Source organism: Burkholderia sp. AU33545 (assembly GCF_020419685.1).
Classification (GTDB): domain Bacteria; phylum Pseudomonadota; class Gammaproteobacteria; order Burkholderiales; family Burkholderiaceae; genus Burkholderia; species Burkholderia diffusa.
The window spans coordinates 1-226085 of record NZ_JAIZRQ010000009.1; the positions used below are offsets into that span (position 1 = coordinate 1).

Consider the following 226085-nt stretch of genomic DNA (forward strand, 5'->3'; position numbering starts at 1 on the left):
AGCGAGTCGGTCCCACCCCTTCCCATCCCGAACAGGACCGTGAAACGACTCTACGCCGATGATAGTGCGGATTCCCGTGTGAAAGTAGGTAATCGTCAGGCTCCCTAAGCCAGAAACCCCCGCCCGAAAGGCGGGGGTTTTTGCATTGGTGCGGCGGAAATGTGCGCGGTGCCCGGCAGGGGTTGCAGCACGTCCTGAAAGCCTATGCGGCAGAGGACCTGAGTGACCGGCCCGCTGCAGTTTCAGAACAATCGTCGTTTGTCACAGTTACTAACGGTATGGAGCATCGGGTACCGAGCTTCCCGACGGATAGTGACTTGCGACGCCCACCATCGGCGTGATGATGAGTCGCTTGTCCTCGACGGTAATCCGGACGCGTTCTCCAGCCTCGAATCCCGCGTCCTCAAGCCATACTCCCGCTATTTTGATCCACGGGAAATACGTCGTGTTGAGCCTCCGGTGCTCTCTGATGGCACGGAGAACCCTAGACAAGGAATGAATGGCGCGCTGACTCTTGAATAGTGACGAAGCGTTCCGTTAAGACGGGGCGTGACTTATGATTGGCGTTAGCCATTTCCGACTCCTGTTGCGAGTTGGTTGTGGTCAGCGGGTCGTATGGGTGGCAGCCCATGCGGCCCGCGCTTTTTGCGGTGCTGCGTATTGAGTCTACAGGATCTTGTGCTTCAAAAACGTAGGGGGCGCTCGGAATAGCCGAACGGCATAGAGCCGGATGCGGCGGGGTTGTCAGACAATGGCTCTGTGTCGACGAGCGTCTCCTCGTATTCTCCTGACTGGTGCCAAGCGTCAACAAACAGGAGACTGTTCGACCCGTACCTGGTAAAGTTTCGGCACGTTTCAGGACTCACTTTCAGCAAGCAAAATGACCATTCCCGTTGTAGACCTGTTCGCCGGCCCAGGAGGTCTGGGTGAGGGCTTTTCCGCCGTGCGCGATGCCGACGGGAAGCGCGTGTTCGACATTCAGGTATCGATCGAAAAAGACGCCGTAGCTCATCAGACGCTGATGCTGCGGGCGTTGTATCGTGCTTTGGCGCGCGAAGAAATTCCGGATGTGTACTACGACTATGTTCGAGGCGACATCGATCGAGCGACCCTCTTCAACGATCGAGCTGTTGCGCATGCACTGGACTTAGCTACGCAAGAAGCACATTGTCTCGAATTGGGCGTGACCCCGGAGGCGGAGATTGACTCGCTTATTAGAAGAGCGATTAATGGACACGACGACTGGGTGCTCATAGGTGGCCCGCCGTGTCAGGCATATTCGCTCGCGGGCAGATCACGCCGTCGCAACGTTGATCCGGAGTTCGAAAGCGATCCCAAACACTTCCTTTACAGAGAGTATCTGCGGATCATTCGCGACTTTCAGCCGGCAGTTTTCGTAATGGAAAACGTGAAAGGAATGCTCACGTCCACGCACAATGGTCAACGCATCTTTGAACGTATTTACGATGATCTTTCCGAGCCTGCTCCTGGAGTTCATTACGATATTCGTTCATTCGTGACTGCGTCGCGTCCGGGCGGATTGGCTCCCGAGGAATACATCATCAGGGCGGAGGATTTTGGCGTTCCTCAGATGCGCCATCGTGTGATTCTGCTGGGTGTTCGCTCCGATCGGGCAGGTCAGACTCACGACTTGCTCGACCGTCGTCAGGATCGCGTGAGTGTGCGCGATACACTCGCTGGCCTCCCCAAGTTGCGCAGCAAACTGTCGAAGGAGGCAGACTCTGCCGAAGCCTGGATTCGCGCGCTCAAGACTGCAAAGTCCGGTCTCAAAGGCTGGAGATCGCCTGTCCGTACAAACATCGAAAGTCTGATGACGGACGCGGCTAATCAGGCTCAACGCCTCAGCAGCGTTGGTGGGCGATTCATCCCACGGGACATGCGGGCACCGCGGGGGCTTGCGGATAACCTTGCTTCATGGATACACGATGGCCGCATCGGTGGTGTTTGCCAGCACGAGTCACGTGGCCACATGGTTTCCGACTTGCATCGATACCTGTTTGCTTCGTGTTATGCAAAGGAATATCAGTACTCTCCCAAGCTGAACATGTTTCCTCCCGGACTGTTGCCGAATCATCGCAACGTGGATGATGAGAATGTGCCGTTTGACGATCGATTCAGGGTGCAGATTTCCGGTGCACCATCAACCACGATCGTGTCGCATATTTCCAAAGACGGGCACTACTACATTCATCACGATCCGTCGCAGTGTCGCAGTCTTACCGTCCGCGAGGCGGCACGCCTTCAGACGTTCCCGGACAATTACTTTTTCGAAGGAACCCGTACGCAGCAGTATCACCAGGTCGGCAATGCGGTACCGCCGTTTCTGGCGAAGCAACTGGGCGAATCAGTCGCAAGCTTCTTGCAACTGCCCAAGCGAGCTGCTGTTCAGCAGCGGCTGGCACGGGATCTCTTTGCCGAGCTTTGAAGAGGATCAGTTGGGGTAACGGGAAGTTCCCCGAACTCCTCGTTACTGTTAAGCCATCGGATCAATTCCTGTTGAAGATGATCTCGGAGTTCACCAGTTCTCGTTGAACATTCCCAAACAACCAGTACGCGCCATCCGAGGGCCTGCAAGGCCTCAAGCTGTCGACGGTCTCTCTCTCGATTCCTTGTGAGCTTCTCGTGCCAGAATTCGCTGTTCGAGGCAGGGGTGGTGGCAAATCTGCATCCCCTGTGAACGTGCCAGAAGCAGCCATGAACCAGGATCGCTGTACGATGTTTGGGGAGCACAAGATCGGGGGTGCCTGGCAAATCTCTTCGATGAAGTCGGTAACGGAAACCGGCGGCATGCAGCATTTGACGAACCACCAGCTCAGGCTTGGTGTTTCTCCCTCGTATCCCCGACATCATCTGACTGCGTTTCGTCGGACTGACAACGTCGATCATGCGATTGCTCCTTGAGTGGCGCATATCGAAGAAGCCTTTGCCGACAGATGCGCTATTCGGGCGACATTCTGGAACATCAGCTTCACAGTCTGTTCAACATTATTTTGCTTCGGCCAGCAGGACTCTCTCGTCCCGCTGTTCAGGCCTAGCATGAGTTACCGATTAACTTCGCTTGAGTTCCGGAATCGACTCGTCGGGCGTCGAGTAGGTCGCGGAGAAAACAGCGTCTTTACACTCAGGTCTTTTTGCCCACTCCGAAACCATTTTGCCACTCGCCGTACGGTTCAGAACTTCGTCAACCTCGCGTGCCCAGCGAGCGATCTGATCCATCAACTGCTTCGACCCCCCCTGTGCCGCCCAAACGCGATCAAGATCAATGCGGTCGCCAAGTCGATCGGCCAATAACGAGAACGTATAAGCTGCAATATTCGCCTGAAATGCAGGAAACATCGATCGCATCATCTTCTGCGTGTCCCTGAACAGCTTCGCCTTTGCAATCATTTGCTTGTATTCGGGGACATCCGGCAAAGGTGTTTCGGACCCTTCTGCCCCAGACAAACTGGCCATGAACTGTTCGAAGTTCTTCTGTGAGCCGCGGCTTACGATGTCCGGTCGCTTGTCCCATGCGTTTAGGTATTTGGCCAAATCGGTTTTCGTAATGCGCCGTGCCGGCGGCATTGTCTCTTTGAGATCCCGCAGTTTTGCGGCAGTTGTTCCCTCGCGAACTAGCATGGTGCTGTAACTGCCAGCGGCTCGTTCATAGAACCATCGACTACGACCGTCAGGGCAATAAACGCTCAGCGATAGGCGTTCGACCTGGACATGGAATGGCTTGTTTGCAGACAGGTCGGATTGCTTTACTGCGTTCTGACTGTTCGCGAATCGAGAGATGTCCGCGACCAGTGCTTCCTCTTTCACGGCGTCTTGCGTTTTCATGACAATGATTTTTGCCGGGACTCGCACACGGGAAAGATCCGTGTCGGGGTACTTGCGTTTGGCAAAATAGATCGAGGCGGTAGTCTGACCGCCGTTGACTACTTGGAGGCCTTTGAGCCAAGCAATGCCAGCGGCGCCGCCGCCCGCGTCGCCAACTCTCATTTCGTCGGCAACAACGACAATCCCATTGTTGTATGCCATGAACCGACTCGGTGTTGTCCTCAGTGTATTCTGAATGCCGGCATTGACACCCTTTGCCTTTACGCTGAGGAATGAACGTACGTTGGCCTCGAGAAGTCGTGCCCCATACTTTTCATAGAGGAGACGCAGTGCTTCTCCGGGTACAGCGGTCAAGGCATAATCGTAGTCCTCGCCGTTTCCGGGTACGAAGACGCATGGTAGTGGACTGCCGCAAACGTCGTTGAAGTCGACGATCAGTTCATCGCGCGGTTTGCCTTCGGACCAGTGACGATGCAACCGTGCAATATCCATGACTTCTAGGTGCACGGTTTTGCCGCCGATTTCTCGCGGCTTGAACTGCAGAGTTCTTGCGACTCGATCTGTCAGGACGTAGATACGGATCTGCTCCAGCTCATCATAAAGGCCCCGAATCAACTCGGCCAGAATACGAATCTCGTCTGATTGATCAAGCCTACTGGCGAGCTTACCTTCGGCGCAGAGCTGGAGGAATCTGAGGCATTGCTCTACAGCTGTCTTGGTTTCCGAGTCCGGGACAGACGTGATTTCGTCGACTCCCTCATAAAGACTCACGAACAGATCGAGCTGTTCCTGTTCGTCGGAAATCGAGTAGCCGCTCAGACGCACATTCGCGTTGCCAACCTTTCGGGAAAAGTGCGTCGATTGCGGTTCGTCCGTCATTCCGATATCGGCCATGTGCTGCATCACGATTTCGGTGAAGGCGCTCTCCGGAAATGGCTGATCGCCCTCGATTTGAGCACGCACTTCAGATTGTGTTTCGTGCAGGAAGTCGATAAGTTCCATTCAGATTCCCTTCATTTCTACAAGCGCACGGTGTAAGTCAAACACCTCCGCGCTCGCTTTGTCGATGTCGATTTCATATGAAGCGCGCACCACGCCGTCAGGCATTAAATGTGGTGTCAAGCGCGGAAATCCTGGTCCAACGAGCAGGACTCGAGTTTCGGCAACTTCGAATTTACGCACATAGCTATCGGCGTGCTCGTCGCGGTAACCGGATGCAATGATCCGCTCCGACAGCAATCGTTCGGCAACGGAATCTCCTGCAATGATATCTCGCGCCGTCTCTACTGCCTCTGGCAGAGTTCGACCACTTTGCGTCTGGCGAAGTCTTACGGCTGCAACGAAGAGCGGTTGGCGCTCGGTATCGTCCAGTTGCTCAAGGCTCCCCACCCGTGCGCGAAACCCTGTTGACGATAGCGTGCTTTTGACTTCGACAGCGCCAGTGCCGAGCTCGAAATCGCGCAGACCACCAAGCGGGCCGCGCCATGCGTCGCAAGCCATGGTAGGGTCGACGCCCTCATCAAACATCGCACGCAATAGCGACAGTTCGCCAAAGAGGCCAAGTTCGGCTTCGGCGGATAGGGGTTCACCACCTCTGCGCATGAATTCCTGCCACGCACGCACCCTGCCCAGAAGCGTCGCGAGTGACTTGGCTTCGTCGGAAGCTGGACAAGCGGAAAGGGCTGTTGCTATATCGGTTGCCATGGCTGCAAACAACTCTGGACTGGCGGCCTCACGCCGCGTCAGAGCAATCCAGGTGACATCGTCGATAAACGACGTGCGTTCGACGAGGAAGCCACCGCCTTCCGGCAGCTTGACTGTCACCGGCAGCGAGGACGTGGAAAACTGCACAAGGATCGCCTCGGTTCCAATGGGGAAGCGGCGACCGGCTCGGACCAATACGGACCCAGTTGGTGATATCTCGATGCTGCGCCAACCGTCGGTAGTGTCGTCAGATACCGCTAGTGAACTCCACGCGAGCGTAAGCTGATTACTCGGCGGAGCCATATTGCTCCTCCCACAGCAGGTGGTCGACCTTGTATTCGACTGACACCTCCTGGTCACTTGAGGGGAAGCTCGCTGCAAATCCCAAGATCGGTTTGTCCCATCCATTTATGTTCTGCCCTTCGCGACTGACCGGTGAAAGCGGGTAAAGCAGCAGCAGCCCGCGATGGTTTGCACCATGTCGATTGGCAGCTCGAAGATCACGTAGCGAGCGTCCACTCGGGCGCAACGGTTCAGGTCGCCCCTTGCTTCCGTCTCTCTTCCAAGCATCGATGGTAGCGTCGAGAGCAGCGTTCCACTCATCAATTCCAACGTCGATTCCTTCATCGTGTGATTCGGTCAGCACGCCAATCGAATAACCTTTGGCATTCCCCTTTTTTGAGCGTGTCGGCATGGCTGTCACTGTGAAGCGTTTAGCAAAGGTGTGAGACGGCCCAACCCCTTCGTTGTCTTTGCCCTCGGCAACGAGGGCTACTGTCCAGAGATTCAGCTCGCACTTCTTGTTCATCTCGTCGACAAATTCCGCCATTACTGCTCCATTCGCGCGCTCAATGCCTGGCGCCGTCGAATAAGCCCGCAGGAATGCCTTGATCTTGTCAGAGGAGACGTCTCTCCATAACAAGGAGTTTGACCAATCATCAAGCTTGTCTGGGCGCTCTTGCTTTAGCTTCGATTCAGTGGGGGATCCCATACTCGCGATAAGGCGGTCGGCTGCATCGAGGTTGCCCTGCAGTGATTCCGGGCTTGCAGGGAATGCAATGGTTTGCGTGAGAGACCCACTGTATGAGAGCCGCACTGTCTGTGCAGTTCTCATTTTCATCGGCGACGTTACTAGCAGGCTGGGATGCGATGCTACCTTGAGACCATATTTGTCCGGAGTGGCGCCCACGGCTACCATTGCGTCAAACTCCTGACGCAGCTCCTCGGCCGCATCGGCGATCAAGCCAAAGCTCTGAATCAAATCGCTGGTTGTATATAGTCGGCAAAGATCGAGATAGCCCGGCCGATATCCGAACCAGCGGCCCATCTGCATTAGCGTATCGTACATTTTCGTCGTTCGAACGAAGTAACTGGTCGTTAGACCTTCCAGCGTCAGACCGCGTGCGAGTTTGTCTCCTCCAATGGCAATTACCTTTAGGCCGGTGGTTTCCTTTTCGACATAGTCAAGCGCATCCTTGGCAGAGCCATTAATCGTTTTGACGACAATATCGGTGGCGGCATCAGGAAGAGCTGAGGCGATTTCATCCCACGAGGGTAGTGCCGCTGGTCGATCGCCATCCGTCAGTGCTTCTTGGATCGAGTCATGGGTTGAAACGAAGTCGGATTCCCAGAGATCATGAAGCTCAGCAAGAAGTCCGTCAGCATCGATTTTGCGCGCCAGGCGCTGTGAGATTCGTTTTACAAATTCATCAATTTGCCGTCGAACCTGATTTTGCACGAGCGTGAGTCGGGTAACATGGACCAGCATCGAACAATGCTTTGTCTTCTGGCCACGACAAGCGCGAGCGGCACATGCGAGCAGGAATGAGTAGATCGCCTCGCGCAGTGATGGTGGCAAGGTGTCTTGGCCACCATGCATTGGTATATGGTCTTTATTGTGTTTTCTAGGCATCCATCCGCCGCCATCGGTATCCGCATGATCATCGAACTCATGTACCAATGGAAGTCCTCCAGTTCGCATGCCATCGGGGCCAGTTATACCGAAAACGCGGGTAGGTCCCACGTAATTCGATGGCGCAGCTAGGTTACGAATGAACGAGCGAGGAAAGAGATCCTCGCCTTCGTCGTTCGTTTTACCTCGGCGGTGGATGAATACGTTAGCGAACGGTGTGGCCGTATATCCGACGTATGCGGATTTAGCGAAGGTATCAAGTATCTGTCGGATGAGGCTATTGATCGCTTTCGGTTCATGCTCCGGATCCGGAGTACCGTTCTCGTCGAACTCTTGCTCCCCCGTATCGATAGAAGCGTTATCAGCTTCGTCGTCGATTACGAGCAATGGGAGATTTGTCGAAACTCGTCGCCCAGTTTTCGGGTCGGTTGCATTTGCGACATGGTTGCTACGCATCCATTTGAGCAACTTCTCAAGCACCGACTTGTTCTTCTTGACAACGAATAGCCAAGGCCGCTGTTCCGGGGAGACGGAAAATTTCCTTGCTGCTGCCCCGTTAAAGTCTCCCTTCTCATCGCGCGAAGTGGCGCAATTTGGATGAATATTCGGGTCCCGGTCTTCAAAGAAGACGCCGATAGGGTTACCTGGGTCGCGATTCGGCGCGGTCTCATACCCTAAGAACGCTTCCTCAAGACGCATCTGTGTTTGGGATCGCAGGTTGTTGTGCATGCCTGCGAGGACAACGATGATTTTGTAGCCTGCATCCGCCGCCTTACAGATGAGGGCCGAATAGCTACTGGTCTTGCCGGATTGAACATGACCCACGACCAATCCTCGGCGATCCCATGGTGCGTCTCGCTTGGGATCTTCCAGTTGCGCAATGATTCCATCAGTTGAGCGGTCGAGTGCCTCGACGACATTCACCGCGAGGGAGCGCTCCAGGTAACGCTGCAGGCGCTGCCAGTAACGCCAGTCTTTCTTCATTGATGGCTGGAACCAGTCCTCGTGGCCGGTCGGATCGGTCAACGCCGAGTCGTTGGGTACCCAGTGGCTGAACCGGCGGATGAGTTCGGCGACCGCAGCTCCTTCGTCATAGTCGCCGGGCGAAGCCTTCATCATCGTGGACGCTATTCGCACGTTTTCGGCAATTGCGCTGGGCGATCGCGTTGTTTCTTCCGGCGCGTCGCGCAGCAGGATCTGAGCGATCGAGATTATCTTTGTCTGAATGGATTCGGAAGTGCTCATCATTTCCCCGTTGTCGGCACGTTCTTTCAGTTTTGAAGTTGCAAGGTCGCGACTAGAGATGCGTATTCTTGGAAGGGTTCGGTAGTAGCCAAAGCCGCTCGAGCGAGCTCCTCACTCATGTTCTTTCGGAGGACCATGTCTCTGAATAAAACGGACAAGACACTTAGCACCTCTGCGCTGGATTCACCGGAAAAGCCGCTGCGAGGGGTGTCTTTTGCCTCGGCCGTGTCGAGCCAGATGCGTTGGACAGGTACTGTCTCTTCGATTACACGAAGCATTGCTCGCACGAGTTCCAAATTCTCGTCACATGTGTCAAGTACGGCAGCGACCGCGGGGTGCTTCTCATCGATGCGGTATTTCACGCCGGCCTTGGTGTGCTCGGCTCTCCAGGCAAGGTCGATCGATGGAGAGCCAGACCGAGTTTGCGGGGCCGCCCGGAAGGCAAAAACTCGTCGTGCTCTTTCTCGCGTATCCTCTGCGAGCTTGGTGAGCCAAGGTCGCAATGACACAGGCGGCCGCGCTGTTGATTTTCGGATATCAATCTTCCAAGCTGCATCAGCAGTATTGGGTATATCCAGCCGTATACGCGCCAAACGATAGGCTTCCTCTCGATTCCAAGCTCGGCCTTGCCCGAGTCCTAGCCAGCCCCCAGCAGCAAGAAGTCGTTCGTTTCTATACACATAGAATCCCTGCTGCGCGCTCCAGCCTGCGGGGCCGCCGTCGCGTTCGAACTCGTCGGGCCCGAGCCTATCCTTGTGAGGCAGTACGTGGCATTGCACAGTGATCACGCCTGCGTCTGTCTGCATTTTAGCGACTGGCGATTCCCATGGCTTCGCAGAATGCCCGGACATGAACGGATCCCAAGCGATGATCGGGCGCGAGTTGATTGTCAGTCGTAGCTTTGGGTGTACTCCCTCGATGAGTCGGTGAAAGACCATGGCCAAGTGCTGCTCGACTTCGTCAAGCAGATCAAGAAAGTGATCCGGCGAAAACGCCTTCGTTACGATCCGGTCCATCGTCTCCCAGAGGACTAGGCAACCGTGAGAACGATCGAGTATTTTCGCAATGAATGCATCGGATCCTGGAGCAGGCCCTTCTAGCAAGGCCCATCCGATTTCGGGCTTTAGTGCGAGTTCATCGAGGTCCCACCTAAGACAAGTGTGGGAGCCATTCTTTGCACTTGCGACGGTCAGCCTGCGGCACTGTGAGAAAGAAGCTGTCTTGAGTCCCATACCAAACCGCCCGAGGTCGTCAGGATCTCGCGAGTCGAGAGGACTTTTGTCCCCAAGTGTCATTGCGCTCTCAAGTTCAGCGTCGTCCATTCCGCGACCGTCATCGAGTATGGCCACGCGACTGGCGGTACCGTTCCACAAGAACTCAATGTCTACGCAGGTAGCTCCTGCAGCAACACTGTTGTCAACGATGTCTGCAATTGCGGCGCCCGTGGAATAACCCATGCCCCGTAAGGCTTCTAGCATGGCGCCTGCTCGTGGCGGCGCGTTTCGTATACTGGTCATTGTCGATAGCCTTTCCCAGGTTGCCAGGTGTAGCCCATTCCAATCAAATCCCGGATTAGCTTGCGAGCCTTGATGTTCTGTTGTTCGATCTCACCGAATACGAAATCCGTACCTGATCCGGACGGATCTCGTGTAACTGATACGCCAAGCTCGTGAGCCAGATCGATCAGTCTCTGCAGAGATTTAGGTGCCGTATTGGGGGCTGAGTTGGAGATCGGTGCTGATGTCACAGCGACTGGACATGATACATCGCTGCTCTCTTGTGTTTCAGATAGGCTTGAATGAGCTGATGTAGTGTTTGTTCGGGTAGTATCGTCTCCGATTGAGATGTCCTCTTCGGCAGGTGCCGTCTGATGCCGCAGTGGTGCTCGACCGAGAGCCTTCGCGATCGGATCGTAGTAGGGGGCGGACAAAAGCTTGCGCATCGCCTTCGCTTCAATCTGACGAATACGCTCGCGCGTCACTCCGAAGATCTCTCCGACCTGCTCTAGAGTTTTATGCTCGTTGACTTGAATACCGAAGCGCAAGCGTAGTACCTCGGCCTCATTCGGTTTCAGTTTGGCTAACAAGTTATCAACCAATCGTGCCTCTTCGGATGCAGCAAGACTGGTAAACGGTTCATCGACATCTTCGGACTTGAACCAGCCTTCCTGTTTCGCGTCAACAATCGACAATGGGTCTGAAAGTGCGCGCGCAACCAGCTCGTACTTATCGAGTGGCATGTTGCAGATGGCCGCTTTTTCGGCCAGCGAGGCAGATTTTCCGTGCATGCGTTCTTGCCTTTCTATTTCCCAACTACTACGAGACACTTTTTCGTGGACGTGTACTGGAAGTCGGATTGTTAGGGCGGTGTCGCATATCCCGCGACCGAGCTGTTGCTTGATCCACCACGTCGCCATTGTCGAAAATCGGAGCCCTCGGCGCCAATCAAAGCGGTCAATTGCCTTGAGCAGGCCAAGGTTTCCTTCTTGGATGAGATCTTCTAACGAGAGCCCGGAATGTCGCCTGCGACGAGCCAAGTCCATGACCAAGCGTACGTTGGCTTGTGCCATTTGGTTGCGACAGTGGACTAGCTGCGCGATGGAACTTCGATAGGCAGAGGCAGAAGGGTGACGGTCGACAAGTGCCACTTTGTCTAGGCCGATCAGGAAGGGGCGCCTGAATCGTATCCTCCCGAGTTCGGACCGAATCTCCTCGGCAACCTCTCTACGTGAGGACTCCGTAACGAGCGCCCGAATATTGGAGAAGACTTCAAGTACGTCGTCGATAACAGGTGTTGTTCCTTCAAGACTCGTTAGCGCGCCGTCGTCACCTTGGTCGATGTCGAAATCTGATTCGATATCGAAGCTTCCATCGCTATCGGCGTTTGAATCGGTCGCGTCAGCGTTGCTGCTTGCCAACACTACGATGGATGACAAACTGGATACGCCTGTATTTGCTTTACTGATCTCGCTGAAAAAATGCTTCAGGCCAAGTGGCCAGATTGCCAAGGCGTCGAGAGCATTGGAGGCGGCCTCTTCCATCTTTCGAGCGAGTTCGATTTCTTGCTCGGCTGTTAGAAGCGAATGCTTGGCAATCGCGCGATAGTACATGCGAAGCGGATCATTGCCATCAGACAGTAATTCCTCGAAATGCAGGATGGCACCGTCGACTTCGGCTTCTTCGGCGGCGGTTTCCACGGGGTCGACAAAGACTTCAAAGTTATCGCAAGGGATTTCCGATGAGAATTCGAGGCGTTCGTCAATATCTGCGCCAAGATCGTCAAGGATAAGTTCGAGCGTTGCTTGGACGCGGTGGCTATGATCTTCGCCATCCTCTCGCATGAATAATGCGTCCTCGATGGCCAATCGAGGTACGCTACCCTCGCGCAGTGCTCGCAGCAGCAGCTTTCGTAACGATTGATGAAATTCGTGGTCACCGACTCGAGCTTGCGGACTCGCAAGCTCCGGCAAAAAGGCCTCGAAGTCATCCCAGCCAGCGCTGTGATCGATTGGCATATGGCTGTCGATATGCCGCTGTCGTTCAGCCTCTGCCGTGACCACCTTGATATCTTCCTGAGGGGGCTCTGTCATTACAACGGCTTCCCAATCACCGAACGTCAGTTCGATGGCTGGTGGGTGATCCTCCGCCCTCAGATTTGGCGTTTTGCTCTGCTCCTCTGGGACTACATTGTTCTGTAGCGAGGTGTCTTCAAAGTGCTCTGCAGCTGAACTTTCGGTGTTGTCAGGGTATTTGTGGTGTTTCTGTTCAGGCGACGAGCCAGTAGCCATACCTTCCGCATTCGCGTGAGGGTCCGGAACGTGACCAGTGGTCAAGTTTCGAAGGGCGATTGCTGACGGGTCGATGTCGTCTACGGTAGTTGAAACCTTTGCCGCCTGCTTCTCCTTGGACGCCAAGTGGTCGAGCGTCGCAGCAATGATCTCAGCGGCGGATGAGGCATCAAATTCTCTGGCGATAGCAAGTGCATTCCGGCCAGCGTGGTCGGTTGCAAATACATCGGCACCGGCGGCTATCAGCAATCTGCAAACACCTGCCCGGTTGCGCGACGCGGCGATCATTAGCGGAGTGAGGCCTTTCTCGTCACGACACTCAAGGTTGTCGCCTCGACCGATGTGCAATTTCACAGCCGATTCGATGCCTGCCGATACGGCAATCTTGAACAACCGTCCAATTGGCCGTACGGCGTCCTGTGCGGGCTTGGTCATGACCCGCTCCGCTCCAATATGTGCGCACGCGATCGGAGCGATTTTCCGTGCGAATTCCCCAAGCTTTGTTCGTTCATCGCTCTCTGACGATCTGAGATCATGCTTACTGCGACGGCCTGCTGCTGGAACATGGATTCGACTTTGGTACGTCGGTCACTTTCGAGCCCAGACCCCAAATTCGACATTGTAAGCGAAGCAAAAGCATTGCTTGTCGAAGTGTCGGTCACGAGCGCGGTTCCTAGTGGTCGTCAGACACTCTGTGACATCACGATCTATCGAATTGATTGCAATTGCAGGAAATTGAGTCCATCGAGCTTTTCGAATATGACACTTTAGCGGTATACGACGAGAGCGCTATATAAAAAAACCCTTGCAACTCCTTTCGAAGCTACAAGGGTTTGGCTGGTTGGGCTTGAAACCAGTGGCGCGGTCCGTGCTTACGAATTACCGCGCCATTTTTCAGTTTCTCTAACTTTCGCGATGCGTCGTTTCCGATTGCATCAAACGTCAATATTCCCCGCCCGCAACGCATTCGACTCGATAAACGCCCGGCGCGGTTCGACATCATCCCCCATGAGGGTAGTAAAGATCCCATCCGCCGCAATCGCGTCTTCGATCTGCACGCGCAGCAGTCGCCGCACTGCCGGATCCATCGTCGTTTCCCACAGCTGCTCGGGGTTCATCTCCCCGAGCCCCTTATACCGCTGCTTCGAAACGTTGCGTTCAGCATCCGCCAGCAGCCACTTCATCGCGCTCTTGAAGTCCGCCACGGCCATGCTGCGCTCACCGCGCTTGATGACTGCCCCTTCGCCAATAAGCCCCTTGAACGTATTCGCGGTCGTCACGAGCTGCTGATAATCCGCCGTGTGCTGGAATTCCTGGTCGATGACCGAAACCCGCACATTCCCGTGATGAGTACGTTCGACATGCAGCGACCGCTGTTCGCGAACCGCGTCATACGCAGGCACAACCCGCACTTCATTCTTCAGCGCTTCGTCATGCAACGCAGCGTGCAAAGCCTTCGCCGAAGCCTCGGTCGAAGCCTCGTTGGAGAGGTCGATCACCACGCCATCCATGACTGCTTCCAGCGCGGCTGGGTCATACAACCGGCTCAACCGGTCAATGACGCTCTGCGACAGCAGATACGACCGCGCCAGCTCCCCAAGCGCATCGCCGGAAATCGCAGCCGCATTTTCACCCGGCACCAGCTCCGACCCTTGCAGCGCCAACCGCAGCATATGCGCGTTCAGCTCCACGTCATCCTTCAGATACCGCTCGTCCTTGCCCGCCTTGATCTTGTAAAGCGGCGGCTGCGCGATATACACATACCCGCGCTCGATCATGTCCGGCATCTGGCGATACAGGAACGTGAGCAGCAGCGTCCGGATGTGCGCACCGTCGACGTCCGCGTCGGTCATGATGATGATGCGGTGATAGCGCAGCTTGTCGAGGTTGTAATCGTCCTTGCCGATCCCGCAGCCGAGCGCGGTCACGAGCGTGACGATCTGTTCCGACGACAGCAGCTTGTCGTATCGCGCCTTCTCGACGTTCAGCACCTTGCCGCGCAGCGGCAGGATCGCCTGGAACTTCCGGTCACGACCTTGCTTGGCCGAGCCGCCTGCCGAGTCACCCTCGACGATGTAGATTTCGCACTTCGCCGGGTCTTTCTCCTGGCAGTCCGCGAGCTTGCCGGGCAGACCGACGCCGTCGAGCACGCCCTTGCGTCGTGTCATTTCACGCGCCTTCCGCGCAGCATCGCGCGCACGAGCAGCCTCAACGATCTTCCCGCAGATGATCTTCGCGTCGATCGGCGTTTCCAGCAGGAATTCTTCGAGCGCCTTCGCCACAACTTCTTCAACCGGCGCGCGAACCTCGGAAGAAACCAGCTTGTCCTTCGTCTGCGAGCTGAACTTCGGCTCCGGCACCTTCACGGAAAGCACGCACGACAGCCCTTCGCGCATGTCGTCGCCGGTCGTCTCGACCTTCGCCTTCTTCGCGATTTCGTTGTCGGTGATGTACTTGTTGATGACGCGCGTCATCGCGGCCCGCAGGCCGGTCAGGTGCGTGCCGCCGTCGCGCTGCGGAATGTTGTTCGTGAAGCACAGCACGTTCTCGTTGTAGCTGTCGTTCCACTGCATCGCGACTTCGACGCCCACGCCATCCTTCTCGCCGTTGGCGAAGAAAACCGTCGGGTGCAGGTTGGTCTTCGTCTTGTTGATGTACTCGACGAAGCCCTTCACGCCGCCGGCGAACGCGAAATCGTCTTCCTTGCCCGAACGAAGATCGGTGAGGCGAATCCGCACACCGTTGTTCAGGAACGAGAGCTCGCGCATCCGCTTCGCGAGGATGTCGTAGTGATACTCGACCGTGCCGAAAATGGTCGGATCGGCCATGAAGTGCACTTCGGTGCCGCGGTTCTCGGTGTCACCGGTCACGAGCATCGGCGACACTTCCACGCCGTCCACCTTCTCCAGCACACGATCCTGCGCGATGCCGCGATGGAACTCCATGAAATGCTTCTTGCCGTTGCGGCGCACGGTGAGGCGCAGCCAGCTCGACAGCGCGTTCACGCACGACACACCCACGCCGTGCAGACCACCGGAAACCTTGTAGCTGTTCTGGTCGAACTTGCCCCCGGCATGCAGCTCGGTCATCACGATTTCCGCAGCACTGCGCTTCGGCTCATGCTTGTCGTTCATCTTCACGTCGGTCGGAATCCCGCGGCCGTTGTCGGTCACGGAAATCGAGTTGTCGGCGTGAATCGTCACGTGGATGTCGTTGCAGTACCCGGCCAGCGCTTCGTCGATCGAGTTGTCGAGCACCTCGAACACGAGGTGGTGCAGACCGGTGCCGTCCGACGTGTCGCCGATGTACATCCCGGGGCGCTTGCGCACCGCTTCCAGACCTTCGAGGATCTGGATCGACGAGGCGCCGTAGCTGCTGTTATCGGGTTGCGAATTGTGCTGTTCACTCATGGATATCTTCCGGTTCTGCGAGGCCACTCTCGTGGCGGCGCGGTGCGTTTCAGCGAGAGAAATCGCCGGGCCGCTCCAGTTTCCTGGCCCGCCCGAAGCGCCGAAAAGGCGCCAAAGGGACGGGTTGTCGGTTCGCCATAAAAACGCCAAAGGGGCTTGCCGCCCCCTGGTGTGTATCTTGATGTCGAGCGCGTCAGATGCGCATCGGCATCACGACATACTTGAATTCGTCGTTCTCGGGCACGGTAATCAGCGCGCTCGAGCTGGCGTCGCCGAGGCTCACCTGCACGGTGTCGACCTTCAGGTTCGCGAGCACGTCGAGCAGATACGTGACATTGAAGCCGATGTCGACGGTATCGCCCTGGTAGGCGATTTCGAGTTCTTCCTGCGCCTCTTCCTGATCGGCGTTGGTCGACATGATCTTCAGCTGGCCCGGCGCGATGATGCAGCGCACGCCCTTGAACTTGTCCGAGGTCAGGATCGCCGCGCGTTGCAGCGAGCGCTGCAGCTCTTCACGGCCGATCTCGAACGTGTTCTTGTGCGCCTTCGGGATCACGCGCTGGAAGTCGGGGAACTTGCCCTCGACGAGTTTCGACACGAGCTCGACCTGGCCGAACGTGAACTTGGCCTGGGTCTGCGCGATGTCGATGGTGACGGTGTCGTCGATGTCCTCGAGCAGGCGCTGCAGCTCGAGAATCGTCTTGCGCGGCACGATGACTTCCTGGCGGCCGAACGTGCCGCCTTCGATCTTCATCGACGAGAACGCGAGGCGGTGGCCGTCGGTGGCCACGGCCATCAGCTGGTCGCCGTCGACGACGAGCAGCATGCCGTTCAGGTAGTAGCGGATGTCCTGCTGCGCCATCGCGAAGTGCACCATGCCGAGCAACTGGCGGAACGACTTCTGCGGGACGGTCAGGGTCGCGCCGAAATCCTTTGCCTGCGCGACGGTCGGGAACTCGTCGGCCGCGAGCGTCTGCAGTGCGAAGCGGCTCTTGCCGGACTGAACGGTGAGGCGCTTGTCGGCGAGCGACAGCGTGACCTGGCCGTCAGGCATCGCGCGCAGGATGTCGAGCAGCTTGCGGGCCGCGACGGTGGTGGCCACCTGGTCGCCGCCGACGCCGAAATCGGCGCGCGTGGTGATCTGCAGCTCCAGGTCGGTCGACAGGAATGAAACGTCCGGGCCGTTCTTGGTGATCAGCAGGTTGGCGAGGATCGGCAACGTATGGCGGCGTTCGACGATGCCGCTGACCGTTTGCAGCGGCCTGAGGAGTGTGTCTCGTTCGGTCTTGACCAGTTGCATAGAGTTCCTTCGTTGAGTAACGGCCTGCAGCGCAGCAGCCACGCAGCGCCCCGCCGGCCGGGCTCTTGGCCCGCCACCACCGGGGCGGTCAAACCAGTATTGTGCCTCAAAACCGAACCGCCCCCCTTAAATTGGGGCGGAGGCCGAATTATCAAGCGCGGTGCGCGCGCTCAGCCCTTCAGCGTCTGTTCCAGCACGTGCAGCTCGTGGTTGAGCTGCGCGTCCTTGCTGCGCTCGTCCGCGATCTTGCGCACGGCGTGCAGCACGGTGGTGTGGTCACGCCCGCCGAACAGCTCGCCGATCTCCGGCAGGCTTTTCTGGGTCAGTTCCTTCGCCAGATACATCGCGATCTGCCGCGGCCGCGCGATGTTCGCGGGGCGCTTCTTCGAGTACATGTCGGCGACCTTGATGTTGTAGAAGTCGGCGACGGTCTTCTGGATGTTCTCGACCGAAATCTGCCGGTTCTGCACGGTCAGCAGGTCCTTCAGCGCTTCCTTGGTCAGCTCGATCGAGATCTCGCGGCCGTGGAACTTCGAATACGCGAGGATCTTGCGCAGCGCGCCTTCGAGCTCGCGCACGTTCGAGCGCAGGTGCTTCGCGACGAAGAACGCGACGTCTTCCGACAGGTTCACGCCTTCCGACTGCGCCTTGCGCATCAGGATCGCGACGCGCATTTCCAGCTCGGGCGGCTCGATCGCGACGGTGAGGCCCGAGTCGAAGCGCGAGATCAGGCGATCGTCGATGCCCGAGATCTCCTTCGGATACGTGTCGCTGGTGATGATCACCTGCGCCTTGTTCGCGACGAGCGCCTCGAACGCGTAGAAGAATTCCTCTTGCGTGCGCGACTTGCCGGAGAAGAACTGGATATCGTCGATCAGCAGCAGGTCGAGCGAGTGGTAGTAGCGCTTGAAGTCGTCGAATGCCTTGCGCTGATACGCCTTCACCACGTCCGACACGTATTGCTCGGCATGGATGTAGCGGATCCGCGCGCCGGCCTTGTCGAGCAGCAGCTGGTTGCCGATCGCGTGGATCAGGTGGGTCTTGCCGAGGCCGACGCCGCCGTAAAGGAACAGCGGGTTGTACGAGATGCCGGGGTTGTCCGCGACCTGGATCGCGGCGGCGCGCGCGAGCTGGTTGGCCTTACCGGTCACGAAGTTGTCGAACGTGAGCACGGGGTTCAGCTTCGAACGTTCGTACATCGAATCGGCTTCGCCGCCGTTCGCGGGTGCGGCACCGGGGCCCGGGCGCCACGTGCGGCGGCCGGCGGCGGCTTCGTGCGCGGGCAGGCTCGGCAGGTCGATGTCGGCGTCGTCGGCGCTCAGGTGGTGCGCGGCGGCCGACGGCATCATCGGCACGTCGGCCGGCGCGCTCGGGGCGGCGGCGGCATTCGCGCTCAGGTTGGCGGCGATCGCGGCGACCGTCGCGGCGGGGCCGGTCGGGGCCAGTGGTGCACGCGGGGCGGCCGTCGCGCCGCCTGCGGGGGCGCTGCGCATGCCGGCCTTCGGATCGAGGACGAACTGGACTTCGATCGGCGTGTTCCAGAATTCACGGGCCAGATCGGAGATCCGGCCCGAAAACTGGCTCTTGACCCAGTCCAGCTTGAAGCGGTTCGGCGCGGCGATGGACAGCGTGTTCGCCGACGCATCGAAGGCCACCGGGGCCAAGGGTTTGATCCACGTCACGTACTGCTGGGGCGTCAGCTCGCGCTCCAGCAGTGCGGAACAGTGTTGCCAGAAATCGTTCATCAAGTAGCTGTCGTTTTTTGCGTGCACAGCGCGGCTCGCCGGCGCCCTTGTCGCGGTTGCGCAACAAGGCCCGAAGCGGTCGTGCGAGCGTGCCTCGGACGCCTGCGTCACAGTCTTGGAGGGGCAGGCGCGGGCCGAAGCGGCGTGCGGGATTCTTGGAGATAAGGCGAGATTCTAACGCCAAACGCGGCCACAGCGGGACTTATCCACAGGCTGCGATTGTGGGTCGCGGGGCCGGATCGGAGTGGCTCGGCACAGGCGAGCGACTCCTAAAGTATTGACCGTCAAGAGAAAAACGGTTTAAATAGCGGGTTCCGCGAAAACCAATCCTGTATTCCCGGCGATTGCGTTCGCCCGAATGCCTCCGGTTAAGGGCACGCGGTCCCCTGAATTTCGACATTCTCGAACAAGTGAGAACATCATGAAACGTACTTACCAACCGTCCGTGACGCGCCGCAAGCGCACCCATGGCTTCCGTGTCCGCATGAAGACGGCAGGTGGCCGCAAGGTCATCAACGCTCGCCGCGCGAAGGGCCGCAAGCGCCTCGCCATCTAAGGCAGGTTGCGCGCTGTGTCCGCCGTCCGCAGTCCTGCGGAAGGTGCCGTCGAGCCGGGTGCGAATCCGTCGCAGACGAAAGCCGCCTTCCCGAAAGCTGCGCGACTTCTGAAAACGGATGAATTTTCATCCGTTTTTCGTTTGCGCCCCTGGCGGCGTTCCGCGCACTTCGTGATTTACGGCAAGCCGACCGGCCAGCCTGCCCGCCTGGGGCTCGTCATCGGCAAGAAGTATGCGCCGCGTGCAGTCACGCGTAACCTCGTGAAGCGGCTGGCGCGCGACGCGTTTCGCCTGCGCCGCGCCGAATTCGCCGGTTACGACCTGCTGCTGCGGCAGCACACGCGCTTCGACAAGAAAGCGCTGCCGAGCGCGGCTTCCGCCCCGCTCGCGGCGATGTGCGCGGCCGAAATCCGTGAGCTGCTCGACAGGGCGGTTCGGGAGATCGCGCGCCGTGCGTCGAAGCCCGCGTCCGAGTGACGCATCCGTTCGCGGTGCGGCGTTCGCGCCCGCCCGGCCGGTTTTGACGCGGCGTCGAATGGCGCCGCCCAAGGTATGAAAACGGTATTGATCGCCTTGCTGCGCTTCTACAAGGTTGCCGTGAGCCCGATGCTCGGCAACCGTTGCCGTTTTTATCCTTCCTGTTCGGATTACGCGCGCGAGGCAATCCAGTATCATGGCGCCGCGCGCGGCACGTATCTCGCCGTCAGGCGCGTGTGCCGATGCCATCCGTTTTCCGCGGGCGGCATCGACCTCGTCCCGCCGCCCAACTCCGACACTCGCGCTCGCGGCGAAGCCGACGCGCGGTCCCATCGACTCTGAGACAACGCATGGATATCAAACGCACCGTCCTATGGGTGATCTTCTTCATGTCAGCTGTCATGCTGTACGACAACTGGCAGCGCGACCATGGACGCCCGTCGATGTTCTTCCCGAGCGCCACGCAGACGGCCCCCGCGGCCGCGGCAGGCGGCGCTTCGGGCACGGGCGCGACGACGACCGCAGGTGACGCACCGGCCGCCGCGGCGGGCACCGCACCGTCGACGACGGCGCCGGCCGCGCAGGCGCAGCTCGTGAAGTTCTCGACCGACGTGTATGACGGCGAAATCGACACGCGTGGCGGCACGCTCGCGAAGCTGACGCTGAAGAAGCAGGGCGACGGCAAGCAGCCCGACCTGTACATCACGCTGTTCGACCACACGGCCGGCCACACGTATCTCGCACGCACGGGCCTGCTCGGCGGCGACTTCCCGAACCACAACGACGTCTACACGCAGGTCAATGCGGGCCCGACGTCGCTGACGGGCGACCAGAACACGCTGAAGCTGTCGTTCGAATCGCCGGTGAAGGGCGGCGTGAAGGTCGTGAAGACCTACACGTTCACGCGCGGCAGCTACGTGATCGGCGTCGACACCAAGATCGACAACGTCGGCACGGCACCGGTCACGCCGACGGTCTACATGGAACTGGTGCGCGACAACACGGCCGTCGAAACGCCGATGTTCTCGCACACGTTCCTCGGGCCGGCGGTCTACACGGACGCGAAGCACTTCCAGAAGATCAACTTCAGCGACCTCGACAAGAACAAGGCCGACTTCGTGAACTCCGCCGACAACGGCTGGGTCGCGATGGTGCAGCACTACTTCGCGTCGGCCTGGATTCCGCAGCAGGGCGCGAAGCGCGACATCTACGCTGAAAAGATCGATCCGACGCTGTACCGCGTGGGCGTGAAGCAGCTGGTGGCCGCGATCGCACCGGGCCAGTCGGCCGACGTGCAGGCACGCCTGTTCGCCGGTCCGGAAGAAGAGCGCATGCTCGAAGGCATCGCGCCGGGCCTGGAACTCGTGAAGGACTACGGCTGGGTGACGATCATCGCGAAGCCGCTGTTCTGGCTGCTCGAGAAGATCCACGGCGTCGTCGGCAACTGGGGCTGGGCGATCGTGCTGCTGACGGTCCTGATCAAGGCCGTGTTCTTCCCGCTGTCGGCTGCGAGCTACAAGTCGATGGCGCGCATGAAGGAAATCACGCCGCGCATGCAGGCGCTGCGCGAACGCTTCAAGAGCGATCCGCAGAAGATGAATGCCGCGCTGATGGAGCTGTACAAGACCGAGAAGGTCAATCCGTTCGGCGGCTGCCTGCCGGTCGTGATCCAGATCCCGGTGTTCATCTCGCTCTACTGGGTGCTGCTCGCCTCGGTCGAAATGCGCGGTGCGCCGTGGATTCTGTGGATTCACGACCTGTCGCAGCGCGATCCGTTCTTCATCCTGCCGGTGCTGATGGCCGTCTCGATGTTCGTGCAGACGAGCCTGAACCCGACGCCGCCGGACCCGGTCCAGGCGAAGATGATGAAGTTCATGCCGATCGCGTTCTCGGTGATGTTCTTCTTCTTCCCGGCCGGTCTGGTGCTGTACTACGTCGTGAACAACGTGCTGTCGATCGCGCAGCAGTACTACATCACGCGCAAGCTCGGCGGCGGCAAGAAGGCCTGACGCATGTCGCACACGCGGGCGGCCAGCCGCCCGCGATGCGCGCAAAAAAGCCGCATGGTTTTATCCATGCGGCTTTTTTGTTTCCGGCGGATGGCGGCGCGGCGGCGTGTGCGGAGTCCCACCGCTGCCGTTCAGGCTTTCTTCGCTTCGGTTTTCGCGTCGCTGCCGTAGAACTGCTCGATCAGTTCCTGAACGAGGTAACGTTGATGCGGCGGTAGCGCCTCGATCTTCGACGCGAGTTCGATCGTCTCGGGCGTTGGCGGATAGCGCTCGTCGCGCGGCAGCGGTTGTGGCGTCAGATGTTCGGTCACGCTCGGCGATGGGCCGTAATGCAGCCAATGCAGTTCGACGCGCAACCAGTCGGCGAGCGTTTCGAGTTTGTCCGGCGTCGGAATCGTCCGACCGGTCAGCCATTTGTGCGCGGTTTGCGGTGAAACCGGTTGCGCACCGTGGTGACGCAGATTGAACCGGTTCGCGAGTTCGGTCGCGCCGGTGACCTTCTCCGGGCTGCGCCTCAAGGCGAATTTCAGGCGTTCCGAAAACGCTGATTTTTCTTCGGGTGTCGGCATGGGGTGATTGTGCAATTCCACCGACGCCTATCAGACAACCGCGCAGGCTAAACATAGCTCATTTAGACGAATCCGAACTTGCTGCGGAGCGTATCGAGGAATCGGGAGCCCGGTCAATCGGACAGGCATACTCGTCTGAAAGGGACAGTACGTGTCGGCGTGGAATTGATACACGCCTTAGCTCCGTCGGGATAAATTCGGGCGATTCCGAAACCGACGCGGCGTCCGGTGGCGTGCGGGCCGGCACGCTACAATGCCGGCGTCCCGATGCCCAAGTCGTTGCGCGGGCGCATCATTGACCCTCTGTTCACCCGATTCATCCGATTCCCATGCTTGCTACCGATTCCGATCCGATCGTCGCCATTGCCACTGCTGCCGGCCGGGGTGGCATCGGCGTCGTCCGCGTTTCGTTCGGGCGCGGCGGCGAGGCGGCCGCGCTGCCGCTGATCGACGCGTTGTGCGGGCAGCGGCTCGCACCGCGCCATGCGAGCTACGTTCCGTTTCTCGACGAGCACGGCGCGCCGCTCGACCGCGGGATCGCGCTGTATTTCACCGCGCCGCATTCGTACACCGGCGAGCACGTGCTGGAACTGCAGGGGCATGGCGGGCCCATCGTGATGCAGCTGCTGCTGCAGCGCTGCCTGGATGCGGGGCGCGGCTTCGGGCTGCGGCTCGCGGAACCGGGCGAGTTCACGCGGCGTGCGTTTCTGAATGACAAGCTGGACCTGGCGCAGGCCGAGGCGGTCGCCGACCTGATCGAGGCGAGTACCGAAGCGGCGGCGCGTTCGGCCGGGCGCTCGCTCGACGGCGCGTTCTCGCGGCAGATCCACGCGCTCGTCGAGGATGTGATCACGCTGCGGATGCTGGTCGAGGCGACGCTCGATTTCCCGGAAGAGGAAATCGACTTCCTGGAAGCGGCCGATGCGCGCGGCAAGCTCGCGAAGATCCGCGAGCAACTGGCGCACGTGCTCGGCGATGCGCGCCAGGGGGCGCTGCTGCGCGAGGGGCTGTCGGTCGTGCTCGCGGGGCAGCCGAACGTCGGCAAGTCGTCGCTGCTGAATGCGCTGGCCGGCGCGGAGTTGGCGATCGTCACGCCGATCGCGGGCACGACGCGCGACAAGGTCGCGCAGACGATCCAGGTCGAGGGGATTCCGCTGCACATCATCGATACGGCCGGGTTGCGCGAGACGGAGGACGAAGTCGAGCGGATCGGGATCGCGCGGACATGGAGCGAGATCGAGCGCGCGGACGTCGTGCTGCACCTGCTCGATTCGCGCACGGGGATGACGGCGGACGACGAGGCGATCGCGGCGCGGTTCCCGGTTGACGTGCCGGTGGTGCGGGTGCTGAACAAGACGGATCTGACCGGCGTGCCGGCGTGCGTCGAGCATCCGGCGGCCGAAGGCGACCTGACCGAGGTGCATCTGTCGGCGAAGCGCGGTGACGGGATCGACATGCTGCGCGCGGAGCTACTGCGAATCGCGGGGTGGCAGGCCGGGGCCGAAGGCGTTTATCTGGCGCGCGAACGGCATTTGATCGCACTGCGGGCTGCGCAGGCGCATCTCACGCAGGCGGCCGATCATGCGGAGCAGAGGGCGCAATCGCTCGATCTGTTTGCCGAGGAACTGCGGCTGGCGCAGGAGCAGCTCAATGCGATTACCGGTGAGTTCACTTCGGATGATCTGCTGGGCGTGATTTTCAGCAGGTTTTGTATCGGGAAGTGAGCGGGCACTTCACATCCCGCTGCTTCCCTTTGATGCATCGGTCCCGTTCCGGGATGAGCGCCTTTCCGATGGCGGACGCCGTGCCACGCACCGAGCGGCGGACCATTCAGCGCAGACGTCGGGAAAGCTTGCCGAGATCGGCCTCGAATTCGAGGCCAGATGTGATGTCGTCAGAATCCAGGGATACGCGCCGAAGTCTTGCGAAGACTTTCCCGCGGTTCATGAGGAAAGACGCGATTGCCGCTCCCGGCAGTCCGGATCAATCGGCTGATCCGATCCGGACGGCGCAATCGCGGCGGCCGGGCCGGAATGCATCAATCCCAATGCCGATGATGATGGTAATACCCGCCATCACCGTAATACCCGCCACCATCAGGCACCACGATACAGCCGCTCAGCAACACGGCCACGCCGGCAATCAGCAAAAGGGTTTTCTTCATCGCGTTCACCTGCTCGGATTCGACATGAATCCAGCATAGCGAGCGCCGTCGACACGGGCTGTAAGCGATCGTTTCCCGGTGCCGCAATCCGTAACGGCGGATTATTCCGGTCACAATGACCGTAACAAATCGCCAATCCGCAGACGTTTTCACGCCACGACGACGCGGTTTCGCCCCGCATCCTTCGCGTGGTACAGCGCGGCATCGGCGGCTTCGATCAATGCATCGGGCGTCGACAGATCCTCGGCCGACACCGTCGCGCAACCGACGCTGACGCTCACGCGCCCCGCCGGCGACGAAGGCATCGCGAGATCGAGCCGCAGCACCGCTTCGCGCGCTTCCTCGGCAACGATCCGCGCACCGCGCGCACCGGTGTTCGGCAGCACGATCGCAAATTCCTCGCCGCCGTAGCGCGCGACGAAATCCGCGGGACGCCGCACCACACCGGTGAGCGCATTCGCGACGGCGATCAGGCATGCATCGCCCTTCACGTGACCGAACGCGTCGTTGTAGGCCTTGAAGTGATCGACGTCGATCATTAGCAACGACAACGGCTCGCTTTGCCGCCGCGCCTGCAGGAACAACGTGTGGAAGTAATCGTTGAAGTGGCTGCGGTTGAACGCGCCGGTCAGCCCGTCGCGCGCGGACGAACGAACCAGCGTCGCATGTGCTTCGAACAGCTGCTGATACAGCTTCGTCACTTCCCATGCGAGCACGCACACCAGTACGCCGGGCGTGAACATGCTGAACACGCGCGCGAGATACCAGCCGACCGTGAAGCGACTCGTGGTCAGCAGGTTCAGGGTCGTGTCGGTGAGGCAGGCGAGCACCGCGATCGCAAGCCACAGGTCGAGCGTCGTGCGCAGCCGGCCGGCGGCGAGCACGGCGACGAGCGCGAGCGCATTGAGGATCCATACGACCAGAGCGATCCCGTTGACGGGCAGCGCGGCCGCGTCGGCTGGCGGATGGAACGCGGGCGGCAGTGCCACGTTCAGCGCGAGCACGCATAGCAGCGCAGCCGCGATGGCAGGGCCGCCGACCAGCGCGAACGTCCACAGGCGCGTCTGCGCCGCGCCGATCGGCGGACGCGTGAGCCGCTCGCGCGCGAGCAGCGCGGCCATCACGAAGCACGGAAAGCCGGCATGCCAGAAGATCCACATCCACGCGGCGCTTTGCGGACGCGCGCCGAGCAAGCCGTGCGGCGCGAACACGCCGGGAAAGGTGAGCAACTGCAATGCGACGGCGAGTGCGGTGAACGCATAGGCGCCGCCGAGTGCACCGAGCACGGGCTGGCGGGTGACGGTGAACTGCGCGCCGAGGAAGAAGGCGGCGATGCTCGCGGTGGTGAATACGGCCAGCGCGCACATCGGCATGAACGGCTCGACGGCCGGCAGCGCGACGTTCGCGTGAGGCATCGCGATCCCGAGCGCGAGCACGATGACGAGCGCCGTCAGTGCGCCGAACCAGAGCTGACGACGCGTCGTGTGCTGGATCAGAATGCCTTCCATGGATTTCCCCCGGGCGCTCGTGCGGTCACGCCCGGTCTTGGCGCCGGACGGCATGCATCCGGCCGCGATGCGACCGGTGCGGCCCGATCCTATCGCGTTATTGGCGCGCGCTCAAATCCCGAGGCCGGGGCCGAAGTTGCCGGCGACCCAGCGCGTGACGGCATCGACGTCCGCATAGTCCTGTTCGGGCAGGCCGTCGAGCATCGACAGCACTTCGTTGCTCGCGCCGGCGTCGCGTGCGGCGTCGACGATCGCATCCTTGTTCGCCGGGTAGCGGACGGCGGCCAGCACGTCGGCGATCTGCAGATCGATCGCTTCGCCAGGGATATCGTGCGGAGGGAGGGCGGGTTTGTCGTTCACGTCGGCGTCTCGCTGGTTGAGCGGGAATGGGTTCGTAGCGGAAGGGGCACCGTTCGGCTCGGGGCGACCGGCCCCGGACGGAGTGCCTGCGGGGATGGCGATCGACTCAGTGCCCGCGCCGCACGCGACGCCACGGATGCTTCCAGTCGATATGCGGTGCGTTTTCGTCGCGCGGGTGCTGCCGCCGATGTTCCTGCCACAGTTCGTCGGAGAACAGTGCAGCCACGATCACGAGTGGCAATACGAGGAAGATGCCGAGTATGACTTGCTCGATCACGATAGCCTCCTTGCGGTGGCAGGAACCCTTGTTCCCATTCTAGGCTCTGAACTTCGCCCGCGGTCAACTTCTTACAGCGCGGAACGCGCTCCTGTCGCAGTGCCGCGGCACGGACGTTTCACACGCACGCGGGCATCAAAAAGGACACGACCATGCAACTCCAGAACGACAAGCACACGCTTGCACTGCGGCCGCTGGAGCGTCAGGACCTGCGCTTCGTTCACGAGCTGAACAACGACGCGAAGATCATGCGCTACTGGTTCGAGGAGCCGTACGAAACATTCTCCGAGCTGTCGCAACTGTATGACCGCCACGTGCACGACCAGCGCGAGCGCCGCTTCGTCGCGGTCGATCCGCAGGACGAACTGGTCGGCCTCGTCGAGCTGATCGAGCTCGACTACATTCACCGTCGCGGCGAATTCCAGATCATCATCGCGCCCCAGTGCCAGGGGCGCGGCTATGCGGGCCAGGCGACGCGCCTCGCGATCGAATATGCGTTCAAGGTGCTGAACATGCGCAAGCTGTACCTGATCGTCGATACGTCGAATGCGGCGGCAATCCACGTGTACGAGAAATGCGGATTCCAGCACGAGGCGGAATTGAAGGAAGAATTTTTCGGAAACGGCGCGTATCACAACGCTTATCGCATGTGCATCTTCCAGCGCGATTATTTCGAGCGGCCGCAATCAGTCTGAATAACGCCGGGTAAAACACAGGTGAAGACGCCCTGCGGCCACGCGCTGCGGGCGCACGGCCCATTCGGGAAAATACGGGTAAATACGAGTGCGCTTATACCTGGCATTTTTCTTGTATCAGGTAAATCCGGTTCCGCACTGCGGTAAATTCATATCGTTTCGGATGACTTTGTGTGCAACGCATCAAAATGGTCTCGATATTGAAATGAATTATCCAAACCGTTCAACCGGCGTATTGCAATTTCGCTGACGGTCTTGCGGGACAACGCATTGCGCCCGGCGGCGCGGGCGAATTCGCCTGATGACAGGCGCCGCCGCGCCTGCGCGGCAAGCAAAAAATCGGAGGTGCGCACGGTGCGACAATTCGCCGCTATTGCGGTCGCACAACAAATGTGCTTGCTATCGCTTGCCAGTCTTCTAAATTGAAAAACGCGGGTTCACGATCACCTTTAAACACATAGCTAACCGAGCCTGGTGCCCGCAAGCCTGGAGACAGAACATGATGAAGCGTACCGGTGTCCTTTTCGCCCTTGTCGGCGCATTTTCCCTGGTGTCGATCGCCCAGGCGGGCGGCGATGCGGCTGTCCAGCCGAAGCAGGAAATCCAGCTGACGAAGAATGCATGGGGCTGTCTGTCGAAAGACAATCTGGACTCCGTACTGAGTCACGAGCGTGACGGCAAGTCGCAGGCGAAGCAGCAATACTTCGACGACTACCGTTGCCTGTCGGTGCCGGAAGGCCAGCGCTTCCGCGTGGTGTCGGTCGATCAGGGCGACGTCCAGTTCGTCAGCGCCGACAACAGCGACCAGCAGGGCCTCTGGACCGATTCTCGCTTCGTCAAGCAGTAACCCGCACGCACCTCTCGCACCCGCGCGCCGGCCGGAACTGCCGGTGGCGCGGCACGAACGCGGCCCGGCCGATGCCGGGCCGTCGTGCTGTGGAGCGCCCGTCACGCGCCGGGCGGCGCGCATTCGGTATCATCACGGCCCGACCGAACCGAATGCCCGCCCGGGCCGTATCCGCATGGCGCTGAAATCCACGATCTACAAAGCCGAGCTTCAAATTGCCGACATGGATCGGCACTACTACGCCGATCACGCGTTGACGGTCGCCCGTCACCCGTCGGAAACCGACGACCGGATGATGGTGCGCATCGTCGCGTTCGCGCTGTTCGCGCACGAGCGTCTCGAGTTCTGCAAGGGGCTGTCGGACGTCGACGAGCCCGATCTGTGGCAGAAGGACCTGACGGGCGCGATCGACGTGTGGATCGAGGCTGGCCAGCCCGACGAGCGGCGCATCTCGAAGGCAGCCGGCCGCGCCGGGCAGGTCACGGTGATCGCGTATGGCGGCAAGACCTCGGACATCTGGTGGCAGGGCGTGCGCAGCAAGGTGGAGCGACTGCGCAACGTCCAGGTGCTGTCGCTGGCCGACGGCGTCGCGGCCGCGCTCGGGCGTCTCGCCGAGCGTACGATGCGCCTGCAGTGCACGGTCCAGGACGGCGCCGCCTGGATCTCGAGCGCCGATCACGATCCCGTCGCGGTCGAATGGACGGTCCTGAAGGCGCGCGCCGACGCGTGACGGCCGGCGCTCAGCCGAGCGCGGCGGGCGGCCCCTTGAATTCCAGCATGTTCCCTTCGGGATCGAACAGATAGATCGACGGCCCGTAGCCGCCTGCACCGTAGCGTTCGGCGGGCGCGCCAGGGCGCGCACCATGCGCGGCGAAATGCTCGATCAGTGCATCGGGGTCGAATGGCTCGACGCGCAGGCATAGATGGTCGAGATTGCGGCCGGTGCCGGGCGGGCCGCTGTCGGGACGGTCGATCGGGCCGCCAACCGACAGCAGGTCGATCAGCGCGTCGCCGGCGCGCAACTGTACAAGGCCCAGGTCGGGTTGTTCCTTCTCCACGTGGCAGCCGACGGCATCGCAGTAAAAGCGCGTCATCGCAGCCATGTCGGTCACGCGCAGCACGACGTGATCGATTGCGCGGATGGTCGGTTTCATGAGCGGGCACTCCTTCGCGGATGGCGTGCACCGAGTGTAGACCGCGCCGGCGACGCATGCCGGAACGGGCACGATCGACGGACGAAAAAAAGCCCGTTCACGCAGAGCGGAACGGGCTTAATCCATATCAGGAGGAGACATGGAGGAGACAGTTCCAACTATACACACGGCGATGGTGCGTTGCAATATTCCGAGTGTAAAAAATGGTCAGCACGGCGATTTGTCGCATCCGCACTGCAGCAAAATGGTGACGCGATGATGACGAAAGCGGCGTGGACGCAGCGGCTGCGTGGCTTTTCGTCCGATTGAACGGGTTCGATGTGCCCCCGATTGTTTCCCCGAGTTAGTCTCGGGTTTCACCGGCGCGAATCACAGAGCAAGATTCAGGGCGCGACGGCCCATGCCGATGTCTAGAGTAGGCACCATCTACACTGGAGAGTGCGAGGTTCAGATGAAAGCCGCCTATTCGACCGACGATGCCCGCTGGGGCGCCGTGACTGCCCGCGATCCGCATGCGGACGGCGCGTTCTTCTATGCCGTGCGCACGACCGGCGTGTTCTGCCGCCCGAGCTGCGCGTCACGGCTGCCGCGGCGCGAGCACGTGTCCTTCTTTGCCGATCCGGCCGCCGCGCGCGCGGCCGGCTTCCGCCCATGCAAGCGCTGCCAGCCGGAAGGATTGCCGCGCGAGCTCGAGATCGTCAACCGCGCGTGCGCGGTGCTCGACGCGCATCCGGAGCGGCTCACGCTGCAGCAGCTGAGCGACGCCGTGCACGTGAGCCCGTTCCACCTGCAGCGGCTGTTCAAGCGCGTGGTCGGCGTGTCGCCGCGGCAGTATCAGGCCGCGCAGCGCGGCGCCGCCTTGCGCGAGGCGCTGCAAAGCGGGCAGCCGGTCACGCAGGCGGCCGTCGACGCGGGGTTCAACTCGCCGTCGCGGCTCTACGCATCGGTGCCGCGCGAGCTGGGCATGGCGCCGTCCGCGTTCCGTCGTCAGGGCGCCGGCTCGAGAATCGATTATGCGACCGCGTCGACGCCGCTCGGCACGGTGCTCGTCGCCGCGACCGAACAGGGCATTTGCCGGATCGCGTTCGGCGACGAACCGGCGTCGCTCGTCGGCGAACTGAAGGACGCGTTCGCGCGTGCCGAGCTGGTCGAATCGCCGTCGCGGCTTGCGCCGTTCGTCGCGCAGATCCGCGCGTATCTGGACGGCACGCGGCACGCGTTCGACCTGCCGCTCGACATTGCGCCGACTGCGTTCCAGCAGCGCGTGTGGGAAGCGCTGACGCACATCCCGTACGGGGAAACGCGCAGCTATTCGGAGATCGCCGAGGCGCTGGGTTCGCCGCGCGCGGTGCGAGCCGTCGCATCGGCCTGCGCGTCGAACCCGGTCGCGCTCGCGATCCCGTGCCACCGTGTCGTGCAGAAGGGCGGCGCGCTCGCCGGCTATCGCTGGGGCGTGCGCCGCAAGGCGACGCTGCTCGCGTCCGAGGCGCGCCATGTGCGCGACGATGAAACCGAAGCCGTTGCGGAGGGCAACGCAGTTTGAGCATCGACAAAACCACCACGACATCGATCGCGAACGGCGGCCACGTGCCGCCGTCCGCGCAGATGGCGCTGCGCTTCAAGGCGCCGTACGACTGGGCGCGCGTGCTGCGCTTCTTCAGCGGACGGGCGATTCCGGGTGTCGAACAGGTCGTCGACGGCATGTATCGCCGGATCGTCGATCTGAACGGCGACGCGGGCAGGCTCGTCGTCACGAAGCATCCGCGCCGGCATTGCCTGATCGCGACGCTCGAAGGGGCGGCCGCGCGGCATGTCGACGATGCATTCGCGCAGCGCGTCGCATCGATGTTCGACCTCGGCGCCGACCCGGCCGCGATCGGCGGCGGACTCGCGCGCGACCCGTGGTTCGCGCCGCTCGTCGAGGCCGCGCCGGGGCTGCGCGTGCCGGGCGCCTGGTCGGGATTCGAGCTCGCGGTGCGCGCGATCGTCGGCCAGCAGGTGAGCGTGAAGGCGGCGACGACGATCGTCGGCCGGCTCGTCCAGCGGGCCGGCGAGCGCGTCGTGCACGACGACGGCATGGCGGCGCCGGACGGCGCCCCCGCTTGGCGATTTCCGACGCCGGACGCGCTCGCCGCATGCGATCTGGAGAAGATCGGGATGCCGGGCAAGCGGGCCGCGGCGCTGACGGGCATGGCGCGCGCGGTGGCGGCCGGCCACGTGCCGCTCGATCCCGCACAGGCCGATCTTGCGACGCTGCGTCGCGCGTGGCTCGACCTGCCCGGCATCGGCCCATGGACCGTCGAATACATCGCGATGCGCGCGTGGCGCGACCCGGACGCGTGGCCGGCGTCCGACCTGGTGCTGATGCAGTCGATCGCGGCGCGCGATCCGTCGCTCGACCGGCTCGCGAGCCAGAAAAGCCGGACCGAAGGCTGGCGGCCGTGGCGCGCATATGCGGCGCTTCATTTGTGGAACGACGTGGCCGACCGGGCCGGCGGCGCGCGCGGCGGATGACGGTCTTGGCCGCAGGCCGGCGGGTGCGACCGGGCAGGGCCGCGACGCAACGCGCAAGGGGCATCACGCCGGCAGCGATCGGTCGGTGATCCTCATGGTTGCGACGTTTGACGGAGATCAACCCGCTCCGGTGTCTGACGCCCCGGCGCGCACGGTTGGCCCGGCCGCGACGACGATGCATCGCGGCTTCGGCTGAACGGGTTGCACCTGACGGCGCTGCCGTGCTCGTCGCTCACGTTCCCTCCGATGAATGTCGCGTGATGGTTGCGTCCGTCGGTGCCGACGACGGTCAGCTGTCCGCGCGGCGTTCGTTGCCATCGGCCCGCCCGACGGCCCGCCGCGGCCGGCGCGCACCGCCCGGCGCCACCTCAAGCACGTGTTACGGCGAGATGTTAAAGTGCCCGCTACCAACGAAGCGACCAATAATCCAGCCGGCCGCGCGCGGCATTTCGCGCGCGGCCGTCACGCACTTGCGTCTCCATGTCGAACACCATGACTCACCGCCAGTCCGAACTGCTGCTGAATCGTCTCGAAGCGCTGAGCTCGGGCCCGACGCGGCAGCATCTGCCCGACGGCCTGCGCGGCATCGAAAAGGAAAGCCTGCGCGTGACGCGCGACGGGATGATCGCGTTCACGCCGCATCCGCGCGCGCTCGGTTCAGCTCTCACGCACCCTTCATTGACGACCGACTATTCCGAAGCGCTGATCGAACTGATCACGCCGGCGGAAGGCGACGCGTCGATCACGCTCGAACGTCTCGACGATCTGCACCGCTACGTGTACGCGTCGCTCGGCGACGAGATGCTGTGGAACGACTCGATGCCGGGCCTGCTGCCGGCCGACGATGAAATTCCGATCGCCGACTACGGCACGTCGAACATCGGCCGCCTGAAGACGGTGTACCGCCGCGGCCTCGCGTATCGCTACGGCCGCACGATGCAGTGCATCGCCGGCATCCACTACAACTACTCGTTGCACGAGGAAGTGTGGCGGCGCCTGCATGCGGAAGAGGGCTCGACGGCCACGCTCGTCGACTACCAGTCGGAGCGCTATCTCGCGCAGATCCGCAACTTCCGCCGCCGCAGCTGGCTCTTGATGTACCTGTTCGGCGCATCGCCCGCGCTCGACGCGAAATTCCTGCGCGGCAAGCCGCACAAGCTCGACGCGTTCGATGCCGATACGCTGTACCGGCCGTACGCGACGAGCCTGCGGATGAGCGACCTCGGTTACTCGAACACGACCGCGCAGGCCGCGCTGCACGTCGACTACAACACGCTGCCCGGCTATCTCGATGCGCTGTCGAAGGCCGTGAGCGAGCCGTATCCGCCGTACGAGGCGATCGGCACGCATCGCGACGGCGAGTGGATCCAGATCAACACGAACGTGCTGCAGATCGAGAACGAGTTCTACTCGACGATCCGGCCGAAGCGCGTCACGTATTCGGGCGAGCGTCCGCTGCATGCGCTCGCGTCGCGCGGCGTACAGTACATCGAAGTGCGCTGCCTCGACATCGATCCGTTCGAGCCGACCGGCATCGCGCTGGAAACCGCACGCTTCATCGACGCGTTCCTGCTTGCGTGCGCGCTCGACGACAGCCCTGCGCTCGACTGCGACGCGTACAAGGAAGCGAATGCGAACTTTGGCAGCGTGACGATGGAAGGGCGCAAGCCGGGGCTCACACTGGTGCGCGACGGCCAGCCGGTCACGCTGCAGGCGTGGGCGGACGACCTGATGGCCGATATCGAGACCGTCGGGCGCCGTCTGGACGAGATCCGCGGCGGCGACGAGCATGCGCGTGCGATTGCCGCGCAGCGCGAGAAGCTCGCCGATCCGGAGCGCACGCCGTCGGCGCGCGTGCTGCGCACGATGCGCGAGAACGGTCAGTCGTTCCTCGCGTTCGCGCTCGCGCACAGCGAGGCGCACGCCGCGCATTTTCGCGCGAACCCGCCGTCGGCGGAGACGATGCGCACCGAGCAGGCGCTTGCGGCGAAGTCGCTGGCCGAGCAGGCCGAACTGGAAGCGAAGGAGGCCGGATCGTTCGATGCGTTCGTCGCGGCCTATCGTGCCTATACGCTGAACCGCTTCAGCGTTTGATGGCCGCCGCCCGCTGCGCGTCGCGCGGCGGGCAGGCCGGCGGCGGGCCGGATGGTGGTGCGGTCACGCGCCCGGCCGGGTTTCAGCCGCTTCAGTGATGCGCGTATGTGTCGCGATCGGCCACGCGCGGCAGCGCCGGCTTCCCTGATTCCACATTCGCGTGGCCGTCGTTGCCGTGGCCGGCCGCATCGCCGCGCGCCTGCGCGGCGCGCTGCATGACCGCCTGCATGTTTTGCGGAAAGTCGGGACCGCTGGCGAGGCTCGGCCGATAGCCGGCGGCCTGCAGTTCCGCGAGTTCCTGGCGAACTTGCGCGCGCGTCAGCGTCGACTCAGCCTGAGCCTGGGCGGCGACGGCCGAGCCGATCAGCACCAACGCGTACGCCGCAAGTTTCATGGTTTTCATCGTGTTTGCTCCGTGAGCGTTCCGGAGCCGCGCCTTCGTCGGCGCGGGCGGAATCGATGCAGCGAGTCTAGGCTTCGGATGCCAAACGAAACACCCCGCGTCCCGTCAGTCACCTTTTCCGGTTGAGCAACATTGCGCCGGCGGATTGCTGGCGCGCGCGTCAGCGGGGCGCCAGCCGCCGTTCAACGTGCGGCGGATGCGTGTATCGGCACCGCGCGCATCGGGCTTGTCCTCCTTGTGGAAGCGCAATGCGCCTCCTAACCTCTTTTAAGCGACCGATCGGTTGGCGCTGCGGCATGGTTGCGTGCGCAAGCGTCGGATGATCGTTGCGGCCGTGGAACAGACGTTCGAACGGGATCGAGGTGTGCGCAGGCGCTGATGCGCGAGCCCCGGTCGACCGCGAAGCATGGGACCGGGGTAAGTGCTGAAGCGTCAACTCCGGTCGACCGCGAAGCATGGGACCGGAGTAAGGCGCTGAAGCGCCAACTCCGGTCGACAACGGAGACACGATGAATCCCACCGCAGCCCTGCCGCCCGGCATCCTGTTCGCGCAGCCGTTGACGCCCGTCGCCAACTCGCTGTTCCTGTCTTTCCTCGTCGCCGTGATCCCGATCGCGGTCGCGCTGATCGCGCTCGGCGTGCTGCGCCGGCCAGCGTGGCAGGCGTCGCTCGCCGGCCTCGTCGCCGGCCTCGCGGTCGCGATCGGTGCGTGGGGCATGCCGGCCGGCCTCGCGTTCGACGCGGTCGGCGCCGGCATGGCGCTCGCCGTCGTGCCGGTGATGTGGATCGTGTTCAACGCCCTGCTGCTGTACAACATCGCGGTGAAGTCGGGCCGCTTCGACCAGTTCCGGCAGTGGATGCTCGACAACCTGCCCGACGACCGCCGCCTCGTGCTGCTCGTCGTCGCGTTCTCGTTCGGCTGTTTGCTCGAAGGGATCTCCGGGTTCGGCACGCCGGTCGCGATCACCAGCGCGCTCCTGATCGCGCTCGGCTTCCCCGCGCTCGAAGCGCTCACCTACACGCTGCTGTTCAATACGGCACCGGTCGCGTTCGGCGCGCTCGGCGTGCCGATCACCGTGCTCGGCGCGGTCACGTCGCTGCCGCCCGCGACGCTCGGCGCGATGGTCGGCCGGCAACTGCCGTTCTTCGCGCTGCTGCTGCCGTTCTACGTGGTCGGCGCGTACGGCGGCCTGCGCTCGATCTCGAAGCTGTGGCCCGCGCTGCTCGTGTCGGGCGGCAGCTTTGCGATCGCGCAGTTCGTCACGTCGAACTTCCTCGGCTACCAGCTCACCGACGTGCTGTCGTCGCTCACGTCGCTGATCGTCACGATCGGCTTCCTGCAGGTGTGGAAGCCGCAGCCCGATCCGCAATACGCGCTCGCACGCAGCGCGCCCGCCGCGGCCGGCGCCGCGCGCGCGGGCTTCGGCGGCTGGCTGCCGTGGATCGTCGTGTCGGTGGTCGTGATCGTCTGGGTGCATGCGAACGTCGCGGCGATCGGCGACGTGAAGATCAAGTGGCCGGGCCTGCACAACGCGGTGTTCGTGTCGCTGTATCACAAGCCGTATGCGGCGATCTGGGACTTCCAGCCGCTCGGCACGGGCACCGCGATCCTGCTCTCGGCGATCATCACGGCCGTGCTGACGCGCACCGGCGTCGGCGCGTTCTTCGAATGCGTGGTCAAGACCTGGCGGCAGACGTGGATCGCGATCATCACGGTGATGATGATCGTCGGGCTTGCGTATTTGCTGAACTACTCGGGCATCAGCTACACGCTCGGCACCGGCGTCGCGTCGACCGGCGCGCTGTTCCCGCTCGTGTCGGCGTCGCTCGGCTGGATCGCGGTGTTCCTGTCCGGCAGCGACACGTCCGGCAATGCGCTGTTCGGCAACCTGCAGGTGGTCGCGGCGCGGCAGCTCGGCTTCGATCCGGTATTGATGGCCGCGACCAACTCGTCGGGCGGCGTGATGGGCAAGATGATCTCGCCGCAGAACATCGCCACGGGCGTGTCGACGACCGACCTGAAGGGGCAGGAAGGCGTCGTGTTCGCGCGCACGTTCTGGCACAGCGTGATCCTCACGCTGCTGCTCGGCGTGCTCGTGTTCCTGCAGCAGCACGTGTTCACATGGATGATTCCGGCGCTGCCGAAGTAACACACGGCGGGAAGCAAGAAGGAAGGCCCGGGACAAGCGCCGGACATGACCACGGATGTGCAGGGAAATGCGCGAACCCGGTGAACGCGCGGCGACTCAGCGCGCGTTCACCGGCCGCGTCGCGTGCGTTGGCTCGTGCGTCGCGGTCTGCGCCGGCAGGATGCACGCGAGGAACGCATCGATCGCGGGGCTCTGGCGGCGCGCCTTCAGGTAGTACACGTATTCGTCGATCGTCGTGTCGACACCGCGCAGCGCGACGACGCGCAGGTCCGGATGACGCTCGGCCTCGCCGCGCGGAAACAGGCTGCCGCCCACGCCATGCAGGATCGCCTCGCGGATCGCTTCGCGGCTGCCGATCTCGGCGACCGACGTGGGCGCGACCCCGGCCGCCGCGAGGATCGTCTCCGTGCAGCGGCGTGTGACCGACCCTTCCTCGCGAATCAGCAGCCGCACGTTCGCGAGCTGCGCGGCGTCGATCGTGTCGAAGCGCGCGAGCGGATGGTCGCGATGCACGACGAGCACGAGCGGATCGGTGGAGATCACCTTGCATTCGAGGCCTTCCGCGTCATTGCGCTGCGACGACACGGCAAGGTCGATGCGGAATTCCTGCAGCGCCTGCAGGATTTCCTCGGAATTGCCGATCCGGCACGTGAGTGCGATCGACGGATGGGCATGCGAGAAGCGGCCGACCGCGTCCATGATGTAGTACGGCCCGGTCGCACCGATCCGCAGGTGTCCTTCGAACAGGCCGCCGACGTTGCGCAGCATGATGTCGGCCTGCGCCTCGAGCGAGATCATCTTCTCGACGAGCGGCAGGAGCTCGATGCCGGTTTCAGTGACTTCGAGCCTGCGGCCGCTGCGATAGAACAGCTCGACGCCGTACAACTGCTCGACTTGCCGGATCTGCGCGGCGATCGTCGGCTGGCTGACGCCCAGGTGGCGCGCGGCGCGCGTGATGCTGCCCTGCCGGACGGTCGCGTGGAACGCCTTCAGCTGATCGAACACGACTCGGCTTCTCCCCCCTCTTCATCGCGCGTCAGCGTAGCGCAGGCATGTGTCGGCCGGATGAAAGGCGCGCCGGGCGCTGCTTCGAAAAAAAGCTGGGGGTGGGCGCAAGAAACCTGCTGGAACCGGTCACGGCCGGGACACGCCGGTGCGGAGTAATAGCGGCAACGCACCGACCGCCGGCCCCGCTCGACCGGCGCCACCCTTACCGACCCACAGGATCCTCTTCATGTCCGCCACCAATCGACGCGATTTCCTGCGCCTTGCCGCCCAGTCCGCCGGCGCGATGGCCGCCTACGCCGGCTTCCCGCCCGCGATCCGCAAGGCACTGGCCATGCCGGCCGCCTATCGCACCGGCACGATCCGCGACGTCGAACACGTCGTCATCTTCATGCAGGAAAACCGCTCGTTTGACCATTACTTCGGCGGGCTGCGCGGCGTGCGCGGCTTCAACGACCCGCGCCCGCACCTGCTGCCGAGCGGTGCGCCGGTGTGGCAGCAGCCGCCGGCGTCGGTGTTCACGAAGAACTACCATTCGCGCGGGCTCGACCCGTCCGCGCCGTACGTGCTGCCGTTCTACCTCGACCCGAAGCAGACGACCGAATTCCAGCCGGGCACCAACCACGGCTGGAGCAGCGGCCACCTGTCCTGGAACAACGGCCAGTGGGACCAGTGGGTGAACCAGAAGCAGGACGTGCTGACGATGGGCTACCTGAAACGCCAGGATCTCACGTACCACTACGCATTGGCCGACGCGTTCACGATCTGCGACGCGTACTTCTGCTCCGCGCACGCCGACACGGCACCGAACCGCATCTACCTGTGGACCGGCACGATCGACTCGCGCAACGTGTACGGCACGCAGCCGAACGGCCCCGGCATCGGCGAGCGCAACAACACGAACGGTTACACGTGGACGACCTACGCGGAACGTCTCGAGAACGCGAAGATCAGCTGGAAGGTGTACCAGGGCGGCACGGGCATCCCGGGCGACCCGACCGACAACTACACCGACAATTCGCTGATGTTCTTCAAGAAGTTCCAGGTGAAGGAAGGCGCGAGCGGCCCGCTGGTCGACAAGGGCGCGTCGGACCATACGCTCGCCGAGCTGAAGGCCGACGTGCAGGCGAACCGGCTGCCGCAGGTGTCGTGGATCGTCGCGCCGTACAAGTACAGCGAGCACCCGCAGGCGTCGCCGACCGACGGCGCGTTCTACATCAACATGGTGCTCGAGGCGCTGACGTCGAACCCCGAGGTGTGGGCGAAGACCGTGTTCATCCTCAACTACGACGAGAACGACGGGCTGTTCGACCACGTCGTGCCGCCGGTGCCGCCGGTCACGAGCGGGGCAGGCGGCCAGGGCATCGTGTCGTCGAACCTGCTGTCGAACCTCGGCGACGAACTGCTCGACCTGAACAAGTACCCGGGCGAAATGAGCCCGCTGGTGCCGGGCGCGGACCCGGGCGGCATCCAGCCGATCGGCCTCGGGCCGCGCGTGCCGCTGATCATCATTTCGCCGTGGACGAAGGGCGGCTGGGTCTGCTCGGAGACGTTCGACCATACGTCGGTGCTGCGTTTCCTCGAAGCGCGCTTCGGCGTGCAGGAGCCGAACATCAGCGCATGGCGCCGGTCGGTCTGCGGCGACCTCACGTCGGCATTCGACTTCTCCGCGCGGCCCGATACGCGCACGGTGAGCTTCACGGTGCCGCAGCACATCGCCACCGCCGGCCAGGCGTACCAGGTGCCCGCGCAGCAGTCGATGCCGGCGCAGGAGCCCGGCACGCGTCCGGCGCGCGCGCTGCCGTACGAGCTGTTCGTGCATGCCCGCGTGAACGGGCGCGACGACAGCGTGTCGCTCGACTTCGCGAACTCGGGTGACGCGGGCGCCGCGTTCTACGTGTACGACCGCCGCAATCCGGCGACGCCGCCGCGCCGCTACGCGGTGTCCTCGCACGACCGCTTCGCCGATACCTGGAGCACGTCGGCCGCGCGCGGCGACTACCATCTCGCCGCCTATGGCCCGAACGGCTATCTGTGCGAATTCCAGGGCAACACGCGGCTGGCCGCGGACGGCCGCCACGCGAACCCGGAAGCGAAGATCGGCTACGACGTGCGCAACCGCCACCTGTACCTGCAACTGCGCAACAGCGGCCGTGCGGCATGCCGCGTGGTCGTCGACAACGCGTACAGCCACGCGCATGCGCGCACCTACACGCTGGAGCCGGGCGAGCGCATCGAGGATCACTTCGAGCTGTCGTCGAGCCACGGTTGGTACGATCTGACGATCACCGCGACGACGCTGCGCGGCGGCGACGACAAGGTCGTGCGCCGCTTCGCGGGCCACGTCGAGACGGGCCGGCCGAGCCAGAGCGATCCGGGCCCGGTCAAGCAGACGGCCTGACGGCTGGTCTGCGTCGTGCGGTTCGGCGTGCTCGCGCCGGCCGCACGCTCATCGCATTCCGGCACGAGGCACTCGCTATTGGAAACTGAAAACTGTTGACAATATATCGGGGTGAGGGTATATAGCGATCATTCGCCGACATGGCGCCCTCGTTCTCATCCGCAGCTTCGCTGCCTGCCCGATCATGACTGCCCCGAACGCGCTCAACGCCATCGAACTCCTGCAAAGCCAGTCGCTCGCGATGCTTGTCCAGGACATGCTCGAGCGCGCGATCGTGTCCGGCGAATATGCGCCCGGCGAGAAACTCAACGAAGTCGATATCGCGACCAAGTTGAACGTGTCGCGCGGCCCCGTGCGTGAGGCGTTTCGCGCGCTCGAGCAGGCCGGGCTGCTGCGCAACGAGAAGAACCGCGGCGTGACGGTGCGCGTCGTGCCGCTGCGCGAGGCCGAGGAGATCTACGAAGTGCGCGCGATGCTCGACGAGTCGGTCGCGCGCGCGCTCGCGAAACGCATTTCGCCCGACACGCTGAAGGTGCTGAAGGGCATCATCCAGTCGATGAAGGATGCGGCGAAGACGCACGACGTCACGCGCTACACCGAGCTGAACGTGCAGTTCCACGACGCGATGGTGGTCGGTGTCGGCAATACGCACCTCACCGACACCTATCGCCGGCTCGTGCGCCAGCTCGGGCTGCTGCGCCAGGCCGCGATCGAGGCCGAGGAGGACGCGATCGCGGTGTCGGCGGCCGAGCACGAGAAGATCGTGCAGGCGCTCGCGAGCGGCGACGAGGAGAAGACCGTCGCGCTCGTGCGCGAGCACGTCGCGCACGGCCTTGCGCGGATGCGCCGCACGCACGAGCAGGCGCTGCCCTCGTCGGGCAACGTGGCGCGTGAGAAAGCCGCGCGCGTGTGACGCGGCGGCACGGGCGGTCGTGCCAAATGCAAAGGGACGCTTCGCAGCGTCCCTTTTTCATTGCGCATCGTTGCGCGTGACGTCATCGCATCGTCACGCCTTGTCGGCCTTGCCAGCCGCGCTCGCGAATTTCGCGAGCCACGTGTCGACCCTCGCCGGCCGTCGGCTCTCGTCTTCCGCGCGCTCTTTGCGGCGGATCGCATTGCGCACGACGTGCGCGCCGACATAGCGGATCGGTTCCGGCGGGAAATGGCCGAGCGGGCCGCGCACGATCGGACTGCGTGTCCAGACGTTGTCGAGGCCGAGCACCAGCGACGACAGGATCTGCCCGCCCATGTAGGTCGGCCCGACGCCGTTGCCCGAATAGCCGAAGCCGTAGAACACGTTCGGCGCGTCGTCGAGGCGGCCGAAAAACGGGAAGCCCGTCACCGAGCGGTCCGACGGGCCGTTCCAGCTCGCGGTGATCGGCACGCCCGCGAGCGACGGGAAGAATTCGCGCAGGCTCTGCGTGAGCTGCGCCTCGTATGGCGAGCGCCGGTCGAACACCGGCGCGATGCGGCTGCGCCACGAGAACGTGTTGCCGCCCTTGCCGAGCATCAGCCGCCCGTCGGCCGTCGTGCGGTAGTAGTACACGAAGATCCGCGAATCGAGCACCGACACACCGTCCACGAGGCCGGTCTGCTTGAGCAGTTCCGGGCATTTCTCCGTGATGACCATGTCGCTCGACACGACCGCGATCGTGCGTTCGAACTGCGGGAAGCGACTCGCCATCCACGCGTTGATCGCGAACACCAGCTTACTCGCGCGCACGCTGCCGGACGGCGTGCGCACGACGGCCGGCTGCCCCGGCGTGAAGTCGACGAGCGGCGTGCGCTCGTAGATCCGGATGCCCATGTCGAGCGCGACGCGGCGCAGCCCGCGCACGAGCTTGCCCGGATGCACGGTCGCGGCGATCGGCGAGTACACGCCGTCGAGATTGCGTGCGGAGCCCGAGCGGCGCGCGACCTCGGCGGCCGGCAGAGGCTCGTAGCTGTGGATGCCGCACGCGGCGAGCGCGTCGAGCACCGGCGCGAGCGTGCCGACCTGCGCGCGCGACGTCGCGGTGTACAGCGTGCCGTCGAGCCGCAGCTCCGCATCGATGCGATGCGCGCGGCAGAAGTCGGCGATGTGCTGGACGGCCGCCTCTGACGCCTTCACGAGCCGGATCGCCTCCGCTTCCCCGAACAGGCGGCGCAGCGTCAGGAATTTCGCGGACCATGTGAGCAGGCACCCGCCGTTGCGCCCGCTCGCGCCGGCGCCGCACAGGTCGGCCTCGAGTATCGCGATGTCGAGCGCCGGGTTCTGCTGCTTCGCCTGGATCGCCGTCCAGAGCCCGGTGAAGCCGCCGCCGACGATACAGACATCGGCCTGCGTCGCGCCCTGCAGGGCGGGGGCGAGATCGCCGTCGTTGAACAGTGCTTGTTCGATCCAGAAGGGTCGCATCGGTTGTCGTGCCGGTAAGGGTCGGGCGCCATGCCACGCACGGCGGGAAAAGAAAGCGAAACCGCCGCACGGCGATGCGTGTCGTCGTGCGGCGGGTACATCGCGTCAGGCCGCGGCTTCGGCGGACACGCGGCGCACGCCCATCGCCTTCAGCGTGTCGGCGATCGCGGCGACCGCGCCGACCGCGCTCGGAATGCCGGCTTCGCCGAAGTGGCCGATGCAGCCGACGCGGAACGTATCGACTGCCGGCAGCTTGCCCGGATACAAAACGTAGCCGCGCATTTTGACCTCCTGATAAAACCGCTTGAAATCGTCGTTCGGATCGTCCGCCGCATGGAACGTGACGACGATCGGCACCTGGATCGCCGGATCGACGAACGGCCGGAAGCCGTCGACCAGCGCGCGGCAGCTGTGCCGATAGCGGCCGCCGTGTGCGGCGAGCCCGTCGTCCCTTCGACTTTTGCTTTCTGTCTTCTCCATATTGTTGACAATCTACAAATCATCGATTTTAATGTCAAGCATGGAAAACATCCTCCTCGGCGCGGTGCGGGCGCCGACAGCGCAACCCCTTCGAACCGAAAGGACTGACCGTCATGTCTGAAACGCCTGTATCCGTGGAAGTGAACGGCCGCCGCTACAACTGGATGAGCCGCCCCGTGGTGGTGGTCTGCGTCGATGGTTGCGCCTATGAATATCTCGAGATGGCGGCCGAGGCCGGCGTCGCGCCGTTCCTGCGCACGCTGCTCAAGCCGGGCACGGCGCTCAAGGGCGAGTGCGTGGTGCCGAGCTTCACCAACCCGAACAACCTGTCGATCGTTACCGGCGTGCCGCCGGCGATCCACGGGATAAGCGGCAACTACTTCTACGATCGCGACACCGGCGCCGAGGTGCTGATGAACGATCCGAAGTATCTCGTCGCGCCCACCGTGCTCGCGACCTTCGCCGAACGAGGCGCGCGCGTCGCGGTCGTCACCGCGAAGGACAAGCTGCGCCGCTTGCTCGGCAAGGGGCTCAAGGGCATCTGCTTCTCGTCGGAGAAGGCCAACGAGGCGAGCATCGAGGAAAACGGCATCGACAACGTGCTGGAACTGGTCGGCAAGCCGGTGCCGAGCGTGTACAGCGCGGAGCTGTCCGAGTTCGTGTTCGCGGCCGGCGTGCGCCTGCTCGAAACACGCCCGATCGACCTGATGTACCTGTCGACGACCGACTACGTGCAGCACAAGTGCGCGCCCGGCACGGGCGGCGCGAACGCGTTCTACCAGATGATGGACGCATACCTGAAGCGGTTCGACGAGCTCGGCGCGATCGTCGCGATCACGGCCGACCACGGGATGAACGCGAAGCACGACGGCGAGACCGGCGAGCCCAACGTCATCTACCTGCAGGAGCTGTTCGACGAGTGGCTCGGCCACGATGCCGCGCGCGTGATCCTGCCGATCACCGATCCGTACGTCGTGCACCACGGCGCGCTCGGCTCGTTCGCGACCGTCTACGTGCCGGATTCCGCCGACGCCGACGCGCTGCGCGCGCGGCTTGCCGCGGTGGACGGCATCGAGGTCGTGCTGACGGGTGCCGAGGGCTGCGCGCGCTTCGAGCTGCCGCCCGACCGGATGGGCGACCTGATCGTGATCTCGAAGCAGGACGTCGTGCTCGGCACGCGCCGCATCAAGCACGACCTGTCGGGCCTCGACGTGCCGCTGCGCTCGCACGGCGGGCTCTCCGAGCAGATCGTGCCGCTGATCTTCAGCAAGCCGGTCGCGACCGACGTCACGGCCCGCGCGCGACTGCGCAACTTCGACATCATCGACATCGCGCTCAATCATCTGCAGTGACGCGTACGCACCCGTCAGGAAGACATCATGAACGACATTGCAGCATCGACGGAGGTCTGCTCGTTTCATCGTGAAGCACTGCGAATCGATGGGGAGCTGATTCATCGCGACGCGGTGATCGAGGTGCGCAACCCGTACGACGGAACGCTCGTCGGCACCGTTCCGAAGGCGACGCTCGATGACGTGCGACGCGCATTCGCCGCCGCGCGTGCATTCCGGCCGACGCTCACGCGCCACGAGCGGGCGGCGATCCTGCGCCGCGCGGCCGACATCGTGCGCGCGCGCACCGCCGAGATTGCGGCGCTGATCACGGCCGAGGCCGGGTTGTGCATCAAGGATTCGACGTACGAAGCCGGGCGCGTTGCCGACGTGCTCACGTTCGGCGCGGGCGAGGTGCTGAAGGACGACGGTCAGATCTTCTCGTGTGATCTGACGCCGCACGGCAAGAAGCGCCGCGTGTACACGCAGCGCGAACCGCTGCTCGGCGTGATCTCCGCGATCACGCCGTTCAACCATCCGATGAACCAGGTCGCGCACAAGGTCGTGCCGTCGGTCGCGACCAACAACCGGATCGTCGTGAAGCCGTCGGAGAAGGTGCCGCTATCGTGCTACCTCTTTGCGGACATCCTGTATGAAGCCGGCCTGCCGCCGCAGATGCTGCAAGTGATCACCGGTGACCCGAAGGAGATCGCCGATGAGCTGATCACGAATCCGGCGATCGACCTCATCACGTTCACCGGCGGTGTATCGATCGGCAAGTCGATCGCGTCGCGAATGGGCTACCGGCGCGCGGTGCTCGAACTCGGCGGCAACGATCCGATCATCGTGATGGACGACGCCGATCTCGACGAGGCAAGCACGCTCGCGGTGTCGGGCTCGTACAAGAACTCGGGGCAGCGCTGCACCGCGATCAAGCGCATGCTCGTGCACGAGTCGGTGGCCGATCGCTTCACCGAGCTGGTGGTCGAGAAGACGCGCGCCTGGTCGTACGGCAATCCGTCCGATCCGTCGGTGGACATGGGCACGGTGATCGACGAGGCGGCCGCGACGTTCTGCGAGCAGCAGGTGAACGACGCGATCGCGCGCGGTGCGCGGTTGCTGGTCGGCAACGTGCGCGACGGTGCGCTGTATTCGCCGACCGTGATCGATCGCGTGACGCCCGACATGCCGCTCGTGAAATACGAGACGTTCGGCCCGGTGTCGCCGATCATGCGCTTTCGCGACATCGACGAAGCAATCCGGATGTCGAACAGCACCGACTATGCGCTGTCGTCGTCGGTCTGCACGAACCGCTTCGACAACATCACGCGTTTCATCACCGAGCTGGAAGTGGGCAGCGTGAACGTGCGCGAGGTGCCGGGCTACCGGCTCGAACTGACGCCGTTCGGCGGCGTGAAGGATTCGGGCCTCGGCTACAAGGAAGGCGTGCAGGAGGCGATGAAGAGTTTCACGAACACGAAGACGTATTCGCTGCCGTGGTAAGCGGCACGCAATGTGCCCGCGCCCGCACCGGCTTCGCGGCCGGTGCGGGCGTTATTCGATCGGCTCGCATCGTTAGCCGATTTGCGTTTTTGCCGGGGTTTCGCACGTCGGTAGGATGCAGGCGCACGTTGCCGCGCTGCGTGAACCTGCTCGCAGTGCCGGCGATACGTGCGCACGATGCGGTGTTTCTCGCGGATGGCCGTGTCGTCGAGGCTGGCGCATCGCGCGACTTGTTCGGGAGACCGCGCGACCCCCGCACCGCGAAATTCGTCGCGACGCTCGCGCGTGGCGTACCGGCCTTCTGACGGACCACGCCACGCCACGCGGCTGCGGGGGCGATCAATCCTGTCGGCGTCCGTCGAGCACGGCGGCGATGATCGCTTCCGGTGCATCTTCCTGAACGAGGTGGCCTGCACCGGGCACGCGGATCAGCTTGCCGCCCGCGATGCGATCGGCGAGGGCCTGCCCCTGTTCGAGCGGAATCCACACGTCGTCCTCGCCCCACACGATGCGCACCGGAAAGTCCGGCGGCGCATAGCGTGCCTCGGCTTCCTCGATGTACCGCTGACGCATCTGCGCGATCTGCCGATAGAACGCCGGCTGGCCGGCCGGCGTGAGCCATGGCGAGCGATAGATCGACAGCACGTCGTCGCTCAACGGTCGCGCGACGGCATTGCCGATATAGGCCGACACGAGCGCGTGGTGCGCATACGCGGGCAGCCCCGTGAACGCGGCTTCGTGCTGCGCGACATGCCGCACGAACGGCGAGCCTTGCGGCGCGATCGCAACCGGGTTCACGAGCGTCAGGTCCGAATACGCGATGCCGTCGAGGAAGTGCGCGCGCAGCACGGTTGCACCGCCGTAGTCGTGGGCGAGCACGCGCGGGCGCGAAATATTCCATTCGTCGAGCAGTGCGCCGAACAGCACGTTCTGCCGGCCGAGCGATACGTCCGCGTCGGGCATGTCCGACTGGCCGTAGCCGAGCAGGTCGTAGAAGAACACGCGATGACGTCGCGCGAGCCATGGCGCGATCCGGCGCCACACCTGCGACGAAAACGGCGTTCCGTGCACGAGCACGAGCGGCGGCCCTTCACCGAGCGTGCCCCATGCGATCCGGTGACCGTCGAAAACGAAGTGATTGGCGAGATCGAGCATCGGCGCCTCCGTGATAACCTGTTTCGGTTGATAACAGGTTACGCCTGTTCATCCGGATATGAAACCGATAGGTGAAAATAAATGGTTACTCGAAACGAGCCTGGGCGACAGGCGCACGTATGGAGCGCGGCCGATTTCGTCGGCGGCCATCCGGCGCTCGATTTCCTGAACACGGTGGCCGACACGGGCAAGACACGCGACGAGGACAAACTCGTCGACTGGGCGGCGGTGCGCGCATGGGCGGGGAAATCGGGGTTGCTGGCTGGGGCCGACCTGACACGGTTTCTGCGTCATCCCCGGCAGGACGGCGCGGACGAACTCGCCGCGCTGCATGGTTTTCGCGAGGATGCGTACGTGGCGCTCGCGCACCTGACGAGCGGTGGCGTCGGCAGCGCCGGCGCGCGAGCGGCAGGCCGGCTCGCGGCGGCGATCCGCGATGCGATCGGGCGCAGCTCGTTTGACGCGGTCGATGGCCGCTTCGCGTGGCGGCCCGATGCGCGTGCCGCGTCGCGCTGGGTCGACGCGGCCGCGCTCGGGTTCGAGCATCTGCTACGTGGCGACGACTTCGCGCGCGTGCGGCAGTGCAGCCGCTGTACGTGGTTCTTCGTCGACCACGGCCGCGGCGTCGGGCGACGCTGGTGCAACATGCGCACCTGCGGGAATCGCGCGAAGGTGGAGGCGTTCAGGGAGCGGTGAGGCCAGGGCCGCGGCGTCGACGGCCCGTCTCCTCCGCGTTCATCATTCAGCGAGTTCGTGCGGCCGATGATCGGGCCACAGCGCACCGATGACGAACAATCCGGTGGCGAGGAACGGCGCGCCGATCGCGAACAGGATCGCCGTGAGTCCCCACCGATCCCAGAATCGGTCGATGACCGCGCGCTCGGGTATGACGGGGTCGTACAGCACGTTGACCACCTCGCCTTCGTACAGCCCGGGGCGCGATGAAGCCGAGCCTTGCGCGAACGTGACCGGGCGGCCGCTGTCCGTCGTGAACGCGATGGTCGCCGAATAGAGCGACGTGCGTGTGCGGGACGATTGTGCCGATTCGGTGATCTCGACGACGTGGCCGGTCGAGTGCGCGTAATGGCGGGCGATCTGCCACTGGCGCAGCCCGGCAGCACCGGCGCCGGCCAGGAAGCCGGTGCCGATCGCGATCGGTACCAGCACGATCGCGATGTTCCAGCGGCGCCGGGCCGTCTTGCCGGCGGCCGGTGCGGCAAGGGCGTCGTCTCGCCGGCTGCGGCGCTCGCTCCCGTACAGCAGGCAGCCGACCGCAAGCGACGCGACCGCGAGCAGTGCCGGCACCGCGACGGGAAACCAGCGCTGCGTGAAATCGTCGATCAGCGCGGGACGGTTCGGATGGGCAGGATCGACCAGGACGTCGACGCTTTCGCCGATGTCGTACGCCGGGACCACCGATGCGGTATTGCCGGCGACTTCACGGCGGTGGCCGTCGTTCGCGAGATAGGCGACGATCGGACGGTATCCGCGCATCGCGTCGCTGTCCTGCACGATGCGCACGACAGTGCCCGGCGTGCGGACCAGATCACCCACCGCACGGCTCGCGGTGACGGCGAGCATCGCTGCGACCACGAGCAGCGCAACGCCGAGTGCGAGTGCGACGAGCGCGTCCTTACGTGGCATGGCCGGATCCGCGGTGCGCGTCGTGCGACGGGGCCGGATGCGATCGGGGGGATGGCGCGACTCGACGTGCGCGCGGCTGTCGGCGTGACCGTGCCCTCCGAATGGTCGCGTCTCGCTCACATGATTCCATGTCTGACGTCCCATGCTCTCTCAGTGCCGGGGGCGATATGGCGATCGCCGTCCCGGTCGTGTGATATTTTGTCGGACGATTCTAGCGGAAAGTGCACGGGCGAGGCATGTATGTAATTGCATGCCGTGATGCTTGGGAGTCGGGCGGGGGGGCTGAATCGGTCGCCGGAATGGAAAAAGGCCGGTCAGCTTGCGCTGACCGGCCTTTGAAATTCCTGGTGGGGCGTGAGTGACTCGAACACTCGACCTACGGATTAAGAGTCCGCTGCTCTACCAACTGAGCTAACGCCCCCAACAGAAGAAAGATTATGCACGGGTATTTCGGATTTGGCAAGCGCTTTCTGCAAATTTCCTGAAAATACTTCGTCACGGCCCCGGCGGCTCCTCGCGCGCTCACGAGCGATCGCAGTTGGCGCGCTCCCGGTATGATGACGTCCACACCCGTTGCGCGGCGGTCGCGCAACGTTTTCTGGACATTCGAAGATGGACGAAAACGCAGTCCGCGAATTGCTGGATCGCCTGCTGGCCCCGTGGGTCCGCTCGCTCGGTCTGGTCCCCGTATCGATCGGCGACGACAGCGTCACGATGCGCCTGCCGTTTTCCGGCGAATTCCGTCATTCGGGCGGCATCATCTGCGGGCAGGTGTTCACGGCCGCGGCCGACACCGCGATGGTGGTCGCGATCTCGGCCGCGCTCGGCGAGTTCCGGCCGATGACCACCGTCTCGCTGAACACGAATTTCATGCGTCCGGTGCGCAAGGGCGACGTGCTCGTCACCGCGCGCGTGCTGCGGATGGGCCGCAACCTGGTGTTCGGCGAAGTCGAGCTGTTCGACGAGGACGGCAAGATGGCCGTTCACGCAACGTCGACCTACGCGCTCGTCAGCTGAGCGGCGCGATGTTCGACCAGATCGTTTTCGCGGGCGGCGGCAATCGCTGCTGGTGGCAGGCCGGCTTCTGGGACGTTGCCCAGCCGGCGCTCGGCTTGCGCCCGCGCGTGATCGCCGGCATCTCGGCCGGCGCGGCGACCGCCTGCATGCTGTATACGCGCGATGCCGCGTGGGTGATGCGCTATTACGAGGAGGCGCTGCGCCACAACCGCAAGAACGCGTACTGGGGCAACCTGTTCGGACGCGAGCCGGTGTTTCCGCATTACCGGATCTACCGTCAGGCATTGCTCGACATCTACGGCGAGCCGTTCGCGAAGCTCGCCGCGGCGCCGGAGATCCGCATCGGCGTGTCGCACGTGCCGCGCTGGCTCGGCGCGCGCAGTGCGGTCGCCGCCGGCCTCGTCGCGTACAACATCGAGAAATACGTGCGCAAGACGCTGCACCCGACGCTCGGGCGCACGCTCGGCTTTCGGCCCGAATTCGTGCGCGCGCAGGCATGCGCAAGCGTCGACGAACTCGCCGACCTGATCCTGCAGTCGTCGTGCACGCCGCCGTTCACGCCGGTGCTGCGCCGCGGCGGGCGGCCCGTACTCGACGGGGGGATGGTCGACAACGTGCCGGTCGACGCGCTCGACGCATCGCCGGGTGACGTGCTGGTACTCGTCACGCGGCTGTATCCGCGCCCGCAGATGTTCACGGTCGCGCACGGCGACCAGAGGCGGCTCTATGTACAGCCGTCGAGCAAGGTGCCGATTTCGAGCTGGGATTACACGAGTCCGTCGCAGATGCGGCATGCGTACGACCTCGGACGGCGCGACGGCGAGCATTTCCTCACGCGCGTCGACGCGATGACGGGCGGCCGCGTGGCCGCCTGAAGGCGGGAACGGAGAAACGGGCCGCGCGGCGAGCGCGGCCCGCGCCGGTCAGCGCACGCGGCGCGGCGTCAGTGCTTCCGGGTTGACGACGCTCGACATGTCGCCCTGGTCGAACGCGAGGATGTTGCGGAACGCCGCGCTGAAGTAGAGTTCGTAGCTTTCGCGCTCGACGTAGCCGATGTGCGGCGTGCAGATCACGTTTTCCATCCGCAGCAGGCTGTAGCCCTGCAGGATCGGCTCACTCTCGAACACGTCGATCGCGACCATCCCCGGACGGTTGTGCGACAGCGCGTTGACGAGCGCGTTTTCCTCGAGCAGTTCCGCGCGGCTCGTGTTGACGAGCAGCGACGTCGGCTTCATCCGCATCAGGTCTTCCTGCTTGACGATCCCGCGCGTGTCGTCGTGCATGCGCAGGTGCAGCGACAGCACGTCGCTCTGCTCGAACAGCGCTTCGCGGCTCTCGGCGGCCGTGTAGCCGTCGGCGCGCGCGGCCTCGAGCGAATGCTCGCGGCCCCAGATCAGCACGTTCATCCCGAACGCCTTGCCGTAGCCGGCGACCAGCCGGCCGATCTTGCCGTAGCCCCAGATGCCGAGCGTCTGGCCGCGCAGCACCTGGCCGAGACCGAAGTTCGGCGGCAGCGCCGACGTCTTCAGGCCCGACTGCTGCCAGGCACCCTGTTTCAGGTTCGCGACGTATTGCGGAATGCGGCGCTGGGCGGCCATCACGAGCGCCCAGGTCAGTTCCGCGGGCGCGACCGGTGAACCCGTGCCTTCGAGCACCGCGATGCCGCGGTCGGTACATGCTTCGAGGTCGATGTGGCTCGAGATACGGCCGGTCTGGCTGATCATGCGCAGGTTCGGCAGCTTGGCGAGCAATTGCGACGAAATCGGCGTGCGCTCGCGAATCAGCACGAGCGCCTCGACTTCCGCCAGGCGGCTCGCGAGTTGCCCCAGGCCGCGAACCGTGTTGTTGAAGACCTTCACGTCGTGCTCGGCAAGCATCTCGAAGCAGTTCAGCTTGCGGACGGCGTCCTGGTAGTCGTCGAGGATGGCAATTTTCATGATCAGCGGGAGTCGCGCGTTGAAAGCGGCAGTGGCGGCGGCGCACGTCGCGCACCCGTCCCGCCCGGCCGGGGCCGACATGATGCTACGTCGGCGGACGTCTTGGTGTCTTTTTAACAGGTTGTTACGCTCCGCCGCAATCGGCGCCGGCCTGACCCGGCGTCGCTCCCGTCGGGTGCGACGGGGTGCGATGTTGTGTCGCATCAGACACGTCCTTCCTGATTCGGCCGCTTACCGGATGAGGTTCACCCAATTGTTGCTTCAATCAGAATAATTGGATCATCCATTCGCGATGGGTGAGGATTTTTGACTATTTTTATCGTCAACGCGGGCCTTGTTGAGCAACTCTGCATCATTTCCGCTGTCGTAGGAGAATTACGCATATGCTTCAACTTTTTGAAGTTGTAACAGCGGCAGGAGTCGTTTATGGATCATTTGCAGTCGATGCGCGTGTTCGTCAAGGTTGCGGATCTCGGCAGTTTCGCGCGGGCCGCGAGTGCAATGGATATCTCCAACGCGGTCGCGACGCGTCACGTCGCCGATCTGGAAGGCCGGCTCGGCACGCGCCTGCTGAACCGCACCACGCGCAGCCTTTCGCTGACGGAGTCGGGCCAGGTCTACCTGGAGCGGGCGCGCCAGATTCTCGATGAGCTCGAGGATGTCGAACAGATGGTCGTCGCGCGCAATCACGAGCCGGTCGGCACGTTGCGCATCGTCGCGCCGGTCGTGTTCGGCCTGCACAACCTTGCCCCCGTCCTGCAGTCGTACACCGAGAAATTCCCGAAGGTGGTGCCCGATCTGACGCTGGTCGACCGCCAGGTCGATCTCGTCGAGGAAGGTTTCGACGTCGGGATCGTCGTCACGCGTCAGATGCGCAGCGCGAGTATCGTCACGCGGCGGCTGACCACGGGCTGCATGACCGTGTGCGCGACGCCGAGCTACCTGGAAAAGCACGGCGTGCCGACCCACCCGGAACACCTCGCCGAGCACCCGGCGCTGAGCTTGCCGACCGAATACTGGGGCGACGAGCGCGTGTTCACGGGGCCGGACGGCGAAGTGCGCGTGCGTCCGACCAACGTGATCGTCGCGAACAACACTGCGATGCTGCGCCAGTTCGCGCTGCTCGGGATGGGTGTCGCGATCCTGCCGAGCTACCTGATCGGCAGCGACATCGCGCGCGGTGCGCTGGTGCGGCTGCTGCCGGATTTCCGGCTGCCGCAGGTCGAGATCAACATCGCCTATCCGAGTCGGCGCCATCTGCCTGCGAAGGTGCGGACGTTCATCGACCACCTCGTCGAGTATTTCAGCCACGCGAGCGACGCGACGATGGGCGAACAGTGGGCCGCACAGGGTGCTGCGCCTGCGCCGATCGGCGTCGAGATGCGTGCCGAGCCACCCGAATCGACCGACCCGAACCTGCAGCCGCGCCTCGCGCGTTCGCCGCGCGCGCGGGTCGCGGTGCCGTCGCCGCTGTAACGTCGCGGCGGTCGCGCACAGAGACGGCCGGCATCAAGAAAAAACGCGGATCGAGCGATCGATCCGCGTTTTTTTATTGCCGCTTTCATGGTCGTTCGACCGGCGCGCGACGCGCCGGGGGAACCCCCGGCAACCCGAGCATTACGAGCCCGTCTTGCGCGCCGTCGTCTTGCGGGCGGCGGTCTTGCGAGCCGGTGCCGGTTTCTCTTCGGCGCCTTCCGTCACGGTTTCGGCGTCCTTCGTCGCCGATTTTGCCGTCTTCTTCGCGGCGGCAGCCTTCGGCTCCTTCTTCTCGAACTCGAAACCGATCTTGCCGTCCGGCTGCTTCACGAGGAAGGCCTTGAAGTTGCGGCCCGTGCGGGACGACTTGAAGTTCGGCAGCAGATCCGTGCGGCCGTCGGCCAGCAGCTTCGCCATCTGCTCGCGCGTGATTTCCTGCTGCAGGATCACCTTGCCCGAACGGAAGTCGCAGGTCTTCGGATTCGCGACCGAGTGCTCGCACACATAGCTCATCCCGTGCTCGAACACGCGGCCCTTGCACTTCGGGCACGCGCCGACCGGTTCCTGCGCGGAGAAGTCGGGCGCCTCGCCTTCCTCGCCGCCCTGGTCCTGGCCGAAGTCGAACTCGAGCTTGTAGTTCTTCGTCTCGTCGTCGAACGAGAGCTTCAGGATCGCCGAGAACGGGCGGCCCATCTTGCTGCGGAAGCCGGACAGCGGACCGATGGTCTTCTGCTGCAGCAATTCCTCGACTTCCGCGATCTCGAACTGTCGGCTGCCCGGAATCTTCGAGATCGAGAACTCGCACTTCGTGCATGCGAAGCGGCGGTAGTTTTCCTTCACCTGGCCGCCGCAGTTCGGACAGGGTGTCTCGAGCGTCGCGTAATCGCCCGGGATCGTGTCGGAATCGTATTCCTTCGCGCGCTTGACGATCTGCTGCGTCATGCGGGCGATTTCCTGCATGAACGCGTCACGCCCGAGGTTGCCGCGCTCCATCTGCGACAGCTTGTATTCCCATTCGCCGGTGAGCTCGGGCGCGGTCAGTTCCTTCACGCCGAGCCCGCGCAGCAGCGTCATCAGCTGGAATGCCTTCGCGGTCGGGATCAGTTCGCGGCCTTCGCGCACGAGATATTTCTCGCCGAGCAGGCCTTCGATGATCGCCGCGCGCGTCGCCGGCGTGCCGAGGCCCTTCGCGGCCATCGCCTCGCGTAGCTCGTCGTCCTCGACGAGCTTGCCCGCGCCTTCCATCGCCGACAGCAGCGTCGCTTCCGAGTAGCGTGCGGGCGGCTTCGTCACGAGCGCGACGGCGGCGATCTCGTCCGTCTTCACCTTCTCGTCCTTCTGCACCGGCACGAGGTTCGCGTCCGCGCCTTCGGCGTCGCGGCCGTACACCTGCAGCCAGCCCGGCTCGACGAGCACCTTGCCTTCGGTCTTGAAGTGATGACCGGCGACTTCGGTGATCCGCGTCGTGACGCGGAATTCGGCCGCCGGGAAGAACACCGCGAGGAAGCGCTTCACGACCATGTCGTACAGCTTCTGCTCCGGCTCGGACAGCGACTTCGGCGCCTGCAGCGTCGGGATGATTGCAAAGTGGTCGCTGATCTTCGAGTTGTCGAAGATCCGCTTGTTCGGCTTCACCCAGCCCTTGTCGAGCACCTGCTTCGCGTGCGGCAGGTAGTTGTGGCTCTCCTTGAGCATCTCGAGCGTGGACTGCACCGTCGAGATGTAGTCTTCCGGCAGCGCGCGCGCGTCGGTACGCGGGTACGTCAGCACCTTGTGCTTTTCATACAGCGCCTGCGCGAGACCGAGCGTGTTCTTCGCGGAGAAGCCGAAGCGGCTGTTCGCCTCGCGCTGCAGGCTCGTCAGGTCGAACAGCAGCGGCGACAGTTGCGTCGACGGCTTCGATTCCTCGGACACCGTGCCGACATGGTCGCGGCACGCGGCGACGATCGTTTCGGCGGCCGGCAGGCTCCACAGGCGGGAGTCGCGCCTTTCCGGATCGAATTCGTCGCGCTTGAATTTCGGGTCGAACCACTTGCCTTCGTAGAAGCCGCCCGCGCACGCGAACTCGGCCTTCACTTCCCAGTAGTCGCGCGGGACGAAACGGCGGATTTTCTCTTCACGTTCGACGACGATCGACAACGTTGGCGTCTGAACGCGGCCGACGGTCGTCAAGAAGAAGCCGCCGCCCTTGCTGTTGAACGCGGTCATCGCCCGCGTGCCGTTGATCCCGACGAGCCAGTCGGCTTCCGAGCGGCAGCGTGCGGCGTCGGCGAGCGGCTGCATGTCCGTGTCGCTGCGCAGATGCGCAAAACCGTCGCGGATCGCCTGCGGCGTCATCGACTGCAGCCAAAGGCGCTGGACCGGCTGCTTCGCCTTCGCGTGCTGCACGATCAGGCGGAAAATCAGCTCGCCCTCGCGCCCCGCGTCACATGCGTTGATCAGGCGGTCGACGTCCTTGCGCTTCATGAGCTTGGTCAGGACTTTCAGGCGCGACTCGCTTTTTGCGATCGGGTTCAGGTCGAAATGCGGGGGGATGACGGGCAGATGAGCGAAGCTCCATTTCCCCCGCTTGACCTCGTACTCTTCCGGGGCGGCGATTTCCAGCAGGTGGCCGACCGCGGACGAGAGGACGAATTCGTCGCTCTCGAAATACTCGTCATGCTTTGTAAAGCCGCCCAAAGCGCGCGCGATGTCGTTCGCGACAGAAGGCTTTTCCGCAATGATCAGTGCTTTGGACATGACAGATGTGTGTTGGTAGACCGGGTTCGCCGGCGTGGGTCCCTTTTACGACGGCTTTATAGCACACGCCGTGGCGACGGCGGCGTGGCGTGCAAAAAGCGGCTCATCATAGTGGGGGGCCGCAATCGCGGCAAGCGCCCGGCGTGGCGGCACGCGCGACGGCGCGAAAAGCTGCCGGGCTGGCGTGCGGCTTACGCCTCGACATTCAGGATATTGCGCAATTTCGGTGCATGCGGCGCGCCGGGCACGGCGCTCAGGTTTGACAGCATCCGTTCGACGATCGCCGCGTGCGGCAGCACCGTGCCGAAGAAGCGCGCGGTGTTCGCGTCCTCGATCAGGATCGTCGGGAAATTCTCGACATCGAGATCGTCGAGCCGGTCGGCATGGGTTTCGACGTCGATCCACGCGAAGCAGGCCTCGGGATGGGCGTCGGCGAGCTGGTCGAAGGCCGTTCGGTACTCGCGGCAGGTGCCGCACCATTCGGCGCACAGGCAGGCGACCAGCAGCGTGTCGGGATCGGCGAGGCGCTCGGCGATCCGATCGGCATCGGTGTCGAGATTCAGCGCGGGCATGGAATTCCTTGAGTAGCGTCGGCGGCACGGCCGCCTCTATGCGGGGGACTGTAGCACGCCGGACGCGGGCGGGGTGGGCGTTGCGTCAAGCCGCGCGAAGCGTCCGCCGGGCATGCTCGCAACGCGGCCGGCCAGTTCGAGCCCGAGTAGCGAGCGGTGCAGCGCGTCGTCGGGCAAGCCGGTGTGCTCGGCGAGCCACTCGTAAGTAACGGGGCCGTATCCCAGTGCGGCGAGCACGGATTGCTCGGCCGGGTTGTCGGTTGGCGTGCCGTCGATCTCGGCGGGCGCAGCGGCCGGAATGGCGGAACCCGCTTTCCCGATGTGCTCGCCCGCGCACCGCCCGGCGGTGTCGGTCGTTCCTCCGTTATCGGGGCGCGAACGCGAATTCGCCGCGCGGCCGGCGTGAGCAGCCGGTTCGCCCAACCCGTATTCCTCAAGCACGTCGAGCGGCGTCGCGGTGAGCTTCGCGCCGTCGCGGATCAACGCGTGGCAGCCCTGCGCGAGCGGCGCGTGGATCGAACCCGGCATCGCGAACACGTCGCGGCCCAGCTCGTTCGCGAGCCGCGCGGTGATCAGCGAGCCGGAGCGCGGCGCGGCTTCGACGACGAGCGCGCCGAGCGCGAGCGCAGCGATCAGCCGGTTGCGCTGCGGGAAATGTGACGCCCGCGCGGGTGTGCCGAGCGGCCATTCGGAAACGATCGCGCCACGTGCGGCAATCTCGTGCGCAAGGGTGCGGTGCCGAGCCGGATAGACGAGATCGGCGCCCGTCGCGATCACCGCGACCGTGCCGGCGCGGCCGTCGAGCCCGCCGCGATGTGCGGCACCGTCGATGCCGAGCGCGAGACCGGAGACGATCACGAGGCCCGCATCGGACAGCGCATGCGAGAAGCGCGTGGCGTCTGCGAGCCCCTGCGGCGTTGCATGGCGGCTGCCGACCACGGCGAGCCCGCGTCCGTGCAGCAAGTCGAGCCTGCCCTTTACATATAGCAGCGGTGGCGGATCATGCAGGTCGCGCAGCCGCGGCGGATAGACGGGATCGTTGAGCGTGACGATCGCGTTGCCCGGTGTATCGAGCCATGCCAGTGTAGCGTCGGTGCGCGCATCGAGGTCGTTCCGCTCGCTGGTGCGCACTGCCCGCGCGGTGGCAGCGCTGCTCGCCGCACCGATGGCCTGGTCGGACGCGCGCAGCAGCGCCGTCGGCGAGCCGAATGCATCGAGCAGCGCACGCAGCACGGCGGGCGAGAGTCCCGGCGCATGCGAGAGCTGCAGCCACGCACGCAACGCGGAGGTCGTCAGCGCTTGCGGCGACATGAGGTTCCCCTCGAATGCGGCGGCCAGCGAACCGCGTGGCGCCATGATAAAATTTTCATCATCCGAAATACTCGACAGGGCCGCGCGCGCGAGCGTCCGGCCAATTGCAGGGGGCAGACCCGCGGCGTTGACATGCCGCGCGTCCGCCTCATCTTCATTGCATCCCGGCGGCGGCGCCAGCCGGCCGGATGGCCGATGCGGCGCGCCGCTCCACCGAATACCGAACACCATGGCTTTGCTGAACATTCTTCATTACCCCGACAAGCGGCTGCACAAGGTCGCCAAGCCCGTCGACAAGGTCGACGACCGGATCCGCAAGCTCGTCGCCGACATGGCCGAAACCATGTACGCCGCGCCGGGCATCGGCCTGGCGGCGACGCAGGTCGACGTGCACGAGCGCGTGATCGTGATCGACGTCTCCGAGGAGAAGAACGAGCTGCGCGCGTTCATCAATCCCGAGATCATCTGGTCGAGCGACGTGAAACAGATCTACGAGGAGGGCTGCCTGTCGGTACCCGGGATCTACGACGAAGTCGAGCGTCCCGACCACGTGCGTGTGCGTGCGCTCAACGAGCAGGGCGAGACCTTCGAGCTCGACTGCGAGGGCCTTCTCGCCGTGTGCGTGCAGCACGAGATGGATCACCTGATGGGTCGCGTGTTCGTCGAATACCTGTCGCCGCTGAAGCAGACCCGTATCAAGACGAAGATGAAGAAACTCGAACGCGCGATGTGACGCGCGTTTGCCCAGACCGATCCCGAACGCTTTCATGACCCATACGTTGCGCGTGATTTTTGCCGGCACGCCGGAATTCGCCGCGGCCGCACTCGCCGCGATCCATGAGGCCGGTTTTCCGGTGCCGCTCGTGCTCACCCAGCCCGACCGCCCCGCCGGGCGCGGGATGAAACTGCAGGCGAGCGCCGTGAAGCGCTATGCCGTCGAGCACGGAATGTCCGTCGCGCAGCCGACGTCGCTGCGCCGCGCGGGCAAGTACCCGACAGAGGCGGCCGACGCGATCGAGCTGCTGCGCACGACACCGCACGACGTGATGGTGGTCGCCGCATACGGCCTGCTGCTGCCGCAGGAAGTGCTCGACATTCCGCGCGCCGGCTGCATCAACATCCACGCGTCACTGCTGCCGCGCTGGCGCGGCGCCGCGCCGATCCATCGCGCGATCGAGGCCGGTGACGCCGAGACGGGCGTCACGCTGATGCAGATGGACGCCGGCCTCGACACCGGCGCGATGATCGACGAAGCGCGCGTCGCGATCGCGGCCGGCGATACGACCGCGACCCTTCACGACCGGCTGGCCGCCGACGGCGCGCGCCTGATCGTCGACGCCCTGGTGCGGCTCGAGCGCGACGGCGCGCTGCCCGTCACTCCGCAACCGGCCGACGGCGTGACTTACGCGGAAAAGATCGGCAAGCACGAAGCGGCGCTCGACTGGCGCAAGCCGGCCGACGTGCTCGCGCGCCAGGTGCGCGCGTTCGACCCGTTCCCGGGCGGCGTCGCGATGCTCGACGGCGCGGCAATCAAGCTGTGGGCGGCCGAGCCCGTGGCGGCGCGCGGCGGGATTGTCGACGCGGCGCCCGGCACGATCGTCGAGGCTTCGCCGGAAGGCGTGGTCGTCGCATGCGGTGGCGGCGCGCTGCGCGTCACGCAACTGCAGAAGCCGGGCGGCAAGCGGCTGCCCGCGCGCGAATTCCTGGCCGGCTCGCCGCTCGCCGCGGGCCAGCGCTTCGCGTTGCCCGACGGGCTGTGAGCGTCATTCGACCCGACATGCCGGTCGCGCGCAATTGGCCGGATGGCCGAGTCGCACGGCGCGGCAGGCGCGCGTAGAATTTCCCTGCGCTTTCCGATTTCGAGGTTTTCATGCTTGGCATCACCCATTTCGGCTTCTTCGTGCTCGCGGTTTTCCTGCTGAACGTCACGCCCGGCCCCGATACGGCGTACATCGTCGGCCGCAGCGTCGCGCAGGGCCGTGGCGCGGGGCTGATGTCCGCGCTCGGCATCTCCGCCGGCTGCTGCGTGCACGCGCTTGCGTGCGCGTTCGGCCTGACTGCGCTGCTCGCGGCGTCGGCCGCCGCGTTCATGGTGATCAAGCTGGTCGGTGCCGCTTACCTGATCTATCTCGGCGTGCGCATGATCCTCGCGAGGCAGGCCGCCGCGCCGGCAGGCGCCGAGACGGCGCGGGCCACGGCCCCGAAGCCGCTGCGCCAGCTGTTCATGCAGGGTTTCTGGACCAACGTGCTGAACCCGAAGGTCGTGCTGTTCTTCGTGTCGTTCTTCCCGCAATTCGTGTCGGCCGACAGCCCGCACAAGGCGCTGGCGTTCCTCGCTCTCGGTTCGGTGTTCCTCGTGATGAGCACGGTCTGGAGCTGCATCGTCGCGTGGGTCGCGGGCAGCGTCACGCAGCGCTTTTCCGGCAAGCCGGGCGTCAGGAAGTGGCTTGACCGCACGGTGGGCAGCGCCTTCGTCGGCCTCGGGCTGCGGCTCGCGGCGACGCAACGCTGAAATTGAATTTTTCCGGCAAGACCTTATCTAACAAATCGCTTACAATTTTCCGCCGTGCATCGTAATGTGCGGCGGGTCCCCTGACGGATAAGGAGTGGGTATGTTCAATTGGGTCAAAACGGCGATGCTGATGGCCGCGATCACGGCCCTGTTCATCGTGATCGGCGGCATGATCGGCGGCTCGCGCGGCATGACGATCGCGCTGCTGTTCGCGCTCGGCATGAATTTCTTCTCGTACTGGTTCTCCGACAAGATGGTGCTGCGCATGTACAACGCGCAGGAGGTCGACGAGAACACGGCGCCGCAGTTCTACCGGATGGTGCGCGAGCTCGCCACGCGCGCGAACCTGCCGATGCCGCGCGTCTACCTGATCAATGAGGACGCGCCGAACGCGTTCGCCACGGGCCGCAACCCCGAGCACGCGGCGGTCGCCGCGACGACGGGCATCCTGCGTGTGCTGTCCGAGCGCGAGATGCGCGGCGTGATGGCGCATGAGCTCGCGCACGTGAAGCATCGCGACATCCTGATTTCGACGATCACCGCGACGATGGCAGGCGCGATTTCGGCGCTGGCCAACTTCGCGATGTTCTTCGGCGGTCGCGACGAAAACGGCCGTCCGGCCAACCCGATCGCGGGGGTCGCAGTCGCGTTGCTCGCACCGATCGCCGGTGCGCTGATCCAGATGGCGATCTCGCGAGCGCGCGAGTTCGAGGCCGACCGCGGCGGCGCGCAGATCTCGGGAGATCCGCAGTCGCTCGCCACCGCGCTCGACAAGATCCATCGCTATGCGGCCGGCATCCCGTTCCAGGCGGCCGAAGCGCATCCGGCCACCGCGCAGATGATGATCATGAATCCGCTTCACGGCGGCGGTCTGCAGAATCTGTTCTCTACGCACCCGGCGACCGAGGAGCGCATCGCGCGCCTGATGGAGATGGCGCGCACCGGCCGCTTCGACTAAGTCGCGTCGCGCTCGACACATCACCCCGCATGCCCCGCGCTGCGGGGTGTTTCATTTGTGCGCCCCGTAAAGGGGCCGCATGATCGCACGCTACAATGCGCGGTTTGGAATCGCGGCGGCCATGCGGCCGCAGGGTTCCCGCCGCTCGCGGCACCCGTTTGCCGATTTTGCTCCGATGACACGAACCCGCTCCTCCGCTCAGTCTTCCTCCGGCCGCGCCGCGCGCCTGCCCGCGCTGCATCTCGCGCCCGATTCGCTGGGCTTCGCGCTCGACGCGGCCGCGCAGGCCGTCGATGCGGTGCGGCGCGGTACCGCGCTGCCGGCGGCACTGGCCGCGGTGTTCGCGCAGATGCCGGCCGGCGCGCAGGCGCTGGCGCGCGGCGCGACGCAGGACGTCGCGTATCGGACGATGCGTCGTCTGGGCAGTGCGGATTGGCTGATCGGCCGGCTGGTCAGCAAGGCGCCGCCCGCGCATGTGCATGCGGTGCTCGCCGGTGCGCTTGCGCTGCTGCTCGATCCGGAGGACGCGGCCGCGTATCCGGCATTCACCATCGTCGACCAGGCCGTCACAGTGATCGGCGCGCGGCGCGAATTTGCGTTCGCGAAGGGGCTGGTCAACGCCGTGCTGCGGCGTTTCCAGCGTGAGCGCGACGCGCTCGTCGCGGCGATGCAGAACGATCCCGTCGCACGCTGGAATTACCGCACTTGGTGGGTCGATGCGGTGAAGCATGCGTGGCCGGAAGCCTGGCAGACGATTCTTGCGGCCGGCGAGCGCCAGGGTCCGCTGACGCTGCGCGTGAACGCGCGCCGCGCAACCGTCGATGCGTATCTCGATACGCTGCGCGCGAGCGGAATCGAAGCGACCGGGATCGGCCGCCATGCGGTGCGGCTCGCGTCGGCGCTGCCGGTTGACCGCATTCCGGGCTTTGCCGACGGCGTCGTGTCGGTGCAGGATGCCGGTGCTCAGCTTGCGGCCGAATGGCTCGGTGCGCGCGACGGCATGCGCGTGCTCGACGCGTGCGCGGCACCGGGCGGCAAGACCGGGCATATCCTCGAGCTGGCCGACGCCGAAGTCGTCGCACTCGAAAGCGACGCGACCCGCGCGGCGCGCATCGGCGAGAACCTCGCGCGCCTGTCTCTCGCGGCGGACGTGCGCGTGGGCGACGCGGGCGCGCCGGACGCGTGGTACGACGGCCGTCCGTTCGACCGCATCCTGGCCGACGTGCCGTGCTCGGCGTCCGGCATCGTGCGTCGTCATCCCGACATTCGCTGGCTGCGCCGCGAAGCCGACATCGCCGCGCTCGTCGCGGAGCAGCGTCGCATCCTGACAGCGTTGTGGCCGCTCGTGAAGCCAGGCGGCGAACTGCTCTACGTGACCTGTTCGATCTTCCCCGAGGAAGGTGAGTTGCAGGCTCGCTGGTTTGAAGCGGCCTGTGAAGATGCGGTACGATTGGACGCGCCCGGCCAACTGCTGCCGGGCGGCGTGCACGGCGGGGCGGCCGGCGCACTCGACCAGAACACCGATCACGACGGATTCTTCTACGCGCGGTTTCAGAAACGGTGACGATCAAACACCTTTTTCCACTTCGGCTCGCGGCCGTCCTGCTGGTCGCGTTGGCGCTGTGCCTGACTGTCGTTCGGCCGGCGCGTGCCGAGTCGATCGCCGTGCAGCGCGCATCGCTGCAGGCTGACGGAAGCGGCTGGAGCCTCGATGCCCGCTTCGATTTCGAGCTGAATCCGAACCTCGAGGATGCCGTCAACAAGGGCATCCCGCTTTACTTCACGACCGATTTCGAACTGGGCCGCGCGCGCTGGTACTGGTTCGACGAGCAGCCGGTGTCGGTGTCGCAGACGATCCGCCTGTCGTTCCAGCCGCTCACGCGCGAGTACCGCGTGTCGACGGGTGGGCTGCAACTCGGCTTCCCGTCGCTGAAGGATGCGCTCGCGGTCGTCCGGCACATCACGTCGTGGCACGTGATCGACCGCAACCAGGTGCGTGCCGGCGAAACCTACACCGCCTCGGTGCGGATGCAGCTCGATACGGCGCTGATGCCGAAGCCGTTCCAGGTCGACGCGGTGAACAACCGCGACTGGACGCTCGGGTCGGACTGGAAGCGCTTCACTTTCACGGTGACCGAACGTGCTAAATAAAGTGCGCCGCGCGGCCAGCGGGAAGAGCCTCCTCGTTCGTGTGATCGTCTCGACGGTCGCGCTCACGGCGCTGCTGCTGCTCGTGCTGCTCGCGGCCGCGAGCGCGAACACCGAATTCTTCGACCGCTACTACTCGTGGCTGTACGCGATGAACATCATCGTCGCGCTCGTGTTCCTGCTGGTGGTGCTCGGGCTGATCGGGATGATCGTGGTGCGCCTGAGGAAGGGCAAGTTCGGCACGCGGCTGCTCGCGAAGCTCGCGGTGTTCTTCGCGCTCGTCGGCGTGGTGCCGGGCGGGATCATCTACATCGTGTCGTACCAGTTCGTGTCGCGCAGTATCGAGTCGTGGTTTGACGTGAACGTCGAGACCGCGCTGACCGCCGGCCTGAACCTCGGCCGCGGGATGCTCGACGCGTCGCTGTCCGACCTGCAGACGAAGGCGCGGCTGATGTCGGACCAGCTCGCGAGCGTCGATGCGAATACGAACGGCACGACACTCACGCTCTTGCGCCTGCGCGACCAGTTCGGCGTGCAGGATGCGACGATCGTCGAGCCGAGCCGCGGCGGCTCCGGCGCGGCGCCCGACCTGCACATCGTCGCGCAGGCATCGGGCAATTTCGCCGCGCTGATTCCGGACGACCTGCCGACTCCGCTGATGCTGAGCCAGGCGCGCGAACACGGCGCGTACGCGGCGATCGAGGGCGAGGTCGACGGCGACCCGCGCGCGCACGGCGCGAAGGGTGCGCTGCGGCTGCGCGTCGTGCGGCCGATACCCGATGCGACGACGTCGCTGCTGCAACCGGCGGAGCGATTCCTGCAGCTCACGCAGCCGGTGCCGCCCACGCTCGCGCACAATGCCGACGCGGTGCAGCGCGCGTATCGCGAATATCAGGAAAAAGCGCTCGGCCGCACCGGGCTGCGCAAGATGTACATCGGCACGCTGACGCTCGCGCTGTTCCTCGCGACCTTCATTGCGATGATGCTCGCGCTCGCGCTCGGCCAGCAGCTCGCGCGGCCGCTGTTCCTGCTCGCGCAGGGCACGAAGGAGGTCACGGAAGGCGACTACACGCCGAAGCGCGAGATCAAGTCGCGCGACGAGCTCGGCTTCCTCACGCAGTCGTTCAACGCGATGACGCGCCAGCTGTCCGAGGCGCGGCAGGCGGTCGAGAAGAACCGAATCGCGCTCGAGCATTCGAAGACGTATCTCGAGAGCATCCTCGCGAACCTGACGGCCGGCGTGTTCGTGCTCGATCGCCAGTTCCGGCTGACGACGGCCAACCGCGGCGCCGAGCGGATCTTCCGGCAGCCGTTCGGCGCGATGATCGGCACGGCGCTCGACCGGATCGGCGTCGTCGCGGAATTCGGCGCGATGGTGCGCAAGGCATTCGCCGATCGCGAAGCGGCTTCGGACGGCGGCAGCGGCGATCGCGGTCACTGGCAGCAGCAGTTCGCGATCGAGGTGCCGGGCGAAGCCGATCCACTGACCTTGCTCGTGCGCGGCACACGCCTCGTGTCGACGGTCGAGGGCGAGGCCGACGATCCACAGACGTCCGGCTACGTCGTCGTCTTCGACGACATCTCCGACGTGATTTCCGCGCAGCGTTCGGTCGCATGGGGCGAGGTCGCGCGGCGGCTCGCGCACGAGATCAAGAACCCGCTGACGCCGATCCAGCTGTCGGCCGAGCGGTTGCAGATGAAGCTGTCCGACAAGCTCGCACCGCCCGATGCGGACGTGCTCAAGCGCGGCGCGACGATGATCGTCAACCAGGTGGCCGCGATGAAGCGGATGGTCGACGATTTCCGCGAATATGCGCGCACGCCGCCGGCGGTGCTCGCGAACCTGCAGCTGAACGAACTGGCGAGCGAGGTGCTCGGGTTGTATGGTGTCGGCGAAGGCAAGAGCGCGATCGTCGCCGAACTCGCGCCGTCGCTGCCGGTGATTCGCGGCGACGCGACGCAACTGCGCCAGGTGATTCACAACCTGCTGCAGAACGCGCAGGACTCGGTCGCGGAAGTCGCGCATCCGCGTGTGTTGATCGAAACCAAGACAGTAGAATATGGCGACCCCGACGCCGAGGGCAAAACGCGCGTCGCGGTCCGTCTTACCGTGTCCGACAACGGGCCCGGTTTTCCGGCACGCATCCTGACCCGTGCGTTCGAGCCTTACGTGACGACGAAGGCGAAGGGCACGGGGCTCGGGCTGGCCACGGTCAAGAAAATCGTCGACGAGCACGGCGCGCGGATCGATCTGCGCAATCGCATGCACGGCGAGACCGTCGAGGGTGCGCAGGTGTCGATCCTGTTCCTGCAGATGGCGAGCGATACGCCAGGCGCCGAATCCGGCGCGCAGGGCGGGACGGCTCCCGCCAAGACAAAAGCAAGTATGCAGACAAAGGCAGCGTAAATGGCAACCATCCTGGTGGTAGATGATGAAATGGGCATCCGGGAATTGCTCTCGGAGATCCTCAGCGATGAAGGACATGTCGTCGAGGCGGCGGAGAACGCGCAGGCCGCGCGGGAATACCGCCTGAATCAGGCGCCCGATCTCGTGCTGCTCGATATCTGGATGCCCGATACCGACGGCGTCACGCTGCTCAAGGAATGGGCGGCGCAGGGTCTGTTGACGATGCCCGTGATCATGATGTCCGGGCACGCGACGATCGACACGGCCGTCGAGGCGACGAAGATCGGCGCACTCGATTTCCTCGAGAAGCCGATCGCGCTGCAGAGGCTGCTGAAGTCCGTCGAGCACGGTCTCGCGCGCGGCGCGGCGCCGGTGTCCGTCAACGCGGCCGCGAAAGCCGGTGTCGGGCAAGCATCGGGGCAGGCGGCAGTCGCATCCGCGGCCGCGCTGCCGACGCTCGGCGACGACATGGCCACGGCGCTCGGCCTCGCGGGCCAGACGGCCGCGATTCCGTTCGACATCCCGTTGCGCGAAGCGCGCGACGCATTCGAGCGCGCGTACTTCGAATATCACCTCGCACGCGAGAACGGCAGCATGACGCGCGTCGCGGAAAAGACGGGCCTCGAGCGCACGCACCTCTATCGCAAGCTCAAGCAACTCGGCGTCGAGCTCGGCAAGAAACCGTCCGAAGGCGCCGCATAAAATATTTCGCGAAAACACTTGCTCGGAAACGAATAGCTCGATATACTTTCATTCTTCGTTGGCCCGGTAGCTCAGTTGGTAGAGCAGCGGATTGAAAATCCGCGTGTCGATGGTTCGATTCCGTCCCAGGCCACCAGCATTTAAAACCCCAAGAATCGGAAGGTTCTTGGGGTTTTTCGTTTGTGGTGGGTATTGCGTGTCGTGGGCAGCGTGCCCGGCAGCATTCGCCGGGGCATGATAAAATCCGTGCCCGCTCAATGACTTAGCGCATCGCTTCATGTGCATGGCCGGTCGCCCGTGGCGCGCCTGCCGTGGTGCGCGGCAACGATGCCGCGCGATGAGCGGTATAAGCGCGCCGCCGCATTCGCGGCTGACCGCGCTGCCTATACTGGTCGGGCCGGCGCAGGCCGGCCGCGTCGGGCCGCCCGGCGGCAGCCGGCCTCGGGGCGCAGTGCGACGCGAGCCTACACATTCACGGAGTATCACGGTGATTCGGACAGACGCTAAAGACGGCGCGCTCGTGTTGTTTTCCGGCGGGCAGGATTCCGCCACGTGCGTGGCCTGGGCCCTGGAACGCTACCAGACGGTCGAGACGCTCGGCTTCGATTACGGCCAGCGTCATCGCGTCGAACTCGAGTGTCGCGAAGGCGTGCGCGAGGCACTGAAGCGCAAGTTTCCGGCGTGGTCGGACCGCCTCGGCGACGATCACATGATCGATCTGTCGGTGCTTGGCGCGATCAGCGATACCGCGATGACGCGCACGATCGAGATCGAGACCTCGGCGAACGGCTTGCCGAACACGTTCGTGCCGGGCCGCAACCTGCTGTTCATGACGATCGCGGCCGCCATCGCCTATCGCCGCGGTCTGCGCGTGCTGGTCGGCGGAATGTGCGAGACCGATTTCTCGGGCTACCCGGACTGCCGCGACGACACGATGAAGGCGCTGCAGGTCGCGCTGAACCTCGGCATGGACACGCGCGTCGTGCTCGAGACCCCGCTGATGTGGCTGGACAAGGCGCAGACTTGGCAACTCGCCGAGCAACTCGGCGGGGAGGCACTCGTCGAACTGATCCGCGTCGAGACGCACACGTGCTACGTGGGCGAGCGCGCGGAACTGCACGACTGGGGCTTCGGCTGCGGCGAATGCCCCGCCTGCAAGCTGCGCAAGCGTGGCTACGAGGCCTACCTGAAGGGCGAGCGGGTGACCGAAGCGCCGCTGTGACGCGGGTGCGTCGGCGGCGCTGGATGAATAACGGATTCTGATCGACAACGAGCGGCGCAAGCCGGACGAAGCACGATGACTTACGCGGTCAAGGAAATTTTCTACACGTTGCAGGGCGAGGGCGCGAACGCGGGCCGTCCGGCCGTGTTCTGCCGGTTCGCCGGCTGCAATCTGTGGTCGGGCCGTGAAGAGGATCGTGCGGACGCCGTGTGCCGTTTCTGCGATACGGACTTCGTCGGCACCGATGGCGAGAACGGCGGCAAGTTCAAGGACGCCGAAGCGCTCGTCGCGACGATCGCCGGCCTGTGGCCGGACGGCGAAGCGCATCGCTTCGTCGTCTGCACGGGCGGCGAGCCGATGCTGCAGCTCGACCAGCCGCTCGTCGACGCACTGCATGCAGCAGGCTTCGAGATCGCGATCGAGACCAATGGCTCGCTGCCGGTGCTCGAGACGATCGACTGGATCTGCGTGAGCCCGAAGGCCGACGCGCCGCTCGTCGTCACGAAGGGCAACGAACTGAAGGTCGTGATCCCGCAGGACAACCAGCGGCTGGCCGACTACGCGAAGCTCGATTTCGAGTATTTTCTCGTGCAGCCGATGGACGGCCCGTCGCGCGATCTCAATACGAAGCTCGCGATCGACTGGTGCAAGCGGCATCCGCAGTGGCGGCTGTCGATGCAGACCCACAAATATCTGAACATTCCCTGAGCCACGGCTTTTGACATCGTGCTGATTACCCGAAAACTCGAATTCGACGCGGGCCACCGCATTCCCGATCACCGCAGCCAGTGCCGGAACCTGCACGGCCATCGCTACGTGCTCGAAGTCACGCTGCGCGGCGATCTCGTCGATACCGAGGGGGCGCCCGACCGCGGCATGGTGATGGATTTCGCCGACGTGAAGGCGCTCGCGGTCGAGCACCTCGTCAACAAGTGGGATCACGCGTTCCTGGTCTACGCGCGCGACGAAGTCGTGCGCTCGTTCCTCGAGCAGATGGCCGACCACAAGACCGTCGTGCTCGACCGGATCCCGACCGTCGAAAACCTCGCGGCGATCGCATTCGACATCCTCGCGAACGTGTACGACGCGCACTACGGCGTGAACCTGCGCCTGGAACGTGTGCGTCTGTACGAAACGCCGAACTGCTGGGCCGACGTCGAGCGCCAGCCCGGCCGCTGATATTGCCCTTCCGGCAGCCTCGCCAACCGGTGCGGGCTGCCTGCCACCGCGCCGTGCGGCCTCATCCGGCGCCGCTTTCCACCTGTTCCCACATTCCGTGTAACGCCGCGCTATGATCGTTGCGTGGCACCGGAAAACGCATCCGCGCGACCCGCGCTGTCAGATCGGCCGCCTACGTCCGACCAACGTTCAGGGCCCCGGTCCGGCGCCGCCGTGCATGGCGGCCCGGCGTGTTACGCCCGCTTTGCTTGTTGCTTGTCCCGTTCGATTGCCGTTCCGTCCAGGAGGCCGTATCGATGAGCACGCTCACCAATTCCCTCAAACAACGTCTGCACGACGGCGACGAGCCGCTGTACGGCCTGTGGCTGTCGCTCGGCAGCGATTCGGTCGCGGAAGCGCTCGCGCACGCCGGCTACGACTGGCTCTGCATCGACATGGAGCACGCGCCGAACGACAGCCGCGACGTCGCGTCGCAACTGCGCGCGCTGGCGGCAGCGCACCTGCCGAGCGAGCCCGTGGTGCGCGTGCCGGGGCGCGAGCCGTGGCTCGTGAAGCGCGCGCTCGACGCCGGCGCGCGCACGCTGATGTTCCCGTGCATCGAGACGCCCGACGAGGCCGCGCACGCCGTGCGCCTCACGCGCTTCCCGTCGCCGGATTCCCCCGACGGGCTGCGCGGCGTGGCAGGCATGGTGCGTGCGGCGGCGTTCGGCATGCGCCGCGATTACCTGCAGACGGCGAATGCGCAGGTCGCGGTGATCGTGCAGATCGAATCGGCGCGCGGCATCGATGAAGTCGAGCGGATCGCCGCGACGCCGGGCGTCGACTGCCTGTTCGTCGGCCCGGCCGATCTGGCGGCGAGCCTCGGGCATCTCGGTGACAGCCGCCACCCGGACGTCGAAACCGCGATGGCGCGCGTGCTCGCGGCCGGCAAGCAGGCCGGCGTCGCGGTCGGCATCTTCGCGAACGATACGGCAACCGCGCGTCAGTATCGCGAGGCTGGCTACCGGATGATCACGCTGTCGGCCGACGTGAGCTGGCTGCTGCGTGCGACGCGCCAGGCGCTGCAGGAGGTGCGGTCATGAACGGCAGCGACGGCGCGGGATCCGGACGCGCGCGGCGTACGGCCGGCGTACGCGGGCGCATCGGCACGATGCTCGGGCTGTGGGCCGTGTGCGTCGCGGCGGTCGCGCAGAATGCGCCGCATGCGAAGCCGGACCCGGCGCGCGAGACGCAATCGGCGGTGGCCGACTACAACGCCGGCGACTATCGCGCGGCGCTGGTGCAGTTCCACGATGCGGCCGAACGCGGCGACCGGCTCGCGCAGTTCAACTACGCGATGATGCTGCTCACCGGCGTCGGCGTGACCGCGAACGTCGACGAAGGGCTGCGCTGGCTGAAGCGGGCGGCCGACGCGAATATGTCGCATGCGCAGTACGTGTACGGGCGGATGTTCGACGACGGTGAGTTTGTCGCGCGCAATCCGGCCGAAGCGCACCGCTGGTTCCTGCGTGCGGCGAAGCAGGGGCACGTGCAGGCCGAGCTGTCGCTCGCGAACCAGTTCCTCGACGGGCGCGGCACGCAGCGCGACAACCGGCAGGCGTTCGCGTGGTACAAGCAGGCAGCCGACGCGGGCGAGCCGACCGCGCAGTACGTGACCGCGTCGTTCTACGAGCGCGGCGGCGACGGCGTCACGCAGAACCTGAACATCGCGCGCGCGTATTACGCGGCCGCGGCCGCGCAGGGCGACGAGACGGCCGGGCTGAAATTCAAGGAGCTGAGCGCGCGCCTGAAGACGCAGGAGCCGGCATCCGGCGCCGGCGCGGACCACGGGAACCCGCGCGCGACGCCGTAGTGAGCGGGCGGCACGCGCGGCATTCGACCTGCCCGATGAAAAACGGCGCACGAGGCGCCGTTTTTCATTGCCGCGACTGCTCCGCTGGCGACTGCGTGCCGTGCGCGGCGTCAGCTCTTCATCAGCCGCCGCTGTCGCCCGACGCTCATGATCATCCCGATCGCGATGCCGAGCGTCGTGAGCGCGGTGCCGCCGTAGCTCATGAACGGCAACGGCACGCCGACGACGGGCAGCACGCCACTCACCATCCCGATGTTGACGAACGCATAGACGAAGAACGCGAGCGTGAGCGAGCCCGCGAGCAGACGGCCGAACAGCGTCGCGCCCTGCGCGGCGATGTAGAGCCCGCGCGCGATCAGCGCCATGTAGAGCGTCAGCAGCACGAGGCCGCCGACGAGCCCCCATTCCTCCGAGAACACCGCGAAGATGAAGTCGGTGTGTTTCTCCGGGATGAATTCGAGGTGGGCCTGCGTGCCCTTCAGGTAGCCCTTGCCGAGCACACCGCCCGAGCCGATCGCGATCACGGCCTGGATCGTATGGAAGCCCTTGCCGAGCGGGTCGGAGGTCGGGTCGAGCAGCGTGCACACACGGTGCTTCTGGTAGTCGTGCATCAGCGGCCACTGCACTTCGGGCTGGCAGATGCGCTCTTCGAACACGGCGATCGAGCCGACCGCGATCACGCCCGCGACGAGCACCGGCACGATCAGCTTGAACGACAGGCCGGCGAGGTAGATCACGAAGAAGCCGGCCGCGAACACGAGCAGGCCCGTGCCGAGATCGGGCTGCTTGGCGATCAACCCGACCGGCACCATCAGGATCCCGAACGCGGCGACGAAGTCGTACCAGCGCAGCCCGCCTTCGCGGCGCTGGTAATACCACGCGAGCATCAGCGGTGTCGCGATCTTGAGGATTTCCGACGGCTGGATCACGACGCCGACGTTCAGCCAGCGCTTCGCGCCCTTCTTGGTCATCCCGAACAGCGCGACCGCGACCAGCAGCGCGACCCCGAACGAATACAGCGGGACCGCGAAGCGCATCAGCGTCGTCGGCGGAATGTTGGCGATCACCCACATCAGCACGAACGTTAGCAGGATGTTGCGCAATTGGTCCTCGACGCGGCCCGGCATGTCGATCGACGCGCTGTACAGCGTGACGATGCCGACGCACAGCAGCAGGAACACGATGAGGGCGAGCGGGCGGTCGAAGCCCGCGAACATCTGCTTGATCTTGTCGAGCCAGGCGCGCTTGTCGAATTGCATGCCTTTCTCCGTTAATGAGCGGTGCCGGCGTTCGCCGCTTTCGCGGCGGCCGGGGCACGGGAGTTGTCGTCGCGCGGCGCGGTGGCGAGCGGCTGCGCGTCGCTGGCGGGCCGGCGAGGCCGGTGCGGGCGCCGGATCGGCGGCAGGCTCGCGGCCATCGGCGCTGCTGCGCTCGCGACGGCGGGCTGCGCCGCGCTTGCCCCGGCCGCACCCGATGCATCGGGCGCCGACGCGGCCGATGCCGCATCCGCCGCGCTGGCCGCGGCCGGCACGACGGGCTGGGGAAGCGCCTTGAAGCCGGCCGCGACGGACACGGTCTTCGAGGCATCGCCGATCACCGGTGCGTTGATCGGCTCGGTCGCCGACGCAGCGGCGGCGACGGCGGCCGCCTCATTCTCCGGTTTCTGGCGATCGACGAGGTAGAAATCGAGCACGCGGCGCGCGATCGGGCCGGCGGCCTGCGCGCCCCAACCGCCGTTCTCGACGATCAGCGCGATGGCGATCTGCGGATGGTCGACCGGCGCGTACGCGATGAACAGCGCGTGGTCGCGCAAGTGCTCGGCGAGCAGGTGCCCCTTGTAGTTCGAGCCCTGCAGCGAGAACACCTGCGCGGTGCCGGTCTTGCCGGCCGCGAGGTACGGCGCGCCGCGGAACACCTTGTACGCGGTGCCGGACGGGTTCTCGATCACGTTCTCCATCCCGCGCTTCACCACGTCGATGTCGGCCTGCTTGAGCGGAATCGTTTCGCTTTCCTTCGGCACGGTCAGATGGCGCCCGCGCGTGATCGGATCCTCGACCTCCTTCACGAGGTGGGGCTTCATCACGACACCGTTGTTCGCGAGCGTCGCGGTGGCGTGCGCGAGCTGCAGGATCGTGAACGAGTTGTAGCCCTGGCCGATCCCGAGGCTGATCGTCTCGCCGTCGAACCACTTCTGCTGAGCGGCCTTCTTGAACGCCTTCTTCTTCCAGTCGGTCGACGGCAGGATCCCGCGCGCCTCGCCCTGGATGTCGATGCCGGTGATCTGGCCGAAACCGAACGGCTTCATGAAGTTCGCGATCGCGTTCACGCCGAGGTCGCGCGCGAGCATGTAGAAGTAGGTGTCGTTCGACACCATGATCGCCTTGTTCATGTCGACCCAGCCCTGGCCCGAGCGCACGTCGTTGCGGAACGTGTGACCACCGAACGTGAAGTAGCCGGGATCCTGGAAGCCCCAGCCCGGCGAGCGCTTGCCGAGCGTCAGGCCGGCCAGCGCCATGAACGGCTTGTACGTCGAGCCGGGCGGGTAGGTGCCGTGCAGCGGGCGGTTCAGGAGCGGCTTGTCGGTGGAGTTGTTCAGCTCGTCCCAGGTCTGCTGGTCGATGCCGTCGACGAACGAATTCGGGTCGAAGCTCGGCGACGACACGAACGCGAGCACGTCGCCCGACTTCGGCTCGATCGCGACGAGCGCGCCGCGCTTGCCGGCAAACGCCTGCTCGGCGACCTGCTGCAGCCCGATGTCGAGCGACAGCACGAGGTTGTTGCCGGGCGTCGCCTGCGTGCGCGACAGCGTGCGCACGGGCCGGCCGCCGGCCGTCACCTCGACTTCCTCGAAGCCCGTGAGGCCATGCAGCTCGGTTTCGTAGCTCTGCTCGACGCCGATCTTGCCGATGTAGTCGGTGCCCTTGTAGTTGTTCGCGTCGCGACGCGGATCGTAGTGCTCCTGGTCGCTGTCGTTGTCGTCGCTTATCGCGTCGATGCGATCCTGGTCGCGCTTCGAGATCCGGCCGATGTAGCCGATCACGTGCGCGGCGGTCGTGCCGAGCGGATATTGGCGGAACAGGCGCGCGCGCACGTCGACGCCGGGGAAGCGGAAGCGCTGCGCCGTGAAGCGCGCGACTTCCGCGTCCGTGAGGCGCGTGCGGATCGGCAGGCTCTCGAAGTTCTTCGAGTCTTCCTGCAGCTTCTTGAAGCGGCGGCGGTCGCGCGCGTCGATCGGGATGATCGCGGACAGCTTGTCGATCGTGTTGTCGAGCGTGTCGTCGAGCTTCGACGGCGTGATCTCGAGCGTGTACGCCGAATAGTTTTTCGCGAGGACCACGCCGTTGCGATCGGTGATGATCCCGCGGTTCGGCACGATCGGCGCGACCGAGATGCGGTTTTCCTCGGCCTGCAGCGCGTATTTGCCGTGCTGCATCAACTGCAGGTAGAAGAAGCGGCTCGCGAGCAGCCCGAAGCAGACGAACACGAACACGCCCGCCGCCGCGACGCGCAGGCGGAACTTCGAGAGCTGCTGTTGGGTGTCGTTGAATTCGGTCATGCGGTTACGATCGATCTGGCCCGTGCGCGGCGACCACGCGCGGGCGAGGAGCCGCCCCGGAGCGCGGCGCGCGGGCGTAGGGGCGGCAGGTATTCAAGGTCGGTCCGGCTCAGATGGGGCGCGTATCGTCCGGGTCGACCGGGCGGCGTTGCGGCATCAGCAGCAGGTGGCTCGCGATCGGCCACAGCGCGGCCTCGACGAAGCCGTCCACCAGATAGCGCCAGCCGGGAAACGCGGCGCCCATCACGAGGCGGATCACGAACGGCACCAGTTGCGCGACGACGAGCAGCGGCGTGACGTACAGCACCTGTACTCCGATCGGCATCCACAGCACGCGGCGGTGGATCGTGATCGCGCCGTACGACAGCAGCGTATAGGCAAGCGCGTGCTCGCCGAGCAGCCCCGCGTCATGCACGTCCATCAGGATGCCGAGCGCGAACGCGACCCCCATCCCGACCTTGCGCGGCTGGTGGATGTTCCAGAACAGCAGCACGAGCGCGACGAAGTCGGGCACGCCCGGCAGGCGGCCCCACGGCATCAGGTTCAGCAGGAACGCGGCGGCGAGACTGAAGACGATGAAATACGGGTTGACCGGCTGCAGGATGTATTGCGGGCGGTTCATCGCTGGGCTCCTGGTTGCCCGGCCGCGGGCTTCGCGGGCGCGACGGCGGGCTTGGCCGAAGCGACGGGTGCCGACGGCGCGGGTTGCGCGCCGGGCGCGGCCGCGGCGGCCGCCTTCGCGTTCGCGTCGGCCTTTTCTGCCTTGTCGCCCTTCGCGGCGGCCTTGGCGCCCTTCTTGCCCTTCGCGTTCTTCTCGGCGGCCGGGTCGGGCTCGACCGGGCGCGGCGGGACGTCGTTCTGGTAGTGCAGCACGAGCATCTGGCGCGCACCGCGCACGGCGGCGACCGGCGCGCAGGTCACGCGCGCGAATGCGGTATCGGCGAGCTTGTCGACGCGCACGACCTTCGCGACCGGCAGGCCCGGCGGGTACACGCCGTCGAGGCCGCTCGTGACGAGTTCGTCGCCGGCGACGAGGTCCGAGCTCGTCGGCACGAAGCGCAGGTCGAGCGAATCGCCCTTCGGCGTCCCGTAGATCACGCTGCGCAGGCCGGTGCGCAGCACCTGCACGGGGATCGCGAGATCGCGGTCGGTGATCAGCGTGACTTCGGCCTGCAGCGGGAACACGCGCGTGATCTGGCCGATCACGCCGTCCTCGCTGACGACCGGTGCGCCGTTCTGGATGCCTTGCTGCGAACCTTGCCCGATCACGATCTTCTGCGTGAACGGGTCGCTGGTGTCGTACTGGATTTCGACGGGCGTCGATTGCGTCGCGATGTGCTGGCGCAGCTCGAGCACCGCGCGCAGGTGCATGTTTTCCTGCGTGAGCACCGCAGCCTGGTTGGCCTGCGTGGACAGCTGCAGGTTGCGCTTGCGCAGCGCGTCGTTCTCGTGGCGCAGCGATGCACCCGTGACGGCGATGTCGGCCGCGCCCATGAACAAGTCACGCGGCACGAGCGCCGCGCGCTGCAGCGGGTACAGCACGGTGCCCAGCACGCCGCGGACGATTTCGAGCGTGCTGAAGCGCGCGTCCGACACGAGGAGCGCGATGGCGAGGGCGACGAAGAAGATGAGCCGCGCGAGCGCGGGCGGACCTTGCTTGAAGAGGGGCGGCGGACTGTATTCCATGGTCGGCGCCGGGCGCGTGGGATCGGTTAAATAATGCTCAGACGCGCAAACGGCGTGGCGGTTCGTTCTGAACGAGCGATCCGGCCACGCCGCGGGTGCGTCATATCAAACGGGACTGCTTAGGCGATCACTCGTACGAGAAGATGCTGCCCAGCTTGTCCATGCGTTCGAGCGCCATGCCCGAACCGCGTACGACGCAGGTGAGCGGATCTTCGGCGACGAGCACCGGCAGGCCGGTTTCTTCCGCGAGCAGGCGATCGAGGTCGCGCAGCAGCGCACCGCCGCCCGTCAGCATCATCCCGCGCTCGGCGATGTCGGCGCCGAGTTCCGGCGGCGTCTGCTCGAGCGCGATCTTCACCGACGACACGATCTGGTTCAGCGGATCGGTCAGTGCTTCGAGGATTTCGTTGCTGGAGATCGTGAAGCTGCGCGGAATGCCTTCCGACAGGTTGCGGCCCTTCACTTCCATTTCCTTGACTTCGGAGCCCGGGAACGCGGAGCCGATTTCCTTCTTGATCGCCTCGGCCGTCTGCTCGCCGATCAGCATCCCGTAGTTGCGGCGGATGTAGTTGACGATCGCCTCGTCGAACTTGTCGCCGCCGACGCGCACCGAGCCCTTGTACACGATGCCGCCGAGCGAGATCACGCCGACTTCCGTCGTGCCGCCGCCGATGTCGACGACCATCGAGCCCGTGGCTTCCGACACCGGCAGGCCCGCGCCGATCGCAGCCGCCATCGGCTCCTCGATCAGGTAGACCTGCGACGCGCCGGCGCCGTGCGCGGCTTCCTTGATCGCGCGACGCTCGACCTGGGTCGAGCCGCACGGCACGCAGATGATGATGCGCGGCGACGGCGAGAACATGCGCGACTCGTGCGCCGTCTTGATGAACTGCTTGATCATCTGCTCGGTGACGGTGAAGTCGGCGATCACGCCGTCCTTCATCGGGCGGATCGCCTCGATGTTGCCCGGCACCTTGCCGAGCATCTGCTTGGCTTCCTTGCCGACCGCCTGGATCGTCTTCTTGCCGTTGGGGCCGCCTTCCTGGCGAATCGACACGACGGACGGCTCATCGAGCACGATGCCCTTGCCGCGCATGTAGATCAGGGTGTTTGCGGTGCCGAGGTCGATCGCCAGATCGTTGGAGAAGTAGCTGCGCAAAAAACCGAACATTCAGAATCCTGTTTCGCTCTGGGCCGGCCCTGCATAGCGAACGCTGAGGGCGGCAGCGGAAAAAATAACAGCCTCGGGAAGCGTGGCGGAAGCGGCCGCCGCGGCGCACGAAGCTGCGAGTGATGGCTACCGGGGATCGCACGAAGCACGCACGGCTTGCCGAAGCGGGGCGAAACGGTGCGGGAAAAGGCTGCCGGGTTTGGGTCGAACGCGTAATGATACCTTATAATTTCTCGGTATTTGAATCGAAACGGACGGTATTTTTGCCGCTTCGGCCCTGATTTTTGAGGGTGGGATCGCACCCTCCAACCCCCCGCCGCAGCGCGGTTTTCATGCGCTGCGCAGCCTTGTTTTTCCGGTGATCGCATGGCCCTGACCCTGACCGATGTGAAACGCATCGCGCACCTGGCGCGACTCGAAATGGCCGACGCCGACGCCGAGCATACGCTCGGCCAGCTCAATGAATTCTTCGGCCTCGTCGAGCAGATGCAGGCGGTCGACACCGCCGGCATCGCGCCGCTCGCCCACCCGATCGAACAGATCCAGGAAGTCGCGCAGCGCCTGCGCGACGACGCCGTGACGGAAGTCGTCAATCGCGACGACAACCAGCGTCCGGCGCCGGCCGTCCAGGACGGCCTCTATCTCGTGCCGAAGGTGATCGAGTAAGCATTCGATGACAAGCGCGCCGCCTTCGCGCCGCGCGCCACCCAGAATTCCCAGGAAAACCACTCAATGCACGCAAAAAGCCTGACCGAACTGCGCGCCGCGCTCGCCGCCAAGGAATGCTCGGCCGTCGAGCTCGCGCAGCTCTACCTGAAACGGATCGACGCGGCACGCGACCTGAACGCGTTCGTCCATGTCGACGCCGACCTCACCCTCGCGCAGGCGAAGGCCGCCGACGCCGAACTCGCGCGCGGCGCGGGCGGCGCGCTGACCGGCCTGCCGATCGCGCACAAGGACGTGTTCGTCACGCGCGGCTGGCGCTCGACCGCCGGCTCGAAGATGCTCGCGAACTACGAAAGCCCGTTCGACGCGACCGTCGTCGCCCGCCTGCAGGCGGCCGGCATGGTCACGCTCGGCAAGACCAACATGGACGAGTTCGCGATGGGCTCGTCCAACGAGAATTCGGCGTTCGGCGCGGTGAAGAACCCGTGGGACACCAACGCCGTGCCGGGCGGCAGCTCGGGCGGCAGCTCGGCCGCCGTCGCCGCGCGCCTCGCGCCGGCCGCGACCGGCACCGACACCGGCGGCTCGATCCGCCAGCCCGCGTCGTTCGCGGGCGTGACGGGCATCAAGCCGACCTACGGCCGCGTGTCGCGCTACGGGATGATCGCGTTCGCGTCGTCGCTCGACCAGGGCGGCCCGATGGCGCAGAGCGCGTCCGACTGCGCGCTGCTGCTGAATGCGATGGCCGGCTTCGACGAGCGCGACTCGACGAGCCTCGAGCGCGACGATGAAGACTTCACGCGCCACCTCGGCCAGCCGTGGGCGCCGGGCAACGATGCGGGCAAGCCGCTCGCGGGCCTGCGCATCGGCCTGCCGAAGGAATACTTCGGCGATGGCCTCGCCGACGACGTGCGCGCGTCGATCGACGCGGCGCTCAAGCAATACGAGGCGCTCGGCGCAACGCTCGTGCCGGTGTCGCTGCCGAAGACGGAACTGTCGATCCCCGTGTATTACGTGATCGCGCCGGCCGAGGCGTCGTCGAACCTGTCGCGTTTCGACGGCGTGCGCTTCGGCCACCGCGCCGCGCAGTACGGCGACCTGCTCGACATGTACAAGAAGTCGCGCGCCGAAGGCTTCGGCCCCGAGGTGAAGCGCCGGATCCTGGTCGGCACCTACGTGCTGTCGCACGGCTACTACGACGCGTACTACCTGCAGGCGCAGAAGATCCGCCGCATCATCGCGAACGATTTCCAGGAAGCGTTCAAGTCCTGCGACGTGATCATGGGCCCGGCGTCGCCGACGGTCGCATGGGATCTCGGCGCGAAGGGCGACGATCCGGTGCAGATGTATCTCGCGGATATCTACACGCTGTCGGTGAGCCTCGCAGGCCTGCCCGGCATGAGCGTGCCGTGCGGCTTCGGCGCCGGCGCGAACGCGAAGCGCCCGGTCGGTCTGCAGATCATCGGCAACTATTTCAACGAAGCCCGGATGCTGCAGGTCGCCGACGCGTTCCAGCGCGCGACCGACTGGCACAAGCAAGTTCCGGCGGGGGTGTAAGCATATGACTCAATGGGAAGTCGTCATCGGTCTCGAGACGCACGCGCAACTGTCGACCGTCTCGAAGATTTTCTCCGGCGCGTCGACGCAGTTCGGCGCCGAGCCGAACACGCAGGCCTGCCCGGTCGACCTGGCGCTGCCGGGCGTGCTGCCGGTGCTGAACCGCGGCGCGGTCGAACGCGCGATCCGCTTCGGCCTCGCGATCGGCTCGACCATCGCGCCGCGCAGCATCTTCGCGCGCAAGAATTATTTCTACCCCGACCTGCCGAAGGGCTATCAGATCAGCCAGTACGAGATTCCGGTCGTGCAGGGCGGCTCGATCACGATCCAGGTGCCCGCCAACGAAAAGGCCGGCAAGGAAGCGTACGAGAAGACGGTCAACCTGACCCGCGCGCACCTCGAGGAAGACGCGGGCAAGTCGCTGCACGAAGACTTCGCCGGTATGACGGGGATCGACCTGAACCGCGCGGGCACGCCGCTGCTCGAGATCGTCACCGAGCCGGAAATGCGTAGCGCGGCCGAGGCCGTGGCCTATGCGAAGGCGCTGCATGCGCTCGTCGTGTGGCTCGGCATCTGCGACGGCAACATGCAGGAAGGCTCGTTCCGCTGCGACGCGAACGTGTCGGTGCGGCCGGTCGGCCAGGAGAAGTTCGGCACGCGCGCCGAGATCAAGAACCTGAACTCGTTCCGGTTCCTCGAGGAAGCGATCAACTACGAAGTGCGCCGCCAGATCGAGCTGATCGAGGACGGCGGCGAAGTCGTGCAGGAAACGCGCCTCTACGATCCGGACAAGCGCGAGACGCGTTCGATGCGCAGCAAGGAAGACGCGCACGACTACCGCTACTTCCCCGATCCCGACCTGATGCCGCTCGTGATCGGCCAGGACTGGATCGAACGCGTGCAGTCCGGGATGCCCGAGCTGCCGGCCGCGATGCAGCAGCGCTTCGTCGAGCAGTACGGCGTGTCCGCGTACGACGCGGGCGTGCTGACGTCGAGCAAGGCGATGGCCGCGTATTTCGAGGCCGTGGTCGCAAAGGCCGGCGCGGTGAACGCGAAGATCGCCGCGAACTGGCTGATGGGCGACGTATCGTCGCAGCTGAACCGCGACGGCATCGAGATCGACGCGATTCCGGTATCGGCGGCCCAGCTCGCACTCGTGCTGCAGCGCATCGCCGACGGCACGATCTCGAACAAGATCGCGAAGGAAATCTTCTCGACGATCTGGGACGAGAAGGCGACCGACGACGGCGCGGCCGACCGCATCATCGATGCGAAGGGGCTGAAGCAGATCTCCGACACCGGCGCGCTGGAAGCGATCATCGACGAGGTGCTCGCGGCGAACGCGAAGTCGGTCGAGGAATTCCGCGCGGGCAAGGAAAAAGCGTTCAACGCGCTGATCGGCCAGGCGATGAAGGCGACCAAGGGCAAGGCCAATCCGCAGCAGGTCAACGAGTTGCTGAAGAAGAAGCTCGGCTGAGCATGGCCGCGCGCCTGAACCGCGCCTGACGACGGGCCGCCGCCGAACCTGTTCGGGGCGGCCCGTCGTTTTGGTGCATGCGTTATCGTGTGCGCATGTGCCTCGCACCGCCCAACGGAGGAACGAATGGCGAAACAACCGTCGCTCGACGATTTCCGCGTGCCGTACAGCACGCGCGAGAAGGAAGCCGCCGCATTCACGCTCGATGCGTTCGACCCGGCTGCGAAGCCGTTCTCGTCGGGGTCGAAGGATGCCGACCGCGAACGGCTGTCGGCCGTGTCGATCGAGCTCGACGTGCAGCAGGAGCGTCTGCACACGCAGCAGAAGAAGCGCGTGCTGCTCGTGCTGCAGGGGATGGATACCAGCGGCAAGGACGGCACCGTGCGCGCCGTGTTCCGCGAGGTCGATCCGCTCGGCCTGCGCGTCGTGTCGTTCAAGGCGCCGACGCCGATCGAAGCCGCGCACGACTTCCTGTGGCGCGTGCATGCGCAGGTGCCGGCCGCGGGCGAGCTCGCGATCTTCAACCGCAGCCACTATGAAGACGTGCTCGTGCCGCGCGTGCTCGACGCGATCGACAGCAAGGAGTGCGAGCGCCGCTACCGGCAGATCCGCGATTTCGAGACGATGCTGGTCGAGAACGGCACGACCATCATCAAGTGCTTCCTGCACATCTCGAAGGACGAACAGCGCGCGCGGCTGCAGGCGCGTATCGACGATCCGACCAAGCACTGGAAGTTCGACATCTCCGATCTCGACGCGCGCAAGCGCTGGGACGCATATCAGTCCGCGTACCGCGACACGCTCGCCGCGACGTCGGCCGAGCATGCGCCGTGGTACGTGATCCCGGCGGACTCGAAGACGCACCGCAACGTGATGATCGCCGAGCTGCTGCTGCGCACGATGACCGACATGAAGCTGGAATTCCCGCCGGCGAAGCCGGAACTCGAGGGCGTGAAGATCCGCTAGCCTGCGATCCTGTAACAACATCGAACTGAACTGAACAACGGAACCCGACATGATGCGAGTGATTACCGCCAACCTGAACGGCATCCGCTCCGCCGCGAAGAAGGGCTTCTTCGAATGGCTCGGCGAACAGAACGCCGATTGCGTGTGCGTGCAGGAAATCAAGGTGTCGGCCGACGACCTGCCGGCCGAATTCGTCGAGCCGCACGGCTTCAGGAGCTACTTCCACCACGCCGAGAAGAAGGGCTACAGCGGCGCGGGCGTGTACAGCCGCCACGAGCCCGATGACGTGATCATCGGCTTCGGCAGCAGCGAATTCGATTCCGAGGGGCGCTACGTCGAGGCGCGCTACGGCAAGCTGTCGGTCGTGTCGGTGTACGTGCCGTCCGGCTCGAGCGGCGAAGAGCGCCAGCAGGCGAAGTACCGCTTCATGGACGAATTCATGCCGCACCTCGCCGAGCTGAAGAAGAAGCGCGAGGTGATCCTGTGCGGCGACGTGAACATCGTCCACAAGGAAATCGACATCAAGAACTGGAAGAGCAACCAGAAGAACTCGGGCTGCCTGCCGGAAGAGCGCGAGTGGCTCACGAAGCTGTTCGACGATGTCGGCTACGTCGACGTGTTCCGCACGCTCGACCAGCGCCCCGAGCAGTACACGTGGTGGAGCAACCGCGGCCAGGCGTATGCGAAGAACGTCGGGTGGCGGATCGACTACCAGATCGCGACGCCCGGCGTGGCCGGTACCGCGAAAAGCACGTCGATCTTCAAGGACATCAAGTTCAGCGATCACGCGCCGCTGACGGTGGATTACGACTACAAGAAGTGATCGTCGGCGCGCCGCCACGCGCGTAGCCGTCGGGCCGTCCGGTCGCCGGATGCAGAACGGGCCGCATGTCGAACATGCGGCCCGTTTCGTTTGGCGCGCGGCTTACTGCTTGATCGACGCCATGTCGATCACGAACCGGTACTTCACGTCGCTTTTCAGCATCCGCTCGTAAGCGGTGTTGATCTGCTGCATCGGAATCGTTTCGATATCCGACGTGATGCCATGCTTCGCGCAGAAATCGAGCATTTCCTGCGTCTCCGCGATCCCGCCGATCAGCGAGCCCGCGAGGCGGCGGCGCTTGAAGATCAGGTTGAACACCTGCGGCGACGGATGGTCGTGCTCCGGCGCGCCGACGAGCGTCATCGTGCCGTCGCGCTTCAGCAGGTGCAGGAACGGGTTCAGGTCGTGCTGCGCGGCGACCGTGTTCAGGATGAAATCGAAGCTGTTCAGGTGCGCGTTCATCTGCGCTTCGTCCTTCGAGATCACCACTTCATGCGCGCCGACGCGCTTGCCGTCCTCGATCTTCGACGGCGACGTCGTGAACAGCACGACGTGCGCGCCCATCGCGCGCGCGAGTTTCACGCCCATGTGGCCAAGCCCGCCGAGGCCGACGATCCCGACCTTCTTGCCGGGGCCGACGTTCCACTGGCGCAGCGGCGAATAGGTCGTGATCCCCGCGCACAGCAGCGGCGCGGCGCCGGCCGGGTCGAGCGTCTCGGGCACGCGCAGCACGAATGCCTCGTCGACGACGAGCTGCGTCGAATAGCCGCCGTACGTGACATCGCCGGTCACGCGATCCTGGCCGTTGTAGGTGCCGACGAAGCCGTTCTCGCAATACTGCTCGAGGCCTTCCGCGCAGCTCGGGCAGGTGCGGCACGAATCGACGAGACAGCCGACGCCGACCAGCTCGCCGACCTTGAAGCGCGACACCTGCGGGCCGGTCGCGGTCACGCGGCCGACGATTTCATGGCCCGGCACGACCGGATAGATCGTGTTGCGCCATTCGTTGCGGGCCTGATGCAGGTCCGAGTGGCAGACGCCGCAGTAGAGCACCTCGATCTGGACGTCGAGGTCGCGCAGCGCGCGGCGCTGGAATTCGAACGGGGCGAGCGGTGACTGCGCGTCGGTCGCCGCGTAAGCGTAGGTTGTGCTCATGCAGGGGCTCCTTGTCCGGGAAAACATCCGGCGAATCAGACTGCCGCCGCGTCATGTGGCGACGCGGCGAGACAGGTGCCCATCGTAAGGAGCGAGCGGCGTCGGCGAAATACACGAAGGTCTCGAAGATTTGCCTATTCCTCTCGAATTGCGCCCGAACGGCCGTAAAAATGCGTTCAAGGTGCTACATTGCGAGCCTGATTCTCTTGCAGGACAGGATGACGCCGATGAGCTTCCAGCCCCTTTCAGACGACGCGGGCGACCGTGTGCGGCGCCGCATGATCGAGCTGCATTCGCGTCTCGCACCGAACGACGGCGATACGCTGGCAGCGCTCGACGGCGTGCGCTTCATCCGCGTGAGTCGTCCGGTGCCGCGCATGCCGGTGCTGTACGAGCCGAGCATCATCGTCGTGTGCCAGGGCCGCAAGCTCGGCTATCTCGGCGATCGCTCGTTCGTCTACGACGCGCAGCAGTATCTCGTGCTGTCGGTGCCGCTGCCGTTCGAATGCGAGACCTTTGCGAGCATGGACGAGCCGTTTCTCGCGATCTCGATCCGCGTCGATCTCGCGGTGATCGCCGAACTCGCGATCCTGCTCGACGAGACGCTCGGTGCGGCGGTCGGCGAGCCGCACGGCGTCTGTTCGACGCCGCTGGATGCGCCGCTCGCCGACGCGGTGGTGCGGCTGCTCGAAGTGCTCGCGTCGCCGCACGACACGCGCGTGCTCGGGCCGGCGATCATGCGCGAGATCGCGTATCGCGTGCTGACGGGCGCGCAGGGCGACGCGATTCGCGCGGCGCTCGTTCAGCAACATCATTTCGGCCGCATCGCGAAGGCGCTGCGGCGCATCCATGCGGACCTGAAGGCCGATCTCGACGTCGAGACGCTCGCGCGCGAGGCCGGGATGAGCCTTGCGGTGTTTCATGCGCAGTTCAAGCACGTGACGGCGACGTCACCGATGCAGTACGTGAAGGCCGCGCGCCTGCACCAGGCGCGGTTGATGATGGTGCAGGACGGTCTCGGGGCAGGTGCCGCCGCGGCGCGGGTCGGCTATGCGAGCGCGTCGCAGTTCAGCCGGGAGTTCAAGCGGCTGTTCGGCCGCAGCCCGGGAGACGACGTGCGCTGGATGCGCGAAAGCGGCAGCCGGCCCGTCGAGTCGGAAGTCGGCGCGTAGCGCCCGGCCTCATACGCCGCTGACGCGCGCCGGCGATGCGCGGCGGGGAAGCCGCCGGATGCGGCGCTCAGCGCCGCACGATCTTGCGCCGCTGCGCGCTGATGCCCGCGTAGTCGGGGAGCGTGTCGACCCGTTTGCCGACTGCCTTCGCATACAGCGGCATCAGGTCCGGCAGGCGGTTCAGCAGATCCTGCCGCCGCGCCGCGTTGTACGGATGCATGTAGATGAAGCCCGACGTCCTGTTCGCGCGCGTCGCCGCCGCGAGCTTGTCCCACAGCGTGATCGCCGCGCGCGGATCGAAGCCCGCGCGGGCGGCAATGTCGCCGCCGATCACGTCGGCTTCGGTTTCGTCGGTCGGGTCGTAGCGCAGCGTCTGCAGACGCGCGCCGAGGTTCAGCGCCTGCGGCAGCGGCTCGCCGACGCCGAACAGCGGCGGCAGCGAGGCCGCGCGCAGCGACGTTTGCGACGTCGTGCTGAAATTGCTGCGTGCGTGTTCGCGCAGCGCATGCGCGATGCCGTGCGCGAGCAGCACACCGAACTCGTCGTCGTTCAGGCGGACGCGATCGAGCATCCCGCCGTACACGAGCACCTTGCCGCCCGGCAGGCACGTGACGCGGATGTCGCGCGAGCGGATCGCGTTGACGTCCCATGCCCAGTTCTTCACACGATCGTTCCACTTCACCGAATACGGCGCGAGCTTCATGACGATCGCGCGCAGTCGCTTCACGCGCGGCTGGTTGGCGGGCAGCAGACGGTCGCTGTCGGCGGCTGCCTGCACGATCTGCGCGTATTCGCTCGCGGTGAGCTGCTCGAGCAGCGGCGACGGGATCAGCGTGCGGAACGCGATCGCGTTGCCATAGCGCACCTGCTGCGACGTCGGCGTATAAGCCTTCGCAGGCACGGCGGCGCCGGTCGGCTGCGCGGCTTCGGCGGCGGACTGCGCAACCGGAGCGGCGGGTGTGGACGGCGCAGCCGGCGCGCCGGCGGGCGCGGAGCCGGCCGCAGCCGCGCTTGTGTCGGTCGCATGCACGCTTCCCGCCGCGCCGAGCATCGCGATGCCGACGCTCAGCGCGGCGGCGACGCGTGCCACGCGATGCAGTCGATCATTGCGCACGGCTGGCCTCGCCGTTGCGCGCGGTGCCGTTCCACGGCGCGATCTTGAACAGCAGCAGCATGCCGGGGATCGCGAGCGCGGTGCACACGATGAAGTAGTCGAACCAGCCGATCTTCGCGACGATGAAGCCGCTCGCGGCCGAGGCGAGCGTGCGCGGCACGGACGCGAGACTCGTGAACAGCGCGAACTGCGTGGCCGTGTAGCGCGGATCGGTCGTGCTCGCGATATACGCGACGAACGCAGCCATCGTCAGGCCGGTGGTGAACGTTTCGGCGGCGTAGACGAGCGCGAGCGCGACCGTCATCGGGCTCAGGTGCGGCGTGACCTCGAAGCCGAAGACCGACAGGAACGACGCGAGCGCGTGACTTGCCGCGACCGTGAAGTCGTAAAGCACCGCGAGCACCGGCGAGCCGGGGCCGACCTGGGCGAGCCACGCGAAGCCGAGCGTCGACACCATCTGCAGCGCGCCGAAAATCCACAGCCCGCGGCCGATGCCGATCTTCACGAGCCAGATGCCGCCGATGATGCCGCCGGCAACGCTCGCGACGAGCGCGGTGGTTTTCGCGACGATGCCGATTTCGGTGCGCGTGAAGCCGATGTCGAGGAAGAACGACGTCGACAGCGTGGTGGCCATCGTGTCGCCGATCTTGAACAGGAAGATGAACGCGATGACGAGCAGCGCGCCGCGCCAGCCGTCGCGCTGGATGAATTCGCGGAACGGCAGCACGATCGCGTCGCGCAGGTTGCGCGGCGGCGCGCCGATCACCTCGGGCTCGCGCACGACGAGCGTCATCAGGATGCCCGGCAGCATGAATGCGCCGGTGATCGCGAACACGACGTCCCACGGCATGTGGTCGGACAGGATCAGCGCGAGCGAACCGGGGATCAGCGCGGCGAGCTTGTACGCGTTCACGTGTATCGCGTTGCCGAGGCCCTGCTCGGTGTCGCGCAGCAGCTCGCGACGGTAGGCATCGATCACGACGTCCGCGCTCGCGCCGAAGAACGCGACGAGCGTGGTGAGCGCGGCGACCGTCCAGATCGAGTCGCGCGGCGACACGAAGCCGAGCGCGGCGATCGCGCCGGCGACCAGCACCTGCGTGAGCAGCAGCCAGCCGCGCCGGCGTCCCGGCCGCCAGCCGGGCAGGCGCGGGACGTAGCGGTCCATCAGCGGCGCCCACAGGAACTTCCACGTATACGGGAACTGGATCAGCGCGAACAGGCCGATTTCCTTCAGGTTCACGCCCTCGGAGCGCAGCCATGCCTGCACGAGGTAGACGAGCGTGAAGAGCGGCAGACCGGACGTGAAGCCCAGGAACACGCAGATCAGCATGTGCGTGTTCAGATAGGCGCGCCAGCCGGGGTGATCCTCGTGAGCGGTGAGTGCGGGCGCCTCGTGTGGCCTTTTGGACATGGACAGAAACTGGGTAGCGTTGACTGATTGCGGCGGCGGCGCAGGCAGCGCGGGCGGCGCAGGAGGGGCGGCCGCACGCGGGGGCGGGCCGGATCATCCGTCAACGGCTCCCCGGCTCAGCTGCGCTTGACGCGGTAGACAGCAAGACTACCACGCCAGTTGGCTCCCCATCGAATCGGCTGGCCTTCGTGCAGCACGATGCGGTCGAGGATCGTGACGCCGACTTCGGGCGCGAGCGCCTCGAAATCCTTGATCGTCAGCACCCGGACGTTCGGCGTGTTGTGCCACTGGTAAGGCAGCGACTTCGACACCGGCATCCGGCCGCGCAGCACCGACAGCCGGTGCGCCCAGTAGCCGAAGTTCGGGAACGAAACGATGCATTCGCGTCCGACACGCGCGGTTTCGCGCAGGATCGCGGCCGTCTGGTGGATCGTCTGCAGCGTTTGCGACAGGATCGCGAAATCGAAGCTGTGATCCTCGAACAGGCGCAGGCCGTCCTCGAGGTTCTGCTGGATCACGTTGATCCCGTTCTTCGTGCTCGCGAGCACGCCGGCGTCATTCAGTTCGATCCCGTAACCGGACACGTCCAGTTCCTCGGACAGCAGCGACAGCAGCGAGCCGTCGCCGCAGCCGAGATCGAGCACGGTCGAGCGCGGTTCGACCCAGCGGGCGATCGCACGGAAGTCCGCGCGTGCGGACAGGGAGTTCAGCGCTTGCTGGTTCATGCACCCACCTCGTTGGCGATTCGTTCGTAATACGCGCGGAGCAGGTTGTGATAACGCGCGTCGTCGAGCAGGAACGCGTCGTGGCCGTGCGGCGCGTCGATCTCCGCGTAGCTGACCGTGCGCTTGTTGTCGAGCAGCGCTTTCACGATCTCGCGCGACCGCGCGGGCGCGAAGCGCCAGTCGGTCGAGAAGCTCGCGATCAGGTATTTCGCCTGCGTGTGCGCGAGCGCGGCCGTCAGGTTGCCGTCGAACGCCTTGGCCGGGTCGAAGTAGTCGAGCGCGCGCGTGATCAGCAGGTAGGTGTTCGCGTCGAAGTAGTCGGCGAACTTGTCGCCCTGGTAGCGCAGGTACGACTCGACCTCGAATTCGACGTCGAAGCTGAAGTTGTACGCGTCGAGCGCGCCGTCCGCGCGGCGCAGCGCACGGCCGAATTTCTCGGCCATGTCGTCGTCGGAGAGATACGTGATGTGGCCGATCATCCGCGCGACGCGCAGGCCCCGCTTCGGCTTCACGCCGTGCGCGTAGTAGTTGCCGCCGTGGAAGTCGGGATCGGACAGGATCGCGGAGCGCGCGACCTCGTTGAACGCGATGTTCTGCGCGGACAGCTTCGGCGTCGACGCGATGTCGATACAGTGGGCGACGCGGTCCGGATACATCAGGCTCCATGCGAGCGCCTGCATCCCGCCGAGGCTGCCCCCCATCACGGCGGCAAAGCGCTCGATGCCGAACGCGTCGGCGACGCGCGCCTGCGCATGCACCCAGTCCTCGACGGTGACGACCGGAAAGCGTGCGCCATACGGCTTGCCGGACGACGGATCGATGCTCATCGGGCCGGTCGAGCCGAAGCACGAGCCGAGGTTGTTCACGCCGATCACGAAGAAGCGGTTGGTGTCGAGCGGCTTGCCCGGGCCGACCATGTTGTCCCACCAGCCGGTGCTGCGCGGATCGTCCGCGTAGACGCCGGCGACGTGGTGCGACGCGTTGAGCGCGTGGCAGACGAGCACCGCGTTCGAGCGCGCGGCGTTGAGTTCGCCGTACGTCTCGACGACGAGCTGATAGTTGCCGATCACGCTGCCGCTTTGCAAGCGCAGCGGTTCGGCGAAGTGCATGGTCTGTGGAGCGACGATGCCGATCGATTCCATTCGTTCCGCCTTATGACTGGGCGGCTAAACGGTGTCGGCGATGCGCGGAGGCGAAGGTGCGCGGCTGACGACCTCTTTAGCCGCATTTGTAGTGAACCGCCGGGACGAAGACGCATCAAGGCCCTGGTCGGTTCGCGCGCCCGCAATCGAGTCAGCAAATCGGCGCGCTTCCGACCCGCCACCCAAGGTGGCAGGTCGGAGGAGTATAGCGGAATTCCGCGGAGCGCGGATTTCGCGGGCCGGCTGCGCCCGGCTACTGCAGGATCAGCCGCAAATGCGCATCGGCCTGCTCGCCGGGCGGCCTCTGGAAGCCGCCTTTCGCGAACCGGTGCCACTTGCCGATCACGTAGCTGACGAGCAGGCTCGCGCGCGCGGCGGGATCGTAATCGGCCGGCAGCACGAACGGCGCGGCGCCATCGGGCGCCTGCGCCTCGGTACGCGCGACCCGCAGGCACTGCTTGACGGTCGCCTCGATCCGGTCGAGCAGCTGGTTCACGCGTTCGGTGAGCCGCTCGTCCTCGCCGACCAGCGCCTCGCCCGTCAGCACGCGCGTCATGCCCGGATTCTTCGCCGCGAAATTGAGCATCGTCAGCGCGATCGTGCGCGCCTGCTGCACGCCGTTCGGCTCCTTCGCGACGATCTGGTTGACGAGCCCGAACAGTGCCTGCTCGATGAACTCGATCAGGCCTTCATACATCTTCGCCTTGCTGGTGAAATGCCGGTACAGCGCGGCTTCCGACACGTCGAGGCGGGCCGCGAGCGCGGCCGTCGTGATTTTTTCGGGCTTCGGCGCCTCGAGCATCGCGGCGAGCGTCTGCAGGATCATCACGCGACGCTCGCCCGGCTTCGGGCGCGTGCGGGACGGCGTGGCCTGGTCTTCCTTTACGGCTTGGTCCTGCGGGTAAGTCGGCTGCATTTCTGTCGCCCCGATCGTGTGCCCAGTCGGAGCGATTTTAACGAACGAATGCGCTGGTCGACATATTGCGGGCGGCCGATGTTCGGCAGATGGCCCGGCAGGTGCCCGGTGATCCACACCGTGCCGATGCCGAGGCGCTTGTAGCGCTTCAGGTGGCTGCGGGTATCTTCGACGAGGATCGCGTCTTCGAGCCGCGCATGCGCGGCGCGCAGAATCCGGCGCAGCATCGTGTGGTCGGGCTTCGCGCGCCATGTGCGACGGTCGCGCATGTGCTCGATCGCGATCACGCGCTCGAACAGGCGCTCGATGCGCAACTCGCGCAGCACCGCGCGCGCGTAGTTCTCGGGCGCGTTGGTCAGCACGAACTTGCGGCCCGGCAGCGCGGCGACGATGCGCGCGAGGCCGCGCTCGGCGCGCAGCATCGCGGGCAGGTCGGAAAACGTGTGGACGACGCGCAGGAAGTCGTGCGGATCGATCGGGTGATGGCGCGCGAGGCCGAGGAGCGCGGCGCCGTAGCGCTGCGTGTAGCCGGTGCGCAGCCGGTCGGCTTCGGCACGCCCGACGTGGAGCGTGTCGATGATGTACTGCGTCATCGCGCGGTTGATCTCCGGAAAGATCGCGTGCGATGCGTGATGGAGCGTGTTGTCGAGATCGAACAGCCAGACGGGCGCGCCGGCGCGCGGCCGGCTGCGGGAGATGCGCCGGCGTCGCAGCGACGCCGGCAGGTCGGGGCTGGAGGTTTTGCGGCGCGCGCTCAATGCGAGCGGATCATCGTGCCGAACGGCTGCTCGGTCAGGATTTCCAGCAGCACCGAGTGCTCGATCCGGCCGTCGACGATGTGCACCGACTTCACGCCGCTCTTTGCAGCGTCGAGCGCCGACGAGATCTTCGGCAGCATGCCGCCCGAGATCGTGCCGTCCGCGAACAGCGCGTCGATCTCGCGCGCCGACAGGTCGGTCAGCAGGTTGCCGTCCTTGTCCATCACGCCGGGGATGTTGGTCATCATCAGCAGCTTCTCGGCGTTCAGCACCGTCGCGAGCTTGCCCGCGACGAGGTCCGCGTTGATGTTGTACGAGAGGCCGTCCTCGCCGAAGCCGATCGGCGAGATCACCGGGATGAACGCGTCGTCCTGCAGCGCTTTCACGACCGCCGGGTTGATCGCCTCGACTTCGCCGACCTGGCCGATGTCGATGTACTGGCCCGGATTGTCGCGGTCCGGCATCAGCAGCTTGCGTGCGTGGATCAGGCCGCCGTCCTTGCCCGTCAGGCCCACCGCATGGCCGCCGAAGTGGTTGATCAGCATCACGATGTCCTGCTGGACTTCGCCGCCCAGCACCCATTCGACGACTTCCATCGTCTCTTCGTCGGTCACGCGCATGCCCTGGATGAAGGTGCCGGCCTTGCCGATCTTCTTCAGCGCGTGATCGATCTGTGGGCCGCCGCCGTGGACGATCACCGGATTGATGCCGACCAGTTTCAGCAGGATCACGTCGCGCGCGAAGCCTTGCTTGAGCCGCTCTTCCGTCATCGCGTTGCCGCCGTATTTGATCACCACGGTCTTGCCGTGGTAGCGGCGGATGTACGGCAGTGCCTCCGCGAGGATTTCTGCCTTCAGCGTGGGGGCGATCTGCGAGAGGTCGATGGGCTCGGACATGGCGGCGGCTCTGGCTGGGAACGGTTGAAACAGGGCGAATTGTACAGGAGTGGCGCAGCGCAGCATCGGGTTTTTGGGCTGGCCGGACGGCCGATCGCGCGGGCCGGTCGCCACGCGCGGCGGCCCGCCGGCCATGGTGCCGGACCCCGCACGGGGCGCCCGCGGCGGCGGGGTGGACAGCGCGACGGCCTGCGTCGGCGGCACGCATCGGCCGAGCGGCCGACGTGCAAAATCCGTCCGCCGCGCTATGCTTGTCGCGTAGGGTGACGTTCCTGCCCGCTTCCGCGTTTCCGCCATGACCGATACCGCCGCCGACGCCCGTTCGACGCCGCGCCGCGCGCGTTGCCCACGCTGCGGGCGCGGCTTCGACTGCGGCGCTCGCACCCAGCCATTCGACTGCTGGTGCGCGTCGATGCCGACCCTGTCCGGCGGCGCGCCGCCGGCGGCCGGTACGCGCTGCCTCTGCCCGGAGTGTCTCGCCGCCGAGATCGCGCAGCGCATGGCACGCGAGGCCGGCTGACGGCGCGGGCCCGTGCAACCCGACTCGACGCCGGCTCGTCCGGTGCGCCGTCCGTCCGCGCTGAACCGGCCCCCGATAGAGGTGCCGGGCGCTAAACGGGTAAACTGCCCGGATGCAACGAATTACCACCACCGGGCGCGTCAACCTCAGTCACCTGTTCTGGCTGCGCAATCTCGCGATCATCGGCCAGCTCGTGACGATCGGCGTCGTGCAGACCTATTTCGGCGTGCATCTGCCGTTGCCGGCGATGCTGATGGTCATCGCGCTCGAAATCGTTTTCAACGCGCTGACCTGGGTGCGCGTGCTGCGCGCGCGGCCCGAGACCAATTTCGAGCTGCTCGGCCAGCTGTGGGTCGACCTCGGCGCGCTGTCGGCGCTGCTGTTCCTGTCGGGCGGCACGACCAACCCGTTCGTGTCGCTGTATCTGCCGTCGCTCGCGATCGCGGCGGCCGTGCTGCCGTGGCACCTGATGATCTGGCTCGCGGCGTTCGCGGTCGCGTGCTACGCGGCGCTCGGATTCGATTCGGTGCCGCTCAACATGGACAATCCGGCGAATCTGTTCGACTACTACCGCACGGGGATGTGGGCGAACTTCATGGTCAGCGTCGGGTTGATCGCATGGTTCGTCGCGCGCATGTCGAACGCGTTGCGCCAGCGCGATGCGGCGCTCGGCGAAGCGCAGGCGCACCTGCTGCGCGACGAGCGGGCGGTCGCGCTCGGCGTGCAGGCCGCCACCGTCGCGCACGAGATGGGTACGCCGCTGTCGACGATCGCAATGCTTGCGGAGGAGCTGCGCGATGCGGCACGCGCCGATCCGGGGCTCGCGCGCTACGAGGCCGACCTGAAGGTGCTGGAAGAACAGATGACGCTCTGCACGTCGGCGCTCGCGCGCCTGCGCAGCCGGGCGAGCGCGCCGGCGAGCCGCCAGCCGGTGGACGACTGGCTCGACACGTTCGTCGAGCACTGGCGCCTGAGGCATCCGCACGTGCAGTTCGAACTGCTCGGCGCGCGCCCGTCGGGCGTTGGGCTCGACGACACGGTCGCGGCCGGCCAGATCCTGACGATCCTGCTCGACAACGCCGCACGGGCGAGCCCGCACCGCGTGACGCTGGCCGCGAAGCTTGCGCATCACGAGCGGGCTGCGGACCAGATCGAATTCGAGGTATGCGACGACGGCCCCGGCATTCCGGCCGCGCTGCGCGAATCGCTCGGCTCGATGCCGGTCGACAGCACGCAGGGCGGCCACGGGGTCGGCCTGTACCTCGCGTTCAGCGCGGCCGTGCGTCTCGGCGGCGAGATCGAGCTGTCCGATGTCACGCCGCGCGCGGGGGGCGGCAACGGGCGCAGCCATGGCGGCGCGAACGGACACGCGGCAGGTGCGTCGGGCCAGCGCGCGACCGAACGAGCGGCGGCCACGCCGGACGGCCGCCCGGCCGGCACCCCCGGCCGCGGCACGCGCGCGGTGCTGCGCCTGCCGGTGGCGCGTATCGCGGTGCCGGCCGCCTCAACCAACACGTAGACGGAGAAACCACATGAGCGAGAACAATTTCCTGGTGATCGACGACAACGAGGTGTTCGCGGGCACGCTCGCGCGCGGCCTCGAGCGCCGCGGCTATGCGGTCCAGCAGGCGCACGACAAGGAGGCGGCGCTGCGGCTGGCGGCCGGCGGCAAGTTCCAGTTCATCACCGTCGACCTGCATCTCGGCGACGATTCGGGCCTGAGCCTGATCGCGCCGCTGTGCGACCTGCAGCCCGACGCGCGGATTCTCGTGCTGACCGGCTACGCGAGCATCGCGACCGCCGTGCAGGCGGTGAAGGAAGGCGCCGACAACTATCTGGCGAAGCCCGCGAACATCGAGTCGATCCTGGCCGCGCTGCAGACCAACGCGAGCGAAGTGCAGGCAGACGAGGCGCTCGAGAATCCGGTCGTGCTGTCGGTCGACCGGCTCGAATGGGAGCACATCCAGCGCGTGCTGGCGGAGAACAACAACAACATCTCGGCGACCGCGCGCGCGCTGAACATGCACCGCCGCACGCTGCAACGCAAGCTCGCGAAGAAGCCGGTGCGGCAGTAAGGGGCGCGGCGGCATCGGCCGGGCGCACCAACGAAAACGGGCGGCCCGCCGGGCCGCCCGTTTCGCATTCGACGCCGCGTGCGTTACAGCACGTAGCGCGACAGGTCTTCGTCCTGCGACACTTCGCCGAGCGCGCGATCGACGTACTTCGCGTCGATCGTCACGCGCTCGCTGGCGTGATTGCCGGCCGAGAACGACACTTCCTCGAGCAGCTTCTCGATCACCGTATACAGCCGGCGCGCACCGATGTTCTCGGTCTTCTCGTTGACCGCGTACGCGATCTCGGCGAGGCGGCGGATGCCGTCTTCGGCGAACTCGAGCTGCACGTCTTCGGTGGCGAGCAGCGCCTGGTACTGCTTGACGAGGCTCGCGTCGGTCGCGTCGAGGATCGCCTCGAAGTCTTCCACCGACAGCGAATCGAGTTCGACGCGGATCGGAAAGCGCCCCTGCAGTTCGGGAATCAGGTCGCTCGGCTTGGCCAGGTGGAACGCACCGCTCGCGATGAACAGGATGTGATCGGTCTTCACCATCCCGTACTTCGTGTTGATCGTCGTGCCTTCGACGAGCGGCAGCAGGTCGCGCTGCACGCCCTGGCGCGACACTTCGCCGCCGCTGCCTTCGTTGTTGCGCGACGTGATCTTGTCGATCTCGTCGAGGAACACGATGCCGTTCTGCTCGACGTTCTGCACGGCCTTCGTCTTCACTTCCTCGTCGTTGAGCATCTTCGCCGCTTCCTCGTCGGTCAGCAGCTTCAGCGCTTCCTTGATCTTCACCTTGCGGCGCTGCTTCTTGCCGCTGCCGAGGTTCGAGAACATCGAGCGGATCTGCTCGGTCATTTCCTCCATCCCCGGCGGCGCCATGATTTCCATGCCGGCCGTCGGCTGCTCGAGGTCGAGTTCGACTTCCTTGTCGTCGAGCTGGCCTTCGCGCAGGCGCTTGCGGAAGGTCTGGCGCGTCGCGTTGTTGTCGTCGTTCGCGTGATCCGCGTTGCCGCCGAAGCCCACCGCGCGCGGTTGCGGCAGCAGGATGTCGAGGATGCGGTCTTCCGCCTGGTCGGTTGCCTTGCTGCGCACCTTGCGCATCTCGGATTCGCGCGTCTGCTTGACCGAGATCTCGATCAGGTCGCGCACGATGCTGTCGACGTCGCGGCCGACGTAGCCGACTTCGGTGAACTTGGTCGCCTCGATCTTGATGAACGGCGCGTCGGCGAGCTTCGCAAGGCGGCGCGCGATTTCGGTCTTGCCGACACCCGTCGGCCCGATCATCAGGATGTTCTTCGGCGTGATTTCCGTGCGCAGCGGATCGGCGACCTGCTGGCGGCGCCAGCGGTTGCGCAGCGCGACCGCGACGGCCTTCTTCGCCTTGTTCTGGCCGATGATGTGCTTGTCGAGTTCCGAGACGATCTCGGCAGGGGTCATGGTGCTCATGGTGCGGTCCTTACTCGATCGTTTCGATGATGCGGTTGTGGTTCGTGTAGATGCACATGTCGCCGGCGATCTCGAGCGATTTCTCGACGATCTCGCGCGGGGACAGCTCGGTGTTCTCCGCGAGCGCGCGGGCCGCAGCTTGCGCATAGGCGCCGCCCGAACCGATCGCACAAATGCCGCCTTCCGGGTCGAGCACGTCGCCGTTGCCGGTGATCACGAGCGTGGTGGTCGCATCGGCCGTGATCAGCATCGCCTCGAGGCGGCGCAGCATCCGGTCGGTGCGCCAGTCCTTCGCGAGCTCGACGGCCGCGCGGGTCAGGTTGCCCTGGTGCTTCTCGAGCTTCGCCTCGAAGCGATCGAGCAGCGAGAACGCATCGGCGGTGCCGCCCGCGAATCCGACCAGTACCTGGTTGTTGTAGATCCGCCGCACTTTCCGCGCGCCACCCTTCATGACGATGTTGCCGAGGGTTACCTGGCCGTCGCCGCCAAGCGCGACCTTGTCGCCGCGCCGGACCGAAACGATGGTCGTGCCGTGAAATTGCTCCATCTGCGTTCCTTGAGAAAAACGGGGAAGAGTCGGGCGGCGCGGGGCGCCGCCGCTTGAATCGCAGTGCGCCGGGGAGCGGCCCGGCGCGCGTCCGATTCATTTTAGGGCGGGCGCCGGGATATCAAGAGGGGGAGGCAAATCGGCCGGCGGGCCGGAAACCGGTGCCGGAAAAACAAAAAGCGCGCGGCAGGCCGCGCGCTTTCGGGAAGCAGCGTGTCGGAGCGGAACGCCGCTCGATCAGTCGCCGAACAGCTTCTGGCGCAGTTCGCGGCGCTCTTGCGCCTCGAGCGACAGCGTGGCCGTCGGGCGCGCGAGCAGGCGCGGGATGCCGATCGGCTCGCCGGTTTCCTCGCACCAGCCGTAATCGCCGGAATCGATGCGGGCGAGCGACTGTTGAACCTTCTTGAGGAGCTTGCGTTCGCGATCGCGCGTGCGCAGTTCGAGCGCGTGCTCTTCCTCGATCGTCGCGCGATCGGCGGGATCGGGCACGATCACCGTCTCGCGCAGGTTCTCGGTCGTCTGGCCTGCGTTCTTGAGGATGTCCGCCTGCAACTGTTCGAGCCGATTTTTGAAGAAGGCGAGCTGATCCTCATTCATGTAATCCTTGTCGCTCATCTTCAGGATTTCGGCTTCGGTCAAGAGTTTCTTCGTCATCTGCTTGCTTCTTCAATGTGCGGCAAATCAAGAGATATTGCCTGCACTTTGGGATTACCCGCAACTGCGCTTGCAATCATTTGCGATATGCCGCCGCGGGGCCGAAAGCCTCTGGAAAACCGGTTCTCAAATACCAGGATAGCCCTGGCGCGGATTTGCGCGCGCGGCGAACCGGTGTGCTGCGCGGCAGATCGCATCGGCCGCGGCCGGGTGGCGGATGGGCGATCCGGCGCGGTTGCGATGCCCGGTCAATGGTTCAGCAAGAACCGGGCCTGTTATTGCCGTACTCCAGCGGGCACGTATTGTAACTGAATCGCAAGCGGGCGCCGTATCGGGTCGATCCCCGTCGGCTGCGCCAATATCTAGAAAATATAACGCGCAAATCGCGAAAAAGCGATGACGGCGAAACCCTGCCCGGAAAAGGCACCGCGCAAGCGCCGCGGCCGCCCCGGAAGGCGGCCGCATGGAAGGCGCGCGACGCCGGGCCCGAAGGCTCAGGCGAGGCAGGCGTCGAGGCCGTCGGTGATCAGGTCCTGCGGCAGGTCGACGCCGATGAACACCATCTTGTTGGTCTTCTTCTCGACCGGCAGCCACTTCGCGGCGAGGTCGCTGCCCATCATCTGGTGCACGCCCTGGAACACGACCTTGCGGTCGACGCCCTTCATGTACAGCACGCCCTTGTAGCGCAGCATCCGTTCGCCGTAGATCTGCAGGATGCCGCCGAGGAAGTCTTCCAGCTTGTTCGGGTCGAACGGGCGGTCGTTGCGGTACACGAACGACTTGATCTTGTCGTCGTGGTGCGCGTGGTGGTGGCCGTGGTCGTGATCGTGCGCGCATTGACCGTGATCGTGGTCGCAATGCGCGTGATCGTGATCATGGTCGTGATCGTGGTGATGGTGCGCGTGGTCGTCCTCGGCGAGGAAGTCCGGATCGATCTCGAGCTTCGCGTTCAGGTTGAAGCCGCGCAGGTCGAAGATTTCCTTGATGTCGGCTTCGCCGAAGTTTACGACCTTGATCGTCGCCTTCGGGTTCATGTGCATCAGGCGGTGCTTGAGCGCCGCGACGGCCTGGTCGTCGACCAGATCCGACTTCGTGATGAACAGGCGATCGGCGAAGCCGACCTGGCGCTGCACCACTTCGTGTTCGTCGAGCTGCGCGTTCGCGTGCTTCGCGTCGACCAGCGTGATGACCGCGTCGAGCAGGAAATCGTCGGCGATTTCGCTGTCGATGAAGAAGGTTTGCGCGACGGGGCCTGGGTTCGCAAGGCCGGTCGTTTCGATCACGATGCGGTCGAAGTCGAGCTTGCCTTCGCGCTTCTTCGCGGCCAGATCGCCGAGCGCGCGTGCGAGGTCGCCGCGGATCGTGCAGCAGATGCAGCCGTTGCTCATCTGGATGATCTGCTCGTTCGTGTCCTGAACGAGGATCTCGTTGTCGATGTTTTCTTCGCCGAACTCGTTCTCGATCACGGCGATCTTCATGCCGTGCTGTTCGTTCAGGATGCGCTTGAGCAGGGTCGTCTTGCCGCTGCCGAGGAAGCCGGTGAGGATGGTGACGGGAGTGGCCATGTCGGTCGCCTGTGGTTCGTGAATCGGGGTCAAAACCAGGATGTGTGCGTCGCGCCGTCGACTCGCAAGCCGGGGCGCACAACCATCCATTGAAACATACCTGTCAAGCCTTCGCCCGTCGTCCGGACGACAGGCTCGAGCGCGTGGCCGCCAGCCGGGCGGCCCGGCGGACGCGGGTGTGCGCGTAGATCGGGGCGATCAGACGATTTGCAACAGCAGGCCCTTCAGATATTCGCCTTCCGGGAACGCGGCGAGCAGCGGGTGATCGACGCCCGCGCCGAGCCGCTTCAGGATCCGCGCGTCGACCTTCGCGTCGGCGGCCGCGCCCGCGACGATCTTCTGGAACAGGTCCATGTCGATCGCGCCCGAGCACGAATACGTGAACAGCAGGCCGCCCGGACGCAGCAGCTTGAAGCCGCTCAGGTTGATGTCCTTGTATGCGCGTGATGCGCGGTCGACGCTGTCGCGGGTCGGCGCGAACTTCGGCGGATCGAGCACGATCAGGTCGAAGCGCTCGCCTTCGTCGACGAGGCGGCGCAGCGTCTTGAACGCGTCCGCGTCGAGCCAGGTCGCGCGCTCGGCATCGAAGCCGTTCGCGACGACGTTCTGCTGCGCGAGCGCGAGCGCGTCGCCCGAAGAGTCGATCGACACGACACGGTTCGCGCCGCCCTTGAGCGCCGCGAGCGAGAAGCCGCCCGTGTAGCAGAAGCAGTTGAGCACGTCGCGGCCGGCCGCGTACTGCGCGACGAGTGCGCGGTTGTCGCGCTGGTCGACGTAGAAGCCGGTCTTGTGGCCGTTCGGCACGTCGACGTGATAACGCACGCCGTTTTCGTTCGCGATCAGCGTCGCGGGCGGCGCATCTCCTGCCAGCACGCCGGTCGTCTGTTCGAGCCCTTCCTTGTCGCGGATCGACACGTCCGAGCGTTCGTACACGTTCGGGCAGCCGGTCGCGCCGCTGAGTGCCGCGACGATCGCGTCCTTCCACGCCTCGACGCCCGCCGCCATGAACTGGCACACGAGCTGGCCGCGCGGTGCGGCGCCCGGCTCGGCCGTGTCCGCGACGTAATGGTCGACGATCAGCCCCGGCAGCCCGTCGGCTTCGCCGAACACGAGCCGCACCGCGCCCGTGCCCGACACCATCGTCGTGCGGTGCGCGACCGCGCGCTGCACGCGGCGCTTGAAGAAGGCGTGATCGATCGGTTCGTTCTCGTCGAAGCTCCACACGCGCACGCGGATCTGCGACTGCGGGCTGTACGCGCCGCGCGCGAGGAAGCGGCCGTCGTGCGCGCGGACGATCACGGTCGCGCCGGGCGCGGGCTTGCCGTCGACGCGGTCGATCGCATTGGCGTAGATCCACGGATGGCGGCGCAGCAGCGATTTTTCCTTGGACGGCTTGAGGGTGACGGTTTGCATGATGAGATCGAAAGGGGCCGTGCGCAAAGCCGACCTTGGCCGGTCGCCGCGCGCGGCGGGTAACACGGGAAGCGCGTCAGTCGCGCTTCTTCGCGCGCGGATGCGCGCTGTCGTAAATTTTCGCGAGATGCTGGAAGTCGAGCGACGTATAGACCTGCGTGGCGGAGACGCTCGCGTGGCCCAGCAGTTCCTGCACCGCGCGCAGGTCGCCGCTCGACTGCAGCACGTGCGTTGCGAACGAATGGCGCAGCACGTGCGGGTGGACGTTGGCGGGAATGCCCGCGGCCAGCGCCGCGCGCTTCACGCGGTCGCGCACGACGCCGGGCGCCATCCGGTTGCCGCGCACGGACACGAACAGCGGATGCGGGTCGTGCTTCACGAATTCGCCGCGCACGGCGAGCCACGCGTTCAGCGCCTCGATCGCCTTGCGGCCGACCGGCACCTTGCGTTCCTTGTTGCCCTTGCCGCGCACGGTGACTTCGGCTTCGGCGAGATCGAGCCAGCCGGCCGAGCGGTAGCCGTCCGCCTGCGTGTACATGACGTCGAGCCCGACCAGTTCGGCGAGGCGCAACCCGGACGAATAGAAGAGTTCGAGGATCGCGTGATCGCGGATGCCTTCGGTCGTACCGGCGAGCGGCGCGTCCATCAGTGCCGATGCGTCGTCGACCGAAAGCGCCTTCGGCAGGGTTTTCGGGCGCTTCGGCGCACGCACCGCGGCGACGGGGTTCGCGGGCATCTCGATGCGTTGCGCGAGCCAGCGGTAGAACGCGCGCCAGGCGGACAGCCGGTGCGAGATCGAGCGCGCGGACAGCCCGCCCGCATGCGCGCGCGCGACCGCGCCGCGCATGTCGGCAGCCGTGAGCGCCTCGAGCGGGCGGCCGGCGGCGAGCTTCTTCAGTTCGTCGAGTTCGTGCGTGTACGCACGCAGCGTGTGTTCCGACAGCTGCCTGACGTGCTTCAGGTTCGACAGGTAGGCGGCGATCGGATCGTCGGTCATGGGCGCGGCATCAGTGCGGCAGCAGGCGCGTGAGCGCGGCGCTCGCGAGCGTCGCGATCTGCGCGAGGAAGTCGGTCGCCATCCCGTCGTGGAAGCGGCGCGGATCGGGCGAGCCGAGCACCAGCAGCCCGAACGCGGGGGCGTCGGTGCCGCCGAGCGGCGCGCGCAGCGCGAGCAGCGCGACCGACGTGGCCGCGCCGTCGCCGGCCGGCGCGGCTTCAGCGCCTTCCGCCGCGTTCGCGGCCGGCGCCGCGAGCGCGGGTGCGAGCCACTGGGCCGCTTCGAATCCGGTGTTCGCGCCGCAGTACGGCGTCGACAGCCCGTTCGTGAACAGGCGCACTTCCTCGCCGACCTGGCGCGCGAAGTCGGCCTGCGAGTAGGTGTCGGCGACGTCCCACACGCGCAGCGCGGTTTGCGGCACGTCGAACACCTCGGCGATGCCGTCGGCGATCGTGCGCGGCAGCGCGTACGGATCGCGTTCCGCGATCACGCGCGCGGTCCAGCGGCTGAACTTCGCGGACAGGCTGTCGTTCTCGTGGCCGTAGCGCACGAGCTCGGCGAGCCGGCGCTCGAGATGCTTGTTCTTGTCGCGCAGCATTTCCATCTGCCGCTCCTGCAGCGAGATCGCGGCCTTGCCGTGCGGATTCGCGAGACGGATCGTCGCGAGCAGTTCCGCGTGTTGCGCGAAGAATTCGGGATTGGCGAGCAGGTAGTCAGCGACTTCGCGATCGTTCATGTGGCTGGAGCGTTCAGTTATCAGGACGTTGCAGGGTCAGACGTTCAGGTCGATCTCGCCTTCGAACACGGTCGCGGCGGGCCCGGCCATCATCAGCGCGGCGGTTTCGTCGCGCGCGCCGTCCCAGCTGATCGTCAGCGTGCCGCCGTGCGTGTGCACGGTTACCGGCGAATCGAGCAGGCCGCGCCGGATGCCGGCCGCCACCGCCGCGCACGCGCCGGTGCCGCACGCGAGCGTCTCGCCCGCGCCGCGCTCGTACACGCGCAGCTTCACCTCGTTGCGCGACACGATCTGCATGAAGCCGGCATTCACGCGCTGCGGGAAGCGGGCGTGAAGCTCGATCAGCGGGCCTTCTTCGAGCACCGGATACGCTTCGGCGTCTTCGACGACCTGCACCGCGTGCGGGTTGCCCATCGACACCGTCGAGATCCAGCGCGTGTGGCCGCCGACGTCGAGCGGCCAGAGCGTGTCGTTGCCTTCCGTGCGGCCGTCAAGCCCCGAGGCGTCGAACGGCACCTGCGTCGGCGCGAATATGGGTGCGCCCATGTCGACGACGACTTCGCCATCGTCCTGCATCGTCAGTGTGATCAGGCCCTTCATCACCTGCACGCACACGCTGCGCTTGTCGGTCAGGCCGCGGTCGCTGACGAACTTCACGAAGCAGCGCGCGCCGTTGCCGCAGTGCTCGACCTCGCCGCCGTCGCAATTGAAGATCCGGTACTTGAAATCCGCGCCGTCGACGGTCGGTTTCTCGACGAGCAGCAACTGGTCGGCGCCGATGCCGAAGTGTCGGTCGGCGAGCGCGCGCACCTGCGCCTCGGTGAGCGGCGGCAGCGCGCGCGAATAGCTGTCGAGCACGACGAAGTCGTTGCCCGCGCCGTGCATCTTGGTGAACGAGAGTTTCACTGGGTCCGGAATTCCATGGCGAACAGGGCGGTCGGCACGGCGGACGCGGCGTGCCGCGATGGCGTGCGGCGTCGTTCGTCGTGCTGATCTCAACCGCAAATGATACATGCAGCCGACAGGGGCGTCCTGCGCGTGCGGGGCGTCATTCGGGTGGCTGGGCGGGGAAAGCGGCGGGACGGCGGATCCGTGGCTCGCGCAGCAATCGGCCCGCGATCTCTGGCAGGGGCGAGCGCAAGGCGCGCCGAAGGTGGCACGGCTGCAGGCGCGCATCGTGCCGCGCGCCCGCGGGTTCGACTCAGTAGAGGCTCGGCTCGCCGGGCGGGCGCGTCTTGAAGCGCTTGTGCACCCAGTAATACTGCTCCGGCATCAGCGGAATCTGCTCCTCGAGGAATTCGTTCATCCGCCGCGCGTCGAGATCGTCGTCGCCGGTCGGGTAGTTGTCCCACGGCTTGAACACCTTCAGCCGGTAGCCCTTGTAGTTCGGCAGCACCTCGCCGATGAACGGCACGACCTGCGCGCGGCCCGTCTTGGCGAGCCGGCCGACGGCCGTCAGCGTGCACGCCGGCACGCCGAAGAAGGGGACGAACGTCGAATTGCGCAGTCCATAGTCCATGTCGGCGCCGAGCATCACCGGCTTGCGGTCGCGCAGCCAGCGCAGCACGACGCGGGCGCTGTCCGCGCGGCCGACCATCTCGGCGTCGAAACGCCCGCGGGCCTTCTTCGCCTCTTCCTCGAGCACGGCATTCGAGAACGGCTGGTACAGCGACCCGCAGCGGCGCTGCAGCGAACGGTTCAGCCAGATCGAGCCGGCTTCGATGCCGACGAAATGCAGGCCCAGGAACAGCGTCGGGGGCAGATCCGGATCGGTGAGGTCGACTGCGCTGTCGACCTGGATCAGCTTCGCGAGCTTGCGCTCGGAGCCGAACCACTGGACGCTGCGCTCGACGTAGCTGCGGATCGCGTGGCGGAAGTGCTGGCCCGCCACTTCCTCGCGCCGTTCGTCGCTCCAGTCGGGGAAGCAGAGTTTCAGATTGGTATGTACGATGCGCTTTCGCCGGCTGGGAATCTGGTACAGCAGCCAGCCGAGGCCGTCGCCGAACCGTGCGGTCAAGCCGTACGGCAGCAGGGCGAGCAGCTTCAGCAAGCCGATGGCGAGGTGCGTGCCGAGGCGGCCTAGCATGCGGAATCTCCGTGGGGCCGGCTGGCCGGCACGTTGCGAACAGGGGGGTAGGACAGCGGACGATGCAGCACGAGTGGCGCTCTGTGACAATTCACGAAAGCCGCTATAATACGGGCTTCGCCGAGTTAACTGACAACTTGCGGGGCGAAGCCGGCTGGCGCGAAGCGCGCTGCCCGGTCCTGGTAATCCGCTAAAGCGTCGCCGCTTCAGGCCCAACGAAGCTGGCTACGTGAAACCAACCGTAACCACACAGGAGCCTGAAAAAGTGGCAAACGATTATCTCTTCACGTCCGAATCCGTCTCCGAAGGCCATCCGGACAAAGTCGCGGACCAAATCTCGGACGCGATTCTCGACGCCATCCTCGAGCAGGACAAATACTCCCGTGTTGCAGCCGAAACGCTGTGCAACACGGGTCTCGTCGTTCTGGCCGGTGAAATCACCACGACGGCCAACATCGATTACATCCAGATCGCGCGCGACACCATCAAGCGCATCGGCTACGACAACACCGACTACGGCATCGACTACAAGGGTTGCGCGGTGCTCGTCGCGTACGACAAGCAGTCGCCGGACATCGCGCAAGGCGTCGACCGCGCGCATGACGACAACCTCGATCAAGGCGCGGGCGACCAGGGTCTGATGTTCGGTTACGCATGCGACGAAACGCCGGAACTGATGCCGCTGCCGATCCACCTGTCGCACCGTCTCGTCGAGCGCCAGGCGAGCCTGCGCCGCGACGGCCGCCTGCCGTGGCTGCGCCCGGACGCCAAGTCGCAGGTGACGATCCGCTACGTCGACGGCAAGCCCGATTCGATCGACACCGTCGTGCTGTCCACGCAGCATGCACCGGACATCGAACTGCCGGCGCTGCGCGAAGCCGTGATCGAGGAAATCATCAAGCCGACGCTGCCGGCCGACCTGATCAAGGGCGACATCAAGTTCCTGGTGAACCCGACCGGCCGGTTCGTGATCGGCGGTCCGCAGGGCGACTGCGGCCTGACGGGCCGCAAGATCATCGTCGACACCTACGGCGGCGCCGCACCGCACGGCGGCGGCGCGTTCTCGGGCAAGGATCCGTCGAAGGTCGACCGTTCGGCAGCGTATGCCGGCCGTTACGTCGCGAAGAACATCGTCGCGGCAGGCCTCGCCTCGCGCGCGCTGATCCAGGTGTCGTACGCGATCGGCGTGGCCGAGCCGACCTCGGTGATGGTCAACACGTTCGGCACGGGCCGCGTGTCGGATGCGGTGATCACGAAGCTCGTGCGCGAGCATTTCGACCTGCGTCCGAAGGGCATCATCAAGATGCTCGACCTGCTGCGCCCGATCTACGAGAAGACGGCAGCTTACGGCCACTTCGGCCGCGAAGAGCCGGAATTCTCGTGGGAAGCGACCGACAAGGCGCTCGCACTGGCCGAAGCGGCCGGCGTGGAGCCGACGGCACGCGTCGCATAAGCGTCGTCCGCCCGAAACAAAAAACCCCGGCATGCCGGGGTTTTTTTATGCGCGTCGATCGCCGGCGGGATGACGGCATCGCTGCGGTCGTGGCGAGCACTGCCCGCCGGCGCGGCTTCAGCGTGCGCTGAACCCGAACCAGCCGTTGCTGGCCGCGAGGCGGCGCGGGCGGTTGATGCGGCGCTGCGGGCCCAGCGTGCGGCGCAGCGCGAGCGCGCGCAGCGACGACGGCTTCTGCAGCAGCGAGCGCAGGCCGGCGCGGCGTGCGAACGCCTGCGCGCTCATCATCGAGAAGAACGCGTGGAACCAGGCGCGGATGCCGTCCAGCCGGCTGTGCGCGTGCGTTTGCTCGGCGAGCGCCTGTGTGCGTGCGCGGTGATGGCGCAGCGGGCGGGCGGGAGCGGACGGCGTGACGCGCTTCGCAGTGCGGTTGAGACGGGAAGTCAGACGGAGTGGCATGTGAACGATGCTTCGCTTGTATGGATGGCGCCCTTGAAAAGCGCACTGGTATGAACGGCCTCGGATGGCGCAACGGATCTTACCGAAAGTCGTTGCGCGCCGCGCCCGCCAGAATTGACAGGCCGCGACAGGCTACAAGGGATTCGTGACGTGCAAAAGTCGCGATAAACCCTTGTGCCGCAAGCGTGTCGCTGCATACCGCCTGTCGCTGAGGCTCGCGCCGCGCCGCACAGTTCCCTTGCGCCAGATCAAAACGACGATTGGCATGCCCCTGCGCACGACAATGGCGCTGTTCGCGGCATCCGGCGCCGATTTACAATCGTCACATTCACACGATAAACGTCTGGCATCCCATGTCGTCTCCATTGCAGTTGGAATCGATCCGCGCGCAAGTCGCGGAATTGCGCGAACGCGGCTTCGTCGTCGCGCGCGGCCTTGTCGACGAGGCGCAGTGCGCGGCGCTCAAGCAGATCGCGGCGCGCCAGTTGCAGGAAGCGGCGGAGCCGATCGAGTTCGAGGCGGATTTGCGCTACCCGGGCGCGCCCGAGTCGAAGCATGCGCCGGGCGGGCATACGGTGCGGCGGCTGCTGGACGCCTACACGCGCGATCCGGCGTTCGCCGCGCGCGCGATCGCACCCGAAATCGGCGAGTGGATGCGCGAGTACTTCGGCGAGCAGCCGGTGCTGTCACGCGCGCATCACAACTGCATGATGACGAAGCACCCCGCGTACGGCAGCCTGACGGGCTGGCATCGCGACTTCCGCTACTGGTCGTTCGAACGCGCGGACATGGTGTCGGTGTGGCTCGCGCTCGGGCCGGAAACGAATGAAAACGGTGCGCTCTGGCTGGTGCCGGGTTCGCACACGGCCGAATTCGGGCCGGAAGCGTTCGACGACGCGAAGTTCTTCCGCAGCGACCTGCCGGAAAACCGCAAGATGATCGACGCGGCAACCTGCCCGTCGCTCCAGACGGGCGACGTCGTGTTCTTCCACTGCAACACGCTGCATTCGGCGGGGCAGAACCGCTCCGACCAGGTGAAGTTCTCGCTCGTCTATACGTACCACGGCGTGAGCAACCGGCCGACGCCGGGCACGCGTTCGGCGGCGAAGCCGGAAGTGCAGTTCTAGCGGCGGTTCGGGCGGCGATGCAGCCGCGCCGCTTGCCCGATGGGGCACTGCGGCCGCGCGGGCGGATGAACAAACGGGCGGCCTGGGCCGCCCGTTGCGTTTTGTGCAGCCCGCTCCGCAACGCGGGCCGCCATCGCGCGGCTGCGCGATCAGCGCTTGTTGGCCGGCATCGCGAGGCCGATCAGGCCGATCAGCGATGCGACGGCGCCGCCGGCGATCAGCAGGATCGTCTTCGTGGCGGGCGAGCCGGTGAAGAAGCGCGACACGTTGTCGTTGATCGAATGGAACGACTGGCCGCCGAAATACAGCAGCACGACGCCGCCGACGAGCAGCGCAACCGAGATGACCCGGGACATATCAACCTCGCTGTAACGGTGATTCGAGACGCCGCAGTGTAGGCGACGCACGCGGCTGCGTCCATTGCTGTGCGCGCTTCGCCCACGTTCGATACCATAACCGTCGTACGTTTCCCTCGCCGCCGGCGCGCGATGTTCGCGCGCGGCGCGCGTCCCATCCCCGACGTCTTCACGGAACCGACTCATGGCCTACGAAGCAGCTTCCGAACGTTATGCCGACATGCAATACCGCACCTGCGGCAAATCCGGGCTCAAACTGCCCGCCCTGTCGCTCGGCCTGTGGCACAACTTCGGCGACTCGACGCCGATCGCGACGCAGCGCGATATCCTGCGCACCGCGTTCGACCTCGGCATCAATCATTTCGACCTCGCGAACAACTATGGGCCGCCGTACGGCAGCGCCGAAACCAACTTCGGCCGGCTGCTGAAGGAAGATTTCCGGCCGTACCGCGACGAGCTGCTGATCTCGACGAAGGCCGGCTGGGACATGTGGCCGGGGCCTTACGGCAGCGGCGGCGGGTCGCGCAAGTACGTGCTCGCGAGCCTCGACCAGAGCCTGCAGCGGATGGGGCTCGACTACGTCGACATCTTCTATTCGCACCGCTTCGACGCGCACACGCCGCTCGAGGAAACCGCCGGCGCGCTCGCATCGGCCGTGCAGCAGGGCAAGGCGCTGTACATCGGCATTTCGTCGTACTCGGCCGCGAAGACGCGCGAGATGGCCCAACTGCTCGCGCAATACAAGGTGCCGCTGCTGATCCACCAGCCGTCGTACAACCTGCTGAACCGCTGGGTCGAGGAGGATCTGCTCGGCACGCTCGACGACATCGGCACGGGCAGCATCGCGTTCACGCCGCTCGCGCAGGGGCTGCTGACGTCGAAATACCTGAACGGCGTGCCGGCCGATGCGCGCGTGAACAAGCCGGGCGGCGGCTCGCTGAAGCAGGATCACCTGAGCGCGGACAACCTCGAGCACGTGCGCAAACTCGACGGCATCGCCCAACGGCGCGGGCAGAGCCTCGCGCAGATGGCGCTCGCCTGGGTGTTGCGCAATGGCCGCGTGACGTCCGCACTGATCGGCGCAAGCCGTCCGGAGCAGGTGCGCGAAAACGTCGGCGCGCTGAAGAATCTCGAATTCTCGGCCGACGAACTCGCGGAGATCGATCGCTACGCGACCGAGGGTGGCATCAATCTGTGGGAAAAACCGTCCACCGATCAGGCGATCTGATCGGCATCAAGGACAGTCGATACGGGATGCGAACCATTGCATGCCGTATCGCTGCGCACGCTCACAAACGGCTACGTCGCTGCGATGCCGCGGCGTGACCGGCGCACGCCAACGCGTCGCTAGAGCAGAGCAGGCAGGCCTTCGACGAGCAATACCGCAACGCCGACGCCGAGGATGACGCCGAGCACGCGCAGCAGGTTGTGGCGGAATTCGGTTGCGCACGGCACCGCGCCGAGAAACAGCGCGCCGGCCAGCGCCATCGGAATCAACAGGATGAAGTCGCCGATCGTGAAATAGGTGGTCATGCGTGTCTCCAGAGCCGGCCGGAACAGGCGCACGCGCGTCTTCCAGCCCCATGCCGGGCATTTCTCGTGTTGGGCCGACCCCGATTGCGAACGGGGCGGTCAGTTCGAGTATAGGCAACCTCGCTGCGTTTTTCGCTATCCGAACCATTAAAAGTATGCGGAAAACCCCGGAGAATCTGCATTTTTCCGGCGAGTCGGACGAATGCCTTGCACCATTCTTTCCCGCTCCTTTCGATTCGCGCTGAAACGTCGGACATGTTCGATACGGGCCGCCGCACCCGCGGGCGCGGCGGCCCGTTCGCCTACGCGCGATCGGGGCGCGCGCGAACGGCCGGGGTGCGGAACACGAGCGCGAGCCCCGCCACGATCGCGCCCATGCCGGCGAGCGCGAGCGGTTCGGGCCGGTTGCCGAGCCAGACCGCGTCCATCAGCGTGGTGAGGACGGGCACGAGATAGAACAGGCTCGTCACGTTGACGAGATCGCCACGTTGCATCAACCGGTAGAACAGCAACTGCGCGATCACCGAGATCACGATGCCGAGCCACAGCAGCGGGACGATGAACGCCCAGCCGACCTCGAGCGAGACCGGCCGGAATGGCAGGATCGCCACGCACAGCGCGAGGCCGATCGCGTTCTGCAGCGGCAGCACGTCGGCAGGCGCCGCGCGCACGTGCTTTTGCAGCAGCGAGCCGGCGGTCAGCGCGACGAGCGCCGTGAGCGCGCAGGCGACGCCCATGATCGGCAGACCCGCACCGCCCACGCCGCGGCACACGATGAGCGCGAGACCCGCGAGCGACAGCCCGAGCCCCGCGACGCGCATCGGTTGCCAGCGCCGCTCGATGATCGCCAGCGTGAGGATCGGCTGCACGCCGAGGATCGTCGCAAGCACGCCCGGCGCGATCCCGCGCTCGAGCGCGAGCAGGTAGAAGATCGAATAGCCGCCCATCATCAGCAGGCCGGTCAGCGCGGCCATGCGTCGCTCGCCGCGCGGCGGCAGCCAGCGTCCGCGCATGATGGCCGGCACGAGCAGCACGAGTGACGCGAGCGCGAATCGTGCGGCGAGAAAGACGAACGCGGATGCGTGGCGCAGACCGAGTTCAGCGAAGATCGCGCCGCTGCTCCACAGCAAGACGAAGAGCGACGTCACGCCATGCGCGGCGAGCGCGCGTTTGAACGAAATCATGTGAATCCACCTGTCGAACGGATCGAAACGTCCCAAGTCGCGCACGTGGCAACGCGCCGTGCGCAATGACGCACGAACGGCCGCAAACGGGCGAATGGAAAACGGAAACCGAAAGCCGGCTGGTCAGCCGACGCGTGCCGCCGGCGGGGGCGGCGCGGCGCCGACGAGCGGCGGTGCGACAGGAGGAGGGAGGACGGATGGATGCGCGCACGCCTGCGGCCGCGAGTCGAACTGCGGCCGGGATGTTGCGAGAGCGGACGTGAGCGGTTGCATCGGGTCGAAATGCGCTTGAACGCGAATGAGCGTCAAAGGTAACGCAAGGCGGCCGCCGGGCGCAACCGCCGTCGGCGGGAGGCCGGCGCCGCGCGTGTGGCCGGTTTCGGCGGACGGTCACATTCGACAGGGTATGATGGGGGTATCCGTCCGTGCAAGCGCACGCGCGGCGCAGTGGTTGATTGGAGACATTCGACGAATTCGCGGCACTTCGCCTGCTTCTTCTTCTTTTCGCGCTTCGATAAACCGTGAACAATGGGATTACGCGCAACACCCCGACGAGGGCGGCGCGGATCGTGCATTTGCCGGCTCGCGAGCGAGCCGGGTTTCAAGTTTCAAGAGTGGGGAACCATCATGCATGTCGGGTCGATTGTCTGCACTACCCATATCGCCGTGCCGAAGGGCGCGCGCGGCATCGTTCAGCGCGTTCTGGGCGACATGGCCATGGTGACCTGGTACGCGGGCGTGCCAGGCGAGTCGAAGGAACTCAACACCGAGCCGTTCTTTCTCGAGGACCTGATCGACACCGGCGAATCCGTGCTGCCGGCCGGCGCCGCGATCCACTGAGCGCGCGTGCCGTATCGGACGCTCGTGTTTCGGCGCGGCTGACGGCACAATGCGGGGCATGAAAGACGTCACTTCCGCCTCCGCAGCTCCCGCCGGCCCGCCGTTCGCCGGCCTCACGCCCGAGTGCGTGCTCGATGCGCTCGACAGCGTGCTGATGCCGGCCGGGCTGCGCACCGACGGGCGCCTGCTCGCCCTCAACAGCTACGAAAACCGCGTCTACCAGGTCGGCATCGAAGACGGCCCGCCCGTCGTCGCGAAGTTCTACCGGCCCGCGCGCTGGTCGGACGAAGCGATTCTGGAAGAACACGCGTTCGTCGCCGAACTCGCCGCGCGCGAGATTCCGGCGGTGCCCGCGCGCGTCGTCGACGGCCGCACGCTGCACGCGTTCGACGGCTTCCGCTTCTCGATCTTCGAGCGGCGCGGCGGCCGTGCGCCCGACCTCGACCGCAGCGACACGCTCGAATGGCTCGGCCGCTTCATCGGCCGGATTCACGCGGTCGGCGCGACGCGGCCGTATGTCGCGCGTCCCGTGCTCGACATCCGCGCGTTCGGCTACGAGCCGCGCGACTACCTGCTCGCGCACGATTTCATTCCCGACGACGTAAGGCCCGCCTACGAGACGGCGGTGACGCTCGCGCTCGAAGGCGTCGAGGCCGCGTTCGAGCGTGCGGGCGAGATCCGCCTGCTGCGCACGCACGGCGACTGTCATCCGAGCAACGTGCTGTGGACCGACGCGGGCCCGCATTTCGTCGACTTCGACGACAGCCGGATGGCGCCCGCGGTCCAGGATCTGTGGCTACTGCTGCCCGGCGATCGCGAAGGCGCGTCGCGCGCGCTCGCGGACCTGCTCGCCGGTTATGAGGACTTCTGCGAATTCGAGCCGCGCGAACTGCATCTGGTCGAAGCGCTGCGCACGCTGCGCTTGATCCACTACGCGGCATGGCTCGCACGCCGCTGGGACGATCCGGCGTTTCCGGCCGCGTTCCCGTGGTTCAACACGCATCGATACTGGGAAGCACGCGTGCTCGAGCTGCGCGAGCAGATCGGCGCGATGCAGGAAGGGCCGCTCTGGCCCGTGTGACGGCGCGCGCGGCAACCTCGCCGCGCGGCATTTTCGGGTGGGCCGACGCGCGTGGCTCGCGGCCCGCGCCGCTCAGAACTTCAACATCATCTTGATCACCGCGGCGAAGCGCTTGCCATAGGGCGGAGCGATCAGCCCGCGGGTATTCAGGCGTGCCTGCGTGAGCACGGGCTTCATCTTCGAGAACGTCACGAAGCCGTCGTAGCCGTGATACGCGCCCATCCCGCTCGCGCCGACGCCGCCGAACGGCAAACTGCCGCACGCGATGTGCAGCAACGCATCGTTCACCGTCACGCCGCCGGAGATCGTTTCGCGCATCACGCGGTCGATCGTGCCCCCATCCTCATCGAACAGGTACAGCGCGAGCGGCCGCGGGCGCGCGTTCACGTACGCGATCGCCTCGTCGAGCCGCTCGTACGGCACGAGCGGGAGCAGCGGCCCGAAGATTTCCTCCTGCATCAGCTGCGACGCGGCCGGCACGTGCGTGACCGCGCACGGCACGAAGCGACGCGACGCGGGATCGGACGGCGCATCCGACAGCGGATGCAGTTGCGCGCCGGCGGCCTGCGCGTCAGTCGCGAGCTGTTGCAGCCGGGCGTAATGGCGCGGCGACACGATCGTCGTGTAGTCGCCGTTGGCCGACAGGTCCGGATACAGCTTCGCGAAGCGCTCCCGTGCGCGCTCGATGAACGCGGCTTCCATCCCGCGCGGCAGCAGCACGTAGTCGGGCGCGATGCAGGTCTGGCCCGCGTTCAACGTCTTGCCGCCGATGATCGCGTCGACGGCCGCGTCGAAGCGCGCATTCGGCCCGACGATCGCCGGCGACTTGCCGCCGAGCTCGAGCGTGACGGGGGTGAGATTGTCGGCCGCGGCGCGCATCACGTGGCGGCCGACGTGCGTCGAGCCGGTGAACAGCAGGTGATCGAACGGCAGTGCGGTGAACGCGGCGCCGATCTCCGCATCGCCGTTCACGACCGCGACATGGTCGCGCGAGAAGGTCTTCGCGATCAGCTGTTCAAATAGCGCCGACGTGCGCGGCGTTAGTTCGGACATCTTGACGATCGCGCGGTTGCCGGCGGCGAGTGCGCAGATCAGCGGCCCGGCCGCGAGCAGGACCGGATAGTTCCACGGCACGACGATGCCGACCACGCCGAGCGGCTGCGGCAGCACCTTCGCGCGCGCCGGCCGTAGCCACTTGTTCATCGGCTTGCGGATCGGCTTCATCCAGCGCTTGCCGTGCTTGAGCGCGTCGTCGATCTCTTCCTTCGCCATCCAGATTTCCGACAGCAGCACTTCCTGCTTCGCGCGATGCCCGAAGTCGGCGCTGATCGCATCGGCGAGCGCATCCGAGTGATCGATCAGCATCGTGCGCAGCGCGCGCAGGTGCTGCGCGCGGGTGTCCCACTCCGGGTATGGCGCGCGCAGGTAGGCCGCGCGCTGGTCGCGCAGCAGCGACGTCAAGGCATCGACTGACGGCAGCGCTTGCGGGGCCAGTTCGGGCAAATCGTTCTTCATTTCGTCTCCTCCAGTTGGGCGTGGCACGTCGGCCAGCAGTCAGGCCGCACGTACCCGCTCGGCGAGCGTGGCGGGGCGGGGCAGGATGGCGCGCGTCGCACGGCAGGGTGCCGGATGCGATGCACGGTCGAAAACAGGGTGCAGCGTGCGGCAAGCGTCGCATCCGCGCGACGGTGTTCGTGTCCGAAAACGGGATTGCGCGGTCCGCGCGTACGGCCGGACGCGATGTCCGGCCGGTGTGCGATGGCGCGCGGCGGGTACTTGCCGGCGCACCGAAGCAGGGCAGCGCGGTGCGTGCGGCGACGTGCGCACCGGCAGGTCGTGCCGCGCGTGCGACGAGCCGTCCAAACGGTCGGCGATACGTCGCGTCGTTCGATTTCGACCGGCCGCGCGCACGGTGTTGCACGTCACCGTCCGGGCATCCGTTTGAAATGAAATGCGGGCCGCGCGCGGTGCGTCCGGACAACCCGGTCGGCACGCGGCCTGCAGAGCGTCGCGCTGCATCGTCGTCTCCCCAGTTTCGCGACGGCGCGGCTTCTGGCGGCCGGTGCATCGCGTCGCATCAATCGATACATCTTAAATTTAGTTCACGCGGGCGTTTAGAGGAATCGCTCTTGAATCGGCGTGCCGCGCGCGCGGCGGCCATTCCTACAATGCCCGAACATTACAAGCGGGAGCCGGCCGCGCCGGGCGCCGTTCATGACACGAAGGAGACGTGACATGCAATACGACTACATCATCGTAGGCGGAGGGTCGGGCGGCTCGAGCCTCGCCAGCCGCCTTGCCGACGCATGCCCCGACGCGACGATCGCGTTGATCGAGGCCGGCTCGCACACGGAGCGCAACCTGCTCGTCAACATGCCGGTGGGAATCGCGGCGCTCGTGCCGTTCAAGCTCGGCACGAACTACGGTTACGAGACGGTGCCGCAGCCGGGCCTCGGCGGCCGCCGAGGATATCAGCCGCGCGGGCGCGGAATGGGCGGCTCGAGCGCGATCAACGCGATGATCTACACGCGCGGCCACCCGGGCGACTACGATGAATGGGCGCAACTCGGCGCGACGGGCTGGGGCTGGCAGGACGTGCTGCCGTATTTCCGCCGCGCGGAAGGCAACGCGCGCGGTGCCGATGCGTGGCACGGCGCGGACGGCCCGCTGACGGTGTCCGACCTGCGCTTTCGCAATCCGTTTTCCGAACGATTCATCCAGGCGGCGCACGCGGCCGGCTATCCGCTCAACAACGACTTCAACGGCGCGACGCAGGAAGGCGTCGGCTTCTATCAGGTCACGCATCGCGACGGCTCGCGCTGCAGCGTCGCGCGCGCATACATCTACGGCCGCGAGCGGCCGAACCTGCACGTGATCACCGACGCGACGGTGCTGCGCGTGGGCTTCGACGGCAAGCGCGCGGTCGGGGTCGTGGTGTCGCGCGACGGACGCGTCGAGACGCTCGGTGCACGCGCGGAAGTGATCCTGTCGGCCGGCGCGTTCAATTCGCCGCAACTGCTGATGTGCTCGGGGATCGGTCCGGCGGAACAGCTGCGCCGGCACGGGATCGCCGTCGTGCAAGACGCGCCGGACGTCGGCACGAACCTGATCGACCACATCGATTTCATCATCAACACGCGCGTGAATTCGTCGGAGCTGGTCGGCGTCTGCCTGCGCGGGATCGCGAAGATGACGCCGGCGCTCGTGCGCTACTTCTCGAGCCGCACCGGGATGATGACGAGCAACGTCGCGGAGGCCGGCGGCTTCATCAAGAGCGACCCGTCGCTCGATCGTCCGGACCTGCAGCTGCATTTCTGCACGGCGCTCGTCGACGACCACAACCGCAAGATGCACTGGGGCTTCGGCTATTCGCTGCACGTGTGCGCGCTGCGCCCGTTCAGCCGCGGCACGGTCGCGCTCGCGAGCGGCGATGCGCGCGACGCACCGCTGATCGATCCGCGCTTCTTCAGCGATACACGCGATCTCGACCTGCTCGTGCGCGGCGCGCAGGCGATGCGCCGGATCCTGTCGCAGGCGCCGCTCGCGTCGCAGGGCGGGCGCGAGCTCTACACGCGGGCGGACCAGAGCGAAGCCGAGCTGCGCGCGACGATCGTCGAGCATGCCGACACGATCTATCACCCGGTCGGCACCTGCCGGATGGGCTCGGATGCGCGCGCGGTCGTGGATCCGCAACTGCGCGTGCGGGGCGTCGAAGGGCTGCGGGTGGTGGATGCGTCGGTGATGCCGACGCTGATCGGCGGGAACACGAATGCGCCGTCGGTGATGATCGGCGAACGCGCGGCGGACTTCATCGTCGCGACACGCCGGGGCGGTGGCGTGCCGCGCAACGAGGCGGCCGCGGCGGCGCACGGCCGCTGAGCGGCGCGCACCGGCACACGACCGACGCGATGCTCAGGCGAACGTATCGACGAGGCCCGCGCGGCTCACGGTCGCGCCGGCCGCTGCGGATTGCACGGCGTCGACCGGTGCGTCGACGGCTGACGACCCGGCGCGCGCGCGCGGCGACGGCCGGCCGCCGGCGAAGCTTTGCTGCGGGTTCTGCTGCTGCGACGCCAGGCCGCCATCGCTGACGCTCGCGCTGCCCAGGCCGAGCCCGCCCGCTTCCATCGCTTCACGCAGTTTCGGCAGCGCGGCTTCCACCGCGTCGCGCACCTGCGCGTGCTGCGACACGAACAGCGCATGCGCGTGGTTGTCCGCGACGCGCAGCACGACCTGCAGCGGGCCGAGGTCCGGCGGGTTCAGCGTCAGCTCGGCGCTCTGCTGGTGCGCATTCGACAGGAACACGACTTTCTGGCTCAGCGCATCGGTCCAGTCGGCGGTGCCGACGTGCGGCGCCAGCACGTGTGCGTTGGCCGCGGCGATCGAGCTTGCGGCGGGCGATGCCTGGAGGTTCGCCTGTGCGGCTGCCGCAGCCGTTGCGGCGGCAGCGACCGTCGCGTCGGCGGCCGGGCTGGCGGTTTCCTCGGCGGCCGCGAATGCGTGCTGCGCGGCGGGCTGGGCCGTTGCGCCGGCCTGCAGCGCCGGTGCGGTGGCTTGCGTGGGCGCCTGCTGCGTCGCGAGCGCGCCTTTCGCGTCGGCGAGCGTGCGGTCGAAGGTCGGGACTTTCGGCGTCGGCGGCGTAGCGGCAGCCGAGGCGGACGTCGCCGCCGCGGGTGCTGCCGCTGTCGCAGCCGTGCCCGTCGCGGGCATCGCGATCGCGCCCGCGCCGCCGGTCAGCTTCGCAAGTGCCGCCTGCAGCGTGTCGCGACCCGACACCGGCACGGCAGGCTCGGCGGCCGCATCCTTGCTTGCGTGGTTCGTCAGCGCGGCCGTGGCGTCGGGCTGGCCGGACACGGCCGTCGTTTGCGCGGCGGTGGCAGCGGTATCGGCGCCGGCCGGCGCCGCGTCGTTCGCGCGCGTCTGCAGTTGCGCCTGCACGGCGGCTGCCGCGGCGAGCGCGGCGGCGTCCGGGTTGAGCGTCGCGATGGCGTCTTCGGTCGACTGGTCGTCGTCGCCGTGGTCGGCGGACTTCGTGCCGGCGGCGGATGTCGACGACGCCTGTTTCGTCGAGACGTCCGGCTTGCCGGCGATTGCCGCGTCGTGCCGCGTGACGACGCTTTGCTTCAGCGTCTGCGCGAACGGCATGGCGGCAGGGCTGCTTGCGGCATCGTTGCCGGCGGACTTGGCGGAGGCGGACGAACCCGCATCGCGGATCGCCTTGAGTGCGGTGCCGGCGGTGTCGAGCAGCACGCCGAGCAGGGGCAGGGGAGGCATGACGATTCTCTCGTTCGAAAGCGGTGAGCGGTTACGCTGAACGGGCCGCATCGGCCCGCATGCGCAGGATCTTCGCGGCGTGTTCGTCGGCGTCGCGCTGTTCGCGCTTCGCCGAACGCTGCGCTTCCTGCGCGACGCCGCGCGCCTGCAGGATTTCGTATGAACCGACGGTGCGTTTCTTCTGTTGCCAGTTGGGGCGCGCCTCGTCGATGCGGACTTCGGCTGCGGCCAGCACGTTGCGTTGCTGCACGATCGCCGCGTCGAGCGTATCGATGAACGCCTGGAAGTTGCGCCAGTTGCCGGCCGGCATCCCGTGTTGCGCGGACTGCGCGAAGCGCGCGTGATACTCGTCGCGATAGCGCAGCAGCGCATCGAGCTGGTCGGCGGCCGCGGTGCGGTCGCGCTGCGCGGTGCCGAGCTGCTTCGCGGCCGTGTCGAGATCTTCCTGCGCGCGGTCGAGCAGGAGTTGAAGGGGAAAGCCGTGTGCCATCGGGGTCAGCCTCCGTGTACGTCGAACAGCGCATCGAGCGCGCCGAGGCTCGACGCGAACGGCGCGCATTCGCGAAAGCCCTGCTGCAGGAACGATTCGATGCGCGGGTAGAGCGCGATCGCGCGGTCGAGCTGCGCGTCGCGGCCGGGCGCATAGGCGCCGACCGCGATCAGGTCGCGATTGCGCTGGTAGCGCGACAGCATCTGCTTGAACTGCCGCACGCGGTCGAGATGCGTTTCGTCGATCAGCGCGGTCATCGCGCGGCTGATCGACGCCTCGATGTCGATCGCCGGATAGTGGCCGGCTTCGGCGAGCGCGCGCGACAGCACGATATGGCCGTCGAGGATCGCGCGCGCCGAATCGGCGATCGGGTCCTGCTGGTCGTCGCCTTCGGTCAGCACCGTGTAGAACGCGGTGATCGAGCCGCCGCCTTCGGGCCCGTTGCCGGTGCGCTCGACGAGCGCGGGCAGCTTCGCGAACACCGACGGCGGATAGCCCTTGGTCGCGGGCGGCTCGCCGATCGCAAGCGCGATCTCGCGCTGCGCCATCGCGTAACGCGTCAGCGAATCCATCAGCAGCAGCACGTGCTTGCCCTGGTCGCGGAAATACTCGGCGAGCGACGTCGCGTAGGCCGCGCCCTGCATCCGCAGCAGCGGCGACACGTCGGCCGGCGCTGCGACGACGACCGAGCGCGCGAGCCCGTCCTCGCCGAGGATCTGTTCGATGAATTCCTTCACTTCGCGGCCGCGTTCGCCGATCAGCCCGATCACGATCACTTCCGCGCTGGTGTAGCGCGCCATCGTGCCGAGCAGCACCGACTTGCCGACGCCGGAACCCGCGAACAGGCCCATCCGCTGCCCGCGGCCGACGGTGAGCAGCCCGTTGATCGCGCGCACGCCGACGTCGAGCACGTGATGGATCGGCTCGCGATCGAGCGGGTTGATCGACGGCGCCGACAGCGGTGCGTCGACCTTCGACGCGAGGGGGCCGAGGCCGTCGAGCGGGCGGCCCGACGCGTCGACCACGCGCCCGAGCATTTCCCAGCCGACCGGCAGCCGCTTCGCACCGGCGAGTGGATCGGCGACGGGCGCGCTTTCCCGTGGCCACACACGCGCACCGGGCAAGACGCCTGCGACGTCGGTGGTCGGCATCAGGAACAGGCGATCGCCGGCGAAGCCGACGACTTCCGCTTCCGCGTGCGGCAGCGTGCTGCCGGGCGGCAATTCGATCGTGCATTCGGCGCCGACCGACAGGCGCAGCCCGATCGCCTCGAGCACGAGGCCCGCGGCGCGCGTGAGGCGCCCGCACGGGCGCAGCGGCAGCGCGCGGTGGCTGCGGGCCGCGAGCCCGTTCAGGTGCGTGCGCCAGTGCGCGAGGTGCGGATTGTGCGGCGCGCGCGGCGCATCGCCGGCGGTATCCGTCGCGGGCGCGTGCGTGCCGTGCGCGGCGCCATGCGCCGCTTCGAGGTCGAACGACGCATCGGGGCCGAACGACGCGAGCGCGAGCTCGCGCTCGAGCGGTGTCATCCCGTCGTACAGCACCGATTCGGGCGTGGGCGTCACCATGCGCTCACCTTGCCGATCGCGGCGGCGACGCGCTGCCAGCGGGTCGGCAGCGTCGCGTCGACCTCGCCGGTCGCGGCGTGCGCGCGGCAGCCGCCGCGCTCGATCGACGCGTCGGTGCGCACGTTCCAGCCGAGCGTATCGAGATCGTCCTGCAGATAGGCTTCGACGACGGGCAGGTCGGCCGGATTCACCACGAGATGCGGCGCGCCGGACAACGCCGGCTCGGCGGCGAGCACGTCGCGCACGGCCGCGACGAGCGCGGCCGGATCGTGCTTCACGTGCTGGCGCACGACCTGCTGCGCGATGTCGAGCGCGAGCTGCGCGAGCTCGGACGCGAGATCGTGCTCGACGCCCGACACGGCCTCGCGAAACGACGCGGCCAGCGCCGCAAGCTGCGCGGCCTGTTCGCGTGCTTCGGCCTGGCCGGCCTCGAAGCCTTGTTCGCGCCCCTGATCGAACCCGGCCTGGTAACCCAGTGCCTGGCCTTCGACGTGGCCGGCCGCATGGCCTTCGGCATGCGCGGCGTCGCGCACGCGCTGCAGCTCCTCGGCGAGCGCGGCGGCCGCCGCTGCCGCATCGTCGGGCGGCGGCGGGGGCGGCGGCGGATCGAACGACGCCATCTCCCACCGCTGGTATGCGGTGAGGGTGCCGGCGTGCTCGCGCGCGGAATCAGACATACGCGTCTTCCGCCTTGCCGCCGATCACGATCTGACCGCTCTCGGCGAGGTTGCGCACGATCTGCAGGATGCGGCGCTGCTGCGTCTCGACTTCGGACACGCGCACCGGGCCGCGCGCGTCGAGATCCTCGGCGAGCAGTTCGGCCGCGCGTTGCGACATGTTCGCGAGGAATTTCTGGCGCAGCGCGGGCGGCGCGCCCTTCAGCGCGATGATCAGCGTTTCCGACTCGACTTCCTTCAGCACCATCTGGATCGCGCGATCCTCGAGGTCGAGCAGGTTCTCGAACACGAACATCTGGTCGACGATCTTCTGCGCGAGGTCGGCGTCGTACTGGCGCACGCTCTCGAGCACGCCTTCCTCATGATTGCTCGTCATGAAGTTCAGGATCTCGGCCGCGGTGCGGATGCCGCCCATCGGGCTGCGCTTCAGGTTGTCGCTGCCGGACAGCAGGCCGGTGAGCACGTCGTCGAGCTCGCGCAGCGCGGCCGGCTGGATGCCGTCGAGCGTCGCGATCCGCAGCAGCACGTCGTTGCGCAGCCGCTCGGTGAAGCACGACGCGATCTCGGACGCCTGGTCGCGGTCGAGGTGCACGAGGATCGTCGCGATGATCTGCGGATGCTCGTTCTTGATCAGTTCCGCGACGGCGCCCGAGTCCATCCACTTCAGGCCCTCGATGCCGCTCGTGTCGCTGCCCTGCAGGATCCGGTCGATCAGCACGCCGGCCTTGTCCTCGCCGAGCGCCTTGGTCAGCACCGAGCGGATGTACTCGCTCGAATCGAGCGACAGCGCGGTGTGCTGCTCGGCTTCCTTCGCGAACTCGTGCAGCACCTCCTCGACCTGCTCGCGCGTGACGTTCTTCAGCGCGGCCATCGCGGCGCCGATCTTCTGCACCTCGCGCGGCGCGAGGAACTTGAATACTTCAGCGGCCTCTTCCTCGCCGATCGACATCAGCAGCAGCGCGCTCTTGGTCAGGCCTTCAGCGTTCATCGGACACCCAGTTCTTCACGACGGTGGCGACGATCTTCGGATCCTGGCGGGCGATCGTGCGCGCGTAGTCGAGGTTGCGTTCGTAGCGGTTCTTTTCGTTCTCGAAGCCGAGCAGCAGCGGATCGGGCTCGTCCGCCTGTTCCAGGGCGGGCAGGCCGTCGAGCGCGACCGGATCCTCCGGCGCCGCGAGTGCCGGTGCGGCCGGCTCGGGCGGCGGGAACGCGCGGCGCATCGCCGGGCGCACGAACATGAAATAGAGCGCCGCCGCAGCCGCCGCGATGCCGAGCCACTTCGCGGCTTCCTTCGCCATCGCGATCATGTCCGGCTGGCGCCACCACGGCAGGTCGGCGTACGGGTCAGTGGCGGTCGAGAACGCGCTGTTCACGACGTTGACCGAGTCGCCGCGCTTCTCGTCATAGCCCATCGCGTCCTTCACGAGCTGCTCGATCTGCGCGAGCTTCGCGGGCGGCAGCGGCTGCATCGTCACGTGGCCCTTCGCGTCGGCGACCGGCTGGTAGTTGACCACGACGGCGACCGACAACCGCTTCACGTTGCCCATCGGCTGCTCCACGTGGCGGATCGTCTTGTCGAGCTCGTAGTTGGTCGTCTGGTCCTTGCGGTCGCTGACGGGTGTCGACTGCGGCCCGTTCTGGCCGTTGCCGGCGACGATCGGCGCGGAGGCCGGCTGCGGCGGCGTGTTCGACAGCGCGCCCGGCACGCCCGATGCGCCGCCCTGCGCGAGTTCGGTCGCGCTGCTGGTCTGCTGGCTGCGGATCGCGGCCTGTTGCGGCGCGCCGTTCGGGCCGTAGCTTTCCGAGGTCTGCTCGAGCTTCGAGAAATCGATGTCCGCGCTGACCTGCGAGCGCGCGTTGCCGGTGCCGAAGATCGGCGCGAGGATCGCGTCGATGCGCTTTTGCGTGTTGTGCTCGACCTGCTGCACGTACTTGAGCTGGCTCGCGTCGAGGCCGGTGGCCGACGCGGTCTGCGTCAGCAGGTTGCCGTCCTGGTCGACGATCGTCACGTTCTTGGCCGGCATGTCGGGCACGCCGGACGACACCATCCGCGTGACCGCCTGCACCTGGCCCTCGTCGAGCACGCGGCCCGGGTAGAGGTCGACGAACACCGATGCGCTCGGCGCTTCCTTGTCGCGCACGAACACCGACGGCTTCGGGATCGCCAGATGCACGCGCGCCGTCTTCACGGCGTTGATCGACTCGATCGTGCGTTGCAGCTCGCCTTCGAGCGCGCGCTGGTAGTTCACCTGCTCGGCGAACTGGCTGATGCCGAATTTCTGGCTGTCCATCAGCTCGAAGCCGACCGAGCCGCCCTTGGGCAGGCCCATCGCGGCGAGCTTCAGGCGCGTTTCGTGTACCTGGTTCGACGGCACGAGGATCGCGCCGCCGGCGTCGGCGAACTTGTAGGGAACGTTTGCCTGCTGGAGCGCGGTGATGATCGCGCCGCCGTCGCGGTCCGACAGGTTGCTGTACAGCACGCGATAGTCGGGCGCGCGGCTCCACAGCACGAGCGCGGTGATCGCGGCGATGGCGAGCGCGACGGCGATCACGAACGGCAGTTTCGGGTTGCCCTTCATCCGCGTGATGCCGGGGATGCGTTCCGCGAAGCCGCCGAACCCGAAGTCCGCGCCGGCGCCGCCTGCTCCCGGCAACGCGGCGGCCGCGGTGGCGCCTGGCACCGGGCTGGCGAGGCCCGTGCGGGCGTCGGGGTTGATCAGCGAGTTGGCCTGCGAATCCATGCGTGGAATTTCTCCGGAGCGGGACGACTGAGCCGCTCGGACGAGCGGACGGACAATGACACGATGCGATTATCGGGACCGGGGCCCGACTCCGATCGACTGAAAAGAGCGGGGTTTCCCCCGTACTTTCGCGGCTTTGGCGCGCGCCGCGCTGCTATCCTTTTTCGCGATCCGGCATGGTGCGCGTCGTGCGGCGCCGTCGGAGCGCCCGGTGCGTCCGGGTCTCTACTCTCATATGTCTGGGGACAGCATGGCTGCCAACGTCAGCGGAATCGGTTCGGTGTTGCAACAGATGCAGGCGATGGCCGCGCAGGCGAGCGGCGGCGTCGCGAGCCCGACGGCGGCGCTCGCCGGTTCGGGCGCGGCGACGGCCGGCACGTTCGCGAGCGCGATGAAGGCGTCGCTGGACAAGATCAGCGGCGACCAGAAGCACGCGCTCGGCGAGGCGCAGGCGTTCGAGGTCGGCGCGGCGAACGTGTCGCTGAACGACGTGATGGTCGACATGCAGAAGGCCAACATCGGTTTCCAGTTCGGGCTCCAGGTCCGCAACAAGCTCGTGAGCGCGTACAACGACATCATGCAGATGTCCGTGTGACGGGCCCGGCAACCCGGGACGGCCAGCCGGCGATGGACATCCACGGGCGGCCGACCGGCGACGCGCCCGGTGAGCGGCCTGCCGGTCCGGCCGGCGGCCCGTGCGCCTAAAGCTTTTCAATTCCCTTCCGATAACTCTGGAACAAGGCCGCTTCATGCATTGCAGCGCGGCGGCCACCGCATAGCCAACGCAACACAAGGAGAAGCGCATGTTTTCCCCAGGACACGCTGGAGCCAGTGCATACGCGCGTGTCGGCGTCGAGACGGGGGTGATGGGCGCCTCCCCGCACCGGCTGATCGCGATGCTGTACCAGGGCGCGCGCCAGGCCATCGCGCTCGCGCGCATGCATCTGCAGCAGGGCAACGTGCCCGCACGCGGCGAAGCGATCGGCAAGGCGATCGGGATCGTCGAGAGCGGCCTGCAGGCGTCGCTGAACCGCGACGCGGGGGGCCAGATCGCCGGGCGCCTCGACGCGCTGTACACGTATATCGGCCGGCGCCTGCTGGAAGCCAACATGCACGCGAGCGACGCGATGCTGGTCGAGGTCGACGGGTTGCTCGCGACGCTCGAGGAAGCGTGGACGGGCATCGCTCCGGAAGTCGCGCGCATGGCCGCGCAACAGGCGGCGGGCGCGGCACGATGAATCTCAAGGCCGAATACTTCGCTCGCTACGAGGCGCTCGCGGCCGTTTCGGGCCGCATGCTGTCCGCGGCGCGCGGCGCGGAGTGGAGCGCGCTGCCGGAGTTGCAGGCCGAATTCCTGCGTCTCGTCGATGGGCTGAAGGAGGCCGATCCGGGCGTCGCGCTCGACCAGGACGACCTCGGTCGCAAGCTCGGGCTGATCCGCCGCATCCTCGCCGACGACGCCGCGATCCGCGATCTCGCGAGCCCGGAAGTCGCCCGGCTGTCCGCGCTGTTCGAGGCGCGGCGCTCGACCCAGGTATTGACCGATCTCTACCGCGCTCGCGGGTAGTGCCCGTTTGCCGGGGCGGCGGTTGCCGCCTGCCCGGCTTCCCAACGATGTGGCTGAGGTGAGCAGGCTCCGATCATGACCGGTATCGACTCCGTTGCGGCCGCCCTGCTGGCGAGTCGCCTCGACAGCCTGCTGACCGGCTCCGTGACGGCGCCCGCTGGCGGCGGCGCGACCGCGCAGGTCGGCACGCCGGGCGCCGGCGCGTCGTCGCCGTCTTCGACAGGGGCCCCGCCGGCGGCACCACCGGCATCCGCGCAGACCGCGCTGTCCGAGGTCGCGCTCGTGCTCGACGCGATCTCGCGCTCGGGCGGCATCGCGACGCCCGTGATCGCCGGGCGCACGCCGCTGCTGGCCGATCCTGCCGTGTTGCTGAGCACGGCGGCGGCCGTGCCGCCCGACGGGCAGCCGGCCGCCGGTCCGGCTGCGTCCGCCGCCGCGCCTTCCACCGCAACGCCTGCGTCAGACGTCGCGGCCGCGCGCGATGCGGCGGCCGCGTCGCCCGTCGCGGCGCTGCGTGCGGCGCTCGCGCAGGCCGTGAGCGAAAGCGGCCTCTTTTACGAATCCCATCTCGCGCAGTGGCTGGCCGGCCAGCGCCCGCTCGCCGCGCTGATGCGCGAACCGCAGGCGCGGCTCACGACCGCGCCGGTGCAGCCCGCCCCGGATGCCGCGCAGCAGGACGCACCCGACGTGCTCGACGAACTGCTCGCGCAGCGCCTGCCGCTACCGACGACAGCGCGAACGGCCACGCAGCCGGGCACGCCCGCGTCCGGCGGTGCGGTGCCGCGCGAGCTTGCACAGAACGCGGCTGCCGCCGCTCGGCAAGGTGCGGCGTCGGTCACGGCCGCGACGACCGACCCGCTCGGCGACCGCCCCGACACGCGCTGGACGCCCGCGCGCGCCGAACTGGGCGCCGCGTCGGCCGATCCGCAGGCGCAGGCGCCGGCTCCCGTACATCCGGCCGCCGTGCCGATCGTCCGGCAGCAGCTCGATGCGCTCGCGACCGACCAGTTCCGCTGGGCGGGCGAGGCGTGGCCCGGGGCGCGCCTCGACTGGACGATCGAGCCCGACGATCCGGGCGGCTCCGCGTCGCGCGGCGGCGAAGATGCAGGAAGCGGGATCGCATGGCGCACGCGGCTGACGCTCACGTTACCGTCGCTCGGCACGGTCGACGCGGAGCTGGTGCTCAATGGCGCGCAACTCGTCGCGCGACTGCGCGCGAATTCGGCCGGCGCCGACCGGCTCACGCGGAACGAGGCCGCGCTGCGGCAGCGGTTCGAGGGATCGGGGCTGCAGCTCGGCGGACTGTCGATCCGTGCGGTCGGCGACGAACCGGACGGCTTCGACCCGCTCGTCGCGCAGGCGGCCGCCGCCGCGTATGCGCGCAGCGCGGCGGGCGGCACGCCGGGCGCCGACGACGAGGTGCCGCGATGAGCATGGCGTCCCGCAAGCGCGCGACCGCGCTCGTCTACGATCCGAAGGGGGGCGATACCGCGCCGCGCGTGGTTGCTAAGGGGTACGGCCTGCTCGCCGAGATGATCGTCGCTCGGGCGCGGGATGCCGGGCTGTACGTGCATACCGCGCCGGAGATGGTGTCGCTGCTGATGCAGGTCGATCTCGACGACCGGATTCCGCCGCAGCTTTACCAGGCCGTCGCGGATTTGCTGGCATGGCTGTACGCGCTCGATCGGACCGAGCTCGGGCCGGGCGACGTCGCCCCGCACTTTCCGCTACCGCCGCTGCGCCGCTGATCGTTCGCCGGCCCGTTTTCCTTGCGAGATGCTGTCACAGTCTTTCACAATAATTTCGCCGGCATTTCCTTCTATTGACATGGATTGGCGTGCAGTCCGCGCGCTTCGTCGGTTATCGCCTGATATTCTTGTCGGTCGACGTTCGCCGTGGGATTGAGCGGGCGCGTCATTTGTGTAATGATATCCATTCTCATTTTCATGTTATCCGGGCGGCGCGCGTTTTTCGTGCGCTGCCCGTTGCTTTGAACGAATGGATACTCTCGCGTGAACGCGCCCGAAACGATCGCCCCGCCGCAGGCGGGCAGGCCCCCAGCGGGCGTCACCGTGCTGCATCCGGCCGCACGAACCCTGAGCGACGCCGAACTGGCGACGCGCCGCCAGCGCTCGCGCCGCGCGACCTTCATCAAATGGCTGCGCAAGGTGCATGGCTGGGTCGGGCTCTGGGGCGCGGTGCTCGGCCTGCTGTTCGGCGTGACGGGCGTGCTGCTCAACCACCGTGCGCCGCCGCTGAAGATCCCGACCGGCGAACCGCAGGTCGAGCAGATGCAGATCGCGTTGCCGGATCCGGCGCCGAAGTCGCCGGCCGCGATGACGAAGTGGCTGCAGCACGAACTGCACTTCGACGGCCGGCCGGGCCGCGTGCGCAAGGAGCCTGCGCAGCCGGTCGCCTGGGGCGACAAGCGCGTGATGCAGCCGGAGCACTGGCAGATGGGCCTGTTCGGTCCGCACCAGAGCCTGCAGGCCGAATATTGGGTCGGCAATGGCTACGTATCGGTGAAGCGCACCGGCAATACGTTCCTGACCACGCTGAACAACCTGCATCGCGGCGTCGGCATGAATCTCGGCTGGGTGTTGCTGATGGACACGATCGCCGGTTCGCTGATCCTGTTGTCGCTGACGGGCGTGCTGCTGTGGACGGAGCTGAACAAGCGCCGCACGGTCGGCGTCGTGCTGGTGGCAGGCTCCGTCGCCGCGGCGCTCGCCGCGGGTCTCGCCTGACTTGACCATCGACGTGCGCCGGTTGTCCGCCGGCGCATGACGGCCTCCGGCACGGCCATGCGCCACGGGGCAACCAGCTTCAGAGGCCGCAGGTCGCGCCGCTGTTCGCCGCGATCTCGCGGGCGGCCTTCGCGCCCTCGACCTGCAGGATCGTCGGCAGCGACACGTTGTTCTTCGCGGCCGTGATCTCGGCGAGGATCGAGATCGCGATTTCCGGCGGCGTGCGGCTGCCGATGTAGATGCCGGCCGGCCCGTGCAGCCGCGCCAGTTCCGCCTCGCTCAGGTCGAATTCGAGCAGCCGCTCGCGCCGGGCGGCGTTGTTGCGCCGCGAGCCGAGCGCGCCCACGTAGAACGCGGGCGTCTTCAGTGCCTCCATCAGCGCGAGATCGTCGAGCTTCGGGTCGTGCGTGAGCGCGATCACGGCTGAACGCGCGTCGAGTTTCATGTCGAGCACCGTGTCGTCGGGCATCGTGTGTACGACGCGCGTGCCCGTCACGTCCCACGCATCCGTGTACTCCTCGCGCGGATCGCAGACCGTCACCTGGTAATCGAGCCCGACCGCGATCTGGCACAGATAGCGCGACAACTGCCCCGCACCGATCACGAGCATCCGGTAGCGCGGCCCGTGTATCGTCACGAGCCGGTCGCCGTCGAACGCGAGCCCGTCGGTCGCCTGCGCGGGCGACAGCGACGCGCGGCCGGTCGCGAGCGTCATCGTGCGCGTGACGAGGCGGCCGGCCTCGACTTCCGCGCACAGCGCGGCGATCCCGCTGTCGGGCGTGAGCGGCTCCAGCACGAGCTGGATCGTGCCGCCGCAGGGCAGCCCGAAGCGGTGTGCTTCCTCGGCCGTCACGCCGTACTTGACGGCTTCCGGGCGTGCATCGGCCGCGATCCCGCTCGCATGCACGCGGGCGATCAGGTCGTCCTCGATGCAGCCGCCTGACACGGAGCCGACCACGAGGCCGTCCTCGCGCACCGCGAGCATCGCGCCCTCGGGGCGGGGTGACGAACCCCACGTCTTCACGACCGTCACGAGCAGCACGCGGCGCCCTTCGTCGAGCCAGCGCGCGCTGGATTTCAGTACATCGAGATCGACGCTTTCCATCATTCCGTTCCTGTTGCCGGACGGCCCGCCGGGCCGGGCCGTCGTTCGATGGCCGGATTATGAACCGCCCGGCGCGCGCGTGCTGGCAGCGTGCAAATCGTGCACGCAAATCCGGACGATCGGGCAAGAAATCGCGACGATCGGACAGCGATCGGGTGCGGGCGGGGCGCGGCGGCGCGTGTGGTGCGTGTGGTGCGCCACGCTCAAGGGGCGCCGATGGCCGGGCGGGTTCGGGCGGGGAGGGGGCGCGCACGGGGCCGGTGACGGCCCGGCGTGGCGTCGTGCCGCTGCGCGCGGCGTGCGCGCGCAGCGACGGCGGTCAATGCGCGTCGTGCTGACCGTGCGCGAGCTTCGAGTGGTGCCGCGAATACAGGAAGTAGATCACGAGGCCGATGACGAGCCAGATGCCGAACGCGGCCCACGTGACGGGTTGCAGGTTCAGCATCAGGAACAGGCACGCGCCGACCGCGAGGATCGGCACCACCGGCACGCCCGGGCAGCGGAATGCGCGCGGCAGTTCCGGGTGCGTGCGGCGCAGCACCAGCACCGCGATCGACACCATCGAGAACGCGGCGAGCGTGCCGATGTTGATCAGCTCGGCGAGCACGTTGAGTGGCACGAGCGCGGCGATCAGCCCGAAGAACAGGCCGACGAGCCAGGTCGTCAGGAACGGCGTCGCGTAGCGCGGATGCACGCGCGACAGCGCCGCCGGCAGCAGCCCGTCGCGCGACATCGCGAAGATGATGCGCGTCTGGCCGTAGCTCATCACGAGGATCACGGTCAGCATGCCGAGCACCGCGCCGAGATCGATGAAGCCCGCGACCCACTTCTCGCCGGCGATCTGCAGCGCATACGAGATCGGGTGCGACACGTTCGCGTACTGCGCCGACGGCACGATGCCGGTCGCGACTGCCGCGACCGTCACGTACAGCACCGCGCACACCGCGAGCGACGCGATGATACCGATCGGCAGGTCGCGTTTCGGATTCTTCACTTCCTCGGCCGCCGACGACACCGCGTCGAAGCCGATGAACGCGAAGAACATCACGGCCGCCGCGCCGAACACGCCGTTCCAGCCGTGCGGCATGAACGGCTTCCAGTTCGCTGGCGTGACGTGGAAGACGCCGACCGCGATCACGAGCAGCACGACCGACACCTTGATGAACACCATGATGTTGTTGATGCGGGTCGACTCGCGGATGCCGATCGACAGCAGCGTCGTGATCACCACCATCACGAGGAACGCCGGCAGGTTGAACCACGTGACGACGCCCGGAATCGCGCCGGGCGCGGCCGTCAGCACGGTCGGCAGCGTGAGCCCGAAGCCCTGCAGCAGCGACTGCAGGTAGCCCGACCAGCCGACCGACACGGCCGACGCCGCGAGGCCGTATTCGAGCATCAGGTCCCAGCCGATGATCCAGGCGACGAGCTCGCCGAGCGTCGCGTACGAGTACGTGTAGATCGAGCCCGCGACCGGAATCGTCGACGCGAATTCGGCGTACGACAGCGCCGCGAGGCCACACGCGATCGCGGCGATCACGAACGACAGCATCAGCGCGGGGCCGGCCTGCACGGCGCCCGTGCCGGTCAGCACGAAGATGCCGGTGCCGATGATCGCGCCGATGCCGAGGAAGGTGAGGTCGATTGCGCCGAGCGCTTTCTTGAGCCCGGCGCCGTGTGCGCCGGCGATCATGCGATCGACGTTTTTCTTGCGGAAGAGGGACATTGCGGATGAGTCTCCAGCGCGCGCGAGCGCGGCGGCGCCGAGTGAGTGAAAACCCGTAATTTTAGCCGATTTGGCGTGGAAGACCCGCTGCGGCGCAGCGGCGCGCTCGGGAATCGTCCGATAAAACAAGCGCTTGTGTGCGTCGTTCGGCGCACCGGGCCCGGCGCGGAGCCGGCCGGCGCGGTGAGGACGATGAATCAGGCGCCCGACGCGGGCGCCATGTCGACGAGCCGGTTGCTCATCACGTAGAACGTCAGTTCCGCGTTGTTCGACAGCCGCATCTTCTCGAGCAGCCGCGACCGGTACACGCTGACCGTCTTCACCGACAGCGACAGCGTGTTCGCGATGTCGGTGAGGCGCTTGCCCGACGCCAGCATGCAGAGCGTCTGGTATTCGCGGTCGGACAGCTTCTCGTGCGGCAGCGGTTCGTTCTCGAACGACACGTATTCGGCAAGCGCCTCGGCCATCGCCGGGCTCACGTACTTGCGGCCGGCCGCGACCTGCTGGATCGCGCCGATCATCTGCGCGGCATTCACCGTCTTCGACAGGTAGCCGGCCGCGCCGGCCTTCAGCGCGCGCACCGCGTACTGGTCCTCGCGATACATCGAGAACATCAGCACCGGCGCGCCCGGCAGCTTGCGCTTGATGCGCTTGAGCACCTCGATGCCGTTCGTGTCCGGCAAGGAGATGTCGAGCAGGATCACGTCGAAGGCCTGGCGGTCGACGGCGGCCACCGCATCGCTGCCGGTCTCGGCTTCGGTCACGTTACGCGCGATGCCGCGGTCGATCAGCAGATGGCGGATCCCTTGCCGGACGATCGCGTGATCGTCCACGAGCAGGATGTTCAGGCTCATGAGGGCCTCACGAAAGCGATGCGCGGCGCGCGGCCGCCGGCTCCGCGAACAGCGAGTCCCACGCGAAGCGCGCGGTGACGCGCGTGCCGCGCCCCGCTTCCGGTGCGCTCGCGTCGAAGCTGCCGCCGAACGCCTCGCAGCGTGCGCGCATTCCGGCGAGACCGTAGCCGGTGCGCCGGCTACGTGCAAGACCGGTCCCATCGTCGGTGACGATCAGGGACATATGTGATTCGTCGGTGTCGATCTGCACGTCGACGGATGTCGCGCGCGCATGCTTCGCGACGTTCGACAGCGCTTCCTGCGCGACGCGGAAGATGGCGAGCGCGCCGGCGCCGCCGAGCTGCGTGAGTCGCGCGTCGGCCGCGCAGACGAAGCTCGTGCGCAGGCCGGTGCGGGCCGTGTGGCTGTCGACCCACGTCGACAGGGCGCCGACGACGCCGCCGTCGAGTGCCGGCGTGTCGCGCTCGTCGATCAGCTGGCGGTTGGCGTCGGTGGCGGAGTCGAGCGCCTGCTGCGCCAGCTCGAGCGCGCGCAGGCAGCCGTCCGGCGCATCGGCCGGCAGCCACGTTTGAACGTTTGCCAGCGCGAAACGCGCGGCGGTGAGTTCGGCGCCGAGTCCGTCATGCAGTTCGCCGGCGAGATGGCGGCGGGCCGCCTCGTCGGCAACCATCAGCTGGAGGGACAGCGCCGCGATCCGGGCGGCGGACGTGTCGTGTTCGGGCAGGGCTTCGGCCACGGGCGCGGCTGTGTCGCAGTCGAGCGGCTGCGACGGGAACGGGGCGTGAGCGCCCGTGGGCGCATTGAGCGACGTAACCATGACTCTCCCTGCTATCAGAAAGCGGTTCGGACACCGGCTGGCTGCCTGGATCGGCTGCCGTTTCGATGACGGCAGCCGCCAGAGAATCGCCCCGTACCGAGGTAACAAAAGTTACATCTTGTAACGTTTGAGTCCGACCCTCCAATGGTCGCCGAATCGGCGACCGCGCGGGGCGAATAATATCTCAAAAATTTGGAAAACGTCATGCCAGGCGGACATTTAAGGGTAAATGTGAATAATCCGAGTGAAGCTGTTGTAGGAAAAACACTGACACGGAAGCACCTGGATGGTGCGTATCAAAATGTAACGATTTGCCATGGAATGATCGTGGTTTGTTACGAATTCGCCAAGTAGGGGCGAAAAAAAACCGGAGCTTTTTGCTCCGGTTCTTGATGCTGCACAAATTCGGGGATCGATCAGTCCACGAATGCGCGTTCGATCACGTAGTGACCCGGCGCGCTGTTCTTGCCTTCGACCAGGCCGGCCTGCTTCAGCAGGTCCGTCGTGTCCTTCAGCATCGCGGTGCTGCCGCACAGCATCACGCGGTCGTTTTCCGGCGAGAACGCCGGCACGCCGAGGTCCGTGAACAGCTTGCCCGTCGCGATCAGGTCGGTGATCCGGCCCTCGTTGTCGAACGCCTCGCGCGTGACCGTCGGGTAGTAGACGAGCTTTTCCTTGATGATGTCGCCGAGGTACTCGTGGCCCGGCAGGTCGTGCTTGATGTAGTCCATGTACGCCAGCTCGCCCTTCAGGCGGCAGGTGTGCGTCAGGATGACCTTGTCGAAGCGTTCGTAGATGTCCGGATCGCGGATGATCGACATGAATGGGGCGAGGCCCGTGCCGGTCGACAGCATCCACAGCGTCTTGCCGGGCAGCAGGTTGTCGGCGACGAGCGTGCCGGTCGGCTTCTTGCCGATCAGCACCGAGTCGCCCACCTTCAGGTGCTGCAGGCGCGACGTCAGCGGGCCGTTCTGGACCTTGATGCTGAAGAATTCGAGGTGCTCTTCGTAGTTCGGGCTGACGATCGAGTAGGCACGCGCGAGCGGCTTGCCGTCGACCTCGAGGCCGACCATCGTGAATTCGCCGTTGTTGAAGCGCAGGCTCGGCTCACGGGTGCAGGTGAAGCTGAAAAGCGTGTCGGTCCAGTGATGGACGGATTGGACGGTGGCGGTGTCGTATTTGCTCATGGCTTTGAAAACGGACGCGCGTAGCGGACGCGTGTAACGGGCCCAAAAACGGGCAAAAAACCGAGTGCGTCGGCCCGATCGCGGATCGGCCGGCCGGCGCGTCGGACACGCGCCTTCTCGATGACAGACGATTGAGGAACTGGTTATTTTACCCTGCTTGGGGCAGATGCGGGCTTGACCCGCGCGGCTGCGCGGATTTGGCGCAACGAAATCTTGCAACCGGCTTTCAGCGATCGGCCGCGAGCTTCGCGCCCAGCCCGACGAGCGCGGCGCCGCACAGCGCGTCGAGTGGACGCCGCGCGCGGCGGTAGCCGCGCTGCGCACGCGGGCTCGCGAACAGGAACGCGACGCACGAATACTCATGGCGGGCGCGGCGGCGGGCCGGCAAATCGCTACTCTAGCGCGCAGCCCTGCTGCTGCGCTACCGCGTCACTGCGGATCGAGGCGCAGCCGCGCGATATACGGCAGGTGGTCCGACAGCCACGCGGTTTCGCCCGACGGCGCCTGCCATTCGAGCGGCGTCAGCCCGCGCACGAACATCTTGTCGAGCGCGAGCGCCGGGGAGAACGCGGGGAACGTGCGGCCCGACTGGCCGAGCAGCGTCGCGACCTCGGACAGCCCGATCTCGCCGAACAGCGCGACCGAATCGTTGCGCCAGTCGTTGAAGTCGCCGGCGAGCACGAGCGGGTCGTCGCCCGCGTTGCGCACGATCCAGTGCGCGATCCAGTGCATCTGGCGCAGCCGCGCCGCGCGCGTGAGCGCGAGGTGCGCGCACAGCAGCGTGACGGGCCGTGCGCCCGCGAGCGTCGCGCGCGCGACCAGCAGCCCGCGCCGCTCGAAGCGGTGCGCGGAGATGTCCCATCGGCCGCCGAGGTCGAGCGGATGCGGCGACAGGATCGCGTTGCCGTGCCGCCACGACGGCTTGAACACGTTCGGTCCGAGCGCGATCTGCCAGTCGAGCGCCTGCGCGATCTCGGTGGCCTGGCAGTGCCACACGTCGTCGACCGTGTCGTCCATCGGCGCGCCGAAGCCGGGGGCGAGCATCGGGCGCGGCATGCGGCGCGCCATCGCCTCCTGCAGGAAATACACGTCCGCGTGCGTCGACTGCATCCAGTTGCGCATCGCGTTCCATGCGGTGAAGCCGAGCGGCGAGCGGCCCTTGTGCAGGTTCCAGCTGACCGCGGTGATTTCGTCGGGCGCGGCGTGCGGCTCGGCGAACGGCAAGGACAGGGCGTCGGCGGACATGGCGCTCAGTCCTTCGTGACGTGCGCGCGCACGCGGTAGACGAGATGCGGGCGCTGCTCGACGAGCGTCCAGTCGGTCCATGCGTCGCCGCCGACCGACAGGCCCGGATGGCTCGCGACGATCTGCCGCGGCGACGCGGGCAGGCACGGATCGCTGCGCGTCGCGTTTTCGTCGTCGAGGGTTTCCTGCACGTCGAGCGCGAGCGACACCGTGTGCGCGGCGTCGTCGACGGTGAGCGGCGCGACCGTCACCGAGCGCGAGCGCTCGGTCGGCACGACGCGCGCGGCATTGCCGCAGCCGACGGGCACGGCGGACGGATAGCGATGGGTGTCGGTACGGGTTTGACCCACGGTGGTGCGTTGCTGGAACGTGTCGATCGTCTGACCGTCGCGCACCACCTGGATCTCCCACGCGACGACGGCCGGTGCGGGGCTCTGCGCATGGGCCGCGAGCGCGGCGCTCGCGAGCAGGACGGCCAGGCCGTGTTTCAGCATGAAACTTCTCCGGAAACGCGGGGTAGCGGGGAACGGACGCACATCTTACGCCCGATGGATCGGGACGGTGGTGTGACAGGACGTATCGCCGCAGGTTCGCAGCACGATCCGGTCCTGATCGAAAGGTAGGTCCGCGTCATGCGTTTTCAAGCGAAAAAGCGCGCGAACTCGGCGACGCTCGCGCGCTCGGTGACGAGACGGTTCTCGATCGCATCCGGGTCCGCATGGCCGAGCGACATCCCGCAGACGAGCTGCTCATTGGGCGGCATCCCGAGATGCTCGGCGATGATCCGGTGGAACGGCACGAACGCGGCCTGCGGGCAGGTGTCGAGGCCGCGTGCGCGCGCGGCCGTCATCACGCCCTGCAGGAACATTCCGCAATCGAGCCATGCACCGTGCGTCATCACGCGGTCGAGCGTGAAGAACAGCGCGACGGGCGCATCGAAGAAGCGGAAGTTGCGCGCATGCTGCGCGTGCATGCGGGCTTTTTCGTCGCGGCCGATGTTCAACAGACCATACAGGTCCCAGCCGACCTTGCGGCGCCGGTCGATATACGGCGATACCCATTCGCGCGGATAGTAGTCGTACTCGGCGACGTATTTCTCGTCGCGCGCCGGATCGTCGTACGCGGCGCTCAGGGCCGCGGCGAGTGCGTCGCGGGTCGCGCCGGTCGCGACGTACACGCGCCACGGCTGGATGTTGGTGCCCGACGGCGCGCGGCTCGCGGCTTCGAGGATCGCCTCGAGCGTGTCGCGCGGCACGGGCGTCGGCAGGAACGCGCGAATCGCGCGGCGCGACTTGAGCGCGGAGTCGACGGCGTCGATCGCATCGGTGTCGGCGCGCGGGACGGCAGCAGGGATGGACATCGGCATACCTTCGAAACGAAGCGCACGGCGCCGCGCGGGCGCCGTGGCATGGCCGGCGCGGCGGCCGGTGAATCATCGATCATACGCCGCACCGCGCGGCGCTGCAGTGTGCGCGCGGTGTTAGCAGCAGACCGGGGCGGCTGCTTGCTTGCACGCCGGTGCGGGATCGCTACACTGAAATCGTAAGGGTCTGATGATCGTGTGACGGTAGTGGTAGCGAGGTTGGTATGACGACGGCGATGGTGAAACAGGAACTGGCGGTAGCGTCCTTGAGCACGGTGTACGACCTCGAGCAGGTCGAGACCGCGTTGAACGACTTGAACGAGAGCGCGAGCGACGCACTGCGCGCCACCTACGAGCGGATGCTCAAGACCGGCAATCTGCGCTTTTGCGTGAAGCCGAACCGGATGCCGTCATTCGACGAACTCGGCGGCGCGCTGCCCAATTTCACCGAGCCGCTCGACGACGTGCGCAAGCAGGTCGCGCTGTGCCTCGAGACGGACGACCGGCTCGAACTGATGCCGATCCTGCTGCTCGGGCCGCCCGGCATCGGCAAGACGCATTTCGCGAAGGCGCTCGCGCAACTGCTCGGCACCGCGTATCACTACGTGCCGATGAGTTCGCTGACGGCCGGCTGGATCCTGTCGGGCGCGTCGTCGCAATGGAAGAACGCGAAGCCCGGCAAGGTGTTCGAGGCGCTCGTCAACGGCAGCTATGCGAACCCGGTGATCGCGGTCGACGAGATCGACAAGGCCGGCAGCGACGCGCAATACGATCCGCTCGGCGCGCTGTATGCGTTGCTCGAGCACGACACCGCGCGCGCGTTCGTCGACGAATTCGCCGAAGTGCCGATCAATGCGGGCAACGTGATCTGGGTCGCGACCGCGAACGATGCGCAGGCGATTCCGGAGGCGCTGCTGAACCGGATGAACGTGTACGAGATCGCGCCGCCGGACGCGGCCGGCGCGCGCCGTATCGCGCAGACGATCTACGACGAGATCCGCACGTCGCACGCGTGGGGGCGGCGCTTCCCCGACACGCTCGACGACGACGCGCTCGACGTGCTGGCCGCGACGCCGCCGCGCACGATGCGCCGTGCGCTGCTGCATGCGTTCGGCGCCGCGCGGCTCGGCGGCCGCGACGTGATCGCGCCGTCCGACATCCGCGCCGACGAGGGCGCGACGAAGCGCCGGCCGATCGGATTCTGAGCCGGCCGCGCGCGCCTCGCCGCGTGGCGCGTGCAGGCCGATACGGAGACGTTCGGCAAGCGGGCGGACCGGGACGTACAATTCCCTTCTCTCCCCTCGATGCGCAAGCGGCGCGAAACGCCATGGAGCAGATGGACTGTGTGGTGATCGGCGCGGGTGTCGTCGGCCTTGCGATTGCGCGGGAACTGGCCGCGCGCGGGCGCGAAACCATCGTGCTCGAGGCGGCCGACGCGATCGGCACGGGCACGAGCTCGCGCAACAGCGAGGTGATTCATGCGGGGCTCTATTACCCGCGCGGTTCGCTGAAGGCGCTGTCGTGCGTGCACGGGCGCGACCTGTTGTACGAGTTCTGCGAGACACGCCACGTGCCGCACCGGCGCGTGGGCAAGCTGCTCGTCGCGACGAGCGCCGCGCAAGTGAAGCAGTTGAAGGCGATCGCCGCGCGCGCGGCGGAAAACGGCGTGCTCGACCTGATGCCGCTCACGCGTGCCGAGGCGCAGACGCTCGAGCCCGCGCTCGAATGCGCGGAGGCGCTGTTCTCGCCGAGCACCGGTATCGTGGACAGTCACCAGCTGATGCTGGCGCTGCTCGGCGACGCCGAGCGCGACGGCGCGATGTGCGCGGTGAAATCCCCGGTCGAATCGATCGACGTGCTGCGCGGCGGCCGCTTCGTGGTGCGTACCGGCGGCGACGCGCCGACCGAAATCGAGGCCGCGTGCGTGATCAACAGCGCGGGCCTCGGCGCGCAGGCGCTCGCGCGCCGCACGCGCGGGCTCGACCCGCGCTGGGTGCCGCCGCTCTATCTCGCGCGCGGCAACTACTTCAGCCTGTCCGGGCGCGCGCCGTTCTCGCACCTCGTCTATCCGATGCCCGACCGCGCCGGGCTCGGCGTGCATCTTACGCTCGACCTGGCCGGGCAGGCCCGTTTCGGCCCGGACGTCGAGTGGGTCGATGCGTTGCGCTACGAAGTCGATCCGGCGCGCGCGCCGGCGTTCTACGCGTCGATCCGCACATATTGGCCAGGGCTACCCGACGATGCGCTGCAGCCGGCCTACGCGGGGATCCGGCCGAAGCTCGCGGGGCCCGGCGAGCCGCCGGCCGACTTCATCGTGCAGGGCGCGGCGCAGCACGGCGTGCGCGGGCTCGTGAACCTGTTCGGCATCGAGTCGCCGGGGCTGACCGCGTCGCTCGCGCTCGCGCAGCGCGTCGGCGACATGACGTCGCATGGGTGACGCACGCGCCCGTCTTCGTGCGGACCAGCCGTGTGAATTCCGTGTGAGCTCCCGTGTGAAATCCCTTATCTCCGGCATTTCGGCGCGCACATTCATTCGCTTGAGCGTTATTCTGTCGAACGGCTGTCGCCAGAACAGCTTTCAAACCGATAACGTTGGAGCGAGTCCCCCATGAAAACATCCCGTCGGAGTTTCCTGATTACGAGCATTGGTGCCGTGTCCGCGCTGGCGCTTTCGCGTGAAGCGCTGGCCGATGCGCCGATGCTGTCGGAAACCGATCCGGCCGCGGTGGCACTCGGCTACAAGGCCGATGCCACGAAGGTCGACAAGGCGAAGTATCCGAAATACGCGGCGGGCCAGGATTGCGCGGCCTGCATGCTGTACCAGGGCAAGAAGGGTTCGGCTTCGGGCCCGTGCGGCGCCTTCCCCGGCAAGCAGGTGTCGGCGAAGGGCTGGTGCAGCGCATTCACGAAGATGGGTTGAGGCCCGTGCGGCATCGTGCGATGCCGCAATGTGGCGAAAACCGCAAAACGCCCGCCGTCGAAAGATGGCGGGCGTTTTTATTGCTTGAAAACGGTTCCGTCGCTTTCTACACTCGCTGCAAACCAGCGCGCCGCGGCAGACTGCTCCGCGTCGCCCGACACGGCGAATTCACGAGGATGAGGCACGCATGGCGACGATTGCGAATTCAACGAAAACGATCCGGCCCGAGCGTGCGCTGAACCGGCGCGCGGTCGTGGCGGCCGTGATCGGCAACGCGCTCGAGTGGTACGACTTCACGGTGTTCGGCTTCATGACGGTCGTGATCGCCGAGCTGTTCTTCCCGACGACCAGCGAATACTCGTCGCTGCTGCTGACCACCGCGACGTTCGGCGTGGCGTTCTTCATGCGTCCGATCGGCGGCATCGTGTTCGGCCTGTACGCCGACCGCGCGGGCCGCAAGGCCGCGCTGTCGCTCGTGATCCTGCTGATGACGGCCGGCATCTTCCTGCTCGCGATCGCACCGCCCTATGCGGCGATCGGCATCGGCGGCCCGCTCCTGATCGTGCTTGGCCGCCTGCTGCAGGGCTTCTCGGCGGGCGGCGAATTCGGCAGCGCGACCGCGCTCTTGATCGAAGCCGCGCCGTTCTCGAAGCGCGGTTTCTACGGTAGCTGGCAGATGGCGAGCCAGGCGGCCGCGCTGCTGATCGGCGCGCTGGTCGGCGCGGCCGTCACGCGCGGGCTGTCGCCCGATGCGCTGCGCAACTGGGGCTGGCGCGTGCCGTTCATCCTCGGGCTCGTGATCGGCCCGATCGGCTTCTACATCCGCCGCCATCTCGCGGATTCCGAAGCGTTCCTGCATGCGCAGCAAAGCGCACGCCGCGCGACGCTCGGCGAAGTGTTCACGCGCCACCCGCGCGAGGTGCTGTGCGGGCTCGGCTCGGTGATCGCGCTGACGGTGACGATCTACGTGCTGATCAGCTATCTGCCGACCTTCGCGGTGAAGCAGCTGAAGCTGCCGTACGCGGAATCGTTCTATGCGGTGATCGTCGGCAACCTGCTGTTGATGGTGCTGTCGCCGGTCGCGGGCGCGTGGTCGGATCGCATCGGCCGCAAGGGTCTGTCGCTGTGGTCGCTCGTGCTGACGCTCGCGCTGATGTATCCGTTGTTCGCGTGGCTCGACGCGGCGCCGAGCATCGGGCGGCTGATCGCGGTGCAGGCCGTGCTGTCGGTGACGCTCGCCGGCTACTACGGGCCGTTCGGCGCGATGATCGCCGAGCTGTTCCCGGCCAACGTGCGCTCGACGGGGCTGTCGATCGCGTACAACGTCGCGGTGATGCTGTTCGGCGGTTTCGGGCAGTTCATCGTCACGTGGCTGATCAAGGCGACGGGTTCGCCGCTGGCGCCGACCTACTATGTGATGGCCGGGCTCGCGCTGTCGATCGTCGCGGTCGCGTTCGTGCCCGCGCGCAGCGCGGATCTCGACGCGCCGGCCTGACGGCTGCACTGCAGCGCGATCATCGTTTCGAAATCCGCAACGATGCGGACCTCGGCCCCGAAATCGGTGCAACGATCGTTCGCGTCCGCGAACGAATTGTTTAGTTGTCGAAGGAAACACGCGCGGGATGAACGAATTCGTCGCCCGTGCGCGCGGACGCACTTTTCGCGTGCGCGAGACATCCGCAAAAACCCGCGTGAATGCGTCTAGAAGAGTTTTTTCTCCAGCTTGTTGCAAAATCGCTAGCTCAAGTAATATCCGCGTACCCGGCCCCTGGGGGGACCGGTTCCGATCTGGAGACCTGGAGGAAACATGGAATACAACCGTCTGTTGCACACCCTGCGTGTTACCGCCATTGCAGGCGTGGCAGCGGCATCGCTCGGCGTCGCGGGTTCTGCATTCGCACAGATCCCGAACAAAACGCTCGTCTACTGCTCAGAAGGCAGCCCGGCGGGTTTCGATTCCGCGCAATTCACGACCGGCGTCGATTTCACCGCCGCCACATTCACCGTCTACAACCGCCTCGTCGAATTCGAGCGCGGCGGCACCAAGGTCGAGCCGGGCCTCGCCGAGAAGTGGGACGTATCGTCCGACGGCAAGGTGTACACGTTCCACCTGCGCCATGGCGTGAAGTTCCACACGACCGACTTCTTCAAGCCGACGCGTGAATTCAACGCGGACGACGTCGTGTTCTCGTTCGAACGCATGCTCGATCCGAACCAGGCGTTCCGCAAGGCCTACCCGGTGTCGTTCCCGTACTTCACCGACATGGGCCTCGACAAGCTCATCACGAAGGTCGAGAAGGTCGATCCGTACACCGTAAAGTTCACGCTGGCCGAGCCGAACGCGCCGTTCATCCAGAACATGGCGATGGAATTCGCGTCGATCCTGTCGGCCGAATACGGCGATCAGTTGATGAAGGCAGGCAAGGCCGCCGACATCAACCAGAAGCCGGTCGGCACGGGCCCGTTCATCTTCCGCAGCTACACGAAGGACGCGACGATCCGTTTCGACGGCAATCCTGATTACTGGAAGAAGGGCGCGGTGAAGATTTCGAAGCTGATCTTCTCGATCACGCCCGACCCGGGCGTGCGCGTGCAGAAGATCAAGCGCAACGAATGCCAGGTGATGAGCTATCCGCGTCCGGCCGACATCGCGACGCTGAAGGCCGACTCGGGCATCGACATGCCGTCGCAGCCGGGCTTCAACCTCGGCTACCTGGCGTACAACGTCGAGCACAAGCCGGTCGACAAGCTCGAAGTGCGTCAGGCACTCGACATGGCGATCAACAAGAAGGCGATCCTCGAGTCCGTGTACCAGGGCGCTGGCCAGGCCGCGACCGCACCGATGCCGCCGACCCAATGGTCGTACGACAAGAACCTGAAGATGGCGCCGAACGACACCGCGAAGGCGAAGGCGCTGCTCACGAAGGCAGGCTATCCGAACGGTTTCGAGATCACGCTGTGGGCGATGCCGGTGCAGCGCGCGTACAACCCGAACGCCCGCCTGATGGCAGAGATGATCCAGGCCGACTGGGCGAAGATCGGCGTGAAGGCGAAGATCGTCACGTACGAGTGGGGCGAGTACATCAAGCGCGCACACACGGGCGAGCAGGACACGATGCTGATCGGCTGGACGGGCGACAACGGCGACCCCGACAACTGGCTCGGCACGCTGCTCGGCTGCGAGGCGATCAAGGGCAACAACTTCTCCCACTGGTGCTACAAGCCGTTCGACGAGCTGGTCCAGAAGGGCCGCACGACGACGGGCCAGGACGCGCGCACGAAGATCTACACGCAGGCCCAGCAGATCTTCGCGCAGCAGCTGCCGTTCTCGCCGATCGCGAACTCGACGGTCTACCAGCCGGTACGCAAGAACGTGGTCGACATGCGCATCGAGCCGCTCGGCTACGCACGCTTCGACGGTGTCGGCGTGAAGTAATACGACCGGCGTAAGCTGTCCCCGAAGACCGAGACCGGTAATTCATCCGGCGGCGGGAGGCCAAAAGCTTCCCGTCGCCGGTCGCACATTTCCCACAAGAAAATACGAGACGCATCATGTTCACATTCGTGTTGCGCCGCGTGGGGATGGTGATCCCGACCTTCATCGGCATCACCATCCTGGCGTTTGCGCTGATTCACCTGATACCGGGCGACCCCATCGAAGTGATGATGGGCGAGCGCGGCGTCGATCCCGCGATGCATGCGGAGGCGATGAAACGCCTCGGGCTCGACCAGCCGCTGCCCCTGCAGTACATCCACTACATCGGCCGGGCGCTGCATGGCGACCTCGGCACGTCGATCATCACCAACACCAGCGTCGCGGGCGAATTCTTCGCGCGCTTTCCGGCGACCGTCGAGCTGTCGCTGTGCGCACTCGTGTTCGCGCTCGTGGTCGGGCTGCCGGCCGGCGTGATCGCCGCGCTGCGACGCGGCTCCGTCGTCGACCACGGCGTGATGGGCACCGCGCTCACCGGCTACTCGATGCCGATCTTCTGGTGGGGGCTGATCCTCATCATGGTGTTTTCGTCGTATCTCGGCTGGACGCCCGTGTCGGGGCGCATCGCCGTCGAATACGACTTCCCGCATCCGACGGGCTTCATGCTGATCGATGCGCTGCTCGCGCCGGATGAAGGCTCGTTCAGGTCGGCGGTCAGCCACCTGATCCTGCCCGCGATCGTGCTCGGCACGATCCCGCTCGCGGTGATCGCGCGGATGACGCGCTCGTCGATGCTCGAAGTGCTGCGCGAGGACTACATCCGCACCGCACGCGCGAAGGGGCTGTCGCCCGCGCGCGTGGTCGTCGTGCATGCGCTGCGCAATGCGCTGATCCCGGTCGTCACCGTGATCGGCCTGCAGATCGGCACGCTGCTCGCGGGCGCCGTGCTGACCGAGACGCTCTTTTCGTGGCCCGGTGTCGGCAAGTGGCTGATCGATGCGATCGGCCGCCGCGACTATCCGGTCGTCCAGGGCGGCATCCTGCTGATCGCGACGCTCGTGATCGTCGTGAACCTGGTCGTCGACCTGCTGTACGGCGTGCTGAATCCGCGCATCCGCCACACGAGGTAATTCCATGAGCAATCTGCAAAACACCCTGCCGAGCGAATCCGCGCCGGCCGGCGGCCGTGCGCTCGCGCTGCGCGAGTTCTGGGCCAACTTCTCGCGCAACCGCGGCGCCGTCGGCGCCGGCATCGTCGTGCTCGTGCTGATCCTGGTCGCGCTGTTCGCGCCGCTGATCGCGCCGCACAGCCCGGTCGAGCAATACCGCGACTACGTGAAGATCCCGCCCGCATGGCTCGCGGGCGGCAACTGGCAGTTCATCCTCGGCACCGACGAAGCGGGCCGCGACATTCTTTCGCGCCTGATGTTCGGCGCGCGGATGTCGTTCTGGATCGGCTTCGTGTCGGTCGTGCTCGCGCTGATCCCCGGCATCGTGCTCGGGCTGGTCGCCGCGTTCTTCCAGAAGTGGGCCGACACGCCCGTGATGCGCATCATGGACGTGCTGCTCGCGCTGCCGTCGCTGCTGCTCGCGGTCGCGGTCGTCGCGATCATCGGCCCGGGCCTCACCAACACGATGTTCGCGATCGCGATCGTCGCGCTGCCGGCCTATGTGCGCCTGACGCGCGCGTCGGCGCTCGGCGAGTTGCAGAAGGAGTACGTGACGGCGTCGCGCGTGGCCGGTGCCGGCACGCTGCGCCTGATGTTCTCGCAGGTGCTGCCGAACTGCACGGCGCCGCTGATCGTGCAGGCGACGCTCGGCTTCTCGTCGGCGATCCTCGACGCGGCCGCGCTCGGCTTCCTCGGCCTCGGCGTGCAGCCGCCGACCGCCGAGTGGGGCGCGATGCTGGCCTCTGCGCGCGACTACATCGACAACGCATGGTGGATCGTGACGATGCCGGGCCTGTCGATCCTGATTTCGGTGCTCGCGATCAACCTGCTCGGCGACGGGCTGCGCGACGCGCTCGATCCCAAACTGAAACGGATGGCGTGAACATGAGCCAAGATCTTCTGACCATCCGCAATCTCGCGGTGAACTTCAACGGCCTGCCCGCCGTCGACCGGATCAACCTGTCGATCGCGCCGGGCGAGGTGGTGGGCGTCGTCGGCGAATCGGGCTCGGGCAAGAGCGTGACGATGATGGCGCTGATGGGCCTGATCGACGCGCCGGGCAAGGTGACGGCGGATGAAGTCACGTTCAACGGTGTCGATCTGCTGAAGGCGTCGCCGAAGGCGCGCCGCAAGATCGTCGGCAAGGACATCGCGATGGTGTTCCAGGACGCGCTGTCGAGCCTGAATCCGAGCTACACGGTCGGCTACCAGATCAAGGAAGTGCTGAAGCTGCACGAGGGCCTGCGCGGCGACGCGCTGCATCGGCGCGCGCTCGAACTGCTCGACCAGGTCGGCATTCCCGATGCGAAGAACCGCATCACGGCGTTCCCGCACCAGATGTCGGGCGGGATGAACCAGCGCGTGATGATCGCGATGGCGGTGGCGTGCAACCCGAAGCTGCTGATCGCCGACGAGCCGACCACCGCGCTCGACGTGACGATCCAGGCGCAAATCATGGACCTGCTCGTGAAGCTGCAGAAGGAGCGCGGGATGGCGCTCGTGCTGATCTCGCACGATCTGGCCGTGGTGTCGGAGGTCGCGCAGCGCGTCGCGGTGATGTATGCGGGCGAGGTCATCGAGACCAATCGCGTGCCGGACATCTTCCGTGCGCCGCATCATCCGTACACCGAAGCGCTGCTCGCGGCGATTCCCGAGCACAATCAGGGGGCGCGTCGCCTTGCCGCATTGCCGGGCATGGTGCCGGGCCGCGATGATCGCCCGTCCGGGTGCCTGTTCGCGCCGCGCTGCAAATACGTCGTCGACGACTGCCGCAAGGCGCGGCCGGCGCTCGACACATTGGTGCCGGCCAACGACGCGATGCGTGCGCGCTGCATCAAGCCACTTAATGTTTCCAACCTCGACCTGACGGGAGGCGCACGATGAATGCAGTCCACGAAACGCGTGCGCCGCACGATGACGACGTCGTGCTGGTCGCCGACCAGCTCGCGAAGCACTACACGGTGAAGCGCGGCATGTTCGGCCAGGGCACGGTGAAGGCGCTCAACGGTGTGTCGTTTTCGCTCAAGCGCGGCAAGACGCTCGCCGTCGTCGGCGAATCCGGTTGCGGGAAGTCGACGCTCGCGCGGCAGCTGACAATGATCGAGACGCCGACGTCCGGCCATCTGTCGATCGACGGCAAGGACGTCGCGGGCGCCGACCGCCACCGGGTCGCCGAGCTGCGCCGCCGCGTGCAGATGGTGTTCCAGAACCCGTTCGCATCGCTGAACCCGCGCAAGACCGTCGAGCAGACGCTTTCCGAGCCGCTCGAGATCAACGCGAACCTGACGGCCGCCGAGCGCGCGTCGCGCATCGCGCAGATCATGCGCACGGTCGGCCTGCGGCCCGAGCACGCGAAGCGCTATCCGCACATGTTCTCGGGCGGCCAGCGCCAGCGGGTCGCGATCGCGCGCGCGATGATCCTCGATCCGCGGATCGTCGTCGCCGACGAGCCGGTGTCCGCGCTCGACGTGTCGATCCAGGCGCAGATCCTGAACCTGTTCATGGATCTGCAGGAGCAGTTCAAGACGAGCTACGTGTTCATCTCGCACAACCTGTCGGTGGTCGAGCACGTCGCCGACGACGTGATGGTGATGTACTTCGGCAGCGTCGCCGAGCTCGGCGACAAGGCGACGATCTACGCGCGGCCGCGCCATCCGTACACGCGCGCGCTGATGTCGGCGACGCCGGCGATCTTCGAGGAAGACCGCCGCGTGCAGATCAAGCTGCAGGGCGAGCTGCCGTCGCCGCTCAATCCGCCGTCGGGCTGCGCGTTCCACCAGCGCTGCCCGTACGCGGTCGAGCGCTGCCGCGTCGAGGAGCCGCAACTGCGCGAAGTGGACGGCCGGCGTGTAGCCTGCCATCGGGCCGAGGAGGTAGGGGAGGCGAATGCCTGAAGCGTTGGCGGCGCGCGCGTCCGGCGTGCGCCGTGCGGGGGCAAGCAGCGCGCGCGTGATGCGCGCGTACCGCTACGCGCGGCGCTGGAGCGTGCGTACCGTTACGGGCGCGGCGCTGGCCGGCGCGTGCGTGGCGGCCAGCGTTGCTGTTCCCGTCGAATCCGCGCGCGCCGAAGGGCGCGCGCCGGCCACTTCACCGATCCATCCGTCGCAAGTCCCGCCGCCCGGCATGAGCCTGCCGGGCTTCCACGCGCCCGCCGTGTCGGACGGCACGGTGTCGCGCGGCACCGTGCGCGTGCAGCCCGCGCGCATGCCGTTCTACGTTGCGACCAAGGGCAGGGTCACGCTGTACGTGCTCGGCACGCTGCATACGGGCGACCCGTCCGACTATCCGCCCGCGCAGCCGTTCCGGCCGCGCATCCTCGGGGCGCTCGCGGCGTCGCCGACGCTCGCGCTCGAGCTGTCGCCGGACGATCTGCTCGAATCGCAGGACGACGTGTCGAAGTACGGCGTGTGCCGCTACCCGTGCCTGCAGCGCCTGTTGCCCGATCCGCTGTGGCAGCGCCTCGCGGGGCGCCTGCGCGGTAATCCGGCGGCGCTTGCCGAGATCCGCAAGATGCGGCCGTGGCTCGCGGCGCTGGTCGTCGAAACCTACGACTCGCTGTCGGCCGGCCTGCAGACCGAGTACGGCACCGAGGCGCAACTGCAGAACGTGTTCCTGAAGAAGAAGGGCGGCCGCGTGATCGGGCTCGAGACGCTCGCCGAGCAGATGCGTGCGTTCACCGGGCTGACGCTCGCCGAGCAGCGCGAGATGCTCGCGCAGGACATGGTGCAGACGCCGGCGCAGAACGCCGACGACATCAAGGCGCTGCACCGGCTGTGGCAAATTGGCGACGCCGATGCGATCTCGGCGTGGGCGGTCGCGAAGAGCGAGCGGCTGGCCCGTTCGAAGGCGCTGTCGGCGTCGATCGACAACAAGATCCTGTACGAACGCAACCGGCGCTTCGTTGCACGGATGACGGCAATCGCCGCGCCGAACCGGCCGGTATTCGTCGCCATCGGCGCGCTGCATCTGGGCGGCCCGCGCGGGGTGCTCGAATTGTTGCGCCAGCAAGGGTATCAGGTCGACGCGAACTGATCGCGCCGGGCGCCGTGCACCGATCCTCCCCTGCTTGATCGACGACACGCACGCGCTGCGAGGTGCCGGCGGGTGCCCGTGCCGCCGCTCGATTCGATAAGGAAAACCCTTGAATCCTCAGAAAATAGCGTTTAAAACGATTGACATCCGGTTCTGCCGATCTCTATTCTTCATCCCACAAGTTGAAAAAATGAAAAGAATAGAAAAAGTTCTACGGGGTAGCAGAAAACAATGCGCGGGGTTAGCGTAGCCGGCACGTGATGTCGTGCCGGCCGCGTAGTGTCTGCATGCACGGCGGGGCCAAACATCGTCGGTACAACAAATGCATGCGACAGACTTGCGGATAAGCGACGTTCCGTCGTCCGACCGGGGGAAGCAGCAATCGGGTGGCGGCGGACGTTTTTTTATTCCGGAGCATTTTTCCGGTCACCGTCGAAAGACGGTTTCGGGGGGCGAATCGACAGACGGCGAAGTCCGCGGCGATTGCGCCAACAGAAAAGCGCCACGAGGGCGCTTTTTTCTTTGGTGCGGCGGTTTTTCATCTGGGGCAGCGCGGCTTGCGCGCGGGTCAGGCGCCTTCGTCGGCCTCCAGCGCGCCCGGGGCGACGACATCGATACCGGCCGCTTCGAGCGCCGCGCGGATCCGCTTCGCGAACGCGAGCGCATGCGGGCCGTCGCCGTGCAGGCAGACGGTCTGCGCATTGAGCGGCACCCACTCGCCGCTCACCGACTGCACCTGCCGATCGCGCACCATGTCGAGCGTGCGCGCGAGCACCGCTTCCTCGTCATCGATCAGCGCGCCGGGCTGGCTGCGCGGCACGAGCGAGCCGTCCGCGCGGTAGCCGCGATCGGCGAACACTTCCTCCACCGCGGCGAGCCCCGCATGCCGCGCGGCCGCGACGAACACGCTGTTCGCCAGCCCGAACACGGCAAGCGACGGATCGAAGTCGTGGATCGCGGACACCACCGCGTCGGCGATCATCGGGTCGCGCGCGGCCTGGTTGTACAGCGCGCCGTGCGGCTTCACGTGCGCGATGCGGCCGCCCTCGGCCTGTGCGATCGCCGACAGCGCGCCGAGCTGGTACAGCACGCCGGCGTAGATGTCGCCGGCCGGCAGTTGCATCTCCTTGCGGCCGAAATTCTCCGGGTCGTGAAAGCTCGGGTGCGCGCCGATCGACACGCCTTTCTGCACGGCCCAGCGCACGCAGTCGCGCATCGCATTGGCGCCGCCTGCATGCCAGCCGCACGCGATGTTCGCCGACGTGACGAGGTCGAGCAGCGCCTCGTCCGATCCGCATCCTTCGCCGAGATCGGCATTCAGATCGATTTCCATGATGTTCCTCGTCCACTGATGGCGTGGCGCGTCCTTCGTCCTGCTTCCGCCATTGTCACGCCGCGCGCGATTGAACGCGGCGGCGGGTTTCCTCGCGCATCTCGATCGCGACGTCGATCTGCCGGAGATAGGCGCGTTCCGCGGTCAGGGCGGCGCGCGCGGCGTCGGGTGTCGTGCGCACGAAGCGGATCGGCAGGTTGAGCCGCGCCTGCGCGAGTTTCCAGAGATCCGCGCGGATCACCGTGCCGATCTTCGGATAGCCGCCGGTGGTCTGCGCGTCGTGCATCAGCACGATCGGCTGGCCGTTCGGCGGCACCTGGATCGTGCCGGGCAGCACCGCATGCGACAGCAGCTCGACCGGCCGCTCGCGCACCAGCTCGGCGCCGGCGAGACGATAGCCCATCCGGTTGCTGTTCGCGGTGACGAGCCATTCCTCGTCCCAGAACGCCTGCTGCGAATCGGCCGCGAACGACGCGTAGTCGGGGCCCGGCAGCACGCGCACGGGCATCGCCCACGGCGCATGCGCGGGCCGGTGGCGGCGCGGCGGTTCGTCGACGCGCACGAACGCGCACCACGCAGGCGCCTTCACGCCGAATTCGGGCGCATCGGCTGCGAGGCAGCCGGCGCCGGCCGGCGGCACCCCGACCGGAAGCCGATCGCCATCGCGCAGCGCGCGGCCGCCGAGGCCGCCGAAGCGCGATGCGAGATCGGTGCTGCGCGAGCCGAGCATCGGCAGCACGTCGATGCCGCCCGCGATGCACAGGTAGCCGCGCATCCCGCGTTTCGCGGCCGGCAGCACGAGCGTCTGCCCGGCGTCGACCGGCAGGCTCCACCACGAATACACGGGCTTGCCGTCGAGCGTCGCGCCGAATTCGGTGCCGGTGATCGCGATGCGCGTCGCGCGCGTGAAGCGGAACGCGGCCGGGCCGATCGTGATTTCGACGGCCGCCGCGTCGGGGCGATTGCCGACCAGCCGGTTGCCGACTTCGAGCGCGAGGCCGTCGAGCGCGCCGCCCTGCGCAACGCCGAGATGGCGCATGCCGCGGCGGCCGAGATCCTGCACGGTCGACAGCGGGCCGGCGCGGACCACCTCGATCGTGCCCGGTGCGGTGTTCTGGCTCATGTCGGGTCGACTCCGGCAATGGTGAAGCGCACGCGGTCGCCGGGCAGCAGCAGCGTCGGCTGCGGCCGCACCGGGTCGAACAGCACGTGCGACGTGCGGCCGATCAGCTGCCAGCCGCCGGGCGACGTGGCCGGGTAGATGCCCGTCTGCGCACCGCCGATGCCGACCGAGCCGGCCGGCACTTCCAGGCGCGGCGCCGCGCGGCGCGGCGTGTGCAGCGACGCATCGAGGCCGCCGAGATAGGCGAAGCCCGGCTGGAAGCCGACGAAGAACACGACGTATTCGCCGGCTGCGTGTCGCGCGACGACTTCGTCGGCCGGCAGCCCGGTATGCGCGGCGACGGCCGCCAGGTCGGGGCCGGCCGCACCGCCGTATTCGACCGGGATCTCGATCTCGCGGCCGTCCGCATGCTCGACGTCGGCGGTTTCCCATGCGTCGCGCAGCGCGGGCGTGAGCGACTCGGCCGTCGCGGCGAGCGCGTCGAACACGATCGTCAGGTTGTTCATGCCCGGCACGACGTCGATCACGTCGGGCCATGCGCGCGCGATCTCGGCGACGGCCCAGACGCGGCGCTGGCAATCGAGCGTGGCGGGCGGCGGCACCTCGCAGACGAGGGCGGCATCGCCGAGCGGATAAATGCGGGGTTGCGTCATCGGACTGGCACGGTTCGGACGGCAATGTTAGCGCACATTGTCAATAACATATCGATAACTTACCAATAAGCGTTTTCGCCTAGCCCGTATACCCGGGCTTCTGACGTACACTCGGCACACCCTGACATCCTGCTTGCGCCGCCTTTCCATGAAGCGTCCCCCGACCAAGATCGTGTCATCCGAACACCTCGTTTCCGATTCGAGCGCGGAGCTGTCGGAACTCGAATACGGGCTCATCATGGCCGGCAATGCCTTCAACCGCTGGATGGTGCGCTGCATGTCGGCCGCGGGTGCGAAGGACATGACGGCGGTCGAGGTGTCGCTGCTGCATCACGTCAGCCATCGCGAACGCAAGAAGAAGCTCGCCGACATCTGCTTCGTGCTCAATATCGAGGATACGCACGTCGCGACCTATGCGCTGAAAAAACTGATCGCGCGCGGCTATGTGAAAAGCGAGAAGAGCGGCAAGGAAGTGTTCTTCTTCGCGACCGACGCGGGCCGCGAGCTGTGCATGAAGTATCGGGAGGTGCGCGAGCATTGCCTGATCGAGACGCTGAAGGACAGCGGCCTCACCAACGAGCAGATCGGCGACGCGGCGCAGCTGCTGCGCCACGCATCGGGCCTCTACGACACCGCCGCGCGCGCGGCGGCGTCGCTGTAAACGATTGCGGACAGGACGGTCGACGCGGTGACGCGCGGCATGCCGCAGACGCCGCGTCGCGCGCCCCGTCATCCGGCGGCCGGGTAAAGCGCGCCGTCGGTCACGATCCAGCGCATCGCGAGATCGTGCGCTTCGGCCGGCAGCGCATCCACGCGGCACGCTTCATACGCAATGCCGACCGTCACCGGCAGCGTCTCGCCCGGCCACACCGCGAGCGTGCGGTCGTAATAGCCGCCGCCATAGCCGAGCCGGTAGCGCTGCAGATCGAATCCCACACACGGAATCAGCAACAGATCGGGCACGACGACGACCCCGGACGCCGGCTCCGGAATCCGGTGATGCCCTTCGCGCATCGGCGTGTGCGCATCCCACGCATGGAACGCGAGCGGCGTGTGCTTCTCGCCGATCACCGGCAGCGCGGCGCGGCGACCTGAGCCTGCCGCGGACCACGCGAGCACCGCGTCGCGTGCGTCGAATTCGCCCGGCAGGGGCCAGTAGAAGCCGACCGTGCGCGGTGCGAGCCGTTCGAGCAACAGGCGCAGCCGCGCGTCGAGCGCGGCATTCGCGGCGGGCTGCGACGCGGCGTCGCGACGCGCGCCGGACAGCGCTTTGCGCAGTGCAACCTTCGGGTTCGGCACAGGGTTGCATGCTATGCTTTCGCTCACTTCGTGCTCCATTCAAAACGATGTCGAACAGCCTTTTCCGAGTATATCGCGCGGTCGCGTTCGCGCTTTCGGCCGCCGCGCTCGTCGCCGGCACGGCCGCGTGCGCCGCACCGAACGACGACACGCTCGCCGGGGACGACCAGATCTTCGTGCAGCTGCGCGAAGCCGCGCGCCGCAACGACGCCGCGAAGGCCGCGCAGCTCGCGGCGATGATTCCGAACTATCCGGTCCCGTCCTACGTCGAGTATTTCCAGATCAAGCCGCAACTGTTCGATTCGACGGGCCGCGCACGTGTCGACGCTCCCGACGCCCCCGTGCAGTCGTTCCTGCAGCGCTACGACGGCCAGGCAATCGCCGACCGCCTGCGCAACGACTACCTGCTCGTGCTCGGCGCGCGCCACGACTGGCGCAGCTTCGACGACCAGTACAAGCGCTTCGTGCTCGACGACGACACGCAGGTCAAGTGCTACGCGCTCGAATCGCGCGCGGCGCGCGGCGAGAACGTCGCCGAGGCGGCGCGCGCGCTGCTCGTCGAGCCGAAATACTACGGCGACGCCTGTGTCGACCTGATTACGGCGCTTACCGTCAACCAGCAGTTCACGAGCGACGACGTGTGGCTGCAGGCACGCCTCGCGTACGAGCAGAACTACACGACACTCGGCGGGAAGATCGTCGACGCGCTCGGGCCGCGGCCGGTCGGCTTCGACCAGGCAACCAGCGCGCCGCCGCTGTACCTCGCGCGCGGCGTCGGCCCCGACGCGGCATCGCACCAGCTCGCGCTGATCGCGCTCGGCCGCATGGCGCGCAACGACCCGGACGCCGCGGCGGGAATGCTGACGTCGATCGCCGGCTCGCTGACGAAGCAGGAGCAGGCGATCGCATGGGGTGCGATCGGCTACCAGGGGGCGATCAAGCGCTCGGCGCTCGCATCGGTCTGGTATGCGAAATCCGCGAACGCGCCGCTGTCGAACCCGGGTTACGAATGGCGCACGCGCGCCGCGTTGCTCGCCGGCAACTGGCCGATGGTGCGCTGGTCGATCGAACAGATGCCGCCGTCGCTGCGCAGCGATCCGGCGTGGATCTACTGGCATGCACGCGCGCTCAAGCAGAGCGGCGACACGCTGCAGGCGAACCAGGAATTCGAGCAGGTCGCGGGCCAGTTCAACTTCTACGGACAGCTCGCCGGCGAGGAGCTCGGCCAGCGCACGTCGATCCCGCCGCGCACGAAGGTGAGCGACGCCGACGTCGACGCGATGAGCAAGATCCCGGGCTTCGCGCTCGCGCAACGCTTCTATGGGCTGAACCTGCGCCTCGAAGGCAACCGCGAATGGAACTGGCCGCTGCGCGGGATGACCGATCGCCAGCTGCTCGCGGCCGCCGAATACGGCAAGCGTATCGACCTGCTCGACCGCACGGTCAACACGGCCGACCGCACGAAGGCCGAGCACGATTTCACGCTGCGCTACCCGTCGCCGTACCGCGACATCGTCGAGCGCTACGCGCAGTCGACCGGCCTCGACGTCGAATGGGCGTACGGGCTGATCCGCCAGGAATCGCGCTTCATCACGAACGCGCGTTCGTCGGTCGGCGCGGGCGGGCTGATGCAGTTGATGCCGGCCACCGCGCAGATCGTCGCGAAGAAGCTCGGGATGGGCGCGATCACGCGTGCGCAGATGCATGACATCAATACGAACATCCAGCTCGGCACCTGGTACCTGTCGGACATCTACAACAACTTCGACAGCTCGCCGGTGCTGGCGACGGCCGGCTACAACGCGGGCCCGGGCCGGCCGCGCCAGTGGCGCCAGGTGTTGACGCAGCCGGTCGAAGGCGCGATCTTCGCGGAGACGATTCCATTCAACGAGACGCGCGACTACGTGAAGAACGTGCTGTCGAATACCGTTTACTACGCGGCGCTCTTCGAGGGCAAACCGCAGTCGTTGAAGAAACGCCTAGGCATGATCTCGCCCTGATCCGCCATCTTCACACTGCCGCGCGAGACGCGGCAGTGTGCTTTTGAGGTCACCATCATGGATCGTCAGACCGTCGCGCTGTTGGGTGGCACCGGCTTCATCGGCAGCCGGCTCGTCAATGCGCTGATCGACGCCGGCAAGCAGGTGCGGATCGGCACGCGGCGGCGCGAGCATGCACGCCACCTGCAGATGCTGCCGGTCGAGATCGTCGAGCTCGACGATCTCGATACGCGCACGCTGGCGCGGTTCGTTGCCGGCGCGCATGCGGCCGTCAACCTCGTCGGCGTGCTGCACGGCGGCCGCGGCACGCCGTACGGGCCCGGGTTCGAGCGCGCGCACGTCGCGCTGCCGGCCGCGCTGGCCGCCGCGTGCGTCGAAGTCGGCGTGCGGCGCGTGCTGCACATGAGCGCGCTCGGCGCCGATTCGCACGGCCCGAGCATGTACCAGCGCTCGAAGGGCGACGGCGAGGCCGCGCTGCATGCGGTCGCGGCGACCGATTCGCTCGCGCTGACGATCTTCCGCCCGTCGGTCGTGTTCGGCCCCGGCGACGCGTTCCTGAACACGTTCGCGAACCTGCAGCGCACGCTGCCGGTGCTGCCGCTCGCGATGCCCGACGCGCGCTTCCAGCCGGTGTTCGTCGGCGACGTCGTGCGCGCGTTCGTCAACACGCTCGATCTCGCGGCCGCGCACGGCAAGACCTACGAACTCGGCGGCCCGACCGTCTACACGCTCGAGCAACTGGTGCGCTATTGCGGCACGCTGGTCGGCCGTCAGGCACGCATCGTGCGCCTGCCCGACGCGCTCGCGCGGCTGCAGGCGAGCGTGTTCGAATGCCTGCCCGGTGAGCCGGTGATCACGCGCGACAATCTCGCGTCGATGTCGGTGCCGAACGTGCTGTCCGGGCCGCTCGCGCCCGAACTCGGGATCGCGCCCGCGAGTCTCGAGAGCATCGCGCCCGCGTATCTCGGCCATGCCGCGCGGCGCTCCCGCTTCGACTGGTTCCGCTCGCGCCGCTAGGCGTCGCGGGCCGTCGCTTCCGTCATTCACTTTCGCGCTTTTCGGAACCTCGCCATGAAACTCATCATTGGAGACAAGAATTACTCGTCGTGGTCGATGCGGCCGTGGCTGCTGCTCGCGCATTTCGGCATCCCGTTCGACGAGATCGCCATCGAGCTGCGCCGCGACGATACGGCCGCGCGTATCCGCGAGTATTCGCCGACCGGCAAGGTGCCGTGCCTGATCGACGACCACGGCGTCGCGATCTGGGATTCGCTCGCGATCGCCGAGACGCTCGCCGAGCGCTATCCGCAGTTCCCGATGTGGCCGGCCGATCCGCTCGATCGCGTACATGCGCGCTGCATCTCGGCCGAGATGCACTCGGGCTTCGCCGCGCTGCGCACGCAGATGGGGATGAACGTGCGCGCGTCGATGCCGGGGCGCGGCGCGACGCCCGATGCGCTTGCCGACGTCGCGCGCATCGACGCGCTGTGGGGCGCATGCATCGAGGCATCGGGCGGACCGTTCCTGTTCGGTGAATTCGGGATTGCCGATGCGATGTATGCACCCGTCGTGATGCGTTTCAACACGTATGCGCCGGAGTTGTCGCCGGAGGCGGCCGGGTATGCCGCGCGCGTGACGGCGCTGCCGGCGGTGCAGCGCTGGATCGATGCCGCGCGCCGCGAAACCCACGTGATCGCCGAATACGAACCGACGCCATGAACATCTACGCAGTAGGCGGAGCGATCCGCGACGAATTGCTCGGCGTGCCGGTGCAGGACCGCGACTACGTGGTGGTGGGCGCGACGCCCGAGCAGATGGCCGCGCAGGGCTTCCGGCCGGTCGGCAAGGATTTCCCCGTGTTCCTGCATCCGGATACGCAGGAGGAATACGCGCTCGCGCGCACCGAACGCAAGACGGCGGCCGGCTATCACGGCTTCCAGTTCTACTACGCGCCGGACGTGACGCTCGACGAGGACCTCGCGCGGCGCGACCTGACGATCAACGCGATGGCGCGTGAAGTGAGCCCGGAGGGCGCGCTGGTCGGCCCGGTGATCGATCCGTTCGACGGGCAGGCCGACCTGCGTGCACGTGTGTTCCGACACGTCGGCGACGCGTTCGTCGAGGATCCGGTGCGGATCCTGCGGATCGCGCGCTTTGCCGCGCGCTTCGCGGATTTCACGGTCGCGGACGATACGCTCGCGCTGATGCGGCGGATGGTCGACGCGGGCGAAGCGGACGCGCTGGTGCCCGAGCGCGTGTGGCAGGAGATCGCGCGCGGGCTGATGGAGGCGAAGCCGTCGCGGATGTTCGCGGTGCTGCGCGAGTGCGGCGCGCTCGCGCGCATCCTGCCCGAGGTCGACGCGCTGTGGGGCGTGCCGCAGCGCGCGGACTACCACCCGGAAGTCGACACGGGCGTGCACGTGATGATGGTCGTCGACTACGCAGCGAAGCAGGGCTACTCGCTGCCGGTGCGCTTCGCGGCGCTCACGCATGACCTCGGCAAGGCGACGACGCCCGCCGACGTGCTGCCGCGCCATGTCGGCCACGAAGGCCGCAGCGTCGATCTCATCAAGCCGTTGTGCGAGCGGCTGCGCGTGCCGAACGAGTGCCGCGATCTCGCGCTGGTGGTCGCGCGCGAGCACGGCAACCTGCATCGCGTGATGGAAATGGGCGCAGCCGCGCTGGTGCGGCTCTTCGAGCGCAGCGACGCGCTGCGCAAGCCCGCGCGCTTCGCCGAGATGCTGCAGGCGTGCGAATCGGATGCGCGCGGCCGGCTCGGGCTCGACACGCAGCCGTATCCGCAGGCCGAGCGGCTGCGCGTGGCGCTGGTGGCGGCGCGCAGCGTCGACGCGGGTGCGATCGCGCGCGGCTTCGCCAACGATGCGATGCAGATCAAGGACGCCGTGCATCGCGCGCGCATCGAGGCCGTCAAGCAGGCACTGGCGATCGGGGAATAGTGCGCAAGCGCCGGGTGGCGTGGTGCGCCGCCCGGCCGCCTGCCGTCATTGCTTCGTGCGGGCGGTGGCGCGGCGGGCCGGGGTGGCGGCGGCCGGACGTTTGCCGGCGGCCGCGCGCGGCTTCCCGGCCGCTGGCTTGGCCGCCGGGCGGGCTGGCGTGTCGACGGGCGCGGCCGCGATCGAATCCGCGTCGCGCTCGCGCTTCGGTGCGGGTTTGCGGCGGCTCACGCGCGGTTCGCCCGGCGCCGCGCCGGCATCGCGTGCGAGCAGTCTGATCTTCATCGCCTCGGATCCCAGCTCGGCGCCGTTGTCGTCGAAGAGCGGCAGCGTGCCGACCGCGATCATTTCGGCGGCCCCGTCGCCAACGTTCGCGACGCGGTGGCGCTTCCTCGCGTCGAAGTGCAGCGAGTCGCCGGCAGACAGCGGGTAATCCTTCTTGCCGATCGTGTAGCAAAGCCGGCCGGTCAGCACGTACACGAACTCGTCGCCGCCATGCGCGACCCATTCCGAACGGTAGCCCTCCATCATCCGGACCTTGAGCGCGTTGATCTGACTGCCGTCGAAGGTGGTGGACAGCCGCTCGTACCACTGCGACGCGGCATCGACCGCGTACGGTTCGCGGCGTCCCGCGTGCGAGTCGGGCTGCGCCTGGCGCGGCTGGTCGATCAGCGTGCCGAGCGGCACGTTCAGCGCCTTCGCGACGTTGACGAGCGACGACAGCGAGATGCCCGTGAGGTGGCGCTCGACCTGCGACAGGAACCCGACCGACAGGTTCGCTTCGGTCGCGACTTCCAGCAGCGTCTTCTTCGCTTCCCGGCGCAGGCGGCGAATGCGCTGGCCGATACGCATGATGTCTGAATCCATGAATCTCTTTCGTGGCAACGAGTCGCAAGGCGAGCGGAGGGGCGGTGCCGTCGCCGGGATGCGGCTTTCCGCGAATCGCACGAAGCACGGCCGTCGGGACGACGATGCCGGCGCATTGTACCGCGCACGCCGGCGCCCGGATGCCAGGACGCCAGGCGCCCCGCGTCATGCAGGGCCACGTGGGGCCGCGCCGCCGTCGCGCGCGGTGCCGGCAATTTTAGCCCTACGAAAATTTTGGCTTGACCTCGATTTCAGCGTGCTCTAGATTCTGTCGCTCGCATCAAACAAAGTTAAGTGAGACAAAAATTTCCCCGAAAATCCGTCGATGGAACGACACCGCGGCACGGCTGCCCGCCGGGCCGCGCTTCGTCCCCGCACGGGCGGCGTGCCGCGCCAGGCATGCGCCGGCGCGTGACGCCGCCGGCCGCCGACAACAATCAATAACGGGTATCCGATGATCGATCGACTGAAATACAGCTTCTCCGGCCTTCCCTCGTACGACGCGTCCGTCGCCGACACGCAGGCCGGCCTGTCGCGACTGCTCGACGCCGCCCGGCTCGACGCGGTCGTGGTCACGTCGCAGGACGAGTACATCACCGAATACCTGCCGCGCCGCAACAACCCGCGCTACGCGCTGTCGGGCTTCGACGGCTCGGCCGGCTGCGGGATTTTCCTGAGCGCGGCGACCGCGCAGGCGCTCGGCGTGCCGCCGTTCGTGCTGTTCGTCGACGGCCGCTATCACCTGCAGGCCGAACAGCAGTGCGACCCGGCCCGCGTGCGCATCGAAAAGCTCGGGATGAACGTGACGATCTGGCAGGCGCTGGCCGACTGGCTGCTCGCGCACGCGAGCCGGCTCGCGCGGGTCGGCTACGACGCGCTGCGGATCAGCGTCGCGCAGCGCGACCGGCTGGTCGAGCGCACGCAGGCGGCGTCGCTCGACTGGACGAGCCTCGTCGAGCGCGAAATCGACCGCGCGATCGCGCTGCCGGGCTGGGTGGTCGAGCGGCCGATCTTCGAACTGCCGGACGCGATGACCGGCGCGAGCGTCGCGGACAACCTCGACGCGCTGAACCGGCGGCTCGCCGCGCACACCGGCGCGGCGCCCGGCAAGACCGCGTTCTTCACATGCGCGTCCGACGATCTCGCTTACCTGCTGAACAGCCGCGGCTATCACATCCCGAATGCATCGTCGCACCTGGGCTTCCTGTTCGCGGTCGGCGAGCAGGTCGCGCTGTTCCTGCCGGAAGGCTGCGACCGATGTCCGGTCGAACTGGCGTCGTATCCGGCGCTGCACGTGATCCGGCGCGACTTCGCCGAACTCGAGCGCTTCCTCGCGCAATTCGCGGTCGACCACGTGTGCTACGGGTTCGAATCGGTCAACTGCGCGCTCGTCGAGTCGGTGCGCCGCGTGTGGCCGCATGCGCGCCACGCCGATTTCAACCCGGTGGAGGCGCTGCGGGCCGGCAAGACGCCGGCGGTGCTCGACCGGTTCCGCGACGCGTTCGCGCGCAGCTCGGCGGCGATCGCCGAAACGATGCGCTGGGCGAAGGCCGGCGAGCCGGGGCAGCGCCATACCGAGTACGACCTGGCCCGCACGATCAACGACGCGTACGGCGCCCGCTCGGCGGTCGCGCTGACGTTCCCGTCGATCGCGGCGAACGGCGCGAACAGCGCATTCGCGCACTACACGGCGGCGAGCGCCGACGTCGAGCTGACGGAAGGCGAGCTCGTGCTGCTCGACAGCGGCGCTTACTACGACGCCGGTTTCGCGACGGACTGCACGCGCGTCGTGCTGCGTCGCACGCGGCCGGAGACGGTCGCGCAGCCGTGGCAGCGCGAGATCTACACGGTCGCGCTGAAGGCGTGCATCAAGGGGCTCGTCACGCGCTTCCCGAAGGCGGCGACGGGCGGTGACGTCGATGCGACGGTGCGCCAGGTGTGCCGCGACCACGGCTACGATTTCGGCCACGGCACCGGGCACGGCGTCGGGATCCACGTGCACGAGGGCGGCGTGCGGTTCGCGCCGGGCGCGCAGTACGGGCTGGTGCCGAATGCGGTGATTTCGGTCGAGCCGGGCATCTACCTGCCGGGCAAGGGCGGTGTGCGGATCGAGAACATCGTGATCGTGCGCGCGGACGACGAAGCATCGGACACCGTGGCGTTCGAGAACATCGTCACGGTCGGCTACGACTGGGACCTGATCGACGTCGAGCTGCTGAACGACGACGAGCGCGCGTACCTGCGCGACTACGAACGGCTTTGCGTGGAACGCGGCACGCAGGTCACCGCGTGTCCGCTGCTTTAAGACGGGGAAGTGCGCGCGGCCGCGGCAGGGCCGCGCGATGCGCAGCCGGCGCGTCGGTGCGCCGGCGTGATCGGTACGTCAGTGGAATCGGGGCAATCGGTGAAGTCGGTGCAGTCGGTGCAGTCGGGGCATCAACGCATCAGCGCCGACACGCGCCCGTCCGGGCCATAGACCCCGGCCGGCGCGGGCGCCGAGCGCAGCACCGCGAGCGCGCGCTCGTTGTAGTCCATCCGGATCCGGATCAGCATCCCGTTGGTCGCATTGGCCTGGCGCGCGCGTTCGGCGGCCTGCAGCAGCAACTGCCAGCGGCCGGCGAGGCGGGCATCGCGCTCGGCGGCCTGGTCCATCCCTTTCTTGCCGGCCGGAAAGCCGAGCGCGGACAACTGCGTGTCGCGCGTGCGCTCGAGCTGCGCGAGCCGGTCGATCAGCGCGCTTTTCTTCTCGACGATGCCGGGCAGCATTTCAAGCGGCTCCGGCGTCGTCAGTGCCTTTTCCTCGTAGGCGAGCAGGGACGCGAACGCTTCGACCGTCGCGTGTTCGTCGTTGACCGTGGCCAGCAGCTCTTCTCTCATCGCGTCATGCTCGTCGCGCCGGCACGCGTGTCCGCATGCCGGCAAACCAGGGGACCGGTCAGGGCGTGACGGGCCCCGGGCCGGCTCAGTTGCCCTGCGGGCGCTGCTTTTGCAGCAGGTCGCGGGCGGTATTCAGTACGCCGTCGGCGATCTTGTTCACGTCGATCGTCAACGTGCCGTTGTTCAGCGCGTCCTTGATCGACTGGACGAGGGCCGTGTCGATGTCGGCGCTGCCGGAGGCCGACAGCGAACGCAGCTGGCCGGACAGACCCGACAGGTTCACGGTCGTGTCGCCGCCGGTCGATCCTGCGTCGGCCGCCTGCGCGGACGACGACGAAGCCGCGCCGGATTGCGCGCGGGTCGCGCCGTTGCCGGTCGACGCGAGTGGGCTCGGGTTCGGAGTGGAATCGATCTTCACGATGGGTTTCCTGTACGGTATGACCCAGATAACGGCCGGGTCGGCCCGAACTTTAGCATCGTGAGCCCGAAATCCTCCGAATAAACAATTCTTTACAATCTTGCGGCGCGATCCGTCCCTATAGCGGAATTTCCACGGTCCCGGCGTCCTTGACGATCGCCGTGACGATCTGGCCCGCCGCCATCCTGACCCGCACCGACTGGCCCGGCGCCGCATTCGCGAGCGCGCTGCCATCGGCCGAGATCGTGAAGCCGGGGCCGGCCGCGACGACCCGCACCGTCTGGCCGGCCGACACCGACGCGGCACTCTTCAGCATGTCCTGGCGCAACGGCAGCCCGGCCGAGATCCGGGCCAGCGCGATCGCGCCGACCGCCTGCGCGGGATCGGTGATCACCGCCAGCGGCAGCACCGTCAGGTCGCCGTCGCGCGCGACGAGGTCGGCCGCGGTGAGCGGCTCGCCGGGCGCGATCTGCCGAGCGGCGACGTAATAGGTGGCCTGCACGGCGACCTTCGCCTGCAGATAGACGGTCCACGGCCGCTCGCCGGCGCAGCGCACGCCGACCGTCGTGCGGCCCCACAGGCGCGCACCGGTCGGCAGGAATGCCTCGAGCGTCGTGCACGCGGCGAGTCCGCGCGGAAACGCGGCCGCGACGGTCGCGGTGGTCTTGCCCGGCAGGCCCGCGACCTGCTGCTGCAGGAACGCGAGGGCCGTGCGCCGGATCGTGTCGGGGTCCTGCTGGCCGGGTAGCGTGGCCGGCTGGGACGCGGTGGTGGCCTGGGCCGGGTTCACGGCAGCGCCCGGCGCGCGCGAGGCCGGCGCGGCTGAAGCGGCCCGGGCCGCCGCCATGCGCGCGGCGATGGCCGCTCGCGCGGGATTCGATGCGGGTTCGGCCGTGCCGGCGACGACGGTCGCGACGGCACCCGGATCGGCGGCGCGCCGCGCGTCATCGCCGGCGTTCGTGCGCGCGGTGGCGTAGGCGGGGCGCGGCGCGGGCGCCGGCACGGCGGCCGGCGGCGGGACGCTCGTCACGACCATCGCGCCGGCCGGCGGCGCCGCATAGCCGGCCGAGGCCGTGCCGGTCACGCCGGCGCCACCGCCCGCGCCACCCGCACCGCCGGCCATCGCCATGCCCGTACCCGACGCCGTGCCCGCATTCCCGCCGAACTGCCCGCCGCTCGCCGCGTTCGCATGCGCGAGCGCGGTCTCGGCCGTCTCGCCGCGTCCGGGAATCACGATCATCCCGTCGTCCGCGTGCGCGAGCGGCACCGCGAGCCACAGCGCCGCGGCGAGCGCGAACGCACGCGCCATGCGCGTGCCGCGTCCGTCGTTTCCGCGAAGTGCGCCTGTCATCGCCGTGTCCTCGAAGCCGTTGATCCGATTCGCATTCTAGGGAGCCGGGCCGTCGCGCAAACGATGAATAGAGGGGGCCTTTGCCGCGTTATTCGTCCGATTGCCGGTTGCGCCCGACGCCTACCATCGCTGTCATGGAAAAAAGCCCCTTGGGTCGCCATCCGGCGCAAGGGGGCGTGCAGCGCTTCATACGGAGAGACGCACACATGCTGGACAAACTCGATGCCGAATTCGCGTTCGGCCGACAGGCGCTCGACGTGCGCGCCTATCGGCAGGAACTGCTGTCGTCGAACATCGCGAACGCCGACACGCCCGGCTACCAGGCCCGCGACGTCGATTTCGCGTCGACCCTCGCGCGCTCGCTGAAGCAGACCGGCGGCGGCCTCGCGCCGAGCAACGCCGCGCAATTGCCGATGGCGCAGCCGGCCGGCGTGACGAGCGGGATGACGATGGTGTCGACGGCGCCGGGCCACATGGCCGGCACCGCGAAGCTGATTCCGACGGGCGGCCCGGCCGACGACTACGGTCGCGCGCAGTACCGGATGCCGCTGCAGCCGTCGCTCGACGGCAACACGGTCGATCTCGACGTCGAGCGCGTGCAGTTCGCGAACAACGCGCTGCACTACGAAACCGGGATGACCGTGATGACCCAGCAGATCAAGGCGATGATCGCCGCGATCTCGACGAACTCGTAAGCGCGCGCCGCTTCCGTATCCGAGCACAAGGAGCCCCCATGCCCTCGTTGATGAACATCTTCGGCGTCGCCGGTTCGGCGCTGTCCGCGCAATCGCAGCGCCTGAACGTCACCGCGTCGAACCTCGCGAACGCCGACAGCGCGACCGGCCCCGACGGCAAGCCGTACAAGGCGAAGCAGGTCGTGTTCGCCACCGACCCGATCGGCGGCGCGCGCACCGCGTCCGGCCAGGGCGTCGGAGGCGTGCGCGTGACGAAGGTGGTCGACGATCCGTCGCCGATGAAGTCGACCTACGACCCGGCGAACCCGGCCGCCGACGCGAACGGCTACGTGCAGATGCCGAACGTCGATCCGGTGCAGGAGATGGTGAACATGATCTCGGCGTCGCGCTCGTACCAGGCCAACGTCGAGACGCTGAACACCGCGAAGACGCTGATGCTCAAGACGCTGACGATCGGCACGTAAGCCGCGCGCAGAGCGACCGTCCCCATCGAGACCCAGACCCGACAGTTCCGAAACAAGGCCACCCAGGATGACTTCCTCCAGCACGACGATCGGCGGCAGCGGCACCAACGTGTCGACCCTGCCGACCGACACGATGAACACCAACAACGTGTCGACGAACGGCACGTCGGCGAGCGATCTGCAGGCGACGTTCCTGAAGCTGCTCGTCACGCAGCTGCAGAACCAGGATCCGACGAGCCCGGTCGACAGCTCGCAGATGACGTCGCAGCTCGCGCAGATCAATACGGTGAGCGGCATCGCGCAGCTGAACACGTCGCTCACGTCGCTGTCGACGCAGCTCGCGGCCGGGCAGCAGACGCAGGCCGCGCTGCTGATCGGCACGAACGTGCTCGCGCCGGGCAACAGCGTCGCGGTGAAGAGCGGCGCGGCGTCGCCGTTCGGCGTGTCGCTCACGAGCGACGTGTCGAACCTGACGATCACCGTGAAGAACAGCTCGGGCGCCGTCGTCAACACGATCGACGCGGGCAAGCAGTCGGCCGGCACGGTGCCGTTCAACTGGACGCCGACGGATGCGGCCGGCAACGCGCTGCCCGACGGCAACTACACCGTGAGCGCGCAGTACACGGGCTCGGACGGCAAGACGTATGCACCGACCGTGCTCGCGGCCGCGCAGGTGCAGAGCGTGATCAAGCAGGCCGACGGCACGGCGGGGCTCGTGCTGTCGAACGGCACGACGGTGGGCTTGACCCAGGTCGCGTCGATCTTCCCGAACACCGCGTCGTCGTCGTCCGGCGGCACGACCACCACCAACTGATCCAGCTTTCTCGAAAACGGAGACCGAAATGGGTTATCAACAGGGTCTGAGCGGCCTCGCCGGCGCATCGAACGCGCTCGACGTGATCGGCAACAACATCGCGAACGCGAACACGGTCGGCTTCAAGTCGAGTACCGCGCAGTTCTCCGACATGTACGCGAACTCGGTCGCGACGTCGGTCAACACGCAGATCGGGATCGGTACGACGCTCGCATCGGTGCAGCAGCAATTCGGCCAAGGCACGATCAACACGACGAACTCGTCGCTCGACGTCGCGATCAACGGCAACGGCTTCTTCCAGATGTCGAACAACGGCGTGACGACGTACTCGCGCGACGGCACGTTCCAGCGCGACAAGAACGGCTTCATCGTCGATTCGCAAGGCCGCAACCTGATGGGTTACGCGGCCAGCACGGGCGGCGTGGTCAACACCGCGCAGACCGTGCCGCTGCAGGCGCCGACCACCAACATCGCGCCGACCGCGACGACCAAGATCACCGGCCAGTTCAACCTGAACTCGCAGGACACGGTGCCGGCCAAGACGCCGTTCAGCGCGACCGACACCACGACGTACAACTACTCGACGTCGATCCAGGTGTACGACTCGCTCGGTGGCTCGCAGGCGGTCAACATGTACTTCGTGAAATCGGCGGCCGGCACGTGGGAAGCCTACGCGGGCGTGCAGGGCGGCACCACGACGGATCTCGGCACGGTGACATTCAACTCGTCGGGCGCGATCCAGAGCACGACGACGGGCACGCCGGCCACCCCGACCGCATCGCTCGGCCAGTTCCAGTTCACCGTCCCGAACACCGACGGCTCGGCGACGCCGCAGCAGCTCACGCTCGACCTGACCGGCACCACGCAGTACGGCGGCAAGGACGGTGTGAACAACCTCGCGCAGGATGGCTATGCGAGCGGCACGCTGACGACCTTCTCGATCGGCGCCGACGGCAAGCTGACCGGCAACTATTCGAACGGCCAGACGGCGGTGCTCGGCCAGATCGTGCTCGCGAACTTCAACAACCCGAACGGGCTCGTCAACCTCGGCGGCAACCAGTACGCCGAATCGTCCGCGTCGGGCGTGCCGCAGATTTCGTCGCCGGGCAGCACGAATCACGGTGCGCTGCAGGGCAGTGCGCTCGAGAACTCGAACGTCGACCTGACGTCGCAGCTCGTCAACCTGATCACCGCGCAGCGCAACTACCAGGCGAACGCGCAGACGATCAAGACGCAGCAGACCGTCGACCAGACGCTCATCAACCTGTAATGCGCGGATAACCGGCAGCCATGGACCGACTGATCTACACGGCGATGACGGGCGCGTCGCAGTCGCTCGACCAGCAGGCGATCGTCGCGAACAACCTCGCGAACGCGTCGACGACGGGCTTTCGCGCGCAGCTCGCGACGTATCGCGCGGTGCCGATGAATTTCGGCGACGGCAGCAACATCGACCCGACGACGACGCGCACCTACGTGCTCGCGTCGACGCCCGGCGCGGATTACGCACCGGGCCCGATCACGCGCACCGGCAACCCGCTCGACGTCGCGGTGCAGGGCGCCGGCTGGCTGTCGGTGCAGACCGCCGACGGCAGCGAGGCGTACGCGCGTGCGGGCAACCTGCACGTCGACGAAAACGGCCAGCTCGTCAACGCGAGCAACCTGCCGGTGATCGGCAACGGCGGCCCGATCTCGGTGCCGCCGAACGCGGAAGTGACGATCGGCAAGGACGGCACGGTGTCCGCGCTGATGCCGGGCGACCCGCCGACGGCGGTCGCGATCGTCGACCAGATGAAGCTCGTGAACCCCGACCCTGCCACGCTCACGCGCGGCAACGACGGGCTGTTCCGCACCGCCGACGGCAATCCGGCCGACAGCGACCCGGGCGTGGTCGTCACGCCGAATTCGCTCGAAGGCAGCAACGTGAACCCGGTGACCGCGATGGTCGCGATGATCGACAACGCACGGGCGTTCCAGCTGCAGTCGAAGCTGATCCAGACGGCCGACCAGAACGAGCAGTCGGCGAACCAGCTGCTCAACTTCAGCTGAGCGGCACGGCCCTCGCTACCAGGAGAAGATTCAACATGAACCGATCGCTCTACATCGCCGCCACCGGCATGAATGCGCAGCAGGCGCAGATGGACGTGATCTCGAACAACCTCGCGAACACCAGCACCAACGGCTTCAAGGCGTCGCGCGCGGTGTTCGAGGATCTGCTGTACCAGACCATCCGCCAGCCGGGCGCGAACTCGACGCAGCAAACCGAACTGCCGTCGGGCCTGCAGCTCGGCACCGGCGTGCAGCAGGTCGCGACCGAGCGCCTGTACACGCAGGGCGGCCTCACGCAGACCGGCAACTCGAAGGACGTCGCGATCAACGGCGCGGGCTTCTTCCAGGTGCTGATGCCGGACGGCACGAACGCGTACACGCGCGACGGCTCGTTCCAGACCAACGCGCAAGGCCAGCTCGTCACGTCGAGCGGCTACCAGATCCTGCCGGCGATCACCGTGCCGCAGAACGCGCAGTCGCTGACGATCGGCAAGGACGGCGTCGTGTCGGTCACGCAGCCGGGCTCGAGCAACGCGGTGCAGATCGGCTCGCTGCAGATCGCGACCTTCATCAACCCGGCCGGCCTCGAGGCGAAGGGCGAGAACCTGTTCGCCGAGACCACGTCGTCGGGTGCGCCGAACGTGTCGCAGCCGGGCCTGAACGGCGCCGGCGTGCTCAACCAGGGCTATGTCGAGGCGTCGAACGTGAACGTCGTGCAGGAGCTCGTCAACATGATTCAGACGCAGCGTGCATACGAGATCAACAGCAAGGCCGTGACGACGTCCGACCAGATGCTGCAGACCGTCACGCAGATGAAGAGCTAACCGGAAAGTCCCGTCGTCGCCATGAAGCAGGTTCGCCTCCTCCCGTCAGCCCCCGTCCGCGCCGCGTGCGCGGTCGCGGTGGCCGCGCTCGCCGGCTGCGCGCAGATTCCGCGCGACCCGATCATCCAGCAGCCGATGACGGCGCAGCCGCCGATGCCGATGGCGATGCAGGCGCCCGGCTCGATCTACAACCCGGGCTACGCGGGCCGGCCGCTGTTCGAGGATCAGCGGCCGCGCAACGTCGGCGACATCCTGACGATCATGATCGCGGAGAACATCAACGCGACCAAGTCGTCGGGCGCGAACACGAACCGGCAGGGCAATACCGACTTCAACGTGCCGACGGCCGGCTTCCTCGGCGGGCTGTTCGCGAAGGCGAACCTGTCGGCGGCCGGCAACAACAAGTTCGCGGCGACGGGCGGCGCGAGCGCGGCGAACACGTTCAACGGCACGATCACGGTGACCGTCACCAACGTGCTGCCCAACGGCAACCTCGTCGTCAGCGGCGAGAAGCAGATGCTGATCAACCAGGGCAACGAATTCGTGCGCTTCTCGGGCGTCGTCAACCCGAACACGATCTCGGGCGCGAACTCCGTCTACTCGACGCAGGTCGCCGACGCGAAGATCGAATACTCGTCGAAGGGCTACATCAACGAAGCCGAGACGATGGGCTGGCTGCAGCGCTTCTTCCTCAACATCGCACCGTGGTGATGACGATGCAGCAGCCTCTTTTCCATCGCCTGTCGTCCCGTGTGTCGCGCGTGCCTGCCGTCGCGCGGCTCGCCGCCGCGTTCTTGCTGGCGGCATGCGCGCTCGGCGCGGCCCCCGCGCACGCGGAGCGCCTGAAGGACCTCGCGCAGATTCAGGGCGTGCGCGACAACCCGCTGATCGGCTATGGCCTCGTCGTCGGCCTCGACGGCACGGGCGACCAGACGATGCAGACGCCGTTCACCACGCAGACGCTCGCGAACATGCTCGCGAACCTCGGCATCTCGATCAACAACGGCTCGGCGAACGGCGGCACGTCGTCGCTGAACAACATGCAGCTGAAGAACGTCGCGGCCGTGATGGTGACCGCGACACTGCCGCCGTTCGCGCGGCCGGGCGAGGCGCTCGACGTGACGGTCTCGTCGCTCGGCAACGCGAAGAGCCTGCGCGGCGGCACGCTGCTGCTCACGCCGCTGAAGGGCGCGGACGGCCAGGTGTACGCGCTCGCGCAGGGCAACATGGCCGTCGGCGGCGCGGGGGCGAGCGCGAACGGCAGCCGCGTGCAGGTGAACCAGCTCGCGGCCGGCCGGATCGTCGGCGGCGCGATCGTCGAGCGCTCGGTGCCGAACGCGATCGCGCAGATGAACGGCGTGCTGCAACTGCAACTGAACGACATGGACTACGGCACCGCGCAGCGGATCGTGTCCGCGGTCAATTCGAGCTTCGGCCCGGGCACCGCGACGGCGCTCGACGGCCGCACGATCCAGCTCGCCGCGCCGGCGGATTCCGCGCAGCAGGTCGCGTTCATGGCGCGCCTGCAGAACCTCGACGTGAGCCCGGACAAGGCCGCCGCGAAGGTGATCCTGAACGCGCGCACCGGCTCGATCGTGATGAACCAGATGGTCACGCTGCAAAGCTGCGCGGTCGCGCACGGCAACCTGTCGGTGGTCGTCAACACGCAGCCCGTGGTGTCGCAGCCGGGGCCGTTCTCGAACGGGCAGACGGTGGTCGCGCAGCAATCGCAGATCCAGCTGAAGCAGGACAACGGCGCGCTGAAGATGGTGACGGCCGGCGCGAACCTCGCCGACGTCGTGAAGGCGCTGAACACGCTCGGCGCGACGCCGGCGGACCTGATGTCGATCCTGCAGGCGATGAAGGCGGCCGGCGCGTTGCGCGCCGATCTGGAGATCATCTAAATGGCAGCGAACCTCCCGAACACGAATGACCTGACGCAGCGCTTCGCACTCGACGTGCAGGGCTTCGACGCGCTGCGCGCGCAGGCGAAGCAGTCGCCGCAGGCCGGCGCGAAAGCGGTCGCGGGCCAGTTCGACGCGATGTTCACGGAGATGATGCTCAAGAGCATGCGCGACGCGTCGCCCGACGGCGGGCTGCTCGATTCGCACACGTCGAAGATGTACACGTCGATGCTCGACCAGCAACTCGCGCAGCAGATGTCGAAGCGCGGGATCGGCGTGGCCGACGCGCTGATGAAGCAGCTGCTGCGCAACGCGGGGCAGGGCGCGGGCGGCGACACGGCGGCCGACGCCGGCGCGGCCGGGCTCGGCGCGGTCGGCCTGGGTGCGGCCGGCTCGGGCACGTCGGGCAACGAAGGCAGCCTGGCCGCGATGAACGCGATGGCGAGGGCCTATGCGAACGCGGCGAACAACGGCGGGCTCGCCGGCGCGCGCGGCTACACGGCCGGCAGCGCGCTGACGCCGCCGCTGAAGGGCGCGAGCGGCGCGCAGGACGCCGACGCGTTCGTCGACCGGCTCGCCGGCCCGGCCCAGGCGGCGAGCGCGACCACCGGCATCCCGGCGCGCTTCATCGTCGGCCAGGCCGCGCTCGAATCGGGCTGGGGCAAGCGCGAGATCCGCGCGAGCGACGGCTCGACGAGCTACAACGTGTTCGGCATCAAGGCGAACAAGGGCTGGACGGGCCGCACGGTGTCGGCGCTGACGACCGAATACGTGAACGGCACGCCGCGCCGCGTCGTCGCGAAGTTCCGCGCGTACGATTCGTACGAACACGCGATGACCGATTATGCGAACCTGCTGAAGAACAACCCGCGCTACGCGGGCGTGCTGAGCGCGAGCCGCAGCGTCGAGGGCTTCGCGCACGGGATGCAGAAGGCCGGCTACGCGACCGACCCGAACTACGCGAAGAAGCTGATCTCGATCATGCAGCAGATCGGCTGACGGGGCAGGGGCCGGAACGGCCCCGCCTGCCGCCCGTTTCTTGCAGTCTTACGGACCGCGTCCGGCACCCTGCCGCGCGCGGTTTCAACGTTTGCGCGAAAAAAACCGGCATTTCGATCTAAACTTTCGGTGAGCACTGCCGCTAAGTGTGTGAGACCTGCAACCGGGCCATGTTCTGGCCCGGTTTTACTGCGCACCGGTTGCCCGGGCGCCCATGAAAAGAAAACCGGCTAGCCATGAATATCGAAACGTCGACCGATCCGAGCCTGGATGCGGGCCATTCCGGGCCTGACTACGCCCGCCGCAATCCGCTGGAGATCGGCGTGCAGCTGCGCAACCTCGTGAACCGAGGCGACTTCCTGACCGTCCAGTACCCGGGCGGCCAGCTCGTCACGCGCCTGCTCGAGGTCGACGTCGGCGCGCGCACGTTCACGTTCGACTGGGGCGCGCTGTCCGAGCAGAACGCCGGCATCCTCGGCGCGTCGCATTGCACGTTCGCGGCGGCGCCCGAAGGCGTGCGCGTGGAATTCACCACGAGCACGCCGCGCGAGACGCGCTACGAGGGGCTGCCCGCGTTCGTCGCCGATTTCCCCGACGTGCTGATGTGCATCCAGCGCCGCGAGTATTTCCGTGTCGATGCGCCGATCGTCGATCCGTTTCTGTGTCGCGGCAAGCTGCCGGACGGCGAGAGCTTCGTGTTCGAGGTGCATAACCTGTCGCTCGGCGGCGTCGGCCTGCGCACCGCCGACGAGCGTGTCGAGGCGCTCGAGGTCGGCACGCTGCTGCCGGACGTCGAGCTCGAGCTGACCGGCCACGGCACGCTGTCGCTCGACCTGCGGCTCGTGTCGCAACGTTCGACCCAGATGCCGAACGGTTCGCGACGCTTCCAGCTCGGTTTTCGCTTCATGTCGCTGCCGGGCAGCGCGGAGAACACGCTGCAGCGCCTGATCACGCAGCTCGAGATGAAGCGCCGCTCGCTCGCGCGGGCCTGACCTACGCCCCTCTCGCGGCCCCGCCCGGGGCCGCTTTCGCACCGGTGCCGGCAGCGTCCGCCGCGCCGTTCGACAGACGACGCGCACGCGCGCGTCGCATGCGCATTTTTCCCTCAATTTTTCCGATCCGCGGCCGTTATACCGGGAGTTACGCAACCCGGCGGCCGCAGCGCGGCCGGCTCATCAGGATCGCGCATGTCCAACACACTCATGAACCTCGGTGTCAGCGGCCTCAATGCCGCGCTCTGGGGCCTCACGACGACCGGTCAGAACATCAGCAACGCCGCGACGCCCGGCTATTCGGTCGAACGCCCGGTCTATGCCGAGGCGAGCGGCCAGTACACGTCGAGCGGCTACATGCCGCAGGGCGTGAACACCGTCACGGTGCAGCGGCAGTACAGCCAGTACCTGAGCGACCAGCTGAACAGCGCGCAGTCGCAGGGCGGCGCGCTGTCGACGTGGTATTCGCTCGTCGCGCAGCTGAACAACTACGTCGGCAGCCCGACGGCCGGGATCTCGACCGCGATCACGGGCTATTTCACCGGTTTGCAGAACGTGGCGAACAGCGCCGCCGATCCGTCGGTGCGGCAGACCGCGATCAGCAACGCGCAGATCCTCGCGAATCAGCTCAATGCGGCCGGCCAGCAGTACGACGCGCTGCGCCAGAGCGTGAATACGCAGCTCACCAGCACGGTGTCGCAGATCAACACGTACACCGCGCAGATCGCGAATCTGAACCAGCAAATCTCGGCGGCGAGCAGCCAGGGGCAGCCGCCGAACCAGCTGATGGACCAGCGCGACCTCGCGGTGTCGAACCTGTCGAGCCTCGCAGGCGTGCAGGTGGTGCGCAACGACAGCGGCTACAGCGTGTTCCTCGCGGGCGGCCAGCCGCTCGTTCTCGCCGACAAGAGCTATCAGCTCGCGACCGTCACGTCGCCGTCGGATCCGAGCGAGCTGACCGTCGTGTCGCAGGGGATCGCCGGCGCAAATCCGCCAGGCCCGAACCAGGCGCTGCCGGATGCGTCGCTGTCGGGCGGCACGCTCGGTGGCCTGCTCGCGTTCCGCAGCCAGACGCTCGACCCCGCGCAGGCGCAACTCGGCGCGGTCGCGGCCAGTTTCGCCGCGCAGGTCAACGGGCAGAACGCGCTCGGCATCGATCTGTCGGGCAAGCCGGGCGGCAACCTGTTCACGGTGGCGGCCCCGGCCGTCTATTCGAACCAGGGCAATACCGGCAACGCGTCTCTTTCCGTCTCGTTCGCCAACGCGTCGCAGCCGACGACGAGCGACTACACGCTGTCGTACGACGGCACGAACTACACGCTGACCGACCGCGCGAGCGGCGCGATGGTCGACCAGAAGGCCGGGCCGATGCCGCTTTCGCTCGGCGGGCTGAACTTCTCGTTCTCGTCCGGCGCGATGAATGCCGGCGACCAGTTCACCGTGCTTCCGACGCGCGGCGCGCTGTCGGGCTTCGGCCTCGCGACGACGAGCGGCTCGGCGATCGCGGCCGCGTCGCCGGCCATCACGTCGCCGTCGAGCACCAACATCGGCACCGCCAAGATCGCGCTGAGCGGGGTGAGCGCCGGCTACCAGGTGCCGTCGACCAAGCTGACCTACGATGCGGCGACGCAGTCGCTGTCGGGCTTCCCGGTCGGAACCACGGTGACGATCCCGGGCACGCCGCCGACTTCGGTGACGATCAACACGCCGACCGACTCCGTGCCGTACGACCCGTCGACCGGTGCCGCGATGACGATGTCCGGGACGGCCGCCGGGGCGATGAACGGCGTGACCGTCACGCTGTCGGGCACGCCGTCGGACGGCGACTCGTTCACCATCGGGCCGTACGCGGGCGGCACGAGCGATGGCAGCAACGCGCTCGCGCTGTCGAAGCTCGTCAACGCGAAGACGCTCGGCGGCGGCACGACGACGCTCACCGGGGCCTATGCGAACTACGTGAACAACATCGGCAACGCCGCGAGCCAGCTCAAGTCGTCGAGCACGGCACAGACGGCGCTGGTCGGCCAGATCACGTCCGCGCAGCAGTCGGTGTCGGGCGTGAACCAGAACGAGGAAGCCGCGAACCTGATGCAGTACCAGCAGCTCTACCAGGCGAACGCGAAAGTGATCCAGACGGCGTCGTCGCTGTTCCAGACCGTGCTGGGCCTGTTCAGCTGACCGGATTCGAGAGGATAGAAACGATGCGGATTTCCACGACCCAGTTCTACCAGCTGAACGTTGGCCAGATGAACGATCAGCAGGCCCAGCTCGCGCAGCTCTACCAGCAGATCTCGAGCGGCGTGAGCCTGACGACGCCGGCCGACAACCCGGTGGGCGCGGCGCAGGCGGTGCAGTTGTCGATGACGTCGGCCACGCTGTCGCAGTACGCGGCGAACCAGAACGTGGCGCTCGCGTCGCTGCAGGCCGAGGACCAGACGCTGCAGAACGTCGGCACCGTGCTCGGCAGCGTCCAGTCGGTGATCGTGCGCGCCGGCGACGGTTCGCTCGCGGACAGCGACCGCGCGGCGCTCGCGACGCAGCTCGAGGGCTATCGCGACCAGTTGTTGTCGCTCGCGAACTCGACGGACGGCGCGGGCAACTACCTGTTCGCCGGCTACAAGAATGCGGCGGCGCCGTTCACGAAGAACGCGGCCGGCGGCATCAGCTATGTCGGCGATACGGGCACGCGCACGGTACAGATCGACGATTCGCGCAGCGTGCCGCAGGGCGACTCGGGCCTTTCGGTGTTCATGTCGGTGCAGGCGCTGGGCAGCTCGCCGGTCCAGGCGGCCGGCGTGGGCAACACGGGCACGGCCACCATCGGCACCGTCACGGTGACGGACCCGTCGGCCGCGACGAACGCACATCAGTTCACGATCACCTTCGGCGGCACGGCGGCCGCGCCGACCTACACGGTGACCGACAATACGGCGTCGCCGCCGACGACCACGCCCGCGCAGGCCTATACGTCGGGCACCGCGATCGCGCTCGGCAGCGGGATGAAGGTGGCGGTGTCGGGCACGCCGGCGGTCAACGACACCTTTTCGGTCACGCCCGCGCCGCAGGCGAGCGGGGTCGACGTGTTCTCGACGCTCGATTCGATGATCACGGCGTTGAAGACGCCCGTCACCGGCAACCCGACGGCGAGCGCCGCGCTGTCGAACACGATGGGCACGGCCGCGACGAAGATCAACAACACGATGCGCAACGTCACGACGGTGCTGGCATCGGTCGGCGGCCGCGAGCAGGAAGTCAAGGCGATGCAGGCCGTCAACCAGACCGCGGCGCTGCAGACGAGCAGCAACCTGTCGGACCTGACCAGCACCAACATGGTGACGACCATCAGCCAGTACCTGCAGGTGCAGAACGCGCTGAGCGGCGCGCAGAAGGCGTACGCGCAGTTGCAGAACATGTCGCTGTTCCAGTACATCAATCCGTGACCCCCGTGGCGCCCGCCGCGATGTGAGCGCACGCTTGCATCGCGGCGAGCGCCGGCAGGCCTCCGTCGGCCTTCATCTGGCTTCATCGGCCTTCATCTGCGCAATCGTGCCGTCCGGCACTCCGCCCGACGGCACGACCGCTGCACCGGCGGTTCGCGCTTGCCAGCCCCATTTCCGCTCCGTAAACTCGCGCCAGATTCCAGACCGGCGCACCGTCCGCAGCCGGCGTTCGACAGGAGCCCTTTTCCCCATGTCCGATTCCTATTTCCCGCGCTGGCGGGTGCAACCGACCGGCGCGGCCTCGCGCGTGGTCGGCCCCGACGAACGCCTCGCGTGGCCGCAGATGGTCGCGATGGGCGTGCAGCACGTCGTCGCGATGTTCGGCTCGACCGTGCTCGCGCCGCTGCTGATGGGCTTCGACCCGAACCTGTGCATCTTCATGTCGGGCATCGGCACGCTGCTGTTCTTCGTGCTGGTCGGCGGTCGCGTGCCGAGCTACCTCGGCTCGAGCTTCGCGTTCATCGGCCTCGTGATCGCGGTGACGGGCTACGGCGGCAGCGGGCCGAACCCGAACATCCCCGTCGCGCTCGGCGGGATCATCGCGTGCGGCGTCGTGTACGTCGCGCTCGGCGCGCTGGTGCAGGCGATCGGCACGCGCTGGATCGAGACGCTGATGCCGCCCGTCGTCACCGGCGCGGTGGTCGCGGTGATCGGGCTGAACCTGGCGCCGATCGCGGTCAAGGGCGTGTCGGCGTCGACCTTCGACTCGGTGATGGCGCTCGTCACGGTGCTGTGCGTCGGCGGCGTCGCCGTGTTCGCGCGCGGGATGATGCAGCGCCTGCTGATCCTCGTCGGGCTGGTGATCGCCTACGTGATCTATGCGATCGCCACCAACGGGATGGGCCTCGGCAAGCCGGTCGATTTCTCGATCGTCGCGCATGCCGCGTGGTTCGGGGTGCCGAGCTTCCGTGCGCCGGTCTTCGATCCGCACGCGATGCTGATGCTCGCGCCGATCGCGGTGATCCTGGTCGCGGAGAACCTCGGCCACATCAAGGCGGTGAGCGCGATGACGGGCACCAACCTCGACCGCTACGTCGGTCGCGCGTTCATCGGCGACGGGCTCGCGACGATCGTGTCGGGCAGCGTCGGCGGCACGGGCGTGACCACCTACGCGGAGAACATCGGCGTGATGGCCGTCACGCGGATCTATTCGACGCTGGTGTTCGCGGTCGCCGCGCTGATCGCGATCGGGCTGGGCTTCTCGCCGAAGTTCGGCGCGGTGATCCAGACGATTCCGGGCCCGGTGCTCGGCGGCGTGTCGATCGTCGTGTTCGGGCTGATCGCGGTGACGGGCGCGCGGATCTGGGTCGTCAACAAGGTCGACTTCTCCGACAACCGCAACCTGATCGTCGCGGCCGTCACGCTGGTGCTCGGCGCCGGCGACTTCTCGCTGAAGTTCGGCGGCTTCGGGCTCGGCGGGATCGGCACGGCGACGTTCGGCGCAATCATCCTGTACGCGATCCTGCGCAAGGAAAAGGAACCGGGCCCGGTGGTCTGACCCGGCAGCGGGCGGTGCAATGCCGCCCGCCGGTACGTATTTACGGGCCGATATTCGACTGCGCCTGCAGCCACGCGCAGAACTGCGCGACGAGCGTATCGCCGGCCGGCGCGCCCGGCGCGATCCACCAGTAGCTGCGCGTCGCGATGCGCGGCCCGGGCAGCGGCATCACGAGGCGGCCGCTCGCGAGCTCGTCGTCGATCAGCGGCAGCGGGCCGAGCGCGACGCCCAGCCCGTCGACGGCCGCCTGCAGCGCCAGGTAGAAGTGATCGAACGACTGCCGCTTGCGCCCCTTCATCGTCACGCCGGCCGCCGCGAACCAGTCGCGCCAGCCTTCCGGCCGCGTATCCGAATGCAGCAGCACGTGCCGCGCGAGATCGTCCGCCCGGGCGATTGGCGCGCGCTTGAGCAGCGCGGGGCTGCAGACCGGAATCACGCTTTCGTCGAGGAAGTGGCCGCTCGTGCAGTTCGGCCAGTGGCCGGGGCCGCGGCGGATCGCGACGTCGAAACCGTCGAGCGTGTCGAGCGGCGCGTTCGACGTGGACAGCTTCAGCTCGACGTTCGGCACGTCGCGCTGGAACCGCGACAGGCGCGGCAGCAGCCATTTCATCGCGAAGGTCGGCAGCGCATTGATGCGCAGCACGCGCGCGGCACCGGTGTTGCGCAGCTGCTCGGTGGCGAGCGCGATGCTGTCGAACGCGGCACGGACGGTATCCAGATAGCGGCGGCCTTCGTCGGTGAGCTTCACGCGCTTGCCATAGCGGTGGAACACCGGCTTGCCGAGCCACGCCTCGAACCCGGCGATTTGCCGACTGATGGCACCGTGAGTCACATGCAGCTCGTCGCCGGCGGCGCTGAAGCTTTCGTGTCGTGCCGCTGCTTCAAAGGCCCGAAGCGCGGAAAAGGAAGGGAGATCGCGTGCCATGCTTGTGATTCTAGGTCACAAAGGCGCGCCGATAAAATCGTTTTGCCGGGGTGCGGAACGGCGGTAACCTCGAGGCACCGTTTGATGAGGACCCCCATGCAATCCGTTTCTCCGCCGCCCGTCGCGTCCCCGCGCCGGATCGGCCTCGCCGAGCTGTTCACCGGTTTCCTGTCGCTCGGCCTGATGTCGTTCGGCGGCGCGCTGCCGTTCGCACGGCGTACGATCGTCGACGAGCGCAAATGGCTCACCGCCGACGAATTCACCGATCTGCTCGGGCTGTGCCAGTTCCTGCCGGGCGGCAACGTGATCAATCTGTCGGTCGCCGTCGGCATGCGCTTTCGCGGCGTCGCGGGCGCGTTCGCCGGCATTCTCGGGTTGATCGCGGGCCCGACGCTCGTGGTCGTCGCACTCGGCGTGCTGTATGCGAAGACGCAGGGCGATCCGCGTGTGCAGCACCTGTTCGGCGGGCTCGCTGCCGCGGCCGCGGGCCTGCTCGTCGCGATGGCCGTGAAGGTCGCGAAACAGCTGCGGCACGCGCCGCGCACCGCGGCCGGCGTCGCGGCGCTCGCGTTCGTCGCGATCGCGGTGCTGCGCATGCCGCTCCTGACCACGATGCTGGTGCTGACGCCCGCGAGCATCTGGCTCGCGTCGCGCCGCCGCGATACGCCGGCACCGCAGCACGCGGCCGCGCGCGACGGAGGCCAGTCATGAACGACACGCTGGTCGCGATCGCGACGATCTTCAGCCAGCTTTCGCTGCTCGCATTTGGCGGCGGCAACACGATCCTGCCGGAGATGCAGCGGCAGGTCGTCGACGTGCACCACTGGATGAGCGCGCACGAGTTCACCGCGCTGTTCGCGCTCGCGCAGGCCGCGCCGGGGCCGAACATGATGATCGTGTCGCTGGTCGGCTGGCACGTGGCCGGCTGGGCCGGGCTGCTGGTCGCGTCGATCGCGAAGTTCGGGCCGTCGTCGCTCGTCACGGTGCTGGCGCTGCACGCGTGGGAGCGCTTTCGCGACCGGCCGTGGCGCCGCTACGTGCAGCAGGGGCTGATGCCGGTCACGGTCGGGCTCGTCGCGGCCAGCGCGGTGCTGATCTCCGAGGCGTCGAACCGCACGGCGATCCAGTGGGGCATCACGGCCGCCTGCGCGGTGCTCGCGTGGCGCACGCGCCTCCATCCGCTATGGCTGCTCGCGGCCGGCGCGTTGATCGGGCTCACGGGCATCGGGCAGTGAGCCAAGGACAAGCCATCTCCCGTGCAGCATACTGGCGCGAATATTCACGGGAGGATCGATGGATCTGGACGGCGCCAGCCGCAATCTCACTGTCGCCGCGTTGCTGACGCTGTCTGGCGGCTACCTCGACGCGTACACGTACGTCGGCCACGGCCACGTGTTCGCGAACACGATGACCGGCAACGTCGCGCTGCTCGGCATCAACCTGTCGGCCGGCGAATGGGCCGCCGCGCTGCATCACGTGCCGCCGCTCGTCGGCTTCGTGATCGCAGTGTTCGTCGCGCACCTGCTCGGTCTCGCCGCGCAGCGCGGCTGGATGCGGCACACCGCGTTCGCGAGCCTGATCGTCGAGATCGCGTTTCTCGGCGTCGCCGCAAGCGGCCTCGTCGGCGCGTCGAGCGCGTGGCTGATTCCGGGCATCTCGTTCGTCGCGACGCTGCAGACGCTGTCGTTCACCCATCTCGAGGAACTGTCGTACACGTCGGTGATGACGACCGGCAACCTGCGGCGTGCCGCGCAGAAGCTGTTCGTCGGGTTGATCCCGCGCTACGACGCGGGTGCGCTGCACGACTCGGCGCTGCTCGCGACGATCAGCTTCTGCTTCCTGGCCGGCGCGGTGGTCGGCGGCCTCGCGACGCGGCTCGCGCCGGACGTCGCGCTGTGGGGCGCCGTGCTGCTGCTTGCGGGCGCGTTCGCGGAGATCGTGCGGCGCGCGTGGCGTCGCGCGGGGAACGGCGGCGACGATGGTCGCGACGGCGACGGGGTGGCGCAAACGGCCTGATGGCGCGAGGCAAGCCCGGTACGGGAAACGTTGTTCCCGGGCGACAGTCGCGCGATTACCGCGCGTTTCAATTTCTTTCAGAGATTGCAGTCGTCATATGATTCAGCCCACATCGCGCGCGCCATGAACGTGCGCGATCGCCACCCGGCTGCGCACGCGGCCGGCAATGAACGGAGACACCTACAAATAGGAAAGCTCATGAAGCAGACCACCCGACTCGCAGTCATCGCAGGGGGCGCCGCGCTCGCATTCGCCAGCCAGTACGCGGCCGCACAAAGCTCGGTCACGCTCTGGGGCGTCGCCGACGTCAGCGTCCGCTACCTGACCAACGCAAACGCCAAGAACGACGGCCTGCTGTCGATGACCAACGGCGCGATCACCAACAGCCGCTTCGGCATCTACGGCACGGAAGACCTCGGCAGCGGCCTGAAGGCCGTGTTCAAGCTCGAAAGCGGCGTGAACCTGCAGAACGGCGCATTCTCCGACAGCGGCCGCCTGTTCAACCGTGCGGCATACGTCGGCCTGGATAGCCCGTACGGCACGGTGACGCTCGGCCGCCAGAAGACGCCGCTCTTCGACCTGCTGTCGGACACCTACGATCCGCTGACGGTCGGCAACTACTTCGAAAATGCCTGGCTGCCGGTCGCACTCGGCGGCGGCCTTTATGCGGACAACCAGATCAAGTACTCGGGCACTTTCGCGGGCCTGACCGCGAAGGCGATGTATTCGACGGGCACGAACTACGAATCGACCGGCGCGGGCGGCTTCTCGGGCCAGATCCCGGGCTCGCTCGGCAAGGGCAATGCGTGGGGCGTCTCGCTGTCTTACGTGATGGGCCCGCTCAGCATCGCGGCCGGCGCGCAGCAGAACAGCGACAACTCCGCACGCAAGCAGACGATCTACCACGCGAACGTCGTGTACGCGTTCAGCAAGGCGAAGGTCTATGCCGGCTACCTGCGCTCGAAGGACGACACCGGTTTCGTCGACAGCCTGCTCGCGCAGCAGTCGATTCCGGTCGCGAAGGGCACGGGCCGGATCGACGACGGTCCGTTCGCGGGCGTGAGCTGGCAGGTCAGCACGCCGCTGACGCTGACGGGCGCGTTCTACTACGACCACATGCGCAACGCGATGACCGCGAACGGCACGCTCGCGAGCGGCAACCGCTACGCGATCGTCGGCATCGCCGAATACGCGCTCAGCAAGCGCACGGAAGTCTACGGCACCGTCGACTTCAACAAGACGAACGGCGCGGCGAACGTCGAACTGCCGGGTCGCAGCAACCAGACCGGCATCGCGATCGGCCTGCGCAATATCTTCTGACGAAAGTCGGCATGCATGCGCGGGCCCAGGCTCGGCGCGCATCGAAGAGGCTCCCGCGGGAGCCTCTTTTTTTTCGTCACGCGACCTTCATGCGCGTGGCCGACCATTCAGCGACCGCTCCATCGGGAACTGCCAGCCCGTAAGGATTCCGTCGGCATTCCAGAACATACTTTGACAGTGCGCGCGAAGCGATTCCGCTACGCTGCGTGCAGGGTCCGCCGCGTGCCGCAACGCACGCGCGGGCGTCGTTCCGGCGTACGTTTCGCGTGCGGCCGGCCTCGTGCGTAACTTGTGTATCCGGTGATGACAAACACGGTCTGCCGGTTTTTTTCGTGGGACGATGCGCTCACGATTTTCTTGAAAGGGGATGACGATGGGTATCCTGAACACCGTGGGTGAAATCGCTGGCGCAGTGGCAGCCGTCGAGGCGGCCGAGAAGGTCGATCCGGATGCGGGTTTGCTGACCAAGGCGGCGGCAGCTGTTGCCGGCTTCAAGGGCGCCGAGGCGATCGAAGGCATGCTCGAGAAGAAGGAAGAGCAGCCCCAGCAGGCAGACGATACGCAGGCGACGGACGGCAGCGACACGTCGCAGGCCTGAGCATGGCGGCCGGTCCCGCCGCGGGTGCGCCCCTCGCGCGCCCGGACGGACCGGTGCCGCGCGGCCGGCAGGCCGGGCATGTGGTCGATCGGTGACGCATGGCAAACCCGGCAGCTGGTTTGACCGGCGAGAGGCAACGTCTCTCGCCGTTTTTTATGGCGCGCGCGTCCTGCGGCGCCACGCTCCACACGAATTCCCGAATCTTGTTATCGTGCCGTCATCCGAATCGAGATGAGGGCTTGCGATGGATTTCGACTACGACCTGTTCGTCATCGGGGCCGGCTCCGGCGGCGTGAGGCTCGCCCGGATGTCGGCGTCATACGGCGCGCGCGTCGGCATAGCGGAAGAAGAGCAGATCGGCGGTACCTGCGTGCTGCGCGGCTGCATTCCGAAGAAGCTGCTCGTCTACGCATCGCACTATCCGCACGAGCTCGAGGACGCGAAGGGCTTCGGCTGGACCTTCGGCGCCGGCACGCTCGACTGGCCCGCGCTGATCGCCGCGAAGGATCGCGAGATCAACCGGCTCAGCGACATCTACATCAACCTGCTGCGGCAATCCGGCGTCGCGATGCACGCAGGGCGCGCGACGCTCGTCGATGCGCATACCGTCGCCATCGGCGAACGCACGATCCGTGCGCGCCACATCGCGATCGCGACCGGTTCGCGCCCGTCGCTGCCGCCGCGGCCCGGCATCGAGCATGCGATCACGTCGCGCGAGGCGCTGTCGCTCGCGACGCTGCCCGCACGCATCGCGGTGGTCGGCGGCGGCTATATCGCGGTCGAGTTCGCGGGCATCTTCAACGGCGTCGGCAGCCATGTCGATCTCTTCTATCGCGGTGAGAAGATCCTGCGCGGCTTCGACGACGACGTGCGTCAATTCCTGACCGACGAGATGACCAGGCAGGGCGTCGCGATCCATGCGCGCGCGGTGGTCGAATCGATCGCGCGTGCGGACGACGGCACGCTCTCCGTGCGTGTCGGCGACGCGCAGCACGGGCCGTACGACGCGGTGCTCTACGCGACCGGCCGCGTGCCGAACGTCGACGGGCTCGGGCTCGAACGGGCGGGCGTCGTGCTCGACGCGCGTGGTGCGATCGCCGTCGATGCGTATTCGGCGACGTCGGTGCCCTCGATCCATGCGATCGGCGACGTCACGTCGCGGCCGCAGCTCACCCCGGTGGCGACACGCGACGGCGGACTGCTCGCGCGGACATTGTTCGGCGGCGCGCGTGTCGCGGCCGATCACGATTATGTGCCGTCGGCCGTGTTCAGCCAGCCCGAGGTCGCGACGGTCGGCCTGACCGAGGCCGATGCGCGTCGCCTGCACGGGGAGGTCGACATCTACCGCGCGTCGTTCAAGGCGCTGCGCCACACGCTGTCGGGCCGCGACGAGCGCACGCTGATGAAGCTCGTGGTCGCGCGCGACAGCCAGCGCGTGATCGGCGCGCACATGGTCGGCCGCGACGCGGGCGAGATCATCCAGGGCATCGCGATCGCGATCCGCGCGGGCGCGACGAAGGCGCAGTTCGACGACACGATCGGCATTCACCCGACCGCAGCGGAGGAATTCGTGACGATGCGCCAGAAAGTGGCCGACTGACCGCAACCGGTGCGCCGGCTCGCCGGCCGGCGCGCGTGTTCCGCGCGCCCGGCTGGCGTGTGACGCACCACGGATCCGCGATGATTCGTAAAGAACGTCAATTCTTCCAAAGAATCCCCGTCTCGATAATCAGGCTTGGTATCATCGGCCAAAATCATATTCGGGGCCGATCATGCGCGATCAACAGCGCAGTAAACAAAATCAAGGGGTAGCCGGCGCAAGCGGGGTGGTCGATCCATGCGCCGCGCGTTCGCGTCTTGCCGCAGCACGTCCGTTGCGCGCACTTTCCCTTCGCATGCCGCCATCTCCGTCGCCGTCCGGGCGATGAAGTCGCGCGCGCCAATGCGTGCCCCAACCGTTTCAATCACCGCATCGACCGCCGGCTCGTCAACGCGCCGGCGCGCCCGTTCCGGGCAATCTTTTCACGCAAGGAGACCAGCAGTGAACATTCAGACACGACGCACCGTTCTCGTGGCGGCGGCGCTCGTCGCGGCGCTGTCCGGCTGCGCGACCGAATCGTCGCGCACGCTCGACGTGCCGGCAGTGAGCAGCGCGCAGAAGCCGTATGCGGGCAAGCCCGTCGCGATCGCGGTCGGCAAGTTCGACAATCGCTCGAGCTACATGCGCGGCATCTTCTCGGACGGCATCGACCGCCTCGGCGGACAGGCGAAGACGATCCTCGTCACGCGCCTGCAGCAGAGCCGCCGCTTCAACGTGCTCGATCGCGAGAACCTCGACGAGATCAAGCAGGAAGCCGGCTTCATGAAGAAGGCACAGGCCGTGAAGGGCGCGAACTACGTCGTGACCGGCGACGTGACCGAGTTCGGCCGCAAGGACGTCGGCGATCACCAGCTGTTCGGCATTCTCGGCCGCGGCAAGACGCAGGTCGCGTATGCGAAGGTCAACCTGAACATCGTCGACACGACGACGTCGGAAGTCGTCGCGTCGAGCCAGGGTGCGGGCGAGTTCAGCCTGTCGAACCGGGAAGTGATCGGCTTCGGCGGCACGGCCGGTTACGACTCGACGCTCAACGGCAAGGTGCTGGACCTCGCGATCCAGGAAGCCGTGAATCATCTCGTCGACCAGGTCGACGCCGGCACGCTGAAGGTACCGCAGTAAGCCTCGCAGCCCATGCAGCAGCGCGGCGCCGGGGCCGGCGCCGCGCTGGACCGATTGACAACGACATCAAAAGAGAACAGACCATGAAACGGGGTAACTGGCTGCCGGCAACGGCCGCCGCCTTGCTGCTCGCCGGCTGCGCGAGCTCCACGCCGCCGCTTTATCAGTGGACCGGCTATCAGCCGCAGGTGTACGAGTACTTCAAGGGGCAGAAGTCGCCGCAGGAGCAGATCGACGCGCTCGAAAAGGCGCTGCAGGAGATTCGCGCGAAGGGCAACATGCCGCCGCCGGGCTTCCATGCGCATCTGGGGATGCTGTACGCGAGCGTCGGCAACGAGCAGCAGGCCGAGCAGGAACTGCAGGCCGAGAAGCAGTCGTTCCCGGAATCGTCGACCTTCATGGATTTCCTGATGAAGAAGAAGACCGGCGCGTCGAAGACCGCGGATCAGAAGCCAGCCGCCCAGGCGATCGCCGGCCAGAAGGATATTGCCCCGACCACCGCCAAACCGTAACGCGCCCGCCATGTTCAAGACACTCTCATTCAAGCTGATGTCCGTGCTGTCGATCGTCGCGCTGCTGAGCGCGTGCGCGCAGCCGGTGAAACGACCCGACTACACGGCGTTCAAGAAGAGCCAGCCGCGCTCGATCCTCGTCCTGCCGCCCCTCAACGAGACGTCCGACGTGGCGGCAACCTACGGGATGCTGTCGCAGATGACGCTGCCGCTCGCCGAATCCGGCTACTACGTGGTGCCGGTCGCCGTGATGGACGAGACCTTCAAGCAGAACGGCCTGACCAACGCGGCCGAGATCCAGCAGACGTCGCCCGCGAAGCTGCGCGAGATTTTCGGTGCGGATGCCGCGCTGTATTCGAAGGTGTCGCAGTACGGCACCGTCTACCGGATCCTTGCGAGCGCAACGGTCGTGTCGGCCTCGGCGAAGCTCGTCGACCTGCGCACCGGCGACGTGCTGTGGCAGGGCCGGGCGAGCGCGAGCAGCGACGAGGGCGGCAACAACGGCGGCGGCGGCCTGATCGGCATGCTGGTGACGGCAGCGGTCAAGCAGATCGCGAACACGCTGATCGACCAGAGCCATGACGTCGCCGCGTTCACCAGCACGCGGCTGCTGTCGGCCGGTCCGCCCAACGGGCTGCTGTACGGTCCGCATTCGCCGAAGTACGGGACGGACTGATCGGTGCATGTCGTGCGCGGTGCGTGGGCACGGTATGTGCCCGACGCACCGATGTCATGCGAATCGATTGCACGGCCGCGCTCGTTGCGCGGCCGTTTTTCATTTTGCATCGGTGTGTGGCGTGAGACGCGCGGTGTGCGACGCGCTTACGGCTCGCATCGCTCCGATGCGGCCCGCTCAATGCATGCCGAACGCGTCGAGCAGCCGGTACCAGCTCATGGCGAGCACCAGCGCCGGCGTGCGCAGCGTCGCGCCGCCGGGGAAGTCGCGATGCCGGATTTTGCCGAACAGGTCGAAGCGGCTCGCCTGGCCGTCGATCGCCTCGGCGATCAGCTTGCCCGCGAGCGCGGTCGTGTTTACGCCGTGCCCCGAGAAGCCCTGCGCGAAGTACATCGTCGGCGCGACGCGCCCGAAGTGCGGCGCGCGGTTCATCGTGATGTCGACGAAGCCGCCCCATGCGTAGTCGACCTTGACGTCCGCGAGCTGCGGGAACGTCTTCAGCATGTCCGCGCGCATTGCCGCCGCGAGATCGCGCGGTTCCCGCGTCGAATAGCTGACCTTGCCGCCCCACACGAGCCGCGTGTCGGGCGCCGGCCGGAAATAGTCGAGCACGAAGCGGCTGTCGCAGATCGCCGCGCGCGCGGGCATCAGCGCGGCGGCGCGCGCTTCGCCGAGCGGCTCGGTGGCGATCACGTAGGTGCCGACCGGCATAATCTTCTTCGACAGCGCGGGCGCGAGCGTACCCACGTACGTGTTGCACGCGAGCACGACGAAGCGCGCGCGCACCTGCCCCTGGGCGGTTTCGACGACGTGGCCGCCCGACACGTCGCGCACGCGCGTCGCGCAGCTGTCCTCGTGGATCCGCACGCCGGCGTCGGTGGCCGCACGCGCGAGCCCGAGCGTGTAGTTCAGCGGATGCAGGTGGCCGCTGTCGGGGTCGTACAGGCCGCCGCGATAGCGCGCCGACTGCACGTAGTCGCCGAGCTCGTCTGCCTCCACGAAATGGAAGCGGTCGTAGCCGAAGCGCTTCGCGGCCTCGTCGCGCCAGCGCTTCAGCGCATCCGCGTCGCGCTCGGTGTTCGCGGCGGTCAGGTAGCCCGGTACGAGCGCGCAGTCGATGTCGTGCCGCGCGATGCGGGACTTCACGAGCGACAGCGTTTCGAGCCCCATGTCCCAGATCCGCTTCACGTCGCCTTCCGGCATGAAGTTGCCGAACGTGTCGATGTCGCATGCAAAGCCGCCGATCAGCTGGCCGCCGTTGCGCCCACTCGCCGCCCATCCGACCCGCGACGCTTCGAGCACGGTCACCGAGTGGCCGCGCTCGGCGAGGTTGAGCGCGGCGGACAAACCGGTGAGGCCCGCGCCGATCACGCACACGTCGGCGTCGGTCGTGCCGGCGAGCGGCGCATGGCGGGTCGTATCGTTGGCGGTCGCCGCGTAGTACGACGCGACGTGCGGCTGGTTGGCGAATGTCTGCATGATCAGGAAAGCGAATGAAGGGGCCTCAGAACAGCTCGCGCACGCGGTGGTACAGCATCCCGAGTTCGAGCGCGGGTTGCCGCCACGCGTCGCCGCCGGGAAAGCGCCGGTGGCGTAGCTGCGCGAACAGGTCGAACGCGCGCGTGTCGCCCGCGATCGCGCCGGCGATCGCGCGTCCGGCGACTCCGGTCAGCGCGACGCCGTGCCCGCTGAAGCCCTGGACGTAGAAGAAGTTCGGATCGAGCGCGCCGAAGTCCGGCGCGCGGTTGCGCGTGACGTCGACGAAGCCGCCCCACGCGTGGTCGACGCGCACGTCGGCGAGCTGCGGGAACACGCCGACCATGCGCTGCCGGATCGTCTCCTCGAGCGTGTCGGGCGACGCGCCCGCGGAGTTCGCGCGGCCGCCGAACAGCATTCGATGGTCGGCCGACAGCCGGAAGTAGTCGAGGAAGAAGTTGTTGTCGCACACGGCTTCGCGCTGCGCGATCAGCGCGTCGGCGCGCGCGCGGCCGAGCGGTTCGGTCGCGATGATGTACGACGCGATCGGCGCGATGCGCGCGGCGGTGGCGGCAGGCAGGATGCCGCCGGGGCCTGCGTTGCAGCACGACACGACGAAGCGGCAGCGCACTTCGCCCGACGGTGTGCGCACGACCGGCCGCGCGCCGCGAACGACGTCGAGCGCGGGCGTGTGCGCATGGAGCGCGACGCCTTCGCGGCGCGCGGCATCGGCGAGGCCCAGGCAATATTTGAGCGGATGCAGGTGACCCGACAGCGGATCGTAGACGCCCGCCAGATAACGGGACGACGCGATGCGCGCGCGAATCGCGCCGGTGTCGAGCCACGACAGCGACGGATGGCCCCAGCGCGAAGTCGCGGCATCCATCCATGCGCGCAGGTCGTCGATGCGGCGCGGCTTCGTCGCGACCGTGAGGTAGCCGCGCGTGAAGTCGCAGTCGATGCCGTGGCGCGCGATGCGCTCGGCGATCAGCGCGACGCCGTCGAGCGACAGCGACCACGCGGCACGCGCGCCAGTGGCGCCGAGTTGCCGCTCGATCACCTCGTCTTTCGCGAAGCCCGTGATTGCCTGGCCGCCGTTGCGGCCCGACGCGCCCCAGCCGGGCCGATGCGCATCGATCACGGCGACCGACAGCCCGCGCGCGCGGCAGTCGAGCGCCGTCGACAGGCCCGCGAAGCCCGCGCCGATCACGCACACGTCGACGTCGATCGCGTCTTCCAGCACGGGATCGTCGGCCGCGGGTCGCGCGGCGGTCGCTTCGTAGTACGAGTCGCGCGCGAGCGCGTCGGCGCGGCGGGTGAAAGACTGCGTCATCAAACCGACTCCCTCGAGGACGGCCGGCGCCGGTGCGCGACGCACCGCGATCCGGCCGGGTGAAACGATGCGGGACGCCATGCACGCGGCACGGCGTCCCGCGCGGCCAGCATCAGAACGAATAGATGAACTGCGTCGCGAGCAGGTCGTTGGACTTGCCGTACGAGCCGTCGTTGCGCAGGAACACCTTGTTGTTCGCCCAGTCGTGCCGGTATTCGACCTTCACGGTGATCTGCTGGGTCGGATAGAACAGCAGATCGAGCGCGACGTCCTGGCGCACCGCGCCCTTGCACTCGAAGCCCAGGCCGCCGCCGGCCTTCGACATCGCGAGGCAGTCCGCGTCGACGCCGAAGCCGTTGTTCGGATCCATCCCGTTGCCGTTCAGCGCGATGCCGCCACCGCCGCCGCCGTTCTTCGTGTTGGCGAGCAGGTCGTAGCGCAGCGTCACGCCCATGCGACCGACCACCGGCGCGTTGAACTTGCGGTGCGCGAGCAGCGACAGACCGTACCACTGCGCGAGCCCGCCGTTGAACGCCGCATGCTGCTGCCGGCCGTAGTCGACTTCGGCGTTGTACTGAATATCGGCGAGCGTGTAGGTCGCATCGAGTTCGCCGAAGAAGAACGAACCATAGGCGCTCGGTGCCGCACCGCCCGGGCCGTAGTGGACGACGCCCTGGTCGTCGATCGCGCTCGCCAGCGTCTGCCGCCCGATGTTGAACGACCCGCCGATATCGAGCGCGCTCGACCACGTGTAGTCCGCGCGCGCGGTGAAGGTCGGCACCTTGTTGCTCGTGCTGATCGGGTCGCCGAGCGCATTGGTGCCCGTCTGCGTGACCGAGCCGTACGTGCGGTACTGCTCGTTGCCGAGGAAGAACTTCCACGCCCAGTTGCCCTTCGTGTAGTTCGCACCGACGCCGACGTAGCTGCCCGGATCCGAGAAATCGTACAGCAGGTTGTGCGTGAGTGTGAGCATCTGATTCGACTGCTGCACCTCGTAGCCGCCGAAGCTCGGGATCAAACCGGCGACGAGCGTCGTCGACGCGGTGATCGGCACGTTGACGACCGCCGTGTTCAGCAGGTTGTCGGTGATCGAGCCGCGCGAGTTCTGCAGCAGCGTGATGCCGTTGCCGCGGTTCGGCATCAGCGTGATCTCCGCCGACGGCGCCATCGGGCCGACGCCGAAGGTCTTCTTGATGTCGAGGTAGAGATCGCCGAACGTGCTGTTGAAGTAGTTGTACGCGTTCTCGTGGTTCGCGAACAGGAACGACGACGTGCCGGCCGCGCGGTTGTAGATGTAGGTCGGGTCGATGTAGCCCGTGACCGACAGGCCCGCGAGCGGCCCGGTGTTGGCGGCGTCCGTCAGCGAGTCGACCTTCAGCTGCTGGTTCGCGATCTGCTGCTTCATTTCGCTGACTTCGTCGTTGGTCAGCGTCGCCTGGGCACGGCCGTAGTCCGGCGAGGACGGATCGGCGGCCACCATCGCCGGCTTGGCCGAGGCCGTCGCGCCGGCCTGCGCGACCGGCGTGCCGCCCGGTTTCGCGGCGAGCTGCGCCTGCATGGCCTTCATCTGCTTCTGCAGCGCGGCGACCTGCGCCTGCAGTGCCTTGATTTCGGCGGAGGTCGAGTCGGCCAGCGCGATGCCCGGCAACGCGCCGGCCACCAGCAGGCAGATCAGTTTCTTCTTCATTGCGGATTCTCCTTGTCGTGGGCCTGTCAATGTGTGATCGGTTTGCGCACCGCATCACGCGGCGCGCGGGTCTTGTTATCGATGGAACGGGAAGAGGGAAGTCAGGCCGCCGCGAACGCCGCCTTCATGTCGGCCACGCGGCGTCGCTCGCGCGCGATCATCATCTGGTTCACGACGATCACGCCGATCGTCACTGCGGTGATGAACAGCGTCGCGAGTGCATTCATTTCAGGGTTCAGGCCAAGACGCACACGCGAGAACACCACCAGCGGCAGCGTCGTCGAGCCGGGCCCGGACAGGAACGCCGACAGCACCAGATCGTCGATCGACAGCGTGAACGACAGCAGCCAGCCCGACAGCAGCGCCTGCGAGATCAGCGGCAGCGTCACCACGAAGAACACCTTCAGCGGCGTCGCGCCCAGATCGAGCGCCGCTTCCTCCAGCGACTTGTTCATCTCCTTCACGCGCGACTGCACGATGATCGCCACGTACGACACGCAGAGCATCACGTGGCCGATCCAGATCGTCACCATCCCGCGACCCTTCGGCCAGCCGAACATCTGCTCCAGCGCCACGAAAAGCAGCAGCAGCGAGATGCCCTGGATCACCTCGGGAATCACGAGCGGCGCGTTGATCATCCCCGTGTACAGCGTGAAGCCCTTGAAGCGGCCGAAGCGCGCGAGCACGAAGCCCGCCCACGTGCCGATCACGACCGACGCGGTGGCCGTCAGCAGGCCGATCTTCAGCGACAGCCACGCGGCCGTGAGCAGCTCGTCGTCCTGCCACAGCGCCGCGTACCACTTCAGCGAGAAGCCCGACCACACCGTCACCAGCTTCGACTCGTTGAACGAGTACACGACCAGGCTGATGATCGGGATGTACAGGAACAGAAAGCCGAAGGCGAGGACGCCTGTCGACAGCGGTTTGCTCGGCTTGATCATTTCGCTTCCTCCAGTTCCTTGACCTGGTAGTACTGGAACAGCGCCATCGGCACCAGCAACAGCAGCACCATCGCGACCGTCACCGCGGACGCCATCGGCCAGTCCATGTTGTTGAAGAACTCGTCCCACATCACGCGGCCGATCATCAGCGTGTCGGCGCCGCCGAGCAGCTCCGGAATCACGTACTCGCCGACCGCCGGAATGAACACCAGCAGGCTGCCGGCGATGATCCCGTTCTTCGACAGCGGCAGCGTGATGCGCGTGAACGCGACCCACGGTCTGGCGCCAAGGTCGTACGCGGCCTCGAGCAGCGTCAGATCCATCTTCACGAGGTGCGCATACAGCGGCATCACCATGAACGGCAGGTACGAATAGACCATCCCGATGTAGACGCCCGCGTCGCTGTGATAGAGGCGCAGCGGCGTGTGGATGATGCCCAGTGCGATCAGCGTGTGGTTCAGGAGGCCGTCATCCTTCAGGATGCCGATCCATGCGTACACGCGAATCAGGAACGACGTCCAGAACGGCAGCATCACGGCCATCATCAGCACGTTGCGCCGGCCCGGTTCCGAACGCGCGATGTAGTACGCCATCGGGTAACCGATCAGCAGGCACAGCAGCGTCGACACGGCGGCCATCTTCAGCGAGCTGAGGTAGGTCGCGATGTACAGGTCGTCCTGCAGCAGGAACGCGTAGTGCGACAGCTGCAGCGCGAAGTGCACGACGCCGTCCTTGATCTCGACGAGCGACGTGTACGGCGGGATCCCCATCACCTGGTCGGCGAAGCTGATCTTGAACACCAGCACGAACGGCAGCGCGAAGAAGATCGTGAGCCACACGAACGGCACGCCGATCGCGATGCCGCGGCCCGACGGCAGGAAGCGCGACAGCGCGGCGAAGCGGCTGCGGCGTTTGGCGGCCTGAGTCGTAGCGGTCGCACCGGTCGGCACCGGCGCGGAAGGAGTGGAAGCGGAAGTTCTCATCATGTCGCCCTCATTGCGTCAGCACGACGCCGCTGGCCGGCGACCACGACACGAACACGTCGTCGTTCCACGCCGGCGCGCTGTCTTGCATCAGGTGCGAGCTCGACAGGTTCGACACCACCGTCTTGCCGCTCGGCAGGCGCACGTGATACAGCGAATACGCGCCCATGTACGCGATGTCGGTCACGACGCCGCGCGCCCAGTTGTGATGCGAGCCGGGCTTTTCGCGGGACACGTGCACGCGTTCCGGGCGCACCGAGATGCCGACCGGCATGCCGAGCGGGCCGGTCACGCCGTGGCTCACGTACATGCGTGCCTCGAGGTCGTCGCTCTCGACGAAGATGTGATCGGGTTCGTCCTCGACCACACGCCCCTCGAACAGGTTCGTCGAGCCGATGAATTCGGCCGAGAAGCGGCTGTTCGGGAATTCGTACACTTCGCCGGGCGAGCCGATCTGCACGATCTTGCCTTCGCTCATCACCGCGAGGCGGCTCGCCATCGTCATCGCTTCTTCCTGGTCGTGCGTGACCATCACGCAGGTCACGTCGACCTTCTCGATGATGTTCACCAGTTCGAGCTGGGTCTTCTGGCGGATCTTCTTGTCAAGCGCGGACATCGGCTCGTCGAGCAGCAGCAGCTTCGGGCGCTTCACCAGCGAGCGGGCGAGCGCGACGCGCTGCTGCTGGCCGCCCGACAGTTGATGCGGCTTGCGCTTCGCGTACTTGCTCATCTGCACGAGCGCAAGCGCGTCGGCCACGCGTTCCTTTATTTCGTTCTTCGGCGTACCTTCCTGCTTCAGGCCGAACGCGACGTTCGACTCGACCGACATGTGCGGAAAGAGCGCGTACGACTGGAACATCATGTTCACCGGCCGGCGGTACGGCGGCAGCGACGCGAGGTCCTCGCCGTCGACGAAGATCTTGCCGGAGGTGGCCGTTTCCAGCCCGGCGAGCATGCGCAGCAGCGTCGACTTGCCGCAGCCCGAGCTGCCGAGCAGTGCGAACAATTCGTTTTTCGCGATCGTCAGATTCACGTTGTCGACGGCCGTGCTGTCGCCGAATTTCTTCACGACGTTTTCGATGCGCACGAACGCGTCGTTCTTCGAGCGGGCCGGGGCGGCCGGTTGGGTCTGGCGTGCAGCAGCGGAAGAGGGTATCGATTGCATGGGAGTCACCATTCGTTCTTCACGGATTGCAGGCGTGAGCGTCCCCGCGCGAGACGCGCAACGCGACTCGCGGACAACGGCTCGTGCCGGATGGAACAGGGCGCGCGGCGCGCGCAGGCGGACGGCGGTCCGCGTATCTCAGGCGCGCAGGCGTGGAGCGATGCCTGCGCCGCCGTGATGCATGGCGATCAGTGGCCCGTTTTCAGTTGCGCCCACAGACGGTTCTCGAGGCGCAGGATGTCGGCCGGCATCGGCTTCATCAGCACCATCTTCTTCAGCACGTCTTCGGGCGGATAGACGGTCGGATCCTGCGCGACGGCCGGCGTCACGAACTGATGCGCGGCCTTGTTCGCGGTCGGGTAGAACACCGTGTTGGTGATCGCCGCATTGACCTTCGCGTCGGACACGTAGTTGATCCACTTCAGCGCGGCCTCGGGGTGCGGTGCATCCTTCGGAATCACCATCACGTCGAACCACAGCAGGCCGCCTTCCTTCGGATTCGAGAACTTGATGTCGTACGAGCGCTTCGCCTCCGACGAGCGGCGATGCGCGATGCCGACGTCGCCCGACCAGCCGAGCGCGACGCACACGTCGTTGTTCGCGAGGTCGTTGATGTAGCCGGACGAGTTGAACTGGGTGATGTACGGGCGGACTTTCTTCAGGACTTCGAAGGCAGCCTGATAGTCGCCGGGGTTCTTGCTGTTCGGATCCTTGCCCATGTACTGCAGCGTGGCGGCGAACACGTCGACGGCCTGGTCGAGGAACGACACGCCGCAGCCTTTCAGCTTTTCCATGTTGGCCGGGTCGAACACCAGCGCCCAGCTGTCGACCGGCGCCTTGTCGCCGAGCGCCTTCTTCACTGCCTGCGCGTTGTAGCCGATGCCGTCGGTGCCATACGCCCACGGCACGCCGTACTGGTTGCCCGGATCGGCATCCGCGATCATCTTCATCAGCAGCGGATCGAGATTCGCGAGGTTCGGGATCTTCGACTTGTCGAGCTTCTGATACACGCCGGCCTGGATCTGCTTGGCCATGTAGTTCGAGGTCGGCACGACGATGTCGTAGCCCGAGCTGCCCGCCAGCAGCTTCGCCTGCAGCGTGTCGTCGCTGTCGTAGTTGTCGTACTTGACGTGAATGCCCGTCTGTTTCTGGAAGTTCGGAATCGTGTCGGGTGCGATGTAGTCGGACCAGTTGTAGACGTTCAGTTCGTCGGCGTGCGCCGACGGGCTGGCGACCGACGTGAACGCGGCCGCGGCGGCAAGGGCCGCGACGGAACAGGCTTGGCGAAGAAAGCAGGCACGCATGGTGGAATTCCCCTGGGTTATGGCGGCGTGCGGCACCCGCCGCACGCCTGTAGGCAAAGTCGTTACGAAAGGCCCAGTTGCTGGGCGGTCGCATCGACGGCCTTCTTCGCCTTCGATACGAGCTCATCGATTTCCTGACGCGAGATCACGAGCGGCGGCGACAGCAGCATCCGGTCGCCGGTCGCACGCATGATCAGGTTGCCGCTGAAGCAGAAGTCCCGGCAGATCGTGCCGACGTCGCCGCCGTTCACGAAGCGGCGGCGTTCGGCCGGCGACTCGGCGAGCTGCAGGCTCGCGACCATCCCGTGGCCGTGCACTTCGCCGACGATCGGATGACGCGCGAAGGTCTCGCGCATCAGCGCCTGGAAGTAAGGGCCCGTGTCGTGCTTGACGCGCTCGACGATCCCTTCGTCGCGCAGCAGCTTCAGGTTCGCGACCGCCACCGCCGCCGCGACCGGATGGCCCGAGTACGTGAGGCCGTGATTGAATTCGCCGTTGTCGATGATCGGGCGCGCGATGCGTTCGTGGATGCCCACCGCGCCCATCGGCACGTAACCCGACGTCAGGCCCTTGGCCATCGTGATCAGGTCCGGCTCGAAGCCGAAGTGCTGATGCGCGAACCATTCGCCGGTGCGGCCGAAGCCGCCGATCACTTCGTCGGCGACGAGCAGGATGTCGTACTTGCGGCAGATCCGCTGGATTTCCGGCCAGTACGTCGACGGCGGGAAGATCACGCCGCCCGCGCCCTGGAACGGCTCGCCGATGAACGCCGCGACGTTCTCCGCGCCGAGTTCGAGGATCTTCGCCTCGAGCTGCTGCGCGCGTGCGAGGCCGAATGCCTCGGGCGTCTCGCCGGCCTGCGCTTCGCCGAAGAAATACGGCTGGTCGATGTGCACGATGTGCTCGACCTTCGAGGGCATCTGCTCGTGCATGTAGCCCATCCCGCCGAGCGTGCCGCCCGCGATCGTCGAGCCGTGGTAGCCGTTCTTGCGCGAGATCACGTATTTCTTCTGCGGCTTGCCCTGCACGCGCCAGTACTGATGCACGAGGCGCAGCACGGTGTCGTTGCCTTCCGAGCCGCTGTTGCAATAGAAGAAGTGGTTGAAACCAGCGGGCGTCACTTCCGCGAGCATCGCGGAAAGCTCGATCACCGGCGGGTGCGTCGTCTTGAAGAACGTGTTGTAGAACGGCAGTTCCTGGAGCTGGCGATACGCGGCGTCGGCGAGTTCCTTGCGGCCGTAGCCGACGTTGACGCACCAGAGGCCGGCCATCCCGTCGATGACCTTGTTGCCGTCCGAGTCCCACAGATAGACGCCGTCGGCCTTCACGATCACGCGGCTGCCCGCGCGGTTGAGCGCGCCCATGTCGGAGAACGGGTGGATGTGGTGCGCGGCGTCGAGCGCGCGGTATTCGGCGGTCGAGCGTGCCTGCGTCGTGCGCGGTGCGGTGGCCGGCGCGGCCGGCTGGATCCATGCAGATTCGTTGCGGTAAGTCATGTTTCCTCCGTGATTCCGTATTCGGTCGTGCGCACGCTCAGACGTGCAGCAGCAGATGGCGGCGTTCCCACGAGCTGATCACGCGGAAGAACGCTTCGTATTCGGTTTCCTTCAGCGCGAAATACGCCTTCAGGAACTTGTGGCCGAGAATTTCGCCGAGCGGCTCGCATGCGGCCATCAGCGTGAGCCCTTCCTCGAGGTTGCGCGGCAGCTGGTACGGCAGTTCGTAGCCGTCGCTGACGAGCGGTTCGGTCGGTTCGAGACGCTGCGTCATGCCGAGATAGCCGGCCGCGAGCGTCGCCGCGAGCGCGAGGTACGGGTTGCAGTCGACGCCCGGGATCCGGTTCTCGATGCGGCGCGCGGCCGGGCCCGAGTGCGGGATGCGGAAGCCGACCGTGCGGTTGTCGTAGCCCCACTGCACGTTGATCGGCGCGGCCATGAAGCGCGACAGCCGGCGGTACGAATTGATGTACGGCGCGAAGATCGGCATCAAGGCGGGCGTGTATTTCTGCAGCCCCGCGAGGTAGTTGTAGAACATCGACGTCGCGCCGCCGGTTTCCCGCGACGTGAACAGGTTCTGGCCCGTCTCCTCGTCGACGATGCTCTGGTGCACGTGCATCGCCGAACCCGGCTCGTTTTCCATCGGCTTGGCCATGAACGTCGCGTACATGTTGTGACGCAGCGCGGCCTCGCGCACCGTGCGCTTGAACAGGAACACCTGGTCGGCGAGCGACAGCGCGTCGCCGTGCATGAAGTTGATCTCCATCTGCGCGGCGCCGACTTCGTGGATCAGCGTGTCGATGTCGAGGTTCTGTGCTTCGCAGTACTCGTAGATGTCCTCGAACAGCGGGTCGAACTCGTTGACCGCCTCGATCGAATACGACTGGCGGCCCGTCTCGGGGCGGCCCGTGCGGCCGACCGGCGGACGCAGCGGCAGGTCCGGATCCTTGTTCATGTCGACCAGGTAGAACTCGAGCTCCGGCGCGACGACGGGCTTCCAGCCCTTCGCCTTGTACAGGTCGAGCACGCGGCGCAGCACGTAGCGCGGCGAGATCTCGACGGGCGAGCCGTCGAAGTGCACGCAGTCGTGGATCACTTGCGCGGTCGGGTCGACCGCCCACGGGATCAGGCGAATGGTCGACGTGTCGGGCACGCACACCATGTCGGGGTCGGTCACGCCGGTCAGCGAGCCGTCTTCCGGATACTCGCCGGTGACGGTCTGCACCATCACGGCCTGCGGCAGGCGCATCGATTCGCCGGACGTGAACTTATTGCGCGGCGTGATCTTGCCGCGCGCGATGCCGGCCATGTCGGGAATGATCGCTTCGATCTCGGTGATCCGGTACTGCTTCAGAAATTCGTCGATGTCTTGCATGTTCGTTCTCGTTGGTTGTTCGACGCGCTCATGCGAGCGCGGCGGCGGCCCTGGTGCGCTCGCGGGCGTTCCGGCGGGCGCGGCATGCGTCGCCAAAGGCGCGGAAGATCGCGCTCGACAGCGGGTCATGCGCATGCCGCCATTCCGGGTGCCATTGCACGGCAAGGGCGAAGGCCGGTGCATCGACGACGCTGACGGCCTCGATCAGGCCGTCCGGCGCGACGGCTTCGACGGCGAGGCCGGCACCGAGCTGCGCGACGCCCTGTTTGTGCAGCGAGTTCACGTGCACGTCGTCGCGGCCGCCGGCGAGCGTGTGCAGCACGCCGCCGGGCGTCAGGCGCACGACGTGCGCGGGGCCGTATTGCGCGTCCATCGGCGCGTCGTCGTCCTCGCGGTGATCGGCGAGGCCGGGCACTTCGTGCACGCGCTGATGCAGCGTGCCGCCGCAGACGACGTTCAGCTCCTGGAAGCCACGGCACACGGCCAGTACGGGCACGCCAGCGGCGATCGCCGCGCGCAGCAGCGGCAGCGTCGTCGCGTCACGCGCGGGATCGTGCTTCGTGCCGGGCTCGCTCGGCTCGCCGCCATACAGGTGCGGCTCGACGTTCGAATAGCTGCCGGTAAACAACAGGCCGTCGACCGTGGCGAGCACGTCGTCGGTCGACTGGCGATCGCCGAGCGCGGGCAGGACCATCGCGAGCGCGTGTGCGCCGTCGACGATCGCCGCGACGTACTTGTCGCCGACCGTGTGCGACGCATGTGCGCCGATTTGCGTGAAGTCGGCGGTGATGCCGACGAGGGGTTTCCTTTCCATGACGTCAATCAGTTGTCCGTAGGGCCATGGCGTGCGTTACGCGGGAAAATCGCGAAATGCAGGCGCGACACGGCCCCGCAGCCTGGCGAAATGCGCAAGGCCGCTGGTGAATGGGCGCAACGGGGTCGCATGGCGATCCGCGCTGCGCGCGACGGTCAGGCCGTCGTTCGTTTCGTTGCGCTGCGCGACGCGGCAATGGATGCGCGAACGCGTTCCGTCACCGCGCAGACGACGCGGCTGACGAGCAGGCAGTTGAAACGAACGACGAGAAAAGGAGGAGAGGCGCTATGGCAGCAGCGATGCGACTTCGTCGGTATCGACGGCCACGAACGCGCGTGCGGAAACGGCGTTGTGACGGCGAACGGAACGACGGGACAGGATGGTGTAGATCGACAGATGCAGCAGGCGAGGACTATGCCAGCCGCAACTGCCATCGGAAGCGGGAACAGCGCTGCGCAAACTTCGCACATCGCCTCGATCCCACCTCACCAGAGGGCCACGGACTCTCACGATTACACTCGACTGGTTTGTTGAAAGTATTGAACACCTGATCGTTTCGGCGCGCGAGGCGTTTAAAATAATCGAGGTGCCGGACCTGCGTCATTTACATCGATGGGCATCAATTTTTACGTTGCAATAACGTTTTTCGGTGCCGATGAATGGCCAATGACGCTGACCTGAGAGCCAGCATATACGAGCCAAAAACGGCGTCAAATGTTTTTTGACGGTCTCGTGTCAGGGCTTTCCCGAGGCACTCCGAACAAAATATTCGTAAATGGAATGACCCGCTAGGTGTTCATTATTTCGAACGCCTTTCAGGGTTTTCCCCGCTGATGCGCGGCATAAAGTGATTAGAATATTCAACGGCTGCGTAACGCCGCTCCACGCGTCGTTTCACTTTTTCACCGCACTTCTATCGTGTCCGAAACCGAATCGATGTCCACCGAAGTCGCCGAGCGCCTGCGTTTCGTGCGCAACAAGCATGGCCTGTCGCAGCGTGAACTCGCGAAGCGGGCCGGCGTGACCAACGGCACGATCTCGCTGATCGAACAGGGGCGCGTAAGCCCGTCGGTCGGCTCGCTGAAGAAACTGCTCGAATGCATTCCGATGAGTCTCGCGGAGTTCTTCACGTTCGAACTCGTCGAATCGCGCTCGGTCGTATCGCGCCGCGACGAGATGCCGAACCTTGGCAACGACGCGCTCGCATTTCATCTCGTCGGCGCGGGCGTGAAGGACCGCAACATGTGCATCATGCGCGAGATCTACCAGCCGCTCGCCGATACGGGGCCCGAGATGCTCGTGCACGCGGGGCACGAGGGCGGCGTGGTCGTGTCGGGCAGGCTCGAGCTCACCGTCGACGGCGCGACCTGGCTGCTCGACCCCGGAGACGGCTACTACTTCGAAAGCCGTTTGCCGCACCGTTTTCGCAATCCCAGCGCGGAACAGCTCTGCGAGGTCGTGTCGGCGAATTCGCCGGCCACCTTCTGAGCCCGCATCACTGCATTCGTCGCCGGCAGTCTTGCCGTTGCGCGGCGTGCCGCAGCGCGAATGCCACGACAATTGAGGCATCCTGATGAACAAGTTGACTTTGGCTGACTGGCAGGACAAGGCGGCGTCGCTCACGATTGAAGGGCGCGCATTCATCGACGGCACGTCGCGCGACGCGCACGGCGGCAGGACGTTCGACTGCGTGAGCCCGATCGACGGTCGCGTGCTCGCGAAGGTGGCCGATTGCGGAGAGCCCGACGTGAACGCCGCCGTCGCGGCCGCGCGCCGCGCGTTCGACGCCGGCGTGTGGGCCGGACTGAACCCGCGCGCGCGCAAGGCCGTGCTGCTGCGCTGGGCCGCGCTGATGCGCGAGCATCTCGACGAACTTTCGCTGCTCGAGACGCTCGATGCGGGCAAGCCGATCGGCGACACCACGACGGTTGACGTGCCGGGCGCCGCTTATTGCGTCGAGTGGTTCGCCGAAGCGATCGACAAGGTCGGCGGCGAAGTTGCGCCGGCCGACCATCATCTCGTCGGTCTCGTCACGCGCGAGCCGGTCGGCGTGGTGGCGGCCGTCGTGCCGTGGAACTTCCCGATCCTGATGGCCGCATGGAAGTTCGGCCCGGCGCTCGCGGCCGGCAACAGCGTCGTGCTGAAGCCGTCGGAGAAATCGCCGCTGACCGCGATCCGCGTCGCGCAGCTCGCATACGAGGCCGGCATCCCGGCCGGCGTGTTCAACGTCGTGCCGGGCGCGGGCGAACCGGGCAAGCTGCTCGCGCTGCATCGCGATGTCGACTGCATCGCGTTCACCGGCTCCACCGCGGTCGGCAAGCTGATCATGCAGTACGCCGCGCAGTCGAACCTGAAGCGCGCGTGGCTCGAGCTCGGCGGCAAGTCGCCGAACATCGTGCTGCCGGATTGTCCGGACCTCGAGCGCGCCGCGCAGGCCGCGGCCGGGGCGATCTTCTACAACATGGGCGAGATGTGCACGGCCGGCTCGCGCCTGCTCGTGCATCGCGACATCAAGGACGCGTTCATCGAGAAGCTGGTGGCGGCCGCGCGCGCGTACGTGCCGGGCAACCCGCTCGATCCGTCGGTATCGATGGGCGCGATCGTCGACGGGATCCAGCTCGAGCGCGTGCTCGGCTACATCGATGCCGGACGCAAGGAAGGCACGCTCGTCACGGGCGGCGCGCGCGTGAAGGAGGAGACGGGCGGCTTCTACGTGGAACCGACGGTGTTCGAGGTAAAGCCCGATGCGAAGATCGCGCGCGAGGAGATCTTCGGCCCCGTGCTGTCGGTGATCGTGTTCGACGATGTCGACGAGGCGGTGCGGATCGCGAACGACACCGAATACGGGCTGGCCGCGGCCGTGTGGACGTCGAACCTGACGACCGCGCACGACGTGTCGCGCCGGCTGCGGGCGGGCACGGTGTGGGTGAACTGCTACGACGAAGGCGGCGACATGAACTTCCCGTTCGGCGGCTACAAGCAGTCGGGCAACGGCCGCGACAAGTCGCTGCACGCGCTCGAGAAATACACCGAGCTGAAGTCGACGCTGATCCGGCTGCGCTGACGCGGCCGGTGTGCGGGCGCGGTGCCGGGGGCGCCGCGCCCGCGCGCGTCAGGCCGAGCGCAATGCCGGGTGGAAGCCCGCGGCTTCGATGATCGACTGCACGCGTTCGGCGCCTTGCGCCGATTCGACCTTGACCGTCTTCGCGGCCACGTCGATGTCGAGCTTCGCGGCGGGGTCCGCTGCCGTCACGGCGCGCGTGATGGCGTTGGCGCAGCCGCCGCAGGTCATGTCCTGGACTTCGAATTCCATCGTGTTCTCCTGGGTTGATTGGCGATTCACAAACATCGCCAGCATGAAGCTTGCCATGGTGGGAAGGTCAAGCCATTCGTCGCGTTCGACACTGCACAAGCAATTTGTAAAGCTGATGTCAGACGAATCGCAATCTGCCCGTGTGCGTCAGTCCGAATTTTTCCCGATTGACGGCTGCGTACTGCCGGCGAAATCTCGCCGAGCCTTGCGCGACAAGGTGCGCGTCGCATCACTGACGCCCGATGTCCATGCCACGAGTAAGGGTACTGGGAGAGGGAAATGCGAATCGATCTTACTATCGGTTCCCCTCGATATTTCATTTCGGTACCCGTATGAATCGCTTCGCTTTCGGTTTCGCACTGGCCCTGCTGGGCGCATCGGCAACGTCCGCATTCGCTGCCGACGACGTCGTCAACCTGACCCTGAAGAACCACAAGTTTTCGCCCGACGGCGTGACGATTCCGGCCGGCAAGAAGGTGAAGTTCGTCGTGAAGAATCTCGATGCGACGCCCGCGGAATTCGAAAGCGACGATTTCAAGGCGGAGAAGGTCGTGCCGGCCGGCAAGTCGGTCGAGATCCTGGTCGGGCCGCTGAACGCCGGCACCTACGAGTTCCACGACGAGTATCATGAAGCGCAGTCGAAGACGCACCTGACCGTCAAATAAGCGGATATCGCCATGCTGTCTACCGCCCTGATCGTCTTTCGTGAAGTGCTCGAGGCCGCGCTGGTGGTGTCGATCGTAATGGCCGCGACGAAGGGCGTGCCGAGCCGCGGCTGGTGGGTCGGCGGCGGCCTCGTCGGCGGCGTGATCGGCGCCGGCCTGATCGCCGCGTTCGCCGACGTGATTTCGCAGTGGGCCTCCGGCATGGGGCAGGAAGTCTTCAACGCCGGCGTGATGTTCGTCGCGACGCTGATGCTCGCGTGGCACTGCATCTGGATGAGCCGCCACGGCCGCGAGATGGCGCTGCACATGGGCGAGGTCGGCCGGGCCGTCGCAGCCGGCAGCCGGCCGCTGACGGGGCTCGCGATCGTTGTCGGCGTCGCGGTGCTGCGCGAGGGCTCCGAGGCCGTGCTGTTCCTGTACGGCATCGCGGCGGGCGATCCGGGACAGACGCCGCAGATGATCGTCGGCGGGCTGCTCGGCGTGCTGGGCGGCGCCGGGCTCGGCTACGCGATGTATGCGGGCCTGCTGCAGATTCCGCTCAAGCGCCTTTTCTCCGTCACCAACGCGCTGATCGTGCTGCTCGCGGCGGGGATGGCGAGCCAGTGCGTCGGCTTCCTGCTTGCCGCCGGCCTCGTGCCGTCGTGGGGCGATGCGGTCTGGGATACCTCGTGGCTGCTGAAGGAATCGAGCATCGTCGGCAAGGCGCTGCATACGCTGATCGGCTATACCGCGCGTCCGGCGGGGATCCAGATCGTTGCGTACGTCGTCACGCTGGTCGCGATCGTCGTGCTGGCGCGGCTCGTCGGCCGGCCCCGGACGGTGGTGCCGCCACCGCGGCCCGTTGCCTGAGCGGGCCGGGGCCGAATGCAGAAAGGGGCGTCATTGACGCCCCTTTTTTCTTGCGTTGACGGCTCGCGCGCAGCCGCGCGGCCCGTTCAGCGATGGTTGTCGATCCATGCGCGGGCCCATTCGAGCCCCGCTTCGCGCGCTTCGTCCTCGGTATCGAACACGCCGAGCACGCCCGACGCTTCGACGAGCCGATTGTTCTGCGTGATCGTGCCGCTCGCCGCGAAGCGTTCGGGCTGCAGGATTTCATCCTGCTGCAGGATCGAATGGCCCCAGATCTGGTAGCCGTGATAGGTCTGCGCTTCCATTATCGCGTCACCTCCGCGGAGCGGCTGCTCGTGCCGACACGCAGCACGTTGCCGTCCGGTGTGTATTGCCGCGGGATGTCCGAGAACTTGAGTGCGTGCGGCGTGTCGGGCATGGCCGGCTGCATCACCGTGAGCCGGCCCGGCGTAGGCTGCGCGACCGGGCGCGGTGCGGCCGGCGCATCGACCGTCGCGGCGGTCGGTCGATGCGGCGTGCTTTTCACGGCTTGTGCGACGCGGCGCTTGTGCGGCTTGACCGCAGCCTTCGGCTGCACGCTCGCGTGCTTTTCCACGGTCTTGCCGCCGGCGTGCGCGTCGGCACCTGGGCGCGCTGCCGGCGCGCGGGCATCCGGCGTACGCGCCGCCGGCAACCGCGCCTCGGGCGGGTTCCAGACTTCGACGTAGTGCTCGGCCGCCCAGCCCGTCGACGCGAAGGTCAGCGCCAGCAATCCGCATCCAAACAGTCTTACCATGGTCTCTCCGTCAGTCTCGTCGGCGCGCCGGACCGCGCTGCGCCGATTGCTTACTCCACCGTCACCGACTTCGCGAGGTTGCGCGGTTTGTCGACGTCGGTGCCGCGCGCGCATGCGGTGTGATACGCGAGCAGTTGCAGCGGCACGACGTGCAGGATCGGCGACAGCTGCCCGTAGTGTTCCGGCATCCGGATCACGTGCAGGCCTTCGTCGTTGACGATCTGCGTGTCGGCGTCCGCGAACACGTACAGCTCGCCGCCGCGTGCGCGCACTTCCTGCATGTTCGACTTCAGCTTCTCGAGCAGCGTGTCGTTCGGCGCGACCGTGACGACCGGCATCGCTTCAGTGACGAGCGCGAGCGGCCCGTGCTTCAGTTCGCCGGCCGGATACGCCTCGGCATGGATGTACGAGATTTCCTTCAGCTTCAGCGCGCCTTCGAGCGCGATCGGGTAGTGCAGCCCGCGGCCGAGGAACAGCGCGTTTTCCTTGCGCGCGAATTCCTCCGACCACGCGATGATCTGCGGTTCGAGCGCGAGCACGCTGTTCAGCGCGGCCGGCAGGTGGCGCAACTGCTTCAGGAATTCGGCTTCCTGCGCGGCGTCGACGTGCCCGCGCAGCTTGCCGAGCGTCGCGGCCAGCACGAACAGCGCGACGAGCTGCGTCGTGAACGCCTTGGTCGACGCAACGCCGATCTCGGTGCCCGCGTGCGTCAGGAACTGCATCTCCGTGAGGCGCACCATCGCGCTCGTCGCGACGTTGCACACCGCGAGCGTATGCGTGTGACCGAGCGACTGCGCGTGCTTGAGCGCGGCGAGCGTGTCGGCCGTCTCGCCCGATTGCGAGATCACCAGCACGAGCTGGCGCGGGTTCGGCACCGATTCGCGGTAGCGGTATTCGCTCGCGATCTCGACCTGGGTCGGGATCTTCGCGATCGATTCGAGCCAGTACTTCGCGGTGAGGCCCGAGTAGTAGCTCGTGCCGCACGCGAGGATCAGCAGGCTGTCGATCTCCGCGAACGCGGCGGGGGCCGCATCGCCGAACAGCGTCGCGTCGAACGCTTCGGTTTGCGGCACCGTGTCGCCGATCGCGCGCGGCTGCTCGAAGATTTCCTTCTGCATGAAGTGGCGATACGGGCCCAGCTCGACCGCGCCGCCGTATGCGCTGACGACGCGGATCTCGCGTTGCGCGAGCGCGCCGTGACGATCGACGATCTTCACGCCGTCGAGCGACAGTTCGCACACGTCGCCTTCCTCGAGGAACGTGAAGTGGTCGGTGCTGCCGGCCAGCGCGAGTGCGTCGGACGCGAGGAAGTTCTCGCCGTCGCCGTGGCCGACGACGAGCGGCGAACCCTGGCGCGCGCCGACGACGGTGTGCGGCTGGTCCTTGTGGATCACGGCGATCGCATACGCGCCGTGCAACTGCTGCACGGCTTCGCGCACCGCGTCGAACAGGTTGCCGCGATACAGGCTGTGCACGAGGTGCGCGATGACTTCGGTGTCGGTCTGCGACACGAACTCGTAGCCCTTCGCGCGCAGCGCTTCGCGCAGCGGCTCGAAGTTCTCGATGATGCCGTTGTGCACCAGCGCGAGCGCGTTCGACGAGAAGATCGGGTGCGCGTTGTGCGTGACGGGCGCGCCGTGCGTCGCCCAGCGCGTGTGCGCGACGCCGGTCGTGCCTTCGAGATGCGATTCCTGCACCTGCGCATCGAGATCGGCGACGCGCGCGACGCTGCGCGCGCGCTTGGGCGCGCCCGGCTCGAGCACGGCGACGCCGCACGAGTCGTAGCCACGGTATTCGAGGCGCCGCAATCCTTCGATCAGCACCGGAACGATATTACGCTGCGCAACTGCGCCGACAATGCCGCACATGAATGGTCCATCCTGTAAGTCGACGCGGGCGCCGTCCGGGCGCCCGCTAAAGGTTCAGCTCTTCTTCTTGACCGGGCGGACGTAGCCGCTCATCGTCGTTTGGGTCTTCTCGTTCAATGCGAGCAGGCCGTCGGCAACGTCCTTCCAGATCGTCGTGCCGGCCGCGATCGTCACACCGCGGCCGACGCGCACCGGCGCGACGAGCTGCGTGTCGGAGCCGACGAACACGTCGTCCTCGATCACGGTGCGGAACTTGTTTGCGCCGTCGTAGTTGCAGGTGATCGTGCCCGCGCCGATGTTCACGCGCGCGCCGATGTCGGCGTCGCCGATGTAGGTGAGGTGGTTCGCCTTCGAACCGTGGCCGATCACCGCGTTCTTCACCTCGACGAAGTTGCCGACGTGCGCTTCGTCCGCGAGCTGCGCGCCGGGGCGCAGCCGCGCGTACGGGCCGATCACGGTGTTCGCGCCGAGTTCGGCGCCGTCGATGTGCGTGAACGCGTCGACGCGCGTGCCGGCGCCGACCGACGCGTTGCGGATCACGCAGTTCGGGCCGATCGTCACGTTGTCGGCGAGCGTCACGTTGCCTTCGAACACGCAGTTCACGTCGATCGACACGTCGCGGCCGCAGCGCAGCGTGCCGCGCACGTCGAGCCGCGCCGGATCGGCGAGCGTGACGCCGTCGACGAGCAGCGCATCGGCGACGTTACGCTGATGGATGCGCTCGAGCTCCGCGAGCTGCGCCTTGCTGTTCACGCCGAGCGTTTCCCATTCCTCGTCGGGCTGCGCCGTGACGATCTCGAAGCCGGCCTCGATCGCGAGCTCGACGACGTCGGTCAGGTAGTACTCGCCCTGCGCGTTCTCGTTCTTCAGCGCGCCGAGCCACATCGACAGCTGGGCCGTGGGCGTGACGATGATGCCGGTGTTGATCTCGGCGATCTTCAGCTGCTCGGGCGACGCGTCCTTCTGCTCGACGATGCGCGTGACGAAGCCGGACGCGTCGCGCACGATGCGGCCGTAGCCGGTCGGATCGTCGAGCGTGACGGTCAGAATCCCGTAGCGGCCCTCGCGCGCGGCGTCGACGAGACGCCGCAGCGTCGACGCGCGGGTGAGCGGCACGTCGCCGTACAGCACCAGCGTCGGTTGCGCGGGATCGAGCAGCGGCAGCGCCTGGCGTACCGCGTGGCCGGTGCCGAGCTGCTCGGCCTGCACCGCGAACTGCACGTCGGGCGCGGCGACGGCGGCCTGGACCTGCTCGGCGCCGTGACCGACCACGACGACGAGCCGCGACGGCTGCAGCGTGCGCGCGGTGGCGATGACGTGGGAGAGGAGCGGCCTGCCGGCCAGAGGGTGGAGCACTTTCGGCAGCGCGGAACGCATGCGCTTGCCGGTGCCTGCCGCCAAAATCACGATATTCATGGCGCCAGCTTGTCAGAGGAGTTCGAAGCCGTCCATTTTAGCATGCGGCCCCCGTCGTTCCGGGCCTGTCGCGGCGGGGCGACAGCGCCGGAACGACGCTGCGGCCCCGGTTCCGGCGGGTGTTCGGACCCTGCTTACAGGTCGTCGAACTGGACGATCGAGATCGGTTTCGCGGCGCCCGGCGCGGCGGTCTCTTCGCCGGACGCGCACGGCTCCTCGTCGAACGCGATGTCGCCCTGCGGATCGGCAACGCCGGTCGCGCGCAGCGACGCGAACGGGAACTGGGTCGTATCCATCAGGTGCGACGGCACGACGTTCGCGAGCGCGCTGAACATGTTGTCGACGCGGCCCGGGAAGCGCTTGTCCCATTCACGGATCAGCGCCTTCATTTCCGCGCGCTTCAGGTTCGGCTGGCTGCCGCAGAGGTTGCACGGGATGATCGGGAATTCGCGCAGCTCCGCGTATTTCTCGAGATCGGTTTCCTTCACGTATGCGAGCGGGCGGATCACGACGTTCCTGCCGTCGTCCGACTGCAGCTTCGGCGGCATTCCCTTCAGCTTGCCGCCGTAGAACATGTTGAGCAGCAGCGTCTGCAGGATGTCGTCGCGGTGGTGGCCGAGCGCGATCTTGGTCGCGCCGAGCTCGCCGGCCACGCGGTACAGGATCCCGCGGCGCAGCCGCGAGCACAGCGAGCAGGTCGTCTTGCCTTCGGGCACGAGCCGCTTGACGATGCTGTAGGTGTCCTGGTTCTCGATGTGGAACGGCACGCCGACCTGCGTCAGGTACTCGGGCAGCACGTGTTCAGGGAAGCCCGGCTGCTTCTGGTCGAGGTTGACCGCGACGATGTCGAAGTCGATCGGCGCGCGCTCGCGCAGGCGCAGCAGCACGTCGAGCATCGCGTAGCTGTCCTTGCCGCCCGACAGGCACACCATCACCTTGTCGCCCTGCTCGATCATGTTGTAGTCGCCGATCGCCTGGCCGACCTGGCGCACGATCCGCTTGAACAGCTTGTTGTTCTCGTACGCTTCCTTCTGCTCGCGGCGCGTCAGCACGCGGCGGCCGGTGTCGGCGGCGGTGGCTTCGATGGCGGCGCCATCGGCCGCCGTGTCGTTCATGTGGGGGGCGTTCATGCGCGCTCCTCGTCCTTGATGCGAAAGACTTCGACGCCGACGGCGTCGCAGTCCGGATAGGCGTCCGGTTTCTCGGTACAGACGCGTACCGCGCGCACGGCGTCGTGCGCCAGCAGGTTCGCGGCGATCGCGTCGCACAGCGTTTCCTGCAGGTGGATGTGGCCGCGCGCCACGCACTGCGCGACGCTCTGCTTCATCAGGTCGTAGTCGACGACTTCATGCAGCCGGTCGTCGACGGGGGTGGACAGCGCGAGCGGCACGAACAGGTCGACGTTGATGACGACGCGCTGCTCGCCGCGCTTCTCGTGTTCGAAGGCCCCGATGTTGATGTGCACCTCGTAGTCGCGCAGGTAGAGCCTGCGGCAGTCCGCGAGGCGGGGGTGCAGGAGAGCGGAAAACATGGTCGTCCCAGTCAAATTGGCGTGCGCGCACGCAAAGCGGCGCGGGCGGCGGCGATCACGCCGCGCGATCCGCGCGGTTCATTCATTCGGGCCGGCGGCGGGCGGCACCAGGTGCTCGCCGCCGTCGACGGTCAGCGTCGCGCCCGTGACGCCGGGCGCGCTCGCGAGATAGCAGGCCGCCGCCGCGATGTCGTTCGCGTGCGGCGCGTGGCCGCGCACGAGCGCCGCGACGCGCACCTTCGGCGCCAGCGCCAGCGCCAGCGCGGAGGTCGCGCGGTTCAGCGCGGCCTGCATCAGCGCGTGCGACAACTGCGCCGGCGCCGGGTGAAACAGGGCCTGATCCAGCACGTGGATCACGCAGGCGCGCAGCGATTCGTCGTCACGCGCGGCGTCGGGCGTCGCGTCGGCAAGCGCCCGGGCCAGCGCGAGCGGCGCCGTCACGTTGCGCGCGAGCGCGGCGGCGAGCGATGCGCCGTCCACGGTGTGCGCGTCGTCGGTGGCGGCGCATGCACTCACGAACACCGCACAGGCGGGCCGGCCGAGCGCCGCAGCACACGCGGCGACGAGCGCGGCCGCGTCGGTTTCCAGGGCCAGATCGGCGTCGAGCACGGCTGCACGGCGCCCGCGGGCGGCGACTTCGGCGACGAGCGCGTCGGCGGCCGCGCGCGGCGTGCCGGGGCTGCGCTGCAGCGCGACGTCCCAGCCGTGCTGCGCGAATCCGGTCGCGAGCGCGCGACCGAGCGACGCGGCGTCGGCCGCGCTGCCCAGCGCGCCGGCGACGAGCGCGATGCGCGGGGGCGACGTATCGGCTGAAACGGTCATTTACAATGCCGGGATGAACCCGAAAGCTCACGAACCCGCTAGTTTACCTGCTCCCGGCCCTGACGCGCTCGCGCAGTCCGAAACCCTTGCCGCGCAACTGCGCGACGAGATCGCGGCGGCCGGCGGCTGGCTGCCGTTCGACCGCTTCATGGAGCGCGCGCTGTATGCGCCCGGCCTCGGCTATTACAGCGGCGGCGCGCGCAAGTTCGGCCGCCGCGCCGACGACGGCAGCGACTTCGTGACGGCCCCCGAGCTGTCGCCGCTGTTCGCGCAGACGCTCGCGAATCCCATCGCGCAAGCGCTGGCGGCGAGCGGCACGCGCCGCGTGATGGAGTTCGGCGCGGGCACGGGCAAGCTCGCGGCCGGGCTGCTCGCGGCGCTCGATGCGCTCGGCGTCGAGCTCGACGAATACCTGATCGTCGACCTGTCCGGCGAACTGCGCGAACGGCAGCGCGACACGATTGCGGCGGCCGCGCCGGCGCTCGCCGCGAAGGTGCGCTGGCTCGACGCGCTGCCCGAGCGCTTCGACGGCGTCGTGGTCGGCAACGAGGTGCTCGACGCGATGCCGGTGCGCCTCTTCGCGAAGGCGGGCGGCGTGTGGCTCGAGCGCGGCGTCGCGCTCGACGCGCGGCACGCGTTCGTGTTCGACGACCGGCCCGCCGGCGCGGCCGGCCTGCCGCCGGTGCTCGCGACGCTCGACGTCGACGACGGCTACGTGACCGAGACGCACGAAGCCGCGCTGGCGTTCACGCGTACCGTGTGCACGATGCTCGGGCGTGGCGCGGTGCTGCTGGTCGACTACGGGTTCCCCGCGCACGAGTACTACCATCCGCAGCGCGACCGCGGCACGCTGATGTGCCACTACCGCCATCACGCGCATGACGACGCATTCCTGTACCCGGGGCTGCAGGACATCACCGCACACGTCGAATTCACGGGCATCTACGACGCGGGCGTCGCGACCGGCGCCGACCTGCTCGGCTACACGTCGCAGGCGCGCTTCCTGTTGAACGCGGGCATCACCGACGCGCTGGCCGCGATCGATCCTTCCGACATCCACCAGTTCCTGCCGGCCGCGAACGCGGTGCAGAAGCTGATCTCGGAAGCGGAGATGGGCGAGTTGTTCAAGGTGATCGCGTTCTCGCGCGGGATCGACGGCACGCTCGACGCCTTCGCGCGCGGCGACCGCTCGCACGCGCTCTGACGAGGCGCCCGGGATGCTGCGCTGGCTGATGGCGTCGTTCGTCGCGGTGATGATCCTGACGCGCTGCTGGCCGTGGCTCGGCAAGTTCGGCATCGGGCGGATGCCGGGCGACGTCACGCTGACGCTCGGCGGGCGGCGTTACCCGTTCCCGTTCATGTCGACGCTGGTGCTGACGATGCTGATGTCGATGGTGGCGCGGCTGCTCTGAGCCGCGCCGAACGCGGCGGCGCGCCGCGACCGGGCCGCGGCGCGCGCGGGATGGTTCGGCGCGTCACGGTTCGCGCGTTACAGTTCGATTTCGCCGAGGATGCGGTGCGCGAGCGCCTTCGCTTCGTCGAACGCCTCTTCCTCGCTCGGACTCGTCGTGTGGACGTCGTAGCGCATGTTCTCCGTCTCGTCGCCGTCGTCCCGGGCGAGGATCACGTAACCCTGGAACTGTCCGTTGGCGGCGTGCTGCGTATGCGCCTTGGCCGTGTAGATGCCTTTCGTGAACGTGTTCGTGTCCATCGTGCCTCTCCCGCAATAGGACACTTCATCGTAGCACTGCGGCGCAGCATGTACAGCGCCGCTAATCGGAGACCGATCAGCGCGCCGTCATCGTCCCGTCACCGTTCGAGCAGCGCGACGACCTCGTCGAGCGTCGGCGCATGCGCGCCCGTATGCCGGCACGCGGCGGCGCCCGCCGCGAGCGCGAACGCGAGATGCTCGCGCCACGACCGCTGCGGCGCGGCCATCAGGCTGAACAGCATGCCGCCGATCGACGCGTCGCCCGCGCCGACGGTGTCGACCACCTCGACGCGCGGCGGGCTGGCCTCGAGCACGTCGCCGTCCGCGTAAAGCGTGGCCGCCTGCGCGCCGCGCGTGACGAGCACGGCCGCGCGCGGATTCAGCGCGCGCACCGCGGCGACCGCATCGGGGCCGTCGCCGCCGAACAGGTGGCGCAGGTCCTCGTCGGACACCTTGATCAGGTCGGCGAGCGCCGCCATCTTCTCGAGCGTCGGCCGGTACGCGGCCGTCATCAGGTTCCGGTAGTTCGGATCGAAGCTGATCTTCACGCCGCGCGCGTGCAGGTCGGCCGCGAGCGCGACGAGCGTGCTCGCGAGCGGTTCGCGCACGAGGCTGATGCAGCCGAAGTGCGCCCACTTCACGTGTCCGGCCCAGCCGGCCGGCAGCCGCGCCGGGTCGAACGCGAGATCCGCGCTCGCTTCGCCGATGAAGAAGTACGCGGGCGGCCGCGTCTCGTGGACGATTGCGAGCAGCGGCGCACGCGGCACCCGCTGCAGGAAGCGCAGGTCGAGCCCGGCCGCCTCGCTGGTACGCCACAGCACGTCGGAGAAGCAGTCTTCGCCGATCGCGCCCGCGAGCGCGCTCGGCACGCCGAGCCGCGCGACCGCGCGCGCGACGTTCCAGCCGGCGCCGCCCGGCACCGAGGTCCACTGCGCGTCGCCCGCGCGCACCATGTCGGTCAGGATGTCGCCCGCCGACACGAAGGCCGGAAAGGTGCCGCCGCTCATTGCGTCGGCTCGCTGCGCGCCGCGCGCGCGAGGGTCGCGAGCACGTCGTAGCATGCGCCCATCGTGTGATAGTCGGTCTTGCCGGCCGGGCTCTTCTCGTCGCTGTACTTGCGGTTGTCGCAGGTGAGGATCCGGTACCACGCGCCGTAGCGGTGATCGACGAAATGCGTCCAGCTGTAGCGCCAGATCTCGTCGTACCAGTCCCAGAAGCGCTCGCTGCCGGTGCGCGCGCCGAGCATCGCGGCCGCCGCGAAGGTTTCCGCCTGGACCCAGAAATACTTGTTGTGGTCGCAGATCGTGAAGTCCGGGCCGAAGCCGTAGCAGAGGCCGCCGTGATCGGCGTCCCACGCATGCGCGAGCGCCGCGTCGAACAGCTCGGCCGCGCGCGGCACGAGCCAGTCGAGCGGGCGGTGCCGCTCCAGGATCAGCAGCAGCTTCGCCCATTCGGTCTGGTGCCCGGGCTGGAAGCCCCACGGACGGAAGATGTTCGAGCTGTCCTCCTTGTTGTAGTCCCAGTCGACCGACCAGTCCGCATGGTAGTGCTCCCACACGAGGCCGCCCGACAGCGAAGCCTGGCGCCGCGTGATGTGGGTCGCGAGCTTTTCCGCGCGATCGAGATAGGTGAGATGGCCGGTCGCCTCGTACGCCGCGAGCAGCGCTTCCGTCATGTGCATGTTCGCGTTCTGGCCGCGGTACGACGACACGTTCCAGTTCGGCGTCGCGTCGTCCGCGTAGAGGCCGGCGGCCGCGTCCCAGAAGCGGTGCTCGGCGAGCTCGTAGGTCGACGCGATCAGCGCGCGCGCTTCATCGATGCCGGCCATCGCAGCGTGCGCGGCCGCCAGCAGCACGAACGCGAGCCCGTAGCAGTGGCGCGTGCCGTCGAGCGTCGCGCGTTTCGCGCCGTCGCGCCAGTCGAGTTCCCAGTCGTAGCCCTGCAGCGCTTCATCCCAGTGCGCGTCGCGCAGGAAGCGCAGCCCGTGGCGTGCGTAGTCGAGGTGGCGCGGATCGCCGAAATGCCGGTACGCCATCGCGTAGTTGAAGACGAACCGGCAGCTGCTGACCAGGTGCCGCGACGTGCGGTTGTAGATGCTGCCGTCGTCGCGGAAGTAATGGTAGAAGCCGCCCGTCGGGTCGAACGCGTTCTGCGCGTAGAAGCGCAGCGTGTCCTCGATGTGCGACAGCAGGAACGACGGATCGCGGAAGCTCGCGACGAACGGTGCCGCTTGCGCGTGGGCGGCCGGCGCGGCCGTGCGGGATTGGACCGGGGGCATGTTCATGATTCGGTGACCGTGGCGGTATCGAGTGCCGGTGAGCCGGCGGGCTGGCTGCTGGCCCGTACGATCAGTTCGACGGGCAGGGAGATCTCGGTGCGCTCGGGCGATTCGGCGAGCAGCAGTTCGACGCCGCGGCGGCCGAGCGCTTCCTTGTCGACGGCGAGCGTCGTGAGCGGCGGGTTCGCGTGCGCGGCGGCGGGGATGTCGTCGAAGCCGACGATCGCGATGTCTTCCGGAATCCGCACGCCGCGCGCGATGCACACGCGCTGCGCGGCCAGCGCGGCGGCGTCGTTGTACGCGAACACGGCGTCCGGGCGCGGGCCGGGCGCGTCGAGCAGCTGCTGCATCGCGCGCGCGGCGCCGGTGTCGGGGTCGAGCCCGGCGTCGATCGTCACTTCGTACGCGGGATCGAACAGCCTCCCGGCCTCGAAGAACGCGCGGCGGTAGCCGATCGCGCGCTGCGCGATGCTGAAGTGCGCGGCCGAGCCGCCGATGAACGCGATCCGCGAGCGGCCGATGGCGAGCAGGTGGCGCATCGCGAGCGCCGCGCCCGTCGCGTTGTCGATGTTCACCGAGCGCAGGCCGGGCGCCCACAGGTCGATCAGCACGAGCGGCCGGCCGGTCGCGGCGAGCGCCTCGATCGTCTCGGGCTCGATGAAGCCGGCCACCGCGATCGCGTCGGGCGCGTGCGGGCGCATCTGGCGCAACACGTCGTCGTTCGGGCCGACCGTGAGCAGCGTCGGCACGATGCCGCGCTCGCGGCACGCGTCCTCGACACCGTGCAGCACGTGCGAGAAGAACGGGCTGGCGGGAAAGCGGTTGTGCTGGCGGTGCAGCAGGAAGGTGAGCCGGCGGATGCGCGGGCGCAACTGGGCCGGGTCGTAGCCGAGGTGCTGCGCGATCTCGACGACGCGCGCCCGCGTGGCTTCCGACAGGCCCGGCTGGTTTTTCAGCGCACGGGAGACGGTGCCGATCGAGACCTCTGCCGCCCGCGCTACGTCGCGAATGGTGGTGCCCATCGTTCGGGTCCGGTTTGTTTAGGATGACGGCGATTGTATAGTAAAACACGGCGCCAAATTCGGGCCGGATAACCGGGGAATACCCGGAAATAACGGGTTTTTACGCGCTAATCTGCGAAAACGACGTTACTAAAAATACTAAACAAAATGCAGAAAAGGCAAGGTGATCGCACGGAAAGGGGCGATGCCGGCGGGGCGGACGAGGCGCACGCGTTCGGATGCCCGGTCCGCGACGGACGAGCGGCAGGCCGTCGCCCGGAGTCGATTGGGGGCCGGCGCAGGTGCGCGGCGCCGGCACCGCCGTCCGCACCGGCCGGCAGCGCGCTTGCGTGCGGCAACCGCCCGCCGTTCAGCTCGCCGCCGCGTGCGGCGGCCCGCCGCGATCGCGCAGCGCCGCGCGGCCTGCATCGAGATCGACGACCGCGAGCCCGCCCGGCTGCTGTTTCGCGCGCCGCTTCGCGAGCGCCGCGACCGACGCGATCTCGTCGCTGCCATAGCGCATCGCGCCGTGCGCACCCGCCGGCACGCCGACCGCGCCGATCGCCATCGTCACGAAGCCGAAGAACGCCGGGTTGCCGTGGCGGTCCTCGCCGCGCAGCCCGCCTGCCTGCCGGTCGGCCTGCGTGTAGAAGCGCTGCGCGCCTTCGTTGAAGCGCGCGATCGCGTCGGTTGCGCGCACGTGCCAGTCGTCGTGCTGGAACAGCACGAGGAAATCGTCGCCGCCGACGTGCCCGAGAAAGTCGCGCTGCGGGTCGCACACGCCGGCCAGCACCGTCGCGGCAAACTTCAGCACCTCGTCGCCTTGCCAGTAACCGTACTGGTCGTTGAACGGCTTGAACTGGTTCAGGTCGACGTAGCACGCATGAAAGCCGGCGTCGCGCTGGAGCAGGCGGTCGATGTGCGCGCTGATCGGAATGTTGCCGGGCAGGAAGGTCAGCGGGTTCGCGTAGCGCGCGGCTTCGATGCGCATCTCGGTCACCGCGCGCACGAGGCTCTCGCCGGTGCCGAGCCCGACGTAGCGGCCGTGTTCGGTGATCACGAAGCCGTCCGCGAGATAGCGCTGGTCGTGGCTCGCGAGCAGCGTCGCGAGTTGCTCGAACGTCGTCGCGTTGTCGATCATCAGCGGCGCATCGTTCGCGAACTGCAGGCACGGTTTCTTTCCGAACACCTCGCGGTGATACGGCAGCGCGAAGCGGTCGATGAAGCCGCGGCGATTCACGAGCGCGACCGGCCGCCCGTGTTCGACGAGCGCGACCGCATGCAGGTCGGGCATCCGGTTGAACAGGTCGAGCACGTCGTTGCTGGTCGCGTCGCGCGGCAGCGGCGGCGCGGCGACGAGCATTTTCGCGGCGATCGTGCCGGCCGGCCGCACGGTGCGCGTCGCGCCGGGAAACACCGCGATGTGCGGCGCGCGGATCGCATCGCGCGCGGCCGGCGCGACGACCCGCGACGGCTGCGCGTCCGGCCGGCCGAGCAGGAAGCCCTGCACGCAGCAGATGCCCATGTCGCGCACGACGATCAGGTCGCATTCGTTCTCGATGCCTTCCGCGATCAGTCGCGCGCCGCTCGCCTGCGCGAAGTGCTGCATGGCCTTCACGGCCTCGAACTTGAGCGGGTCGCGCGAGATGTCGTGAATGAAGAAGCGGTCAACCTTCACGACGTCCGGCTGCAGGCGCAGCCACAGGTTCATGCTCGCGTTGGCGGTGCCGTAGTCGTCGAGCGCGAACTGGATGCCGGCGTCGCGCAGCGACGCGACCGCCGGCCCGATGTGCGCGACATCCAGTATCGCGTTCTGCTCGGTCAGCTCGATCACGATGCGCTCCGCGCCGATCCGCGCGCGGCCGAGAAACTGGCGCGCGCGCTCGCGCTCAATGGCGAGCTGCAGGATCGTGCCGGCGCTGAAATTGAGGAACAGCTTGCCGTCGCAGCCGAGCGCCGCGAACGCGTCGAGGCAGGTGAGCGCGGCGGCCTGTTCGAGCGCGATGGTCGCGCCTTCGCGCGCGGCCTGCGCGAACAGCGCGGCCGGTGCCTCGAGGTCGGTGCCGCGCGGGCCGCGGATCAGGCCTTCGTAGCCGACGACCGTCCCCGACCCGAGGTCGACGATCGGCTGGAACACGGCCGCGAGCGCACGCTCCACGATCAGGCGCGTGGTGTGGGCGGTGGACGAGTCGGGATGGGGCGCGGGCATGGGCGAGGGTGAGGGTGAGAGCGGCCGAGGCGACGGGACGCCCGACTTTAACGGCAGCGTGTGCGAAGAATTGAATGAAGATTTCGTGACGCGATGCGCGTTGATGGTGCATGCATCGCGTTGGGTGGACGGGGGCGGTGCGACGGAGGAAGCGGAGGAAGCGGAGGAAGCGGAGGAAGCGGAGGAAGCGGAGGAAGCGGAGGAAGCGGAGGAAGCGGAGGAAGCGGAGGAAGCGGAGGAAGCGGAGGAAGCGGAAGAAGCGGAAGAAGCGGAAGAAGCGGAAGAAGCGGAAGAAGCGGAACGAGAAAGACGCGAATGCACCCGCGCGGCCAGCCGTGCCGGCCGCGCGGCCTCCCGCGTCAGCGCTTGCCCGCGCTCACCGCACCGCGTCCGCGTGCGGCACCGGCCGCCCCCTCGTCGCCGTCACGCTCGCCGCGCATGTCGCGCGCGCCCCAGCGCTGCGCGAGCGCCGCGCACGCCATCAGCTGGATCTGGTGGAACAGCATCAGCGGCAGCACGATCGCGCCGACCGCCTGCGCGGAGAAGATCACCTTCGCCATCGGCACGCCGGCCGCGAGGCTCTTCTTCGAGCCGCAGAAGATGATCGTGATCTGGTCGGCGCGATTGAAGCCGAGCCGCTTGCTGACGAACGTGGTCAGCACCAGCGCGATCACGAGCAGCACGACGTTGACGACCAGCAGGCCGCCGAGCGCGCGCGCCGGCATCTGGTGCCACAGCCCCTGGTTCACGGCCTCGCTGAACGCGACGTAGACGACGAGCAGGATCGAGCCCTGGTCGACGAAGCGCAGCACGCCGCGATTGCGTTCGATCCAGCCGCCGATCACGGGCCGCAGCAGCTGGCCGGCGACGAACGGCACGAGCAGCTGCATCACGATGCTCCCGACGGTGCTCCACGGCGACGCGGCCGCGGCCGACTGAGACGTGATCATCAGCCCGACGAGCGCCGGCGTCACGAAGATTCCGAGCAGGCTCGACGCGGACGCCGCGCACACGGCAGCCGGCACGTTGCCCTTCGCGATCGACGTGAACGCGATCGATGACTGGACTGTCGACGGCAGCGTGCACAGAAACAGCACGCCGGCGTAGAGCGCAGGCGTGACGAGCGGCTGCAGCACGGGCTTGAGCGCGAGGCCGAGCAGCGGGAACAGCGCGAACGTGCTGAGCAGCACGACCGCATGCAGCCGCCAGTGGGTCGCGCCCGCGACGACAGCTTCGCGCGACAGCTTCGCGCCATGCAGGAAGAACAGCAGGCCGACCGCGATGTTGGTCGCCCAGTTGAACGCATGGGCGGCCGGGCCGCGGCACGGCAGCAGGCTCGCGAGCACGACGGTGCCGACGAGCGCGAGCGTGAAGTTGTCGGGAAGAAAACGGGGACGGGCCATCGGGGATGTTGATTCGGAAACGGCAGGCGCGCAGGTCGCGCGCGAAACCGATATTGTCCCGGTAGGTCATTCAATACACAAATTCATTGTGTGAATCGATTGATGAATCGGTTGCATGTGACGGTGAGCGTCAGCGGAGGCGGCCGATGCGCAAAACGGCAGAAGAATGTTCTGCCGCGAGTACGCCCGCAAGTGAAAAAACCTAGCAGTAACATGGTGTTACACCCATGCCCGCGACCTAACACTTTTTGGCTCGACACCGTTTCGGGCCGCTCATAAATTACTGCTGAAAGGCTTGCGTCGGCCGGAAACAACCGGCGGCGAGCTGCAACAGGCACTGAATGATGACGGAACGGGTGAAACTGAGGGTCGGACGATGGGTGGCAGGCGTGCTCGGCGCGCTGCTGATGCCGCTCGCGCTCGCGCAACCGCCGCACGGCGGTCCGGCGTTCGGCGGCGGCCACGGTTTCGGTCACGGTTTCGGTGGCGGCGACATGCGCGCGTACGGCCAGCCGGCCGGCAACGCGCCGGCGTGGCGCCGGGCGCTGCCGCCGGGCGGCGCGCGTGCCGGCGGCGTGAGCGGCTACGGTTCCCGCTGGGGGCTGCGGCCGACGCCGTCCTACGGCCATTACGCCGCGCAAAGCCCGTATCGTCCGATCAGCGCCGACTCCCGCCAGATGCCGCGTCCGCCGGGCGGCGGCAATGTTCCGCTGCGTGCCGGCTCGATCCGCGCCGACGTCGCGCGCTACAACGAGGAGCGCGGCGGCCGTCCGATGCCGCCCCCCCGCGCGCAGGAAGAACCTGCCCACTCGCCGTTTTTCTCCCCGTTCTACCGAAACTGAGCGCCCGCGCGTTCGTCCCCCGCCGGCTGTGATGCGAATTCGCCACAGTCGCGCGCATATTTCCGCTGATTTTCCCGCCGCATTGCGCTATCTTTCGCGCCCGGCACGCGCGCGCCCCCGCGGCCGCCCCGTCGCGTGCCGCGCTCTGCGCGCAGCCGCTGCCGCGCGCCTGGCCATGTGCCGATTCCGCGAAGTTAATGCCGCCGCTATACCCGCAATAAGTGTGCGCAATTTTGACCGGACGCACGATCCGTAAAGATGGCTGCGCCCCATACGACGCAAGCAGTCGGCTCCAAAAAACAACGCTCGCGCCACTTATCGACATTCGACAACACCTGGAGATCCCATGAAAGCATTCGCTCGCCGTGCGTCGCGCACGTCCGTCAAGCTGATCGCCGCGGCCGCCTGCGTGGCCGCAACCGTACCCGTCCACGCGCAGTCGAGCGTCTCGCTCTACGGTCAGGTCGACGAATGGGTCGGCGCAACCAAGTTCCCGGGCGGCGATCGCGCATGGAACGTGTCGGGCGGCGGGATGTCGACGTCGTACTGGGGCCTGCACGGCGCAGAGGATCTGGGCAGCGGCTACAAGGCAATCTTCACGCTGGAGAGCTTCTTCCGTGCGCAGAACGGCCAGTTCGGCCGCTTCCAGGGCGACACGTTCTTCGCGCGCAACGCATACGTCGGCGTCAGCTCGCCGTACGGCACGGTGACGGCCGGCCGCCTGACGACCCACCTGTTCCTGTCGACGATCCTGTTCAACCCGTTCTACGATTCGTACACCTTCTCGCCGATGGTGTACCACGTGTTCCTCGGCCTCGGCACGTTCCCGACCTATCCGAGCGACCAGGGCGCGGTCGGCGATTCGGGCTGGAACAACGCGCTGTCGTACACGTCGCCTTCGTTCGGCGGCCTGAATTTCGCGGCGATGTACGCGCTCGGCAACACGGCCGGCGACAACCGCTCGAAGAAATGGAGCGCGCAGTTCAATTACGCGAACGGCCCGTTCGCGGCGACCGCCGTCTATCAGTACGTGAACTTCAACAACGGCCCGCAGGACCTGAGCGCGCTCGTGACCGGCATGAAGAGCCAGGGCATCGCGCTGGTCGGCGCGACCTACGACCTGAAGTACGTGAAGCTGTTCGGCCAGTACATGTATACGAAGAATGACCAGGTCGCGGGCAGCTGGCACGTGAATACCGCGCAGGGCGGCGTGTCGGTGCCGCTCGGCGTGGGCAACGCGATGGCGTCGTATGCGTATTCGCGCGATGCCGGCGGCCTCGACCAGACGCGCCAGACCTGGGCCGTCGGCTACGACTATCCGCTGTCCAAGCGCACGGACATCTACGCCGCGTACATGAACGACCACATCAGCAGCCTGTCGACCGGCAACACGTTCGGCGCGGGTATCCGCGCGAAGTTCTGACGCGCACGTGCGATCGGTGCGCCGGCCGCGCGCGAAAATCGCGCGTGCCGGCTGCATGTTTTCCCTCCCGAAACGAAACGAAACGGAACGGAACGGAACGGCGCCGCCACTCGCGGCGCCGTTTTGCTTTTGTTGACCTTTCTGTTTCCTCGCCTTTGTTACCCTATCTCGTAATTGCACCATTCCCCCGTCATTACGGGCTAGTTCGATGGATACCCTCGTCAGCATGAATGTGTTTCGCTACGTCGTCGAAGTGGGCAGCTTCGTCGGCGCGGCCGAGCGCATGCAGATGTCGGCCGCGATGGCGAGCAAGCACGTGATGCATCTCGAGCAGCAGCTCGGCGCGCGGCTGCTGCATCGCACGACACGACGTGTCGCGCCGACCGAGGCGGGACGCGAATACTATGAGCGCCTCGTGCAGGCGCTGTCGGAACTCGACGAAGCCGGACAGGCGGTCGGCGCCGCGAGCGTCGTGCCGCAGGGCCGCCTGCGCGTGACGTCGCTGTCCGCGTTCGGCTTGCGGCACGTGATGCAGGCCGTCACCGATTATGCGGGCCGGTTCCCGGACGTGACCGTCGACATGACGCTGTCCGATCGCGTGGTCGATCTGATCGAGGAAGGCTACGACGTCGCGGTGCGCGCGGCGCCGAACGGGCTGAAATCGTCGTCGTTGGTCGCGCGCCAGATCGCGACCGCGCACATCCTGCTGGTCGCGTCGCCCGAGTATCTCGAGAAGCACGGCACGCCGCAGACGATCGCCGATCTCGCGCATCACAATTACCTGCGCCGCGATTCGAATTCGACGATGCTCGATTCGCTGATGATCGACGCGGCCGCCGCGTCGCGCGTGAACCTGAACGGCAACCTGATCGTGAACCATCTCGAGGGGCTGCGCGCGGCGGTGCTCGCGGGCGCGGGCATCGCGCTGCTCGGCACCGAGGTGATCGGCGACGACATCGAATCCGGCCGCCTCGTGCCGGTGCTGCTCGACGCGGTGCCGCCGCACGAGGCGCCGATCTACGCGGTGTATGCGAGCCGCCGCCACGTGTCCGCGAAGGTGCGCTCGTTCGTCGACTTCCTTGCCGCACGCTTCGAAGGGCAGTCGCTGTGCCCGTCGATCGAGTCGCGCCTGCGCGTGCTGCCGATCACGCGGATCAAGCGCGCGAGCTGAGCGGCGTCGGCCGCCCGCGGGCGGACGTGAAAAAAGCGCGAGCCGTTGCGGTTCGCGCTTTTTGTTTTTGTCCGACGTCATGCGCGGCGGTGGCGCAACCCGCCGCCTGCGTCAGCGTGCGATGCCGAGCCGTGCCTTCGCGTCGTCGTACTCGCGCTTCAGGCGCTCGACGAGCGCGCCGACGCTCGGCAGGTCGTCCATCAGGCCGACGCCCTGGCCGGCACCCCAGATGTCCTTCCACGCCTTCGTCTTGTCGCCGCCGAAATTCATCTTCGTCTTGTCGGATTCCGGCAGCGCGTCCGGATCGAGCCCGGCCTTCTCGATGCTCTCGCGGATGTAGTTGCCGTGCACGCCGGTGAAGAGGTTCGTGTAGATGATGTCGGACGATTTCGCGTTGAGGATCGCGTGCTTGTAGTCGTCGACCGCGTGCGCTTCCTGCGTCGCGATGAAGCGCGTGCCCATGTACGCGAAGTCGGCGCCCATCGCCTGCGCGGCGAGGATCGAGCCGCCGTTCGCGATCGAGCCGGACAGCACGATCGGACCGTCGAAGATCTTGCGCACTTCGCCGACGAGCGCGAACGGCGACGTCGTGCCCGCGTGGCCGCCGGCGCCGGCCGCGACGAGGATCAGCCCGTCGACGCCGGCTTCGAGCGCCTTCTGCGCGTGGCGCAGGTTGATCACGTCGTGCAGCACGATGCCGCCGTAGCTGTGCACGGCGTCGACGATCTCGCGCGCCGGCGCGCGCAGGCTCGTGATGAAGATCGGCACCTTGTGCTCGACGCACACGCGCACGTCATGCTCGAGCCGTACGTTCGACTGATGGACGATCTGGTTGACCGCGATCGGGCCGATCACCGCATCCGGGTGCTTCGCCTTGTGGTCGGCAAGCTCCGACTGGATCTGCGTGAGCCACTCGTCCAGCAGTTCGGCCGGACGGGCGTTGAGCGCGGGAAATGATCCGACGATACCCGCCTTGCACTGCGCGAGCACGAGTTCGGGGTAGCTGACGATGAACATCGGCGACGCGATGACGGGCAGCGTCAGGTTCTGCAGGACGGCGGGCAATGCCATGTGATGTCTCCAGTCTCGAGGGGGCGGCCGGATGCGGCGCGGTCGCGCCGACGCCGGCATCCATGCTTGGCGGTCGAACGGTGCTTCGAGTGTAGCGGTGCAGCGATTCGCCCATATTAATACGAACGGTCGTGCGATTCTACGCGAGCTTAGCAAACGGCGCGGCATGGCGGCAATCGAGTGAGTGTTCTCTTTCTACGCATTCGGGCATCTGCCGCGCGCAGCGGTCGGCCGCGCGCTCCTACAATAGCCGCCATAACAAACCAACGAGAAACAAACCATGTCGTTTGAAGCGTTTGCACCGTTTCGCGTGACGGTGCAGGACACCGACATCTTCGGTGTCAAAGGAGGCGCGGGGCCACCGCTTCTGTTGCTGCACGGCCATCCGCAGACCCACATGATCTGGCATCGCGTCGCCGCGACGCTGGCGGATCACTTCACGGTGATCGCGACCGACCTGCGCGGCTACGGCGCGTCGGGCAAGCCGCCGAGCGACGCGCGGCATGCGCCGTATTCGAAACGCGCGATGGCGGCCGACCAGGTTGCCGTGATGCGGCATTTCGGCTTCGAGCAATTCCACGTCTGCGCACACGATCGCGGCGCGCGCGTCGCGCACCGGCTCGCGCTCGATCATCCGGCGGCCGTCGAGCGGATGATGCTGCTCGACATCGCGCCGACGCTCGCGATGTACGAGCAGACGGACCGCGCGTTCGCGACCGCGTATTTTCACTGGTTCTTCCTGATCCAGCCGGCGCCGCTCCCCGAAACGCTGATCGAAGGCCGCACCGATGCGTACATCGAGCGCGTGATGGGCAACCGGTCCGCCGGGCTCGCGCCGTTCGCGCCGGAGGCGCTCGCCGCGTATCGCGCCGCGCTCGCGCAGCCGGGCGCGGTGCATGCGATGTGCGAGGACTACCGCGCGTCGGCGACGATCGATCTCGAGCACGACCGCGCGGATCTCGAGCGCGGCAACAAGGTCGCGTGCCCGCTGCGCGTGCTGTGGGGCGAGCACGGGATCGTCGGGCGCTGCTTCGATCCGCTCGGCGAGTGGCGGCGCGTCGCGCGCGACGTCGGCGGCCGCGCGCTCGATTGCGGGCACTACATTCCGGAGGAGGCACCCGTCGCGCTGATTGACGAGCTGCTCGCGTTCTTCGAGGCACGCGACGCGGCCGCGTGAGCGGCGCCGGCCGCCGCGGGCAGCGCGGTGCTTGCCGCGCGTCGACGATCAGCGGCGCGTGGCGTCGTCGTCGTCGACGAGCGGCGGCAGGCGGCGCGGCACCGGCGTCGATTTCACGATCGCCGTGCTCGTTTCCGCGCGCTCCGTCACCTTCGACAGGATGTCGTCGAGGTGCTCGATCGTGCGCAGATAGAGCCGGCAGATGAAGCAGTCCTCGCCGGTGACCTTGTCGCATTCGACGAATTCCGGAATCCGCCGCAACACTTCCTCGACGAGATGCAGCTGCCCCGGCAGCGGCTTCACGCGCACGATCGCCTGCAGCGTGTAGCCGAGCGCGCGCGGGTCGAGCTCGACGGTGAAACCCGCGATCACGCCCTGCGCTTCGAGCCGTCGCACGCGGTCGGCGGTCGCGGGCGCCGACAGCCCGATCTGTCGCGCCAGTTCGCTGGTGGCAACGCGGGCATCCTCGGCGAGCGCCGCGAGGATCGCGCGGTCGGTTGCGTCCAGCGACGCGACGGCGGGAGGGGAAAGGCGTTTCGCCATGATCGCTTTGCTTTCGAAGGTGAATCGGTGGTTTCGCTTCAGTTTAGTCGTGGATGCGCGGAAAGCAAGTTCCTAGAATCGAAGTCATCTTCTCTCGTCAAACGGAGTCCATGATGGCCTCGAACGAAACCCGCCGCGGTGCCGCCGAGATGGTCGTCGCGATGATGATGTCCGGCACGATCGGCTGGCTCGTGATGTCGTCGCAGCAGCCGCTCACCAACGTCGTGTTCTTCCGCTGCCTGTTCGGCGCCGCGACGCTCGCGATCGTCTGCGCGGCGCTCGGCTTCCTGCGTCGTGCGCTGTTCTCGCCGCGCATGCTCGCGCTCGCGGCGCTCGGCAGCATCGCGATCGTCGCGAACTGGCTGCTGCTCTTCGCCGCGTATTCGCGTGCGTCGATCTCGATGGCGACCGCCGTCTACAACACGCAGCCGTTCATGCTCGTCGCGCTCGGCGCGATCGTGTTCCGCGAACGGATCAGCGCGTCGACGATCGCGTGGCTCGCGCTCGCCTTCATCGGGCTCGTGTGCGTGGTGCGCGTCGAGCCGGCCGTGCTCGCGGTGCCCGGCGAATATCTCGAAGGCGTCGCGCTGTCGCTTGGCGCGGCGTTTCTGTACGCGGTGTCGTCGATCATCACGAAGCACCTGAAGGGCACGCCGCCGCACCTGCTCGCGCTGCTGCAGGCCGGCCTCGGCATCGTGCTGCTCGCGCCGTTCGCGCACTTCGGCACGTTGCCCGCGACGGCCGCGCAGTGGCTCGATCTCGTCGTGCTCGGCGTCGTGAACACCGGCGTGATGTATGTGCTGCTGTACGGTGCGATCCAGAAGCTGCCGGTCGCGATGACGGGCGCGCTGTCGTTCGTCTATCCGGTCGTCGCGATCATCGTCGATCGCATCGCGTTCGGGCAGACGCTCGCGTGGACGCAGGTGCTCGGCGCACTGCTGATCCTGCTCGCGGCGGCCGGCGTGAATCTCGGCTGGCGCATCGTGCCCGCGCGTCGCGCGGCGGCCGGCAACTGAAACGGTCGTGCGATTCGGCTTGCCGCTACGGCAGGTTGCCGACACCCGCTGGCGCCGCGCCCGGGAACGAAGGTTGCGCGTGAAAAACGCTGTAAGAAGTTGTAGGGAAACACCCGATGCGACGCCGCAGCGTCGCTCGTATGATGCGGGCTGTGACGTTGATCACGTTCACAGGATTCCGATCTCATGCCGTTCGCCAAGCAGGCCGAACGGCATTTTTTTATGCGCCGCTCCGCGCGAGCAGGCGCCGCCGCGCGTCGAGCCGCGCGAGCAACACGCGCCTCGCGTCGTCGTCGGACGCGCGCCATCCCTTGATCTCGTCGCGCGTGCGCAGGCAGCCCGCGCACCAGTCGGTGCGCGGATCGATCCTGCATACGTCGGTGCACGGCGACGCGACCGTGCCGACCGATACCGGCATCTCGCTCATGCGTCGTTGCGCAGCGCGACGTCGGCGACCGGCGCACCCGTCAGCGAGACGAGCTCCTGCGGCGACAGGTTGAATACCGCGTGCGGATGGCCGGCGGCCGCCCACAGGCTGTCCAGTTCGAGCAGGTCGGCGTCGATCAGCGTGACCGGTTCGACGAGATGGCCGATCGGGCAGACGCCGCCGATCGCGTAGCCGGTGTTGTCGCGCACGAATTTCGCATCGGCGCGGCCGACCGCGCCAACTTGCGCGGCGACCTTCTTCTCGTCGACGCGGTTCACGCCGCTCGCGACGACGAGCACCGGCAGGCCGTCCGATTCGCGGCGAAACAGGATCGACTTCGCGATCTGCGCGACCTCGCAGCCGAGCCCGGCCGCAGCCTCGGCGGAGGTCTTGCCGGTTTCGGCGAGCATCACGATCCCTTTCGCGTGCCCGCGTTCGCGCAGCAGCAGCGCGACGCGTCGCGCGGAGTCGGGGAGAGAGTCGAATGAAGCGGGTGTCGTCATGGAGAATCCGTCAGTGTTGGGGTCAGACGCAACTCGGCGTGTCGGCCGCGCTTTGCGCCTTGGCGAGCAGCGCGCGACCGGCGCGCGACACGTTCGCGCGGCCGATCGCGTTCGAGATGAAGTCGCCGGCGGCGACCACCTGCGAGAGGTCGATGCCGGTGTCGATGCCGAGGCCCTGCATCAGGTACAGCACGTCCTCGGTCGCGACGTTGCCGGTCGCGCCCTTCGCATACGGGCAGCCGCCGAGGCCGGCGACCGACGCGTGAAAGATCTCGATCCCTTCGAACAGCGCTGCGTAGATGTTCGCGAGCGCCTGGCCGTAGGTGTCGTGGAAGTGGCCCGACAGCCGCTCGCGCGGAAACACGCGGGTGACCGCTTCGAGCACTTCGCGGGTGCGCTTCGGCGTGCCGACGCCGATCGTGTCGGCGATGTCGATCTCGTCGCAGCCGAGCGCGGCGAAGCGTTCGACGACGTCGACGACCGAGGCGACCGGCACCTCGCCCTGGTACGGGCAGCCGAGCGTGCACGACACGCTGCCGCGCAGCCGCAGGCCGGCATCCTTCGCGGCCTTCGCGACCGGCTCGAAGCGCGCGATGCTCTCGGCGATGCTGCAGTTGATGTTCCGCTGCGAGAACGCCTCGCTCGCCGCGCCGAAGATCACCACTTCGTCGGCGCGCGCGGCGACCGCGTTCTCGAAGCCTTTCAGGTTCGGCGTGAGCACCGAATACACGGTGCCCGCGCGACGCTCGATGCCGGCCATCACGTCGGCGCCGTCGGCCATCTGGGGCACCCATTTCGGCGACACGAACGACGCGGCCTCGATATTGCGGAAGCCGGCGCGCGACAGCCGGTCGACGAGCGCGATCTTCACGTCGGTCGGCACGAAGGTCTTTTCGTTCTGCAGCCCGTCGCGCGGGCCGACTTCGACGATCTTGACGGCGGTGGGGAACGTCATGGTTGTCTCCAGTTTTGTATGGGCGGAATTCAGTAGCCGCGCGCGTAGTCGACGATGCCGCCGACGCGCGCGCCGCGCTCGAGCGCGCGGATCTTGCCGGCGATCTGCTCGACGGCTTCGTCGCGTAGCGTCTCGGCCGAGCTGTGCGGCGTGATCGTGATGCGCGGCGCGTGCCAGAACGGGTGGTCGACGGGCAGCGGCTCATGCTGGAACACGTCGAGCGTGGCGGCGGCGATCCGGCCGCTCGCGAGCGCGTCGAGCAGGTCGGCCTCGACGAGATGCGCGCCGCGTGCGACGTTCACCAGGTACGCGCCCGGCACCAGCCTGGCGAAGGTCC

211 protein-coding genes, 2 tRNA genes, 1 rRNA gene and 4 pseudogenes (1 of these 218 running past the window's edge) are annotated in these 226085 nt (G+C 66.8%); 107 read left to right on the forward strand and 111 right to left on the reverse strand.

Annotated elements, in window-relative coordinates; all coding sequences use genetic code 11:
• Nucleotides 1-101 (forward strand): 5S ribosomal RNA (rrf, locus tag LGM71_RS27145); the annotation flags it as partial.
• A gap of 169 nt (nt 102-270) precedes the next feature.
• Here rrf and LGM71_RS27150 read toward each other — a convergent pair.
• A complete protein-coding gene (locus LGM71_RS27150; RefSeq protein WP_226117527.1) occupies nt 271-492 on the reverse strand; it encodes a SymE family type I addiction module toxin in 222 nt (73 codons plus the stop codon).
• A gap of 388 nt (nt 493-880) precedes the next feature.
• On the opposite strand from LGM71_RS27150, the gene LGM71_RS27155 reads away from it, so the two are divergent.
• Complete coding sequence (locus tag LGM71_RS27155; RefSeq protein ID WP_226117529.1) at nt 881-2446, forward strand: DNA cytosine methyltransferase; 1566 nt, start codon at nt 881-883, stop codon at nt 2444-2446.
• Here LGM71_RS27155 and LGM71_RS27160 read toward each other — a convergent pair.
• The 10 genes and pseudogenes from LGM71_RS27160 to dnaA form a co-directional block, all read right to left on the reverse strand.
• The gene (locus LGM71_RS27160) at nt 2407-2907 is read right to left on the reverse strand and encodes a very short patch repair endonuclease (RefSeq protein WP_226117531.1); all 501 of its coding nucleotides are present in this window, start codon (nt 2905-2907) and stop codon (nt 2407-2409) included. The genes LGM71_RS27155 and LGM71_RS27160 overlap by 40 nt on opposite strands.
• 162 nt (nt 2908-3069) lie before the next feature.
• The gene (locus LGM71_RS27165) at nt 3070-4845 is read right to left on the reverse strand and encodes an AIPR family protein (protein WP_226117533.1); all 1776 of its coding nucleotides are present in this window, start codon (nt 4843-4845) and stop codon (nt 3070-3072) included.
• Nucleotides 4846-5850 carry a PD-(D/E)XK motif protein gene (locus LGM71_RS27170; protein WP_226117534.1) on the reverse strand — a complete coding sequence of 335 codons (1005 nt, stop codon included), beginning with the start codon at nt 5848-5850 and terminating at the stop codon, nt 4846-4848.
• Nucleotides 5834-8707, reverse strand: coding sequence for a Z1 domain-containing protein (locus LGM71_RS27175; protein ID WP_226117543.1), 2874 nt, complete (start codon nt 8705-8707; stop codon nt 5834-5836). The genes LGM71_RS27170 and LGM71_RS27175 overlap by 17 nt, the downstream gene beginning before the upstream one ends.
• Nucleotides 8708-8730: 23 nt before the next feature.
• Entirely contained in the window at nt 8731-9720 is a 990-nt protein-coding gene (locus LGM71_RS27180) for an ATP-binding protein (protein ID WP_226117758.1), read from the reverse strand.
• A 117-nt stretch (nt 9721-9837) separates the two neighbouring features.
• A pseudogene (locus LGM71_RS27185) lies at nt 9838-10221 on the reverse strand (ATP-binding protein); the annotation flags it as partial.
• Nucleotides 10218-12926, reverse strand: coding sequence for a sigma-70 family RNA polymerase sigma factor (locus tag LGM71_RS27190; protein ID WP_226117545.1), 2709 nt, complete (start codon nt 12924-12926; stop codon nt 10218-10220). The pseudogene LGM71_RS27185 and the gene LGM71_RS27190, both read right to left, overlap by 4 nt.
• A gap of 500 nt (nt 12927-13426) precedes the next feature.
• Nucleotides 13427-15901 (reverse strand): DNA topoisomerase (ATP-hydrolyzing) subunit B, encoded by a 2475-nt coding sequence (gyrB, locus tag LGM71_RS27195; RefSeq protein WP_124627102.1) that lies wholly within the window; start codon nt 15899-15901, stop codon nt 13427-13429.
• A 193-nt stretch (nt 15902-16094) separates the two neighbouring features.
• Entirely contained in the window at nt 16095-17201 is a 1107-nt protein-coding gene (gene dnaN / locus LGM71_RS27200; RefSeq protein ID WP_059605245.1) for a DNA polymerase III subunit beta, read from the reverse strand.
• A 170-nt stretch (nt 17202-17371) separates the two neighbouring features.
• Nucleotides 17372-18946 (reverse strand): chromosomal replication initiator protein DnaA, encoded by a 1575-nt coding sequence (dnaA, locus tag LGM71_RS27205; RefSeq protein WP_226117547.1) that lies wholly within the window; start codon nt 18944-18946, stop codon nt 17372-17374.
• Nucleotides 18947-19367: 421 nt separating this feature from the next.
• Between dnaA and rpmH the strand changes: the two genes are divergently transcribed.
• The 4 genes from rpmH to yidC all read left to right on the forward strand — a co-directional run bounded on the left by rpmH (nt 19368) and on the right by yidC (nt 21988).
• Entirely contained in the window at nt 19368-19502 is a 135-nt protein-coding gene (gene rpmH / locus LGM71_RS27210) for a 50S ribosomal protein L34 (RefSeq protein ID WP_004198824.1), read from the forward strand.
• Nucleotides 19503-19517: 15 nt separating this feature from the next.
• Entirely contained in the window at nt 19518-19979 is a 462-nt protein-coding gene (gene rnpA / locus LGM71_RS27215) for a ribonuclease P protein component (RefSeq protein WP_031401531.1), read from the forward strand.
• Nucleotides 19980-20054: 75 nt separating this feature from the next.
• Nucleotides 20055-20321, forward strand: coding sequence for a membrane protein insertion efficiency factor YidD (gene yidD, locus LGM71_RS27220; protein WP_006489939.1), 267 nt, complete (start codon nt 20055-20057; stop codon nt 20319-20321).
• Nucleotides 20322-20329: 8 nt separating this feature from the next.
• Nucleotides 20330-21988: a membrane protein insertase YidC gene (gene yidC / locus LGM71_RS27225; RefSeq protein WP_226117549.1), complete on the forward strand. Its 1659-nt coding sequence runs from the start codon at nt 20330-20332 to the stop codon at nt 21986-21988.
• Between the two features lie 131 nt (nt 21989-22119).
• Here the strand turns inward: yidC and LGM71_RS27230 are convergent, their stop codons facing one another.
• Nucleotides 22120-22557: a helix-turn-helix domain-containing protein gene (locus LGM71_RS27230; protein ID WP_226117550.1), complete on the reverse strand. Its 438-nt coding sequence runs from the start codon at nt 22555-22557 to the stop codon at nt 22120-22122.
• Between the two features lie 329 nt (nt 22558-22886).
• On the opposite strand from LGM71_RS27230, the gene mnmE reads away from it, so the two are divergent.
• Complete coding sequence (gene mnmE / locus LGM71_RS27235; protein WP_124627096.1) at nt 22887-24281, forward strand: tRNA uridine-5-carboxymethylaminomethyl(34) synthesis GTPase MnmE; 1395 nt, start codon at nt 22887-22889, stop codon at nt 24279-24281.
• A gap of 314 nt (nt 24282-24595) precedes the next feature.
• Here the strand turns inward: mnmE and LGM71_RS33225 are convergent, their stop codons facing one another.
• The 4 genes from LGM71_RS33225 to LGM71_RS27250 form a co-directional block, all read right to left on the reverse strand.
• Nucleotides 24596-24721: a hypothetical protein gene (locus LGM71_RS33225; RefSeq protein ID WP_256980637.1), complete on the reverse strand. Its 126-nt coding sequence runs from the start codon at nt 24719-24721 to the stop codon at nt 24596-24598.
• Nucleotides 24722-24870: 149 nt separating this feature from the next.
• A complete protein-coding gene (locus LGM71_RS27240) occupies nt 24871-26229 on the reverse strand; it encodes a sensor domain-containing diguanylate cyclase (protein ID WP_226117553.1) in 1359 nt (452 codons plus the stop codon).
• 111 nt (nt 26230-26340) lie between these two features.
• Complete coding sequence (locus tag LGM71_RS27245; protein WP_006756942.1) at nt 26341-26589, reverse strand: DUF2795 domain-containing protein; 249 nt, start codon at nt 26587-26589, stop codon at nt 26341-26343.
• Between the two features lie 106 nt (nt 26590-26695).
• Entirely contained in the window at nt 26696-26866 is a 171-nt protein-coding gene (locus LGM71_RS27250) for a hypothetical protein (protein ID WP_006489933.1), read from the reverse strand.
• Nucleotides 26867-27018: 152 nt separating this feature from the next.
• Here LGM71_RS27250 and speG point away from each other — a divergent pair, with 152 nt between their 5' ends.
• Nucleotides 27019-27561, forward strand: a complete 543-nt coding sequence (gene speG / locus LGM71_RS27255; RefSeq protein WP_059603008.1) for a spermidine N1-acetyltransferase — start codon at nt 27019-27021, stop codon at nt 27559-27561.
• A gap of 149 nt (nt 27562-27710) precedes the next feature.
• On the opposite strand, the gene LGM71_RS27260 is transcribed toward speG, so the two are convergent.
• Nucleotides 27711-27914 carry a hypothetical protein gene (locus LGM71_RS27260; RefSeq protein WP_226117555.1) on the reverse strand — a complete coding sequence of 68 codons (204 nt, stop codon included), beginning with the start codon at nt 27912-27914 and terminating at the stop codon, nt 27711-27713.
• A 146-nt stretch (nt 27915-28060) separates the two neighbouring features.
• On the opposite strand from LGM71_RS27260, the gene sap1 reads away from it, so the two are divergent.
• Together sap1 and LGM71_RS27270 are read left to right on the forward strand one after the other, a co-directional pair.
• Nucleotides 28061-28408, forward strand: coding sequence for a surface attachment protein Sap1 (sap1, locus tag LGM71_RS27265; protein WP_059602967.1), 348 nt, complete (start codon nt 28061-28063; stop codon nt 28406-28408).
• Between the two features lie 175 nt (nt 28409-28583).
• Nucleotides 28584-29138, forward strand: a complete 555-nt coding sequence (locus LGM71_RS27270) for a YaeQ family protein (protein ID WP_006498691.1) — start codon at nt 28584-28586, stop codon at nt 29136-29138.
• Between the two features lie 10 nt (nt 29139-29148).
• On the opposite strand, the gene LGM71_RS27275 is transcribed toward LGM71_RS27270, so the two are convergent.
• Entirely contained in the window at nt 29149-29562 is a 414-nt protein-coding gene (locus LGM71_RS27275; protein ID WP_059602970.1) for a VOC family protein, read from the reverse strand.
• Nucleotides 29563-30013: 451 nt separating this feature from the next.
• Between LGM71_RS27275 and ada the strand changes: the two genes are divergently transcribed.
• From ada to gshA, 3 genes are all read left to right on the forward strand, one after another.
• Entirely contained in the window at nt 30014-31105 is a 1092-nt protein-coding gene (ada, locus tag LGM71_RS27280; RefSeq protein ID WP_151049717.1) for a bifunctional DNA-binding transcriptional regulator/O6-methylguanine-DNA methyltransferase Ada, read from the forward strand.
• Nucleotides 31102-32076 (forward strand): DNA-3-methyladenine glycosylase family protein, encoded by a 975-nt coding sequence (locus LGM71_RS27285; RefSeq protein ID WP_226117557.1) that lies wholly within the window; start codon nt 31102-31104, stop codon nt 32074-32076. Before ada ends, LGM71_RS27285 begins: the two co-directional genes overlap by 4 nt.
• A 480-nt stretch (nt 32077-32556) precedes the next feature.
• Complete coding sequence (gene gshA / locus LGM71_RS27290; RefSeq protein WP_226117558.1) at nt 32557-34170, forward strand: glutamate--cysteine ligase; 1614 nt, start codon at nt 32557-32559, stop codon at nt 34168-34170.
• A gap of 91 nt (nt 34171-34261) precedes the next feature.
• On the opposite strand, the gene LGM71_RS27295 is transcribed toward gshA, so the two are convergent.
• On the reverse strand, nt 34262-34573 hold the full coding sequence (locus tag LGM71_RS27295) for a DUF4148 domain-containing protein (RefSeq protein ID WP_124906056.1): 312 nt from the start codon (nt 34571-34573) through the stop codon (nt 34262-34264).
• Between the two features lie 509 nt (nt 34574-35082).
• On the opposite strand from LGM71_RS27295, the gene LGM71_RS27300 reads away from it, so the two are divergent.
• Nucleotides 35083-36723 carry an L-lactate permease gene (locus LGM71_RS27300; protein WP_174909491.1) on the forward strand — a complete coding sequence of 547 codons (1641 nt, stop codon included), beginning with the start codon at nt 35083-35085 and terminating at the stop codon, nt 36721-36723.
• Nucleotides 36724-36819: 96 nt separating this feature from the next.
• Here the strand turns inward: LGM71_RS27300 and LGM71_RS27305 are convergent, their stop codons facing one another.
• Complete coding sequence (locus tag LGM71_RS27305) at nt 36820-37728, reverse strand: LysR family transcriptional regulator (RefSeq protein ID WP_059602989.1); 909 nt, start codon at nt 37726-37728, stop codon at nt 36820-36822.
• 229 nt (nt 37729-37957) lie between these two features.
• Between LGM71_RS27305 and LGM71_RS27310 the strand changes: the two genes are divergently transcribed.
• Together LGM71_RS27310 and LGM71_RS27315 are read left to right on the forward strand one after the other, a co-directional pair.
• A complete protein-coding gene (locus LGM71_RS27310) occupies nt 37958-40129 on the forward strand; it encodes a phosphocholine-specific phospholipase C (protein ID WP_059602991.1) in 2172 nt (723 codons plus the stop codon).
• A gap of 184 nt (nt 40130-40313) precedes the next feature.
• Entirely contained in the window at nt 40314-41042 is a 729-nt protein-coding gene (locus LGM71_RS27315) for a phosphonate utilization associated transcriptional regulator (RefSeq protein ID WP_226117560.1), read from the forward strand.
• 93 nt (nt 41043-41135) lie between these two features.
• Here LGM71_RS27315 and LGM71_RS27320 read toward each other — a convergent pair whose 3' ends face one another.
• Nucleotides 41136-42524, reverse strand: a complete 1389-nt coding sequence (locus tag LGM71_RS27320) for an FAD-dependent oxidoreductase (protein ID WP_226117562.1) — start codon at nt 42522-42524, stop codon at nt 41136-41138.
• Between the two features lie 105 nt (nt 42525-42629).
• Nucleotides 42630-42974: pseudogene (locus tag LGM71_RS27325) on the reverse strand (2-aminoethylphosphonate--pyruvate transaminase); the annotation flags it as partial.
• Between the two features lie 143 nt (nt 42975-43117).
• Between LGM71_RS27325 and phnA the strand changes: the two are divergent.
• The 3 genes and pseudogenes from phnA to LGM71_RS27340 form a co-directional block, all read left to right on the forward strand.
• A complete protein-coding gene (phnA, locus tag LGM71_RS27330) occupies nt 43118-44356 on the forward strand; it encodes a phosphonoacetate hydrolase (protein ID WP_226117564.1) in 1239 nt (412 codons plus the stop codon).
• A gap of 27 nt (nt 44357-44383) precedes the next feature.
• Complete coding sequence (gene phnY / locus LGM71_RS27335) at nt 44384-45838, forward strand: phosphonoacetaldehyde dehydrogenase (protein ID WP_226117565.1); 1455 nt, start codon at nt 44384-44386, stop codon at nt 45836-45838.
• A 161-nt stretch (nt 45839-45999) separates the two neighbouring features.
• A pseudogene (locus LGM71_RS27340) lies at nt 46000-46143 on the forward strand (amino acid ABC transporter ATP-binding protein); the annotation flags it as partial.
• A gap of 34 nt (nt 46144-46177) precedes the next feature.
• On the opposite strand, the gene LGM71_RS27345 reads toward LGM71_RS27340, so the two are convergent.
• Nucleotides 46178-46993 (reverse strand): alpha/beta fold hydrolase, encoded by an 816-nt coding sequence (locus tag LGM71_RS27345; protein WP_226117567.1) that lies wholly within the window; start codon nt 46991-46993, stop codon nt 46178-46180.
• An 81-nt stretch (nt 46994-47074) separates the two neighbouring features.
• Between LGM71_RS27345 and LGM71_RS27350 the strand changes: the two genes are divergently transcribed.
• On the forward strand, nt 47075-47689 hold the full coding sequence (locus LGM71_RS27350; protein ID WP_226117569.1) for a CGNR zinc finger domain-containing protein: 615 nt from the start codon (nt 47075-47077) through the stop codon (nt 47687-47689).
• A 42-nt stretch (nt 47690-47731) separates the two neighbouring features.
• Here the strand turns inward: LGM71_RS27350 and LGM71_RS27355 are convergent, their stop codons facing one another.
• A complete protein-coding gene (locus LGM71_RS27355) occupies nt 47732-48781 on the reverse strand; it encodes a DUF3592 domain-containing protein (protein ID WP_124902876.1) in 1050 nt (349 codons plus the stop codon).
• Nucleotides 48782-48982: 201 nt separating this feature from the next.
• Nucleotides 48983-49058 (reverse strand) — tRNA-Lys (locus LGM71_RS27360).
• Between the two features lie 191 nt (nt 49059-49249).
• Between LGM71_RS27360 and LGM71_RS27365 the strand changes: the two genes are divergently transcribed.
• Together LGM71_RS27365 and LGM71_RS27370 are read left to right on the forward strand one after the other, a co-directional pair.
• Nucleotides 49250-49654, forward strand: coding sequence for a PaaI family thioesterase (locus LGM71_RS27365; protein ID WP_011886440.1), 405 nt, complete (start codon nt 49250-49252; stop codon nt 49652-49654).
• 8 nt (nt 49655-49662) lie between these two features.
• Nucleotides 49663-50529 carry a patatin-like phospholipase family protein gene (locus LGM71_RS27370; protein WP_124627060.1) on the forward strand — a complete coding sequence of 289 codons (867 nt, stop codon included), beginning with the start codon at nt 49663-49665 and terminating at the stop codon, nt 50527-50529.
• A 48-nt stretch (nt 50530-50577) separates the two neighbouring features.
• Here the strand turns inward: LGM71_RS27370 and LGM71_RS27375 are convergent, their stop codons facing one another.
• Nucleotides 50578-51591, reverse strand: a complete 1014-nt coding sequence (locus LGM71_RS27375) for a D-2-hydroxyacid dehydrogenase family protein (RefSeq protein WP_059678959.1) — start codon at nt 51589-51591, stop codon at nt 50578-50580.
• A 426-nt stretch (nt 51592-52017) separates the two neighbouring features.
• Here LGM71_RS27375 and LGM71_RS27380 point away from each other — a divergent pair, with 426 nt between their 5' ends.
• Nucleotides 52018-53067: a LysR family transcriptional regulator gene (locus LGM71_RS27380; RefSeq protein ID WP_226117571.1), complete on the forward strand. Its 1050-nt coding sequence runs from the start codon at nt 52018-52020 to the stop codon at nt 53065-53067.
• Nucleotides 53068-53208: 141 nt separating this feature from the next.
• On the opposite strand, the gene LGM71_RS27385 is transcribed toward LGM71_RS27380, so the two are convergent.
• From LGM71_RS27385 to dprA, 3 genes are all read right to left on the reverse strand, one after another.
• The gene (locus tag LGM71_RS27385; RefSeq protein WP_124902884.1) at nt 53209-55806 is read right to left on the reverse strand and encodes a DNA topoisomerase III; all 2598 of its coding nucleotides are present in this window, start codon (nt 55804-55806) and stop codon (nt 53209-53211) included.
• 191 nt (nt 55807-55997) lie between these two features.
• Nucleotides 55998-56378, reverse strand: coding sequence for a thioredoxin family protein (locus LGM71_RS27390; protein ID WP_151051209.1), 381 nt, complete (start codon nt 56376-56378; stop codon nt 55998-56000).
• A 36-nt stretch (nt 56379-56414) separates the two neighbouring features.
• Complete coding sequence (gene dprA, locus LGM71_RS27395; RefSeq protein ID WP_413226920.1) at nt 56415-57689, reverse strand: DNA-processing protein DprA; 1275 nt, start codon at nt 57687-57689, stop codon at nt 56415-56417.
• Nucleotides 57690-57918: 229 nt separating this feature from the next.
• On the opposite strand from dprA, the gene def reads away from it, so the two are divergent.
• From def to LGM71_RS27465, 14 genes are all read left to right on the forward strand, one after another.
• Entirely contained in the window at nt 57919-58422 is a 504-nt protein-coding gene (gene def, locus LGM71_RS27400) for a peptide deformylase (RefSeq protein ID WP_059607517.1), read from the forward strand.
• Between the two features lie 34 nt (nt 58423-58456).
• A complete protein-coding gene (gene fmt, locus LGM71_RS27405) occupies nt 58457-59449 on the forward strand; it encodes a methionyl-tRNA formyltransferase (RefSeq protein ID WP_226117576.1) in 993 nt (330 codons plus the stop codon).
• 110 nt (nt 59450-59559) lie between these two features.
• Nucleotides 59560-60201, forward strand: a complete 642-nt coding sequence (locus LGM71_RS27410) for a LysE family translocator (RefSeq protein WP_226117578.1) — start codon at nt 59560-59562, stop codon at nt 60199-60201.
• A 100-nt stretch (nt 60202-60301) separates the two neighbouring features.
• Nucleotides 60302-61159: a zinc metalloprotease HtpX gene (htpX, locus tag LGM71_RS27415; protein ID WP_226117579.1), complete on the forward strand. Its 858-nt coding sequence runs from the start codon at nt 60302-60304 to the stop codon at nt 61157-61159.
• Nucleotides 61160-61334: 175 nt separating this feature from the next.
• On the forward strand, nt 61335-62723 hold the full coding sequence (rsmB, locus tag LGM71_RS27420; RefSeq protein ID WP_226117580.1) for a 16S rRNA (cytosine(967)-C(5))-methyltransferase RsmB: 1389 nt from the start codon (nt 61335-61337) through the stop codon (nt 62721-62723).
• Nucleotides 62720-63310 carry a DUF4390 domain-containing protein gene (locus LGM71_RS27425; protein WP_059607510.1) on the forward strand — a complete coding sequence of 197 codons (591 nt, stop codon included), beginning with the start codon at nt 62720-62722 and terminating at the stop codon, nt 63308-63310. The genes rsmB and LGM71_RS27425 overlap by 4 nt, the downstream gene beginning before the upstream one ends.
• Entirely contained in the window at nt 63300-65714 is a 2415-nt protein-coding gene (gene esaS / locus LGM71_RS27430; protein WP_174909464.1) for a sensor histidine kinase EsaS, read from the forward strand. Before LGM71_RS27425 ends, esaS begins: the two co-directional genes overlap by 11 nt.
• Nucleotides 65715-66416 (forward strand): response regulator transcription factor EsaR, encoded by a 702-nt coding sequence (gene esaR / locus LGM71_RS27435; RefSeq protein ID WP_226117581.1) that lies wholly within the window; start codon nt 65715-65717, stop codon nt 66414-66416. It begins immediately after the preceding gene.
• Between the two features lie 60 nt (nt 66417-66476).
• Nucleotides 66477-66552: transfer RNA gene (locus LGM71_RS27440), tRNA-Phe, on the forward strand.
• A gap of 351 nt (nt 66553-66903) precedes the next feature.
• Nucleotides 66904-67638: a 7-cyano-7-deazaguanine synthase QueC gene (queC, locus tag LGM71_RS27445; RefSeq protein WP_059607503.1), complete on the forward strand. Its 735-nt coding sequence runs from the start codon at nt 66904-66906 to the stop codon at nt 67636-67638.
• 75 nt (nt 67639-67713) lie between these two features.
• Nucleotides 67714-68346, forward strand: a complete 633-nt coding sequence (gene queE, locus LGM71_RS27450; protein WP_059468636.1) for a 7-carboxy-7-deazaguanine synthase — start codon at nt 67714-67716, stop codon at nt 68344-68346.
• 18 nt (nt 68347-68364) lie between these two features.
• The gene (gene queD, locus LGM71_RS27455) at nt 68365-68817 is read left to right on the forward strand and encodes a 6-carboxytetrahydropterin synthase QueD (RefSeq protein ID WP_044847357.1); all 453 of its coding nucleotides are present in this window, start codon (nt 68365-68367) and stop codon (nt 68815-68817) included.
• Between the two features lie 296 nt (nt 68818-69113).
• Nucleotides 69114-69899, forward strand: a complete 786-nt coding sequence (locus LGM71_RS27460) for an HpcH/HpaI aldolase family protein (protein WP_059607501.1) — start codon at nt 69114-69116, stop codon at nt 69897-69899.
• Nucleotides 69896-70669, forward strand: a complete 774-nt coding sequence (locus LGM71_RS27465) for a tetratricopeptide repeat protein (RefSeq protein WP_226117582.1) — start codon at nt 69896-69898, stop codon at nt 70667-70669. Before LGM71_RS27460 ends, LGM71_RS27465 begins: the two co-directional genes overlap by 4 nt.
• A gap of 110 nt (nt 70670-70779) precedes the next feature.
• Here the strand turns inward: LGM71_RS27465 and rodA are convergent, their stop codons facing one another.
• The 5 genes from rodA to LGM71_RS27490 all read right to left on the reverse strand — a co-directional run bounded on the left by rodA (nt 70780) and on the right by LGM71_RS27490 (nt 77082).
• Nucleotides 70780-71928, reverse strand: a complete 1149-nt coding sequence (rodA, locus tag LGM71_RS27470; RefSeq protein ID WP_059448422.1) for a rod shape-determining protein RodA — start codon at nt 71926-71928, stop codon at nt 70780-70782.
• 11 nt (nt 71929-71939) lie between these two features.
• Complete coding sequence (mrdA, locus tag LGM71_RS27475; RefSeq protein ID WP_124627041.1) at nt 71940-74225, reverse strand: penicillin-binding protein 2; 2286 nt, start codon at nt 74223-74225, stop codon at nt 71940-71942.
• Between the two features lie 109 nt (nt 74226-74334).
• Nucleotides 74335-74847 (reverse strand): rod shape-determining protein MreD, encoded by a 513-nt coding sequence (gene mreD, locus LGM71_RS27480; RefSeq protein WP_009687274.1) that lies wholly within the window; start codon nt 74845-74847, stop codon nt 74335-74337.
• The gene (gene mreC / locus LGM71_RS27485) at nt 74844-75911 is read right to left on the reverse strand and encodes a rod shape-determining protein MreC (RefSeq protein WP_226117583.1); all 1068 of its coding nucleotides are present in this window, start codon (nt 75909-75911) and stop codon (nt 74844-74846) included. Before mreC ends, mreD begins: the two co-directional genes overlap by 4 nt.
• A 127-nt stretch (nt 75912-76038) precedes the next feature.
• On the reverse strand, nt 76039-77082 hold the full coding sequence (locus tag LGM71_RS27490) for a rod shape-determining protein (protein WP_004189550.1): 1044 nt from the start codon (nt 77080-77082) through the stop codon (nt 76039-76041).
• Nucleotides 77083-77448: 366 nt separating this feature from the next.
• Here LGM71_RS27490 and gatC point away from each other — a divergent pair, with 366 nt between their 5' ends.
• The 5 genes from gatC to LGM71_RS27515 all read left to right on the forward strand — a co-directional run bounded on the left by gatC (nt 77449) and on the right by LGM71_RS27515 (nt 82571).
• A complete protein-coding gene (gatC, locus tag LGM71_RS27495; RefSeq protein ID WP_006407213.1) occupies nt 77449-77748 on the forward strand; it encodes an Asp-tRNA(Asn)/Glu-tRNA(Gln) amidotransferase subunit GatC in 300 nt (99 codons plus the stop codon).
• Nucleotides 77749-77814: 66 nt separating this feature from the next.
• Nucleotides 77815-79305, forward strand: a complete 1491-nt coding sequence (gatA, locus tag LGM71_RS27500; protein ID WP_124902902.1) for an Asp-tRNA(Asn)/Glu-tRNA(Gln) amidotransferase subunit GatA — start codon at nt 77815-77817, stop codon at nt 79303-79305.
• A gap of 4 nt (nt 79306-79309) precedes the next feature.
• Nucleotides 79310-80782 (forward strand): Asp-tRNA(Asn)/Glu-tRNA(Gln) amidotransferase subunit GatB, encoded by a 1473-nt coding sequence (gatB, locus tag LGM71_RS27505; protein ID WP_226117584.1) that lies wholly within the window; start codon nt 79310-79312, stop codon nt 80780-80782.
• A gap of 126 nt (nt 80783-80908) precedes the next feature.
• Complete coding sequence (locus LGM71_RS27510; RefSeq protein WP_226117585.1) at nt 80909-81748, forward strand: polyphosphate kinase 2 family protein; 840 nt, start codon at nt 80909-80911, stop codon at nt 81746-81748.
• 49 nt (nt 81749-81797) lie between these two features.
• Nucleotides 81798-82571, forward strand: a complete 774-nt coding sequence (locus LGM71_RS27515; protein ID WP_059607486.1) for an exodeoxyribonuclease III — start codon at nt 81798-81800, stop codon at nt 82569-82571.
• Nucleotides 82572-82673: 102 nt separating this feature from the next.
• Here the strand turns inward: LGM71_RS27515 and LGM71_RS27520 are convergent, their stop codons facing one another.
• Nucleotides 82674-83726 carry an NAD(P)-dependent alcohol dehydrogenase gene (locus LGM71_RS27520; protein WP_059607484.1) on the reverse strand — a complete coding sequence of 351 codons (1053 nt, stop codon included), beginning with the start codon at nt 83724-83726 and terminating at the stop codon, nt 82674-82676.
• Between the two features lie 227 nt (nt 83727-83953).
• On the opposite strand from LGM71_RS27520, the gene LGM71_RS27525 reads away from it, so the two are divergent.
• The gene (locus LGM71_RS27525) at nt 83954-84898 is read left to right on the forward strand and encodes an AraC family transcriptional regulator (RefSeq protein ID WP_124627031.1); all 945 of its coding nucleotides are present in this window, start codon (nt 83954-83956) and stop codon (nt 84896-84898) included.
• Nucleotides 84899-84965: 67 nt separating this feature from the next.
• Here LGM71_RS27525 and LGM71_RS27530 read toward each other — a convergent pair whose 3' ends face one another.
• From LGM71_RS27530 to argB, 7 genes are all read right to left on the reverse strand, one after another.
• Nucleotides 84966-86012: a M48 family metallopeptidase gene (locus tag LGM71_RS27530; RefSeq protein WP_226117587.1), complete on the reverse strand. Its 1047-nt coding sequence runs from the start codon at nt 86010-86012 to the stop codon at nt 84966-84968.
• Entirely contained in the window at nt 86002-87423 is a 1422-nt protein-coding gene (locus LGM71_RS27535) for an AmpG family muropeptide MFS transporter (RefSeq protein ID WP_124902910.1), read from the reverse strand. Before LGM71_RS27535 ends, LGM71_RS27530 begins: the two co-directional genes overlap by 11 nt.
• 116 nt (nt 87424-87539) lie before the next feature.
• On the reverse strand, nt 87540-88148 hold the full coding sequence (gene metW / locus LGM71_RS27540) for a methionine biosynthesis protein MetW (protein ID WP_124627025.1): 609 nt from the start codon (nt 88146-88148) through the stop codon (nt 87540-87542).
• Entirely contained in the window at nt 88145-89290 is a 1146-nt protein-coding gene (gene metX, locus LGM71_RS27545; RefSeq protein ID WP_124902912.1) for a homoserine O-succinyltransferase MetX, read from the reverse strand. The genes metW and metX overlap by 4 nt, the downstream gene beginning before the upstream one ends.
• A 253-nt stretch (nt 89291-89543) precedes the next feature.
• Nucleotides 89544-90206 (reverse strand): nucleoid occlusion factor SlmA, encoded by a 663-nt coding sequence (slmA, locus tag LGM71_RS27550; RefSeq protein WP_124627020.1) that lies wholly within the window; start codon nt 90204-90206, stop codon nt 89544-89546.
• Nucleotides 90173-90964, reverse strand: coding sequence for a pyrimidine 5'-nucleotidase (locus tag LGM71_RS27555; RefSeq protein WP_059607470.1), 792 nt, complete (start codon nt 90962-90964; stop codon nt 90173-90175). Before LGM71_RS27555 ends, slmA begins: the two co-directional genes overlap by 34 nt.
• Complete coding sequence (gene argB / locus LGM71_RS27560) at nt 90961-91860, reverse strand: acetylglutamate kinase (protein WP_059534964.1); 900 nt, start codon at nt 91858-91860, stop codon at nt 90961-90963. The genes LGM71_RS27555 and argB overlap by 4 nt, the downstream gene beginning before the upstream one ends.
• Before the next feature lie 295 nt (nt 91861-92155).
• On the opposite strand from argB, the gene LGM71_RS27565 reads away from it, so the two are divergent.
• The 3 genes from LGM71_RS27565 to LGM71_RS27575 all read left to right on the forward strand — a co-directional run bounded on the left by LGM71_RS27565 (nt 92156) and on the right by LGM71_RS27575 (nt 94455).
• On the forward strand, nt 92156-92380 hold the full coding sequence (locus LGM71_RS27565; RefSeq protein ID WP_059607468.1) for a cysteine-rich CWC family protein: 225 nt from the start codon (nt 92156-92158) through the stop codon (nt 92378-92380).
• A gap of 112 nt (nt 92381-92492) precedes the next feature.
• Nucleotides 92493-93899: an ATP-binding protein gene (locus LGM71_RS27570; protein WP_124627015.1), complete on the forward strand. Its 1407-nt coding sequence runs from the start codon at nt 92493-92495 to the stop codon at nt 93897-93899.
• A 13-nt stretch (nt 93900-93912) separates the two neighbouring features.
• Nucleotides 93913-94455, forward strand: coding sequence for a response regulator transcription factor (locus LGM71_RS27575; protein WP_044847841.1), 543 nt, complete (start codon nt 93913-93915; stop codon nt 94453-94455).
• Between the two features lie 83 nt (nt 94456-94538).
• Here the strand turns inward: LGM71_RS27575 and hslU are convergent, their stop codons facing one another.
• The 9 genes from hslU to lpxL all read right to left on the reverse strand — a co-directional run bounded on the left by hslU (nt 94539) and on the right by lpxL (nt 103880).
• Nucleotides 94539-95882, reverse strand: coding sequence for an ATP-dependent protease ATPase subunit HslU (hslU, locus tag LGM71_RS27580; RefSeq protein ID WP_124902916.1), 1344 nt, complete (start codon nt 95880-95882; stop codon nt 94539-94541).
• Nucleotides 95883-95892: 10 nt separating this feature from the next.
• The gene (hslV, locus tag LGM71_RS27585) at nt 95893-96429 is read right to left on the reverse strand and encodes an ATP-dependent protease subunit HslV (protein WP_006760749.1); all 537 of its coding nucleotides are present in this window, start codon (nt 96427-96429) and stop codon (nt 95893-95895) included.
• 237 nt (nt 96430-96666) lie between these two features.
• Nucleotides 96667-97083, reverse strand: coding sequence for an RNA polymerase-binding protein DksA (gene dksA / locus LGM71_RS27590; protein ID WP_006477498.1), 417 nt, complete (start codon nt 97081-97083; stop codon nt 96667-96669).
• Between the two features lie 494 nt (nt 97084-97577).
• Nucleotides 97578-98648 (reverse strand): CobW family GTP-binding protein, encoded by a 1071-nt coding sequence (locus tag LGM71_RS27595; protein WP_059607463.1) that lies wholly within the window; start codon nt 98646-98648, stop codon nt 97578-97580.
• A gap of 198 nt (nt 98649-98846) precedes the next feature.
• Nucleotides 98847-100061 carry a class I SAM-dependent rRNA methyltransferase gene (locus LGM71_RS27600; protein ID WP_226117589.1) on the reverse strand — a complete coding sequence of 405 codons (1215 nt, stop codon included), beginning with the start codon at nt 100059-100061 and terminating at the stop codon, nt 98847-98849.
• 76 nt (nt 100062-100137) lie between these two features.
• The gene (gene xerC, locus LGM71_RS27605; protein WP_059607459.1) at nt 100138-101058 is read right to left on the reverse strand and encodes a tyrosine recombinase XerC; all 921 of its coding nucleotides are present in this window, start codon (nt 101056-101058) and stop codon (nt 100138-100140) included.
• Between the two features lie 10 nt (nt 101059-101068).
• Complete coding sequence (locus LGM71_RS27610; protein ID WP_059607457.1) at nt 101069-101794, reverse strand: DUF484 family protein; 726 nt, start codon at nt 101792-101794, stop codon at nt 101069-101071.
• 36 nt (nt 101795-101830) lie between these two features.
• Nucleotides 101831-102700 carry a diaminopimelate epimerase gene (gene dapF, locus LGM71_RS27615; RefSeq protein ID WP_226117591.1) on the reverse strand — a complete coding sequence of 290 codons (870 nt, stop codon included), beginning with the start codon at nt 102698-102700 and terminating at the stop codon, nt 101831-101833.
• A 295-nt stretch (nt 102701-102995) separates the two neighbouring features.
• Nucleotides 102996-103880 carry a lauroyl acyltransferase LpxL gene (gene lpxL, locus LGM71_RS27625; protein ID WP_059468610.1) on the reverse strand — a complete coding sequence of 295 codons (885 nt, stop codon included), beginning with the start codon at nt 103878-103880 and terminating at the stop codon, nt 102996-102998.
• Between the two features lie 265 nt (nt 103881-104145).
• Between lpxL and metK the strand changes: the two genes are divergently transcribed.
• The gene (gene metK, locus LGM71_RS27630; protein ID WP_059607451.1) at nt 104146-105333 is read left to right on the forward strand and encodes a methionine adenosyltransferase; all 1188 of its coding nucleotides are present in this window, start codon (nt 104146-104148) and stop codon (nt 105331-105333) included.
• Nucleotides 105334-105450: 117 nt separating this feature from the next.
• On the opposite strand, the gene LGM71_RS27635 is transcribed toward metK, so the two are convergent.
• A complete protein-coding gene (locus LGM71_RS27635) occupies nt 105451-105792 on the reverse strand; it encodes a hypothetical protein (protein ID WP_174909435.1) in 342 nt (113 codons plus the stop codon).
• A 353-nt stretch (nt 105793-106145) separates the two neighbouring features.
• Here LGM71_RS27635 and LGM71_RS27640 point away from each other — a divergent pair, with 353 nt between their 5' ends.
• Nucleotides 106146-106919, forward strand: coding sequence for a phytanoyl-CoA dioxygenase family protein (locus LGM71_RS27640; protein WP_059607448.1), 774 nt, complete (start codon nt 106146-106148; stop codon nt 106917-106919).
• Between the two features lie 149 nt (nt 106920-107068).
• Here the strand turns inward: LGM71_RS27640 and LGM71_RS27645 are convergent, their stop codons facing one another.
• Nucleotides 107069-107275, reverse strand: coding sequence for a DUF3185 family protein (locus tag LGM71_RS27645; protein WP_059448449.1), 207 nt, complete (start codon nt 107273-107275; stop codon nt 107069-107071).
• Nucleotides 107276-107459: 184 nt separating this feature from the next.
• On the opposite strand from LGM71_RS27645, the gene mgrA reads away from it, so the two are divergent.
• A complete protein-coding gene (gene mgrA / locus LGM71_RS27650; RefSeq protein ID WP_124627003.1) occupies nt 107460-108503 on the forward strand; it encodes an L-glyceraldehyde 3-phosphate reductase in 1044 nt (347 codons plus the stop codon).
• 119 nt (nt 108504-108622) lie between these two features.
• Here mgrA and LGM71_RS27655 read toward each other — a convergent pair whose 3' ends face one another.
• Both LGM71_RS27655 and LGM71_RS27660 read right to left on the reverse strand, forming a co-directional pair.
• On the reverse strand, nt 108623-108808 hold the full coding sequence (locus LGM71_RS27655; RefSeq protein WP_014895742.1) for a hypothetical protein: 186 nt from the start codon (nt 108806-108808) through the stop codon (nt 108623-108625).
• A 302-nt stretch (nt 108809-109110) separates the two neighbouring features.
• Nucleotides 109111-109992 (reverse strand): DMT family transporter, encoded by an 882-nt coding sequence (locus LGM71_RS27660; protein WP_124902924.1) that lies wholly within the window; start codon nt 109990-109992, stop codon nt 109111-109113.
• A gap of 627 nt (nt 109993-110619) precedes the next feature.
• Between LGM71_RS27660 and LGM71_RS27665 the strand changes: the two genes are divergently transcribed.
• Nucleotides 110620-110832 carry a hypothetical protein gene (locus LGM71_RS27665; protein WP_011886311.1) on the forward strand — a complete coding sequence of 71 codons (213 nt, stop codon included), beginning with the start codon at nt 110620-110622 and terminating at the stop codon, nt 110830-110832.
• A 58-nt stretch (nt 110833-110890) separates the two neighbouring features.
• Nucleotides 110891-111913 (forward strand): serine/threonine protein kinase, encoded by a 1023-nt coding sequence (locus tag LGM71_RS27670; RefSeq protein WP_124626999.1) that lies wholly within the window; start codon nt 110891-110893, stop codon nt 111911-111913.
• 72 nt (nt 111914-111985) lie between these two features.
• Here LGM71_RS27670 and LGM71_RS27675 read toward each other — a convergent pair whose 3' ends face one another.
• A complete protein-coding gene (locus tag LGM71_RS27675; protein ID WP_226117593.1) occupies nt 111986-113428 on the reverse strand; it encodes a coniferyl aldehyde dehydrogenase in 1443 nt (480 codons plus the stop codon).
• 720 nt (nt 113429-114148) lie between these two features.
• On the opposite strand from LGM71_RS27675, the gene LGM71_RS27680 reads away from it, so the two are divergent.
• Complete coding sequence (locus LGM71_RS27680) at nt 114149-115792, forward strand: GMC family oxidoreductase (RefSeq protein ID WP_124626995.1); 1644 nt, start codon at nt 114149-114151, stop codon at nt 115790-115792.
• Between the two features lie 33 nt (nt 115793-115825).
• Here LGM71_RS27680 and LGM71_RS27685 read toward each other — a convergent pair whose 3' ends face one another.
• From LGM71_RS27685 to fliF, 6 genes are read right to left on the reverse strand one after another with little or no spacing between them, the layout of a single operon-like run.
• Nucleotides 115826-117187 carry a flagellar hook-length control protein FliK gene (locus LGM71_RS27685; protein ID WP_226117595.1) on the reverse strand — a complete coding sequence of 454 codons (1362 nt, stop codon included), beginning with the start codon at nt 117185-117187 and terminating at the stop codon, nt 115826-115828.
• Between the two features lie 31 nt (nt 117188-117218).
• Nucleotides 117219-117677, reverse strand: a complete 459-nt coding sequence (gene fliJ / locus LGM71_RS27690; protein ID WP_226117597.1) for a flagellar export protein FliJ — start codon at nt 117675-117677, stop codon at nt 117219-117221.
• Between the two features lie 5 nt (nt 117678-117682).
• Nucleotides 117683-119242 carry a flagellar protein export ATPase FliI gene (fliI, locus tag LGM71_RS27695; RefSeq protein WP_226117599.1) on the reverse strand — a complete coding sequence of 520 codons (1560 nt, stop codon included), beginning with the start codon at nt 119240-119242 and terminating at the stop codon, nt 117683-117685.
• A complete protein-coding gene (gene fliH / locus LGM71_RS27700) occupies nt 119236-119919 on the reverse strand; it encodes a flagellar assembly protein FliH (RefSeq protein ID WP_059607427.1) in 684 nt (227 codons plus the stop codon). The genes fliI and fliH overlap by 7 nt, the downstream gene beginning before the upstream one ends.
• On the reverse strand, nt 119912-120907 hold the full coding sequence (fliG, locus tag LGM71_RS27705; RefSeq protein ID WP_059679006.1) for a flagellar motor switch protein FliG: 996 nt from the start codon (nt 120905-120907) through the stop codon (nt 119912-119914). The genes fliH and fliG overlap by 8 nt, the downstream gene beginning before the upstream one ends.
• Nucleotides 120897-122660, reverse strand: coding sequence for a flagellar basal-body MS-ring/collar protein FliF (gene fliF, locus LGM71_RS27710; protein ID WP_124626985.1), 1764 nt, complete (start codon nt 122658-122660; stop codon nt 120897-120899). Before fliF ends, fliG begins: the two co-directional genes overlap by 11 nt.
• Nucleotides 122661-122910: 250 nt before the next feature.
• On the opposite strand from fliF, the gene fliE reads away from it, so the two are divergent.
• From fliE to LGM71_RS27740, 6 genes are all read left to right on the forward strand, one after another.
• On the forward strand, nt 122911-123255 hold the full coding sequence (gene fliE, locus LGM71_RS27715; protein WP_059448462.1) for a flagellar hook-basal body complex protein FliE: 345 nt from the start codon (nt 122911-122913) through the stop codon (nt 123253-123255).
• A 208-nt stretch (nt 123256-123463) separates the two neighbouring features.
• On the forward strand, nt 123464-123898 hold the full coding sequence (fliS, locus tag LGM71_RS27720; RefSeq protein WP_059535013.1) for a flagellar export chaperone FliS: 435 nt from the start codon (nt 123464-123466) through the stop codon (nt 123896-123898).
• Nucleotides 123895-124227: a flagellar protein FliT gene (locus LGM71_RS27725; RefSeq protein ID WP_151052763.1), complete on the forward strand. Its 333-nt coding sequence runs from the start codon at nt 123895-123897 to the stop codon at nt 124225-124227. Before fliS ends, LGM71_RS27725 begins: the two co-directional genes overlap by 4 nt.
• Before the next feature lie 75 nt (nt 124228-124302).
• Nucleotides 124303-125658 carry a flagellar hook-length control protein FliK gene (locus LGM71_RS27730; RefSeq protein WP_226117601.1) on the forward strand — a complete coding sequence of 452 codons (1356 nt, stop codon included), beginning with the start codon at nt 124303-124305 and terminating at the stop codon, nt 125656-125658.
• Nucleotides 125655-125975: an EscU/YscU/HrcU family type III secretion system export apparatus switch protein gene (locus LGM71_RS27735; RefSeq protein ID WP_226117603.1), complete on the forward strand. Its 321-nt coding sequence runs from the start codon at nt 125655-125657 to the stop codon at nt 125973-125975. The genes LGM71_RS27730 and LGM71_RS27735 overlap by 4 nt, the downstream gene beginning before the upstream one ends.
• Before the next feature lie 264 nt (nt 125976-126239).
• Nucleotides 126240-126974 (forward strand): PepSY-associated TM helix domain-containing protein, encoded by a 735-nt coding sequence (locus LGM71_RS27740; protein ID WP_226117605.1) that lies wholly within the window; start codon nt 126240-126242, stop codon nt 126972-126974.
• Nucleotides 126975-127053: 79 nt separating this feature from the next.
• On the opposite strand, the gene LGM71_RS27745 is transcribed toward LGM71_RS27740, so the two are convergent.
• From LGM71_RS27745 to LGM71_RS27785, 9 genes and pseudogenes are all read right to left on the reverse strand, one after another.
• Nucleotides 127054-128079, reverse strand: coding sequence for an XdhC family protein (locus LGM71_RS27745; RefSeq protein ID WP_059607548.1), 1026 nt, complete (start codon nt 128077-128079; stop codon nt 127054-127056).
• A 319-nt stretch (nt 128080-128398) separates the two neighbouring features.
• Nucleotides 128399-129805, reverse strand: a complete 1407-nt coding sequence (locus LGM71_RS27750; protein WP_124902934.1) for an amino acid permease — start codon at nt 129803-129805, stop codon at nt 128399-128401.
• 197 nt (nt 129806-130002) lie between these two features.
• Nucleotides 130003-130659, reverse strand: a complete 657-nt coding sequence (rqpR, locus tag LGM71_RS27755; RefSeq protein WP_059607410.1) for a response regulator transcription factor RqpR — start codon at nt 130657-130659, stop codon at nt 130003-130005.
• 7 nt (nt 130660-130666) lie between these two features.
• Complete coding sequence (gene rqpS, locus LGM71_RS27760) at nt 130667-131476, reverse strand: quorum system sensor histidine kinase RqpS (RefSeq protein WP_226117607.1); 810 nt, start codon at nt 131474-131476, stop codon at nt 130667-130669.
• A gap of 416 nt (nt 131477-131892) precedes the next feature.
• Nucleotides 131893-132663 carry a ferredoxin--NADP reductase gene (locus LGM71_RS27765; protein WP_059535031.1) on the reverse strand — a complete coding sequence of 257 codons (771 nt, stop codon included), beginning with the start codon at nt 132661-132663 and terminating at the stop codon, nt 131893-131895.
• A gap of 226 nt (nt 132664-132889) precedes the next feature.
• Nucleotides 132890-133021: pseudogene (locus LGM71_RS27770) on the reverse strand (LysE family translocator); the annotation flags it as partial.
• A gap of 71 nt (nt 133022-133092) precedes the next feature.
• Nucleotides 133093-133908 carry an endonuclease/exonuclease/phosphatase family protein gene (locus LGM71_RS27775; protein ID WP_059607406.1) on the reverse strand — a complete coding sequence of 272 codons (816 nt, stop codon included), beginning with the start codon at nt 133906-133908 and terminating at the stop codon, nt 133093-133095.
• 5 nt (nt 133909-133913) lie between these two features.
• A complete protein-coding gene (locus tag LGM71_RS27780; protein ID WP_174909410.1) occupies nt 133914-134402 on the reverse strand; it encodes a hypothetical protein in 489 nt (162 codons plus the stop codon).
• A gap of 146 nt (nt 134403-134548) precedes the next feature.
• Nucleotides 134549-135268 carry a nitroreductase gene (locus tag LGM71_RS27785; RefSeq protein WP_124902938.1) on the reverse strand — a complete coding sequence of 240 codons (720 nt, stop codon included), beginning with the start codon at nt 135266-135268 and terminating at the stop codon, nt 134549-134551.
• 227 nt (nt 135269-135495) lie between these two features.
• Between LGM71_RS27785 and LGM71_RS27790 the strand changes: the two genes are divergently transcribed.
• The 10 genes from LGM71_RS27790 to LGM71_RS27835 all read left to right on the forward strand — a co-directional run bounded on the left by LGM71_RS27790 (nt 135496) and on the right by LGM71_RS27835 (nt 146825).
• Nucleotides 135496-136476: an AAA family ATPase gene (locus LGM71_RS27790; RefSeq protein WP_226117609.1), complete on the forward strand. Its 981-nt coding sequence runs from the start codon at nt 135496-135498 to the stop codon at nt 136474-136476.
• Nucleotides 136477-136598: 122 nt separating this feature from the next.
• Entirely contained in the window at nt 136599-137708 is a 1110-nt protein-coding gene (locus tag LGM71_RS27795) for an NAD(P)/FAD-dependent oxidoreductase (protein ID WP_151049577.1), read from the forward strand.
• A 171-nt stretch (nt 137709-137879) separates the two neighbouring features.
• Nucleotides 137880-138191, forward strand: a complete 312-nt coding sequence (locus tag LGM71_RS27800) for a high-potential iron-sulfur protein (RefSeq protein WP_059508331.1) — start codon at nt 137880-137882, stop codon at nt 138189-138191.
• Nucleotides 138192-138378: 187 nt separating this feature from the next.
• A complete protein-coding gene (locus LGM71_RS27805) occupies nt 138379-139686 on the forward strand; it encodes an MFS transporter (protein WP_226117610.1) in 1308 nt (435 codons plus the stop codon).
• A 312-nt stretch (nt 139687-139998) separates the two neighbouring features.
• Nucleotides 139999-141627 (forward strand): ABC transporter substrate-binding protein, encoded by a 1629-nt coding sequence (locus LGM71_RS27810; RefSeq protein ID WP_175815906.1) that lies wholly within the window; start codon nt 139999-140001, stop codon nt 141625-141627.
• A 116-nt stretch (nt 141628-141743) separates the two neighbouring features.
• Complete coding sequence (locus LGM71_RS27815; protein WP_226117611.1) at nt 141744-142754, forward strand: ABC transporter permease subunit; 1011 nt, start codon at nt 141744-141746, stop codon at nt 142752-142754.
• 4 nt (nt 142755-142758) lie between these two features.
• Nucleotides 142759-143676, forward strand: a complete 918-nt coding sequence (locus LGM71_RS27820; protein ID WP_226117612.1) for an ABC transporter permease subunit — start codon at nt 142759-142761, stop codon at nt 143674-143676.
• Between the two features lie 2 nt (nt 143677-143678).
• Nucleotides 143679-144677: an ABC transporter ATP-binding protein gene (locus LGM71_RS27825; protein ID WP_059607392.1), complete on the forward strand. Its 999-nt coding sequence runs from the start codon at nt 143679-143681 to the stop codon at nt 144675-144677.
• Nucleotides 144674-145687 (forward strand): peptide ABC transporter ATP-binding protein, encoded by a 1014-nt coding sequence (locus tag LGM71_RS27830; protein ID WP_124626963.1) that lies wholly within the window; start codon nt 144674-144676, stop codon nt 145685-145687. Before LGM71_RS27825 ends, LGM71_RS27830 begins: the two co-directional genes overlap by 4 nt.
• Entirely contained in the window at nt 145680-146825 is a 1146-nt protein-coding gene (locus tag LGM71_RS27835) for a TraB/GumN family protein (RefSeq protein ID WP_151049582.1), read from the forward strand. Before LGM71_RS27830 ends, LGM71_RS27835 begins: the two co-directional genes overlap by 8 nt.
• A gap of 568 nt (nt 146826-147393) precedes the next feature.
• Here the strand turns inward: LGM71_RS27835 and pxpA are convergent.
• Genes pxpA through pxpB form a run of 3 tightly spaced genes read right to left on the reverse strand, consistent with a single transcriptional unit; the run spans nt 147394 to nt 149934 of the window.
• Complete coding sequence (pxpA, locus tag LGM71_RS27840; protein WP_124626961.1) at nt 147394-148158, reverse strand: 5-oxoprolinase subunit PxpA; 765 nt, start codon at nt 148156-148158, stop codon at nt 147394-147396.
• 55 nt (nt 148159-148213) lie between these two features.
• On the reverse strand, nt 148214-149281 hold the full coding sequence (locus tag LGM71_RS27845) for a biotin-dependent carboxyltransferase family protein (RefSeq protein WP_059607386.1): 1068 nt from the start codon (nt 149279-149281) through the stop codon (nt 148214-148216).
• A complete protein-coding gene (gene pxpB, locus LGM71_RS27850; RefSeq protein WP_059607384.1) occupies nt 149278-149934 on the reverse strand; it encodes a 5-oxoprolinase subunit PxpB in 657 nt (218 codons plus the stop codon). Before pxpB ends, LGM71_RS27845 begins: the two co-directional genes overlap by 4 nt.
• A 148-nt stretch (nt 149935-150082) precedes the next feature.
• On the opposite strand from pxpB, the gene LGM71_RS27855 reads away from it, so the two are divergent.
• Nucleotides 150083-150595, forward strand: coding sequence for a winged helix DNA-binding protein (locus LGM71_RS27855; protein ID WP_059607383.1), 513 nt, complete (start codon nt 150083-150085; stop codon nt 150593-150595).
• 68 nt (nt 150596-150663) lie between these two features.
• Here the strand turns inward: LGM71_RS27855 and LGM71_RS27860 are convergent, their stop codons facing one another.
• Nucleotides 150664-151272 carry a 5-formyltetrahydrofolate cyclo-ligase gene (locus tag LGM71_RS27860; protein ID WP_059607382.1) on the reverse strand — a complete coding sequence of 203 codons (609 nt, stop codon included), beginning with the start codon at nt 151270-151272 and terminating at the stop codon, nt 150664-150666.
• Between the two features lie 8 nt (nt 151273-151280).
• Here LGM71_RS27860 and LGM71_RS27865 point away from each other — a divergent pair, with 8 nt between their 5' ends.
• From LGM71_RS27865 to LGM71_RS27880, 4 genes are read left to right on the forward strand one after another with little or no spacing between them, the layout of a single operon-like run.
• A complete protein-coding gene (locus LGM71_RS27865; protein ID WP_174909399.1) occupies nt 151281-153233 on the forward strand; it encodes a lytic transglycosylase domain-containing protein in 1953 nt (650 codons plus the stop codon).
• Between the two features lie 57 nt (nt 153234-153290).
• Nucleotides 153291-154250 (forward strand): complex I NDUFA9 subunit family protein, encoded by a 960-nt coding sequence (locus LGM71_RS27870; RefSeq protein ID WP_124626955.1) that lies wholly within the window; start codon nt 153291-153293, stop codon nt 154248-154250.
• Between the two features lie 54 nt (nt 154251-154304).
• Nucleotides 154305-154952: a glutathione S-transferase family protein gene (locus LGM71_RS27875; protein WP_059607377.1), complete on the forward strand. Its 648-nt coding sequence runs from the start codon at nt 154305-154307 to the stop codon at nt 154950-154952.
• A complete protein-coding gene (locus tag LGM71_RS27880) occupies nt 154949-156190 on the forward strand; it encodes a multifunctional CCA addition/repair protein (protein WP_124902959.1) in 1242 nt (413 codons plus the stop codon). The genes LGM71_RS27875 and LGM71_RS27880 overlap by 4 nt, the downstream gene beginning before the upstream one ends.
• Before the next feature lie 45 nt (nt 156191-156235).
• Here LGM71_RS27880 and LGM71_RS27885 read toward each other — a convergent pair whose 3' ends face one another.
• Nucleotides 156236-157054 (reverse strand): helix-turn-helix domain-containing protein, encoded by an 819-nt coding sequence (locus LGM71_RS27885; protein WP_226117613.1) that lies wholly within the window; start codon nt 157052-157054, stop codon nt 156236-156238.
• Nucleotides 157055-157508: 454 nt separating this feature from the next.
• Between LGM71_RS27885 and LGM71_RS27890 the strand changes: the two genes are divergently transcribed.
• Nucleotides 157509-159359 carry a M24 family metallopeptidase gene (locus LGM71_RS27890; protein ID WP_124626950.1) on the forward strand — a complete coding sequence of 617 codons (1851 nt, stop codon included), beginning with the start codon at nt 157509-157511 and terminating at the stop codon, nt 159357-159359.
• Between the two features lie 131 nt (nt 159360-159490).
• On the opposite strand, the gene LGM71_RS27895 is transcribed toward LGM71_RS27890, so the two are convergent.
• The 3 genes from LGM71_RS27895 to flgA all read right to left on the reverse strand — a co-directional run bounded on the left by LGM71_RS27895 (nt 159491) and on the right by flgA (nt 161700).
• Nucleotides 159491-159931 (reverse strand): flagella synthesis protein FlgN, encoded by a 441-nt coding sequence (locus tag LGM71_RS27895; RefSeq protein ID WP_039317824.1) that lies wholly within the window; start codon nt 159929-159931, stop codon nt 159491-159493.
• 85 nt (nt 159932-160016) lie between these two features.
• Nucleotides 160017-160349 carry a flagellar biosynthesis anti-sigma factor FlgM gene (gene flgM, locus LGM71_RS27900; RefSeq protein WP_124626948.1) on the reverse strand — a complete coding sequence of 111 codons (333 nt, stop codon included), beginning with the start codon at nt 160347-160349 and terminating at the stop codon, nt 160017-160019.
• A 118-nt stretch (nt 160350-160467) separates the two neighbouring features.
• Complete coding sequence (flgA, locus tag LGM71_RS27905; protein ID WP_124626947.1) at nt 160468-161700, reverse strand: flagellar basal body P-ring formation chaperone FlgA; 1233 nt, start codon at nt 161698-161700, stop codon at nt 160468-160470.
• Between the two features lie 206 nt (nt 161701-161906).
• Here flgA and flgB point away from each other — a divergent pair, with 206 nt between their 5' ends.
• From flgB to LGM71_RS27970, 13 genes are all read left to right on the forward strand, one after another.
• Nucleotides 161907-162395: a flagellar basal body rod protein FlgB gene (gene flgB, locus LGM71_RS27910; protein ID WP_059448497.1), complete on the forward strand. Its 489-nt coding sequence runs from the start codon at nt 161907-161909 to the stop codon at nt 162393-162395.
• Nucleotides 162396-162433: 38 nt separating this feature from the next.
• A complete protein-coding gene (flgC, locus tag LGM71_RS27915) occupies nt 162434-162859 on the forward strand; it encodes a flagellar basal body rod protein FlgC (RefSeq protein WP_059448498.1) in 426 nt (141 codons plus the stop codon).
• Between the two features lie 67 nt (nt 162860-162926).
• On the forward strand, nt 162927-163673 hold the full coding sequence (gene flgD, locus LGM71_RS27920; RefSeq protein WP_124626945.1) for a flagellar hook assembly protein FlgD: 747 nt from the start codon (nt 162927-162929) through the stop codon (nt 163671-163673).
• A gap of 28 nt (nt 163674-163701) precedes the next feature.
• Nucleotides 163702-164943, forward strand: coding sequence for a flagellar hook protein FlgE (gene flgE, locus LGM71_RS27925; protein ID WP_226117614.1), 1242 nt, complete (start codon nt 163702-163704; stop codon nt 164941-164943).
• Between the two features lie 20 nt (nt 164944-164963).
• On the forward strand, nt 164964-165722 hold the full coding sequence (flgF, locus tag LGM71_RS27930; RefSeq protein ID WP_226117615.1) for a flagellar basal-body rod protein FlgF: 759 nt from the start codon (nt 164964-164966) through the stop codon (nt 165720-165722).
• A 35-nt stretch (nt 165723-165757) separates the two neighbouring features.
• Entirely contained in the window at nt 165758-166546 is a 789-nt protein-coding gene (gene flgG, locus LGM71_RS27935) for a flagellar basal-body rod protein FlgG (protein WP_014895799.1), read from the forward strand.
• Between the two features lie 21 nt (nt 166547-166567).
• Entirely contained in the window at nt 166568-167257 is a 690-nt protein-coding gene (gene flgH / locus LGM71_RS27940; RefSeq protein WP_124626938.1) for a flagellar basal body L-ring protein FlgH, read from the forward strand.
• 5 nt (nt 167258-167262) lie between these two features.
• Nucleotides 167263-168450 carry a flagellar basal body P-ring protein FlgI gene (locus tag LGM71_RS27945; RefSeq protein ID WP_151052117.1) on the forward strand — a complete coding sequence of 396 codons (1188 nt, stop codon included), beginning with the start codon at nt 167263-167265 and terminating at the stop codon, nt 168448-168450.
• Nucleotides 168451-169449: a flagellar assembly peptidoglycan hydrolase FlgJ gene (gene flgJ / locus LGM71_RS27950; protein WP_226117617.1), complete on the forward strand. Its 999-nt coding sequence runs from the start codon at nt 168451-168453 to the stop codon at nt 169447-169449.
• A 236-nt stretch (nt 169450-169685) separates the two neighbouring features.
• Nucleotides 169686-170441 carry a flagellar brake protein gene (locus tag LGM71_RS27955; protein ID WP_124626932.1) on the forward strand — a complete coding sequence of 252 codons (756 nt, stop codon included), beginning with the start codon at nt 169686-169688 and terminating at the stop codon, nt 170439-170441.
• A gap of 195 nt (nt 170442-170636) precedes the next feature.
• Nucleotides 170637-172619, forward strand: a complete 1983-nt coding sequence (flgK, locus tag LGM71_RS27960; RefSeq protein ID WP_226117619.1) for a flagellar hook-associated protein FlgK — start codon at nt 170637-170639, stop codon at nt 172617-172619.
• A 23-nt stretch (nt 172620-172642) separates the two neighbouring features.
• Nucleotides 172643-173881, forward strand: a complete 1239-nt coding sequence (gene flgL, locus LGM71_RS27965; protein ID WP_226117621.1) for a flagellar hook-associated protein FlgL — start codon at nt 172643-172645, stop codon at nt 173879-173881.
• 250 nt (nt 173882-174131) lie between these two features.
• A complete protein-coding gene (locus LGM71_RS27970; protein ID WP_124902973.1) occupies nt 174132-175439 on the forward strand; it encodes a solute carrier family 23 protein in 1308 nt (435 codons plus the stop codon).
• 40 nt (nt 175440-175479) lie between these two features.
• Here LGM71_RS27970 and LGM71_RS27975 read toward each other — a convergent pair whose 3' ends face one another.
• Complete coding sequence (locus tag LGM71_RS27975) at nt 175480-176364, reverse strand: transcriptional regulator GcvA (RefSeq protein WP_059607347.1); 885 nt, start codon at nt 176362-176364, stop codon at nt 175480-175482.
• Between the two features lie 96 nt (nt 176365-176460).
• Between LGM71_RS27975 and LGM71_RS27980 the strand changes: the two genes are divergently transcribed.
• From LGM71_RS27980 to LGM71_RS28020, 9 genes are all read left to right on the forward strand, one after another.
• Nucleotides 176461-177075, forward strand: a complete 615-nt coding sequence (locus LGM71_RS27980; protein ID WP_226117623.1) for a chromate transporter — start codon at nt 176461-176463, stop codon at nt 177073-177075.
• A complete protein-coding gene (locus LGM71_RS27985) occupies nt 177072-177599 on the forward strand; it encodes a chromate transporter (protein ID WP_226117625.1) in 528 nt (175 codons plus the stop codon). Before LGM71_RS27980 ends, LGM71_RS27985 begins: the two co-directional genes overlap by 4 nt.
• Nucleotides 177600-177657: 58 nt before the next feature.
• A complete protein-coding gene (locus LGM71_RS27990; RefSeq protein WP_059679054.1) occupies nt 177658-178380 on the forward strand; it encodes a YoaK family protein in 723 nt (240 codons plus the stop codon).
• A gap of 198 nt (nt 178381-178578) precedes the next feature.
• Complete coding sequence (locus LGM71_RS27995; RefSeq protein WP_124626921.1) at nt 178579-179700, forward strand: porin; 1122 nt, start codon at nt 178579-178581, stop codon at nt 179698-179700.
• A gap of 373 nt (nt 179701-180073) precedes the next feature.
• The gene (locus LGM71_RS28000) at nt 180074-180298 is read left to right on the forward strand and encodes a hypothetical protein (protein WP_014895816.1); all 225 of its coding nucleotides are present in this window, start codon (nt 180074-180076) and stop codon (nt 180296-180298) included.
• 244 nt (nt 180299-180542) lie between these two features.
• Nucleotides 180543-181898, forward strand: a complete 1356-nt coding sequence (gor, locus tag LGM71_RS28005; protein WP_226117627.1) for a glutathione-disulfide reductase — start codon at nt 180543-180545, stop codon at nt 181896-181898.
• Nucleotides 181899-182345: 447 nt separating this feature from the next.
• Nucleotides 182346-183017 carry a CsgG/HfaB family protein gene (locus tag LGM71_RS28010; protein ID WP_182670311.1) on the forward strand — a complete coding sequence of 224 codons (672 nt, stop codon included), beginning with the start codon at nt 182346-182348 and terminating at the stop codon, nt 183015-183017.
• Nucleotides 183018-183100: 83 nt separating this feature from the next.
• Entirely contained in the window at nt 183101-183529 is a 429-nt protein-coding gene (locus LGM71_RS28015) for a DUF4810 domain-containing protein (protein WP_059607338.1), read from the forward strand.
• A 10-nt stretch (nt 183530-183539) separates the two neighbouring features.
• Nucleotides 183540-184205: a DUF799 domain-containing protein gene (locus LGM71_RS28020; protein WP_059607336.1), complete on the forward strand. Its 666-nt coding sequence runs from the start codon at nt 183540-183542 to the stop codon at nt 184203-184205.
• A 177-nt stretch (nt 184206-184382) separates the two neighbouring features.
• On the opposite strand, the gene LGM71_RS28025 is transcribed toward LGM71_RS28020, so the two are convergent.
• The 11 genes from LGM71_RS28025 to LGM71_RS28075 form a co-directional block, all read right to left on the reverse strand.
• Complete coding sequence (locus LGM71_RS28025) at nt 184383-185684, reverse strand: NAD(P)/FAD-dependent oxidoreductase (RefSeq protein ID WP_226117629.1); 1302 nt, start codon at nt 185682-185684, stop codon at nt 184383-184385.
• A gap of 25 nt (nt 185685-185709) precedes the next feature.
• Nucleotides 185710-187014, reverse strand: a complete 1305-nt coding sequence (locus LGM71_RS28030; protein ID WP_226117631.1) for an NAD(P)/FAD-dependent oxidoreductase — start codon at nt 187012-187014, stop codon at nt 185710-185712.
• A 112-nt stretch (nt 187015-187126) separates the two neighbouring features.
• Nucleotides 187127-188701, reverse strand: coding sequence for a DUF3138 family protein (locus LGM71_RS28035; RefSeq protein WP_124902985.1), 1575 nt, complete (start codon nt 188699-188701; stop codon nt 187127-187129).
• A 101-nt stretch (nt 188702-188802) separates the two neighbouring features.
• The gene (locus tag LGM71_RS28040) at nt 188803-189642 is read right to left on the reverse strand and encodes an ABC transporter permease subunit (protein ID WP_044847895.1); all 840 of its coding nucleotides are present in this window, start codon (nt 189640-189642) and stop codon (nt 188803-188805) included.
• On the reverse strand, nt 189639-190625 hold the full coding sequence (locus LGM71_RS28045) for an ABC transporter permease subunit (RefSeq protein WP_175815942.1): 987 nt from the start codon (nt 190623-190625) through the stop codon (nt 189639-189641). The genes LGM71_RS28040 and LGM71_RS28045 overlap by 4 nt, the downstream gene beginning before the upstream one ends.
• 10 nt (nt 190626-190635) lie before the next feature.
• On the reverse strand, nt 190636-191790 hold the full coding sequence (locus LGM71_RS28050) for an ABC transporter ATP-binding protein (RefSeq protein WP_226117633.1): 1155 nt from the start codon (nt 191788-191790) through the stop codon (nt 190636-190638).
• A gap of 188 nt (nt 191791-191978) precedes the next feature.
• Entirely contained in the window at nt 191979-193094 is a 1116-nt protein-coding gene (locus tag LGM71_RS28055) for a polyamine ABC transporter substrate-binding protein (RefSeq protein ID WP_174913806.1), read from the reverse strand.
• Nucleotides 193095-193156: 62 nt separating this feature from the next.
• Nucleotides 193157-194590: an aspartate aminotransferase family protein gene (locus tag LGM71_RS28060; protein ID WP_226117635.1), complete on the reverse strand. Its 1434-nt coding sequence runs from the start codon at nt 194588-194590 to the stop codon at nt 193157-193159.
• Nucleotides 194591-194627: 37 nt separating this feature from the next.
• A complete protein-coding gene (locus tag LGM71_RS28065) occupies nt 194628-195965 on the reverse strand; it encodes a glutamine synthetase family protein (protein WP_059605738.1) in 1338 nt (445 codons plus the stop codon).
• A gap of 28 nt (nt 195966-195993) precedes the next feature.
• Complete coding sequence (locus LGM71_RS28070; protein ID WP_226117637.1) at nt 195994-196779, reverse strand: gamma-glutamyl-gamma-aminobutyrate hydrolase family protein; 786 nt, start codon at nt 196777-196779, stop codon at nt 195994-195996.
• A 285-nt stretch (nt 196780-197064) separates the two neighbouring features.
• Nucleotides 197065-197247 (reverse strand): hypothetical protein, encoded by a 183-nt coding sequence (locus LGM71_RS28075; RefSeq protein ID WP_006488040.1) that lies wholly within the window; start codon nt 197245-197247, stop codon nt 197065-197067.
• 468 nt (nt 197248-197715) lie between these two features.
• Between LGM71_RS28075 and LGM71_RS28080 the strand changes: the two genes are divergently transcribed.
• Both LGM71_RS28080 and LGM71_RS28085 read left to right on the forward strand, forming a co-directional pair.
• Nucleotides 197716-198267: a cupin domain-containing protein gene (locus LGM71_RS28080; RefSeq protein ID WP_014895828.1), complete on the forward strand. Its 552-nt coding sequence runs from the start codon at nt 197716-197718 to the stop codon at nt 198265-198267.
• 85 nt (nt 198268-198352) lie between these two features.
• The gene (locus LGM71_RS28085) at nt 198353-199843 is read left to right on the forward strand and encodes an aldehyde dehydrogenase (protein ID WP_124901959.1); all 1491 of its coding nucleotides are present in this window, start codon (nt 198353-198355) and stop codon (nt 199841-199843) included.
• 48 nt (nt 199844-199891) lie between these two features.
• Here LGM71_RS28085 and LGM71_RS28090 read toward each other — a convergent pair whose 3' ends face one another.
• Entirely contained in the window at nt 199892-200092 is a 201-nt protein-coding gene (locus LGM71_RS28090) for a heavy-metal-associated domain-containing protein (RefSeq protein WP_006754615.1), read from the reverse strand.
• Between the two features lie 332 nt (nt 200093-200424).
• Between LGM71_RS28090 and LGM71_RS28095 the strand changes: the two genes are divergently transcribed.
• Complete coding sequence (locus LGM71_RS28095) at nt 200425-200757, forward strand: cupredoxin domain-containing protein (protein ID WP_059605730.1); 333 nt, start codon at nt 200425-200427, stop codon at nt 200755-200757.
• Nucleotides 200758-200769: 12 nt separating this feature from the next.
• Nucleotides 200770-201606, forward strand: a complete 837-nt coding sequence (locus LGM71_RS28100; RefSeq protein WP_124629788.1) for an FTR1 family iron permease — start codon at nt 200770-200772, stop codon at nt 201604-201606.
• A gap of 86 nt (nt 201607-201692) precedes the next feature.
• Here LGM71_RS28100 and LGM71_RS28105 read toward each other — a convergent pair whose 3' ends face one another.
• The 7 genes from LGM71_RS28105 to LGM71_RS28135 all read right to left on the reverse strand — a co-directional run bounded on the left by LGM71_RS28105 (nt 201693) and on the right by LGM71_RS28135 (nt 208018).
• Nucleotides 201693-201911 carry a hypothetical protein gene (locus LGM71_RS28105; protein ID WP_059450688.1) on the reverse strand — a complete coding sequence of 73 codons (219 nt, stop codon included), beginning with the start codon at nt 201909-201911 and terminating at the stop codon, nt 201693-201695.
• Nucleotides 201911-202381, reverse strand: a complete 471-nt coding sequence (locus tag LGM71_RS28110) for a hypothetical protein (RefSeq protein WP_226117639.1) — start codon at nt 202379-202381, stop codon at nt 201911-201913. Before LGM71_RS28110 ends, LGM71_RS28105 begins: the two co-directional genes overlap by 1 nt.
• 50 nt (nt 202382-202431) lie before the next feature.
• Nucleotides 202432-204249: a glutamine--fructose-6-phosphate transaminase (isomerizing) gene (glmS, locus tag LGM71_RS28115; protein ID WP_226117641.1), complete on the reverse strand. Its 1818-nt coding sequence runs from the start codon at nt 204247-204249 to the stop codon at nt 202432-202434.
• A 54-nt stretch (nt 204250-204303) separates the two neighbouring features.
• Nucleotides 204304-205665, reverse strand: coding sequence for a bifunctional UDP-N-acetylglucosamine diphosphorylase/glucosamine-1-phosphate N-acetyltransferase GlmU (gene glmU / locus LGM71_RS28120; protein WP_226117643.1), 1362 nt, complete (start codon nt 205663-205665; stop codon nt 204304-204306).
• A 134-nt stretch (nt 205666-205799) separates the two neighbouring features.
• Nucleotides 205800-206795, reverse strand: a complete 996-nt coding sequence (gene ttcA, locus LGM71_RS28125; RefSeq protein WP_059605714.1) for a tRNA 2-thiocytidine(32) synthetase TtcA — start codon at nt 206793-206795, stop codon at nt 205800-205802.
• Nucleotides 206792-207196, reverse strand: a complete 405-nt coding sequence (locus tag LGM71_RS28130; protein ID WP_059450683.1) for a dihydroneopterin aldolase — start codon at nt 207194-207196, stop codon at nt 206792-206794. The genes ttcA and LGM71_RS28130 overlap by 4 nt, the downstream gene beginning before the upstream one ends.
• A gap of 78 nt (nt 207197-207274) precedes the next feature.
• Nucleotides 207275-208018 carry an SDR family oxidoreductase gene (locus LGM71_RS28135; protein ID WP_124901963.1) on the reverse strand — a complete coding sequence of 248 codons (744 nt, stop codon included), beginning with the start codon at nt 208016-208018 and terminating at the stop codon, nt 207275-207277.
• Nucleotides 208019-208031: 13 nt separating this feature from the next.
• Here LGM71_RS28135 and LGM71_RS28140 point away from each other — a divergent pair, with 13 nt between their 5' ends.
• Together LGM71_RS28140 and LGM71_RS28145 are read left to right on the forward strand one after the other, a co-directional pair.
• Nucleotides 208032-209222 carry a class I SAM-dependent methyltransferase gene (locus LGM71_RS28140; RefSeq protein WP_226117645.1) on the forward strand — a complete coding sequence of 397 codons (1191 nt, stop codon included), beginning with the start codon at nt 208032-208034 and terminating at the stop codon, nt 209220-209222.
• A 13-nt stretch (nt 209223-209235) separates the two neighbouring features.
• Nucleotides 209236-209430: a DUF2905 domain-containing protein gene (locus tag LGM71_RS28145; protein ID WP_226117646.1), complete on the forward strand. Its 195-nt coding sequence runs from the start codon at nt 209236-209238 to the stop codon at nt 209428-209430.
• A gap of 77 nt (nt 209431-209507) precedes the next feature.
• Here LGM71_RS28145 and LGM71_RS28150 read toward each other — a convergent pair whose 3' ends face one another.
• From LGM71_RS28150 to LGM71_RS28175, 6 genes are all read right to left on the reverse strand, one after another.
• Nucleotides 209508-209729 (reverse strand): hypothetical protein, encoded by a 222-nt coding sequence (locus tag LGM71_RS28150; RefSeq protein WP_059450680.1) that lies wholly within the window; start codon nt 209727-209729, stop codon nt 209508-209510.
• Nucleotides 209730-209827: 98 nt separating this feature from the next.
• Nucleotides 209828-210736, reverse strand: coding sequence for a carbohydrate kinase family protein (locus LGM71_RS28155; RefSeq protein WP_059685317.1), 909 nt, complete (start codon nt 210734-210736; stop codon nt 209828-209830).
• The gene (locus LGM71_RS28160; RefSeq protein WP_226117648.1) at nt 210733-212013 is read right to left on the reverse strand and encodes an AGE family epimerase/isomerase; all 1281 of its coding nucleotides are present in this window, start codon (nt 212011-212013) and stop codon (nt 210733-210735) included. Before LGM71_RS28160 ends, LGM71_RS28155 begins: the two co-directional genes overlap by 4 nt.
• Nucleotides 212010-213029: a LacI family DNA-binding transcriptional regulator gene (locus tag LGM71_RS28165; protein ID WP_059605698.1), complete on the reverse strand. Its 1020-nt coding sequence runs from the start codon at nt 213027-213029 to the stop codon at nt 212010-212012. The genes LGM71_RS28160 and LGM71_RS28165 overlap by 4 nt, the downstream gene beginning before the upstream one ends.
• Before the next feature lie 349 nt (nt 213030-213378).
• The gene (locus tag LGM71_RS28170; protein ID WP_226117650.1) at nt 213379-215217 is read right to left on the reverse strand and encodes an EAL domain-containing protein; all 1839 of its coding nucleotides are present in this window, start codon (nt 215215-215217) and stop codon (nt 213379-213381) included.
• A 359-nt stretch (nt 215218-215576) separates the two neighbouring features.
• Entirely contained in the window at nt 215577-216620 is a 1044-nt protein-coding gene (locus LGM71_RS28175) for a bile acid:sodium symporter family protein (protein ID WP_226117652.1), read from the reverse strand.
• 344 nt (nt 216621-216964) lie between these two features.
• Between LGM71_RS28175 and LGM71_RS28180 the strand changes: the two genes are divergently transcribed.
• From LGM71_RS28180 to LGM71_RS28190, 3 genes are all read left to right on the forward strand, one after another.
• Nucleotides 216965-217462, forward strand: coding sequence for a peptide-binding protein (locus tag LGM71_RS28180; RefSeq protein WP_226117753.1), 498 nt, complete (start codon nt 216965-216967; stop codon nt 217460-217462).
• Between the two features lie 346 nt (nt 217463-217808).
• Nucleotides 217809-218885 carry a porin gene (locus LGM71_RS28185; RefSeq protein WP_059599979.1) on the forward strand — a complete coding sequence of 359 codons (1077 nt, stop codon included), beginning with the start codon at nt 217809-217811 and terminating at the stop codon, nt 218883-218885.
• 208 nt (nt 218886-219093) lie between these two features.
• A complete protein-coding gene (locus tag LGM71_RS28190) occupies nt 219094-220056 on the forward strand; it encodes a LysR family transcriptional regulator (protein ID WP_059685303.1) in 963 nt (320 codons plus the stop codon).
• A 111-nt stretch (nt 220057-220167) separates the two neighbouring features.
• Here the strand turns inward: LGM71_RS28190 and LGM71_RS28195 are convergent, their stop codons facing one another.
• A complete protein-coding gene (locus LGM71_RS28195; RefSeq protein ID WP_124901970.1) occupies nt 220168-221127 on the reverse strand; it encodes an NAD(P)H-dependent flavin oxidoreductase in 960 nt (319 codons plus the stop codon).
• Between the two features lie 280 nt (nt 221128-221407).
• On the opposite strand from LGM71_RS28195, the gene LGM71_RS28200 reads away from it, so the two are divergent.
• Entirely contained in the window at nt 221408-222304 is an 897-nt protein-coding gene (locus LGM71_RS28200) for an alpha/beta fold hydrolase (RefSeq protein ID WP_059599982.1), read from the forward strand.
• A 48-nt stretch (nt 222305-222352) separates the two neighbouring features.
• Here the strand turns inward: LGM71_RS28200 and LGM71_RS28205 are convergent, their stop codons facing one another.
• Nucleotides 222353-222847 (reverse strand): Lrp/AsnC family transcriptional regulator, encoded by a 495-nt coding sequence (locus tag LGM71_RS28205; protein WP_226117654.1) that lies wholly within the window; start codon nt 222845-222847, stop codon nt 222353-222355.
• A gap of 113 nt (nt 222848-222960) precedes the next feature.
• Between LGM71_RS28205 and LGM71_RS28210 the strand changes: the two genes are divergently transcribed.
• On the forward strand, nt 222961-223863 hold the full coding sequence (locus LGM71_RS28210) for a DMT family transporter (protein ID WP_151052448.1): 903 nt from the start codon (nt 222961-222963) through the stop codon (nt 223861-223863).
• 220 nt (nt 223864-224083) lie between these two features.
• Here LGM71_RS28210 and LGM71_RS28215 read toward each other — a convergent pair whose 3' ends face one another.
• The 4 genes in view from LGM71_RS28215 to LGM71_RS28230 are tightly spaced (at most 29 nt apart) and all read right to left on the reverse strand, a layout consistent with a single transcriptional unit that may run on beyond the window.
• Nucleotides 224084-224290: a DUF1289 domain-containing protein gene (locus LGM71_RS28215; RefSeq protein WP_059599985.1), complete on the reverse strand. Its 207-nt coding sequence runs from the start codon at nt 224288-224290 to the stop codon at nt 224084-224086.
• Complete coding sequence (locus LGM71_RS28220; RefSeq protein WP_124626458.1) at nt 224287-224793, reverse strand: YbaK/EbsC family protein; 507 nt, start codon at nt 224791-224793, stop codon at nt 224287-224289. The genes LGM71_RS28215 and LGM71_RS28220 overlap by 4 nt, the downstream gene beginning before the upstream one ends.
• Before the next feature lie 22 nt (nt 224794-224815).
• On the reverse strand, nt 224816-225748 hold the full coding sequence (locus LGM71_RS28225) for a hydroxymethylglutaryl-CoA lyase (protein ID WP_226117655.1): 933 nt from the start codon (nt 225746-225748) through the stop codon (nt 224816-224818).
• Nucleotides 225749-225777: 29 nt separating this feature from the next.
• On the reverse strand, nt 225778-226085 hold the end of the coding sequence (locus LGM71_RS28230) for a 2-hydroxyacid dehydrogenase (protein ID WP_226117656.1). It continues 634 nt past the right edge of the window; only the last 308 of its 942 coding nucleotides appear in the window; its start codon lies beyond the right edge, outside the window — the gene reads right to left on this strand; it ends in the stop codon at nt 225778-225780.

Excerpts from the sequence above, each read along its gene's own strand:
- LGM71_RS27240 (WP_226117553.1), bottom strand. The coding sequence starts at position 26,229 with ATGGAAGGCATTCTGATCCAGCACACGACGCGTCGTCAGCTCTGGTTC.
- LGM71_RS27775 (WP_059607406.1), bottom strand. The coding sequence starts at position 133,908 with ATGTCCGCCGACGCCCTGTCCTTGCCGTTCGCCGAGCCGCACGCCGCG.
- LGM71_RS27635 (WP_174909435.1), bottom strand. The coding sequence starts at position 105,792 with ATGCCACTCCGTCTGACTTCCCGTCTCAACCGCACTGCGAAGCGCGTC.
- LGM71_RS28150 (WP_059450680.1), bottom strand. The coding sequence starts at position 209,729 with ATGGACACGAACACGTTCACGAAAGGCATCTACACGGCCAAGGCGCAT.
- LGM71_RS28040 (WP_044847895.1), bottom strand. The coding sequence starts at position 189,642 with ATGATCAAGCCGAGCAAACCGCTGTCGACAGGCGTCCTCGCCTTCGGC.
- LGM71_RS28100 (WP_124629788.1), top strand. The coding sequence starts at position 200,770 with ATGCTGTCTACCGCCCTGATCGTCTTTCGTGAAGTGCTCGAGGCCGCG.
- LGM71_RS27880 (WP_124902959.1), top strand. The coding sequence starts at position 154,949 with ATGAACATCTACGCAGTAGGCGGAGCGATCCGCGACGAATTGCTCGGC.
- rsmB (WP_226117580.1), top strand. The coding sequence starts at position 61,335 with ATGACACGAACCCGCTCCTCCGCTCAGTCTTCCTCCGGCCGCGCCGCG.
- rpmH (WP_004198824.1), top strand. The coding sequence starts at position 19,368 with ATGAAACGTACTTACCAACCGTCCGTGACGCGCCGCAAGCGCACCCAT.
- LGM71_RS27665 (WP_011886311.1), top strand. The coding sequence starts at position 110,620 with ATGCATGTCGGGTCGATTGTCTGCACTACCCATATCGCCGTGCCGAAG.
- LGM71_RS27990 (WP_059679054.1), top strand. The coding sequence starts at position 177,658 with ATGGATCTGGACGGCGCCAGCCGCAATCTCACTGTCGCCGCGTTGCTG.
- LGM71_RS28045 (WP_175815942.1), bottom strand. The coding sequence starts at position 190,625 with ATGAGAACTTCCGCTTCCACTCCTTCCGCGCCGGTGCCGACCGGTGCG.
- LGM71_RS27385 (WP_124902884.1), bottom strand. The coding sequence starts at position 55,806 with ATGTCCAAAGCACTGATCATTGCGGAAAAGCCTTCTGTCGCGAACGAC.
- LGM71_RS27460 (WP_059607501.1), top strand. The coding sequence starts at position 69,114 with ATGAGCACGCTCACCAATTCCCTCAAACAACGTCTGCACGACGGCGAC.
- gatB (WP_226117584.1), top strand. The coding sequence starts at position 79,310 with ATGACTCAATGGGAAGTCGTCATCGGTCTCGAGACGCACGCGCAACTG.
- LGM71_RS27970 (WP_124902973.1), top strand. The coding sequence starts at position 174,132 with ATGTCCGATTCCTATTTCCCGCGCTGGCGGGTGCAACCGACCGGCGCG.
- LGM71_RS27875 (WP_059607377.1), top strand. The coding sequence starts at position 154,305 with ATGAAACTCATCATTGGAGACAAGAATTACTCGTCGTGGTCGATGCGG.
- LGM71_RS27345 (WP_226117567.1), bottom strand. The coding sequence starts at position 46,993 with ATGCTCGATCTCGCCAATCACTTCGTTTTCGACGGTCACCGGATCGCA.
- LGM71_RS27885 (WP_226117613.1), bottom strand. The coding sequence starts at position 157,054 with ATGGATTCAGACATCATGCGTATCGGCCAGCGCATTCGCCGCCTGCGC.
- LGM71_RS28110 (WP_226117639.1), bottom strand. The coding sequence starts at position 202,381 with ATGGTAAGACTGTTTGGATGCGGATTGCTGGCGCTGACCTTCGCGTCG.
- LGM71_RS27780 (WP_174909410.1), bottom strand. The coding sequence starts at position 134,402 with ATGCTGAAACACGGCCTGGCCGTCCTGCTCGCGAGCGCCGCGCTCGCG.
- queE (WP_059468636.1), top strand. The coding sequence starts at position 67,714 with ATGACTTACGCGGTCAAGGAAATTTTCTACACGTTGCAGGGCGAGGGC.
- LGM71_RS27565 (WP_059607468.1), top strand. The coding sequence starts at position 92,156 with ATGACCGATACCGCCGCCGACGCCCGTTCGACGCCGCGCCGCGCGCGT.
- LGM71_RS27645 (WP_059448449.1), bottom strand. The coding sequence starts at position 107,275 with ATGTCCCGGGTCATCTCGGTTGCGCTGCTCGTCGGCGGCGTCGTGCTG.
- LGM71_RS28085 (WP_124901959.1), top strand. The coding sequence starts at position 198,353 with ATGAACAAGTTGACTTTGGCTGACTGGCAGGACAAGGCGGCGTCGCTC.
- LGM71_RS27945 (WP_151052117.1), top strand. The coding sequence starts at position 167,263 with ATGCAGCAGCCTCTTTTCCATCGCCTGTCGTCCCGTGTGTCGCGCGTG.
- LGM71_RS27310 (WP_059602991.1), top strand. The coding sequence starts at position 37,958 with ATGTCCGCCACCAATCGACGCGATTTCCTGCGCCTTGCCGCCCAGTCC.
- rodA (WP_059448422.1), bottom strand. The coding sequence starts at position 71,928 with ATGCAATTCGACAAGCGCGCCTGGCTCGACAAGATCAAGCAGATGTTC.
- LGM71_RS27845 (WP_059607386.1), bottom strand. The coding sequence starts at position 149,281 with ATGAGCCAGAACACCGCACCGGGCACGATCGAGGTGGTCCGCGCCGGC.
- sap1 (WP_059602967.1), top strand. The coding sequence starts at position 28,061 with ATGATGAAGCGTACCGGTGTCCTTTTCGCCCTTGTCGGCGCATTTTCC.
- LGM71_RS28185 (WP_059599979.1), top strand. The coding sequence starts at position 217,809 with ATGAAAGCATTCGCTCGCCGTGCGTCGCGCACGTCCGTCAAGCTGATC.
- mrdA (WP_124627041.1), bottom strand. The coding sequence starts at position 74,225 with ATGACCGAATTCAACGACACCCAACAGCAGCTCTCGAAGTTCCGCCTG.
- argB (WP_059534964.1), bottom strand. The coding sequence starts at position 91,860 with ATGTCCGAGCCCATCGACCTCTCGCAGATCGCCCCCACGCTGAAGGCA.
- LGM71_RS27825 (WP_059607392.1), top strand. The coding sequence starts at position 143,679 with ATGAGCCAAGATCTTCTGACCATCCGCAATCTCGCGGTGAACTTCAAC.
- LGM71_RS27725 (WP_151052763.1), top strand. The coding sequence starts at position 123,895 with ATGAATCTCAAGGCCGAATACTTCGCTCGCTACGAGGCGCTCGCGGCC.
- LGM71_RS33225 (WP_256980637.1), bottom strand. The coding sequence starts at position 24,721 with ATGAAGAAAACCCTTTTGCTGATTGCCGGCGTGGCCGTGTTGCTGAGC.
- LGM71_RS27375 (WP_059678959.1), bottom strand. The coding sequence starts at position 51,591 with ATGAAAATTGCCATCCTCGACGACTACCAGGACGCCGTCCGCAAGCTG.
- LGM71_RS28190 (WP_059685303.1), top strand. The coding sequence starts at position 219,094 with ATGGATACCCTCGTCAGCATGAATGTGTTTCGCTACGTCGTCGAAGTG.
- LGM71_RS28130 (WP_059450683.1), bottom strand. The coding sequence starts at position 207,196 with ATGTTTTCCGCTCTCCTGCACCCCCGCCTCGCGGACTGCCGCAGGCTC.
- def (WP_059607517.1), top strand. The coding sequence starts at position 57,919 with ATGGCTTTGCTGAACATTCTTCATTACCCCGACAAGCGGCTGCACAAG.
- LGM71_RS27810 (WP_175815906.1), top strand. The coding sequence starts at position 139,999 with ATGGAATACAACCGTCTGTTGCACACCCTGCGTGTTACCGCCATTGCA.
- LGM71_RS27355 (WP_124902876.1), bottom strand. The coding sequence starts at position 48,781 with ATGGGACGTCAGACATGGAATCATGTGAGCGAGACGCGACCATTCGGA.
- LGM71_RS27170 (WP_226117534.1), bottom strand. The coding sequence starts at position 5,850 with ATGGCTCCGCCGAGTAATCAGCTTACGCTCGCGTGGAGTTCACTAGCG.
- LGM71_RS27790 (WP_226117609.1), top strand. The coding sequence starts at position 135,496 with ATGACGACGGCGATGGTGAAACAGGAACTGGCGGTAGCGTCCTTGAGC.
- LGM71_RS27830 (WP_124626963.1), top strand. The coding sequence starts at position 144,674 with ATGAATGCAGTCCACGAAACGCGTGCGCCGCACGATGACGACGTCGTG.
- LGM71_RS28015 (WP_059607338.1), top strand. The coding sequence starts at position 183,101 with ATGAAACGGGGTAACTGGCTGCCGGCAACGGCCGCCGCCTTGCTGCTC.
- glmU (WP_226117643.1), bottom strand. The coding sequence starts at position 205,665 with ATGAATATCGTGATTTTGGCGGCAGGCACCGGCAAGCGCATGCGTTCC.
- dksA (WP_006477498.1), bottom strand. The coding sequence starts at position 97,083 with ATGACGAAGAAACTCTTGACCGAAGCCGAAATCCTGAAGATGAGCGAC.
- LGM71_RS28175 (WP_226117652.1), bottom strand. The coding sequence starts at position 216,620 with ATGGCCCGTCCCCGTTTTCTTCCCGACAACTTCACGCTCGCGCTCGTC.
- fliI (WP_226117599.1), bottom strand. The coding sequence starts at position 119,242 with ATGGTGACGCCCACGCCCGAATCGGTGCTGTACGACGGGATGACACCG.
- mreC (WP_226117583.1), bottom strand. The coding sequence starts at position 75,911 with ATGGAATACAGTCCGCCGCCCCTCTTCAAGCAAGGTCCGCCCGCGCTC.
- LGM71_RS28195 (WP_124901970.1), bottom strand. The coding sequence starts at position 221,127 with ATGGCATTGCCCGCCGTCCTGCAGAACCTGACGCTGCCCGTCATCGCG.
- LGM71_RS27975 (WP_059607347.1), bottom strand. The coding sequence starts at position 176,364 with ATGGCACGCGATCTCCCTTCCTTTTCCGCGCTTCGGGCCTTTGAAGCA.
- flgA (WP_124626947.1), bottom strand. The coding sequence starts at position 161,700 with ATGACAGGCGCACTTCGCGGAAACGACGGACGCGGCACGCGCATGGCG.
- LGM71_RS27190 (WP_226117545.1), bottom strand. The coding sequence starts at position 12,926 with ATGACCAAGCCCGCACAGGACGCCGTACGGCCAATTGGACGGTTGTTC.
- LGM71_RS27165 (WP_226117533.1), bottom strand. The coding sequence starts at position 4,845 with ATGGAACTTATCGACTTCCTGCACGAAACACAATCTGAAGTGCGTGCT.
- LGM71_RS27765 (WP_059535031.1), bottom strand. The coding sequence starts at position 132,663 with ATGAGCAAATACGACACCGCCACCGTCCAATCCGTCCATCACTGGACC.
- flgK (WP_226117619.1), top strand. The coding sequence starts at position 170,637 with ATGTCCAACACACTCATGAACCTCGGTGTCAGCGGCCTCAATGCCGCG.
- glmS (WP_226117641.1), bottom strand. The coding sequence starts at position 204,249 with ATGTGCGGCATTGTCGGCGCAGTTGCGCAGCGTAATATCGTTCCGGTG.
- LGM71_RS27155 (WP_226117529.1), top strand. The coding sequence starts at position 881 with ATGACCATTCCCGTTGTAGACCTGTTCGCCGGCCCAGGAGGTCTGGGT.
- rqpS (WP_226117607.1), bottom strand. The coding sequence starts at position 131,476 with ATGGTTACGTCGCTCAATGCGCCCACGGGCGCTCACGCCCCGTTCCCG.
- pxpB (WP_059607384.1), bottom strand. The coding sequence starts at position 149,934 with ATGACGCAACCCCGCATTTATCCGCTCGGCGATGCCGCCCTCGTCTGC.
- LGM71_RS27380 (WP_226117571.1), top strand. The coding sequence starts at position 52,018 with ATGGATCATTTGCAGTCGATGCGCGTGTTCGTCAAGGTTGCGGATCTC.
- LGM71_RS27600 (WP_226117589.1), bottom strand. The coding sequence starts at position 100,061 with ATGCAAACCGTCACCCTCAAGCCGTCCAAGGAAAAATCGCTGCTGCGC.
- flgF (WP_226117615.1), top strand. The coding sequence starts at position 164,964 with ATGGACCGACTGATCTACACGGCGATGACGGGCGCGTCGCAGTCGCTC.
- LGM71_RS27640 (WP_059607448.1), top strand. The coding sequence starts at position 106,146 with ATGTCGTCTCCATTGCAGTTGGAATCGATCCGCGCGCAAGTCGCGGAA.
- flgG (WP_014895799.1), top strand. The coding sequence starts at position 165,758 with ATGAACCGATCGCTCTACATCGCCGCCACCGGCATGAATGCGCAGCAG.
- LGM71_RS28155 (WP_059685317.1), bottom strand. The coding sequence starts at position 210,736 with ATGAGCGGCGGCACCTTTCCGGCCTTCGTGTCGGCGGGCGACATCCTG.
- LGM71_RS27180 (WP_226117758.1), bottom strand. The coding sequence starts at position 9,720 with ATGGACCGGATCGTAACGAAGGCGTTTTCGCCGGATCACTTTCTTGAT.
- LGM71_RS27230 (WP_226117550.1), bottom strand. The coding sequence starts at position 22,557 with ATGCCGACACCCGAAGAAAAATCAGCGTTTTCGGAACGCCTGAAATTC.
- LGM71_RS27390 (WP_151051209.1), bottom strand. The coding sequence starts at position 56,378 with ATGCCCGCGCTGAATCTCGACACCGATGCCGATCGGATCGCCGAGCGC.
- gshA (WP_226117558.1), top strand. The coding sequence starts at position 32,557 with ATGTCGAACACCATGACTCACCGCCAGTCCGAACTGCTGCTGAATCGT.
- flgB (WP_059448497.1), top strand. The coding sequence starts at position 161,907 with ATGCTGGACAAACTCGATGCCGAATTCGCGTTCGGCCGACAGGCGCTC.
- LGM71_RS28225 (WP_226117655.1), bottom strand. The coding sequence starts at position 225,748 with ATGACGTTCCCCACCGCCGTCAAGATCGTCGAAGTCGGCCCGCGCGAC.
- yidC (WP_226117549.1), top strand. The coding sequence starts at position 20,330 with ATGGATATCAAACGCACCGTCCTATGGGTGATCTTCTTCATGTCAGCT.
- mgrA (WP_124627003.1), top strand. The coding sequence starts at position 107,460 with ATGGCCTACGAAGCAGCTTCCGAACGTTATGCCGACATGCAATACCGC.
- LGM71_RS27660 (WP_124902924.1), bottom strand. The coding sequence starts at position 109,992 with ATGATTTCGTTCAAACGCGCGCTCGCCGCGCATGGCGTGACGTCGCTC.
- flgJ (WP_226117617.1), top strand. The coding sequence starts at position 168,451 with ATGGCAGCGAACCTCCCGAACACGAATGACCTGACGCAGCGCTTCGCA.
- ttcA (WP_059605714.1), bottom strand. The coding sequence starts at position 206,795 with ATGAACGCCCCCCACATGAACGACACGGCGGCCGATGGCGCCGCCATC.
- LGM71_RS27980 (WP_226117623.1), top strand. The coding sequence starts at position 176,461 with ATGCAATCCGTTTCTCCGCCGCCCGTCGCGTCCCCGCGCCGGATCGGC.
- xerC (WP_059607459.1), bottom strand. The coding sequence starts at position 101,058 with ATGACCGACGATCCGATCGCCGCCTACCTGTCGAACCTGAAGCACGTC.
- LGM71_RS28215 (WP_059599985.1), bottom strand. The coding sequence starts at position 224,290 with ATGAGCGAGATGCCGGTATCGGTCGGCACGGTCGCGTCGCCGTGCACC.
- LGM71_RS27890 (WP_124626950.1), top strand. The coding sequence starts at position 157,509 with ATGATCGATCGACTGAAATACAGCTTCTCCGGCCTTCCCTCGTACGAC.
- phnA (WP_226117564.1), top strand. The coding sequence starts at position 43,118 with ATGTCTGAAACGCCTGTATCCGTGGAAGTGAACGGCCGCCGCTACAAC.
- dnaN (WP_059605245.1), bottom strand. The coding sequence starts at position 17,201 with ATGCAACTGGTCAAGACCGAACGAGACACACTCCTCAGGCCGCTGCAA.
- LGM71_RS27955 (WP_124626932.1), top strand. The coding sequence starts at position 169,686 with ATGAATATCGAAACGTCGACCGATCCGAGCCTGGATGCGGGCCATTCC.
- LGM71_RS28060 (WP_226117635.1), bottom strand. The coding sequence starts at position 194,590 with ATGACTTACCGCAACGAATCTGCATGGATCCAGCCGGCCGCGCCGGCC.
- LGM71_RS28200 (WP_059599982.1), top strand. The coding sequence starts at position 221,408 with ATGTCGTTTGAAGCGTTTGCACCGTTTCGCGTGACGGTGCAGGACACC.
- LGM71_RS28220 (WP_124626458.1), bottom strand. The coding sequence starts at position 224,793 with ATGACGACACCCGCTTCATTCGACTCTCTCCCCGACTCCGCGCGACGC.
- hslV (WP_006760749.1), bottom strand. The coding sequence starts at position 96,429 with ATGGAGCAATTTCACGGCACGACCATCGTTTCGGTCCGGCGCGGCGAC.
- LGM71_RS27525 (WP_124627031.1), top strand. The coding sequence starts at position 83,954 with ATGAGCTTCCAGCCCCTTTCAGACGACGCGGGCGACCGTGTGCGGCGC.
- esaR (WP_226117581.1), top strand. The coding sequence starts at position 65,715 with ATGGCAACCATCCTGGTGGTAGATGATGAAATGGGCATCCGGGAATTG.
- LGM71_RS27315 (WP_226117560.1), top strand. The coding sequence starts at position 40,314 with ATGACTGCCCCGAACGCGCTCAACGCCATCGAACTCCTGCAAAGCCAG.
- fmt (WP_226117576.1), top strand. The coding sequence starts at position 58,457 with ATGACCCATACGTTGCGCGTGATTTTTGCCGGCACGCCGGAATTCGCC.
- mreD (WP_009687274.1), bottom strand. The coding sequence starts at position 74,847 with ATGAACCGCCCGCAATACATCCTGCAGCCGGTCAACCCGTATTTCATC.
- LGM71_RS27655 (WP_014895742.1), bottom strand. The coding sequence starts at position 108,808 with ATGACCACCTATTTCACGATCGGCGACTTCATCCTGTTGATTCCGATG.
- speG (WP_059603008.1), top strand. The coding sequence starts at position 27,019 with ATGCAACTCCAGAACGACAAGCACACGCTTGCACTGCGGCCGCTGGAG.
- LGM71_RS27410 (WP_226117578.1), top strand. The coding sequence starts at position 59,560 with ATGCTTGGCATCACCCATTTCGGCTTCTTCGTGCTCGCGGTTTTCCTG.
- fliF (WP_124626985.1), bottom strand. The coding sequence starts at position 122,660 with ATGGATTCGCAGGCCAACTCGCTGATCAACCCCGACGCCCGCACGGGC.
- LGM71_RS27745 (WP_059607548.1), bottom strand. The coding sequence starts at position 128,079 with ATGGAAAGCGTCGATCTCGATGTACTGAAATCCAGCGCGCGCTGGCTC.
- LGM71_RS27570 (WP_124627015.1), top strand. The coding sequence starts at position 92,493 with ATGCAACGAATTACCACCACCGGGCGCGTCAACCTCAGTCACCTGTTC.
- gor (WP_226117627.1), top strand. The coding sequence starts at position 180,543 with ATGGATTTCGACTACGACCTGTTCGTCATCGGGGCCGGCTCCGGCGGC.
- LGM71_RS27610 (WP_059607457.1), bottom strand. The coding sequence starts at position 101,794 with ATGAACGATCGCGAAGTCGCTGACTACCTGCTCGCCAATCCCGAATTC.
- LGM71_RS28205 (WP_226117654.1), bottom strand. The coding sequence starts at position 222,847 with ATGGCGAAACGCCTTTCCCCTCCCGCCGTCGCGTCGCTGGACGCAACC.
- LGM71_RS28095 (WP_059605730.1), top strand. The coding sequence starts at position 200,425 with ATGAATCGCTTCGCTTTCGGTTTCGCACTGGCCCTGCTGGGCGCATCG.
- LGM71_RS27350 (WP_226117569.1), top strand. The coding sequence starts at position 47,075 with ATGGTTACTCGAAACGAGCCTGGGCGACAGGCGCACGTATGGAGCGCG.
- flgD (WP_124626945.1), top strand. The coding sequence starts at position 162,927 with ATGACTTCCTCCAGCACGACGATCGGCGGCAGCGGCACCAACGTGTCG.
- LGM71_RS28140 (WP_226117645.1), top strand. The coding sequence starts at position 208,032 with ATGAACCCGAAAGCTCACGAACCCGCTAGTTTACCTGCTCCCGGCCCT.
- LGM71_RS28070 (WP_226117637.1), bottom strand. The coding sequence starts at position 196,779 with ATGGAAAGGAAACCCCTCGTCGGCATCACCGCCGACTTCACGCAAATC.
- LGM71_RS27685 (WP_226117595.1), bottom strand. The coding sequence starts at position 117,187 with ATGCCTCCCCTGCCCCTGCTCGGCGTGCTGCTCGACACCGCCGGCACC.
- LGM71_RS27750 (WP_124902934.1), bottom strand. The coding sequence starts at position 129,805 with ATGTCCCTCTTCCGCAAGAAAAACGTCGATCGCATGATCGCCGGCGCA.
- LGM71_RS27995 (WP_124626921.1), top strand. The coding sequence starts at position 178,579 with ATGAAGCAGACCACCCGACTCGCAGTCATCGCAGGGGGCGCCGCGCTC.
- LGM71_RS28090 (WP_006754615.1), bottom strand. The coding sequence starts at position 200,092 with ATGGAATTCGAAGTCCAGGACATGACCTGCGGCGGCTGCGCCAACGCC.
- LGM71_RS27275 (WP_059602970.1), bottom strand. The coding sequence starts at position 29,562 with ATGAAACCGACCATCCGCGCAATCGATCACGTCGTGCTGCGCGTGACC.
- LGM71_RS27270 (WP_006498691.1), top strand. The coding sequence starts at position 28,584 with ATGGCGCTGAAATCCACGATCTACAAAGCCGAGCTTCAAATTGCCGAC.
- hslU (WP_124902916.1), bottom strand. The coding sequence starts at position 95,882 with ATGAGCACCATGACCCCTGCCGAGATCGTCTCGGAACTCGACAAGCAC.
- lpxL (WP_059468610.1), bottom strand. The coding sequence starts at position 103,880 with ATGCTAGGCCGCCTCGGCACGCACCTCGCCATCGGCTTGCTGAAGCTG.
- dprA (WP_413226920.1), bottom strand. The coding sequence starts at position 57,689 with ATGTCGCCGCAAGCGCTGACGACCTCCGCGTTGCGTGCGTGGCTGCAG.
- LGM71_RS28055 (WP_174913806.1), bottom strand. The coding sequence starts at position 193,094 with ATGCGTGCCTGCTTTCTTCGCCAAGCCTGTTCCGTCGCGGCCCTTGCC.
- rqpR (WP_059607410.1), bottom strand. The coding sequence starts at position 130,659 with ATGAGCCTGAACATCCTGCTCGTGGACGATCACGCGATCGTCCGGCAA.
- LGM71_RS27805 (WP_226117610.1), top strand. The coding sequence starts at position 138,379 with ATGGCGACGATTGCGAATTCAACGAAAACGATCCGGCCCGAGCGTGCG.
- LGM71_RS27815 (WP_226117611.1), top strand. The coding sequence starts at position 141,744 with ATGTTCACATTCGTGTTGCGCCGCGTGGGGATGGTGATCCCGACCTTC.
- LGM71_RS27855 (WP_059607383.1), top strand. The coding sequence starts at position 150,083 with ATGAAGCGTCCCCCGACCAAGATCGTGTCATCCGAACACCTCGTTTCC.
- LGM71_RS28170 (WP_226117650.1), bottom strand. The coding sequence starts at position 215,217 with ATGCCCGCGCCCCATCCCGACTCGTCCACCGCCCACACCACGCGCCTG.
- dnaA (WP_226117547.1), bottom strand. The coding sequence starts at position 18,946 with ATGAACGATTTCTGGCAACACTGTTCCGCACTGCTGGAGCGCGAGCTG.
- LGM71_RS27535 (WP_124902910.1), bottom strand. The coding sequence starts at position 87,423 with ATGTCCAAAAGGCCACACGAGGCGCCCGCACTCACCGCTCACGAGGAT.
- LGM71_RS27985 (WP_226117625.1), top strand. The coding sequence starts at position 177,072 with ATGAACGACACGCTGGTCGCGATCGCGACGATCTTCAGCCAGCTTTCG.
- LGM71_RS28080 (WP_014895828.1), top strand. The coding sequence starts at position 197,716 with ATGTCCACCGAAGTCGCCGAGCGCCTGCGTTTCGTGCGCAACAAGCAT.
- LGM71_RS27365 (WP_011886440.1), top strand. The coding sequence starts at position 49,250 with ATGGACGAAAACGCAGTCCGCGAATTGCTGGATCGCCTGCTGGCCCCG.
- LGM71_RS27465 (WP_226117582.1), top strand. The coding sequence starts at position 69,896 with ATGAACGGCAGCGACGGCGCGGGATCCGGACGCGCGCGGCGTACGGCC.
- LGM71_RS27895 (WP_039317824.1), bottom strand. The coding sequence starts at position 159,931 with ATGAGAGAAGAGCTGCTGGCCACGGTCAACGACGAACACGCGACGGTC.
- LGM71_RS28180 (WP_226117753.1), top strand. The coding sequence starts at position 216,965 with ATGACGGAACGGGTGAAACTGAGGGTCGGACGATGGGTGGCAGGCGTG.
- LGM71_RS28105 (WP_059450688.1), bottom strand. The coding sequence starts at position 201,911 with ATGGAAGCGCAGACCTATCACGGCTACCAGATCTGGGGCCATTCGATC.
- gatA (WP_124902902.1), top strand. The coding sequence starts at position 77,815 with ATGCACGCAAAAAGCCTGACCGAACTGCGCGCCGCGCTCGCCGCCAAG.
- LGM71_RS28020 (WP_059607336.1), top strand. The coding sequence starts at position 183,540 with ATGTTCAAGACACTCTCATTCAAGCTGATGTCCGTGCTGTCGATCGTC.
- LGM71_RS28165 (WP_059605698.1), bottom strand. The coding sequence starts at position 213,029 with ATGGGCACCACCATTCGCGACGTAGCGCGGGCGGCAGAGGTCTCGATC.
- htpX (WP_226117579.1), top strand. The coding sequence starts at position 60,302 with ATGTTCAATTGGGTCAAAACGGCGATGCTGATGGCCGCGATCACGGCC.
- flgL (WP_226117621.1), top strand. The coding sequence starts at position 172,643 with ATGCGGATTTCCACGACCCAGTTCTACCAGCTGAACGTTGGCCAGATG.
- fliE (WP_059448462.1), top strand. The coding sequence starts at position 122,911 with ATGGCTGCCAACGTCAGCGGAATCGGTTCGGTGTTGCAACAGATGCAG.
- flgE (WP_226117614.1), top strand. The coding sequence starts at position 163,702 with ATGGGTTATCAACAGGGTCTGAGCGGCCTCGCCGGCGCATCGAACGCG.
- fliG (WP_059679006.1), bottom strand. The coding sequence starts at position 120,907 with ATGAACGCTGAAGGCCTGACCAAGAGCGCGCTGCTGCTGATGTCGATC.
- metX (WP_124902912.1), bottom strand. The coding sequence starts at position 89,290 with ATGGAATCGATCGGCATCGTCGCTCCACAGACCATGCACTTCGCCGAA.
- LGM71_RS27575 (WP_044847841.1), top strand. The coding sequence starts at position 93,913 with ATGAGCGAGAACAATTTCCTGGTGATCGACGACAACGAGGTGTTCGCG.
- fliH (WP_059607427.1), bottom strand. The coding sequence starts at position 119,919 with ATGTCTGATTCCGCGCGCGAGCACGCCGGCACCCTCACCGCATACCAG.
- ada (WP_151049717.1), top strand. The coding sequence starts at position 30,014 with ATGAAAGCCGCCTATTCGACCGACGATGCCCGCTGGGGCGCCGTGACT.
- LGM71_RS27595 (WP_059607463.1), bottom strand. The coding sequence starts at position 98,648 with ATGGCCACTCCCGTCACCATCCTCACCGGCTTCCTCGGCAGCGGCAAG.
- LGM71_RS28135 (WP_124901963.1), bottom strand. The coding sequence starts at position 208,018 with ATGACCGTTTCAGCCGATACGTCGCCCCCGCGCATCGCGCTCGTCGCC.
- LGM71_RS27320 (WP_226117562.1), bottom strand. The coding sequence starts at position 42,524 with ATGCGACCCTTCTGGATCGAACAAGCACTGTTCAACGACGGCGATCTC.
- LGM71_RS27670 (WP_124626999.1), top strand. The coding sequence starts at position 110,891 with ATGAAAGACGTCACTTCCGCCTCCGCAGCTCCCGCCGGCCCGCCGTTC.
- metW (WP_124627025.1), bottom strand. The coding sequence starts at position 88,148 with ATGAACCAGCAAGCGCTGAACTCCCTGTCCGCACGCGCGGACTTCCGT.
- LGM71_RS28210 (WP_151052448.1), top strand. The coding sequence starts at position 222,961 with ATGGCCTCGAACGAAACCCGCCGCGGTGCCGCCGAGATGGTCGTCGCG.
- LGM71_RS27785 (WP_124902938.1), bottom strand. The coding sequence starts at position 135,268 with ATGTCCATCCCTGCTGCCGTCCCGCGCGCCGACACCGATGCGATCGAC.
- gatC (WP_006407213.1), top strand. The coding sequence starts at position 77,449 with ATGGCCCTGACCCTGACCGATGTGAAACGCATCGCGCACCTGGCGCGA.
- LGM71_RS27865 (WP_174909399.1), top strand. The coding sequence starts at position 151,281 with ATGTCGAACAGCCTTTTCCGAGTATATCGCGCGGTCGCGTTCGCGCTT.
- LGM71_RS28025 (WP_226117629.1), bottom strand. The coding sequence starts at position 185,684 with ATGCAGACATTCGCCAACCAGCCGCACGTCGCGTCGTACTACGCGGCG.
- LGM71_RS27370 (WP_124627060.1), top strand. The coding sequence starts at position 49,663 with ATGTTCGACCAGATCGTTTTCGCGGGCGGCGGCAATCGCTGCTGGTGG.
- flgH (WP_124626938.1), top strand. The coding sequence starts at position 166,568 with ATGAAGCAGGTTCGCCTCCTCCCGTCAGCCCCCGTCCGCGCCGCGTGC.
- LGM71_RS28030 (WP_226117631.1), bottom strand. The coding sequence starts at position 187,014 with ATGACGCAGTCTTTCACCCGCCGCGCCGACGCGCTCGCGCGCGACTCG.
- gyrB (WP_124627102.1), bottom strand. The coding sequence starts at position 15,901 with ATGAGTGAACAGCACAATTCGCAACCCGATAACAGCAGCTACGGCGCC.
- LGM71_RS27175 (WP_226117543.1), bottom strand. The coding sequence starts at position 8,707 with ATGATGAGCACTTCCGAATCCATTCAGACAAAGATAATCTCGATCGCT.
- LGM71_RS27820 (WP_226117612.1), top strand. The coding sequence starts at position 142,759 with ATGAGCAATCTGCAAAACACCCTGCCGAGCGAATCCGCGCCGGCCGGC.
- LGM71_RS28145 (WP_226117646.1), top strand. The coding sequence starts at position 209,236 with ATGCTGCGCTGGCTGATGGCGTCGTTCGTCGCGGTGATGATCCTGACG.
- mnmE (WP_124627096.1), top strand. The coding sequence starts at position 22,887 with ATGCTTGCTACCGATTCCGATCCGATCGTCGCCATTGCCACTGCTGCC.
- LGM71_RS27735 (WP_226117603.1), top strand. The coding sequence starts at position 125,655 with ATGAGCATGGCGTCCCGCAAGCGCGCGACCGCGCTCGTCTACGATCCG.
- LGM71_RS27680 (WP_124626995.1), top strand. The coding sequence starts at position 114,149 with ATGCAATACGACTACATCATCGTAGGCGGAGGGTCGGGCGGCTCGAGC.
- LGM71_RS27795 (WP_151049577.1), top strand. The coding sequence starts at position 136,599 with ATGGAGCAGATGGACTGTGTGGTGATCGGCGCGGGTGTCGTCGGCCTT.
- LGM71_RS27515 (WP_059607486.1), top strand. The coding sequence starts at position 81,798 with ATGATGCGAGTGATTACCGCCAACCTGAACGGCATCCGCTCCGCCGCG.
- LGM71_RS27520 (WP_059607484.1), bottom strand. The coding sequence starts at position 83,726 with ATGAGCACAACCTACGCTTACGCGGCGACCGACGCGCAGTCACCGCTC.
- LGM71_RS28035 (WP_124902985.1), bottom strand. The coding sequence starts at position 188,701 with ATGAAGAAGAAACTGATCTGCCTGCTGGTGGCCGGCGCGTTGCCGGGC.
- LGM71_RS27800 (WP_059508331.1), top strand. The coding sequence starts at position 137,880 with ATGAAAACATCCCGTCGGAGTTTCCTGATTACGAGCATTGGTGCCGTG.
- LGM71_RS27675 (WP_226117593.1), bottom strand. The coding sequence starts at position 113,428 with ATGAAGAACGATTTGCCCGAACTGGCCCCGCAAGCGCTGCCGTCAGTC.
- LGM71_RS27510 (WP_226117585.1), top strand. The coding sequence starts at position 80,909 with ATGGCGAAACAACCGTCGCTCGACGATTTCCGCGTGCCGTACAGCACG.
- LGM71_RS27295 (WP_124906056.1), bottom strand. The coding sequence starts at position 34,573 with ATGAAAACCATGAAACTTGCGGCGTACGCGTTGGTGCTGATCGGCTCG.
- slmA (WP_124627020.1), bottom strand. The coding sequence starts at position 90,206 with ATGCAGCCGACTTACCCGCAGGACCAAGCCGTAAAGGAAGACCAGGCC.
- LGM71_RS27300 (WP_174909491.1), top strand. The coding sequence starts at position 35,083 with ATGAATCCCACCGCAGCCCTGCCGCCCGGCATCCTGTTCGCGCAGCCG.
- fliS (WP_059535013.1), top strand. The coding sequence starts at position 123,464 with ATGTTTTCCCCAGGACACGCTGGAGCCAGTGCATACGCGCGTGTCGGC.
- LGM71_RS28050 (WP_226117633.1), bottom strand. The coding sequence starts at position 191,790 with ATGCAATCGATACCCTCTTCCGCTGCTGCACGCCAGACCCAACCGGCC.
- yidD (WP_006489939.1), top strand. The coding sequence starts at position 20,055 with ATGAAAACGGTATTGATCGCCTTGCTGCGCTTCTACAAGGTTGCCGTG.
- phnY (WP_226117565.1), top strand. The coding sequence starts at position 44,384 with ATGAACGACATTGCAGCATCGACGGAGGTCTGCTCGTTTCATCGTGAA.
- LGM71_RS27490 (WP_004189550.1), bottom strand. The coding sequence starts at position 77,082 with ATGTTCGGTTTTTTGCGCAGCTACTTCTCCAACGATCTGGCGATCGAC.
- LGM71_RS27730 (WP_226117601.1), top strand. The coding sequence starts at position 124,303 with ATGACCGGTATCGACTCCGTTGCGGCCGCCCTGCTGGCGAGTCGCCTC.
- flgC (WP_059448498.1), top strand. The coding sequence starts at position 162,434 with ATGCCCTCGTTGATGAACATCTTCGGCGTCGCCGGTTCGGCGCTGTCC.
- fliJ (WP_226117597.1), bottom strand. The coding sequence starts at position 117,677 with ATGGCACACGGCTTTCCCCTTCAACTCCTGCTCGACCGCGCGCAGGAA.
- LGM71_RS27835 (WP_151049582.1), top strand. The coding sequence starts at position 145,680 with ATGCCTGAAGCGTTGGCGGCGCGCGCGTCCGGCGTGCGCCGTGCGGGG.
- LGM71_RS27860 (WP_059607382.1), bottom strand. The coding sequence starts at position 151,272 with ATGGAGCACGAAGTGAGCGAAAGCATAGCATGCAACCCTGTGCCGAAC.
- LGM71_RS28065 (WP_059605738.1), bottom strand. The coding sequence starts at position 195,965 with ATGCAAGACATCGACGAATTTCTGAAGCAGTACCGGATCACCGAGATC.
- LGM71_RS27870 (WP_124626955.1), top strand. The coding sequence starts at position 153,291 with ATGGATCGTCAGACCGTCGCGCTGTTGGGTGGCACCGGCTTCATCGGC.
- pxpA (WP_124626961.1), bottom strand. The coding sequence starts at position 148,158 with ATGGAAATCGATCTGAATGCCGATCTCGGCGAAGGATGCGGATCGGAC.
- LGM71_RS27160 (WP_226117531.1), bottom strand. The coding sequence starts at position 2,907 with ATGATCGACGTTGTCAGTCCGACGAAACGCAGTCAGATGATGTCGGGG.
- LGM71_RS28000 (WP_014895816.1), top strand. The coding sequence starts at position 180,074 with ATGGGTATCCTGAACACCGTGGGTGAAATCGCTGGCGCAGTGGCAGCC.
- LGM71_RS28160 (WP_226117648.1), bottom strand. The coding sequence starts at position 212,013 with ATGAACATGCCCCCGGTCCAATCCCGCACGGCCGCGCCGGCCGCCCAC.